We start from the raw sequence: 227,315 nt of genomic DNA on the forward strand, positions 1-227,315 counted from the left end.
TAGGGTCGGGACCGTGGCGAACAAGAACATTCCCGACCCGGGCTTCTCCGACGACGACGGCTCCGCCGACCCCCGGCTGAGCGCCGCGCTCGCCGCCTGGGCCGAGGACCGCACGGCCGTCGCTCCCGTTCTGGCCGCGCTCAAGGGCGCCCGGCTGCTCGTGCCGGTGGTGGCCGTGCTGGGCGAGGTCGAGGAGGACGAGAACGGGCTGCGCCGCGAGAAGAGCTCCGACATGGCGGTGCCGACCCTGAAGGCCGGGAACCGGACCGCGCTGCCCGCCTTCACCTCCACCGACTCCCTGGCCCGCTGGGATCCGGCGGCCCGCCCCGTCGCCGTACCCCTGCACCAGGCGCTGCAGGCCGCCGCGCACGAGAAGGCCGACACGGTCGTGCTCGACCTGGCCGGGCCCGTGCCGTTCGAACTCACCGGCCCCGCGCTGCTCGCGCTCGCCGAGGGCCGCACCAGCACCGACCCGCTCGCCGACCCGGCGGTGCTCGACGCCGTCCGCACGGCCGTGGCGGCGGAGCCGGCCGTGCTGCGCGCCCACCTCGGTCCCGGACAGGCCGACGGCACCCTCGCCCTCGTTCTCGACCCGGCCGCCGCGCCGGCCGAGGCCGCGCGTGCGGTCGCCGGGCGGCTGGCCGCCGACGAAACGCTGAGGGCCCGCCTGGTGCGCGGCCTCGACCTGGCAGTCCTGCCGGCCTCGGCCACGCCTCCGGGCGAGCCCCTGTACGTACGCGGATGAACTGCTAGCCGTAGACCGGACCGGTGTACTTCTCGCCCGGCCCCTGGCCCGGCTCGTCCGGGACGATCGACGCCTCGCGGAAGGCCAGCTGCAGCGACTTCAGGCCGTCGCGCAGCGGCGCCGCGTGGAAGGAGCTGATCTCGGTCGCGGACGCGTCGAGCAGACCGGCGAGGGCGTGCACCAGCTTGCGGGCCTCGTCCAGGTCCTTGTGCTCGTCACCCTCCTCCGTCAGGCCGAGCTTCACCGCGGCGGCGCTCATCAGGTTGACGGCGACCGTCACGATCACCTCGACGGCGGGGACCTCGGCGATGTCGCGGGTCATCGCGTCGAAGTCGGGGGACTCAGGAGGGGTCTCACTCATGTCCCACACGATAGGCCCCGGACCACGGCGATTCGCACCACCCCCGGGTAGCTGCTAACCTTGTGTGACGACCGGCCGGACACGCACATGAGCAGGACAGTGTGGACGGCCCACAAGTGGAGGCTCCGAACTCCCACCTGATCGTCCTCCGGGACGGCGGGTCATCCGGTCAGACGGCCACCATCGTTCCGTACGGACGATGGAGTCGTCCGAAAGCGCGCCCCGCGATGTGTCGCGGCGGTGCTCCGGTAGTGCGAGGAGCCCCGCCTGTGATCGTCCGGGGCATTTTTTCTGCTTCGGCGCGGTTGGTCTCAGGAAAACAGACATACGCGGCTGTCCGCCAGACCGCCGCGTTGGTGCTACCGAGGAGGATCCATCAGCGCCGAGCCCCGCATCAACGACCGGATTCGCGTTCCCGAGGTGCGACTTGTCGGTCCCAGTGGCGAGCAGGTCGGCATCGTGCCGCTCGCGAAGGCACTGGAGCTTGCTCAGGAGTACGACCTCGACCTGGTTGAGGTAGCGGCGAACGCCCGTCCGCCCGTGTGCAAGCTCATGGACTACGGGAAGTTCAAGTACGAGTCGGCCATGAAGGCCCGTGAGGCGCGCAAGAACCAGGCGCACACGGTCATCAAGGAGATGAAGCTCCGGCCGAAGATCGACCCGCACGACTATGACACCAAGAAGGGTCACGTCGTCCGGTTCCTCAAGCAGGGCGACAAGGTCAAGATCACGATCATGTTCCGTGGTCGCGAGCAGTCCCGGCCCGAGCTGGGCTACCGGCTGCTGCAGCGCCTCGCGGAGGACGTCCAGGACCTCGGTTTCGTCGAGTCGAACCCGAAGCAGGACGGCCGCAACATGATCATGGTTCTCGGTCCGCACAAGAAGAAGACCGAGGCGATGGCCGAGGCCCGCCAGGCGCAGGAGGCCCGCAAGGCCGAGGCGAAGGCGAACCCCGGTAAGTCGCAGAACGCCGCGGACCCGGACGCTGTGAACGCCGAGGCCCACGACGAGGACCTTGCCGAGGACCTTGCCGAGGCACCTGCCGAGGCTTCCGCCGAGGCGTGATCCCGGGGGACACCCGTCCCCAAGGATGTAACCGATACAAGAGCGACGCTCCACCGTGCCCGGTTTCAGCGACCGGGCACCGGAGCGCCACCGACGAGGAGAGAACGGCGCTATGCCGAAGAACAAGTCGCACAGCGGTGCCAGCAAGCGCTTCAAGGTCACCGGCTCCGGCAAGGTGCTCCGTGAGCGCGCCGGCAAGCGCCACCTGCTCGAGCACAAGTCGTCCCGCGTGACGCGTCGCCTCACCGGCAACGCCGAGATGGCCCCGGGCGACGCCGCGAAGATCAAGAAGCTTCTCGGCAAGTGACGTACGGGCGCCACTGAGCGCCGTACGGCTGGACCGGGACCCAATCGATTCCGGGCCGTGTGAGCACACCCACGGCCCCGCTACAAGGAGTTAACAAGTGGCACGCGTCAAGCGGGCAGTCAACGCCCACAAGAAGCGCCGGGCGATCCTCGAGCAGGCCTCCGGCTACCGCGGTCAGCGTTCGCGCCTGTACCGCAAGGCCAAGGAGCAGGTCACCCACTCGCTGGTCTACAACTACAACGACCGCAAGAAGCGCAAGGGTGACTTCCGCCAGCTGTGGATCCAGCGCATCAACGCCGCTGCCCGCGCCAACGGCATCACCTACAACCGCTTCATCCAGGGTCTGAAGGCCGCGAACGTCGAGGTCGACCGCAAGATCCTGGCCGAGCTGGCGGTCAACGACGCGAACGCGTTCGCGGCGCTGGTCGAGGTGGCGCAGAAGGCGCTGCCGTCGGACGTCAACGCGCCGAAGGCCGCGTGACGCTGCGCTGGCTCTGAGCCGACGTTCACTGCAGGACCCGCAGGCTGTGCGCTTGCGGGTCCTGTTGTTGCGGTTCGTCTGTCGTCGTTCGGCTGCGGGTCCGTGGTGGCCGGTCGCGCAGTTCCCCGCGCCCCTGGGTCGGCTGTAGCGCCGCAGTCCAAGACGCGCTGCACGTTGAAATTCTCGTGAAGGTGAAGAAGAGGATGCCTCCCGTCAGCCCTGAGCTGATCTCGCCCCGTTCCCCCCGAGTTCTCGCCGCTCGGCGGCTGGCCAAGCGGAACTTCCGGGGGAAGGAGCGGCTGTTTCTCGCGGAGGGGCCGCAGGCCGTGCGGGAGGCGGCCGGGCACGCGGACACGCTGGTCGAGCTGTTCGCCACCGTGGAGGCCGCGGAGCGCTACGCCGACATCATCGGCGAGGCCCGCACCGCCGGCGCCCGCATCCACCTCGCCTCCGAGCAGGTCATCGAGGACATCTCCACCACCGTGACGCCGCAGGGGCTCGTCGGCGTGTGCCGGTTCCTTGACACCCCCTTCGAGGAGATCCTCGAGCGCCGGCCCCGGCTCGTCGCCGTCCTCGCCCACGTCCGCGACCCCGGCAACGCCGGCACCGTGCTGCGCTGCGCCGACGCCGCCGGTGCCGAGGCCGTCGTCCTCACCGACGCCTCCGTCGACCTGTACAACCCGAAGGCCGTCCGCGCCTCCGTCGGCTCCCTCTTCCACCTGCCCGTCGCCGTCGGCGTCCCCGTCGAGCAGGCCATCGACGGACTGAAGGCGGCCGGGGTGCGCATCCTCGCCGCCGACGGGGCCGGGGACCGCGACCTGGACGAGGAGCTGGACAAGGGCACCATGGGCGGGCCGACCGCCTGGGTGTTCGGCAACGAGGCCTGGGGCCTGCCGGCGCAGACCCGCGCCCTCGCCGACGCCGTCGTCCGCGTCCCCATCCACGGCAAGGCCGAGAGTCTGAACCTCGCGACCGCCGCAGCCGTATGTCTGTATGCGTCGGCCCGTGCACAGCGCGCCTCCGGAGGGTGCCGCTCCGTCACCGGGAGCTAGTAGGGTGACCAGCTCGAGGGCCTGCTGCCCAGCTGCCTGAGAGGTGGGATACGGGGATGAGCGTCGGCACCAGCAGCGCACCGGGAGCACGGGACGTGCGGCGAGCGCCCGCGCCCCGGCCGCCCGGTGATCCCGCCGCGTCCGGCATCGACCCCGACGACCTGCCCGACGGCCTCGTCGTCGCCGACGAGCACGGCCGCGTCGTCTGCTTCAACGCGGCCGCCGAGCGGATCACCGCCACTCCCGCCGCCGAGGCCCTCGGGCAGCCGCTGGAGAAGGCCCTGCCGTTAGAGGACCTGGAGGGACGGCGCTGGTGGCAGCTGACCGACCCCTACGGCGGCCTCGCCATCCGCACCCGGCAGCCCGAGCGCAACCTCCTCCTGCCCGGCGGCCACGAGGTGCTCGTCACCGTCCGCTATGTGCGCGCCGAGCCCGCCGGGCCCGTGCGGCGCGTCGTCGTCCAGCTGCGCGACACCGAGGCCCGCCGCCGTACCGAGCGCAGTCACGCCGAGCTGATCGCCACCGTCGCCCACGAGCTGCGATCCCCGCTCACCTCCGTGAAGGGCTTCACCGCGACCCTGCTGGCCAAGTGGGAACGCTTCACCGACGACCAGAAGCGGCTGATGCTGGAGACCGTCGACGCCGACGCCGACCGCGTCACCCGCCTGATCGCCGAGCTGCTGGACATCTCCCGGATCGACTCCGGCCGGCTGGAGGTGCGCCGCCAGCCCGTCGACATCGGCGCCGCCGTGGGGCGTCACATCCAGGCCTACGTCGCCGCCGGCCAGCCCGCCGACCGTTTCCTGCTGCGCCTGGAGCAGCCGCTGCCCGACCTGTGGGCCGACCCCGACAAGATCGACCAGGTGCTCAGCAACCTGATCGAAAATGCCGTGCGCCACGGCGAGGGAACCGTCACCATCGACATCACGGCCACGGCGTCCCCCCGCGAAGGGGAGGAGGCCGGCACGTCGGTCACGGTGAGCGACGAGGGGCCCGGCATCCCGGAGGAGTCGATGAACCGCGTATTCACCCGCTTCTGGCGGGGCAGCAAGCGCGGCGGCACGGGTCTCGGGCTGTACATCGTCAAGGGCATCGTCGAGGCCCACGGCGGCACGATCACGGTCGGCCGCGCCCAGCAGGGCGGCGCCGAATTCCGATTTACGCTGCCCGTGGCGGCGCCGGCGTATCTCGCCTGGTGACCCACGGGCGCATTCGTATACCTCCACCCCGTTAGACTCGGCCTTTGGCACCTTTGTGTCCTTCACACGGCCCACCAACGGTCACGGGGACCATCCGCCAGCCAATCGGAAGCACGGGAAGAGATGTCGGCACCGAATAAGTCGTACGACCCTGTCGAGGTCGAGGCGTTGAAACCGGAAGAGATCGAGCGCATGCGGGACGAGGCGCTTGCCGCCTTCGCCGCCGCGGACTCCCTCGACGCGCTCCAGGAGGCCAAGGTCGCCCACACCGGCGGCACCTCCCCGCTGGCGCTGGCCAACCGCGAGATCGGCGCGCTGCCCCCGCACGCCAAGGCGGCCGCCGGCAAGCTGGTCGGCCAGGCCCGGGGCGCGGTGAACAAGGCCCTCGCCGCGCGCCAGGTCGAGCTGGAGGCCGAGCGGGACGCGCGCGTACTGGTCGAGGAGGACGTGGACGTCACGCTGCCGTACGACCGCGTACCGGCCGGCGCCCGCCACCCGCTCACCACGCTCTCGGAGCGCATCGAGGACATCTTCGTGGCCATGGGCTACGAGGTGGCCGAGGGCCCGCAGGCCGAGGCCGAGTGGTTCAACTTCGACGCGCTCAACATCGGCCCGGACCATCCGGCCCGCGGCGAGCACGACACGTTCTTCGTGGCGGGCCCCGAGGGCGGCACCGAGTCCGGCGTGGTGCTGCGCACCCACACCTCGCCCGTGCAGATCCGCTCCCTGCTGGAGCGCGACCTGCCCGTCTACGTGATCTGCCCCGGTGTCGTCTACCGCACCGACGAGCTGGACGCCACGCACACCCCGGTGTTCCGCCAGGTCGAGCTGCTCGCCGTGGACGAGGGCCTGACCATGGCCGACCTCAAGGGCACCCTGGACCACATGGTCCAGTCGCTGTTCGGTGAGGGCATGAAGACGCGGCTGCGGCCGAACTTCTTCCCGTTCACCGAGCCGTCCGCCGAGATGGACATGGTCTGCTACGTCTGCCGCGGCGAGTCCGTCGGCAACCCGGACCGCCCCTGCCGCACCTGCTCCTCCGAGGGCTGGATCGAGCTGGGCGGCTGCGGCATGGTCAACCCGCGGGTGCTGACCGCCTGCGGTGTCGACCCGGAGAAGTACAGCGGCTTCGCCTTCGGGTTCGGCATCGAGCGGATGCTGATGTTCCGCCACAACGTCGAAGACATGCGAGACATGGTCGAGGGTGACGTCCGGTTCACCCGGCCCTTCGGGATGGAGATCTGATGCGGGTCCCGCTTTCTTGGCTGCGGGAGTACGTCGACCTGCCGGCGACGGAATCCGGCCGTGACGTCCAGGAGAAGCTCGTCTCGGCCGGTCTCGAGGTCGAGACCGTCGAGCAGCTCGGTGCCGACCTCAAGGGCCCCCTGGTCGTCGGCCAGGTGCTGACCATCGAGGAGCTGACGGAGTTCAAGAAGCCGATCCGCTTCTGCACCGTCGACGTCGGCCAGGCCAACGGCACCGGCGAGCCGCAGGAGATCATCTGCGGCGCCCGCAACTTCCAGGCCGGCGACAAGGTCGTCGTGGCCCTCCCCGGCGCGGTGCTGCCCGGCGACTTCCAGATCGCCGAGCGCAAGACCTACGGCCGGATCTCCCGCGGCATGATCTGCTCCAGCGACGAGCTGAACATGGGCGACGACGGCACCAAGGGCATCATCGTCCTGCCGCCGGAGACCGAGATCGGCAAGGACGCCGTCGAGCTGCTGGAGCTGGTCGACGAGGTCCTCGACATCGCCGTCACCGCCAACCGCGGCGACTGCCTGTCCATCCGCGGCGTCGCCCGCGAGACCGCCATCGCCTACGGCCTGCCGCTGCGCGACCCGGCCCTGCTCGACGTGCCCGCCCCGAACGCCTTCGGCTACCCGGTGCAGGTCCAGGACCCGATCGGCTGCGACCGCTTCACCGCGCGCACCGTCACCGGTCTGAGCCCCGAGGCCCGTTCCCCGATCTGGCTCCAGCGCCGGCTGCAGAAGGTCGGCATGCGCCCGATCTCGCTCGCCGTCGACGTCACCAACTACGTGATGATGGAGCTGGGCCAGCCGCTGCACGCCTACGACCGCAACCTGGTCCAGGGCGCCATCGGCGTACGCCGGGCGGAGGCGGGCGAGAAGCTCGTCACGCTCGACGGCGTGACCCGCACCCTCGACGCCGAGGACCTGGTCATCACCGACGAGCGCGGGCCGATCGGCCTCGCCGGCGTCATGGGCGGCGCCAACACCGAGATCGCCGATCACGACGATGTGGAGAACGCCTCCACCGACGTGGTCGTCGAGGCCGCCCACTTCAACGCGGTGTCCATCGCGCGCACGGCCCGCCGCCACAAGCTGTCCTCAGAGGCCTCCCGCCGCTTCGAGCGCGGCGTCGACCCCGCGGCCGCCGCCGCTGCCGCGCAGCGCACCGTCGACCTGCTGGTGATCCTCGCGGGCGGCACCGCCGAGGCCGGCGTCACCGAGGTCCTCGCGCCCTCCGCGCCGCGCACGATCGCCATCCCGGCGGACCACCCGGACAAGGTCGCGGGCGTCACCTACGGCCGCGAGGTCGTCGTGCGCCGCCTGCAGGAGATCGGCTGCGACGTCTACGGGCAGGACGAGCTCATCGTCACCGTCCCGTCCTGGCGTCCCGACCTCACCGACCCGAACGACCTGGCCGAAGAGGTCATCCGCCTGGAGGGCTACGAGAACCTGCCCTCCACGCTGCCCAAGCCGCCGTCCGGCCGCGGTCTCACCCACCGTCAGCGCCTGCACCGCCGCGTCGGCCGCGCGCTGGCCGGGGCCGGCTACGTCGAGGCGCCGAACTACCCGTTCGTCTCCGAGCAGGTCTTCGACCAGCTCGGCCTGGAGGCCGACGACCCGGCCCGCCGCGTCGTCAAGCTCACCAACCCGCTCAACGACGAGGAGCCCGCTCTGCGCACGTCGCTGGTGCCGGGCCTGCTGGGTGCCCTGCGCCGCAACGACGGCCGGGGCTCGCACGACCTCGCCCTCTTCGAGACCGGCCTGGTCTTCCACCCGCGCGCCGAGCAGAAGACCGCCGCCGCGCTGCCCGTCGACCGGCGTCCCACCGACGAGGAGATCGCCGAGCTCGACGCCGCGCTGCCCGAGCAGCCGCGCCACGTCGCCGCCGTCCTGGCGGGCGCCCGCGAGCAGGCCGGCTGGTGGGGCGCGGGCCGCCCGGCCGGCTGGGCCGACGCCATCGAGGCCGCGCGGGCCGTCGCCCGTGAGGCCGGTGCCGAGCTGATCGTCCGCAAGGGCGCGTACGGCCCGTGGCACCCCGGCCGCTGCGCCGAACTGGCCGTCGTGGCCGACGGCGAGGAGCAGGTCATCGGTCACGCGGGTGAGCTGCACCCGCGCGTGGTGAAGACCCTCGGCCTGCCCGAGCGCACCTGCGCGATGGAGCTGAACCTCGACGCGCTGGAGCAGGTCGGCGACGACACCCCGCAGGCGCCGCGGATCTCGACCTTCCCGGTCGCCACGCAGGATGTCGCCCTCGTCGTGGACAAGCCCGTCCCGGCCGCCGAGGTCGAGGCCGCGCTGCGCGAGGGCGCGGGTGAACTCCTCGAGTACATCCGGCTGTTCGACGTCTACGAGAACGCCGAGCAGCTGGGCGACGGCAAGAAGTCGCTGGCGTACGCGTTGCGTTTCCGCGCGGGGGACCGGACGCTGACGGTGGATGAGGCGTCGGCTGCTCGGGACGCGGCCGTTGCGCTGGCCGCTGAGCGTACGGGAGCTGTGCTGCGCGGCTAGTCGCCCTGGGGACTGCGTGGTTTGCCGGGTGCGGGTATCGCCGTGGCTGGTCGCGCAGTTCCCCGCGCCCCTTTCAGGGGCGCTCCGGTCCCGTCACTCATCCGGGTGCCGTTTCGCCAGTACGAGGTCGTCGCCACCGAACACGGCGTCCGCGCCGTCACCGGCGTCGTGCGCGGCCACGGGCTCTCGGCGCTCGGCACGGTCGCCGCGGTCCTCGGCAGCTTCCGCGAGGCCGCGCACGACGAGCCCGGTCTCGGTGGCGTCCCGCGCCGCCTGGACCGGGCGCCGGCCCGGCACCTGCGCGAGCACGCCCGCGCCGAGCACCCCTCGGCAGGTCGGACGGTGAGTCCGCTCAGGGGTGATCGGCGATGCCCGTACCGCGCCGATCAGTGCTGCCCGTAGCGGGAAGAAGCGGCTGTGGCGGTCCCGGGCGTCTTCCGCGCCGTCGGGGAACAGGACGAGCATCTCGCGCGGCAGCCGGGGGACGCAGGACAAGGCGGGCAGGTCGGCCGGGAGCGGGAAGGGGCCCAGGGGGGCAGCGGATCGGAACGGGCCAGCGGTTCGACGCGCGGACCGCCGAGGCGGTACGGCCAGTGGTGACCGCAGTCGAGGGCGTGGACCTGGCCGGCGCGGGCGATCTCCAGGAGCAGCACGGTGACGAACTCCTCGGCGACCGGGGTGTCCGGGAAGACATCGCCCTGCTCGTCCTCGGAAACGAACGGCTGCCGCAGCCGGCCTCCAGGGGCGCGGGGAACTGCGCGACCGGCCACCACGCACCCGCACCCGGCGAACCACCGGTAGCCCAGCGGCGCTGAATCGCACCGCCACGCCGCCGGCCGGGCCACCGCTTGAAGAGGGGGAGCCGGAGGCCCGGCCGGGCCTCTTGCGAGGCGACCCATGAAACCCCGCCGAACACGCGGAGCGACACCGCGCGCACACCCTGGATATGCGTATTGCGAACACACCCCGTGTGAAGCGGAACGCACTACTCTGTCGGGCACCGAGCCACCCGGGGGGCCACCCATGCAGCCCAACACACTGCTCGACGCGATCCTGGACGAGGCGGGCATCTCGCACGCCGGCCTGGCCGCGCACGTCAACCAGGCCGGCCGGGCCCGCGGACTCGCCCTGCGCTATGAACACACCGCCGTGGCCCGCTGGTTGAAGGGCCAGCGGCCGCGCGGCCAAGTACCCGACCTGATCTGCGAGGTGCTCGCGGGCCGGCTGCAACGTCCCGTCACGCTCGACGACATCGGACTCGGCGTCCCGGGCGAGCCGCACACCCCGCACGGCACCTCCCTGTCCGGCTTCGTGGAGCGGGCGACCGCCCTGTGGCGGTCCGACGAGCAGCAGCGCCCGCACCTGCTGGGCGCCCCCGCGGTCACCGGCACCCCGGCCGTGATGCCGGTGTGGGAGTGGGAGAACCCGCCGGAGGACGTGGACGTCTCGCGCGGTGGCCAGCATCGGGTCACCCCGGCCGACATCGAGATGCTGCGCGCCGCCCGCGCGCACTACGAGCAGATGTACCGCAAGACCGGCGGCGTCGCGACCCGCTCACGGATCGTCGGGTTCCTCAACGCCGAGGCCGCGCCGCTGCTGCGCGGCGGCTACACCGACGCGACCGGCCGCCAACTGCACCGCGCCACCGGCGGTCTGGTGGCCGTCGCGGGCATCTGCGCCTACGACTCCGACGCGCACGGCCTCGCCCAGCGCTACTTCCACCAGGCGCTGCGGCTCGCCAAGGCCAGCGGCGACCGGGGGCTCGGGGCGTACGTGATAGCGCTGCTGGTCAACCAGTCGCTGTTCATGCGCGAGTACCGGCAGGCCGTCGCCTTCGCCGAGGCCGCGCTGCGGGCCGCCGACCGGGACATCACCCCCGCGCTCGCCTCCGATCTGTACGCGATGCAGGCGAAGGCGTACGCGCACCTCGGTGACGGTGGCAGCGCGCTGTCCTGCATCCGGCGGGCCGAGCAGGCCGCCGAGCACATCCGGCGCGGTCAGGAACCCGACGAGACCGGCTATGTCCAGCCGGGCCTGGTCAATGTGCAGGTGGCGGAGGCACTGCTGAGCCTCGGCGAGCTGCGGGCGGCGGCGGAGCACGCGACGGCGGCGGTGGACACCCCGGCCCACGACCGCGGCCGGGTGCACCGGCTGGCCATGCTCAGCACGATCGAGCTGCGCCAGGGCAACGCCGACAAAGCGGTGGCGACGGCCGTGCAGATGGCCGAGCAGGCCCGCGGGATGGAGTCCCAGCGGCTGCGCGACCGGCTCAGAGCGGTGCGCGAGCACCTGGTGCGCAGCGGCTGTGCGGGCACGGCCGAGGCGGCCGAACTGATCGACGGGGCCCTGTGCGTGCCGCTGTGATCCCCGCCCGGGCGCCGGCGCTGCCACCCGCTCCGGTCCCGGCCCTGTGGGCCTGAGAAGTCCCTGCTGCGATATTGCCCCTTACCCGACGGAAGGCGGCAGAACCGTGCAGTGGACGAAACAAAACGAACAAACCGTGTATGCAAACCGGTGGTTCAGTGTGAACCTCGCCGATGTCGAGTTGCCGGACGGCCGGCATCTCGACCACTTCCTGATCCGCATGCGGCCGGTGGCGGTGGCCACCATCGTCAACGAGGCGGACGAGGTACTGCTGTTGTGGCGCCACCGCTTCATCACCGACAGCTGGGGATGGGAACTGGCGGCCGGCGTCGTGGAGGACGGCGAGGACATCGCCGCCGCGGCCGCCCGCGAACTTCAGGAGGAGACCGGCTGGCGGCCGGGGCCCCTGCACCACCTGATGAGCGTGGAGCCGTCCAACGGCCTCACCGACGCCCGGCACCACATCTACTGGTCCGAGCGGGGCGAGTACGCCGGGCATCCCGTGGACGACTTCGAGTCGGACCGCCGGGAATGGGTCCCCCTCAAAGTCGTCCCCGACCTGATCGCGCGTGGGGAGGTCCCGGCCGCCAACATGGCGGCCGCGTTACTCCTGCTGCACCACCTCAGGCTCGCGGAGGGCTAGCGAGCCAGCACCTGCCAGGCCGCCACGATCAGCGCCCCGAGGGCGGTCACGGCGGCCAGCGAGGGCAGCGGCCAGCGGGCGTGCTCCAGACTGGCGAGCCGGCTGTTCAGCTCGTCCAGCTCCTTGGCGGTCTCCTCGGTGCGATGGCTGAGCAGGGCCAGCCCGCCCTCGACGCGGGCGTACGCCACGTCGAGCCGGCGTCGTAACTCTGCGAGTTCTCCTGGGGCGACGGGATGGCCTAAGTCGGCGCTCACGTGTCCACTCCTTTCCGTGGTCGAAGGGGCGCAGGGTGCGTCCCTTGCATGCGCATGAAGAGTGAACTCGCCTGGTGGGCGCAGGGGGAGAGTGTGCGAGGGGCATATGCGTGCCCGGCGCGCACACGGTGTGTGATACGGACGGGCCCGGCACCTGTGAAGGTGCCGGGCCCGCTACACGTCGCGCAGAGTTATCAGGCGTAGGTGTAGAAGCCGGAGCCGGTCTTGCGGCCGAGCCGGCCCGCCTCGACCATGCGCTGCAGCAGCGGGGGAGCGGCGTACAGCGGCTCCTTGTACTCGGCGTACATCGAGTTCGCGATCGACACGACGGTGTCCAGGCCGATGAGGTCCGCGAGCTTCAGCGGGCCCATCGGGTGGGCGCAGCCCATCTCCATGCCGTTGTCGATGTCCTCGCGCCCGGCGATGCCCGACTCGAACATGCGGATCGCGGACAGCAGGTACGGCACCAGCAGCGCGTTCACGATGAAGCCGGAGCGGTCCTGGGCGCGGATGGTGTGCTTGCCGAGCACCTTCTCGGCGAAGATCTGCGCGCGGCTCAGCGTGCCCTCGGACGTGGTCAGCGCCGGGACCAGCTCGACCAGGTTCTGCACCGGGGCCGGGTTGAAGAAGTGGATGCCGACGACATGGTCGGGGCGTGCGGTGGCGACCGCCAGCTTCACCAGCGGGATCGAGGACGTGTTGGACGCCAGGATCGCGTCCGGGCGGGTCACCACCTGGTCGAGCACCTGGAAGATCTCCGTCTTCACCTGCTCGTTCTCCACGACCGCCTCGACGGTGAGGTCACGGTCGGCGAACTCGCCGAGGTCGGTGGTGAAGCTCAGCCGCGCCTGGGTCGCGTCCCGCTCCTCCTCGGTGATCTTGCCGCGCTCGGCGGCCTTGGCCAGGGAGTTGAACAGCCGGGTACGGCCGATCTCCAGGGCCTCGCCGTTGGTCTCGGCGACCTTCACGTCCAGACCGGCGCGCGCACACACCTCGGCGATGCCGGCGCCCATCTGGCCGCAGCCCACGATTCCGACGCGCTCGATGTCGGTCACATCGTCCCCTTCGCTGATCCACGGCACTGGCAGGACCTCCGGGTCGGATGCCTGCTCCGATCGTGCACGTTACCGCGAAGTATCGATGATCGATCGACGGGGTGCGGCATCCTGAACAACCGGTGACAATCCGTGACCGTACGAATCCAGAAGGTAGGGGTTTCCGCGATGGGACGACTGACGAGGCGGGCGTTCGCGGCGGCCGCGCTGTCGACGCTGGCGCTCGGCGCCGCACCGGCGCGGGGCCAGGGCCACGCCCGGGCCACCACCGAGATGCGGGGGATGTGGCTGGCCACCGTGGAGAACCGCGACTGGCCATCGGAGCCCGGGCTGAGCGCGGCGCGGCAGCGCTCGGAGCTGCTCGCCCACCTGGACGCGGCGGTCGGCCGGCGGCTGAACACGGTGATCTTCCAGGTCCGGCCGACGGCCGACGCGCTGTGGCCCTCACCGTACGAACCGTGGTCGCAGTACCTCACCGGGGTCCAGGGCAAGGACCCCGGCTGGGATCCGCTCGGCACGGCCGTCACCGAGGCCCACGCCCGGGGTCTGCAGCTGCACGCCTGGTTCAACCCGTTCCGTATCGCCAACCACACCGATCCGGGCCGGCTCGTGGCCGGGCATCCGGCCCGCAGGCATCCGGACTGGGTCGTGACCTACGGCGGCAGGCTCTATTACAACCCCGGGCTGCCCGAGGTGCGGACCTTCGTGGAGGACGCCATGCTCGACGCGGTCCGCCGCTACCCGCTCGACGCGGTCCACTTCGACGACTACTTCTACCCCTACCCCGTGGCCGGGGAGACCTTCGACGACGACGACGCCTACGACGCGTACGGCGGCGGCTTCCCGAGCCGCGCCGCCTGGCGCCGGCACAACATCGACACCCTGATCCGCGAGACGGGCTCCCGTACCCGGCAGATCCGCCCCACCACGCAGTTCGGTGTCAGCCCGTTCGGGGTATGGCGCAACGCGTCCACCGACCCGGCGGGCTCGGACACCCAGGGCGGTGTGCAGTCGTACGACGATCTCTACGCGGACACCCGGACGTGGGTGCGCCAGAACTGGATCGACTACATCGTGCCGCAGCTGTACTGGAACATCGGCCTGGCCGCCGCCGACTACGCCGTGCTCGTGATGTGGTGGGCCGGCGTCGCCAAGGGCACGGCGACGAAGCTGTACGCGGGGGAGGCGCTGTACAAGGTGGGGGACCCCGCCCAGTCCGCCGTCTGGCAGGACCCGGCGGAGCTGTCCCGCCATCTCACGCTCACGAAGAAGTACCCGCAGGTGCGCGGGCACGTCTTCTTCGCCGCGAAGGAGGTCGCCGCAGATCCGCTCGGGGCGATGACGCGGGTGGTCGCCGACCACTACGGGCAGCCGGCGAGTCCTCCCCGCTGACCTGCGGGCCCCGCGCCGACCTGCGGCGTCCGCGCGGCTACGGCATCTGGGGCATCTGGGGCATGCTGGTCGCCCGGTGACGGATCTCGGTGTCCGGGCCGGGCGAGCACACGCCCTCGTGGCCGTCGTCGAAGCGGACGCGGTAGGGCGGGTTGCCCTCCTGGCCCAGGACTTCGACGATCTCGCCGACCTTGTCGTGTTGACCGACCACCCTGCCGTGCTGGACAAGCTGGTCGCCCACGGTTGCGTGCATCGTGTGGGGCCTCCTCACCATGTGCGGGAGCGGCAGCACCGGCCACACCAGTGTGGGCAGCGACCGGGCCGACTGCAACCGGCCCGGGAGACCCGCCGAGACTCCGTGACGACCGGCCCGGGAAGCTCGCCGAAACTCCGTGGTGGGGGGCCCGCCCGCTCTGCCAGGATCCCGGCATGACCGACACCCCGCCGCTCGCCGACGGCTACGAGATCTCCACCGCCCCGGCCCGCCTCGACGTCGCCCGCGTGCACCACTGGCTGTCCACCGACGCCTACTGGGCGCTCGGCCGCGCGCGCGAGCAGCAGGAGAGCGCCATCGCCGGTTCGCTGAACTTCGGCGTCTACGGCACCGCGTCGGGCGAACAGGTCGCCTACGCCCGCGTCGTCACCGACCGGGCCACCTTCGCCTGGCTGTGCGACGTGTACGTCGACCGCTCGGCGCGCGGCAAGGGCATCGGTACGGCGCTGGTGGCCGCCGTACGCGAGCACCTGCGGCCGTACGGGCTGAAGCGGATCATGCTCGCCACGCACGACGCGCACGGCGTCTACGAGAAGATCGGTTTCCGGCCGCTGGACCGGCCGGACCAGTGGATGACGCTGAGCTTCGAGTGAGCCCCGGTCAGTCTCCGCGGGTGTAGTGCGTCGTCAGCACCAGGTCCTTGGCGGGGCCGCGCACCCGCCACACCGTCCGCCAGCGGCCGGCGTCGCGGACGGTGAACTCGCCCCGGTAGAGGTCGGCCGCGCACGGGTGGCCGGCGATGTACCGGCCGCTGCCGAGGTCCAGGTCGTGGAAGGGGCGGCCGTCGGCGAAGCGCACGTCGGCCGTGCCGGGGGTGGCGCCGGGCAGGAACCGCAGCGTGCGCTCGGCGGGGCGGGCGACGCCCTGCCAGGCGAACGTGCCGGACTCGACGTGCAGCAGCCCGCCGCCCTCCAGCGGTTGGAAGTCCGTGGTGCCGTCGAACCGGCCCTCGCAGCCGCTCGCCAGGTCGCGCACCGAACGTTCGACCTGCCAGTTCCCGGCCAGGTAGGCCAGTACGTCTGGAACCGGCCAGAACTCACCCATCACGCCGTTCTCCGTGGTTGCTGCACGACCCATTGACGCGTACGCGCCCCCTCCCTATCTTGCCGTTCGAAGTTCTGATCGCCGTCTGGTATTTCGAACAGCTCCCCTGGAGCAAGAGCCGCGGAGTATCCCTTGCCACGCACCCGCTTCAGACTCGGTCTCGGCGTCACCGCCCTGCTGGCGGCCTCGGCGCTGCTGCCGGTTCCCGCGCAGGCCGCCCCGGTCGCCGACTACACGATCACCGTCGACCCCACCGCGCGGGGCGCGGCGATCGACGACACGATGTACGGCGTCTTCTTCGAGGACATCAACCGTGCCGCCGACGGCGGCCTGTACGCCGAACTCGTGCAGAACCGGTCCTTCGAGTACTCCACCGCCGACAACCGCTCCTACACCCCGCTCACCGCCTGGACGGTCGACGGCAGCGCACAGACGCTGGACGACGACGGCCGCCTGAACGAGCGCAACCGCACCTACCTCTCCCTGGCCGCCGGCTCCTCGGTCACCAACGCCGGCTACAACACCGGCATCCGCGTCGAGGCCGGCAAGACGTACGACTTCTCGGTGTGGGCCCGCGCCGCGAGCGGCACCACCCTCACCGTCGGCCTCCAGGACGCCGCCGGCCCGCTGGCGAGCGCCCGCAAGGTCGCGGTCCGCGGCGGCTGGGCCAAGTACAGCGCCACCTTCACCGCGGGGCGCACCAGCAGCTACGGCCGCCTCACCGTCGCCACCCCGGCCGCCGCCGCGCTCGACATGGTCTCGCTCTTCCCCCGCGACACCTACCGGCACGAGCCCAACGGGCTGCGCAAGGACCTCGCCGAGAAGGTCGCGGCCCTGCACCCCGGTTTCGTCCGCTTCCCCGGCGGCTGCCTGGTCAACACCGGCTCCATGCAGGACTACAGCGAGGCCTCCGGCTGGCAGCGCACCCGCGCCTACCAGTGGAAGGACACCGTCGGACCGGTGGAGCAGCGGGCCACCAATGCCAACTTCTGGGGTTACAACCAGAGTTACGGCCTCGGCTACTACGAGTACTTCCGTTTCGCCGAGGACATCGGCGCGATGCCGCTGCCCGTCGTCCCCGCCCTGGTCACCGGCTGCGGTCAGAACAAGGCCGTCGTGGACGACGCGCTGCTCAAGCGGCACATCCAGGACACCCTCGACCTGATCGAGTTCGCCAACGGCCCGGCGACCTCCAAGTGGGGCAAGGTCCGCGCCGGGATGGGTCACCCCGAGCCCTTCCGTCTCACCCACATCGAGGTCGGCAACGAGGAGAACCTGCCGGACGAGTTCTTCGCCCGCTTCCAGCAGTTCCGCGCCGCGATCCAGACGGCGTACCCGGACGTGAAGGTCATCTCCAACTCCGGCCCGGACGACAGCGGCACCGTCTTCGACACCGCCTGGAAGCTGAACCGCGAGGGACACGTCGACCTGGTCGACGAGCACTACTACAACAGCCCGCAGTGGTTCCTGCAGAACAACGACCGCTACGACTCCTACGACCGCCAGGGGCCGAAGGTCTTCCTCGGCGAGTACGCCTCCCAGGGCAACGCCTGGCAGAACGCCCTGTCCGAGGCCGCGTACATGACCGGCCTGGAGCGGAACGCGGACGTCGTCAAGCTCGCCTCCTACGCGCCGCTGTTCGCCAACGAGGACGCCGTGCAGTGGCGGCCCGACCTGGTGTGGTTCAACAACCACGCCTCCTGGGGCTCGGCCAACTACGAGGTCCAGAAGCTGTTCATGAACAACACCGGCGACCGGGTCGTCCCGTCGAAGGCGTCCGGCACACCGAGTGTCAGCGGCCCGATCAGCGGTGCGATCGGCCTGTCGACGTGGGCGACCAGCGCGGCGTACGACGACGTGAAGGTCACCGCGGCCGACGGTACGGCGCTGTTCGGTGACGACTTCTCCGGTGACGCGTCGCGATGGACCCACACCGGCGGTGGCAGCTGGAGCGTCCAGGACGGCCAGTACGTCCAGACGGACGCGGCCGCCGAGAACACCATGGTCCAGGCAGGCGACCCCGCCTGGCACGACTACGACCTGCATGTGAAGGCCACCAAGAAGTCCGGCAAGGAGGGCTTCCTCGTCGCCTTCGGCGTGAAGGACACCGGCAACTACTACTGGTGGAACCTCGGCGGCTGGAACAACACCCAGTCCGCCGTGGAGCAGGCCACCGACGGCGGCAAGAGCACGCTGCTCACCAAGGCCGGGACGATCGAGACGGGCCGCGCCTACGACCTCGACGTCAAGGTGCGCGGCCGCCAGGTCACCCTCTTCCTGGACGGGCAGCAGTGGGGCGGCTTCACCGACGACAAGCCGGCCGAGCCCTTCCGCCAGGTGGTGACGCGGGACGCGGCCACCGGTGACCTGATCGTCAAGGTGGTCAACGCCCAGGACACGGCCGCCCGCACCGCGCTCGACCTGGGCGGGGCGAAGGTCGCCTCCCGGGCGACGGCGACGACCCTCGCGGCGGCGCCGGACGCGGTGAACAGCGAGACGAACACGCCGGTCACCCCGGTGACCTCGACGGTGACCGGGGTCGCCGCGAGGTTCACGTACACGTTCCCGGCGAACTCGGTCACCTTCCTGCGGATCAGGCGGAAGTAGCCGGGGGTTCCTGTGCGGGCTGCTGCCCGACCGGCAGCAGCCCGCGCTCGGCGAAGACTTTCTTCGCCACGAACGTGGCGTTCAGGGCGCGGGGGAAGCCACAGTACCCGGCGGCATGCAGCATCGCCTCGACGATCTGCTCGGGCGTGAGGCCGACGTTCAGCGCCGCGTTGACGTGCACCTCGAGCTGCGGCTCGCAGCCGCCGAGCGCGGTGAGCATGCCGAGGGTCACCAGCTGGCGGTCGCGCGGCACCAGCTGGGGCCGCTGGTAGATCTCTCCGAAGCCCCAGGCGACGATCTGGTGGCCGAGCTCGGGACTGATGTCGGCGAGCGAGTCGATGACCCGCTGCCCGGCCTCGCCGTCGACACTCCTGAGGACCTCGAGGCCCTGCGCGAAGCGCTCGTCACGGGTGGTGCTGTGCTGGTTGGTCATGACCAGAACCGTAGGAGTTCGAGCGCACTCCAACGCAAGGCCCGGCAGGCGGGCCACGATGAACCCTCCGGCCGGCCGGTGTCATGGCGGGCCGTGATCCGCCAGGATTGCATAAACGTGCAGCGATACGTATAGTCATGCCATCCACGAGGAGGATTCCATGGCAGTACGCGCGGCAGTCGCCGGAGCGAGCGGATACGCAGGTGGGGAGCTGCTGCGCCTGCTCCTGGCCCATCCCGGGGTCGAGATCGGTGCCCTCACCGGCAACTCCAACGCGGGCCAGAAGCTGGGCGCCCTGCAGCCGCACCTGCTGCCGCTGGCCGACCGCACCCTCGCCGAGACCGGCGCCGACACCCTCGCCGGCCATGACGTCGTCTTCCTCGCCCTGCCGCACGGCCAGTCCGCCGCCGTCGCCGAGCAGCTCGGCCCGGACGTACTCGTCGTCGACATGGGCGCCGACTTCCGGCTGAAGGACGCCGCCGACTGGGAGACGTTCTACGGCTCCGCTCACGCCGGCACCTGGCCCTACGGCCTTCCCGAACTTCCGGGCGCCCGCGCCGCGCTGGAGGGGTCCAAGCGCATCGCGGTCCCCGGTTGCTACCCCACCGCCGTCTCCCTCGCCCTCTTCCCGGCCTACGCCGCCCAGCTCGCCGAGCCCGAGGCCGTGATCGTCGCCGCCTCCGGCACCTCCGGCGCGGGCAAGGCGCCCAAGCCGCACCTGCTGGGCAGCGAGGTCATGGGCTCCATGACGCCGTACGGCGTCGGGGGCGGCCACCGGCACACGCCCGAGATGATCCAGAACCTCAGCGGCGTGGCGGGCGAGCGGATCTCCGTCTCCTTCACGCCGACCCTCGCGCCGATGCCCCGCGGCATCCTCGCCACGTGCAGCGCGAAGGCCCTCCCGGGCGTGACCGCCGAGTCCGTGCGCGCCGCGTACGCCAAGGCCTACGCCGACGAGCCCTTCGTGCACCTGCTGCCCGAGGGCCAGTGGCCCGCCACCGCGTCCGTCTACGGGTCGAACGCCGTGCAGGTGCAGGTCGCGTACGACGCGGCCGCCGGACGGATCGTCGCGATCAGCGCCATCGACAACCTGACCAAGGGCACCGCGGGCGGTGCCGTCCAGAGCATGAACATCGCCCTGGGTCTCCACGAGACCACGGGGCTGACGACGATCGGAGTTGCACCGTGAGCGACGCGCGTGCAGCCACCGGCCTGCAGACGACCACGATGCCCGCACCTCCGCGCTGCACGGGCGGAGAAGCGAACGAGGAGATCCAGTGAGTGTGACGGCAGCGAAGGGATTCACGGCGGCGGGCATCGCCGCCGGGATCAAGGAGAACGGCAACCCCGACCTGGCCCTCGTGGTCAACACCGGCCCCCGCCGCGCCGCCGCCGGCGTCTTCACCTCCAACCGCGTCAAGGCCGCCCCGGTCCTGTGGTCCGAGCAGGTCCTCAAGGGCGGGCAGCTGACCGCCGTCGTCCTCAACTCCGGCGGCGCCAACGCCTGCACCGGCCCCAAGGGCTTCCAGGACACCCACGCCACCGCCGAGAAGGCCGCGGAAGTCCTCGGCTGCGGCGCCGGCGAGGTGGCCGTCGGCTCCACCGGCCTCATCGGCCAACTGCTCCCCATGGACAAGGTCCTGGCCGGCGTCGAGACCGCCGCCGCCCAGCTCTCCGAGCACGGCGGTGAGAAGGCGGCCATCGCCATCAAGACCACCGACACCGTCCACAAGACGTCCGTCGTGACCAAGGACGGCTGGACGGTCGGCGGCATGGCCAAGGGCGCCGGCATGCTCGCCCCCGGCCTCGCCACCATGCTCGTCGTCCTCACCACCGACGCCGACCTCGACAGCGAGACCCTGGACAAGGCCCTGCGCGCCGCCACCAAGGTCACCTTCGACCGGGTCGACTCCGACGGCTGCATGTCCACCAACGACACCGTCCTGCTCCTCGCCTCCGGCGCCTGTGGCATCACCCCCGAGTACGCCGAGTTCGCCGAGGCCGTCCGCACCGTCTGCGACGACCTCGGGCGGCAGCTCATCGGCGACGCCGAGGGCGCCAGCAAGGACATCAAGGTCGAGGTGGTGGGCGCCGCGACCGAGGACGACGCCGTCGAGGTGGGCCGCTCCATCGCCCGCAACAACCTCCTCAAGTGCGCCATCCACGGTGAGGACCCCAACTGGGGCCGCGTCCTGTCCGCGATCGGCACCACGAAGGCCGCCTTCGAGCCGGACCGGCTGGGCGTCGCCATCAACGGCGTCTGGGTGTGCAAGAACGGCTCCGTCGGCGAGGACCGCGAGAAGGTCGACATGCGCTACCGCGAGGTGCACATCGTCGCCGACCTCGCCGCCGGCTCCGAGACCGCGACGATCTGGACCAACGACCTCACCGCCGACTACGTCCACGAGAACAGCGCCTACTCGTCATGACATCCACCCGGAAGCACACCGCGCTGCCCAAGGCACAGATCCTCATCGAGGCGCTGCCCTGGCTGACCCGGCACAACGGCAAGACCGTCGTCATCAAGTTCGGCGGCAACGCCATGGTCGACGAGGAGCTGAAGGCCGCCTTCGCCCAGGACGTGGTCTTCCTCCACCACGCCGGCCTCAAGCCGGTCGTCGTGCACGGCGGCGGCCCGCAGATCAGCGCCGCCCTCGACCGGCACGGCATCGTGAGCGAGTTCAAGGCCGGCCTGCGCGTCACCACCGAGGACGCCATGGACGTCGTACGGATGGTGCTGGCCGGGCAGGTGCAGCGCGAGCTGGTCGGACTGCTCAACCAGCACGGCCCGCTCGCCGTCGGCCTGACCGGCGAGGACGCGCACACCATCACCGCCACCAAGCACACCCCCGAGATCGACGGCGAACTGGTCGACATCGGCCGCGTCGGCGAGATCACCGGCATCGACACCGGTGCGATCGAGGCGCTGCTCGCCGACGGCCGCATCCCGGTCGTCTCGTCGATCGCCCGCTCCCAGGACGACGGACATGTCTACAACGTCAATGCTGATACGGCGGCTGCGGCACTCGCTGCGGCACTGGGCGCCGAAACCCTCATGGTCCTCACCGACGTCGAGGGTCTCTACGAGGACTGGCCGAACTCCGACGAGGTGATCAGCCGTCTCACCGCTTCCCAACTGGAGAAACTGCTGCCGGAGTTGAGCTCCGGCATGGTCCCGAAGATGGAGGGCTGCCTGCACGCCGTGCGCAACGGCGTGACGACCGCCCGCGTCATCGACGGCCGCGTCCAGCACTCGATCCTGCTGGAGATCTTCACGGACGAGGGCATCGGCACCATGGTCGTGCCCGACCAGGACACCGATCAGGACACCGAGGGGGAGTCATGAGCAACCAGGAGATGACCGCGCGGTGGCAGGGCGCGCTCATGAACAACTACGGCACCCCGCGGCTGCCCCTCGTGCGCGGTGAGGGCATGAAGGTCTGGGACGCGGACGGCACCGGCTACCTGGACTTCGTCGGCGGCATCGCGACCAACGCCCTCGGCCACGCCCACCCCGCGATCGTCGAGGCCGTCAGCCGGCAGATCGGCTCCCTCGGCCACATCTCCAACTTCTTCATGGCCGAGCCCACGCTCGCGCTGGCCGAACGGCTGCTGACGCTCTTCGGCCGCGACGGCCGGGTCTTCTTCTGCAACTCGGGCGCCGAGGCCAACGAGGCCGCCTTCAAGATCGGCCGGCTGACCGGGCGCACGCACATCGTCGCCACCGACGGCGGGTTCCACGGCCGCACCATGGGCGCGCTGGCCCTCACCGGCCAGCCCGCCAAGCAGGACCCCTTCCGGCCGCTGCCCGGGGACGTCACCCACGTGCCGTTCGGCGACGCGCAGGCGCTCGCGGCGGCGGTCACCGAGGAGACGGCCCTCGTCGTCATCGAGCCCATCCAGGGCGAGAACGGCGTCGTCGTGCCGCCCGCCGGCTATCTGAAGGCGGCCCGCGCGATCACCGCGGCCACGGGCGCGCTGCTCGTCCTCGACGAGGTGCAGACCGGCGTCGGCCGCACCGGGCACTGGTTCGCCTACCAGGCCCACGAAGGCGTCCTGCCCGACGTCGTCACTCTCGCCAAGCAGCTCGGCGGCGGCCTGCCGCTGGGCGCGACCGTCGCCTTCGGACGGGCCGCGGAGCTGCTCCAGCCCGGCCAGCACGGCACGACCTTCGGCGGCAACCCCGTCGCCTGCGCCGCCGGCCTCGCCGTCCTCGACACCATCGCGAACGAGGGTCTGCTGGAGAACGTGAAGCGCCAGGGCGAGAAGCTGCGCACCAAAATCGAGGCCCTCGGCCACCCCTTGATCAGTCATGTCCGGGGAGCGGGACTTCTCCTGGGTATCGTGCTCACCGGGCCGCACGCGCAGCAGGTGCAGCAGGCGGCCCAGGAGGCCGGGTTCCTGGTGAACGCGCCCGCCGCCGACGTCATACGGCTGATGCCCGCGCTGAACCTGGGCGACGACGAGGTGGACGCGTTCCTCGGGGCGCTGCCCGGCATCCTGGCGCAGGTCGACGGGGACGGACGATCCGGAGAATGAGACGACGATGAGTCAGGCGCAGGAGTTCGAGAACGGCACCGCGGGGCCTGCCGTGCCGCAGACCCGCACCGCCCGCCACCGCCGGATCGTGGACATCCTCAACCGGCAACCGGTGCGGTCGCAGAGCCAGTTGGCGAAGCTCCTCGCCGACGACGGACTGAGCGTCACCCAGGCGACGCTCTCCCGGGACCTCGACGAGCTGAACGCGGTGAAGATCCGCAACACCGACGGCGACCTGATCTACGCGGTGCCCAGCGAGGGGGGCTTCCGGACCCCCCGGGCGCCCCTGGGGGAGTCCGCCAAGGAGGAGCGGATGCGGAGGCTGTCGCAGGAGCTGCTGATCTCCGCGGAGGCCTCCGCGAATCTCGTGGTCCTGCGCACCCCTCCGGGGGCCGCGCAGTTCCTGGCCTCGGCCATCGACCAGGCGGAACTGCACGACATCCTCGGGACGATCGCCGGGGACGACACGCTGTTGCTGATCAGCCGGGAGCCCACCGGTGGGCAGGCTCTCGCCGATCATCTGCTGCGGCTGGCCCAGAACGGGCACTGAGAGGGGCGGTGCCCGTGTGACGCCGGGCGCGGGTCGTGGGCGGTTGCTCGCGCAGTTCCCCGCGCCCCCGCGCAGCTCCGCTCATCCGAGTCGAGAAGCCAGACCTCCGGTGCACCTGACCTCGTCGCCCGACGTGATCAGCAGCGCCTCCACCCCCGGCAGGGACTCCAGCCAGGGCAGGGCCGTCCTCGAGCCCATCGCGAAGGCCGCCGTCGCCCAGCAGTCCGCCCAGGTCAGCGACGGCGCCGTCACCGTCACCGCCACCAGGTCCGTGACCGCCGGGCGGCCCGTGCGGGGGTCGACGATGTGGGTGCCGCGTTCCGCCGTGCCGGAGGTGGCGACCGCCAGTTCGTCGGTGCCGGTCGCGGAGATCACCGCGGCCAGGCCGCCGGGGCGCAGCGGGTCCGCGATGCCGACCCGCCAGGGGCGATCGTGGCCGGGCGAGCCGTACATCTGCACGTCCCCGCCGCCGTTCACGCTCACCCCGCTCGCCCCGGCCTGCGCCAGCACCCGGGCCGCGCGTTCGGCCGCCCAGCCCTTGACGATGCCGGTCGGGTCCAGGCGGCCCCCATAACGCGGGCTGAACCAGCCGTCGCTGACCAGCTCCGCCTGCGCCGCGAGCTCCAGCACCTCGGCGACCTCGGGGTCGCAGGCGTCGACGGTCAGCTCGTCGCGGGCCAGCCGGGAGAGCTGGCTGTCCACGCGGTAGGTGCTGAACACCTCGTCGGCCCGGTGCAGTCCGGCGACGGCCTCCTCGAGCGCGGCCCGCACGGCCTCGTGGTCCCCGCCGCGGACGTCGAAGGAGAAGACCGTCCCCATGACCTCCTCCGTCCGGCGTTCCGCGGCGGGAGTCGTTGCGTCCATTCCTTCAGCCACCTGCCTTGTCCAATGCCGACTGGAGTGACTGCCTGTACCCGGTGCTGGTGTAGGTCGCCCCGGAGACCGCGTCGATGTCCGCGCTGCCGGCCGCGACCGCCTCCCGGTTGAGCCGCGGCACCGCCATCGCCGTCTTCTGGTCGCTGAGGCCGCCCTTGGGCGCCTGGACGGCCTCCGCCCCGGTGACGCGGCCACCGCTCACCGTGATGCGGACCTGCACGGGACCGTACTGGGTCTTCGCCGTCTCGCCGGTGACGGTCCGCGTCCCGGAGCCGGCGGCCCCGCCCCGCGCCCCGGAGCCGGCGGCCCCGCCCTTGCCGAGCTTGTCCAGGGCCGACTGGAGCGACTGCTTGTACCCGGCGCTCGTGTACGTCGCACCGGAGACCGCGTCGATGTCCGCACCGCCGGCCGCCACCGCCTCCCGGTTGAGCCGCGGCACCGCCATCGCCGTGACCTGGTCGCTGTGGCCGCCCTTGGGCGCCTGCACCGCCTCGGCCCCGGTGATCCGGCCGCCGGCCACGGTCAGGCGCACCTGCACGGCCCCGTACTGGGTGCGGGCCACGTCCCCGGTGACCGTGCCCTCCGCGGTGCCGCCCTGCGCGGACTGCCGCGCCGCGGCCGGCGGCGGGGCGACCGCGCCGGCCTGCGCGGACGCCGGGTCGGAGGCGGGTTTGAGGGTCAGCAGCAGGACGACACCGGACACGGTGGCCGCCGTCGCCAGCACGGTCCGCCGGACGGGGTGGTTCTTCCTCATCTGTGTGCAGCTCCCGCTCACATCTCGAACGACTCGTGGTGGATACGACGGGCGGGCACGCCGGCGCCCCGCAGCGCCTCGTAGACGGACTGCGCGAACCCGGGCGGCCCGCACAGGAAGACGTCGTGGCGGTCGACGTCCGGGATCTTGCGTTGCAGCGACTCGGGCGAGATGTCGGGGCGTTCGCCGTCGGGGCTGTTCACGGCGTACATCAGCCGTGCCCCGCGCTCGTCGGCGATCGCCGCCAGCTCGTCCCACAGGGCCAGGTCCTGCGTGCTGTTGGCCCGGTACAGCAGCGTGAGGTCGCCTGCCGCGCCGGGCAGCGTCTCGAACAGGGCCCGCATCGGCGTGATGCCGACACCGCCCGCCACCAGCAGCACCTTGCCCCGGCTGCGCCGCTGCGCGGTCAGCGCGCCGTAGGGGCCCTCCGCCCACACCCGGGTGCCCGGCGTCAGCTCGCGCAGCCGGGAGCTGTGGTCGCCGATCGCCTTCACGGTGATCCGCAGCATGCCGGGACGCGGCGCCGCCGACAGCGAGTACGGGTGCGAACTGAACCGCATCCCCGGCGCAAGGAACCGCCAGCGGAAGAACTGCCCGGCCTCCGCACCGATCCGGTGCAGCTTGGTGCCGCTGATGAGGACCGACACGATGCCCGGTGTCTCCTCGATCACCGCCTCGACCCGCATGCGGTGGCGCAGGTTGAGCCGGACCGGGGTGAGGACGCGGTACCAGAGCACCAGCGCGGTGACCGTGCCGTACAGCCCGTACCAGAAGGTCTTCGCGGCGGGTTCCACCGCGAAGTCGTTGCCGTCGCTGATCTGGTGCCAGAACGTCAGGAACACCGCCGCGTACGTCAGCAGATGGACGTGGTACCAGGTGTCGTAGCCCAGCCTGCGGCGCACGCCGCCGGCCGACACCAGTCCGATGAGCAGCAGCAGGCCGGTGCCGATCGCCGCCTTGCCCAGGTCGGGCAGCTGGGTGACCGAGTCGACCGTCTGCCGGGCGATGTCCGTGACCGGCCTGCCGGCCTGGAGGGTGTAGCCCCACATGGTCAGGACGATGTGGGCGAGCACCAGACTGATCGTGTAGCGGCCGCTCATCGCGTGCCAGCGGGCCACCCGGTCGGAGCCCACCCGACGCTCCAGCGCGGGCACCCGAGCCATCTGCAGCACCACCAGCGCCATCAGATAGCCCGCGAGCAGGCCGGTGATCCGGCCCGCGCCGAGGATCCTTCCGGTGTCGTCCGCGATGGACGGCGTGTTGCGCCACCACAGCCACAGCACACCCGCCGCGCCGGCACCCACGGCGAGCAGCAGTGCGGCGGCGGGGGAGCGGCGGGGGCGGATGCGGCGCATCGTCTGGCGGCGGGCGGCACGGCCGCCGGCGAGCGTGGTGCTCACGGTTCCTCCGGGGGGACGGGACCCTTGGCCCACACATACGCGCCGTCCCGCGGGAGCGTTCAGAGGCCGGCCGAGTCCAGCGCGGACTGCAGCGACTGCTTGTAGCCGTCACTGGTGTAGGTGGCGCCGGAGACGGAGTCGATCTGCGCGCTCTGCGCGTTCAGCGCCTCACGCCGCAGCTGGGGGATGGCGTAGGCGTTGATCTCCTGGTCGCGGGGGTTCTCCGACGGGTAGACGACCGCGGTGACCTCGGTGAGTCTGCCGCCGGTGACGGTGACGCGCACCTGGACGGGGCCCCAGCGGGTGTCGACCGACTCGCCGGTGGCGGTCCTGGTGCCCGTCGTGCCGGTGGCACCGGGCGCCGCGGACGAACTCGCGGCGGTCCTCGGCGAGTTGGCGGTCGCGAGCGCCGGAGCGGCGTGCGGCTTCAGCGATAGCAGCAGCACCATCCCGGAGACGGTGGCGGCGCCGGCCAGCACGATCCGGCGCAGCGGGCGGTTCTTCCTCAGTGCGTGCACGACTCAGGCCTCACAGCTCGAACGACTCGTGGTGGATGCGCCGGTCCGGCACTCCGGCGGCGCGCAACTGCTCGTACACGTGACGGGCGAAGCCGTGCGGGCCGCACAGATAGACGTCGTACGCGGCGAGGTCCCCGAACGCCGTCCGCAGCGCGGCCGCCGACAGGTCGGGGCGTTCGCCGTGCGGGCCGTTGAGGGCGTACCGCAGATGGGCCCCACGCCAGCGGGCGAGTGCCTCCAGCTCCCCGCCGAGTGCCAGGTCCTCCGCCCGGCGCGCCCGGTACAGCAGCGTCACCTCGCCCGGCAGTGTCTCGAACAGCGCGCGCAGGGGGGTGATGCCCACACCGCCCGCGATCAGCAGCGACTTCGCCGCCGTGCGCCGGTCGGCGGTGAGCGAGCCGTACGGTCCCTCCGCCCAGACCCGGGTGCCCGGCCGCAGTACCGCCACGGCGGCGCTGTGCCCGCCGAGCGCCTTGACCGTGATCCGCATCCGGTCCGCACGCGGCGGCGCCGACAAGGAGTACGGCGTCGACGTCCACGCCAGCCCCGGCGCGAGGAATCGCCACCGGAAGAACTGCCCGGGCCGCGCCGCCAGTTCGTCCAGCCGCCGCCCGCGCACGACGACCGAGTACACACCTGGCGCCTCGGGGTGCACGGACTCCACGCGCAGCCGGTGCCGGGAGTTGAGCCGCCACGGGGTCAGCAGGCGGAACCACACCACGAGCGCGGCGGCCCCCAGGTAGAGCGCGTACCAGAAGGCGGTGGCGACCGGCTTGCCGTTGAAGTCGTTGCCGAGGGTCAGCTGGTGGCCGAAGGCGAGGAAGACGGCGGCGTAGGTGAGCAGGTGGACGTAGTACCAGAACTCGTAGCCGGTGCGGCGGCGCACCGCGCGCGCCGAGGTGACGCCGACCGCGAGGAGGATCACCGTGCCTGCGGTGGCCTTCAGCATGTCCGGATAGTCCAGGACCACCGTCAGCGTCTCGTGCAGCAGGGAGGCGTGGTCCTGCGCGGCGTACCCGGTCAGGATCAGCGCGATGTGCGCGAGCAGCAGGCAGATCGTGTACCGGCCGGCCATGGCGTGCCAGCGGGCCACCCGGTCCGAGCCGATCCGCCGCTCCAGCAGCGGCACCCGCGCCATCAGCGCGACGAGCACCGCGCACGCGTACCCGCACAGCAGCCCCGCGATCCGCCCGGCTCCGGTCAGCCATCCCGCCGTCCCCACCACGGACGCGGTGTCCGACCACCACAGCGCGATCACCGCCGCGGCCCCCGCCCATATCGCGGCCAGCACGCCGGCCGCGGGGGAGGGCCGGGCGGGCGGCGCCACGGGTGGGGCGGCCCGCCGCTCGTCCACCGTCTGCATCAGTCGTGTCCTTTCGTCTGTCCGGAACGCAACTGTGCGGGGCGAACCTCTGAGGACCCTCTGAAACGGAGGTCTCAGCGCGGACTCAAAGGAAACTCAGAGCCTGCGCCGACGTCCGCCGCCCGCGCGAGGGGCGATCCTGGAGACAGCCATGAACACCACCACCCGCTCCGGCCGCCCCGCGCTCACCCGCCCCGACGGCACACCCCTGCGCGTCCTCGTCGTCGACGACGACCCCGACCTCGCCGAGGTCCTCTCCGGCGCCCTGCGCTACGAGGGCTGGCGGATCGGTACGGCAGGCGACGGAGCGTCGGCGCTCACCGCCGCCCGCGAGCTGCTGCCCGACGCGGTCGTCCTGGACGTGATGCTGCCGGACACCGACGGCTTCGCCGTGCTGCGCGGTCTGCGCGCGGTGCGGCCGGACGTGTGCGTGCTGTTCCTCACCGCGCGCGACGCCGTGGAGGACCGCATCGCCGGCATCACCGCGGGCGGCGACGACTACGTCACCAAGCCGTTCAGCCTGGAGGAGGTCGTCGCCCGGCTGTGCGGCCTGCTGCGCCGCGCCGGCATGGCCCGCCAGAGCGAGGAGGGCCCCCAGCTGGTCGTCGGGGACCTGGTCATGGACGAGGAGGCCCGCGAGGTCACCCGCGCCGGGGAGCTGATCGAGCTGTCCCCGACGGAGTTCGAGCTGCTGCGCTTCCTCATGCGCAACCCGCGCCGGGTCCTCAGCAAGACACAGATCCTGGACCGCGTCTGGTCGTACGACTTCGGGGGCCGCGCCCATGTCGTCGAGCTGTACATCTCCTACCTGCGCAAAAAGGTCGACGCCGGCCGTGAGCCGATGATCCACACCGTGCGCGGCGCCGGTTACGTGCTCAAGCCGGTGACACCGTGACGCCGCGCCTGCCCCGGCCGCGGTGGATCCGCCTGCCGTGGCCGCGGACGCTGCGGGCCCGCCTGACCGCCGGTCTGGTGGTGCTGCTGGCGATCAGCTGCGCCGCGGTCGGGGTGGCCGCCGTCGTCGAACTGGACGGGTTCCTCACCCACCGCCTCGACCAGCAGCTCACCGACGTCGGCAGCCGTTTCCCGGCGAGCCTGGAGCACCCCGGCCAGAAGCCGGACGATCATGACGGCGACGAGCGCGGCGACACCCGCCGCCAGGCCACCGGCACCTTCGGCGCCCGCCTCGTGAACGGCACGGTCACCAACGCGGCGGTGGTCCGCTCCGGTGATGCGGCGACCGATCCGGGCGTGAACCTCTCGCCCCGGGACGAGCGCACCCTGGCCGCCGTCCCGGCCGACGGCCGCGGCCACAGCGTCCACCTGTCCGCACTGGACGACTACCGGGTCATGGCGGGCCGCGGCAGGGACGGCGACCTGCTGATCACCGGGCTGCCGCTGGAACCCGTCGAGGCCGCCGTGCACCGGCTGGAGGCGGTCGCCGCGATCGTCTTCGGCATCGCGCTCGCCGTGACCGGCGTGGCCGGGGCGCTGTGGGTGCGCTGGTCGCTGCGGCCGCTCAGCCGGGTCGCGGCAACCGCGACCCGGGTCAGCGAGCTGCCCCTGGCCAGCGGGGAGGTGGCGCTGCCGCCCAGGGCACCGGAGTCCGACCCGCGCGGCGAGGTGGGGCGGGTCGCCGCCGCCTTCAACCGCATGCTCGGCCACGTCGAGGACGCGCTGACGAAACGGCACGCCGGCGAGGAGCGGCTGCGCCGCTTCGCCGCCGACGCCAGCCACGAGCTGCGCACCCCCGTCGCCTCGGTGCGCGGGCACGCCGAGCTGGCGCTGCTGCACCCCGGACCGGTGCCGCCCGAGATCAGCCGTGCACTGGAGCGCATCGCCGCCGAGTCCTCCCGGATGGGCGAGATGGTCGACGAGATGCTGCTGCTGGCCCGCCTGGACGCGGGCCGCCCACTGGAGAGCCGCCCCGTCGACCTCACCCGCCTGGTGCTGGACGCGGTCACCGACGCCCGCGCCGCCGGTCCCGGCCACCGCTGGACGCTGGACCTGCCGGAGGAGCCGGTGACGGTCACCGGCGACGCCCACCGGCTGCACCAGGTGCTGGCCAACCTGCTGGCCAACGCCCGGGGCCACACACCCCCCGGTACGAAGGTCACGGTGTCCCTGACGTCCGACGGCCCGGACGCGGTCCTCACGGTCCACGACGACGGCCCCGGCATCCCCGCCGACCTCCAGCCGGACGTCTTCGAACGCTTCACCCGAGCCGACCACCGCCGCACCCGCACCCCCGGCGGCGGCGCGGGCCTGGGCCTGTCGATCGTCTCGGCGGTGACGAAGGCACACGGGGGGAGCGTGGAGGTGGAGAGCCGGGCGGGCTCCACGGTGTTCCGGGTGCGGATACCGGCGTAGAGGGGCGCGGGGAACCGCGCACAGCAATCTCAGTAACGGGTCACAGCCGTAACTCCGGCCACTGTGCCCACAGCAATGTGCGGCTCACGACTCGGCACAGCCCACCGCAGAATCCGCCGCATCGCCCCCTCCGGCACCGACACACACCCCGCCGTGGCCCCACGCCCGGTGACGTGTAGAAAAATGCCGGCGCCGCGACCGCGCACCGGCGCCCGATAGTTGAACCCGACGACCAGCGCGTAGGCGTACTGCGTCCGGTAGGACACCAGATGCTCGGCCTCCGCGGCCCGGCAGTCGGACGCCAGCGGCTCGCTCCACCGGTTGTAGGCACGGGAGTCGTTGTCCTGACACCACCAGGAGTCCTGCCGAACCGGCCGGTACGGCATCCGCGTACCGCCCGGCGCCGCCTTGACGCCGAAGGCGAACGGCAGCTCGTACAGCCCCGTCGGCGTCGTGTTCGTCCCCTGCCGCCGTGCCACGCCCTCCACCAGCCCGTTCGCCCCGAACCGGGCCGGCGCGGAGCCCGCCCGCACCCACCGCCCGCGGCGCAGGTCCCACCAGCTGACGGTGCCCGTGGTCGAGGCTGTGCTCGGCGCACGGGCGACGATCAGCTGCGTGCCGCCGCCGGTGTCGCGCATCCGCTCGGGCAGCGGGGCCTCGCCGCCGGGCGCGGCACCGAGGACGGGCAGGGTCGCGCAGGCGAGGGCGGTGGCGACGACACGGGAGCGCATGGCTCAGACGGTAGACGGGGGCAGCGGCAGCGGCAGCCCGGGTAGGCCGTCCAGGCTGGTCGCGATGTGCTCCTTCTTGGTGAAGTACGCGCTGAGCGAGGCGTCGTCCTCGCGGGCGAACCGCTTGCCGTGCAGATCGCGGTCGGCGTCGTACGTCATGAACGGCACCGCGTAGCCACAGCTGTCGCGGACGAGTTCGGCGTGCACGACGATGATCGCGCGCAGCCCGTGCAGGGTCTGGTCGATGTCCGGGAAGTGGGCGAGCAGCTCCGGGAAGCGGGTGTCGTCGCGGAAGACGGGCTCGCCGCGGCCGTGCACCCGCACGATGTTGGGCGGGCCCTGGAAGGCGCACCACATCAGCGTGATCCGTCCGTTCTCCCGCAGATGGGCGACGGTCTCGGCGGTGGATCCGGCGAAGTCCAGGTACGCCACGGTGTGCTCGTCGAGCACCGCGAAGGAACCCCTCAGGCCCTTGGGGGAGAGGTTGACGGTGCCGTCGCCCGCAAGGGGGGCGGTTGCCGTGAAGAACAGGGGCTGCTCCTCGATGAACCTGCGGAGCCTGCCGTCGATGCGCTCATAGGTCTTTCCCATGGCTAACGATTATCGAGCAAAAACGTTTGACTGTCTAATGAATTCCCGGCTCCGCTTCGAGCTTCACGAGCGGGCGGATTGACGAACCATGCAGAGTTCTGCATACTCATGCATGTCAGCGAATGCACTGTGAGGAGAAACCCGTGACCGAGCGCGTCGTACTCGCCTACTCAGGCGGTCTGGACACCTCCGTCGCCATCGGCTGGATCGCCGAGGAGACGGGCGCCGAGGTCATCGCCGTTGCGGTCGACGTCGGCCAGGGCGGCGAGGACCTGGACGTCATCCGCAAGCGCGCGCTCGCCTGCGGTGCCGTCGAGGCCGAGGTCGCCGACGCCAGGGACGAGTTCGCCGACGAGTACTGCCTCCCGGCGATCAAGGCCAACGCCCTCTACATGGACCGCTACCCGCTGGTCTCCGCCCTCTCCCGGCCGACGATCGTCAAGCACCTCGTCGCCGCCGCCCACAAGCACGGCGCCACCACGGTCGCCCACGGCTGCACCGGCAAGGGCAACGACCAGGTCCGCTTCGAGGCCGGCATCGTCGCCCTCGCCCCCGACCTGAAGTGCATCGCCCCGGTCCGGGACTACGCGATGACCCGGGACAAGGCCATCGCGTTCTGCGAGGAGAAGAACCTCCCGATCGCGACCACCAAGAAGTCCCCGTACTCCATCGACCAGAACGTCTTCGGCCGCGCCGTCGAGACCGGATTCCTCGAGGACATCTGGAACGCCCCGATCGAGGACATCTACGAGTACACGCAGAACCCGGCCGTCGCCCGCGAGGCCGACGAGGTGATCATCTCCTTCAAGGAGGGCGTCCCGGTCGCCATCGACGGCAAGCCCGTCACCGTCCTGCAGGCCATCCAGCAGCTCAACGAGCGCGCCGGCGCCCAGGGCATCGGCCGGATCGACATGGTCGAGGACCGTCTCGTCGGCATCAAGTCCCGCGAGGTCTACGAGGCTCCCGGCGCGATCGCCCTGATCACCGCCCACCAGGAGCTGGAGAACGTCACCGTCGAGCGCGAGCTGGCCCGCTACAAGCGCCAGGTCGAGCAGCGCTGGGGCGAGCTGGTCTACGACGGCCAGTGGTTCTCCCCGCTCAAGCGCGCCCTGGACGGCTTCATCAACGAGGCCAACCAGCACGTCACCGGCGACATCCGGATGACCCTGCACGGCGGGCGCGCGGTGGTCACCGGCCGGCGCTCGGCGGAGTCGCTCTACGACTTCAACCTCGCCACCTACGACACGGGCGACACGTTCGACCAGTCCGCGGCCAAGGGCTTCATCGACATCTACAGCCTGTCGTCGAAGATCGCCGCCAAGCGGGACCTGGCGTAACACGCACGGGTCACCTCACCCGCGACAGCCTGACAGCCGCCTCCCCGCCTGGAAACGTGGGGAGGCGGTGGCACATCACGAGCCCGATCAAGAGCTTTTCCCAGCTTGAGGAGCAACGCAGTGAGCAGCAACAGCGGTGACGTACGGCTCTGGGGCGGCCGTTTCGCCGACGGTCCCGCCGAGGCCCTCGCGAAGCTGTCCGCATCCGTCCACTTCGACTGGCGGCTCGCGCCGTACGACATCGCCGGGTCCCGTGCCCACGCGCGCGTGCTGCACAAGGCGGGGCTCCTCACCGAGGACGAGCTGACCCGGATGATCGCCGGGCTCGACCGGCTCGAGGCCGACGTGGCCGCCGGCACCTTCGTCGGCACCATCGCCGACGAGGACGTGCACACCGCCCTGGAGCGCGGCCTGCTGGAGCGGCTCGGCCCCGACCTCGGCGGCAAGCTGCGCGCCGGCCGGTCCCGCAACGACCAGGTGGCGACCCTCTTCCGGATGTACCTGCGGGACCACGCCCGGATCATCGGCGGCCTGATCGCCGAGCTGCAGGAGGCGCTGATCGGCCTCGCCGAGGCCCACCCGGACGTGGCCATGCCCGGCCGCACCCACCTCCAGCACGCCCAGCCGGTGCTCTTCGCCCACCACGTCCTCGCACATGTGCAGTCCCTGTCCCGGGACGCCGAGCGGCTGCGCCAGTGGGACGGGCGCACGGCCGTCTCGCCGTACGGCTCGGGCGCCCTGGCCGGCTCCTCCCTGGGCCTGGACCCGGAGGCGGTGGCGAAGGACCTCGGCTTCGAACACGGCAGCGTCGGCAACTCCATCGACGGCACGGCCTCCCGGGACTTCGTCGCCGAGTTCGCCTTCATCACCGCGATGATCGGGGTCAACCTCTCCCGGATCGCCGAGGAGATCATCATCTGGAACACGAAGGAGTTCTCCTTTGTGACCCTGCACGACGCGTTCTCCACCGGCTCCTCGATCATGCCGCAGAAGAAGAACCCGGACATCGCCGAGCTGGCGCGCGGCAAGTCCGGCCGCCTGATCGGCAACCTGACCGGCCTGATGGCCACCCTGAAGGCCCTCCCTCTCGCGTACAACCGGGACCTGCAGGAGGACAAGGAGCCCGTCTTCGACTCCTGCGACCAGCTGGAGGTGCTGCTCCCGGCCTTCACCGGCATGATCGCCACCCTCACGGTCAACCGCGAGCGCATGGAGGAACTTGCCCCGGCCGGCTTCTCCCTGGCCACCGACATCGCCGAGTGGCTGGTCAAGCAGGGCGTACCCTTCCGGGTCGCGCACGAGGTCGCCGGTGAGTGCGTGAAGGTCGCCGAGGCCGACGGCAAGGAACTGGACGAGCTCACGGACGAGCAGTTCGCGAAGATCTCCGCCCACCTCACCCCCGAGGTGCGCTCCGTCCTCAACGTCCCCGGCGCCCTCGCCTCCCGCAACGGCCGCGGCGGTACGGCGCCCAGCGCGGTCGCCGTCCAGCTGGCCGAGGTCAAGGCGGACGTGGCGGCGCAGCAGGAGTGGGCGAACGCCAAGCGGAACGGCTGACGGCCCGTCCCGCCGGCCCCGCGTCGACGCGCGGAGGCGGGCGGGACACGCTGCGCGCGGAGCGGGCAGGAAACGCGGCGCGCGTGGGGATCAGGGCCCGTTGTGCGCGAAGGGCGCCCACACCGTCGGGTCGTGGAGGTGCTCTTCGCGTAGCTCCGCGACCGCCAGATGCAGGGCCGCGGCGCTGTCGGAGGCGTTCGCGCCCCGGGCGAGAAGGTGCCGGTAGAAGGCCGAGGCGACACGGGGAGCGGCCTGGTCGTGGATGGACCACAGCGTGGCCACCACGTGCCGGTAGCCCGCCATGCGCAGTGCTGCCGCGGTGTGGATGGCCTCGTCCGGCAGCAGACTGCTGCCCACATGCGTCAGACAGGCGGACAGGAACGCCAGTTCCGCCTCGTCGAGGCGGAGGTTCGCGAAGTCGAGGACGTTCATGTCACCGTCGCGCAGGCACAGGCCGGACATGGCGGGTGCCGTCATGTCGAGCCTGCCGTGGCACGCGAAGTGGCTCCACACGTAGGACGGGAGGTGGCCGCGGACCGCCTCCACGGTGCACTCGTCCTCGGCCAGCACCTTCAGCCGTCGGCCGGAGAAGCACTCCCTCAGCGCCTCGAGTTCCACGTCGACGCCGGGCAGTGGGCTGTGGCCGCGGCCGGTGTCCGTCAGCGCGACCACCAGCAGCCCCTCAGCGGCGTTCCGGGGAGCCTGCCGGGCCACGACGAGCGAGTGCAGGGTGGTGGTGTAGGACGACACCACCTGGTACGGCACTCCGACCGGGGCCCGGGTGTCCGCGTCGGCGCGCGGATAGCGACCGGCCGCGTGCAGCGGCAGCACCGCCAGTGACGCCGTGGGGCACCACCACACACGCGCCGGCATGTCCTCGCCGGCGGGAGCGAGCCGGGCGAGAACCGGCTCGGCGATGTGCTCCCACAACCATGCGAGGGTGCCGTGCACGGTGTGCCGCGCGCGTTCCTTCTGCAAAGCGGTGGCGCCCGGCTGCTCGGCCTGCGTGAGGTGGGCGACGTAGGTGTTGGCCACGCGGTCCATCTCGGGAACGGTCACGCCGGGCAGGGGAACGACCTCGGGCCGTCCGCTCGGCCGGACGATGAGCGCGTCGCAGCGGATCGTGCTGATGTTCACGATGACGACCGGCCCCGCCGCGGCCGCCCGCGCGAGCGTGTCGAACGGGGGTGGCATCAGGAACGTCTCGAACCGGGGAAGGGCCCGTACCTTGTCGAGCAGTCCGCTCCACTGCCGGGCCAGTTCGAGGCGGGTTTCCGGATCGAGGTCCACGGTGGTGTGGATCCGGCTGCGGATCCGCTCCAGCTCCTCGGCCAGCGCCGGTTCGCGCGCGGAGAGCAGGGACACGTCGCCGCGCAGGTGCATCGTCGTGCGCCACAGCACCGAGCGGCCCTGCTCCAGCAGCTCCACCGCCAGTTCCGGCCGGCCGGTGAGGAGGGCCAGGGCCGCGGCATCGCGGGGCATGGCCGCGCCGTCCCGAAGGCCCTGCTCCTGGTCGGCGCGGTCCAGCCCCATCCAGCCGTACTCCTGCAGCAGGGAGAGGGCGACGCGCGCCCCGGCGAGGGCGTCGACCGGATCACCCGCCTCCAGTGCGACCCCGCTCCACAGCTGGGAGGCGTACAGGCGGTCTCCCAGGGCCGAACCGGTCGCCCGGGCAGCGGTCCGCAGCAAGGTGAGCGCTTCGCTGCGATCGGAGGCGACCGATCGGCTCAGGAACCGCATGACCAGGGAGGACGCCCACTTGACCAGCACGTCGGCGTAGTGGACGGCGCTCTTGTCGCAGGCCAGGGCCGCCGCCGACAGCGTCCGGACCGCTTCGGCCACGGCGGCGTCCGTCGGGCCGGCGCCTTCTTCCGGACCGGTCAGCAGGATGCTGCCCAGTACGTGCCGTGCCGCCACCCCCGTCTCCTTGGTCGACGCGGTGCGCACCGCTTCCCGCGCCACCGTGACGGCTTCCTCCCACTCGCCCCCCTGGTGCAGTGCCACGGCCAGCCGGGCCAGGAGCGCCGGGTACTCCGCGTGAGTGGGGGGCAGCGCGGACACGGCACGGCGGAGGGCGTCGAGAGCGAGCTCGCCGTCGTGGACGTACGTGGCGTGCAGCAGTGCCTGGGGATGGGCCGGGCCGTCCGCCGGCAAGGTGCCGGCCGCGTCGGCCGCGACCGCGCGTGCCCGCCGGGCATCCTCCGACCGGCCGGTGATCTCCGCCCGGACCCGCAGCGCCGAAGCCAGGTTGACGGCCGCGGCCGCCTGCGCCGGATGCGGGCCCGCCTCCCTCGCCTCGTTCAGCAACCTGACGGCGGCGTCGATGTCGTCCAGGTTGCCCTGGTGCTGTCCCCGGTACATCAGCGCCGCACCGAGGTTGACGAGCACCGGGCCCGCCTGCGGCAACCGCTCTGCTGCCGCCCGGCCCAGTTCCACCGCTTCGGCCCACTCCACCCCGTCCGTGTGCCGGGCCAGCGACACCAGCGCTCCGCACAGAGCCGACGAGAGCTGCGCCCACGTCTCCCCGCCGACTTCGCCTCGGCGCAACTCCCCTTTGGCACCGTCCAGTTGCGCAAGCAGGGGCTGGGGGTCGCGGGTCAGCTCGCAGTGCTTGCGCAGCAACTCGATCGTCACCCGTGCGGCGTCCAGCCGCTCGGCCCCGTCCTGCGGCGTTGCCTGCCAGACGTCCAGGGCCGCCGAGGTCGCGTCCCTCAGGTCGCTGTCGTGCCCCCGCAGCTCGTAGCGCTTCCACAGGATGTCGCGCAGATTCGTCAGGAGCGGGAGCCGTGCCGGGTGGTCGGCCGGGGCCGTCCGCGCCGCCTCCCTGTGCAGGTTCACCGCCCGTACCAGGTTCGCGTCCGTCCCGGTCGCGGTGAAGTGCTCGTAGGACGCCCGGGCCAGCAGGTCGAGCATCACAGGCCGCAGCATCGGGTCGTCGGTGTGCGTCGGCACCGGCCGGTCCGCGCACAGCCTCAGGTTCTCGACGGCCTGGGGATGGCCGGCGTCGGCGGCGACCCGGAACCAGTCGACGGCCGAGGGGTCGTCCGCGTTGAGCAGCAGGCAGCCGAGGTTGTTCGCCGCCTCCGGGTGCCCGGCCTCATGGGCGCGGACGTACCACTTTCTGGCCTCCTCGGCGCGGCCCGTCCGCTCGGTCAGGAGTCCCAGGTTGTACATGGCGTTGAACTCGCCCTGCGCCGCCGATCTGAGGAAGACCCGTTCGGCCTCCTCGTTGCGGCCGTACTGGACGAGTTGACATCCGTAGGCGTTCCACTTGGACGCGTCGTCGTCATGCCGTTCTTTCGAGCGCACGCGAAGCCCCCCTCGCAGTTTCTGCTCAACTGCCCATAAGGTAGCGGTATTTCGCTAAAGTCGAGGGCATGCCGGGATCGTCTGTTTACCTGCCGACCACTGATTTCAACTGGACGGAACGCGCGTTCGCGCTCTACGCGCAAGGGCGGCTCACCGTGACCGAGCACACGGCGGACGGCGTGTCAGGGGTCGTCGTGTCCGGCCCGTGTCCGCGCTGTGACCATCACTTCGTCGACCGGCGCTCCCTCGACGCCCTGACCGGCCTGGCCGGGGTGAACCGCAACGGGGAGGGTGAGCCGTCGGACCTGATCCTGCTGGATGTGACCTGCGGGTGCGGCATCCCGCACGAAGGAGCCCCCGAGGGCGCGACCGGCTGCGGTGTGAGCTTCCGGATCGAACTGAAGCGCCTGTGACGTTCCAGGCCCAGCGGCCGCAGGGGCCGCCCAGCCCGACGGACCTCGCCGAACGGGACCGCTTCCAGCGCATGGTCCGCCGCTCCCTGCCGGACGCGCGGGCCAGTGCCGAGGCGTGGCGCAACGGACTGGCCGCCTTCATCACCCTGGTCGGCACGGCCGTCGTGGTCAAGGGCCGCAGCAGCACCACCGATCTGCCGACCGCCTGGAAGGCCGCCGTCACCGCCCTGGTCGGTGGTGGCCTGGCGCTGGCCGTGGCCGGTCTCTGGCAGGCCCTGGCCGCACAGGCGGGAGCCGGCCCTGAGGTGCGTTCGCTGGACGACATCCACCGCGTCCACGGGTCGATCGACCTGTACGAGGTGGCCATGGCGAAGCGGATCACCCGCCGGATCACGTTCGCCCGCCGCCTCGTGGCCTGGGCGCTGGTACTGCTGTTCGCCGGTACGGTGCTGACCTGGTGGGCGCCGGGTCGATAGCCGCCGCAGGGGGCGGGAGCCGGTGAGCGGCGGCGCACCGCCACGTCCCTCGACCGCACCGCCGCGGCCCCCTTCAGCCGGCCGCCGCGTCCCCGTCGGCCGGCCGCCGTGTGCCCGTCGGTCGGCCGCCGCGTCCCCGTCGGCCGGCCGCCGTGTGCCCTTCCACGGCCCTCGTGTCCGAGCCGTCGCGGCCCGCAGGGGTTACGTTGGTGCGCGGCAGCCAAGGAGCAGATCCGGAACGGAGTCCCCGATGCCCTTCGCCCGACTCGCGACCGTCACCACGCCCACCTGCCACATCGGGCTGGGGCTCGCCGCCGTGGGCCGGCCCGGGTACATCAATCTCGGACGGGACCGGGACCTGCCGGACGACCGCAGTGTCGATGCGCTGCGCGAGCGCACCCACGAACTCCTCGACGCCGCCTACGCGCAGGGCGTGCGCTACATCGACGCGGCCCGCTCCTACGGCCGCTCCGAGGAGTTCCTCGCCGACTGGCTGAAGGCACGCCCCGGGATCCAGGACGTCGTCGTCGGCAGCAAATGGGGCTATACCTACACCGCCGACTGGTCCGCCGACGCCGTACAGCACGAGGTCAAGGATCACAGCCTCGCCGCCTACGAGCGCCAGCGCGCCGAGAGCGACGCCCTTCTCGGCGACCGGCTCGACCTCTACCAGATCCACTCCGTCACCCCGGACAGCCCCGCCCTCACCGACACCGCCCTGCACGCCCGCCTCGCCGAGGCCGCCGCGCAGGGCGTCACCATCGGGTTCTCCACCAGCGGCCCCGCCCAGGCGGACGCCGTCCGCGCCGCGCTCGCCGTGACCGTCGACGGCGAGCCCCTCTTCCGGACCGTCCAGTCCACCTTCAACCTGCTGGAGACCTCCGCCGGCCCCGCCCTCGCCGAGGCGCACGCCGCCGGGCTCACGGTGATCGTCAAGGAGGGCATGGCCAACGGGCGCCTGGCCGGCCCGCAGGCCCCGGACGCCCTGCGTGCCGTGGCCGCGTCCACCGGCCTCGGCTGCGACGCCGTCGCCCTGGCGTTCGTGCTGCGTCAGCCGTGGGCCGGAGTCGTCCTCTCCGGCGCGGCGACCACCGAGCAGCTCTCGTCCAACCTGCACGCGGCCGTCGTCGACCTGGACGACGAGCAGCTCACCCGGCTCGCCGGCCTGGCCGAGGACGCCCACGCCTACTGGGAGCGGCGCGGCGGGCTGCCCTGGCACTGAGCCGGACCCCGAGGGCCCGTAACTGACTCGCGCACGCCCATCATGAGACATGAATGTCTCACATAGGCTAATCTTGTCTCATGGCTGTCAATCGTGACCAGGTGCTGCGCAGCGCCGCCGCCCTGCTGACCCGGAAATCCACCGCGACCATGGACGAGGTCGCCAGGGCCGCCGGGATCAGCCGGGCCACCCTGCACCGGCAGTTCGCCGGAAGGGACGCGCTGGTCCGGGCGCTGGAGGCACTCGGCATCGCCGAGTGCGAGGCGGCCCTGGACGCGGCCCGGCTCGACGACGGCCCGGCGGCGGACGCCGTCCACCGGCTCGTGCGGAAGATCGAACCCGTCGCCGGCCTGCTCGCCTTCCTCTACACGGAGAACCAGCTCTTCGAGGGCGAGCAGCAGCACGCCGGCTGGGCCCGCATCGACGAGCGCATGACGGCCCTGTTCCGGCGCGGCCAGGAGAGCGGCGAGTTCCGTATCGACCTCACCCCGGTCTGGCTCACCGAGGCGCTGTACGGCCTGCTCGCCTCCGGCGCCTGGGCGGTGACCGAGGGCCGGGTGGCCCCCAACGACTTCACCTACATGATCGTCGAGCTGCTGCTCGGCGGAGCGCGACGCAACGACCCGATCAGAAGAGAGGAATCATGACCAGCACCCTGCAGCCGGCCGGCGCGACGGAGGCGGTGAAGCGCCCGGGCCGCTGGCTCGCGCTGTCCGTCCTCGTCCTGGCCGTGCTGCTGGTGGCCGTCGACGCCACCGTCCTCGGCCTCGCGACCCCCTACATCAGCGAAGACCTGAACCCGTCCGGCACCCAGCTGCTGTGGATCGGCGACGTCTACTCCTTCGTCATCGCCGGCCTGCTGGTCTCCATGGGCAGTCTCGGCGACCGTATCGGCCGCAAGCGGATCCTGCTGGTCGGCGCCACCGCGTTCGGTGCCGTCTCCGTGCTCAACGCCTACGCCGCAACACCCGAGCTGATGATCCTGGCCCGGGCGCTGCTCGGCGTCGCGGGCGCCACCCTGATGCCGGCCACCCTCGCCCTGATCCGCAACATCTTCCACGACTCGCGCGAGCGCAGCCTCGCCATCGGCATCTGGGGCGCCACCGCGTCCGCCGGCACCGCCGTCGGCCCGATCACGGGCGGCTTCCTGCTGGAGCACTTCTGGTGGGGCTCGGTCTTCCTCATCAACCTGCCCGTGATGGCGGTGCTCGTGCTGGTCGGCGTCAAGATGCTGCCGGAGTCCCGCAACCCGAACCCGGGTCCCTGGGACCTGCGCAGTGTCCTGCTGTCACTGCTCGGCATGATCGGCGTCGTCTACGCGGTCAAGGAAACCGCCTCACACGGCTTCACCTGGCCGGTCCTCGCCGTGGGTCTGCTGGGCGCGGCGGCCCTCTACGGCTTCGTCCACCGCCAGCTGACCATGCCCGTCCCGCTGCTCGACATGCGGCTGTTCCGCAGCCGCGGCTTCAGCGGTGCCGTGCTGGCCGACCTGCTGACCGTCCTCGGCATGTCGGGGCTGGTGTTCTTCCTGTCCCAGTACCTGCAGTTGGTACAGGGCAGGCGCCCGTTCGAGGCGGGCCTGGCCGAAGCACCGGCCGCCGTCGGCGCGGTGGCGGCCGGTCTGGTCGCCGGCCGCGCGGCGCGCCGCTTCTCGGTCCGTACGGTGGTCTCCGGCGGTCTCGCCGCGGTCGGCCTCGCACTGGCCGCGCTGACCCTGCTGGGCCGTTCGACGGGCTACCCGGTCCTCGGCGCCGTGCTGCTGGTCGTCGGCATCGGCGCGGGCTTCTCGTTCACGGTGACCGCCGACGTGATCCTCTCCAGCGTCCCCAAGGACCAGGCGGGCGCGGCCTCCGCGGTCTCCGAGACGGCGTACGAACTCGGCGCCGCCCTCGGCATCGCCGTCCTCGGCTCGATCGTCACGGGCGTCTACCGAGGCTTCCCGTCCCCGGCGGGCACCCCGGCCGCAGCCCACGAATCACTCGGCGGCGCGATGGAGGCGGCCCAGGGCCTGCCGGCGGACAAGGCGCAGGCGTTGCTGGATTCGGCCAGGGAAGCATTCGTCAACGGCCTCAGCATGGCGTCGGGAGTAGGAGCAGCGGTCCTGCTGACGGCGTCGGCCGTGGCATGGCTGCTGCTCCGGGACCAACGGCTGGGCAGCTGACCTTCAGGGGCGCGAGGCTGCATGCGATAGCCGACTTCGCCGCGCGGGCGTGACCAGCCACGACGCCGCCGCACCCGCCGGCCGGCACAAACCGACCCGGCGGGTGGGCGCGCCGCCGGAAAACTACGCCGCTTCCTTCGCCTTGCTCGCGTACATGTCCACGTACTCCTGCCCCGACAGCCGCATCACCTCGGCCATCACGGAGTCCGTCACGGCGCGCAGCACGTACCGGTCCCGGTCCATGCCCTCGTACCGGGAGAACTCCATCGGCTCGCCGAACCGCACGGTCACCTGCCCCGGCCGGGGCATCCCGGACCCGCCCGGCTGGACCTTGTCCGTGCCGATCATGGCGAACGGCACCACCGGCGCACCGGTCATCAGCGTCAGCCGCGCGATACCGGTGCGCCCCCGGTACAGCCGCCCGTCGGGCGAGCGGGTGCCCTCGGGGTAGATGCCGAAGACCTTGCCCTCCTCCAGCACCCGGCGGCCGGTCATGAGCGCCGCGACACCGCCGCGGCCGCCGTCGCGGTCGACCGGGATCATGCCGACGCCGGTGAAGAACCAGGCCATCAGCCGGCCCTTGAACCCCTTGCCGGTGACGTACTCGTCCTTGCCGATGAAGAACACCTGACGGTCGCAGACGACCGGCAGGATCATCGAGTCGATGAAGGTGAGGTGGTTGCCGGCGAGGATCACCGGGCCGTCGCCCGGGATGTGCTCGGCGCCCTCGACCCGGAAACGGAACATCAGGCGCATGACCGGTCCGAGCACTGCCTTGATGATCGCGAAGCGGGACAACGGGCCCTCCGGTGTCAAGGGAGTCGGTATGGAGTCTGTGCAGGTGAGGACGATACTCGCGGCCAGGGGGCCGGCGCACATCGGGTTCACCCAGGTCTTACGCACTCTTGACGCCCGTTCACCTGCGGTGCCGCCGTGTGGACGGCGTGTGACGCGAGGGCGCGATGTGACCGACGGCTCACCCGGACACCGCACGAGTACCCCGACGGCGGGTCACCAGGCGGGGGACCAGACGGAATACGACATCCGCAGTCATCCGCGTGTTCCGGCCGAGGCCTCCCCTTCGTCATGTGCACGCCCCTACGATCGCCGCGCACGGACAACCGAGGGGCAGGAGGCCGCAGATGGGCACACAGCAGTCGCGGGAGACCGAGGGCACGAGCGGGGGGACCGGGCGGCGCGCGCTGCTCGGCGCGGCGGTGCTCGGCGCCGGCGCCTCCGTGCTGGGGCTCACCGGCACGGCGCGGGCAGCCGACGGTGCCGCGCGGCACGGCGGGGGCCTGAAGAGCCTGCCCGTGCCGACGGTCATCGGCCACCGCGGCGCCAGCGGTTACCGGCCGGAGCACACCTTCGGCTCCTACCAACTGGCTCTCGACCTGGGCGCCGACATCGTCGAGGCCGGTGACCTGGTGCCCACCAGGGACGGCCATCTGGTGTGCCGGCACGAGCCGGAGATCGGCGGCACCACGGACGTCGCCGACCATCCCGAGTTCGCCGACCGCAGGACCACCAAGACCCTCGACGGCGTGCCCACCACGGGCTGGTTCACCGAGGACTTCACCCTCGCCGAGCTGAAGACGCTGCGCGCGATCGAGCGCATCCCCGCCAACCGGCCGCACAACACGCTCTACGACGGCCGCTGGGAGATCCCCACCTTCGAAGAGGTCCTGAAGTGGCAGGACGAGCAGACCCGCAAGCGCGGCAAGCAGGTGTGGATCTACCCCGAGACCAAGCACCCCACCTACTTCCGCAAGCTGGGCCTCGGCCTGGAGGAGCGGGTGGCCAAGCTGCTGCACAAGCACGGCAAGGACAAGCGCACCTCGCCGGTCATCCTGCAGTCCTTCGAACCCACCAGCATCCAGCGGCTGAACAAGCTCGTCGACAACCCGCTGGTCGTGCTGCTGTCGTCCGCGAGCAGCCGTCCGTACGACTTCGTCGAGTCCGGTGACCCGCGTACGGTCGCCGACCTCATCACCCCCAAGGGCCTGCGCGAGATCGCCGGCTACGCGCAGGGCATCGGGCCCACGCTGGACCTGGTCATCCCCAAGGACGCGAGCGGCAACCTCACCCGGCCGACCACGCTGGTCGCCGACGCGCACAAGGTGGGGCTGGTCCTGCACCCCTACACCATGCGCAACGAGAACCCCTTCCTGCCGGCCGGCTTCCGCAAGGGGACCGACGCCGACGGTTACGGCGACGCGTTCGGCGCCTTCCGGACGTACTTCGCCACCGGCATCGACGGCGTCTTCACCGACAACCCGGACACCGGACTGCTGGCCCGCGAGGCCTTCGTCAACGGCTGACCGACTCGTTGGAGTGAGCTCACGGCGGCCCGGGCAACCCACCGCCCGGGCCGCCGCGTCGTTGCGGACATGACGCACGACGTGCCGCACAGGGCACACGACCTGCTCGCCACTCTGCGCCCGCTGCTCGCCGCCGAGGCCCGGGCCGAGGCGCACGCCTGCGGGGGCGAGGCCGCGGACCTGGAACAGGAGGTCTGGCTGCGACTGCTCGAACGCCTCGCCGCGGCCGGCCCGCCGCCGGATCCGCACGGCTGGCTGCGCCGGGCTGTCCGCGCCGAGGCCCGCCGCACTCGTCGCACACGGCGGCGGGAGCAGCGCTACGACGGTGAGCCGGCCGGCAAGGAGCCCGGCCCGGAAGCGCTCGTGCTGGCCGCCGCGCGGGGGCGGGCGCTTCGGGCCGCGGTGCGCCGGCTGCCGGGCCGCTGCCCGGGGCTGCTGGAGGCGCTGCTGTCGCCGCGGGACCTGACATACCGGGAGATCGCGGGGGAGTTGGGTATCTCACAGGGCAGTCTCGGCCCGGAACGCTCCAGATGTCTGGGATGTCTGCGTCGTTTGCTCGCACGGGAGGTTGCGGCGCGCTGACCGCGGGGATAGGAGTGGGGGACGACAGATGATCAGGTGAGCGGGAGGCGTGCGCACATGGGCATGAGCGTGACCATCTCTGCGGCGACCGAGCAGGATGCCGAGCAGATTTTCAGGCTGCAGTACCTGTGCTTCCAGAGCGAAGCCGCGCTGTACGGCAACTACCGCATCGACCCGCTCGTCCAGACCCTGGACTCGGTGCGCGAGGAGGTCGCCCGGGACTGCGTCCATGTGGCGCGGCTCGGCGACGAGGTGGTCGGCTCGGTGCGCGGCCGTGTCACCGAGGACGGCTCCGCGGCCATCGGCAAGCTGTGCGTCCACCCGCGACTGCAGGGCCACGGCATCGGCGCCCGGCTGCTGCGCACGGCCGAGACGGCGCTCGCCGAGGAGCACGGGGTCACACGGTTCCGCCTGCACACCGGCCACCGCAGCGAGGGCAACCTGCGGCTGTACCGCAAGGTCGGCTACCAGGCGGTCGGCACCGCCGAGGGCACGGACGGCGTCCGGATGATCGTCCTGGAGAAGCCGGCCGGGGTGTACGTGCAGACGGCGTGACTCAGGGCTGCTGCTGCCGCCGTGATGTGCGCAGCCAGTAGATCGCCGAGAGCGGCAGCAGCACCGGGATGAAGAGGTACCCCATGCCGTAGTCGGACCACACGGTCGCGTCGGGGAACGCCGACGGCTGCACCAGGGTCCAGGTGCCGACGGTCAGCACGCCCGCGAGTTCGGCGGCGCAGCACCACAGGGCGGCGCGGCGAGCGGTCTCACCGCCGCGCACCAGGGAGTACGTGATGAAGCCGTAGACGACTCCGGCCACCGCCGACAGCGAGTAGGCCAGCGGCGCCCGGTCGAACTCGGTCGCGATCTGGTACACGGACCGCGACACCGCGCCGACCACCATCACGCCGTACAGCCACACCAGCAGCATGCCGGGCCCGCTGATCAGCCGGGCCGGCTTCTCCTGCACCGCCGTCATCTCAGCCTCCCCAGATGTCGTAGAGCCGTACTTCCAGCACGGCGAGCACCACGCCGCCCGCGGCGACGGTCACCGAACCCCACCGGGTGCGCTCGGCCAGCGACATGAAGCCGGCCGCCGGGACACACGCGAAGGCGCCCAGCAGATAGGCCACGAAGATCGCCGTGCCCTGCTCCGGCTTCTCGCCCCGCGCCAGTTGCACGATCCCGACCACCAGCTGGACCACCGCCAGCAGCGAGACCACGGCCATGCCGATGAAGTGCCAGTCCTTGGTCGGCTGGTCTCGGTAGGCCGCCCAGCCGCACCAGGCGGCCAGCAACAGCGCGGCGACCCCGGTCACCAGCGTCAGGACATCAAGCATGCAGCGACTTTATTACGACCGAATCGCCCCACCGCCCCCGCCCCCGGCCTCCTCGGCCATAACGAGCCCGGCGTTCGCGGCCCGCTGCCACAGCCGGCGCCGCCACGGCCCGGCATGGGCGTCCGGCGGTTCGGTGAGCACGGGCTTCGGGCCCTCGATCAGCTGCAGCAGCGACCAGGCGACGCCGAGCAGTCGTCCGGCCCGAAGCGGCAACGCCAGGACCCGAGCCTCCTCGGCCGTCACCGGCCGGCTGATCGCGCGCAGCTGCCGCTCGCGTCGGTCGATCTCGTCCTCGTGGGCGTGCTCGCCGGGCAGGGGGCCCCCGGCCGCGAAGGCCAGTACTTCAGGTCGCATCCCTCGAAGATCGGCCGCCGGGCCCTTGCCCGGCAACCCCGCCGGCTCACCGAGGCCCGCCCGGGCGCCGTCGGCCTCCTCCCCAGGGCCCACGTCGGCGCCGACGACAGCACCCCCGGCAGGGCCACCGTGGCGTTGGCCACAACCCGCCGCGGTCGCGCGACGCATGCCGGCCTGGTCGCGGGCGACCCCGTCGGCCCCCGTTCGAACTGGTCACCGGCGAGGGTGTCGCGATCGGCGTACGGGTGTGAGCCGTGTCCGGCGCCGTCCCACCGCTGTCCACTATCCGGACAACGGTGACCGGTCAGCACCGTAGGTCTGGTTTACTGATCGCATGACCACGACGAGCGACCGCACCCCTGCGACCGAGGCGACCATGACGCCCGGTGCTCGTTGTATGTGTCGTACGCGCCGAATGTGCGCCTGCTAGAGGGCCCCCGCACCACCTGAGCCTCGCGCCCCGAAGCGAGCGCCCGCTCGTGTTCCGCCCTGCGCGACCGAGCCCCCGCCCCCGCGCGCACGTTCCCACCCCCCACGGCCGCACCCCGCGCCGAAGAACATGCCGCGTCCCGGCTGCCTTCGATTCTTCATGCCCCGTGCCCGGCGCCCACGACGTGCCGCGCACTCGACAGCGACGGAAACCCCACGTGATCACCACACAGGGCCTCACCAAGGTCTACCGCTCACGCGGCCGCGAGGTCACCGCCCTGGCCGGCGTCGACCTGCACGTCCGCGAAGGCGAGGTCTACGGCGTCATCGGCCAGTCCGGCGCCGGCAAGTCCTCCCTCATCCGCTGCGTCAACCTGCTGGAGCGCCCCACCTCCGGCACCGTGACCGTCGACGGTCAGGACCTCACCGCCCTGGCGGGGCGCGGTCCGCGCGCCGGCCGCGAGCTGCGGCAGGCGCGCAGCCGGATCGGTATGGTCTTCCAGCACTTCAACCTGCTGTCCTCGCGGACCGTGCAGGACAACGTCGAGCTCCCCCTGGAGATCCTCGGCCGCTCCGGCAAGGACCGCTCCCGCAAGGCGCTGGAACTCCTCGACCTCGTCGGCCTCGCCGACAAGGCGGGCGCCTACCCCTCCCAGCTCTCCGGCGGCCAGAAGCAGCGCGTCGGCATCGCCCGCGCCCTGGCCGGCGACCCCAAGGTGCTGCTGTCCGACGAGGCCACCAGCGCCCTGGACCCGGAGACCACCCGCTCCATCCTGACCCTGCTGCGCGACCTCAACCGCGAACTCGGTCTCACCGTCCTGCTCATCACCCACGAGATGGACGTCGTGAAGACGGTCTGCGACTCCGCCGCGCTCATGGAGAAGGGCCGCATCGTCGAGTCCGGCACGGTCAGCGAACTGCTCGCCACCCCCGGCAGCAAGCTCGCCACCGCGCTGTTCCCGGTCGGCGGCGAGGCCTCCGCGGACGACCGCACCGTCCTCGACGTCACCTTCCACGGCGAGGCCGCCACCCAGCCCGTCATCTCCCAGCTCGCGCGCACCTACAACATCGACATCTCGATCCTCGGCGCCGCCATCGACACCGTCGGCGGACTGCAGATCGGCCGCATGCGCATCGAACTGCCCGGGCGCTACGAGGACAACGTCGTGCCCATCGGCTTCCTGCGCGAGCAGGGACTCCAGATCGACGTCCTGGGCCAGGAGCCCGTGCTGGTGAAGGAAGGTGCCAAGTGACCTGGTCCGAGATGCAGCCCCTGCTGTCGCAGGCGTGTTGGGACACCCTCTACATGGTGGGCTGGTCCACCCTCATCGCCGTCGTCGGCGGCCTGCCGCTCGGCATCCTGCTCGTGCTCACGGACCGGGGCGGGCTGTTGCAGAACGTCGTCGCGAACAAGGTCATCGGGCAGATCGTGAACATCGCCCGCTCGATGCCGTTCATCATCCTGATGGTCGCGCTGATGGGCTTCACCCGCTGGGTCACCGGCACCACCATCGGCCGCGACGCCGCGATCGTGCCGCTCGCGATCGGCGCGATCCCGTTCTTCGCGCGGCTCGTCGAGACATCCGTCCGCGAAGTGGACGGCGGTCTCGTGGAGGCGGTGCAGGCCATGGGCGGCAGCACCTGGAAGGTCGTCCGCAGCGTCCTCGTCCCCGAGTCGCTCCCCTCCCTGATCTCCGGCACCACCACCACGATCATCGCCCTCATCGGCTACTCGGCCATGGCCGGCACCGTCGGCGCGGGCGGCCTCGGCGACATCGCCATCCGCTACGGCTACCAGCGCTTCGAGACCGGACTGATGTGGATCACGGTGGCCATCCTGGCCGTCGTCATCTCCCTGCTGCAGTTCGCCGGCGACTACGCCGCCCGCACCCTGCACCGGCGCACCGGCAAGACCGGCGGCCTGCTGCTGTTCCGGCCCATGCGGGGCGTCTTCGGCGGCACGGTCGCCGCCGACGCCGTCCGCAAGGGCTGACCGGCACGCACCCCCGAACTCCCCGTCCACCTCATGACGGGGTCGCACCACCCATAAGGAAAGGCACTTTTCGTGCGTAACACCGCCAAGATCACCACCGCCGTCCTCGCCGCCGCAGCCCTCACCGTGGGCCTGTCCGCGTGCGGCTCGGACAAGGACTCCGCCAAGGACCCGGGCGCCACGCTGACGGTCGCCGCCACGCCCACCCCGCAGGGCGAGATCCTCACCTACATCAAGGACAACCTGGCGCAGAAGGCCGGCCTCAAGCTCGAGGTCAAGGAGTTCACCGACTACGTGACTCCGAACACGGCCGTCCAGCAGGGCGAGGTCGACGCCAACTACTTCCAGCACAAGCCGTACCTCGACGACTTCAACAAGAAGAACGGCACCGACATCGTCCCGGTGCCCGGCGGCACGGTGCACCTGGAACCGCTCGGCGTCTACTCCAAGAGCCTGAAGAAGCTCGACGACCTCAAGGCCAGCGCCACCGTCGCGCTGCCCAACGACACCACCAACGAGGCCCGCGCGCTCAAGCTCCTCGAGGACAACGGGGTCATCAAGCTCAAGGCCGGTGCCGGGTACTCCGCGACCCCCAAGGACGTCACGTCCAACCCCAAGAACCTGAAGTTCAAGGAGCTGGAGGCGGCCCAGCTGCCGCGCTCCCTCGGTGACGTGGACGCCGCCGTCATCAACGGCAACTACGCGCTGGAGGCGAAGCTCAGCCCCGCGAAGGACGCGCTCGTCGCGGAGAAGGCCCAGAACAACCCGTACGCCAACTTCCTCGCGGTGAAGAAGGGAGACGAGAGCGACCCGCGCGTCAAGAAGCTCGCGGGGCTCCTCACCTCGCCCGAGGTGAAGAAGTTCATCGAGGACAAGTACCAGGGCGCCGTCGTCCCGGCGTTCTGAGCCGGCGCGTGCGCCAACGGGGTCCACTCCTCACGGGGGGTGGACCCCGTTGTGCGGTTCAGTGGTTACATGCTGCATGCTGGGCAGTTCAGCAGGCCTGACGGTCTCTCAAGAATCTCCCGAAGGTTACGGAGCGGCGCATGACTAGCACCTTCCCCAACATCTCCATCAGCACGGAGCGGTTGGTGCTGCGTCCCCTCGACGAGGACGATGTGCCCGCACTGACCGAGATGATGAACGACGAGCAGGTCGCCGCCTGGACCGACGTGCCCCGGCCGTTCACCGAGGACGCCGCCCGGCAGTGGATCACCGAGTACGCCCGCACCGAGCGCACCACGGGACGCGGCCTGGACCTCGCCGTCACCGAGTTCCTCACCCAGCGCCTGGTCGGCGTCGTCCAGCTCACCAGGACCGACTGGCACATCCGGTCCACCGAACTGTCGTACATCGTCGCCCCCTGGGCCCGCGGCGAGGGCTACGCCTCCGAGGCCGCGCTCGCCACGTCCCAGTGGCTCTTCAACGACCAGAAGTTCGAACGCATCGAGCTGCGCACCGCCGCCGACAACACCGCCTCCCAGCAGGTCGCCCAGAAGATCGGCTGCATCAGCGAGGGCGTGCTGCGCAACGCCTGCATAGTCCACGTCCGCACCGAGGACGGCACGTGGACCGACATGCGTACCGACTTCATCGTGTGGAGCCTGCTCCCGGAGGACCTCGAGGGCGCCGACGAGCAGCTCGCCGACACCGGTGGGTTCGCGCCGTACTCCGACTGGAACTGAGTTGCGGCACCCCACCAGGTACGCTCGAAGCCGCCCCCGGGCCCAGCACCCCTGACGACCTGCGCAAACCTGGAGACTGACGACGATGGCCGACCGGGTCACGGTGATCGGCTGGGACGGCTCGCCGCTGACCGAGGCGGCACGCGCCGCCCTCGGCGCCGCCACGCTGGTGGCCGGTGCCGCCCACCACCTGGCACTGCCCGAGGTGCCGCCCGGCGCCGAGCGCATCCGCCTGGGCAGCGTCGCCCTCGCCGCCCGCCGCATCGCCGCCCACCGCGGCACCGCCGTCGTCCTCGCCGACGGCGACCCCGGCTTCTTCGGCGTCGTGCGCACCCTGCGCGCCCCCGAGTTCGGCCTCGAAGTCGAGGTCGTCCCCGCGGTCTCCTCCGTCGCCGCCGCTTTCGCCCGCGCCGCCATGCCCTGGGACGACGCCCTGGTGGTCGTCGCCCACCCGCGCACCCTGCGCCGCGCGGTCAACGTGTGCCGCGCCCACACCAAGGTCGCCGTCCTCACCGCCCCCGGCGCCGGCCCGGCCGAGCTGGGGCTGCTCCTGGACGGCGTCCACCGCACCTTCGTCATCTGCGAGGAACTCGGCACCGACCGCGAACAGGTCTCCGTCGTCACCTCCGACAAAGCCGCCGACCACAGCTGGCGCGACCCGAACGTCGTCATCGTCATCGGCGGCCGGGCCGGCGCCGCGGAGGACGGCGGCTGGATCGCCGGCCGCGACCCGGCCACCACTCAGCGCGGCTGGACCCTGCCCGCCGACGCCTACGACGGCGACCTCGGCGAGGGCGAGACGGAACAGCTGCGCGCCGCGCAACTCGCCCGCCTCGGACCCCGCGTCGGCGACCTCGTGTGGGACATCGGCTGCGGCTCCGGCGCCTTCGCCACCGAAGCCGCACGCGCCGGCGCCGCCGTCCTCGCCGTCGACCGGGACCTGGACGCCTGCGCCCGCACCGACGCCGCCGCCCGCCGCCACGGCGTCCAGCTGCAGATCGTCCAGGGCGCCGCCCCGCAGGTCCTGGAGGACCTGCCCGAACCCGACGTCGTACGGGTCGGCGGCGGGGGAGCGGCCGTCGTCTCGGCCGTCGCCGACCGGCGCCCGCAGCGCATCGTGACCCACGCCGGGACCCGGGACGCCGCCGAACTCATCGGCCGTGACCTGACCGAGCACGGCTACCACGTCCAGTGCGCCCTGCTGCAGTCCGTCGAGCTCGACACCCGCGCCTGGACCGAGACCGAGCGGAGCGTGGCGTTCCTGCTCACCGGGGTGCTCGCGGACCGAACCCCGTGATCGGCTTGTCGTATCGCGAGGTAGGCTGGCCGATCGTCGTACCGCAACCGGTCGTCCGGCGCTCCGCCGGTCAATGTCCGTAAAAACCGGTCCGTTTCGGGGCGGGTGTGGTACGGCAGAACGCGTGGATGCGCAACGTGGCGCAGTCCACAGCGGGCTGTCGCGGATCACGCTGTCGCGACGGCGCAACGGCCGGGACAATGCCACTGAATGGCTTTGTCGCCTTTTCCGGGCGGTCGTTCGTGCCGCTGGGCACGCCCGCTCGTTCTTCACTGCGGGGCGGTCGGTGCGCCGTTCCGGGTGAACTGGTCGTCGAGGCACTAACCGATGGGCGAGGGGTACGCATGACCGACACCGGCCAGGTCCCGGGCGAGGGGCTGCCGGAGAACGCAGGCACGGTGGAGCAGCCGGGCGTCTCCGCGCCCGGTGCGTACGCCTACCTCTCCGAGAGTCCCGCCGAGGACGAAGACCTGCTGCTGCCGGGCTCCCACGGGGCCTGGGGCAACGAGGTGGCGCCGCCCGCGCCCGAGCCGGTCGTCGAGGCCGTGCACGAACCGGGCCCGCACGAGCTGTCCGGCCGCGACAGCGGCTCCGTCGATCTGAACGGGGTACGGCTCCCGGGCCCGGCGCCGCAGCGTACGGCGCCCACCCGGCCCATCCCGCCGATCACGCCCCGCCGGCCGTTGCACCTCGGCCCGCCGATCCCGGACACCTCCGCCAGCCCGGTCCGCTCCCTTGCCGACCGCGGCCCCGCGGACGCGCCGGTCCGGCAGGCGGCCCCGTCGGCGACCGGCCCCGAGTACCTCGACGCCCCGCAGCAGGCCGCCGCGCCGGCGTCCCCGGAGGCCGCGCCGTGGCCGGCGCAGGCCCAGGCGGCCGCCGGGGTGACCCCTGCCGAAACGGTTGTTCCTGCGGCGGCCCCGCAGCCCGGCCCGGCGGACGCGGCCCAGGCCGCCGTGGCCCGCCTCGCGACGGAAGCGGTCACGGCGACGGGCAGCCACGTGCTGCCGCCGCAGGCCCAGGAGGCGGAGACGCAGGCGGCGGCGCAGGGCGAGGCAGCCGACGCCGGTGCCGAGGCGCAGGCGCCGACCGAAACGCCGGTCCCGCCGCAGGTGCCTGCGCCGGCCGAACTGCCGGACGCCGCAGAGCCGCAGCAGGAGGCGCCGGAGCAGGAGCCGGCGGCTGCCGAGCCCGTCACTGCCGAGACGCCGGTGCAGGACACGGCGGCCGAGGCCGGTGCCGAGGCGGCGCCTGCCGACGGTGCCGTGGACGCCGCCGCCGCGGGCGCGCAGGCACCGGCCGACGCCCCGGAGCAGACGGCCGTGTCCGCGCCCGAGGCCGCCGAGGCCCCCGGCGCCCAGAACCCGTCGGCGGACGAGCCGACGGCCGCCGAGCCGACCGCCGACGAGCCGACCGCGGCGGAACCGGCCGTGGCGGGGGAGACCGTGGGCGCCCAGCCGGGCGAGGACGCCGCCGCGCAGACGCCTGAGCCGGTCGCCGCAGAGGACCAGCCCGCCGATGCCGCCCCGTCCGCTCCGGCCGTGGAACCGGCGCAGTCCGCCGCTCCGGTCGTCGAGCCCGCGCCGGCGGCCGAGCCGCTCCCGGCCGAGGACACGCCCGCCGCGGAGCCGGTCGCTGCCGAGGTGGCCGAGCCCGCCGAGCCCGTGGAGCCCGAGACCGTCCAGCCGCTCGCCGTCCCGGCCGAGGCAGCGCAGGCCCCCGAATTGGCCGCCGCCGAGGCGCCGCAGGCTTCCGCACTGCCTGCCGAAGCGCAGACTCCCGAGTCGGCTGCCCCGGAGGCACCGCAGGCCGACGAGCCGTCCGTGGCCGACGCCGCCCAGGCAACCGGCGCACCCGAGGCGCAGAACACCGACGCGATCCCGGCGGACGCGCCCGCGACGCCCGAGGCCCCCGCCGCAGCGCAGGCGCCCGGGGCGCCCGAGGTCCCGGCAGCGCAGGCGCCCGAGGCCACCGCGCCGGCCGAGGCACAGCCCGTCGCCGCGGCACCGCAGACGGAGGCGCCCGCTGCCGCCACCCCCGAGGAAGCACCCGCCGCACCGGCTCCGCAGGCAGAGGCGTCGCAAGCGCCGGCACCGCAGGCAGCCGAACCCGCTGTCGAGGCCCCGCAGGCTCCTGAGCCTGCCGCTTCCGAGGACCAGGCCCCCCAGCCCGCCGAGCCCGCCGCTGCCGAGCCGATCCCGGCCGAAGCCGTCCAGGCCACGGAGCGCACCACCGCGGCTGCGCACCAGCCCGTCGAGCCCACCCCCGCCGAGGCCCCGCTGCCCGTCGACGCGACCGCCCCGGCCACCGAGCCGGGCGTCGCCGCGTCCCCGCAGCCCATCGAGGCCCCGGCCGCCGACCAGGGCACCGCCCAGGTCGCCGCCCCGCAGGACGCGTCCGCCGCCGCACACCCCCCGGTGGCCGTCGCCGCAGCCCAGGAGGTCCCCCTGTCGACCCCGGACGAAGCGGCGCAGCCCGCGCCCGCCCCGGCCTCCCTGCCGGACACCCCGCCCGCCGTCACGGTCCCCGCCGCCCCGCCCGTCCAGGGCCCGCAGATGCCGCAGGCGCAGGACGCCCCGCAACCGCCGCCGGCCGTCGCGGCGCCCGAGGCATCGCAGACGATCGCCCCCGAGCCTCCGCAGACCACTGCCCCGGAGGCCGCGCAGCTCGCCCACGCAGCGGTTCCCGCGCCCTCCGGCATGCAGCCCGCCCCCTCCGGCTCCGTCACTCCGCTGCCGATCGGGCAGTTCGTGCCGGTCGAGGGTCAGGTGCCGACCACTCCGCACCTCGCCCCGACCCCGCCGCACCCCCTCACCCTGCCCGCGGAGGAACACATCGCGCACCCGGCCGCCCCGGTCCCGGCCCCCCGCGAGGCCGAGGCCGACGCCGGCGTCGTACAGCACGCGGACGATCTGCAGACGAGGGCCGCGGACCAGGAAGACCTGGCACCGCAGGCGGACCAGGAACAGCCGGCAGCCCGGGACGACCGGGAAGAAGAGAGCAAGGCCGCCGTGGCAGAGGCACCAAAGTCCACCGGTCCGGCCGCACCCGGCTACGACGAGGCCGAGCGCGAAGCCGTGCTGAAGGTGATGCGCGAGCGCCGCGACATCCGCAACGGCTTCCGCAGCGACCCCATCCCGCACGAGGTGCTGCTGCGCGTCCTGGAGGCGGCCCACCACGCGCCGTCGGTCGGCCACTCCCAGCCGTGGGACTTCGTCGTCATCCGCTCCGCGGACACCCGCCGCGCGATGCACGAGCTGGCGATGCGGCAGCGCGAGGCGTACGCCAAGTCGCTGCCGAAGGGCCGGGCGAAGCAGTTCAAGGAACTGAAGATCGAGGCGATCCTCGACACCCCGGTGAACATCGTCGTCACCGCCGACCCGACGCGCGGCGGCCGCCACACCCTCGGCCGCCACACCCAGCCGCAGATGGCGCCGTACTCCGCCGCGCTCGCCGTGGAGAACCTGTGGCTCGCCGCCCGCGCGGAGGGCCTCGGTGTCGGCTGGGTCAGCTTCTTCGACGAGCGGGAGATGGTCCGCGCGCTCGGCCTGCCCGAGCACCTGGAGGTCATCGCCTACCTGTGCGTCGGGTACGTCGACGAGTTCCCGGACGAGCCCGAGCTGATGCAGGCCGGCTGGTCCAAGCGCCGCCCGCTGTCCTGGGTGGTGCACGAGGAGACGTACGGCCGCCGCGCGCTGCCCGGCGAGGAGCCGCACGACCTGCTCGCCGAGACGGTCGCGCAGATCCGCCCGCTGGACGCCAAGGCGCTCGGCGAGGCCTGGGAGCGGCAGAAGCGGATGACCAAGCCGGCCGGTGCGCTCGGCATGCTGGAGATCATCTCCGCTCAGTTGTCCGGCCTGTCCCGGCAGTGCCCGCCGCCGATCCCGGAGCCCGCCGCCGTCGCGATCTTCGCGGGCGACCACGGCGTGCACGCCCAGGGGGTCACCCCCTGGCCGCAGGAGGTCACCGCCCAGATGGTGGCCAACTTCCTGGGCGGCGGAGCGGTCTGCAATGCCTTCGCGAACCAGGTCGGCGCCGAGGTCTGTGTGGTGGACGTCGGTGTCGCGGCCGACCTGCCCGCCACGCCCGGCCTGCTGCCCCGCAAGATCCGCGGCGGCACCTCCGACATGACCACCGGCCCCGCGATGACCCGTGAAGAGGCCAAGAAGGCCATCGAGGTCGGCATCGAGACCGCCCGCGACCTGGTGGCGGCCGGCAACAAGGCGCTGCTCACCGGCGAGATGGGCATCGCGAACACCACCGCGTCCGCCGCGCTGATCTCCGTCTACACCGGCGCCGACCCGGCCGAGGTCACCGGCCGCGGCACCGGCATCAACGACGAGACGCTGGCCCGCAAGACCGAGGTGGTCCGCCGCGCCCTGGAAGTGCACCAGCCGGATCCGGCCGACCCGATCGGCGTGCTCGCGGCGATCGGCGGCTTCGAGCACGCGGCCATGGTCGGCCTGCTGCTCGGCGGTGCCTCCCTGCGTACACCGGTGATCCTGGACGGTGTCAGCGCGGGCGCCGCGGCCCTCGTCGCCCGGGCCATCGCGCCCGAGGTGCTCGCCGCCTGCATCGCCGGTCACCGCAGCGCCGAACCCGGCCATGTCGCCGCGCTCAACAGGCTCGGCCTGCGCCCCCTGGTCGACCTCGACCTGCGCCTCGGTGAGGGCACCGGCGCGCTGCTCGCCCTGCCGCTGGTGCAGTCCACGGCCCGGGCGATGCACGAGGTGGCGACGTTCGACTCGGCCGGCGTCACCGAGAAGTAGGCGACCCACTGACGGGTGGTCCGGCGTTCACCTGCCGGACCACCCGTGCGGTCCGCCCCGCCCACCGCCTAAAATCCGCACGTCAGGGCCGCTCCGGAGCCGCAGCGCGCCCCACCGCACCGCTGCACGAGGAGCCGTCCCTCATGGCCGAACACCCCGCCTACCCCGTAGGACTCCGCCTCACCGGCCGTCGCGTGGTCGTCCTCGGCGGTGGCCAGGTCGCCCAGCGCCGCCTGCCCGCCCTGATCGCGGCCGGCGCGGACATCCACCTCGTGTCGCCCGAGGCGACCCCGTCGGTCGAGGCCATGGCCGACGCCGGCGAGATCACCTGGCACCGGCGCCCCTACCGGGACGGCGACCTCGCCGACGCCTGGTACGCCCTGATCGCCACCAGTGACGCCGACGCGAACACCGCGGCCTCCACCGAGGCCGAGCGGCACCGTGTGTGGTGCGTGCGCTCCGACGACGCTGACGCGGCGACCGCCTGGACCCCGGCCACCGGCCACAGCGAGGGCGTCACCGTCGCCGTACTCACCACCGACGCCCGCGGCCGCGACCCGCGCCACACCGCCGCCATCCGGGACGCGGTCGTCGAGGGCCTGCGCGACGGCACCCTGGTCGCCCCCCACCACCGCACCCGTGCCCCCGGTGTCGCCCTGGTCGGCGGCGGCCCCGGTGACCCGGACCTGATCACCGTGCGCGGCCGCCGTCTGCTGGCCGAGGCCGACGTCGTCATCGCCGACCGGCTCGGCCCGCGCGACCTGCTCGCCGAACTCCCGCCGCACGTCGAGGTGATCGACGCGGCGAAGATCCCCTACGGCCGTTTCATGGCCCAGGAGGCCATCAACAACGCGCTCATCGAGCACGCCAAGCAGGGCAAGTCGGTGGTCCGGCTCAAGGGCGGCGACCCGTACGTCTTCGGCCGGGGCATGGAGGAACTCCAGGCGCTCGCCGAGGCGGGCATCCCCTGCACGGTCGTGCCCGGCATCTCCAGCTCGATCTCCGTTCCGGGCGCGGCGGGCATCCCGGTCACCCACCGCGGGGTCGCCCACGAGTTCACCGTCGTCAGCGGCCATGTAGCCCCCGACGACGAGCGTTCCCTGGTCGACTGGCCGTCGCTGGCCAAGCTGACCGGCACGCTCGTGATCCTCATGGGCGTCGACAAGATCGGCAAGATCGCCGAGACGCTGGTGGCGCACGGCAAGTCCCCGGACACCCCCGTCGCCCTCGTCCAGGAGGGCACCACGGCCGCGCAGCGCCGCGTCGACGCCACCCTCGCGACGGTCGCCGAGACCGTCCGCACCGCGGATGTGAAGCCCCCGGCGGTCATCGTCATCGGCGAGGTCGTGAAGGTCGGCCCTACGCCGTAACTCCGGCCGCCGCACGCCTCACCCGCACCGTCGTCCCCGTACGCGCGACAGCCCGCCCGACAAGCCCGCACGACAAGGCAGTATCACCCCGTGGCCGAACTCATCACCATCGACGACCCCGACGACCCTCGCCTCACCGACTACACCGGACTGACCGACGTCGAGCTGCGCCGCAGGCGCGAGCCGGCCGAGGGCCTGTTCATCGCCGAGGGCGAGAAGGTCATCCGGCGGGCCGGGGAAGCCGGTTACGCGATGCGCTCGATGCTGCTGTCGGCCAAGTGGATCGACACGATGGGCGACGTCATCGAGGAGTCGACGGCCCCCGTCTACACGATCGACCCGAAGCTCGCCGAACGGGTCACCGGCTACCACGTCCACCGCGGCGCCCTCGCCTCCATGCAGCGCAAGCCCTTGCCGACGGCGGGCGCGCTGCTGGCGGGCGCCCGCCGCGTCGCGGTCATGGAGTCCGTCAACGACCACACCAACATCGGCGCGATCTTCCGCTCGGCCGCCGCCCTCGGGATGGACGCGGTGCTGCTGTCCCCGGACTGCGCCGACCCCCTTTACCGGCGCAGCGTGAAGGTGTCGATGGGCGCGGTCTTCTCCGTGCCGTACGCCCGGCTGGAGACCTGGCCCAAGGGGCTCGACGCGGTCCGTGAGGCCGGCTTCACGCTGCTCGCCCTCACCCCCGACGAGAAGGCCAGGACCCTCGACGAGTGCGCCCCGCACACCATGGAACGGGTCGCGCTCATGCTCGGCGCGGAGGGCGACGGCCTGTCCCGGCAGGCCCTGGCCGCCGCCGACGAGTGGGTCCGCATCCCGATGTCCCACGGCGTGGACTCCCTCAACGTGGGCGCGGCGGCCGCGGTCGCCTTCTACGCGGTCGCGACGGGCCGCCCGCAGCTCTGAGAGCGCGCCTCCTGCCTGTGAGGCAGGGTGGTCTCTCAGTCCTGCCGCAGGGTCGACTCGTACCGCTGCGACATCAGCCCGTCCTCGGGCAGGGACGTGAAGCCGGGCCGCGCGCTCTCCTGCGTGTGCCGTACGCCGCTGTTGTCCCCGAGCCCCCGGTCCGGGCCCTCGCAGCCCTGGACCAGGGCGATACCGAGGGCCACCAGCAGCGTCACCACCACGAACACGGTCAGCCGCTGGCGCAGCAGCCGGGGGTTGGCCGGACGCAGCCGCGTCCCCGTGGTGCGTGGTGCCGGCCGTCCGGAGCCGCCGCGCTGCGCGGGCCGGCTGCCGCTGCCCGGCCGCCGGCCGCCGCGCGAGGCCGGTGTCGGCCGGCCGGCGGACCGGGACCCGGAACCGCTCCGCGACGCAGGGCCCCCGCCGCGCGCGGCCGCGCTCCCGCCCCGGGAGGGACTGTCGCCGCGTGAGGGCGTCCCGCTCCGGGCCGCGTCGGCCCGTGACCCCGCGTTCCCGCGCGGCAGCGGAGTCCCCGGGTTGCTCGAGGGGCCCTGCGGCCGCCGCTGGGTGTGGTCCGGGTACAGCGTGTCGGCCAGCCGACCCGTGGGCCGGTCGGCCTCGGCGGCGCGGGGCGCGGGCGGGCGCACGTCGGCCAGGCCCTGCGCCTCGCGGGCCGCGATCTCCTTCAGCCGCAGCGACAGCTCCAGCGTGCTGGGCCGCTCCTCGGGATCCTTCGCCAGGCAGGTGCGCACCAACGGCGCCAGCGCGTCCGGTACGCCGTGCAGCTGCGGCTCCTCGTGCACCACCCGGTACAGCATCACCTCGGAACTGCCGTGCCCGAACGGTGAGTCACCGGTGCACGCGTAGGCCAGGGTCGCCCCCAGCGAGAACACGTCCGTGGCCGGTGTGACGGCCGCGCCGCGCACCTGCTCCGGCGCCAGGAAGCCGGGCGAGCCGACGGCCGTACCGACGTGCGTCAGCGTGGAGGCGCCCGTGGCCCAGGCGATGCCGAAGTCGATGATCCGCGGGCCCTTGGGGGAGAGCAGGATGTTGGACGGCTTCAGGTCCCGGTGCACCACGCCGGCTTCGTGCACGGCGACCAGCCCCTCCGACAGGGCGGCCCCGACCGCCGCGACATCGGCCGCGATCAGCGGCCCCTCGTCGGCGACCTTGTCGTGCAGCGACGGTCCGGGTACGTACTGCGTCGCGAACCAGGGCCGCTCCGCCTCCAGGTCGGCGGCGACCAGCCGGGCCGTACACCCGCCGCGGATGCGCCGCGCAGCCGAGACCTCCCGCGCGAACCGCGAACGGAACTCCTGGTCCTCCGCAAGATCGGGGCGGATCACCTTCAGCGCGACCCGCTGCCCCTTCTTGTCGGAGCCCAGGTAGACCACGCCCATCCCGCCCGCGCCGAGCCGTCGGTGAAGCCTGAACGAGCCGACGACGCGCGGGTCCTCGCGCCTCAGGCGCATCATCGCCATGTTCATCCCCGCTGCCCGGTCCGTGTGACGTGGCACAGCTTACGTTTCCGCGGCCGGTTGCGCGCAGAGGCCGCGCCCTCTCGTGCCGATGCGTTGCCGTTTGCCTGCACGGCACTTGAGGACGGGTCAGAAGCAGTACGGACGACCTGCTTCCGAACCACCGCGGTCCCCAACCTCCCACCCCGCCAAGCCTGTTGATCTTGAGGTACACGACCGCCCGGGGTCGGACCCCGCAGCGGGGGACACCTTGCGCCAGCGCGGGACGCGGACGGGCGGGGCGGGCCACCGGGCGACGACGGCGGTATGCCGCAGACCGGGCGAAGTGATCGAAGTCACCCGGCCGGGCTCCCGGTGCGGGGCTGAACGGACGGGGCAAACCGGTCCGGAGTGGACGCCCCCTCCGGGAAGACCCCGAGTCCTGGGTCCGCGTCTCCACCCAGGGGAGTACGTCCCAGGTGGTGGCTCATCCTCGGGGAGGCCCGCCAATCGATACGAAGGCATGACGTGCCCGGTCCGCCGCCCGCCTAGATTTGAGGTCAAGCGGCGGGTGGCAGCACTCGTCCCCCGAGGTCACGACACTCGCCGCTGCCAAGGACGACTGACACGGTCGGGAGAGGGACCATGGCCCACACGGCACCGCGGACACTGCTCCGCACGCAGGGACGCCTCACGCGCCCCCGCCGCACGGGCCGTCGCCACCCCCTGGTGGCGACGTTGATGGCCCTTCCCCTGGCGGCCCTGCTCCTGCTCGTCTTCGACGGCTGGGAGACAGTGGCCACACAGGCGTCGTCCGTGGGTGTGATGCTGGGGCGCTGAGCGGCGACCCCAGGCCCGGAAGAGCGGTCCGGGCGGGGACATCCATCCATGAAACCCCGTGGGGACGGGGGTGCGGCGGACGGCAAAAAATGCCGGCGCAGCTGGGGAGCTGCGCCGGCATTGCCATTCCCCCGACCACCCTTACCCCTCCGGCCCCCCCCGGTCCCGCGGCCGGCGAGCCGATCCCTACGGCCCGTTACGCACCCACGCGAAGGCCACACGCGGCGAACGGCCGCGACACACAGCTCCCCCCTCCCGCGAACTGAGCGGTGCCCGGCTGGTCCGTCATGCGGCGTGCAGCGCGGTGCCGGGCGGTCCTTCATGCGGCGTGCGGCGCGGTGCCGGGCGGTCCGTCATCCCGCGTGCGGCGCTGTGCTCGACCGGTCCGTCATCTCGCGTGCGGCTCAGCCCGCTTCGCAAGCCGAGGGCAGTCGTGGCGCAGGGCGGCACGGGTGGGCGCGGACGGCACCCTGCGGCGCCGGGTTGCGCACCCCACCCCCGCCCGGCGGAAGCCGGCGGCACCCTGCGGCGCCGGGTTGCGCACCCCACCCCCGCCCGGCGGAAGCCGGCGGCACCCTGCGGCGCCGGGTTGCGCACCCCACCCTCGGCCGACGCCGACCAAACGCCCCCTCACAACGCGCCGAGCTCATAGCCGTACCCTCAGCCCATGCCCCATGCCCTCCTCGCCGACCTCACCCGCAAGGTCAGACAAAGGGCCCACCCCGCCGACACCCCCTGCTCCGCCTGCGCAGCGACCACGCTGGCCGACCGCCCCGACGCCACCGTCGTCCGCCACGCCGGCACGGTCGCCAAGGCGCACGCCCCGCACACCGATCCCGCCGCTCTGGCCGCCCGCCTCGCCATCGTCGCCCGGCTGCCCGACGTCCTCCTGCCTCCGCTGACCGGGAGCCCGCTCACCCTGCACGGGCGCCTGGTGACCTTCTGGCCGTACGGCGCCCCCGTGGACCCCGACGACCCGGACGCCGCCCCGTGGGAGGCAGCCGCCACCCTCCTCGCCCACCTGCATCGCACCCCCGCCCCGCCGGACCTGCCCGACATGCGCGGCCCGGCCAAGGCGGCGGACGCGGTCTCCCGCCTGCGTGCCGCCCTCGACGTCACTCCCACCCCGCCCGCTGAGGGCACCGCACGCATCCCCGCCCCCCTCACCTCGGCGATGCCCGTCCTGCGCGCCTGGGCCGCCCTGCCCGACTGGGCCCGCGCCGAGGCGCCCATGCCCGGCCCCTTCGCTCTCTGCCACGGCGACCTGCACCTCGGCCAGCTCGTCCGGCACTCCGCCGCGGCCGGTGCCTGGCGGCTCATCGACGTCGACGATCTCGGCGTCGGCGTACCGGCCTGGGATCTGGCCCGTCCGGCCGCCTGGTACGCCTGCGGGCTGCTGCCGCCGGAGGAGTTCTCCCGCTTCCTGGACGCCTACCGCGCCGCCGGCGGCCCCGCGGTCCCCGCGACCGGCGATCCCTGGCCGGCCCTGGACGTCCCGGCGCGCGCCCTGACCGTGCAGACCGCCGCCCGCGCGCTCGTCAAGGCCCATGCGGCCGGCCGCCCGCTGGACGAGGTGGAGCAGGCCGTCGTGGACGCCTGCGCGCGGATGGTCGGCGCCCCGGCGCAGACGGCGGCGCAGGTCACACCGTAGGGTGCAACCGACCGCGGCCGGACGGAGTCTGTCCTGGCGATACGCGAAGCAGGACCGAACGGCGAGGAGTTGGAGCCGACCATGCAGTGTCCCAAGTGTCATGCGCCCATGCACACCTACAACCGCAACGGCGTGCAGATCGAGCAGTGCAGCGGTTGCCGGGGGATCTTCCTCGACTACGGCGAGCTGGAGGCGCTGACCCGCCTGGAGTCGCAGTGGTCCCAGCCCGCCCCGCCCCCGCCCGCCCCGCAGTCCTACCCGGCCCCGCAGGCGCCCGCCTGGGGCGCTCCGCAGCACGGCGGCCACGGCGGCCACGGTGGTCACTACGGCCACGGCGGTCACCACCGTCACAAGAGCTTCGGCCACATGCTCTTCTCCAGCTGAGAGCGGGGCACGAAGAAGCCCCCGGTCGCAGGACCGGGGGCTTCGGTGTGTGGACGATACTGGGATTGAACCAGTGACCTCTTCCGTGTCAGGGAAGCGCTCTCCCGCTGAGCTAATCGTCCGGGATCAGTGACCACCGGGTCACCGACAGTGCGCGATACTGGGATTGAACCAGTGACCTCTTCCGTGTCAGGGAAGCGCTCTCCCGCTGAGCTAATCGCGCGGGGATGCGGATCTTCGAGAAGATCCTCGGATCTCCTGGGAGATCCAGTGGACGATACTGGGATTGAACCAGTGACCTCTTCCGTGTCAGGGAAGCGCTCTCCCGCTGAGCTAATCGTCCTTGGAGGTGGAGACGGGATTTGAACCCGTGTAGACGGCTTTGCAGGCCGTTGCCTCGCCTCTCGGCCACTCCACCAGGAGTGTAGGGGATCCGGGAAGATCCCTTACTTCTTTCGAGCGGACGACGAGGCTCGAACTCGCGACCTCAACCTTGGCAAGGTTGCGCTCTACCAACTGAGCTACGTCCGCCTGTCGTTTCGGTCCGCTTCCGCGGCCCGGCGACGTGTTGAACTCTAGCGGATTCCTCGGCCAGTACAAAAACGCGTTTGCGCAGCGTGCTGCGGTGCGTGCCCGCGACGACCTGGTCAGGGCCGCTCGCACCCCAGCCGGGGGCACCGCCCGGACGCGCCCGGGCCACCCCGACGGACACCCGCCATAGACTCGACAGCGTGCTCGAACTGCCCCCGCTCGCCCGGTTCGGCGAGCGCCTCGCCACCGGCCTGACCGACGTCACCGACGACCCCGCGGCCCTGGACTCCTCCGGCTTCTGGGCGGTCGCCGCCGACTTCGAGGGCCGGCTGACCTGCGCCCGTTTCTCGGACGTCCGTCAGGAGCCGGTGCCCGCGCCCGTGTCCGGCGCCTGGCACGGTCCCGCGACCGGCGACTGGACGTCGTCCCTGGACCGCGGCGCGTACACCGCGGGCGTGCGGCGGATCCGCGAGTACATCGCGGCCGGTGAGGTCTACCAGGCCAACCTCTGCCGCGTCCTGTCCGCGCCGGTATCGCCGGACGCCGACGTCGACGCCCTCACGGCCCTGCTGGCCCGGGGCAACCCGGCGCCGTACGCAGGAACGATTCGGCTGCCCGCGCACGGCGTGGAGATCGCCACCGCCTCGCCGGAGCTGTTCCTGCGCCGCGACGGGAGCGTCGTCGAGTCCGGGCCGATCAAGGGCACCGGGCGGACCGAGGCGGACCTGCTCGCGAAGGACTACGCCGAGAACGTGATGATCGTGGACCTGGTCCGCAACGACATCGGGCGCGTGTGCGCCACCGGCAGCGTCACCGTCCCCGACCTGTGCGTCGTCGAGAAGCACCCGGGCCTCGTCCACCTGGTCTCCACCGTGCGCGGCGAACTGCGCGAGGGGACCGGCTGGCCCGAGCTGCTCGCCGCCGCCTTCCCTCCCGGCTCCGTCACCGGCGCCCCCAAGTCCAGCGCCCTGCGGATCATCGAGGAGCTGGAGACGGCACCCCGCGGCCCGTACTGCGGCGGCATCGGCTGGGTCGACGCCGACCGGGGCGTCGGTGAGCTGGCCGTCGGCATCCGCACCTTCTGGATCGACCGTGGCGAGGGCGCGCTGCGCTTCGGCACCGGCGCCGGGATCACCTGGGGATCCGACCCCGAGGGGGAGTGGCGGGAGACCGAGCTGAAGGCGTCCCGGCTGCTCGCGGTAGCGTCGGGGACGTACGAGGTGAGTGAGGAGGGACCGGCGACGTGCTGTGCCGATCCGGGGGACGCCCCCCGGACCGCCGGCCGCAGTCAGGTCCCCGGCCCGAAGTTGCGAGGTAGCGACCAGTGAAGATCTGGCTGGACGGCGCGCTGCAGGACGTCGAGTCCGCCCGCGTCTCCGTCTTCGACCACGGGCTGACCGTGGGCGACGGCATCTTCGAGACGGTGAAGGCGGTGGACGGCACGCCGTTCGCCCTGACCCGCCATCTCGACCGGCTGACCCGCTCCGCGCGCGGCCTCGGGCTGCCCGACCCCGACCACGACGAGGTCCGCCGCGCCTGCACGGCCGTCCTCGCGGCCAACCCGATGCCTCTCGGCCGGCTGCGCATCACCTACACCGGAGGCCACGGCCCCCTCGGCTCCGACCGCGGCGAGCACGGCCCCACCCTGGTCGTCGCCCTGGGCGAGACCACCCGCCGCCCGGACATCACGGCCGTCGTCACCGTCCCCTGGACCCGCAACGAGCGCGGCGCCCTCACCGGACTGAAGACGACCTCCTACGCCGAGAACGTCGTCGCCCTCGCCCGCGCCCATGAAGAGGGCGCTTCGGAGGCGCTGTTCGCCAACACCGTCGGGCAGCTGTGCGAAGGCACCGGTTCGAACGTCTTCGTCGTGCTCGACGGCGAGATCCACACCCCGCCGGTCGCCTCCGGCTGCCTCGCCGGCATCACCCGGCAGCTGGTGGTCGAGTGGACCGGCGCCAAGGAGACCGACCTGCCGCTCGACGTGCTCCAGCGCGCCGAAGAGGTCTTCCTGACCTCCACGCTGCGCGACGTACAGGCCGTGCACCGGATCGACGGCCGCGAACTGCCCGGCGCCCCCGGCCCGGTGACCGCCAAGGCCATGCGGATCTTCCAGGAACGCGCCGGGGACGACCTCGACCCGTAACCCCGCGATATTCGGCTGACGTGGGGCCGTACGGCGGGTAGAACACCCGTGATGACCACCACCCTGCGGCCGACCGAGCCGCTCCAGCGAAACGCCGACGGGACCCGTTCGCGCCGCTTCCAGGTGTGCGTGAACGGCCGCCCCGTCGGCGCGCTCCACCTCCGCACCCACCCCGTCTTCGGCGACGCCGTCGCCCAGGTCCTCGACCTGCGCATCGAGGAACCCGACCGCGGGCGCGGCCGGGCCACGGTGGCCGCGCTGGCCGCCGAGGAAGTCGTACGCGGCTGGGGCTGCCGGCGGATCGAGGCGAGCGTCCCGGCCGACGCCGGCGCCGCGCTCCGCCTCGCCACGGCGCTCGGATACGTGGTGCGCAGCCGGAACATGGCCAAGCCGCTCGACGGCACCCCGCCGCGGCTGCCCCAGGGCAGCACCGGGCGGCCGATGACGGACGAGGAGTTCGGCCCCTGGCTGGCCAAGGGCAAGGAGGACTACGCCCGCAGCTGGATCCAGCGCGGGGTGCCCGAGGCCGAGGCGCGGGCCAAGTCGGAGCGGGACCACGCCACCCTGCTGCCCGAGGGCCGCGCCACGCCCGGCACGCTCATAAGCGTCCTCGAACACGAGGGGACACCGGTCGGCACGCTGTGGCTGGCGCTGCGCGAGGACGGCGCCTTCGTCTTCGACGTCGAGGCCGACGCCGCCCACCGCGGCCGCGGCCACGGACGCTCCCTCATGCTCCTGGCGGAGGCCCAGGCCGTCACGGCGGGGGAGCGCAGGATCGGCCTCAACGTCTTCGCGGGCAACACGCCGGCCGAGCGGCTCTATGAGTCACTCGGCTACGAAACGACGCTGTACTCCCTCTACAAACAGCTGGTCTAGCTGTACGAAGAGGCCGTACCGAAGAGCAGGTGCCGGAGTCGTCCGCGCTGGCGGAGGAGGGGCCGGGGCCGTCAGCTCTCCTGGCCCGACGCCAGCAGGCGGTCGGCGATCTCCTGCACGCGCTCGCGCAGGCCCTCCTGGCTCTTGCCGCCGTCGAGACGCTCGCCGCCGATGACGTACGTGGGGGTGCCCGTCACGCCGATCGCCTTGCCCTCGGCCTGGTCGGCGTCCACGATCAGGATGTGCCGGCCGTCGATCAGCGCGGTGTCGAACTCCTCGGCGTCCAGGCCGAGTTCGCCGGCCACCTCGACGAGGAACGGCTCCCCCTTGCGGTCCAGCTCCTCGACCCGGCCGAGCACGGCCTCCACGTACGGCCACCCCTGCCCCTGCACCGCGGCCTCCTCCGCGGCCTGCGCCGCGGCGAAGGAGTGCTGGTGCTTCTCCAGCGGGAAGTGCCGCAGCCGCAGCTCCAGCCGCTCGCCGTAGCGGGCACGCAGGGCGCGCACGTCGTCGAGGGCGGTGCGGCAGTCGGGACACTGCAACTCGCACCACACGTCGAGCACGACAGGGGTGGCGGGGGACGCGGGAGGGGTGGCCGCGGGGGAGGACTCGCTCATGCGCCCAGTCTTCCAGCCCGGCCCGCGACACCCCAATCCGGACCGGGCAGGCCGCCCGCGTACGGCCCTGAGAGCGCAGCCGGAGGCCATGCCGCGCGGAACCCGGGGAGGAGGGGAATCTGCTCCCCGGGGTGGAGAGGACCCTGACACCCGGGAGGAGGCGACCCCGACATCTCCCTGATGTGCGGCCTCAGGCATGGCCCGAGGGGGATCGGGCGGTGCAGGATGGAAGGGACGAACCGACCGACCGGCCGTCTGCACCGAACGAGCCCGCTGGAGGACCGGATGATTGCCGAGACCGTCTGCTCAGCCGTCGCCGTGGCCGGCCTGGGCATCGCGGTGGTCACCGCCTACCGCAAGCGCTTCCTCGCCGCTGCCCGCATCGCGGCGTACGCCCTGGTGCCGCTGGGCCTGGTCATGACCGGGGTCGTCGAGTGGGCAGCCCACACCGCCTTCAGCCCCACGGCCTGGGCCGGTGTCGTCGTACTCGTCGGTGCCTGGGGCCTCTTCATGGCGACCCGCGCGGTCGAACGCCGCCGCGGCGGCACCCGCGCCGAGCGCAAGGCCGCCCGCGCCGCACAGCCGGACGCGGTCGCCCCGACCGCCTCCGCCGCGTCCCTCGGCCCCGGCACCCGGCCGGCGACCCGGCCCGCGACCGCACCCAAGGCGAACGCGTCCGACGACTTCTCCGACATCGAGGCCATCCTCAAGAAGCACGGCATCTGACGGACGCCGGCGGACCGAAACGACACACTGGGTCCGCGCACGGCCCGAAGTGATCACTCAATGATCACGGTTCGCGCAGGTCATCACGGATTCCAGCGACTCCTGGACATTAGGTCGTGTTGATCGCCGAGGGGGGCCCGGCTGCGCCATCATCACCGCGAGATGCTGGACACGACGCAGCTGGACACGACACAGAGCGAGGCCGCGCCGCCGCAGGAAGAGCCGCGCGGCTGCCTCTTCGCCCTTTCCCAGCCACCGCTGATGATCTTCCTTGCGGTGATCGGGTGTCTGCTGCTCATGGCTTCGTTGCACGATCTGCTGTTGCTGTGAGCCGTACCCGTGGAGCCCGGCGTCACCCGCCGGGCCTCGCGACCTCGCCCGGGTCAGCCCGCCGCTTCCTTGCGTCGCGCCCGGTAGGCGGCCACGTGCAGACGGTTGCCGCAGGTGCGGCTGTCGCAGTACCGGCGCGAGCGGTTGCGGGACAGGTCGACGAAGGCGCGCCGGCAGTCCGGTGCCTCGCAGCGCCGGAGCCGCTCCTGCTCCCCGGCCACCACGAAGAACGCCAGCGCCATCCCGCAGTCGGCCGCCAGGTGGTCGGCGACCGACGCACCGGGGGCGAAGTAGTGCACATGCCAGTCGTAGCCGTCGTGGTCCGTCAGACGCGGGGTGGTCCCGGCCGCGGCCACCAGATCGTTGATCAGGACGGCAGCGCTGCGAGCGTCCGGCGCGGCGAAGATGCCGGCGAACCGTCCGCGGATCTTGCGCACGGCCGAGAGATCGAACTCCGACAGCACCCCCACATCGCTGATCTGGTGGTTTTGCACGAACTCCGCGAGTGCGGCGACATCCGGGAGCCCGTCCGGCGTCGCATCGTCCTCCGGTGCGGTGTTCACCAGATCCACCACGGCGTCGAGGGCGCACCGGGTGTCATGGGTGATCAGCACGTTTCGCTCCCTGGCCTGGGGGTCGGGCGGGCGCCCGCCGATGGTGGCCGATCGTAATGGCTCCCGTCGACTGCGCACCCGTGTGCTCCGGCCCGCGTATGCCGGGAGAACGGCGACGAGGTGCGCGAGGGTTCCCGGGCGAACGCGAAGAGTGAGGGAAGTGGCGTGGCGAGCGCGGCCGAGCGGGTGGGACCCCTATGCCCCGGACGCGCGCACGCCGACGTCGTCCGGCAGCGAACTGCTCAGACGACGTCGGCGCATGCCCTATGCGGTTGTCCTGGCCCGAGCCGTCTCCCCGAGTGGACGGCGCCGGGCGGCTTGGTGAGGGCCGCGGCCTAGCTCTCCGCCAGGATGTGGGAGAGCTCTTTGTCGAGATCGAAGTGCCGGTGCTCCGTGCCGGGAGGCACGGCGGCGTCCGTCCGCTTCAGAAACGACTCCAGGGCCCGCGCAGGGGCCTCGAGCAGGGCTTCGCCCTCCGGCGAGCTCAGGGCGATGCAGACGACGCCCTGACCGTGACTGCGCGACGGCCAGACACGGACGTCGCCGGTGCCGGTGGGTCGGTGAAGCCCCTCGGCGAGGAGGTCGCGGGCGAACACCCACTCGACGGTCTCCTCGGCTCCGGTGTGGAAAGTGGCGTGCACGGCGTAGGGGTCGGCCGTGTCGTACCGCAGGCCTGCGGGGACAGGCAGGGAGGACTCGCTCGACACAACGAGGCGCAGGTGCAGCTCGCAGCTGACCGTGGTGTTCATAAGCGCCAGGGCCTTTCGCTCAGTGTGCGCTCGGGGATTCGCACGTCGGCGAAATCGACATGCCACCTACGGTGCCGTTGTAAACCCCTCTGAGGGTTTTGCGTGTCTTTACGTAACTCTTCCGGCCGAGAGATCTTCGCGAACTACGTCCATTCCGGTGACTGGTTTCCCTCGGGTAAAGTTTCTCCGTATGAATACGGGGAGTGACGGTTCTGGCGAGGTTGTCGTGTCGGCGGACGGCGAGAAGCCGGAGGAGGCGCAGACGAACGAGGGCGAGCGGGGTCTCGGTTCCCGGGCGCCGGAATTCATCAAGTCCCGCCGGATGCTCCACCTGAGCTGGCAGGTGGGCGTCTTCGTGATCGGCCTCGCGGTCGTGGCGGCCGGAATCGTCATGCTGCCGCTGCCCGGGCCGGGGTGGGTCGTGATCTTCGGCGGCATGGCGATCTGGGCGACGGAGTTCGTCTGGGCACAGCTGGTGCTCCGCTGGACGAAACGGAAGGTCACCGAGGCGGCCCACAAGGCGCTCGACCCCAAGGTGCGGCGGCGCAACATCATCCTCACCAGTATCGGCCTGGTCATCGTGGCGGCGCTGGTCGGCTTCTACGTGTGGAAGTTCGGTTTCGTGATGCCGTGGAAGATCAAGGATCAGTGACAGGCAACCGGGGCGCGGGCGGCGCGGGGCGCGGCCCGGCCGGGTCCCAGGTGGTCACAGGCACCCCCTGACATGGGGTAATGTTCTTCCTGCGCCCGGGCGATTAGCTCAGTGGGAGAGCGCTTCGTTCACACCGAAGAGGTCACTGGTTCGAACCCAGTATCGCCCACCCGGAACACCGGCCCGCCTGCGACAACGCAGGCGGGCCGGTGTCATTTGATGCGCGGAACCATCCCGATGGTGCGTGGTCGCCTACGGCCGGTGAGGTATCGCGTCCGCGCGGGGAAGCGTGGACTGTGCACGGCGCCGGCGCCTTCGGGGGGCGGGGCCGATGCCGTAGCCCCGGCGGCAGGCCGCAGGCGGCTCGGAGGCGTCGTGGGCGCGCGGAACGGCGCTGGCGCGCCTGCCTCTGTGGGGGGAGGCAGGGCCCCCGTGCCGCACCTGGTGGGCCTCCAGTGGGGCGTCGGGGGCGGTCGGCGTGGCGTGGCGGCCGGTCGGCTGGTCTGGCGGCGGGGCGTCGGAGGCGGTCGGCGGGGCATGGCGGCGTCGGTCCTCGGTCGGCGGACCGGCGCTGTCGGTGCGGTTCTGTGCGGCGCGGGACCCCCCGCGTCGCTTCTGCACGTGAGAGGTCGGTCGCCGTCCGTCGGGGCGCGGCGGCGAAGACCTGGCGCGGCGGGCGCGCGGCTGTGTGACGGGTGGGCGTCCTCGGCGCCGGGGGGCTGGTCCGGCGGGCTGCCGCCCGGACGTCGGCCGTTCCGTCACGCGGTCGGACGACTCGAGCCCTGCCTTCCGTCGATCCGCCTGTCGCCGGGCGCGGCCCGAGCCGGACTCTCGGCCGGCGCGCGTGGCTGCCGCCGATCCGTATTCCCAGCCGCCGCTGCCTGCCGCAGAGCCGCCGCCGCCCCCCGCACGAGGGCCCTGCCGGCACCCGTCTGCACCGCGCCGACGCCCCAACGGTTTCCATCCCGGCCCGGCCCTCGATCCACCTCACACCCCCCGTCCGACCCCTCGAACCACCCCTCCCCACCTGCGCGGTCCCTCGCCCGCCGCCACCCCCGCATCCCCACCCGCCACCACCCCCCAGCGCGCCCCGCAAGAAAATCCTGTGCGAATCATTGACGCACTCCCAACCCCTCCGTACCTTGTGCCAGCAAGCGCTTACTTGAAACGATTCACGAGGCGGCGAGCACGCTGCGGGGAGGGCCCGATCATGGGAACCGGGAATGTTGACAGGCGCACGATCCTCAGGGCGGCCGGCGCCTCCATGGCCACGCTGGGCCTGGCCGCGACCACCGGCTGCGGTGGGGGCGACGGCATGGCGGCCGACGGCACGGTGACGATCCGTTACTCCTGGTGGGGTGCCGACGAGCGTGCCAAGAGGATCAACCAGTCGATCGCACTGTTCGAGAAGAAGTACCCGAAGATCAAGGTGAAGACCGACTTCCAGGACTACGTCTCTTTCTGGGAGAAGTTCCAGACGCAGGCCGCGGGCGGAAATCCCCCGGACGTTTTCCAGAACTCCGTCGCATTTCTTAGGAAGTACGACAAGCGCGGAGTCCTGCTCGACCTCAAGTCCCAGATCGGCGCAGGTAATCTGAGGCTCAGTAACTTCCGAGCCGGCGTCACATCCGTTGGTGAGGTGGACGGTAAGCAGCTCGCCATCCCCGTCGGCTCCAACACCATGGCGCTGGTCATCGACAAGAAGCTCTTCCGGAAGGCCGGCGTGGAGCCGGAGCCGGGCTGGACCTGGGACGAGTACTTCAAGGCCCTGAAGACCATTCACGACAAGACGAAGGTGGCCGGCGACACCGGCTACTTCGCCATCATGTACCTGTACGACCTCTACCTGCGGCAGCACGGCAAGGCCTTCTTCACCAAGGGCGGACTCGGCTTCGAGCAGGCCGACCTGACGGAGTGGTGGGCGGACGCCTACAACCGGGTGAAGGCCGGCATCATCACCGATCCGAAGATCGTCGAGCAGGACAAGCCCAAGTCCTCCGTGACCGCCGGTCACGGCGCCTCGGAATTCACCTGGGACAACTTCACCGTCCGCTACACGGCCGAGGGTGACAGCGAGTACGGCCTCGCCCCCATCCCCACCACGGACGGCAAGCAGACCGGGCAGTACCTGGCCTCCCTGATGCTCAGCGCCTCCGCGCGCACCAAGCACCCGAAGGAGGTCGCGCAGTTCATCGACTTCATGGTCCACGACCCCGAGGTCGGCAAGATCATGGGCTACGACCGCGGCATCCTGGCCGGCACCGAGCAGTACCAGGCGTACCGGCCGGCCGACCCGGTCAACAAGGAGATCGCCCAGTACGAGGAGGACACCGCCAAGGCGGGCGTCCTCGGCACGATCACCCCGCACCCGTCGGGAGCCGACACCGTCGAGGCCGCCTTCCTGCGCATCGGCGGTGACATGGCCCAGGGCAAGACGAAGGTCCCGGACGCGGTGAAGCAGTTCTTCTCCGAGGCCGAGGCCGCCTTCCAGGCCTGATTCGGACCTCACCCGGAATTCGATGGGAACCCCCGTGACGCTCGTCAAGGACTCACCGCTCGACACCCGGAAGGTCCGCTCCGCCGCCCCCGCCGCCGGCAAGCGGCGGGGCCGCCGGGAGAACCTCGCCGGTTACCTGTTCATGTCCCCGTGGATCGCGGGCTTCCTGCTCCTGACCGCGGGCCCCATGGTCGCCTCGCTGTACTTCGCCTTCACCGACTACAACCTCTTCGCCTCCCCCAAGTGGATCGGCTTCGACAACTTCACCCGGATGTTCGACGACCCGCGGTGGCAGAAGTCGGTGGAGGTCACCGCGAAGTACGTCGTCATCGGCACGCCACTGAAGCTGCTCCTCGCCCTCGGTGTCGCGCTGCTGCTCGCCCAGAGCCGGCGCGGGCAGGCCTTCTACCGAGCCGCGTTCTACGCCCCGTCGCTGATCGGCGCCAGCGTGTCCGTCGGTTTCGTGTGGCGAGCGCTGTTCTCGGACGACGCCGTCGTGGACCGCGGGCTGTCCCTGTTCGGCATGGACATCGGTGGCTGGGTCGGCAACCCGGACTGGATCCTGTACTGCCTGGTCGCACTGACGGTGTGGCAGTTCGGCGCGCCGATGGTGATCTTCCTGGCGGGGCTGAAGCAGGTGCCGAGAGAGCTGTACGAGGCGGCGGAGATGGACGGCGCCGGGCGGTTCCGTCAGTTCTGGAGCATCACGCTGCCGATGATCTCCCCGATGCTCTTCTTCAACGTGCTGCTGGAGACCATCCACTCCTTCCAGATCTTCGGCTCCGCCTACGTCGTCTCCAACACGCAGTGCGGTCCGGCCGACGCCACCCTCGTCTACACCTGCTACCTGTACCAGAAGGGCTTCAAGGAGTCCCAGATGGGCTTCGCCTCCGCGATGGCCTGGATGCTGCTGCTCGCAGTGGCCCTGGTGACGGCCGTGCTGTTCTGGTCGCAGAAGAAGTGGGTGCACTACGCGGAGGACGCCCGATGAGCGCCACCACTCCCACCGCCCCCGCCTCCGGCGTCCCCACGCCCGCCGCCCCCAGGTCCTCCGGCCTCGGCCGCCGGCGCACCGGATCGCTCGCCTGGCACATCGGCGCCCTGCTGGTCCTCGCGGTCGTCCTCTACCCCGTCGTCTGGGTCGTCGGCGCCTCCTTCAAGCCCAGCCGGGACATCATCGGCAGCCTGGAGCTGTTCCCCACCAGGCCGATCCTCGGCAACTTCAAGGGCCTGGCCGACGGCATCGCCGACATCCCGGTCCGGACGTTCTTCCAGAACTCCCTCTTCTACGCGCTCGGCTCGGTCGTCGGCATCCTCATCTCCTGCTCGCTGACCGCGTACGCCTTCGCCAAGATCCGGTTCGCCGGGCGGAACCTGCTGTTCGGCCTGATGATCGGCACGCTGCTGCTGCCGTACCACGTGCTGCTCATCCCGCAGTACGTGATGTTCCAGAAGATGGAGCTGATCAACACCTATGTGCCGCTGCTGCTCGGCAAGTACCTGGCGACCGAGGCGTTCTTCGTCTTCCTGATGGTGCAGTTCATGCGGAACCTGCCGCGGGAACTGGACGAGGCCGCCCGCATCGACGGCTGCGGCCATCTGCGGATCTACTGGTCGATCGTGCTGCCGCTGTGCCGGCCCGCGCTCATCACCAGCGCGATCTTCACCTTCATCAACGCCTGGAACGACTTCATGGGCCCGCTGATCTACCTCAACGAGCCCGGCAAGTACACCGTCTCGCTCGGCATGATGATGTTCCGCGACCAGGAGAGCGTCGCCAACTACGGCGGCATGATCGCCATGTCCCTGGTCGCGCTGCTGCCGGTGCTGCTGTTCTTCCTCGCCTTCCAGCGGTACCTCATCGACGGCATGGCGACCTCCGGACTGAAGGGCTGAGGCGGCACCCATGGCACAGGCCCGCACCAAGGCGCTCGGCCGCAAGGAGCCCCGCGAGTCCGCCCTCGCCCATGGGGTCTCCCCTGCTCGAGCGGAGTCGAGAGCTTGGGGAAGGTTCGCCCTCTTCTCGGAGTGTCTGCTGACCGGCGTGTGGATCGCGATCGCATCGCTCGGCGTCGTCACCTGTCCGGCCGCCTTCGCCGCCGGATGCCGGCATCTGCGCCGGCGTACCGCTCATGAGGCGGGCGGCCTACGGGAGTTCGCCGCCGACTTCCGGGCCGCCCTGCGGGGTGGATGGCTCGCCGGGCTCGCCGGTTGGGTGCTGGCGGCCATGGTGTGGGTCGACGTCCAGGCCGCGCGCGCCGGGCTGCCCGGCGGGCCGCTGGTCGGGTCCGTCGCTCTCGTCGCGCTGATCGGCCTGGCCGTCACCGGTATGCGCGCCGCCGCCACATGGGCTCCCGGCGCCGGATGGCGCGCGCTGCTCACGGACGCGGGCCGCCGTACCGTGCGCGATCCCGCCGGATCGTTCCTCCTCGTGGCCGGGCTCGCCGTCGTGGCGCTGTCCGGCTGGTTCGTCGCCCCCTTGGCTGTCCCGGTGCTCGGGGCCGTCGCGGCAGCGGCCGTCGCCGTCGAGACGCGGTACCGGCACCACCACTGACCTCCGCCCGCGAGCCGTGCCAAGGGCTGCGCCCGAGCGCGCCCGCACCTCTCTCTGCCATGCCCCTGCTCGCCTTGCCCCCGCATGCCTCCGCACGTCCCCGTACGGAAAGGACCCACGGCACCCATGTCTTCCATCCCGCGCAGATCCCTTCTGAAGGCCGCCGCCGTCGCCGGAGCCGCCGCTCAGTTCAGCTGGGCGCTCGGCAGCAGGGACGCCCAGGCCGCGCCCACCGCCGGCGCCGCCGACACCGACCCGGTGACCCTGGACTGGCTCGAGGACGGCGGCCTCGGCGCCGCCCCCGGCTCCACCGTCGGCGTGCCCTGGCCCATGGGCGCCCATCAGGAAGACCAGACCTTCGCCCTCACCGACGCCGACGGCAAGGCCGTCCCCGTCCAGACCTGGCCGCTCGCGTACTGGCCCGACGGCTCCCTGAAGTGGACCGCGCACGCCGTCAGTTCCGGCAACGGCAAGCTCACCGTGACCGCAGGCACCCCCGCCGTCCCCGAGAAGAAGGTGACCGTCGACAGCGGCGGCGGTACCGTCACCGTCTCCACGGGGGTCATCACCGCGAAGATCGGCAAGAACGGTTCCACCCTCGTCAAGTCCGTCACCCGGGGTTCCACCGAGATCGCCAAGGACGGCAGGCTGGTCCTGATCCGCCAGCCCGAGATCGAGGACGAGGACCAGGGCGCGGTCAAGACGGAACGCTTCGACGGCGCGATCGACAAGGTCACCGTCGAACAGGACGGCCCGGTCCGCGCCGTCGTCCGCATCGACGGCAAGCACCGCAAGGGCGACCGCGGTTGGCTGCCGTTCTCCATCCGGCTCTACTTCTACGCCGGCGCCGACTCCTTCCGCATGGTGCACACCCTCACCTACGACGGCACCCAGGAGCCCGGCAAGGCGTCCGGCGACTTCATCCGCGGCCTCGGGGTGCGCTTCACCGTGCCGATGCGCGACGCCGCCTACGACCGGCACATCCGCATCGGCGGCGAGGGCACCGGCCTGCTGCGCGAGGCCGTCCAGGGCATCACCGGCCTGCGCCGCGACCCCGGCGCGGCCGTACAGTCAGCCCAGTACGAGGGCAGGAAGCTGCCCGACCCCGCGACCTGGGACCAGCGTGTCACCACGCGCCTGCAGTACATCCCCGAGTGGGGCGACTACACCCTCTCCCAGCTCTCCGCCGACGGCTTCACCGTCCGCAAGCGCACCAGGAAGGGCCACGGCTGGATCACCGCGGGCGGCGGCCGGCGCGCCTCCGGGTTCGGCTACGTGGGCGGCGTGAGCGGCGGCTTCTCCTTCGGCCTGCGCGACTTCTGGGAGAAGTTCCCCGCCCAGCTCGACATCCGCGGCGCCCAGACCGACGAGGCCGAGGTCACCCTGTGGCTCTGGTCGCCCGAGGCCCATCCGATGGACCTGCGCTTCTACCACGACGGCATGGGCCAGGACACCTACGCCGAGCAGCTCGAGGGCCTCAACATCACCTACGAGGACTACGAGCCGGGCTTCGGCACCCCCTACGGCATCGCCCGCACCTCCGAACTGCTCTTCTGGGCAAACGAGTCGACGCCCACCGCCGGCACCCTCGCCCAGCAGGTGCAGGCCGTCCGCACGCTCCCGCAGCTCGCCGCGCCGCCCAAGCAGCTCATCAAGGCCAAGGTGTTCGGCCCCGGCCTCTACTCCGAGCCGGACCGCTCCACCCCGGCCAAGGCGAAGATCGAGGACCACCTGGACTTCCTCTTCACCTACTACAAGGACCAGGTGGAGATGCGCCGCTGGTACGGCTTCTGGGACTACGGCGACATCATGCACACGTACGACGCCGCGCGGCACGTGTGGCGGTACGACATCGGCGGCTATGCCTGGGACAACTCCGAGCTGTCGCCCGACCTGTGGCTCTGGTACGCCTACCTGCGCTCCGGCCGCGCCGACATCTTCCGCTTCGCCGAGGCGATGACCCGGCACACCGGCGAGGTCGACGTCTACCACATCGGCCAGTGGGCCGGCCTCGGCACCCGGCACGGCGTGCAGCACTACGCCGACAGCGCCAAGCAGCAGCGCATCGCCAACACCACCTACCGCCGCTTCTACTACTTCCTCACCGCCGACGAACGCGTCGGTGACCTCATGGCCGCCAACGTCGACTCCGACGAGACGTTCCTCGTCCTCGACCCGCAGCGCAAGGTCCGCACCGACCCGTACACGCCCGACCGGCACGCCCTGTCCATCGGCTTCGGCACGGACTGGAGCGGGCTGGTGTCGGCCTGGCTGACGGAGTGGGAACGCAAGGGCCCCAAGTGGGAGAAGGCCAAGGCGCGGGTGCTGTCCACGATGGAGGGCATCGCCGCCCAGCCCAACGGCTTCGTCCAGGGCAGCGGACTGTACGACCTCGACACGGGCAAGTTCGCCGTCGCCGCGCAGCCCGTCGTCGGCGTCTCGCACCTGTCGGCTGTCTTCGGCCTCAACGAACTGTGCGCCGAGCTCATCCACTTGGTCGACATGCCGAAGTTCAAGGAGGCCTACCTCGACTACTGCCGCTACTTCAACGCCACGAAGGCCGAGCAGGCGGCGCGCTACGGCTCCAACTTCGGCTCGCTGATCCTCTTCCAGGGCCATTCCCGCCTGGACGCCTACGCCGCCGTGCAGACGGGCGACGCGAAGCTGGCCAAGCGGGCCTGGGAGAAGTTCTACGACTCCGACGGCTACAAGGAGTCAGCGCCCTGGAGGACGGAGCGGCTGACCGGTCCGGCGACCCTGGTCGAGGGCAGCGAGGCGAGCTGGGTGTCCAGCAACGACACCGCGCTGTACGGCCTCGCCGCCATCGAGAACCTGGCGCTGCTGGGCGACAGGATGCCGTAGCCGTGGGCTTCGTGGGCTAGTTCATCCGCCCCAGCACCTCCCGCACCCGTCGCACGTCCCGCAGGCGCCGTTCATAGGTCGCGCCGACGGCGAGCAGCAGGGCTCCGGCCAGTGCGGGAGGTACCCAGCGGGGGAGGGCGTCGGCGACCTGCACCAGGTAGGGGGCCAGTTCGTGCAGCGCGTCCAGCACGAGCACCCCGCCGCCCAGCAGCAGCGGCGCCCGCAGCCGGTGCCGGGCCCCCAGGAGGGTGACCAGCAGTGCTGCCGCGCCCAGCAGCCAGGGCCGGGTGGCGTGCGCATCGGTCCAGGCGGCCGCGAGGCTCGGCACCAGCGTCACCGCGAGACCGGGCCCGTGGGCCGCCCACGACGACGCCTGCGGATCCCGGCGCCGGCGCAGGAAGCCCACCGCGAGCGCCGGGACGGACACCGGCAGGGTGTACGCCTCCGGTGCCGTGACGTCCCAGGCCGCGAGGCGCACCCAGGCGGCCAGCGCGAACAGCGCGGTGGCCGCGTAGGCGGCGGGGCGGCGGTCGGCGCGCACGGCCGTCCCGGCGGCGATCACCGCGCACGCGGACAGCACCAGCGCGAGCATCGCCGGTTCGGTGACCGCGAGTGCGATCGCCAGGAGACCGGCGGCCGCGCCCGTCGCCTCCACCGCCACGGTCGTCGGCACATCGGCGATCCGGGCGGCGAGCGGCGCCGCCACCGACGGGACCACGAGCACGAGCAGCGCGGTGTGCCACGGCGCCCAGTGCGTTGCCGCCCCCACCGCACAGGCCAGGGCGGCGCCGTACCCGAGCGCGGCCGGGGCCGTCACCTGGGCGAGGCGCGGCCTCAGGGAGGCGGCAGCGAAGAGCGCCGTCAGGGCGGTGAGCACCCCCAGGGTCGCGGACCGCACCGGCAGTGCCAGCAACGCGAGCGACACCGAGGTGAGCAGGGCGAGCACCAGCGCGGGCAGCGCCTCGGCGCGCCCGGCCGTCCGGCTCCGCGCCGCCGCCGCGAGCAGGCCCGCCGTCGCCAGCGCCTCCACCAGCAGCGCCACCGGGTACGGCGCGTCCAGCGCCACCGGTACGACCACGACCGCGCCCCACCCGAGCGCCAGTGCGCCCGTCAGCGCCCGGGGCCGCCATGCGACGTCGCGGACCTCGAGCGTGCGGACAGCGGCGACGGCGGCCAGGACCAGCGGGGCGCTCTGCAGTTGCAGCAGCCACGGTTCACCGGCCGTCACGGCCTCCCGGGCACCGCCCGGCGCCCCCGACCACACCCCGGTCACCGAGGTGGCCGGTCCCATCAGCGTCAGCGCGAGCAGCGGCAGCGCCCACAGCACCGCCAAGGCCTGTACGGCGGCGGAGGCGAAGGCGAGGCCGCGCCGCACCGGCTCCGGCAGCCGACCGGCCCGCTGCGCCGCCAACAGCGCGATACCGAAGGCGAGATGCACCGGAACGGTCCAGGTGACCGGCAGGGCCGGGCGGGCCGTACCGCCGAGCGCGGTCACCACGAGCAGGCCGGCCGCGGTGGAGAGCCCGACGGCGTGGCCCTCCGCACGTTCGTGCCGGGCCGCCGTCAGCGCGACGGCTGCGGCGAACAGCAGCAGTCCCGCCGCACGAGCCCCGGCGCCCGGACCACCGGCCGTCCACGACAGCCCGGCCGCGGCCAGCGCGCCCCACGCCCCCGTGCCGTACGCGCCGACCATGGCGGTGATCCGCACCGCCCCGGCCGGAGCGCGCAGCGCCACGACCGTGTCGCATGCGGCCGTCACCAGCAGCGCCGCGGTGATCCCGTAGCGCCCCGCGTCGGCCGCCGTCGCCCACAGCAGCAGCGGCAGCTGGGCCGCGGCCAGCGCCGCCGGACGCGGCAGCCGCAGCACAGCCGTGCGCGGCAGCAGACCGTAGCCCGTCCATACGGCGGCCAGCACCGCCGTCGCCCCGGCCGCGTACGCCGTGCCGTCCACGCCGGTGAGGGCGGCCTCGCGCAGCGCGTACGCGTCGAGCACCGTCAGCGCCAGGGCGAGCCCCGCCACCGCCTCGGCCGTCGACCGCAGGCCGCGCCCCAGCAGCGGCAGCGGGGCGGCCAGCGAGGCCACCGTGACCGCGCCCAGCACCAGCGAGCGGCCGGTGAGCCCCAGGTGTCCCCAGCTGACCAGCGTGAACGCGATCGCCGCGATGGTCAGCAGCAGGCCGCCGAGGAGCAGCAGCAGGTTCTGCACCCGCGGGGCGGAGGCCTCCGGGCGGGGCTGCGCGGGTGTGGCCGCCTGCGGCACCGGGCCGGGCGGCGGCAGCGAGGGCAGACGGGCGACCAGCCAGGCGCGGCGGGCGAGCAACTGGGCCCGTCGGGCGTCCAGTTGCCACAGCTCGGCGTCGATGAGCCGCAGCTCCTCGGCCGGTGGCGGAAGGTGTGTCATGGTTCGGAGTGTGTGCCGTGTCACGCCGTACGGCATGAGCGCACGTACTCAGAACGTACTCAGGTCCCGGTCAGGGGCCCCGGGCGGGCAGACTCGGCGTATGGACTGGACGCACTACCGCTTCCTCAGCGAGTGGCCCCTGCCCGCCCCGCCGGCCGCCGTCCTCGCCGCCCTGGAGCGGGCCGAGGACTATCCCCGCTGGTGGCCCCAGGTGCGCACGGTGACCCGGCTCGACGACGCGACGGGCGTGATCACGATCCGCTCCCGGCTGCCGTACGCCATGACGTTCACCGCGCGGTCGGTGCGCCGCGACGCGGCGGCCGGCGTGCTGGAGATCGCGATGTCCGGCGACATCGACGGCTGGGCGCGCTGGACGGTCACCCCCGCCGGCCCCGGCAGCCTCGCCCACTACGAGCAGGTCGTCGAGGTGAACAAGCCGCTGCTGAGGCGCCTGGCCGTGCCCGGACGGCCGCTGTTCCGCGCCAACCACCGGCTGATGATGCGCGCCGGGCGGCGCGGACTAGTGGCGTATCTCGGAACGGTTTGAAGGAAGCGCGCCGACACCTGTATTGTTCAGTGCGTTCCCGGGCGATTAGCTCAGTGGGAGAGCGCTTCGTTCACACCGAAGAGGTCACTGGTTCGAACCCAGTATCGCCCACCGGGAGGAAGGCCGGTCCGCAGCAGCGGGCCGGCCTTCCGCGTTCTCACGCCGCCGCCGGCAACTCCGGTCGCAGCGGCCATGCCGGGTCCACTTCCTCCTCCGAACCGCTGCGCGCGAACCACGCCTGCAGACCGCGGGCCTGTGCCGCGTGCCAGGTCGCCTGCAGGGTGTGCAGCTCGGCGGGGGTCAGCCGCTCCAGCCGCGCGGCGAACCGGCGGCCCAGGGCCCGTACGACCTCCAGCGCGGCCAGCGCGTCCGCCGCCGCGTCGTGCGCCTCGTCCAGCGTGACGCCGTAGTGCGCGCACAGGTCGGTCAGCGTGCGGCGGCCCTTGCGGTAGCGGTCCAGATGCTTGTCCAGCACCCGTGGGTCCAGCACCAGCAGCGGGGCCCGCTCGAACCAGCGGTCCAGGCTGGAGGCCCGGTGCCGGCGCAGCTCACGGTCCAGCAGCGTCAGGTCGAACGGCGCGTTCATCACCACCAGCGGGCGGCGGGCCAGCGCCTGTTCGGCCAGATGCTCGGCCATCTCGTACATCACCGGCGCCGGCCAGCGGCCGTTGCGCTGCAGATGATCCTCCGTCAGTCCGTGCACCGCCGTCGCCTCCTGCGGCACCGGAACGCCCGGGTTGACCAGCCAGCGGCTCACCCGCGGCCGGTAGCCCGGACCGTCCTGGACGACGAGGGAAGCCGACACGATCCGGTCGGTCTCGACGTCCACACCCGTGGTCTCCGTGTCGAAAGCGGCCAGGGGCCCCTCGTACCAGCACGCCATACCCAACAACCCCTCGTTCACCGTCGGCAGTTGACGCATCGTCTTCTGCCCGTTTCGGTGATACCCGGGCTGTTTGCGCCGTACGCCGGAAGGAGACAACAGGAGTACGGGTCTTTGCAGTTCAGCGGCCCGCAGCGGGGAATCACTTTGCGTGGAAGGCTGTTCGCCATGGCGATAGCGCAGCCCGAGCGGGGCGGGCTGCTGCCCGATCGCACGGCCACCCTTCGCGGCACACTCGCCACCACCGCCTGCATGGAGACACTGCAGGTGGGCTATCTGCACGCGGTCGCGGCGGCCGCGGGGTGCTCGCTGTCCCAGCCGTTCCCGGACAACGGCATCGACTGGCACGTCAGCCATGGCTCGCCCGGGCACACCGTGGACGACGAGGTCACCATCAAGGTGCAGCTGAAGGCCACGTACCAGGTCGCGCCCCATCCGCCGGGCCGCTCCTTCTCCTTCACGCTCGACAACGACCACCTGCGCAAGCTCGCCCGCACACCGGTCTCCGTGCACAAGATCCTCGTCGTCATGATCGTCCCGCGGTCCCAGGACCAGTGGCTGCGCGCCGGCCACGACCGGCTCGACCTGCGGCACTGCTGCTACTGGGTCAACCTCGCCGGGCACCCGATCACCGGGCGGAACCGCACCACCGTGCGGATCCCGACCTCGCGCATCTTCGACGACCGGGCGCTGTGCGAGATCATGACGCGGGTCGGGACGGGAGGCAGACCATGACCCACCGCCCACTGCGGGACGTCCCGCGGGCCCACCCCGAGATCTTCCCGGAGCGGCCGCCCGCGCCCGGCGACGTCGACCCGGCCGTCCTCACCGCCCTGCTGCACCGGCACGGCTGGCAGCGCCGCGGCGGCGCCCCCGGCCGCTACGGCCGCTGGACACCGCCCGGGCCGGGCGGGGCCGGCACCAGCCTGCTCGTGCCGGTCAGCCGCGCCTTCCCCGACAGCGACGACCTGCTCGGCGAGGCGCTCGACGCGCTGGCCCGCAGCGGTACGCCGTCCGCGCGCGAGGTGCTCGTCTCCCTCGCCGTGCCGAGCGACGAGATCCGCTGGTGGCGCGACGCCCCGCCCGCGGGACCGGCCGGCAGCGCGGCCTGGACCGCCGACGAGCGGCTGCGCGGCGCCGCCCGGCGGATGCTGCTCGCGGCGGCGCTGGCCACACGGGCGCGGGCCGGGTACCACGGGGCCCGGCACCGCCGGCCGGCCGCCGCGCTGCTGGACCACGTGCTGGTCGGGGCAGGGGGCGACGGCACCGGCCTGACCGCGTTCGCGCCGGTCGCTTCCGCCCGTCCGCTGGCCGTGCGGCTGCAGCAGGCGCTGTACGCGGCGCGCGAGGCCGTCGACTACCAGCGCGCCACGGGCGGCATGGACGCGTTCGACGGCGCGGTGCAGGCGGGGGTCAGCCGGGAGTTCACCGAGGCGTTGATCGCGCTCGTGGAGGGGACGGAGGGGGCGCGGGTCGCGGTGCAGTGGGCGCCGGGGGCGGGGATTCCGGAGGGCTGCGCGGCGGACGGGGAGCCGGTGGAGTTCTCGCCGGGGGATCTGACGGTGCTGCGGGAGGCCGGGGCGCGCTATCTGCGTGCCGAGCCCGCGGTGCCGGTGGTTCTGACGGGGACCGTGGTGCGGATGCGCCGCGCCGCCCCGCGCGGCGAGGGGACGATACGGCTGCGCGTCCTCGCCGGCGCGGAGGTTCCGCACGTACGGCTGACCCTCGACGAGGAGGACTACCGCATCGCCGGGCACGCGCATCTGGTGGGGCTGCCGGTCCGGGTCCACGGACGGCTGGAGAGGCGGGGCGGCTTCCGCCGGCTCACGGGGGTGTCGGGGGTGGTGCCGGTCGAGGTGGACGAGGCGGAGCGGGACCGGCTGATCAAGTCGCTCCAGGAGAACCTGGACTTTTTCGAGGAGGCGTGCGGAGGGGACTGAGCGGGATGCCTGCCGGCGGCTGGTCGCGGGCGCCTGCGGCGCCTGTGCGGGTGCGTCGTGGCGGCCGGTCGCGCGGTTCCCCGCGCCCCTGGGCGGGCCGCACTCACCCTCGGTCACGAGCCCACCCTGGCTCGCTCCCCGCACCGGTTTCGCCTCCGGGGGCATCGGGTCGGTACGATCCTTACTCGTGCGTGCGCTCCGGTATGGCGCCGCATCCCCACCTTCAGTCAGGAGAGACCGGTGTCAGACGTCCGTGTGATCATCCAGCGCGATTCCGAGCGGGAAGAACGCGTGGTGACGACGGGCGCTACGGCCGCGGACCTCTTCGCCGGCGAGCGCTCGATCATCGCCGCGCGCGTGGGCGGCGAGCTGAAGGACCTCACCTACGTCCTCCAGGACGGCGAGACCGTCGAGGGCGTCGAGATCTCTTCCGAGGACGGCCTCGACATCCTGCGCCACTCCACCGCGCACGTGATGGCCCAGGCAGTGCAGGAGCTCTTCCCCGAGGCGAAGCTCGGCATCGGCCCGCCCGTCAAGGACGGCTTCTACTACGACTTCGACGTCGAGAAGCCCTTCCATCCCGATGACCTCAAGGCCATCGAGAAGAAGATGCAGGAGATCCAGAAGCGCGGGCAGAAGTTCGCCCGCCGCGTGGTCAGCGACGAGCAGGCTCGCGAGGAGCTGGCGAACGAGCCCTACAAGCTGGAGCTGATCGGCCTCAAGGGTGCCGCCTCCAGCGACGACGGCGCGGACGTCGAGGTCGGCGCCGGCGAGCTGACGATCTACGACAACCTGGACGCCAAGACCGGCGAGCTGTGCTGGAAGGACCTCTGCCGCGGTCCGCACCTGCCCTCCACCCGCCTGATCCCGGCGTTCAAGCTGATGCGCAACGCGGCCGCCTACTGGCGGGGCAGCGAGAAGAACCCCATGCTGCAGCGCATCTACGGCACCGCCTGGCCCTCCAAGGACGAGCTGAAGGCCCACCTCGACTTCCTCGCCGAGGCCGAGAAGCGAGACCACCGCAAGCTGGGCAGCGAGCTCGACCTGTTCTCCATCCCGGAGCAGATCGGCTCCGGCCTCGCCGTCTTCCACCCCAAGGGCGGCATCATCCGCCGGGTCATGGAGGACTACTCGCGGCGCCGCCACGAGGAAGAGGGCTACGAGTTCGTCTACACCCCGCACGCCACGAAGGGGAAGCTCTTCGAGACCTCGGGCCACCTGGACTGGTACGCCGACGGCATGTACCCGCCCATGCAGCTCGACGAGGGCGTGGACTACTACCTCAAGCCCATGAACTGCCCGATGCACAACCTGATCTTCGACGCGCGCGGGCGTTCGTACCGTGAACTGCCGCTGCGCTTCTTCGAGTTCGGGACCGTGTACCGGTACGAGAAGTCGGGTGTCGTGCACGGTCTGACCCGTGCGCGCGGCTTCACGCAGGACGACGCGCACATCTACTGCACCCGCGAGCAGATGTCGTCGGAGCTCGACAAGACGCTCACCTTCGTCCTCGGCCTGCTCCGCGACTACGGCCTGACCGACTTCTACCTGGAGCTGTCCACCAAGGACCCGGAGAAGTACGTCGGGACGGACGAGGCCTGGGAGGAGGCGACCGAGACGCTGCGCCAGGTCGCCGAGAAGCAGGGCCTGCCCCTGGTTCCCGACCCGGGCGGCGCCGCGTTCTACGGCCCGAAGATCTCCGTGCAGACCAAGGACGCCATCGGCCGCACCTGGCAGATGTCGACCATCCAGCTCGACTTCAACCTGCCCGAGCGGTTCGACCTGGAGTACACCGGCGCCGACGGCACCAAGCAGCGTCCGGTGATGATCCACCGCGCGCTGTTCGGCTCCATCGAGCGGTTCTTCGCGGTGCTCCTGGAGCACTACGCGGGCGCCTTCCCGGCCTGGCTCGCTCCCGTCCAGGCGATCGGCATCCCGATCGGCGACGCCCACGTCGACTACCTCCAGCAGTGGGCGAAGGCCGCGAAGGAGAAGGGCCTGCGGGTCGAGGTGGACTCCTCCTCCGACCGTATGCAGAAGAAGATCCGCAACGCCCAGAAGCAGAAGGTGCCGTTCATGGTCATCGCGGGTGACGAGGACATGGGCCACAACACGGTGTCCTTCCGCTACCGCGACGGCTCCCAGGAGAACGGCATCCCGTTCGATGAGGCCATCGCGAAGATCATGAAGGTCGTCGAGGAGCGGGCGCAGATCTGACCCCGCTGTGAGCAGGCCCCCGGTGACTCGATGTCGCCGGGGGCCTTGCCCTGTCCCTCACCCGGACGCCATATGCTGCACGCATGACGAGTGAGCCGGAACAGCAGATCGGAGTGGGGACGCAGGACGCGTTCCAGCGCCTGTGGACGCCCCACCGGATGGCCTACATCCAGGGCGAGAACAAGCCGACCGGCCCGGGGGCGGACGACGGCTGCCCCTTCTGCTCACTCCCGGCCAAGTCCGACGAGGACGGGCTCATCGTCAGGCGGGGCAAGCAGGTGTACGCGGTGCTCAACCTCTACCCGTACAACGGCGGCCACCTCATGACCGTGCCGTACCGTCACGTCGCCGACTACACCGACCTCACGGAGACCGAGACCGCGGAGCTCGCGGAGCTGACCAAGCAGGCCATGACGGCGCTGCGCACCGCCTCCGGAGCGCACGGCTTCAACATCGGCATGAACCAGGGCTCGGTGGCCGGCGCGGGCATCGCGGCCCACCTGCACCAGCACATCGTCCCCCGCTGGGGCGGCGACACCAACTTCATGCCGGTGGTCGGCCACACGAAGGTGCTGCCGCAGCTCCTGGCCGACACCCGCAAGATGCTCGCGGAGGCCTGGCCGGCGGCGTGATGTGACCGGGCTGCCCGCAGCCTGCGTGGCTGCGGGCACCGCTCACGCGTCGTAGACGTCCGCCTTCTTCGGCGACACGTCCTGGACCGCCGTGCTGAGGAACGCCGAGCGCGTGCCGAACTTCTCCGTGTCCGCCCCGTTCTCCTCCAGCACCTTGATCGCCGCCGCGTGCACCACGCGCAGGACCGGCGTCGCCGCCCGCAGCGCGTCGTCCGCCATGAAGCGGTGCCGCCACGGCTGGTCCGCCCACGCGTGCCGCAGACCGAACGGCTCCGGCAGCCCTATCGTGCCGCCGAGCCACTTCAGCGCCGGGGGATACCAGGTCAGCGGCGCCCGCACCGCCAGCCGGACCACCTCGTCGGTGGTGACCAGGGGCAGGTTGATCTTGCGGGTCTCCCACGGCTTGAAGGACTTGGCGACCTCCTTGGTGGGCGCCTCCGGCTTGGTCGTGAACAGCGGATTGACCGGCCCCAGCGCATGCCCGGTGACCTCGATGCGCAGCGTCGCGTGCAGCACCGTCACGGTGATCAGCATGGTGATCACCAGCTGCCCGTCCCACAGCGTCCACTGCACGCCCAGGTAGTGCCGGTCACCCGCGCCGAACTGCTGCTTGTTGCAGATGTCCTGTATCGCGTGCGACTTGACCTGGTAGGCCTCGACGTCCGTGCCCGACGGCCGGGCCACCTCCTTGGCGTTCTCACCGATCGGCGTGACGATCCAGTGCCGTAGGGACGGGGCGGGGAAGCCGCCGGTGTTCAGGGGGCCGCGCTCCAGCATGCGCAGCTGGTCGTGGATCGAGCGGATCACGTCCCAGCTGCGGAAGGGGTGGATCTCCCGGCCGGGATCGGCCGGCACCAGCTCCTCGGCGAGCTGCCACGAGCCCCAGCGGGTGCCCATGCCGAGGATGCCCTTGGGGCCTGCGTAGAAGACCGAGTTCGACTGCTGCTCGGCGCCGAGCCGGGCCAGGGACTGGCGCAGCTGCTCGGCGGCGGTCTCACGGGGGCCGGTGGGCACGGCCTCGGGCACCTTGGCGCCGACGCTGCTGCCCGACAGCAGGCTGTTCCAGCGCTCCCGGAGGTCCACGGCGGTGCGCTCGCAGATCCGCCGGGCCCAGAACCAGCCGACCACCGGCATCACCACGGCGGCTCGGGCGTACCAGCCCCAGAAGCCGCTGAACGGCATGCGGAGCAGAAAGACCACGGCGAGCGCGGCCACCGCGACGAGCAGGGTGGTCGCCAGAGCCGAGGCACGCCTGTTGTCCGTCTTGTCGATGGTGGTACGGATCTGGAAGACCAGCAGCCAGACCAGGAACCCGGGCAGGAAGAGCACTCCGCACAGCATGATCGCCGCGGTGAGCCGGTTGTCGCGGTCCCGGCGGATGTTGTTCGCCGCCAGGCAGTGCTCGACGACCACCTGCGGTTCGGCGCCGAAGGACTGGATGAGCGGCTTGCGGCCCTCGCCGATCATGCGGTCCACGACCGCGCGGGCGAACGCCTCGCCCAGGTTCGGCCGGAACAGCGCGAGCTTGCCGGGTTTCACCTCCGACTGGTGCCACTCGTTGTCGGCCTTCTTTATCTCCTCCATCGGGTTGTCCCGGTAGGCCGCGGAGGCCAGCGCGAACGTCGCCGTCTGGCCCGCATCGCCGGTGCGCGGCACCTGTGGCCCGAAGAAGTCCGCGTAACCGCCGTCCACGCTCATCCCCACCCCCGGTCGCCGCATTGCTCGCTTCTGCGGCCTTCCCGACTTCCGTCCTGCGCACACCTGTTGATCAGGTCATCAGCGTATCCGCACACACTGACATCCGTCGGCGGACGGCTGAAGGAGCCGCCCGCCGAGCCGGAAGAGCCCCGCCCGCACGCCGGTTGTGCGCGGGCGGTGCCAACTATGAAGCCGCGCGCTCCTGTTCCCGGATCCGTTCGGCGACCTGCGCCGGCATCGGCTCGTGCCGCACGTAGCGGCGGTCGAAGCGCGCCGTGCCGTGGGACATCGACCGCAGATCGATGGCGTACCGCCCGATCTCGATCTCGGGGACCTCGGCCCGCACCAGGGTGCGCCCGCCGCTGGTCTGCTCGGTGCCCAGTACCCGGCCACGCCGGCCGGACAGGTCGCTCATCACGGCGCCCACGTACTCGTCGCCGATCAGCACGGACACCTCGGCCACCGGCTCCAGCAGATGGATCTTCGCGTCGGCAGCGGCCTCCCGCAGGGCGAGCGCGCCGGCGGTCTGGAACGCGGCGTCGGAGGAGTCCACCGAGTGCGCCTTGCCGTCGAGCAGCGTGACCCGCACGTCGATCAGCGGGTGGCCGGCCACGACCCCCTTGGCCGCCTGCGCCCGCACACCCTTCTCCACCGACGGGATGAACTGCCGGGGGACGGCCCCGCCGACCACCTTGTCGACGAACTCGATGCCCGAGCCGCCCGGCAGCGGTTCCACCTCGATCTCGCAGATGGCGTACTGCCCGTGCCCGCCGGACTGCTTCACGTGCCGGCCGCGCCCGGCCGACTTGTTCGCGAAGGTCTCCCGCAGCGACACCTGGTGCGGTACGACGTCGACCTGGACTCCGTAGCGGCTGCGCAGCCGCTCCAGCGCGACGTCGGCGTGCGCCTCGCCCAGGCACCACAGCACCACCTGGTGGGTGTCCTGGTTCTGTTCCAGGCGCATCGTCGGGTCCTCGGCGACCAGCCGCGCCAGGCCCTGGGACAGCTTGTCCTCGTCGGCCTTGCTGTGCGCCTGGATGGCCAGCGGCAGCAGCGGGTCCGGCATCTGCCAGGGCTCCATCAGCAGCGGATCGTCCTTGGCGGAGAGCGTGTCCCCGGTCTCGGCGCGGGTGAGCTTGGCCACGCACACCAGGTCGCCCGCGACGGCGTGCGCCACCGGCCGCTGCTGCTTGCCGAACGGGGCGGACAGGGCGCCGATCTTCTCGTCGACGTCGTGGTCCTCGTGGCCGCGGTCGGCCAGGCCGTGCCCGGAGACGTGGAGGGTCTGTTCGGGGCGCAGGGTGCCGGAGAAGACGCGGACCAGGGAGATCCGGCCGACGTAGGGGTCGGAGGAGGTCTTGACGACCTCGGCGACCAGCGGTCCGTCGGTGTCGCACGGCTTGAGCTCGCGCGGCGCGCCGTCGATGGTGGTCACCGCGGGTGTGGGGTGCTCGAAGGGGGTCGGGAACCCGCCGGTGATCAGCTCCAGCAGCTCCACCGTGCCGATGCCCTGCTTGGCGCCCTCGGCGGCCGGGGCGGCGGCCAGGACGGGGAAGAACGTGCCGCGTGCCACGGCCCGCTCCAAATCCTGGATCAGTGTCTTCAGCTCGACCTGCTCGCCGCCGAGATAGCGGTCCATGAGGGTCTCGTCCTCGCTCTCGGCGATGATCCCCTCGATCAGCCGGTTGCGGGCCTCGGTGAGGTCCGACAGCTGGTCCTCGCCGGGTTCGGACTCCTTGCGCTCACCGGAGGAGTAGTCGAACAGCTTCTGCGTCAGCAGCCCGGCCAGACCGGTCACGGGCGCGTGCCCGTCGGGTCCCTGGGAGCCGTGCAGGGGCAGGTACAGCGGCAGCACGGCGTCGGGGTCGTCACCGCCGAACGCCTCGGCGCAGATCCGGGTCATCTCCTCGAAGTCCGCGCGGGCCGCTTCCAGGTGCGTGACGACGATCGCGCGCGGCATGCCGACGGCCGCGCACTCGTCCCACACCATGCGCGTCGAGCCGTCCACCCCGTCGGAGGCCGAGACGACGAAGAGGGCCGCGTCCGCCGCGCGCAGACCGGCCCGCAGTTCCCCGACGAAGTCGGCGTATCCCGGGGTGTCCAGCAGATTGATCTTGATGCCGTCCCATTCGACGGGTACCAGGGACAGCTGCACCGAGCGCTGCTGGCGGTGCTCGATGTCGTCGTGGTCGGAGACGGTGCCGCCGTCCTCCACGCGGCCCGCCCGGTTCACCGCTCCCGCGGTCAGCGCGAGAGCCTCCACCAGAGTCGTCTTGCCCGATCCGGAGTGGCCGACCAGCACCACATTCCGAATGGACGCGGGGTGGTCGGCCGCCGTAGCCCTGCCGGCGGCTCCGGGGTGGGATTGTGCCTTGTCGCCCATGATCCTGCCTCCCGTGCACGGTGAGGTCACTGTGGGCGCGGACACGCGGGAGGCCGCGTGTGGGCGGCTCCGGCGACGCCCGCGTCCTTCGAGCTTTCCACTCCCGTAACGCCGCGTCCATACGAGGGACGCGAGCGCGGCGGCGCCCGGCGTGCGCGATGTGTGACACGGCTGCGGGTGCCCGGCCCTCGCCCGTACGCGCGCGTGGCTACGATGGGCCAGCCGGGGGCCAGCAGGGGCCGCACGGCGACACCGACCAGTCGGGAAGGCCATGCTGAACAAGTACGCGCGTGCTTTCTTCACGCGTGTTCTCACGCCGTTCGCCGCGTTTCTCATCCGCCGGGGGGTCAGCCCCGACACGGTCACGCTGATCGGCACCGCCGGAGTGATCGCCGGAGCGCTGGTCTTCTACCCCCGGGGCGAGTTCTTCTGGGGCACGGTCGTGATCACGCTCTTCGTCTTCTCCGACCTGGTCGACGGCAACATGGCGCGCCAGCTGGGCCGCTCCAGCCGCTGGGGCGCCTTCCTTGACTCCACGCTCGACCGGGTCGCCGACGGCGCGATCTTCGGCGGCTTCGCGCTCTGGTACGCCGGACACGGCGACGACAACGTGCTGTGCGCGGTGTCGATCTTCTGCCTGGCCAGCGGTCAGGTGGTGTCCTACACCAAGGCGCGCGGCGAGTCGATCGGGCTGCCGGTCGCCGTCAACGGGCTCGTCGAGCGGGCCGAGCGGCTGGTGATCTCGCTGGTCGCGGCCGGTTTCGCGGGCCTGCACAAGTTCGGGGTGGCGGGCATCCAGTACCTCCTGCCGGTCGCGCTGTGGATCGTCGCCGTGGGCAGCCTCGTCACGCTGATCCAGCGGGTCGTCACCGTGCGCCGCGAGTCGGCGGAGGCGGAGGCCGCGGCCGCCGCGACGCCCGGTGAGCCGCAGGGGAGGGAGACGGCGAAGTGAGCGCCCAGGAGCGGCTGACCGACGCCCTGTACGGCCTCGGCTGGGGCACCGTGAAGAAACTCCCCGAGCCGGCCGCGGTGCGCCTCGGCCGGACCGTCGCCGACCTCGCCTGGAAGCAGCGCGGCAAGGGCGTCGAGCGGCTGGAGTCCAACTACGCGCGCGTGGTGCCCGGCGCGAGCCCGGAACGGCTCGCCGAGCTCTCCCGCGCGGGCATGCGCTCCTATCTGCGCTACTGGATGGAGTCCTTCCGGCTGCCGGCCTGGAGCGCCGAGCGCATCAAGGCCGGCTTCGACCCCAAGGACCTGCACTACCTCACCGAGGGCATGGCCGCCGGCAAGGGCGTGATACTCGCCCTGCCGCACCTGGCCAACTGGGACCTGGCCGGCGCCTGGGTCACCACGAAGCTCGGCATCCCGTTCACCACGGTCGCCGAGCGCCTCAAGCCGGAGACGCTCTACGACCGCTTCGTCGCCTACCGCGAGGGCCTGGGCATGGAGGTCCTGCCGCACAGCGGCGGCTCCGCCTTCGGCACGCTCGCGCGCCGGCTGCGCGACGGCGGCCTGGTCTGCCTGGTCTCCGACCGCGACCTGTCCTCCTCCGGGGTCGAGGTCGACTTCTTCGGCGACACGGCCCGGATGCCCGCCGGGCCCGCCCTGCTGGCCCAGCAGACCGGCGCCCTGCTGCTGCCGGTGACCTTGTGGTACGACGACTCGCCGGTCATGCGGGGCCGGGTGCATCCCCCGATCGACGTCCCCGAGTCAGGCACGCGCGCCGAGAAGACGTCCTCCATGACACAGGCGCTGGCCGACGCCTTCGCCACGGGGATCGCCGACCATCCTGAGGACTGGCACATGCTGCAGCGGTTGTGGCTCGCTGATCTCGACCCGTCGAAGGGGACCGCGTGAGGATCGGCATCGTCTGCCCGTACTCCTGGGACGTGCCCGGCGGCGTCCAGTTCCACATCCGCGACCTCGCCGAGTACTTCATCCGGCTCGGCCACGAGGTGTCCGTGCTCGCCCCGGCCGACGACGACACGCCCCTGCCGCCGTACGTCGTCTCCGCGGGGCGTGCGGTGCCGGTGCCGTACAACGGCTCCGTCGCCCGCCTCAACTTCGGTTTCCTGTCCGCCGCGCGAGTGCGGCGCTGGCTGCACGACGGCGCGTTCGACGTCGTGCACATCCACGAGCCGACCTCGCCGTCGCTGGGGCTGCTGACCTGCTGGGCGGCGCGCGGTCCGATGGTCGCCACCTTCCACACCTCCAATCCGCGCTCCAAGGCGATGATCGCCGCGTACGCCATCCTGCAGGCCGCGCTGGAGAAGATCAGCGCGCGGATCGCGGTGAGCGAGTACGCGCGGCGCACGCTGGTGGAGCACCTCGGCGGGGACGCCGTCGTCATCCCGAACGGCGTGGACGTCGACTTCTTCGCCAAGGCCGAGCCCAACCCCGCGTGGCAGGGCGACACCCTCGGCTTCATCGGCCGTATCGACGAACCCCGCAAGGGCCTGCCGGTGCTGATGAGGGCGCTGCCCAAGATCCTCGCCGTCCGGCCGCAGACCCGGCTGCTGGTCGCCGGGCGGGGCGACGAGGAGGAGGCGGTGGCCTCGCTGCCGGCCGAGCTGCGCTCCCGGGTGGAGTTCCTCGGCATGGTCAGCGACGAGGACAAGGCCCGCTTCCTGCGCTCCGTCGACCTGTACGTCGCGCCCAACACCGGCGGCGAGAGCTTCGGGATCATCCTGGTCGAGGCGATGTCGGCGGGCGCGCCCGTGCTCGCCTCCGACCTCGACGCCTTCGCCCAGGTGCTCGACCAGGGCAAGGCGGGCGAGCTGTTCGCCAACGAGGACGCCGACGCGCTCGCCGAGGCCGCCGTACGGCTGCTGGAGGACCCGGCGCGCCTGGCGGAACTGCGCGAGCGCGGCAGCACCCACGTCCGGCGCTTCGACTGGTCCACGGTCGGCGCGGACATCCTGTCGGTGTACGAGACGGTGACGGCCGGCGCGGCCGCGGTGGCCGCGGAGGACACGGGGCCGACGGGACTGCGGGCCCGGTGGGGGCTGGCGCGGGACTGAGAGGGCCTTTGCGGGGCTGGTTTCCCCGCGCCGGAACGAGGCAGCCGGCGGCAGGCCCCGCTGATGCCCGCGGGGCCGTGCGGGCCGGAGGTTCGCGGGTGGCGCGCCGGTAAGGTGGCCGCCCGTGACCGCAACCCTCATCTGGACCCTCGTCGTCCTTGTCGCGATCGGCCTGTACCTGAGCTGGACCGCGGGGCGGCTGGACCGGCTGCACGCGCGGATCGACGCCGCCCGCGCCTCCCTGGACGCCCAGCTGCTGCGGCGGGCCTCGGTGGCGCAGGAGGTGGCGACCTCGGGTGTGCTGGACCCGGCCGCGTCGATCGTCCTGTACGAGGCCGCGCACGCCGCCCGGCAGGCCGAGGAGGAGCAGCGCGAGGTCGCCGAGAGCGATCTGAGCCAGGCGCTGCGCGCGGTGTTCGCCGAACGCGAGCAGCTGGAGGCCGTCCGCGAGGCGCCCGGGGGAGAGCAGGCGGCCCACGAGCTGACGGAGGCCGTGCGCCGCGTCCCGATGGCCCGCCGCTTCCACAACGACGCGGTCGGCGCGGCCCGCCGCCTGCGCGAGCACCGCAAGGTCCGCTGGTTCCGCCTCGCCGGCCACGCCCCGTTCCCGATGGCCTTCGAAATGGACGACGAGCCTCCGGCCCCCTTGGCGGACCGCTCCGCCTGACCCGGCCGGCCCCCGCAGCGCGCACCGCCCTCCGCATACGATTCCGTTCCGGACAGACCGCTTCCGGCCAAAAGGAGCCACCGGGTTTTCATTGGCCCTTGCAGTGGACTGGTCCCGTCACGTTTCCTCAGTGCTGCAGTAACCCCTCTTTTCCTTCAGTGAGGTCACCCGTGTCCAGCACCGAGAACCAGGCTCCCGAGATCGGTACCGCCCGCGTCAAGCGCGGCATGGCCGAGCAGCTCAAGGGCGGCGTGATCATGGACGTCGTCACGCCGGAGCAGGCGAAGATCGCCGAGGACGCGGGCGCCGTCGCCGTCATGGCCCTCGAGCGGGTCCCGGCCGACATCCGCAAGGACGGCGGCGTGGCCCGCATGTCCGACCCGGACATGATCGAGGGCATCATCGACGCCGTCTCCATCCCGGTCATGGCCAAGTCCCGCATCGGCCACTTCGTCGAGGCCCAGGTCCTGCAGTCCCTCGGCGTCGACTACATCGACGAGTCCGAGGTGCTCACCCCGGCCGACGAGGTCAACCACTCCGACAAGTGGGCCTTCACCACCCCCTTCGTCTGTGGCGCCACCAACCTGGGCGAGGCCCTGCGCCGTATCGCCGAGGGTGCCGCGATGATCCGCTCCAAGGGCGAGGCCGGCACCGGCAACGTCGTCGAGGCCGTCCGCCACCTGCGCCAGATCAAGAACGAGATCGCCCGCCTGCGCGGCTACGACAACAACGAGCTGTACGCCGCCGCCAAGGAGCTGCGCGCCCCCTACGAGCTGGTCAAGGAGGTCGCCGAGCTGGGCAAGCTCCCGGTGGTCCTCTTCTCCGCCGGTGGCGTCGCCACCCCGGCCGACGCGGCCCTGATGCGCCAGCTCGGCGCCGAGGGCGTGTTCGTCGGCTCCGGCATCTTCAAGTCCGGCGACCCGGCCAAGCGCGCCGCCGCCATCGTGAAGGCCACCACCTTCTACGACGACCCGAAGATCATCGCGGACGCGTCCCGCAACCTCGGCGAGGCCATGGTCGGCATCAACTGCGACACCCTCCCCGAGACCGAGCGCTACGCCAACCGCGGCTGGTGAGCACCCCGGTCACGCCACTACAGGTAAGCCACTCATGAACACTCCTGTCATCGGCGTCCTGGCTCTCCAGGGCGACGTCCGGGAGCACCTCATCGCCCTGGCCGCGGCCGACGCCGTGGCCAGGCCGGTGCGGCGCCCCGAAGAGCTCGCCGAGGTCGACGGTCTCGTCCTCCCCGGCGGCGAGTCCACCACCATCTCCAAGCTGGCCGTCCTGTTCGGCCTGATGGAGCCCCTGCGCGCACGCGTGCGTGCCGGCATGCCCGTCTACGGCACCTGCGCCGGCATGATCATGCTCGCCGACAAGATCCTCGACCCGCGCTCGGGCCAGGAGACGATCGGCGGCATCGACATGATCGTGCGCCGCAACGCCTTCGGCCGCCAGAACGAGTCCTTCGAGGCGTCGGTCGACGTCAGGGGCGTCGAGGGCGCTCCCGTCGAGGGAGTCTTCATCCGCGCCCCCTGGGTGGAGTCCGTCGGCGCCGGCGCCGAGGTGCTCGCCGAGCACGAGGGCCACATCGTCGCCGTGCGTCAGGGCAATGCGCTCGCCACGTCGTTCCACCCGGAGCTGACCGGCGACCACCGCGTGCACTCGCTGTTCGTCGACATGGTGCGCGCGAACGGGACGCCGTAGTCCTTGTAGGATTCCAGGCGTTCGTACAGAGATTGGTTACGCGAAGGAGACAGGCAGATGTCCGGCCACTCTAAATGGGCCACGACGAAGCACAAGAAAGCCGTGATCGACGCCAAGCGCGGCAAGCTCTTCGCGAAGCTGATCAAGAACATCGAGGTCGCGGCGCGCACGGGCGGCGCGGACCCCGAGGGCAACCCGACGCTGTACGACGCCATCCAGAAGGCGAAGAAGTCGTCGGTCCCGAACAAGAACATCGACTCCGCGGTCAAGCGCGGCGCGGGCCTGGAGGCCGGTGGCGCCGACTACGAGACGATCATGTACGAGGGTTACGGCCCGAACGGTGTCGCGGTGCTCATCGAGTGCCTCACCGACAACCGCAACCGCGCCGCCTCCGAGGTCCGCGTCGCCATGACCCGCAACGGCGGCTCCATGGCCGACCCGGGCTCGGTGTCGTACCTGTTCAACCGCAAGGGCGTGGTGATCGTCCCCAAGGGTGAGCTGAGCGAGGACGACGTCCTCGGCGCGGTCCTGGACGCCGGTGCCGAGGAGGTCAACGACCTCGGTGAGACCTTCGAGGTCATCAGCGAGGCCACCGACCTGGTCGCCGTGCGCACCGCCCTGCAGGACGCCGGCATCGACTACGACTCCGCCGAGGCCAACTTCGTCCCGACCATGCAGGTCGAACTGGACGAGGAGGGCGCGAAGAAGATCTTCAAGCTGATCGACGCGCTCGAGGACAGCGACGACGTGCAGAACGTCTTCGCCAACTTCGACGTCAGCGACGAGATCATGGAGAAGGTCGACGCGTGACGCTCCGCTGAAACGAGCGGAATGGCAGCGGGCCGGTGGGACACGTCCACCGGCCCGCCGTCATTGTCAGTGGGACCCGATAGCCTGCACAAACAGGTGATCGAGGGATCCGAGGGAGGGGTGCGGTGCGCGTATTGGGGGTGGACCCCGGACTGACGCGGTGCGGTGTCGGCGTCGTCGAGGGGGTCGCGGGCCGGCCGCTCACCATGCTCGGCGTCGGAGTCGTCCGCACGCCGGCGGACGACGACCTCAGCCACCGCCTCCTCGCCGTCGAGCAGGGCATCGAGCAGTGGCTGGACGAGCACCGGCCGGAGTTCGTCGCCGTCGAGCGCGTCTTCAGCCAGCACAACGTACGCACCGTCATGGGCACCGCCCAGGCCAGCGCCGTCGCCATGCTGTGCGCCGCCCGCCGTGGCATCCCGGTCGCCCTGCACACCCCCAGCGAGGTCAAGGCCGCCGTCACCGGCAGCGGCCGCGCCGACAAGGCGCAGGTCGGGGCCATGGTCACCCGGCTGCTCAGACTCGCCTCGCCGCCCAAGCCCGCCGACGCCGCCGACGCCCTCGCGCTCGCCGTCTGCCACATCTGGCGCGCCCCCGCCCAGAACCGGCTCCAGCAGGCCGTCGCCCGGCACACCGTCCCCGTATCGAAAGGCCGAACGGCATGATCGCCTTCGTCAGCGGCACGGTCGCCGCGCTCGCCCCCGACGCCGCGGTGGTGGAGGTCGGCGGGGTCGGCATGGCCGTCCAGTGCACGCCGAACACACTGTCCACGCTCCGGATGGGCCGGCCCGCCAAGCTGCACACGTCCCTCGTCGTCCGCGAGGACTCCCTCACCCTGTACGGCTTCGCCGACGACGACGAGCGCCAGGTCTTCGAGCTGCTGCAGACCGCGAGCGGAGTCGGACCGCGCCTGGCCCAGGCGATGCTCGCCGTGCACACCCCGGACGCGCTGCGCCGCGCCGTCGCCACCGGTGACGAGAAGGCGCTCACCGCCGTCCCCGGCATCGGCAAGAAGGGCGCCCAGAAGCTGCTGCTGGAGCTGAAGGACCGGCTCGGCGAGCCCGTCGGGGCGCCCGCCGTCGGCGCCCCGGTCTCCCAGGGCTGGCGCGACCAGCTGCACGCCGCCCTGATCGGGCTGGGCTACGCGACCAGGGAGGCCGACGAGGCGGTGACCGCCGTCGCACCCCAGGCCGAGGCCGCGGGCGGCACGCCCCAGGTCGGGCAGCTGCTGAAGGCCGCCCTGCAGACCCTGAACCGCGCCCGCTGACCGCATCGCGCCCGCTGACCCCGATAGCCGAAGGCACACCACATGAACTGGGACGACGCCACCGACACCCCCGCCCCCGACCGGCTGGTGGACTCTGTCGCCGACCGTGAGGACCAGGCCGTCGAGGCCGCCCTGCGCCCCAAGGACCTGGGCGAGTTCATCGGCCAGGAAAAGGTGCGCGAACAGCTCGACCTGGTGCTGCGCGCCGCCCGCGCGCGCGGCGCCACCGCCGACCACGTGCTGCTCTCCGGCGCCCCCGGACTCGGCAAGACCACCCTGTCGATGATCATCGCGGCCGAGATGGGCGCCCCCATCCGCATCACCTCGGGACCCGCCATCCAGCACGCCGGCGACCTCGCCGCGATCCTGTCCTCCCTTCAGGAGGGCGAGGTGCTCTTCCTCGACGAGATCCACCGCATGTCGCGGCCCGCCGAGGAGATGCTGTACATGGCCATGGAGGACTTCCGCGTCGACGTGATCGTCGGCAAGGGTCCCGGCGCCACCGCCATCCCGCTCGAACTGCCTCCCTTCACCCTGGTCGGCGCCACCACCCGCGCGGGCCTGCTGCCGCCACCCCTGCGCGACCGCTTCGGCTTCACCGCGCACATGGAGTTTTACGAGCCGCACGAGCTGGAGCGCGTCGTACACCGCTCGGCGCAGCTGCTGGACGTCGAGATCGACTCCGACGGCGCCGCCGAGATCGCCGGCCGCTCCCGCGGCACGCCCCGTATCGCCAACCGGCTGCTGCGCCGGGTACGCGACTACGCGCAGGTCAAGGCCGACGGCCTGATCACCCGCGACATCGCCGCCGCCGCCCTCGCCGTCTACGAGGTCGACGCGCGCGGCCTGGACCGCCTGGACCGGGCCGTGCTGCAGGCGCTGCTGAAGCTCTTCGGCGGCGGCCCCGTCGGCCTGTCGACCCTGGCGGTCGCGGTGGGGGAGGAGCGGGAGACGGTCGAGGAGGTGGCCGAACCCTTCCTGGTACGTGAGGGCCTGCTGGCCCGCACCCCGCGCGGCCGTGTCGCCACGCCGGCCGCCTGGGCCCACCTCGGCCTGACCCCGCCCCGCTCTTCGACGGCCGGAAACGGACAAGCAGATCTGTTCGGGGCATGACAGCAGGAGACGGTGCATGACGGAGGGACATCGGCGAGGGATTGGCGGGCGCAGGAACCCAGGTGCCATGCTGAGCGTTGTTCCTTGCGCGCGGACTCGCTTAGACTCCGCCGATGCCGCCTGTGACGGCAGCCCCCATACACCCCCCAGCCATCAGGCCGCTCACCATCGCGGTCGTGTGAAGGAAGTACCGACCCGTGAGTCTCGTGACCCTCCTCCCGTTCATCGTGCTCATCGGGGCCATGTTCCTGATGACCCGCTCCGCCAAGAGGAAGCAGCAGCAGGCCGCGGACATGCGGAACCACATGCAACCCGGTTCCGGCGTCCGCACCATCGGGGGCATGTACGCGACGGTCAAGGAGGTCAACGAGGAGACGGTCCTCCTTGACGCCGGTCCCGGTGTCGAACTCCTCTTCGCGAAGAACTCGATCGGCGCCGTCCTGAGCGACGACGAGTACAACCGCATCGTCCACGGCGTCGAGCACGACCTGAAGTCCGACGCCGACATCGTCCCCGACGACGCGTCCTCCCTCACCGAAGACGACGAGTCCGCCGCTGCCGCCTCCGAGGGCAAGATCGACCTCGGTAAGCAGGACGCCGCCGAGCGAGGCGAGGACGCGATCAAGGCCGCCGAGGACAAGGCCGACGCGGCCGAGGCGAAGGCTCAGGCCGACGAAGAGCCGAAGAAGTCCGAGGGCGACACCGACGCGAAGTAGTCGCGTCCCCGGAGCACGCGCCACGACCGTCGCGCGTGCCCTGTGCGACGTGCGCTTCTCGCAGGGGGTCCCAACCATGTCATGGCCGCCGCAGCGCTGACCCGGCGCGGGGCGGCCCGAGAGGGAGTACGAGAAGGTGGCAGCACCTAGAAAGGGCCGGAGCGCGAGCGCCCAGAGCAAGCCGTGGCGCGCGCTGGCCCTGATCCTGATCGCCATCGTGGCGCTCACCGGCGGGATGTTCGCCTCCGGGCACACCACCCCGCGCCTGGGCATCGACCTTGCCGGCGGTACGAGCATCACGCTCCGGGCGGTCCCCGAGGCCGGCCAGGAGTCCGCGATCAACAAGACCAACATGGACACCGCGGTCGAGATCATGGAGCGCCGCGTCAACGGTCTTGGTGTGTCGGAGTCCGAGGTCCAGACCCAGGGCAATCGCAACATCATCGTCAACATCCCCAAGGGCACGAACTCCGAGCAGGCGCGCCAGCAGGTCGGCACCACCGCCAAGCTCTACTTCCGCCCCGTCCTGGCCACCGAGCTCTCCGGCCCCGGCACGGCGACCCCGACGCCGAGCGGCACCGGCAACCCCTCGGCGTCGCCGAGCGGCAAGGCCAACGGCAAGGCCTCGGACAAGCCGGAGGCGACCGGCAAGGGATCGTCCTCGCCGTCCGCCCCCCGGTCGGCGAACGCCACCTCCCAGGGACGCGCCGTCTCCGACGCGCTGAAGGCGGACGCCACGCCGTCCGCGAGCAGCTCCGGCGGCTCCAAGCCGTCTCCCTCGCCGTCGAGCAGCGCTCCCGGTGACGCCACCTCCAAGCTCCAGGCGCGGTTCGCCGCTCTGGACTGCTCCAAGCCGGACCAGCGCGCCGCGGCCGGCAAGGGTGCCAAGCCCGGCGACCCGACCCTGGCCTGCGGCAACTCCAGCGGCCAGTGGCAGAAGTACATCCTCGGCCCGGCCGGCGTGGACGGCACCGACGTGAAGAAGGCGCAGGCCGTCTTCAACACGCAGAACGCCTCCGGCTGGACCGTCACCATGGAGTTCACCTCCAAGGGCGCGAAGAAGTTCGCCGACATCACCGGCAAGCTGGCCCAGCAGCAGACCCCGCAGAACCAGTTCGCGATCGTGCTCGACGGCAACGTCGTCTCCGACCCGTTCGTCCGCGAGGCGCTGACCGGCGGCAGCGCCGAGATCACCGGCCACTTCTCCCAGGAAGAGGCGCAGAGCCTGGCCAACATGCTGTCGTACGGCGCCCTGCCGCTGACCTTCAAGGAGGACAGTGTCACCACGGTGACCGCGGCGCTCGGCGGTGAGCAGCTCAAGGCCGGTCTGATCGCCGGCGCGATCGGTCTCGCCCTGGTCGTGATCTACCTGGTGGTCTACTACCGCGGTCTGGCGCTGATCGCCTGCGCCTCGCTGCTGGTGTCCGCCGCGCTCACCTACGTGATCATGGCGCTGCTCGGTCCGGCCATCGGCTTCGCGCTGAACCTGCCGGCCGTCTGCGGTGCCATCGTCGCCATCGGCATCACCGCGGACTCGTTCATCGTGTACTTCGAACGGGTCCGGGACGAGATCCGCGAGGGCCGCTCGCTGCGCCCCGCCGTGGAGCGCGGCTGGCCGCGTGCCCGGCGCACCATCCTCGTCTCCGACTTCGTCTCCTTCCTCGCCGCCGCGGTGCTGTTCATCGTGACGGTCGGCAAGGTGCAGGGCTTCGCGTTCACGCTCGGTCTGACCACCGTGCTCGACGTCGTCGTGGTGTTCCTGTTCACCAAGCCGCTGCTGACGCTCCTGGCCCGCCGGAAGTTCTTCGCCGACGGCCACAAGTGGTCCGGACTCGACCCCAAGAGCCTGGGCGCCAAGCCGCCGCTGCGCAGCACTCGTCGTTCCTCCCGTTCGGCCGCCGGCCCCGTCGACCCGAAGGAGGCGTGAGAGATGTCGAAGCTCGGCAACCTCGGCGCCCGGCTCCACCGTGGCGAAATCGGCTACGACTTCATCGGCAAGCGCAAGATCTGGTACGGCGTCTCGATCCTGATCACCATCACGGCCATCCTGGGCCTGGCGGTGCGCGGCCTGAACATGGGCATCGAGTTCCAGGGCGGTGCCGTCTTCACCACCCCGAAGAACATGTCCGTCTCGGTCGCGAGCGCCGAGAACTACGCGCAGGAGGCCTCCGGCCACGACGCGATCGTCCAGAAGCTCGGTGACGGCAGCCTGCGCATCCAGGTCGCGGGCATCGAGACCAGCGACGCCACCAAGATCAAGAACGAGCTGGCCAAGGACCTCAAGGTCGACGCGGAGAAGATCAACGCCGACCTGGTCGGCCCCAGCTGGGGCGAGCAGATCGCCAACAAGGCGTGGCAGGGTCTGGGCATCTTCATGGTCCTCGTCGTGATCTACCTGGCGATCGCCTTCGAGTGGCGCATGGCCGTGGCCGCGCTCGTCGCCCTGATCCACGACATCACCATCACCACCGGCATCTACGCCCTCGTCGGCTTCGAGGTCACGCCGGGCACGGTGATCGGTCTGCTGACCATCCTCGGTTACTCGCTCTACGACACGGTCGTCGTCTTCGACAGCCTCAAGGAGCAGACGAAGGACATCACCAAGCAGACCAGGTGGACCTACAGCGACGTCGCGAACCGCTCCATCAACGGCACCCTGGTCCGCTCCATCAACACCACGGTGGTCGCGCTGCTGCCGGTCGCGGGCCTGCTGTTCATCGGCGGCGGCTTCCTCGGCGCGGGCATGCTCAACGACATCTCCCTGTCGCTGTTCGTCGGCCTCGCGGCCGGTGCGTACTCCTCGATCTTCATCGCCACGCCGCTCGTCGCCGACCTCAAGGAGCGCGAGCCGCAGATGAAGGCCCTGCGCAAGCGCGTGCTGGCCAAGCGGGCCCAGGCCGGCTCCCAGGAGGAGTTCGCCGGCGCCCGCACCGGCGCCGCCGACTCCGACGACGCCGCACCGGCGGTCGTCGGCCCCCGCGACCAGTCCGCCGCCCGCAACCGCGGCCGTGGCCGACCCTCGGGGAAGCGCCGATGACGGAGATGCGAGAGCTGCTGCTCAGCCGTATCCGGGACGTGGCCGACTACCCGGAGCCGGGCGTGATGTTCAAGGACATCACCCCGCTGCTCGCAGACCCGGCGGCGTTCACCGCGCTCACCGACGCGTTCGCGGAGATCGCCGAGCGCACCCGCGCCACCAAGATCGTCGGCCTGGAGGCGCGGGGGTTCATCCTCGGCGCCCCCGTCGCCGTCCGCGCGGGCCTCGGCTTCATCCCGGTGCGCAAGGCAGGCAAGCTGCCCGGCGCCACCCTCGGCCAGTCCTACGACCTGGAGTACGGCTCGGCCGAGATCGAGGTGCACGCCGAGGACCTGACCGCCGACGACCGCGTCCTGATCGTCGACGACGTCCTCGCCACCGGCGGCACCGCCGAGGCCGCGGTCCATCTGATCCAGCGGGCGGGTGCCCGGGTCACGGGCGCCGCGGTGCTGATGGAGCTGAGCTTCCTCCAGGGCCGCCCGCGGCTGCAGGCCGCCCTCGGCGAGGCCCCGCTGGAGGCGCTGCTCACCGTCTGAGCGACCTGTCGTTCACCCGAGAGGCGGGCCCGGAGGAATCCGGCGCCCGCCCCTTGTGTTTTCGGGGTACACGGGTCGCACAGTGGCCTGCAGGCGATCCTGGAGCCCAGGCTCGCTACGATGGGGACTCCGGAGCCTGACCGGGGGACCCGGATCGCGCACGAGGAGTCCTCTTGCCAGACGAGGCCCAGCACCTGACCGCCGCCAAGCCCGAGCCCGTCCCGGGATCCGCGGCGCAGCCCGCGCCGACCGCGCCGCACGCGAAGAACGACACCCGCGGGCCGGTCCAGCACGCCCAGTCGGCGCCCGTCGACAAGCCGGCCGAGGAGACCCGCCCCAAGCCCGCGCCCCCCGAGCAGCCCATCAACGCTCCCGTGGTCCGCACGCCCGCGGCTCCGCCCGCCCGCTCCGGCTCCTCCAACCGCGTCCGCGCCCGTCTGGCCCGCCTCGGCGTCCAGCGCGCCAACCCCTACAACCCGGTCCTGGAACCGCTGCTGCGGATAGTCCGCAGCAACGACCCCAAGATCGAGAACTCCACGCTGCGCCAGATCGAGCGCGCCTACCAGGTCGCAGAGCGCTGGCACCGCGGCCAGAAGCGCAAGAGCGGCGACCCGTACATCACGCACCCGCTCGCCGTCACCACCATCCTCGCCGAGCTGGGCATGGATCCGGCCACCCTGATGGCCGGCCTGCTGCACGACACCGTCGAGGACACCGAGTACGGCCTGGAGGACCTGCGCCGCGACTTCGGCGACGTCGTCGCCCTGCTCGTCGACGGCGTCACCAAGCTGGACAAGGTCAAGTTCGGCGAGGCCGCGCAGGCCGAGACCGTGCGCAAGATGGTCGTCGCCATGGCCAAGGACCCGCGCGTCCTGGTCATCAAGCTCGCCGACCGCCTGCACAACATGCGCACCATGCGCTACCTCAAGCGCGAGAAGCAGGAGAAGAAGGCGCGCGAGACCCTGGAGATCTACGCGCCGCTCGCCCACCGCCTGGGCATGAACACCATCAAGTGGGAGCTGGAGGACCTCGCCTTCGCGATCCTCTACCCCAAGATGTACGACGAGATCGTGCGCCTCGTCGCCGAGCGTGCCCCCAAGCGCGACGAGTACCTGGCCAAGGTGATCGACGAGGTCCAGGGCGACCTGCGCGCCGCCCGCATCCGCGCCACCGTCACCGGCCGCCCGAAGCATTACTACAGCGTCTACCAGAAGATGATCGTCCGCGGCCGTGACTTCGCGGAGATCTACGACCTGGTCGGCATCCGCGTCCTGGTGGACACCGTCCGCGACTGCTACGCCGCGCTGGGCACCGTCCACGCCCGCTGGAACCCCGTTCCCGGGCGGTTCAAGGACTACATCGCGATGCCCAAGTTCAACATGTACCAGTCGCTGCACACGACGGTCATCGGACCCAGCGGCAAGCCGGTCGAACTGCAGATCCGCACCTTCGACATGCACCGCCGCGCCGAGTACGGCATCGCCGCGCACTGGAAGTACAAGCAGGAGGCCGTCGCCGGCGCCTCCAAGGTGCGCAACGACGCGCCGAAGACCGCCGGCAAGGGCAAGGACGACCACCTCAACGACATGGCGTGGCTGCGCCAGCTGCTGGACTGGCAGAAGGAGACCGAGGACCCGGGCGAGTTCCTGGAGTCCCTGCGCTTCGACCTGTCCCGCAACGAGGTCTTCGTCTTCACACCCAAGGGCGACGTCATCGCGCTCCCGGCCGGCGCCACCCCGGTGGACTTCGCCTACGCGGTGCACACCGAGGTCGGTCACCGCACCATAGGAGCCCGCGTCAACGGCCGGCTCGTTCCGCTGGAGTCGACCCTCGACAACGGCGACCTGGTCGAGGTCTTCACCTCCAAGGCAGCCGGTGCCGGACCGTCCCGTGACTGGCTCGGCTTCGTCAAGTCGCCGCGCGCCCGCAACAAGATCCGGGGCTGGTTCTCCAAGGAGCGCCGCGACGAGGCGATCGAGCAGGGCAAGGACGCAATCGTGCGGGCGATGCGCAAGCAGAACCTGCCGATCCAGCGGATCCTCACCGGCGACTCCCTGGTCACGCTCGCGCACGAGATGCGCTACTCCGACATCTCCGCGCTGTACGCGGCGATCGGCGAGGGCCACGTCTCCGCGCAGCACATCGTGCAGAAGCTGGTGCAGGCCCTCGGCGGCGAGGAAGCGGCCACCGAGGAGATCGACGAGACCGTCCCGACCCGCGGCCGCGCCCGCAAGCGCCGCAGCAGCAACGACCCCGGTGTCGTCGTCAAGGGCGTCGACGACGTGTGGGTCAAGCTGGCCCGCTGCTGTACGCCGGTGCCAGGCGACCCCATCATCGGCTTCGTCACGCGCGGCAGCGGCGTATCGGTTCACCGCAGCGACTGCGTCAACGTCGAGTCACTGTCGCGGGAGCCGGAGCGCATCCTCGAGGTCGAGTGGGCGCCCACCCAGTCCTCGGTCTTCCTGGTCGCCATCCAGGTCGAGGCCCTGGACCGCTCCCGGCTGCTGTCCGACGTCACGCGCGTGCTGTCGGACCAGCACGTCAACATCCTCTCCGCGGCCGTGCAGACCTCCCGCGACCGGGTGGCCACCTCCCGGTTCACCTTCGAGATGGGCGACCCCAAGCACCTGGGGCACGTCCTGAAGGCCGTACGCGGCGTCGAGGGCGTCTACGACGTCTACCGCGTCACCTCGGCCCGTCGGCCGTCGTAAGGCCCGCACAGGGCACGCAGAAGCCCCCGTACACCGTGTGTACGGGGGCTTCCGGCTGTCGTCGGGACTGGGCGTCAGCCGCCGAACTCCTCCAGGCCCTTCAGCGCCTGGTCCAGCAGGGCCTGGCGGCCCTCCAGCTCACGCTCCAGCTTGTCGGCCTTCGCGTTGTTGCCCTGGGCGCGCGCCTGCTCGATCTGGCCCCTGAGCTTGTCGACGGCGGCCTGGAGCTGACCGGTCAGACCCTCGGCACGCGCGCGTGCCTCCGGGTTCGTCCGGCGCCACTCGGTCTCCTCGGCGTCCTGGATCGCCCGCTCGACCGCGTGCATCCGGCCCTCGACCTTCGGCCGGGCGTCCCGCGGCACATGACCGATGGCCTCCCAGCGCTCGTTGATCGAGCGGAACGCGGCCCGCGCGGCCTTGAGATCCGTCACCGGCAGGAGTTTCTCGGCCTCCTCGGCCAGCTCCTCCTTCAGCTTCAGATTCTCCGCCTGCTCGGCGTCACGCTCGGCGAAGACCGAGCTGCGCGCGGCGAAGAAGACGTCCTGGGCTCCGCGGAAGCGGTTCCACAGGTCGTCCTCGTGCTCGCGCTGGGCGCGGCCCGCGGCCTTCCACTCCGCCATCAGCTCGCGGTAGCGGGCCGCGGTGGGCCCCCAGTCCGTCGAGCCCGACAGTGCCTCGGCCTCGGCGACCAGGCGCTCCTTGGTCCGGCGGGCCTCCTCGCGCTGCGCGTCCAGCTGCGCGAAGTGCGCCTTGCGCCGTTTGGAGAACGCCGACCGGGCGTGCGAGAAGCGGTGCCACAGCTCGTCGTCCGACTTGCGGTCGAGTCGCGGCAGACCCTTCCAGGTGTCCACCAGGGCACGCAGCCGCTCGCCGGCCGCCCGCCACTGGTCGGACTGCGCCAGCTCCTCGGCCTCCACGACCAGGGACTCCTTGGCGTGGCGGGCCTCGTCGGCCTGCTTCGCCCGCTGCGCCTTGCGCTCCTCGCGGCGCGACTCGACGGTCTGCACGAGCTTGTCCAGGCGCTGCCGCAGCGCGTCCAGGTCACCGACCGCGTGGTGTGCGTCGACCTGCTCGCGCAGGTGGTCGATCGCGGCCATCGCGTCCTTGGCCGACAGATCGGTGGTGCGCACTCGCTTCTCGAGGAGGCCGATCTCGACAACCAGGCCCTCGTACTTGCGCTCGAAGTAGGCCAGCGCCTCCTCGGGGGAGCCGGCCTGCCAGGAACCGACGACCTGCTCGCCGTCGGCCGTCCGCACGTACACGGTCCCCGTCTCGTCGACGCGGCCCCACGGGTCGCTGCTCACAGCGCCTCCTCCACATGATGCCTGCGAGGGGCCTTCGAGCTCCCCCGGGCATCGTCCACAGTTTGTTCACCGCCAACATAGGCGACCAGCGGGTTGCCTGTCCGCATCCAGCGCGACCGAAATTCCCCATCTGGCCACGGAAGACGCCCTCGCGGCGTCACGACTTCGTGACCGTCGCCCTGTCGATCACCACCGTCGCGTTCGGCGCGGTGTTCTGGGTGGCGGGATCGGCGGGCTGGGCGCCGGCGGCGGCGACCTTCTTCAGCACCTGCATGCCCGCCTGCGACACCGTACCGAACGGTGTGTAGCTGGGCGGCAGCGGGCTGTCCTGGTAGACGAGGAAGAACTGGCTGCCGTTGGTGTTCGGGCCGGAGTTCGCCATCGCGACCGTGCCCGCCGGGTAGACGTTGCCCTTCAGGCTCTTGTCCTTGAGGTTCTCGTCCTTCATCTTGTAGCCCGGGTCGCCCATGCCGGTGGCCGTCGGGTCGCCGCACTGCAGCACGTAGATGCCGGAGTCGGTCAGACGGTGGCACTTGGTGTGGTCGAAGTAGCCCTTGCCCGCGAGGAAGGCGAACGAGTTCACGGTGTGGGGGGCCGCCGACGCCTTCAGCGCGACGTCGATCTCGCCGCACGTGGTGTCCAGCTTCATCGTGTACTTCGCCGACGTGTCGATCGACATCGCCGGCTCCTTGCCGAACTTCAGCTTCTTCACCGAGCCCGCGGCCGGCTTCGCGCACGGGTCCTTCGGCTTGGCGGACGGCGTCACCTCGGCGCTCGCGTTCGACTTGCCGTCGTCCTTGAACACCCCGGTCGTGTACACCGCGAGGCCGCCCACCAGGACCACACCGAGCACCGAGGCGATCACGGAATTACGGACCCGCGCCTTGCGCCGCGCGTCGGTGCGCCGCTGCTGCTGCCGCAAGAACTTCTCCCGGGCGAGCTGACGCCGCCGCTGCTCCTGGCTGACCACCGGGGTTACTCCTCATGCCTGTTGTACGTCGGTTGGGGGCGCGTGCGTCCGATGAAGCGATCGCCTGCGTGTGCCCCGTACCGTATATGGGTTCGCTGAGGAATCGGCAGCGCCGGTAGGCTCTGACCGCGGGCGCGAGCGCGAGACGCCGCCCCCATACCGACCACAACCGCCACAACGAAGGACGATCGTGCTCATTGCCGGGTTCCCCGCCGGGGCCTGGGGGACGAACTGCTACCTCGTCGCCCCCGCCGCCGGTGAGGAGTGCGTGATCATCGACCCGGGCCACCAGGCGGCCCCCGGCGTCGAAGAGGCGCTGAAGAAGCATCGGCTCAAGCCCGTCGCCGTCGTCCTCACCCACGGCCACATCGACCATGTGGCCTCGGTCGTCCCCGTGTGCGGCGCGCACGGCGTACCGGCCTGGATTCACCCCGACGACCGGTTCATGATGAGCGACCCCGAGAAGGCGCTCGGCCGGACCATCGGCATGCCGCTGATGGGCGAGCTGACCGTCGGGGAGCCGGACGACGTCAGGGAGCTGACCGACGGCGCGAAGCTGGAACTGGCCGGTTTCGAGCTGACCGTGTCCCACGCGCCCGGCCATACCAAGGGGTCGGTGACCTTCGGCCTGCCCGAGGCGGCGGAGATCCCGCCGATCCTGTTCTCGGGCGACCTGCTGTTCGCCGGCTCCATCGGACGCACCGACTTCCCCGGTGGCTCCATGGACGACATGCTCGAGTCCCTGGCCCGCGTGGTCCTGCCGCTCGACGACTCGACCGTGGTGCTGTCCGGACACGGCCCCCAGACGACCATCGGCCAGGAGCGCGCCACCAACCCGTATCTGCGGCAGGTGGCCGCCGGCCAGGGAGCGGACGCCCCGCGCGCTCCCCGACGAGGAATGTGACGAGAGACCTTCCGTGAGCACCTTCAAGGCCCCCAAGGGCACGTACGACCTGATCCCGCCGGACTCCGCCAAGTACCTGGCCGTGCGTGAGGCGATCGCCGCCCCGCTGCGCGCCTCCGGCTACGGCTACATCGAGACCCCCGGCTTCGAGAGTGTCGAGCTGTTCGCGCGCGGTGTCGGCGAGTCCACCGACATCGTGACCAAGGAGATGTACGCCTTCGAGACCAAGGGCGGCGACCGGCTCGCCCTGCGCCCCGAGGGCACCGCCTCCGTGCTGCGCGCCGCGCTGGAGGCCAACCTGCACAAGGCGGGCAACCTCCCGGTCAAGCTGTGGTACTCCGGCTCCTACTACCGCTACGAGCGCCCGCAGAAGGGCCGCTACCGCCACTTCTCCCAGGTCGGCGCCGAGGCGATCGGCGCGGAGGACCCGGCGCTGGACGCCGAGCTGATCATCCTGGCCGACCAGGCGTACCGCTCGCTCGGTCTGCGCGACTTCCGCATCCTGCTGAACTCGCTGGGCGACAAGGAGTGCCGGCCGGTGTACCGGGCCGCGCTGCAGGACTTCCTGCGCGGCCTGGACCTGGACGAGGACACCCGTCGCCGGATCGACATCAACCCGCTGCGCGTGCTGGACGACAAGCGGGAGGCGGTGCAGAAGCAGCTCACCGGTGCCCCGCTGCTGCGCGACTACCTGTGCGACGCCTGCAAGGCGTACCACGAGGAGGTCCGCGAGCTGATCACGGCCGCGGGCGTGGCCTTCGAGGACGACCCGAAGCTGGTGCGCGGCCTCGACTACTACACCCGCACCACCTTCGAGTTCGTCCACGACGGCCTCGGCTCGCAGTCCGCGGTGGGCGGCGGCGGCCGCTACGACGGTCTGTCGGAGATGATCGGCGGCCCCGCGCTGCCGTCCGTCGGCTGGGCGCTCGGCGTGGACCGCACGGTGCTCGCGCTGGAGGCGGAGGGCGTCGAGCTCGAACTGCCCTCCGCGACCAGTGTCTTCGCGGTGCCGCTCGGCGACGAGGCCCGCCGCGTGCTGTTCGCCAAGGTCACCGAGTTGCGCAAGGTGGGTGTGGCGGCGGACTTCTCCTTCGGGCACAAGGGGCTCAAGGGCGCGATGAAGAACGCCAACCGCAGCGGCGCCCGCTACACGATCGTGGCCGGCGAGCGCGACCTCGCCGAGGGCGTCGTCCAGCTCAAGGACATGGAGTCCGGCGAGCAGGCGCCGGTCGGCGTGAACGAGATCGTGGCGGAGCTCGAGGCCCGGCTCGGCGGCTGACGACCGATGACAGCGACGGAGGGCGCCGGGGTGATCCCGGCGCCCTCCGTCGTCAACCCGGCGCCCGCGATGTCGCACCGCCAGGGGATTTTCGAGCCGGGAGCGCCGCACGCGCGTGGAGGCCTGCGATCAGCGGCCGGATCCGAACGTTCGGGGCCCCGTACGCGTACATCCTTATGTCCATCGAACGGTGGGCAGGGGGACGCGTGCGGCACAATGGCCGTGCCCGAAGAAGGTCCAACTCTCAAGTGACGGAACCGGCGGAATGAGCAAGACGACAGTGAAGGACGTCTCCACCGACCCCGAGCCGCAGGACGCCGGGGCCGCCGCGCCGCGCACCGTGGGCGGCAGCCGTGCCTTCGGCGTGCTGCTGGTGATCACCGGCGCGGCCGGACTGCTCGCCGCCTGGGTCATCACCCTGGACAAGTTCAAGATCCTCGAGGCCAAGGTCGCGGGCAAGACGTTCACGCCCGGCTGCAGCCTCAACCCGGTCGTCTCCTGCGGCAGCGTGATGGAGTCCAAGCAGGCCGCCGCCTTCGGGTTCCCCAACCCGATGCTCGGCCTGGTCGCCTACGGCATCGTCGTCTGCGTCGGCATGAGCCTGCTGGGCCGCGCCCGCTTCCCGCGCTGGTACTGGCTCACCTTCAACTTCGGCACGCTCTTCGGCGTGGGCTTCTGCGCCTGGCTGCAGTTCCAGTCGCTGTACCGGATCAACGCGCTCTGCCTGTGGTGCAGCCTGGCCTGGGTCGCCACGATCATCATGTTCTGGTACGTGACGTCCTTCAACATCCGCAACGACCTGCTGCCCGCCCCGCGCTGGCTCAAGAGCTTCTTCGGCGAGTTCACCTGGGTCATGCCGGTGCTCCACATCGGCATCATCGGCATGCTGGTCCTGACCCGCTGGTGGGACTTCTGGACCAGCTGAGCCCGCCCCGGCCGGGGGCTTCCCGCCCCTGAGGGCCGCGTACCGTCATCGGCCGCCGGAAGCCGCGGAGCCCGCGTCCCGGCCCCGGCCCGGCCCCACGGGGTCCCGTCCCTGGGGCGCGTCGACGCGGTGGGCCGTCGACGCGGCCGGCCGTGTTGTCAGTGCCGTGGCTTAGGGTTTCTGACGTGGAGCCCGACCTGTTCACCGCCGCAGCCGAAGAACGCCAGGAGAAGGACCCGACGACCAGCCCCCTCGCGGTCCGGATGCGTCCGCGCACCCTCGACGAGGTCGTCGGACAGCAGCACCTGCTCAAGCCGGGCTCACCCCTGCGCCGCCTGGTCGGCGAGGGCGCGACGGGTCCGGCGGGGCCGTCCTCGGTGATCCTGTGGGGGCCGCCCGGCACCGGCAAGACCACGCTCGCCTACGTCGTCTCCAAGGCCACCAACAAGCGCTTCGTGGAGCTGTCCGCGATCACCGCGGGCGTCAAGGAGGTGCGCACGGTCATCGACGGCGCCCGCCGCGCCAGCGGCGGCTACGGCCAGGAGACCGTCCTCTTCCTCGACGAGATCCACCGCTTCAGCAAGGCCCAGCAGGACTCCCTCCTCCCGGCCGTCGAGAACCGCTGGGTGACCCTGATCGCGGCCACGACCGAGAACCCGTACTTCTCGGTGATCTCTCCGCTGCTCTCCCGCTCCCTGCTGCTCACCCTCGAACCCCTCACCGACGACGACATCCGCAGCCTGCTGAAGCGCGCCCTCACCGACGAGCGCGGCCTGAAGAGCGCCGTCGCCCTCCCCGAGGACACCGAGGACCACCTGCTGCGCATCGCCGGCGGTGACGCCCGCCGCGCGCTGACCGCCCTGGAGGCCGCCGCGGGGGCCGCCCTCGACAAGGGCGAGCCGGAGATCTCCCTGTCCACCCTGGAGGAGACCGTCGACCGGGCCGCGGTGAAGTACGACCGCGACGGCGACCAGCACTACGACGTCGCCAGTGCCCTGATCAAGTCCATCCGCGGCTCGGACGTCGACGCCGCCCTGCACTACCTGGCCCGCATGATCGAGGCCGGCGAGGACCCCCGGTTCATCGCCCGCCGCCTGATGATCTCCGCCAGCGAGGACATCGGCCTGGCCGACCCGAACGCCCTGCCCATCGCGGTCGCCGCGGCCCAGGCCGTCGCCATGATCGGCTTCCCCGAGGCCGCGCTCACCCTCAGCCACGCCACCATCGCGCTCGCGCTCGCCCCCAAGTCCAACGCCGCCACCACCGCGATCGGCGCCGCCCTGGACGACGTACGCAAGGGACTGGCCGGAGCGGTCCCGGCGCATCTGCGCGACAGCCACTACAAGGGCGCGACCAAACTCGGGCACGGCCAGGGGTACGTCTACCCGCACGACCTGGCCGAGGGCATCGCCGCGCAGCAGTACGCCCCGGACGTCCTCAAGGACCGCGAGTACTACACGCCGACCCGGCACGGCGCGGAGGCCCGCTACGCGGACGCCGTGGAGTGGACCCGCAAGCACCTCGGTCGCAAGCGGTCCTGAGCGCCCTGTAGACTGCCCCGAAGTGCCGAGTTCCGTGCAGTCAGAGCGGGACAGCCGGCCGGAACCCCCAGTGGGTTCCAGGAGCGTCGCGCACCGTCGAACGGTGTCGCGGGCAGCCCACCACCACCCGGAGTTCCGGGAGAGGTCGGTGGGCCACTCGCGTGCTGCACGTATGTGCCCAGACCAGGGGAGCGGCTGCCCGGCAGGTCCCACGCGGACCCGACGGGTTTCCCCGGCTGCGGATGCGACCTCCCGCAACCCTGACAAGCCGGAACAAGGAAAAGAGAAACAGTGGCGAACCAGTCCCGCCCCAAGGTCAAGAAGTCGCGTGCCCTCGGCATCGCGCTGACCCCGAAGGCCGTCAAGTACTTCGAGGCCCGCCCCTACCCGCCGGGCGAGCACGGCCGTGGCCGCAAGCAGAACTCGGACTACAAGGTCCGTCTGCTCGAGAAGCAGCGTCTGCGTGCCCAGTACGACATCTCCGAGCGCCAGCTCGTGCGCGCCTACGAGCGTGCCTCCAAGGTCCAGGGCAAGACCGGTGAGGCCCTGATCGTGGAGCTGGAGAAGCGCCTCGACGCGCTGGTCCTGCGTTCGGGCATCGCCCGCACGATCTACCAGGCCCGCCAGATGGTCGTCCACGGCCACATCCAGGTCAACGGCAAGAAGGTCGACAAGCCGTCCTTCGTCGTGCGCCCCGACGATGTGATCCAGGTCCGCGACCGCTCCAAGGACAAGACGCTCTTCCAGATCGCCCGCGAGGGTGGTTTCGCCCCCGACGGTGAGACCCCGCGCTACCTGCAGGTGAACCTCAAGGCCCTGGCGTTCCGCCTGGACCGCGAGCCGAACCGCAAGGAGATCCCGGTGATCTGCGACGAGCAGCTCGTCGTCGAGTACTACGCCCGCTGATCCTCGGCAGGCGGTAGCACTCCCTCAGCCCGCCGTCTCCCCGCCCTTCCGGGTGGGCGAGGCGGCGGGCTGCCGCGTTCCCGGGCCGCCCCGCTGCGATCTGCGCGGCGCCGGGACGGACGTCAGCGCCCGCCCTCGCCCCAGGGCCCGCGCGACCGCCTCGGCCCACCCGAGCCGCCGCCCCTGGCGTACGCACTCCTCGTACCGCGCGTCCCCGAGCCGCTCCCGGGCCGTCGCCTCGCACAGCTCGTGCGGACCGTTGTAGTACGCCGACCCGAACAGCGGCAGCCCCACCGACGGCCACATCCGTGCCGCGGCCCCCTGCAGCACCGCCGCTTCCGCCGCGTCCCCCTCCGCCGCGGTGACCAGCGCCAGCAGCTCCATCGACAGCACCGAGCCGAGCAGATCGCGGAACCCGTGCGCGCCGCCCAGGCACTCGGTCAGCAGCGCCCGGGAGCGGGCCGCGTCCCCCTCCGCCCAGGCGGCGTACGCCAAGACGAAGAGCGCGTAGCCGAGCGCCCACCGCTCGCCATGGTCCTCACACACCTGGCGCACGTCCTCGCACAACCGCACCGCGTCCGCCAGATCGCCCTGGAACGCCCGGGTCATCGCCAGTTCGACCTGGCCCATCAGCACGTTGCTGTTCAGCTCGCCGATCTCCCGGTAGCGCTCCAGGGCCGAGCGCAGCAGCCGCTCCGCGCGCGCCATGTCGTCCGTGACCAGCGCCAGACATCCGGTGCGGTGCTCGGCGTAGGCGACACCGGTCGCACTGCCCAGCCGCTCCGCCTCCGCACGGCAGTCCGTCAGCGCCAAGAGGGCGGGCACCGGATCGCCCTGCAGGATCGTGACATAGCCCAGCACCCACAGGGCCTTCAGCCGGGGATGCTCGCCCGCGCTGCGCGCACCGCCCTCCGTCTCCAGCTCGAGGCTGCGCTGCAACCAGTGCCGCCCCTCCGCCAGCCGCCCGCAGCCCACCCAGTAGAACCACAGTGAGCCGGCCAGATACTGGCCCAGATGCGCCTCGCCCGGCTCGGTGAGACAGCGCTCCAGCGCACAGCGCAGATTCGGCAGTTCGGCCTCGATGCGCTCGGCCACCTCCGCCTGCCGTGGCGAGAACCAGTCCAGCTCGCACCAGGTCGCCAGCCCCATGTACCAGTCCCGGTGGCGTCGCCGCATCCGCTCCGCGTCCCCCGTCGCCGCGAGCCAGTCGGCGCCGTAGGCCCGGATCGTGTCGAGCATGCGGTAGCGCACGCCCGTGGCGGTCTCCTCGCGGGTCACGACCGACTGTGCGATCAGTTCCGTCAGCACGTCCAGCACGTCGTCGGCGGGCAGACCGTGCCCGCTGCACACGTACTCCACGGCATCGAGGTCGAACTGCCCGGCGAACACCGTCAGCCGCGCCCACAGCAGCCGCTCCGCCGGGGTGCACAGCTCGTGGCTCCAGCCGATCGCCGTGCGCAGCGTGCGATGGCGCGGCAGCGCGTCGCGCACCTCACCGGTCAGCAGCCGGAACCGGTCGTCCAGCCGCTCCAGCAGCTGCGTCGGCGACAGCGCCCGCAGCCGCCCGGCCGCCAGCTCCAGGGCCAGCGGGATGCCGTCGAGACGCCGGCACAGCTCGCGCACCTCGGCGCCGTCCCCGACGGGCACGCCCTGGGCGGCGGCCCGGTCGGTGAACAGTTCCACCGCCTCGTCCTCGCCCAGGGGCGCGAGCGGCAGCAGCCGTTCACCGGCCAGCCGCAGCGGGCACCGGCCCACCGCGAGGATCCGCAGCTGCGGGAGCCGGGCCAGCAGGTCCGCCACCAGAGCGGCGCACGCCTCGGCCAGATGCTCGAAGCCGTCGAGGACCAGCAGGAGTTCACGGCCGGCGAGATGCGCGAGCAGCGTCTCGCGCGGCGCCCGGGAGGTGTGGTCGGTCAGCCCCAGCGCCTCCACGAGCGCGTACGCGACGAGTCCGTGGTCCCGCAGCGGGGCCAGATCCAGTTGCCACACCCCGTGCGGGGCCACGCAGCGCGCCGCCGCCCGTGCCGCCAGCCGCGACTTGCCGACCCCGCCGGGGCCGGTCACGGTCACCAGCCGGGAGCCGCGCAGGGCCTCGGCCAGCTCGGCCAGTTCGCCGGCCCGGCCGACGAACGCGTTCGATTCGGCGGGCAGATGGCCCCCCGCGGGTGTGCCTGCGCGCTGATGATCTCGCATGGGACACGGAGCGTACTGAACCGTAATCACTGCGTACAATCGCTTCCCGGAACTCCCGCCCTCCACGCCCCCCTAATCCGGTACGGAGCCCGAGCCCCGGCGCGATAGGCTCGGTGCACGACTTTCTCGATGTTCAGGCACGTTTCAGGGAGCGGGTGCGCACAGTGTCCGGTGGAGAGGTGGCCGGGATCCTGGTGGCCGTCTTCTGGGCGATCCTGGTCTCCTTCCTCGCGGTGGCTCTCGCGAGGCTGGCCCAGACGCTCAAGGCGACGACCAAGCTCGTGGCGGACGTGACCGACCAGGCCGTCCCGCTGCTGGCCGACGCCTCCCAGGCGGTGCGCTCCGCGCAGACCCAGATCGACCGGGTCGACGCGATCGCCTCCGACGTCCAGGAGGTCACGTCGAACGCCTCCGCCCTGTCGACCACCGTCGCCTCCACCTTCGGCGGCCCGCTGGTCAAGGTCGCGGCCTTCGGCTACGGCGTCCGCCGGGCGCTGGGCGGGCGCAAGGGTGAAGTGCCCGCCGAGGAGGCGAGGCGTACCGTGATCGTGGGCCGCACCGTCCCGGCCTCACGACGGGGCAAGCGGAAGTAAGGACTGAGACCGAGCGATGTTCCGCCGTACGTTCTGGTTCAGCACGGGCGTCGCCGCCGGTGTGTGGGCCACCACCAAGGTCAACCGCAAGCTGAAGCAGCTCACCCCGGAGAGCCTCGCCGCGACCGCGGCGAACAAGGCGCTCGAGACGGGACAGCGGCTCAAGGACCGCGCCGTGGGCTTCGCGCTCGACGTCCGCGACAACATGGCCCAGCGGGAGGCCGAGCTCGGGGAGGCCCTGGGCATCCACGAGAACCCGGAACTGGCGGCCCGCGCGCGGTACGCCGCCATCGAGAACAACCGCAGCAACCCGAAGTACGCCGAGAACCCGACGTACTCGTACAACCGGAATGAGGACCACTGATGGAGTCGGCTGAGATCCGCCGCCGCTGGCTGAGCTTCTTCGAGGAGCGCGGGCACACCGTCGTCCCTTCGGCGTCGCTCATCGCGGACGACCCGACTCTGCTCCTCGTCCCCGCCGGCATGGTGCCCTTCAAGCCCTACTTCCTGGGTGAGGTCAAGCCGCCGTTCCCGCGCGCCACCAGCGTGCAGAAGTGCGTGCGCACGCCCGACATCGAAGAGGTCGGCAAGACCACGCGGCACGGCACGTTCTTCCAGATGTGCGGCAACTTCTCCTTCGGCGACTACTTCAAGGAAGGCGCCATCAAGCTCGCCTGGGAGCTGCTCACCAGCCCCCAGGACAAGGGCGGTTACGGCCTCGACCCCGAGCGCCTCTGGATCACCGTCTACAAGGACGACGACGAGGCCGAGCGCATCTGGCACGAGGTCGTCGGTGTGCCGAAGGAGCGCATCCAGCGCCTCGGCATGAAGGACAACTACTGGTCCATGGGCGTCCCCGGCCCGTGCGGCCCCTGCTCCGAGATCAACTACGACCGCGGCCCCGAGTTCGGCGTCGAGGGCGGCCCCGCCGTCAACGACGAGCGGTACGTGGAGATCTGGAACCTCGTCTTCATGCAGTACGAGCGTGGCGAGGGCATCGGCAAGGACAACTTCGAGATCCTCGGGGACCTGCCGAGCAAGAACATCGACACGGGCCTCGGCCTGGAGCGGCTCGCCATGATTCTGCAGGGTGTGCAGAACATGTACGAGATCGACACGTCCATGGCCGTCATCAGCAAGGCCACCGAGCTGACCGGTGTCGCCTACGGCGACGCGCACGACTCGGACGTCTCCCTGCGCGTGGTCACCGACCACATGCGTACCGCCACGATGCTGATCGGCGACGGCGTGACCCCCGGCAACGAGGGCCGCGGCTACGTCCTGCGCCGCATCATGCGCCGCGCCATCCGCAACATGCGCCTGCTCGGTGCCACCGGCCCGGTCGTCCACGACCTGATCGACGTCGTCATCCGCATGATGGGGCAGCAGTACCCCGAGCTCATCACCGACCGCGAGCGCATCGAGAAGGTCGCCGTCGCCGAGGAGAACGCCTTCCTCAAGACGCTGAAGGCCGGCACCAACATCCTCGACACCGCCGTCACCGAGACCAAGCAGGCCGGCGGCACGGTCCTCTCCGGCGACAAGGCGTTCCTGCTCCACGACACCTGGGGCTTCCCGATCGACCTCACCCTCGAGATGGCTGCCGAGCAGGGCCTGTCGGTGGACGAGGACGGCTTCCGCCGTCTGATGAAGGAGCAGCGGGAGCGCGCCAAGGCCGACGCCCAGGCCAAGAAGACCGGCCACGCCGACATGGGCGCCTACCGCGAGATCGCCGACTCCGCCGGCGCGACCGACTTCATCGGCTACACCGACACCGACGCCGAGTCCACGATCGTCGGCCTGCTCGTCGACGGCGTCTCCTCGCCGGCCGCCACCGAGGGCGACGAGGTCGAGGTCGTCCTGGACCGCACCCCGTTCTACGCCGAGGGCGGCGGTCAGATCGGCGACACCGGCAAGATCAAGGTCGACTCCGGTGCCGTCATCGAGGTCCGCGACTGCCAGAAGCCGGTCCCGGGTGTCTACGTCCACAAGGGCGTCGTGCAGGTCGGTGAGGTGACGGTCGGCGCCAAGGCCCACGCCTCCATCGACGCCCGCCGCCGCAAGGCCATCGCCCGCGCCCACTCGGCCACCCACCTGACCCACCAGGCCCTGCGCGACGCCCTCGGCCCGACGGCCGCCCAGGCCGGTTCCGAGAACCAGCCCGGCCGCTTCCGCTTCGACTTCGGCTCCCCGTCCGCCGTTCCGACGGCCGTGATGACCGACGTCGAGCAGAAGATCAACGAGGTGCTCGCCCGCGACCTCGACGTCCGCGCCGACGTCATGGGCATCGACGAGGCCAAGAAGCAGGGCGCCATCGCCGAGTTCGGCGAGAAGTACGGCGAGCGGGTCCGCGTGGTGACCATCGGCGACTTCTCCAAGGAGCTGTGCGGCGGCACCCACGTGCACAACACCGCCCAGCTGGGCCTGGTGAAGCTGCTCGGCGAGTCCTCCATCGGCTCGGGTGTGCGCCGGATCGAGGCCCTGGTCGGCGTGGACGCCTACCACTTCCTCGCCCGCGAGCACACGGTCGTCAACCAGCTCACCGAGCTGCTCAAGGGCCGCTCGGAGGAGCTGCCGGAGAAGGTCTCCGCCATGCTCGGCAAGCTGAAGGACGCCGAGAAGGAGATCGAGAAGTTCCGCGCCGAGAAGGTGCTGCAGGCCGCCGCCGGTCTCGCCGAGTCCGCCAAGGACGTGCGCGGCGTGGCCGTGGTGACCGGTCGGGTCCCGGACGGCACCACCCCCGACGACCTGCGCAAGCTGGTCCTCGACGTGCGGGGCCGCATCCAGGGCGGGCGCGCCGCCGTCGTGGCCCTGTTCACGGTGAACAACGGCAAGCCGCTGACCGTCATCGCCACCAACGAGGCCGCCCGCGAGCGCGGTCTCAAGGCCGGTGACCTGGTCCGCACCGCCGCCAAGACCCTCGGCGGCGGCGGTGGCGGCAAGCCGGACGTCGCCCAGGGCGGCGGGCAGAACCCGGCCGCCGTCGGCGAGGCCGTCGACGCCGTCGAGCGTCTCGTGGCCGAGACGGCGAAGTGACGGAAGTGAAGGCTGAGTAAGGAAACGGTCGGAATCATGCGCAGAGGACGTCGGCTCGCGATCGATGTCGGGGACGCCCGGATCGGGGTCGCCTCGTGCGACCCCGACGGGATCCTCGCCACCCCGGTGGAGACGGTCCCGGGCCGGGACGTCCCCGCCGCACACCGCCGCCTGCGGCAGCTGGTGGAGGAGTACGAACCGATCGAGGTCGTCGTCGGTCTCCCTCGCTCCCTCAAGGGGGGCGAGGGCCCGGCCGCCGTCAAGGTCCGCGCCTTCGCACAGGAGTTGGCCCGGGGCATCACGCCGCTGCCGGTCCGCCTGGTGGACGAGCGGATGACCACGGTCACGGCCGGTCAGGGGCTGCGCGCCTCGGGGGTGAAGGCCAAGAAGGGCCGTTCGGTCATCGACCAGGCGGCCGCCGTCATCATCCTGCAGCAGGCGCTCGAATCCGAACGGGTGTCAGGCAAAGCCCCGGGCGAGGGCGTCGAAGTGGTCATCTGATCGCGATACGGTAACGTTCCGCGCGATGCGGCGGTGTTCGAACAGCTGCCGCACAACAAGAGGCGGGACGGAGCCGGAGCCACCAGCCGCGTGACCGCCGCCTCGCGGCTCTAGGGGATCGATGACTGAGTATGGCCGGGGCCAAGGCTCCGAACCGTGGCATCCGGAGGACCCGTTGTACGGGGACGGCGGATGGGAGGGGCAGCAGCCCCACGTGGGCCATCAGCCTGCCTACGGCGGCCAGCAGCACCACCCGCAGCAGCCGCAGCACGACCAGCACCCTCAGCAGCAGGGCTACGGCGACTGGGGCCCCGAGCAGCAGTCCGGGTACGACCAGCAGCAGTACCAGCAGCCGCAGTACCAGCAGCAACAGCAGCAGCAGTACTACGGCGAGCAGCAGCACCCGCAGGACGGCGGCTGGGACACCACGGGCACGCACGCGCACGTGCCGTACCCGCCCGACCCGGGCGACCCCTACGCCCCGCAGACGGTCTCCTACGGTGGCGAGCAGCCCGACTTCTACCAGTCCGAGGGCGCCTACCCGCCGCCGGAGCCGCCCGCCCGCCGCCGCGGCGAGCCGGAGCCGCGGCAGGAGACCGACTGGGACCCGGGCCCCGACCAGGGCGAGCACGCCTTCTTTGCGGGCGGTGACCCGGACGAGGACCCCGAGGACGACGCCGACCTCCGAGGGCGTGCGGCCCGGCGCGCCGGCAAAGGGGGCAAGGGCGGCAAGGGCGGCAAGAAGAAGAGCCGTAACGGCATCGCCTGCCTGGTGGTCGTGCTCGTGTTCGGCGGTGGACTGGCCGGGGTCGGTTACGTCGGCTACACCTTCTACCAAAATCGTTTCGGCTCCTCCCCGGACTACGCGGGCGACGGAACGGGCGAGACCGTGACCATCGAGATCCCCAAGGGCGCCGGTGGCTACGACATCGGGCGCCGGCTCAAGGCGGCGGGCGTGGTCAAGAGCGTCGACGCCTTCGTCTCCGCCCAGCAGCAGAACCCGAAGGGCAACTCCATCCAGGCCGGCGCCTACATCCTGCGCAAGCAGATGTCGGCCGCCAGCGCCGTCGAGATGATGCTCGACCCGAAGAGCCAGAACAACATCATGGTCACGCCCGGTGAGCGCAATGCGCGCGTCTACGCGGCGATCGACCAGAAGCTCGGCCTGTCCACCGGCACCACCAAGGACACCGCCGAGGAGCAGTACAAGAGCCTCGGCCTGCCGAGCTGGGCGAACAACAACGGCGACATCAAGGACCCGCTGGAGGGCTTCCTCGCCCCGGGCACCTATCCGGCGGCCAAGGGCATGAAGCCGGAGACGGTGCTGAAGGCCATGGTCACCCAGGCCAGCGAGGTCTACGGGCGCTACGACCTGAAGGGCAAGGCCGCGTCCCTGGGGCTGAAGGACCCGCTGCAGCTCGTCACGGTGGCCAGCCTCGTCCAGGCCGAGGGCAAGACCCACGACGACTACCGCAAGATGGCCGAGGTGGTCTACAACCGCCTCAAGCCCACGAACACGGAGACCAACCAGCTCCTGCAGTTCGACTCGACCTTCAACTATCTGAAGGGCGAGAGCAACATCCACATCGCCACACGCGAGATCTACCGCAACAAGGACCCCTACAACACGTACACCAACAAGGGTCTGCCGCCCGGCCCCATCGGCAACCCCGGTGACGACGCCATGAAGGCGGCGCTGAATCCGACGCACGACGGCTGGATCTACTTCGTGGCGACCGACGGCGTGAGCAACACCGAATTCGCCAGGACGCTGGCCGAGTTCAACAAGCTCAAGGACAAGTTCAATGAAAGCTCGGGCAACTGACGCCCGCCGGGCGGCCGTCCTCGGCTCGCCCATCGCGCACTCGCTCTCCCCGGTGCTGCACCGGGCCGCCTACGCGGAGCTGGGCCTCGACGGCTGGAGCTACGACCGCTTCGAGGTCGACGAGGCCGGTCTGCCCGGTTTCTTCGACACGCTGGGTGCCGAGTGGGCCGGGCTGTCGCTGACCATGCCGCTGAAGCGGGCGGTGATCCCGCTGCTGGACGAGATCAGCGAGACCGCGTCCTCGGTGGAGGCCGTCAACACGGTCGTCCTCACCGAGGACGGCCGCCGGGTCGGGGACAACACCGACATCCCCGGGATGGTCGCCGCGCTGCGCGAGCACGGCATCGAGCAGGTCGACACGGCCGCGGTGCTCGGCGCCGGCGCCACCGCCTCCTCCGCGCTGGCCGCGCTGTCCCGGGTCTGCTCGGGCGAGGTCGTCGTCTATGTGCGCAGCGAGGCCCGCGCCGCCGAGATGCGCCAGTGGGGCGAGCGGCTCGACGTCGAGGTGCGCACCGCCGACTGGGCGGACGCGGCCGAGGCCCTGCGCGCGCCCCTGGTGATCGCGACGACACCGGCCGGGACGACCGACGCCCTGGCCGCCGCCGTACCGGAGCGGCCCGCCACACTCTTCGACGTGCTGTACGACCCGTGGCCGACCGGGCTGGCCGCGCGCTGGTCGATGTTCGGCGGGGCCGTGGTCAGCGGCCTGGACCTGCTCGTGCACCAGGCCGTCCTCCAGGTCGAGCAGATGACCGGGCACACTCCGGCCCCGCTGGAGGCGATGCGCCGGGCGGGCGAGAAGGCCCTGGCCGAACGCTGACGTCCACGGCGGGGCGGGCGGTTTCTCGCCGGGCGGCGGTGCACGAGACGGGCGCCTGTCCGTGACGGCGCCCAGGTGGCCGGAAGTGGCCGCCCGTGCGCGTCCGAGGTCCGCGTCGGCGTCCGCCTGCTGGACCGGCGGCCGGAGCTCGGGCCCGGACGTGGGAGGATCGGAGGTGGCGGGCCCGGGCCGCGCACCCGGTCGCGTCGTCGACGTACGCGTGCGTGCGTGTACGCGGAGCAGAACCAGGCGCGAGCACTGAGGAGCATCGTTGAGCAGGCTGCGTTGGCTGACCGCGGGTGAGTCCCACGGTCCCGCACTTGTCGCGACGCTGGAGGGCCTTCCCGCCGGCGTGCCGATCACCACCGAGATGGTCGCGGACCACCTCGCGCGGCGGCGGCTCGGCTATGGCCGCGGTGCGCGCATGAAGTTCGAGCGGGACGAGGTCACCTTCCTCGGTGGCGTCCGGCACGGACTCACCCTGGGTTCCCCGGTCGCGATCATGGTGGGCAACACCGAGTGGCCGAAGTGGGAGAAGGTCATGGCCGCCGACCCGGTCGACCCGGCCGAGCTGGCCGAGCTGGCCCGTAACGCGCCGCTGACCCGGCCCCGTCCCGGCCACGCCGACCTCGCGGGCATGCAGAAGTACGGCTTCGACGAGGCTCGCCCGATCCTGGAGCGCGCTTCCGCCCGTGAGACGGCGGCGCGGGTGGCGCTGGGCGCGGTCGCCCGGTCGTACCTGAAGGAGACGGCCGGCGTCGAGATCGTCAGCCACGTCACCGAGCTGTGCTCCGTGAAGGCCCCGCAGGGGGTGTACCCCACTCCGGCCGACGTCGACAGGCTGGACGCCGACCCGCTGCGCTGCCTGGACGCGGACACCTCCAAGGCGATGGTCGCGGAGGTCGACCAGGCCCACAAGGACGGCGACACCCTGGGCGGCGTGGTCGAGGTCCTGGCGTACGGCGTGCCGGTGGGCCTGGGCTCGCACGTGCACTGGGACCGCCGGCTGGACGCCCGGCTGGCCGGTGCCCTGATGGGCATCCAGGCGATCAAGGGCGTCGAGGTCGGCGACGGTTTCGAGCTGGCCCGGGTGCCCGGCTCGAAGGCGCACGACGAGATCGTGGGCACGCCCGAGGGCATCCGCCGAGTCTCCGGCCGTGCGGGCGGCACCGAGGGCGGCCTGTCCACCGGTGAGCTGTTGCGGGTGCGCGCCGCGATGAAGCCGATCGCGACCGTGCCGCGCGCCCTGCAGACCGTGGACGTCGCCACCGGCGAGGCCACCCAGGCCCACCACCAGCGCTCCGACGTCTCCGCGGTCCCGGCAGCCGGCATCGTCGCCGAGGCCATGGTGGCGCTGGTGCTGGCGGACGCGGTGGCGGAGAAGTTCGGCGGCGACTCGGTGGCCGAGACCCGCCGCAACGTTCGCTCCTACCTCGACAACCTGCACATCCGATGAGCGGGCCGCTGCTGGTCCTGGTCGGCCCGATGGGCGTGGGCAAGTCCACCGTCGGGCAACTGCTCGCCGAGCGCCTCGGCGTCGGCTACCGGGACACGGACGACGACATCGTCACCGGACAGGGCCGCACGATCGCGGACATCTTCGTCGAGGACGGCGAGAGCGCCTTCCGCGCGATCGAGAAGCAGGCGGTGCACCGCGCCCTGGCCGAGCACGAGGGCGTCCTCGCGCTCGGCGGCGGCGCCGTCCTCGACGCCGACACGCGCGCGCTCCTCGCCGGCCACCAGGTGGTCTACCTGTCGATGGACGTCGAGGAAGCCGTCAAGCGCACCGGCCTGAACGCCGCGCGCCCGCTGCTCGCGGTCAACCCGCGCAAGCAGTGGCGCGAGCTGATGGAGGCTCGCCGGCACCTGTACGAGGAGGTCGCCACCGCGGTCGTGCCGACCGACGGGCGCACCCCCGAAGAGGTCACCCAAGCCGCCCTGGACGCAGTGGAGTTGAAGAAAGCATGAGCGAGTCGGTCACGCGGATCCACGTCGGCGGCACGGCCGGCACCGAGCCGTACGACGTCCTGGTGGGCCGTCAGCTGCTCGGTGAACTCGGCGGGCTGATCGGCAGCAGGGCCAAGCGGGTCGCGGTGATCCACCCCGAGGCGCTCGCCGAGACCGGCGACGCGCTGCGCGCCGACCTGGCCGCACAGGGCTACGAGGCCGTCGCGATCCAGGTGCCGAACGCCGAGGAGGCCAAGACCGCCGAGGTCGCCGCCTACTGCTGGAAGGCGCTCGGCCAGTCCGGGTTCACCCGCACCGACGTCATCGTCGGCGTCGGCGGCGGCGCCACCACCGACCTCGCCGGTTTCGTCGCCGCGACCTGGCTGCGGGGCGTGCGCTGGATCGCCGTCCCGACCACCGTCCTGGCCATGGTGGACGCGGCCGTCGGCGGCAAGACCGGCATCAACACCGCCGAGGGCAAGAACCTCGTGGGTGCCTTCCACCCGCCGGCCGGCGTGCTGTGCGACCTGGCCGCGCTGGACTCCCTGCCGGTCAACGACTACGTCTCCGGCCTCGCCGAGGTCATCAAGGCCGGCTTCATCGCCGACCCGGCGATCCTGGAGCTCATCGAGACCGACCCGCAGTCCGCGCGCACCCCGGCGGGCCCGCACACGGCCGAGCTGATCGAGCGTTCGATCCGGGTGAAGGCGGAGGTCGTCTCCAGCGACCTGAAGGAGTCGGGCCTGCGGGAGATCCTCAACTACGGCCACACCCTCGGCCACGCCATCGAGAAGAACGAGCGGTACAAGTGGCGGCACGGCGCGGCCGTCGCGGTCGGCATGCACTTCGCCGCCGAACTCGGGCGGCTGGCGGGCCGGTTGGACGACGCCACGGCGGACCGTCACCGCACGGTCCTCGAAGCGGTCGGGCTGCCGCTGCACTACCGCTACGACCAGTGGCCCAAGCTGCTGGAGACGATGAAGGTCGACAAGAAGTCCCGCGGTGACCTGCTGCGCTTCATCGTCCTGGACGGCCTGGCCAAGCCGACCGTCCTGGAGGGCCCGGACCCGGCGGTGCTGCTCGCCGCGTACGGGGAAGTCGGGCAGTAGGCGCGTACGGGGAAGCGGGACGGTAACTGCCGCGGGGTCCCATCCGTCCGATTCACCATCCACAGCGGGCACTTCACACCGCCCCCGGCCGTTCACCAATCAGCGGCCGGGGGCGGTACCGTTCGGTAGGGCGGGGCTCGCACCCGCTGGCCAGCGTCAATCTTCTGTACGAGACGGAGTGGCACCGGATGCAGCATGCAGTGGGTTCTCCGCTGCCGCCGCCCCACCAGCCGGGGCACGGACCGGCCGTCGGCTGGTCACCGGCCGCACACCACCCGGGCGCCCCCCAGGGGCCGGCCCGCGCACCGCAGGGCTCCGGGCCCGTGCCCCCGCCGCCTCCGGGCTTCACCGGAGCGCCGCCCTCCGGCCCGCTCCCGCCGCACCCCGCGGCACCGCCCCAGGCGATGCCGCCGCACCTCTCCGCGCCCCCGCCCCCCGACACCACCGGCCATGTCGCGCTGCCCCCGGGCGGCCCGGTCGGCGTGCCCATGGCCCCGCCTTCCCCGGTCACGCCCGACCCGGCGACCACCACCCTCGCCGTCCTGCTGATCGGCCCGGCCGGGGCAGGCAAGACCAGCGTCGCCCGCTACTGGGCCGACCACCGAGGGGTGCCCACGGCCCACATCAGCCTCGACGACGTGCGCGAATGGGTGCGCTCGGGCTTCGCCGACCCCCAGTCGGGCTGGAACGACCACTCGGAGGCGCAGTACCGCCTGGCCCGCCGCACCTGCGGCTTCGCCGCGCGCAACTTCCTCGCCAACGGCATCTCCTGCATCCTCGACGACGCCGTCTTCCCCGACCGCCCGGTCGTCGGGCTCGGTGGCTGGAAACGGCATGTGGGCCCCGGCCTGCTCCCGGTCGTCCTGCTGCCGGGACTCGACATCGTGCTGGAGCGCAACGCCGAACGCAGCGGCAACCGCCGCCTCACCGACGAGGAGGTCGCCCGTATCCACGGCCGGATGGCCGGCTGGTACGGCTCGGGCCTGCCGATCATCGACAACTCCCAGCTGGACGTCCCGGAGACGGCGAAGCTGCTGGACGACGTCCTGGCGAGGGCGATAGCGAGTCCGCCGCAGTGGTGACGGCGCCGCCCGCGGCGTAGCCGGGCCACCCCCTCGGCGGCACCCCCATCGGCCCTTCCCAACCGGCACAATCCGGCCACCGCTCCTACGCTCGTCTCATGTCAGAGGTGTACGCGACCCGCCGGGCCAGGCTGAGAGAACGCTGCAACGTGGGCGGCAGCCCCTCCGCCCTGGTGACCCGTCCCGCCAACATCCGCTACCTGGCGGGCGCGTCCCCGCAGGGTGCCGCACTGCTGCTGAGCAAGGACGACGATGTCCTGGTGTGCGCCGATCCGCTCGAGGACCGGCCCGCCGAGGGCCGCCCCGACGAGGGGGTGCGCGTCCACACCCTGTCCGGTCCCGGCGGTGACGCCGCCGTCGCGGCCGCGGGACTGGCGCAGGCCGCGGGCCTGGACTCCGTCGCGCTGGAGGAGCACCACCTCACCGTCGCCCGGCACCGGGCGATCCGCTCGGTGGCGCCCCGGCTGCGGCTGACCGACCTGGGCGGCGCGGTGGAGCAGCTCAGGGTGGTCAAGGACGAGGAGGAGATCTCCTGTCTGCGCATCGGCGCGGAGATCGCCGACCAGGCCCTCGGTGAGCTGCTGGAGTCCATCCTCGTCGGCCGCACCGAACGGCACCTCGCCCTGGAGCTGGAGCGCCGCCTGGTCGACCACGGAGCCGACGGGCCCGCCTTCGCCACCTCCGTGGCCACCGGCCCGAACGCGGGGCGGCGCGGGCACCGGCCCACGGACCGCCGGGTGGAGGAGGGCGACTTCCTCTCCGTCTGCCTGGGCGCGACCTACCGTGGTTACCGCTGCGAGATCGGCCGCACCTTCGTCATCGGCACCTCGCCCGCCGACTGGCAGATCGAGCTGTACGACCTGGTCTTCGCCGCGCAGCGGGCCGGCCGGGAGAGCCTGACGCCGGGCACCGCGTACCGGGACGTGGACCGCGCGGCCCGCCAGGTGCTGGACTCCGCGGGCCACTCCGAGCGCCTTCTGCCGCTCACCGGGCACGGTGTCGGACTCGAAATCGACGAGGACCCTCAGTTGAGTCCCTCGGCCATGGGTAAACTGGACGCTTGCGTGCCGGTCACCGTCGAACCTGGGGTCCACCTCCCGGGCCGGGGCGGTGTCCGGATCGATGACACGCTCGTCGTCCGCCCCGAGGCGGACGGCGGACCCGAGCTACTCACCATCACGACCAAGGAGCTGCTCGCCCTCTAGGCAGGTGCGTGCCCCGGGGTCGTCCACGTCAGTCCAGGAGATTCCGCAACCGTGGCTTCCACGAACGACCTCAAGAACGGCATGGTGCTCAAGCTCGAAGGCGGCCAGCTCTGGTCCGTCGTCGAGTTCCAGCACGTCAAGCCCGGCAAGGGCCCGGCCTTCGTGCGCACCAAGCTCAAGAACGTGCTGTCCGGGAAGGTCGTCGACAAGACCTTCAACGCCGGCGTCAAGGTCGAGACGGCCACCGTCGACAAGCGCGACATGCAGTTCTCCTACATGGACGGCGAGTACTTCGTCTTCATGGACATGGAGACCTACGACCAGCTGATGGTCGACCGCAAGGCCGTCGGCGACGCCGCCAACTTCCTGATCGAGGGCTTCACGGCCACCGTCGCGCAGCACGAGGGCGAGGTGCTCTTCGTCGAGCTGCCGGCCGCCGTCGAGCTGACCGTCCAGGAGACCGAGCCGGGTGTCCAGGGTGACCGCTCCACCGGTGGCACCAAGCCCGCCACGCTGGAGACCGGCCACCAGATCCAGGTCCCGCTCTTCATCACCACCGGTGAGAAGATCAAGGTCGACACCCGCACCAGCGACTACCTCGGCCGGGTGAACAGCTAACCGTGGCTGCCCGCAACACGGCCCGCAAGCGCGCCTTCCAGATCCTCTTCGAGGGCGACCAGCGCGACGCCGACGTTCTGACGGTCCTCGCGGACTGGGTCCGGCTGTCCCGCTCCGACACCCGGCAGCCGCCGGTGAGCGAGTACACGATGCAGCTGGTCGAGGGCTACGCCGAGCACGCGCGGCGCATCGACGAGCTGCTCGCGCAGTACGCGGTGGGCTGGACGCTGGACCGGATGCCGGTCGTCGACCGCAACATCCTGCGTCTGGGCGCCTACGAGCTGATCTGGGTCGACGAGACCCCGGACGCCGTCGTCCTGGACGAAATGGTGCAGCTGGCCAAGGAGTTCTCCACCGACGAGTCGCCGTCGTTCGTCAACGGTCTGCTCGGCCGGCTCAAGGAGCTCAAGCCGTCGCTGCGCCGGGACCAGGCCTGACGCCCGCTGTTCATGCCATGCCCGAGGGCCCGCGGATCCGTCCGCGGGCCCTTGGCGTTCCCCAGTCACTGCCCGCCCGCTCCGTGCGGCAGCGCCCCGGACGGGCCGCCGGGCAGCGGCTGGGCGATCGACGTGAGATCGATGGTGTGCAGCCGTGGCGGCAGCTCCGCCCGGCTGCGCAGTACCTTCATCCTCCGCAGAGAGGCCGCCACGATCACCTCGGCCACGACTGGGGACCCGGTGGGCGCGCACACCGCCACCGTCAGCCAGACCCCGGTCAGCGGGTGGCCCGGCAGCTCGCGCAGCAGCCACTCCGGATTGCTGCTGCCGAGGCCGTAGGCGGTGGTGTGCTGCTCTTCCCTCGTCCCGTCCCCCGCGTACTCCACGGACGGCTCCGCCACGCCCAGCAGCGGCAACGACACGGCGATGCGAAAGCTGTTCCCGCTCGCGGCGCTCGCCGTGTCGGGGGACATGGCCAGGGCCACGGGCTGCCGTCCGCCGCCGGGCGATTCGAGCCGGATGCCGATGTGCGCGTCCTTGAACGGCACGGAATCGCCGTCCGGGTCCGGCCGGAACGCGCAGCCGAACATCAGCAGGAAGTAGTCGTCGTGCGGCGAGGAGGCCGCCAGCAGGGCCGGGTTCACCCCGCGCTCGTGCAACTGCTCGATGGTCTGCCGGACGACATAGGGCTCGGTGACGGTCAGCCGACGGCGGATGCGCTCCTCGGTGGTGTTCCCCTGGAGCGTCGCGGGCACGACCAGATCGACGTCGTACGTGGTGAGCGGGGGCAGTTCGTAAGACATCAGCCGGTCCTTTCGTCGGGGCGCGTCCAGCCGCCGTGATAGGCGAAGGCCCCCCAGTCGCGGTACTGGGGGAAGCGGGCGCGGGTGACCGTCTGGGCGTGGCGGAAGGCGCCCACGGTGTCGTGGTGAGCGGTGAGATGTCCGTACAGCTCACCGAAGAAGCAGGTCGCCGAGTCGGTCCGTACCGGCCACAGACAGCCGACCACTGCGCGCGCCCCGGCCAGCAGGAACGCGGCGGGCAGCCCGCGCGGGTTGTCGGCGAGGTCGAAGCGTCCGAGGGCCGATTCACAGGCACCCAGGGTGACCAGATCCACGCCCCGCAGGTCATGGGTCAGGACCTGATGCCCGAAGAGCCGGCCGTCCGCTCCCTCCCCGGGTGGGTTGAGGTACAGGCACTGGAACCAGGAGGCGTCCTGGCTGTGCGCCCCGTGCGCCGCCACGTGCACATAGCGGGCGCCCTCGGCGCGGGCCAGGAAGGACGCCGGTGCCGCCTCCGGGCCGACCAGCGTGACACCGCCCGCGAGGGTGGCCACCGTCGCCGCGTGCTCGTCCAGCGCCGGCTCCGGCCGCAGTCCCCAGGGCGTGCCGCCCAGCGCGGCACCCAGCGACACGAGTCCCTCCCCGGTGCGCGGCCCGACGTCCTGGGCGCCGGTGACACAGACCGGGCTCGGCACGGTGGTCACGGTCCAGTCGTCGGCCAGCGGACGTCCCGCCAGCCGGAGCAGCGGGAAGGGCAGGAAGTGCAGGGGACCGTGGGCCCAGAAGCACAGGTGCCGTTTTCCCTCGCCGTGCAGGCGGGTCAGCACCTCGCCCAGATCGCCGAAGAACCCGCTGAAGTCCAGCTGCTCCCGGCCGATCCTCGTGACCTCACCGTGCAGAGGGTCGGTACGGACCACCTCGCGCACCTCGGCCACGTCCTGGGCCAGGGGATGCATGGTCTGCCGGTAGCCGTCCTTGCTCACCTGGAGCACCGCGCCCGGCATGCCGCCGAACGGCAGCACCCGGATGTCCCTGACCCCCTCCGCGGTGATCGTCATCAGGTGCACCGCGGCGGCGGGTTGACCGTCCGGGCCAGCCGCTTCCATCCCCCGGGGCTGCTGCGCGATCCACATCGAGATCAGCACGGTGTCCGAGGGCAGCGCGGCCACGACATCACGCAGGTCCGGGTACGCGGAGCCCTCCGCCACCAGCCCCGGCGCGTACAGGCTGCGGGAGAGCTGACGGTCGAAGGACCGCCGGAGATTGCCCAGGAGCTCGCGTTCGCCGTGCCCGGGCGCGTGTTCCTGGGGGCCGGCGTAGCAGAGCATCTCCAGGTCTTCGGCGATCTCGTACAGCCGCGGCGGCGCGGACTCGCCGAGCCCGTTCTCGAGTTCCTCGACCCGGCGCCGCAGTTCCACGAGCAGGGGCAGGGGCCGGCGGGGGCCGGGCGCCAGAAGCGCGCCGGAGAAGTCGAGGCCCTTGGCGGCCGTTTGCAGCATCCACACGGCGCCCGCCGACTGCCGGCCCTCCGCCATGCGGCTGCCGAGCCGTTGGGTCGCCGCGACGAGGGCGAAGGCCGACTTCTCGTGCAGGCCGGCCTGCAGACGCGGCGCCGCCCCCATGCGGAGCATGACGGCCGCGCGCGTGACCTCGTCGGCGTCGCCCGAGTCCGTGCACCGCACCATCAGGCCCACTTCCCGCAGAGCCTGCCCCCGCAGGCCCAGCGCGGCGTAATGGCGAGCAGCCTGCGTGTGCAGGTCGATCGCGTCCGCCCACCGGCGCTCCTCCTCGCAGGCGGTGGCCGCCGCGGCCGAGGCGCTGCCCAGCAGGCAGCCAAGGGCGGCCTCCGCCTCGGGTCCCGCATCCGGGAGATCGTCGCGGAACCCGTCCAGCAGCGCCCGGGCGGCCCGGGCATGCCCGGCCTGGTACAAGTGCGCCGCCAGATGCACCAGGGTCGCGGGGTGGGCAGGAGCGTCCGTGATCGTCCGGGCGAACGCGCGCCTGATCCCCTCCTCGGTGTCGTCGGCGGGGCAGGGCGTCGGGTCGCCGGGCAGCACATGGAGGTGGCTGTGCCACACCTCCCAGAGCTGCTCCCGGTCCCTGGGCTCGGGTAAGTCGGTGTGGACGGTCGTCACCAACTCCCGCAGCAGATCGCGTCGTCCGGTCTCCCGCAGCAGATGCAGCGCCTGGTCCAGCACGGCCCAGGTCTCCCGTTCACCCAGGGCTCTCACCAGCTCGGACAGCGGCAGCGGCAGCAGTTCCCGGAGGGTGTCCGGCGCGGGCTCGCCGTCGTAGTGCGCCAGGATCCGCCGCAGCCGTATCGCGTTGACGGGGTCGCGTGCCGGGTCGATCAGGGCCGCCGCGCTGCGGTAGTTCGACAGCCAGGAGTCCATCGTCCAGTTCCCGGCCTCGGGGTCCTGCATGAGGACGGCAAGGGCCTCGTTCACGGCGTTCAGACAGCGGGCGCGTTCGTGGCCGTGGCTGAGGCCCACCGCACCGTAGAGGTAGGGCAGCGCCTCCAGCGCCGCGTCCACGGGGTGGGGCAGGCCTTCGGGGACGGCCGGGTCCTCGTCCGTTCCCCCTTCTGCGGCGGAGTCGGGGGTGAACAGACGGCCGTGCACGAGGCCGCGGTTCTGCCGCTCCCGGACGGCGAGGGCGTCGTCCAGCACCGGCGCGGCGATGTGGGGATGGACCCGGAGGATCCCCGCCGCGTACATGGTCTCGGCCAGTTCCTCCAGCTCCCCGGCCTTCCGGAGGTTTTCGATCTGCTCGTCGGCGACGGCGCAGGCCAGCCGCAGCCGCGCGCCGCTGGGTCGCTCCACGAGGTCGAGCCGTACGGCCTCCACCAGGAGGTCGGCGGCCGGCCACCAGGGGGACGAGCGGCCCCGCCCCCAGCGCCGCTCGGACAGCGCCATGAGAAGCCGGGCCACCAGATAACCCGTGGCGAGGGCACCGGCCCGGACCTGGTGCGCGCCGAAAGCCACCAGATGACGTGCCTCGTCCTCGGTCAGCGGCCATGGCGTGGACCGTATGCGCTGCTCGGCAGCCTCCTCGCTGAGATGACCCGCGTGGATGTCCCGCACGAGATCCACCAGGGCGTCCAACGCCTCGTCCTGCTGGCCGTTCACCGACATGGCCGCCCCCCGGCATCCTCGACGATCCGCTCGCCAGGATCGTGGCACAGAGGGCCGCGCCCCGAAGGGGTAACGGGACGGTCCACGAGCGCACCGGTCTGGATGCGGCGAGCGGGCGGATACGCAGCAGGGGCGGAGCCGTGCGGCTCCGCCCCTGGTAGTGACGTTTCTGCTGAGGGCGCCCCGAGCGCTCAGCTCTCCTCGTGGGCGACCGCGCGACGCGCGTCCGCGTCCAGCACGCCCCAGCTGATCAGCTGCTCGGTGAGGACCGAGGGCGACTGGTCGTAGATGACGGCGAGTGTGCGCAGGTCGTCCTGGCGGATGGAGAGCACCTTGCCGTTGTAGTCGCCGCGCTGGGACTGGATCGTGGCCGCGTAGCGCTGCAGCGGGCCCGCCTTCTCCACCGGGACGTGGGCCAGGCGCTCCAGGTCCAGGACGAGCTTCGGCGGGGGCTCGGCGGCACCGCCGGGGGTCGTGCCCGGGAGCAGCTCCTGCACCGGAACGCCGTAGAAGTCCGCCAGCTCGGCGAGGCGCTGCACGGTCACGGCACGGTCGCCGCGCTCGTACGAACCGACCACGACCGCCTTCCAGCGTCCCTGGCTCTTCTCCTCGACACCGTGGAGGGAAAGGCCCTGCTGGGTGCGGATGGCCCGGAGCTTGGCCCCGAGCTGTTTGGCGTATTCGCTGGACATATAGCTCCCCGGCACTGTGTCGACGCGACTGGCTTCGTCCATGCCGCGCGGCTGGTAACTCACTGTGAGGTTACGCAGCGTGATTCTCCTGCGTCAAGCCGAATGGTCCACACCGACTCTTCCGTGGTAGTGGCCACCGACTACGCCGAACGGGTGGTGACGGGGGGCCGGGCGGGTGGCGCCCCGGCGCGTCGCGGACCGTGCCGGGGCGATCCCGTGGGTGTCGTCCCGGGCGGCGCGGGGGTGGTCACCCGGGTGCCGCCGCGGCCTGCTACCGTGGATGACGCAAACCCGACGTCCTTTAAGGTCCGTCCCGTGAGGCGGAGAAGGAGGTCCTTTTCGTATGGACACGCAAGCGTCCGATGCGAGGCCCGTTCTCGAAGGCCCCGACATCGCGCGGGTACTGACCCGCATCGCCCACGAGATCGTCGAGCGCGCCAAGGGCGCCGACGACGTGGTGCTCCTCGGCATCCCCACCCGGGGCGTCTTCCTCGCCCAGCGGCTCGCCGCCAAGCTCGAGCAGATCACCGAGCGCAAGGTGCCGGTCGGCTCGCTGGACATCACCATGTACCGCGACGACCTGCGCATGCACCCACCGCGTGCGCTGGCCCGCACCGAGATCCCCGGTGACGGCATCGACGGCAAGCTCGTCGTCCTCGTCGACGACGTGCTGTTCTCCGGCCGCACCATCCGCGCCGCCCTCGACGCCCTGAACGACATCGGGCGCCCCCGCGCGGTGCAGCTCGCGGTCCTGGTCGACCGCGGCCACCGGGAACTGCCGATCCGCGCCGACTACGTCGGCAAGAACCTCCCCACGTCGTTGCGGGAGACGGTCAAGGTCCTGCTCGCCGAGGAGGACGGTCGCGACACCGTGCTGCTCGGTGTGACGGCCGACCAGTAGCACCTCGCGCGCCGGGCCGCTTCGGCATGCCCGCACACGCGCCGATGTGCGCACATCCTCCCGAATTGAACTGCCTTACGGAGCCTGACAGATGCAGCGTCATCTCATCTCGGCCGCCGACCTCACCCGCGACGACGCCGTCCTGATCCTCGACACCGCCGAGGAGATGGCCCGGGTCGCCGACCGGCCGATCAAAAAGCTGCCGACCCTGCGCGGCCGCACGATCGTCAACCTCTTCTTCGAGGACTCCACCCGCACCCGGATCTCCTTCGAGGCCGCCGAGAAGCGGCTGTCCGCGGACGTCATCAACTTCTCCGCCAAGGGCTCCAGCGTCTCCAAGGGCGAGTCCCTGAAGGACACCGCCCAGACCCTGGAGGCGATGGGCGTCGACGCCGTCGTCATCCGGCACGGCGCCTCCGGCGCCCCCTACCGCCTGGCCAACTCCGGCTGGATCGACGCCGCCGTCATCAACGCCGGCGACGGCACCCACCAGCACCCCACTCAGGCCCTGCTGGACGCCTTCACCATGCGCCGCCGGCTGGTCGGCCGGGACGCCGGGCTCGGCCAGGACCTCGCCGGCAAGCGGATCACCATCGTCGGCGACGTCCTGCACAGCCGGGTCGCCCGCTCCAACGTCGACCTGCTGCACACCCTGGGCGCCGAGGTCACCCTCGTCGCGCCGCCCACCCTGGTGCCGGTCGGCATCGAGACCTGGCCCTGCGAGGTCTCCTACGACCTCGACTCGACGCTGCCCAAGTGCGACGCGGTGATGATGCTGCGCGTCCAGCGCGAGCGGATGAACGCCGCCTTCTTCCCCACCGAGCGCGAGTACTCCCGCCGCTACGGCCTCGACGGCGACCGCATGGCCAAGCTGCCCGAGCACGCCATCGTGATGCACCCCGGCCCGATGGTCCGCGGCATGGAGATCACCGCCGAGGTCGCCGACTCCGGCCGCTGCACCGCCATCGAGCAGGTCGCCAACGGCGTCTCCATCCGGATGGCCGTCCTGTACCTGCTGCTGGGCGGCAACGAGCCCGCCGTCACCCACACCCGCATCGAGGAGAAGTAAGACATGAGCAAGATCCTGATCCGTGGTGCGAAGGTGCTCGGCGGCGAGCCGCAGGACGTCCTGATCGACGGTTCGCAGATCGCCGCGGTGGGCCAGGGCCTGTCCGCGGAGGGCGCCGAGGTCGTCGAGGCGGCCGGCAAGGTGCTGCTCCCGGGCCTGGTCGACCTGCACACCCATCTGCGCGAGCCCGGCCGTGAGGACTCCGAGACCGTGCTCACCGGCACGCGCGCGGCGGCCGGCGGCGGCTACACCTCCGTGTTCGCCATGGCCAACACCTTCCCGGTCGCCGACACCGCCGGTGTCGTCGAGCAGGTCTGGCGGCTCGGCAAGGAGCACGGCTACTGCGATGTGCAGCCCATCGGCGCCGTCACCGTCGGCCTCGAGGGCAGGAAGCTCGCCGAGCTGGGCGCCATGCACGAGTCGGCCGCCGGCGTCACCGTCTTCTCCGACGACGGCAAGTGCGTCGACGACGCCGTGATCATGCGCCGCGCCCTGGAGTACGTGAAGGCCTTCGGCGGTGTCGTCGCCCAGCACGCGCAGGAGCCGCGGCTCACCGAGGGCGCCCAGATGAACGAGGGCGTCGTCTCCGCCGAGCTGGGCCTGGGCGGCTGGCCGGCCGTCGCCGAGGAGTCGATCATCGCGCGGGACGTGCTGCTCGCCGAGCACGTCGGCTCCCGGGTGCACATCTGCCACCTGTCGACCGCCGGCAGCGTCGAGATCGTCCGCTGGGCCAAGTCCCGCGGCATCCAGGTCACGGCCGAGGTCACCCCGCACCACCTGCTCCTCACCGACGAGCTGGTGCGCACCTACAACCCGGTCTACAAGGTCAACCCGCCGCTGCGCACCGAGCGTGACGTGATGGCGCTGCGCGAGGCCCTCGCCGACGGCACGATCGACATCGTCGCCACCGACCACGCCCCGCACCCGCACGAGGACAAGGACTGCGAGTGGGCCGCCGCCGCCATGGGCATGGTCGGCCTGGAGACCGCGCTGTCGGTGGTCCAGGCGACCATGGTCGACACGGGCCTGCTGGACTGGGCCGGCGTCGCCGACCGGATGTCCGTCAAGCCCGCGCAGATCGGACAGGCCACCGGGCACGGCCGTCCCGTCTCGGCTGGTGAGCCCGCCAACCTCACCCTCGTCGACACGGAATACCGTGGCCAGGTGGACCCCGCGGGCTTCGCCTCGCGCAGCCGCAACACCCCCTACGAGGGGCGTGAGCTGCCGGGCCGTGTGACGCACACGTGGCTGCGGGGCAAGGCCACGCTCGTCGACGGGAAGCTCACGTGACACCTGCACCACTGCTCACAGCCGCAGAGAAGTCGGCACCGGTCACCGACTGGGCCGCCCGCCTCGGCTGGGTGATCGGCCTCCTCCTCTTCATCGCGCTCGTCTACTGGCTGATGCGCGAGGGCTGGAAGTGGCGCGGCACTCTCCAGGGCGACCTGCCCGAACTGCCCAGCGCGCCGGAGAGGACCGGCCCGGCGAAACTGAGCATGAGCGGCCGCTACCACGGCTCCACCACCGCCGGACAGTGGCTCGACCGCATCGTGGCGCACGGCCTGGGCACCCGCAGCCGGGCCGAGCTCACCCTGACGGACGAAGGACTGGACGTCGTACGCCCCGGCGCGCGCGACTTCTTCGTCCCGGCCGCGCAGCTGCGCGGGGCCCGGCTGGACAAGGGCATCGCCGGCAAGGTCCTCACCGAGGGCGGACTGCTGGTGCTGACCTGGGCCCACGGCGACAAACTGATCGACTCCGGCTTCCGCTCCGACCACGCGGCCGAGCACACCGAATGGGTCGACACCCTGAACGACATGATCAACAAGACGGAAGGCGCACGATGACGACCTCCACAAGGGGAACCGAGAAGGTTCCCGCCGTACTCGTCCTGGAGGACGGCCGGATCTTCCGCGGCCGCGCCTACGGGGCCGTGGGGGAGACCTTCGGCGAGGCCGTGTTCTCCACCGGCATGACCGGCTACCAGGAGACCCTCACCGACCCCTCGTACGACCGGCAGATCGTCGTCGCGACCGCCCCGCAGATCGGCAACACCGGCTGGAACGACGAGGACGACGAGTCGGGCCGCATCTGGGTCTCCGGCTACGTCGTGCGCGACCCCGCGCGCGTGCCGTCCAACTGGCGCGCCAAGCGCTCCCTGGACGACGAGCTGGTCAACCAGGGTGTCGTCGGCATCTCCGGCATCGACACCCGGGCCCTGACCCGCCACCTGCGCGAGCGCGGCTCCATGCGCGCCGGCATCTTCTCCGGCGAGGCCGTCAAGTCGGACGACGAGCTGCTCGTCCTGGTGCAGGCGCAGCCCCACATGAAGGGCGCCAGCCTGTACGAGGAGGTCGCCACCAAGGAGGCCTACGTCGTCCCGGCGGTCGGTGAGAAGAAGTTCACCGTCGCCGCCATCGACCTCGGCATCAAGGGCATGACCCCGCACCGCATGGCCGAGCGCGGCATCGAGGTGCACGTCCTGCCCGCGACCGCCACCGCCGACGACGTCTACGCCGTCAGCCCCGACGGCGTGTTCTTCTCCAACGGCCCCGGCGACCCCGCCACCGCCGACGGTCCCGTCGCCCTGATGCAGGCCGTGCTGGAGCGCAAGACCCCGCTCTTCGGCATCTGCTTCGGCAACCAGATCCTCGGCCGCGCCCTCGGCTTCGGCACCTACAAGCTGAAGTACGGCCACCGCGGCATCAACCAGCCGGTCCAGGACCGCACCACCGGCAAGGTCGAGGTCACCGCCCACAACCACGGCTTCGCCGTGGACGCGCCGCTCGACCAGGTCAGCGAGACGCCCTTCGGCCGCGCCGAGGTGTCCCACGTCTGCCTGAACGACAACGTCGTGGAGGGGCTCCAGCTGCTCGACCAGCCGGCCTTCTCCGTCCAGTACCACCCCGAAGCGGCTGCCGGCCCGCACGACGCCGCCTACCTGTTCGACCGCTTCGTTTCCCTGATGGAGGGCCAGCGTGCCTAAGCGCACCGATATCCAGTCCGTCCTGGTCATCGGCTCCGGCCCGATCGTCATCGGCCAGGCCGCCGAGTTCGACTACTCCGGCACCCAGGCGTGCCGCGTGCTGAGGGCCGAGGGCCTTCGCGTGATCCTCGTCAACTCCAACCCGGCGACGATCATGACCGACCCGGAGATCGCCGACGCCACCTACGTCGAGCCGATCACCCCGGAGTTCGTCGAGAAGATCATCGCCAAGGAGCGCCCCGACGCGCTGCTGCCCACCCTGGGCGGCCAGACGGCCCTGAACACCGCCATCTCGCTGCACGAGAACGGCGTCCTCGCCAAGTACGGCGTCGAGCTGATCGGCGCCAAGCCCGAGGCCATCCACAAGGGCGAGGACCGCGACCAGTTCAAGGAGGTCGTCGAGGAGGTCCGCAAGAAGATCGGGCACGGCGAGTCCGCCCGCTCGGTCATCTGCCACACCATGGACGACGTCCTCAAGGGCGTCGAGACCCTCGGCGGCTACCCGGTCGTCGTGCGCCCCTCCTTCACCATGGGCGGCGCCGGCTCCGGCTTCGCGCACGACGAGGAGGAGCTGCGCCGCATCGCCGGCCAGGGCCTCACACTCTCCCCGACCACCGAGGTGCTCCTGGAGGAGTCCATCCTCGGCTGGAAGGAGTACGAGCTGGAGCTGATGCGCGACAAGCACGACAACGTCGTGGTCGTCTGCTCCATCGAGAACTTCGACCCGATGGGCGTGCACACCGGTGACTCCATCACCGTCGCCCCGGCGATGACGCTCACCGACCGCGAGTACCAGATCCTGCGCGACGTCGGCATCGCCGTCATCCGCGAGGTCGGCGTCGACACCGGCGGCTGCAACATCCAGTTCGCGGTGAACCCCGAGGACGGTCGCGTGATCGTCATCGAGATGAACCCGCGCGTGTCCCGCTCCTCGGCGCTCGCGTCCAAGGCCACCGGCTTCCCGATCGCCAAGATCGCCGCCAAGCTGGCCGTCGGCTACACGCTGGACGAGATCCCGAACGACATCACCGCCGAGACCCCGGCATCCTTCGAGCCGACCCTCGACTACGTCGTGGTCAAGGCCCCGCGGTTCGCCTTCGAGAAGTTCCCGCAGGCCGACTCCACGCTGACCACCACCATGAAGTCGGTCGGCGAGGCCATGGCCATCGGCCGCAACTTCCCCGAGGCCTTCCAGAAGGCGCTGCGCTCGCTGGAGAAGAAGGGCAGCCAGTTCACCTTCGTGGGTGACCCCGGCGACAAGACCGCCCTCCTCGAGGAGGCCGTGCGCCCCACGGACGGCCGGATCAACACGGTCATGCAGGCCATCCGCGCGGGCGCCACCCCCGAGGAGATCTTCGACTACACGAAGATCGACCCCTGGTTCGTCGACCAGCTCTTCCTGATCAAGGAGATCGCGGACGAGCTGGCCGAGGCCCCCGAGCTGACCTCCGAACTGCTCGCCGAGGCCAAGCGGCACGGCTTCTCCGACCAGCAGATCGCCGAGATCCGCGGCCTGCGCGAGGACGTCGTCCGCGAGGTCCGGCACGCCCTCGGCATCCGCCCGGTCTACAAGACGGTCGACACCTGCGCCGCCGAGTTCGCCGCGAAGACGCCGTACTTCTACTCCTCCTACGACGAGGAGAACGAGGTCGCGCGGCGCGAGAAGCCCGCGGTGATCATCCTGGGCTCCGGCCCGAACCGCATCGGCCAGGGCATCGAGTTCGACTACTCCTGCGTCCACGCCTCCTTCGCGCTCAGCGACGCGGGCTACGAGACGGTGATGGTCAACTGCAACCCGGAGACCGTCTCCACCGACTACGACACCTCCGACCGCCTGTACTTCGAGCCGCTGACGCTCGAGGACGTGCTGGAGATCGTCCACGCCGAGCAGCAGGCCGGCCCCGTCGCCGGTGTCGTCGTCCAGCTCGGCGGCCAGACCCCGCTGGGCCTGGCGCAGGCGCTGAAGGACAACGGCGTGCCGATCGTCGGCACCCCGCCCGAGGCCATTCACGCGGCCGAGGACCGGGGCGCCTTCGGCCGGGTGCTGAAGGAGGCGGGCCTGCCGGCTCCCAAGCACGGCACCGCCACCACCTTCGACGAGGCCAAGGCGATCGCCGACGAGATCGGCTACCCGGTTCTGGTCCGCCCCTCGTACGTCCTCGGCGGCCGCGGCATGGAGATCGTCTACGACGAGACCCGCCTGGCCACCTACATCGCCGAGTCCACCGAGATCAGCCCGACCCGTCCGGTGCTGGTCGACCGGTTCCTCGACGACGCCATCGAGATCGATGTCGACGCGCTCTACGACGGCGAGGAGCTCTACCTCGGCGGTGTGATGGAGCACATCGAGGAGGCCGGCATCCACTCCGGCGACTCGGCGTGCGCGCTGCCCCCGATCACGCTGGGCGGCTTCGACATCAAGCGCCTGCGCGCCTCCACCGAGGCGATCGCCAAGGGCGTCGGGGTACGCGGCCTGATCAACATCCAGTTCGCGATGGCCGGTGACATCCTCTACGTCCTGGAGGCCAACCCGCGCGCCTCCCGGACCGTGCCGTTCACCTCCAAGGCGACCGCGGTGCCGCTGGCCAAGGCCGCCGCCCGCATCTCCATGGGCACGACCATCGCCGAGCTGCGCGCCGAGGGCCTGCTGCCCAGGACCGGCGACGGCGGCGAGCTGCCGCTGGACGCGCCGATCTCCGTCAAGGAGGCCGTGATGCCGTGGAGCCGCTTCCGCGACACCTCCGGCCGCGGCGTGGACACCGTCCTCGGCCCGGAGATGCGCTCCACCGGCGAGGTCATGGGCATCGACTCCGTCTTCGGCACGGCGTACGCCAAGTCGCAGGCCGGCGCCTACGGCCCGCTGCCCACCAAGGGCCGCGCGTTCATCTCGGTCGCCAACCGCGACAAGCGCTCGATGATCTTCCCGGCGCGCGAGCTGGTCGCCCACGGCTTCGAGCTGCTGGCCACCTCCGGCACCGCCGAGGTCCTCAAGCGCAACGGCATCAACGCCACGGTCGTGCGCAAGCAGTCCGAGGGCGAGGGCCCGAACGGCGAGAAGACCATCGTCCAGCTCATCCACGACGGGGAGGTCGACCTCATCGTCAACACCCCGTACGGCACCGGCGGCCGCCTCGACGGCTACGAGATCCGTACGGCGGCGGTGGCACGCTCCGTGCCCTGCCTGACGACGGTCCAGGCCCTCGCGGCCGCCGTCCAGGGCATCGACGCCCTCAACCACGGAGACGTGGGCGTGCGCTCCCTGCAGGAACACGCCGAACACCTGACCGCGGCCCGCGACTAGCAGCCGACGAGGGGGACACCGGATCAGCGGTGTCCCCCTCGTCATGAGGACACCGACACCGATGTACAAGATCTTCTTCAAGCTCTTCTTCGCGCGCATGGATCCCGAGCAGGCCCACTACCTGGCCTTCCGCTGGATCCGCCTCGCCGCCCGCATCCCGGTGCTGCGCACCTTCGTCGCCGCCGCCCTCGCCCCCCGCCACAAGGAGCTGCGCACCGAGGCCCTGGGCCTGCGCATGCACGGCCCCTTCGGGCTCGCCGCCGGCTTCGACAAGAACGCCGTCGCCATCGACGGCATGGCGATGCTCGGCTTCGACCACGTCGAGATCGGCACGGTCACCGGCGAGCCGCAGCCCGGCAACCCCAAGAAGCGGCTGTTCCGCCTGGTCAAGGACCGGGCACTGCTCAACCGCATGGGCTTCAACAACGACGGCTCGCTGGCCGTCGCCGCCCGCCTGGCCTCCCGCGACCCCGCCTTCAGGACCGTCGTCGGCGTCAACATCGGCAAGACCAAGGTCGTCCCCGAGGAGGAGGCCGCCGCCGACTACGTGAAGTCGGCCGAGCGCCTCGCGCCGTACGCCGACTACCTCGTCGTCAACGTCTCCTCGCCCAACACGCCCGGCCTGCGCAACCTCCAGGCCACCGAGGCCCTGCGCCCGCTGCTGACCGCCGTGCGCGAGGCCGCCGACCGCGCGGTCACCGCGCGCCGCGTCCCGCTCCTGGTCAAGATCGCGCCGGACCTCGCCGACGAGGACATCGACGCGGTCGCCGACCTGGCCGTGGAGCTCGGCCTGGACGGCATCATCGCCACGAACACCACCATCGCCCGCGACGGCCTCGGCCTGCGCTCCGAGCCCTCCCTGGTCAAGGAGACCGGCGGCCTGTCCGGCGCCCCGCTCAAGGAGCGCTCCCTCGCGGTCCTGCGGCGCCTGTACGCGCGCGTGGGCGACCGCATCACCCTGGTGGGCGTCGGCGGCATCGAGAACGCCGAGGACGCCTGGCAGCGCATCCTGGCCGGCGCCACGCTCGTCCAGGGCTACAGCGCCTTCATCTACGAGGGGCCCTTCTGGATGCGGGCGGTCCACAAGGGACTCGCCGCGCGCCTGCGCACCAGCCCGTACGCCACCCTCGCCGACGCGGTCGGCGCCGACGTGAGGAAGTCCGCATGAGTGCTCTGGAGCCCTTCGGCGCCCGCCTGCGCCGGGCCATGGACGAGCGCGGCCCGCTGTGCGTCGGCATCGACCCGCACGCCTCCCTGCTCGCCGAGTGGGGCCTGAACGACGACGTGACCGGCCTGGAGCGGTTCAGCCGCACGGTCGTCGAGGCCGTTGCCGACCGGGTCGCCGTGCTCAAGCCGCAGGCGGCGTTCTTCGAGCGGTTCGGCTCCCGGGGCGTGGCGGTCCTGGAGAAGGCCGTCGAGGAGGCCCGGGCGGCCGGCGCGCTGGTCGTCATGGACGCCAAGCGCGGCGACATCGGCTCCACCATGGCCGCGTACGCGGAGGCGTTCCTGCACAGGGACTCCCCGCTGTTCTCGGACGCCCTGACCGTCTCGCCCTACCTCGGCTACGGCTCGCTCAGCCCGGCCGTCGCGCTGGCCCGGGAGAGCGGCGCCGGCCTGTTCGTGCTGGCGCTGACGTCGAACCCGGAGGGCGGCGAGGTGCAGCACGCGGTGCGCGCCGACGGCCGCAGCGTGGGCGCGACCATGCTGGCGCACCTGGCGGCCGAGAACGCGGGGGAGGAGCCCCTGGGCTCCTTCGGCGCGGTCGTGGGCGCCACGCTCGGCGACCTGTCCTCGTACGACCTCGACATCAACGGGCCGCTCCTCGCGCCCGGCATCGGCGCCCAGGGGGCCACCCCGGCGGACCTTCCGCAGGTCTTCGGCGGCGCGGTGCGCAACGTGGTGCCGAACGTCAGCCGGGGTGTGCTGCGTCACGGCCCCGACGTCGTCGCTCTGCGTGACGCGGCGCAACGCTTCGCAGACGAGGTCCGTGCCGCCGTGACGGCCGCCTGAGAGCGGAGGGGGACCAGAGGTCTCGTCGGAGGGGTCCGGCGAGGACTTCCGGGGCGCCTTGAGTCTGGATACAGTCTCAAATCCGGGGCAATATGTCCTAAATGTCCGTCCTGACGGAGGCTGACCAGGACTTTTCCGCTGTTCTCGCTGACTCTGGCGGACTTGACCGCTAGTCTCCGACGTGTGGGGGCACCACCCACGCCCCCAAGACTGTGGGGAGAACGGGCGAGCGTGTTGCTCGTGGCTCCCCAGGTGTGGGGCGTACTAGGTTCCTCACCGGTCCGTATCCGACAGTTCGACATCCGAGGTGACGTAGGCGTGGCTCTTCCGCCCCTTACCCCCGAACAGCGCGCAGCCGCGCTCGAAAAGGCCGCCGCGGCTCGCCGGGAGCGGGCCGAGGTCAAGAATCGACTGAAGCACTCCGGCGCCTCCCTGCACGAGGTCATCAAGCAGGGCCAGGAGAACGACGTCATCGGCAAGATGAAGGTCTCCGCTCTGCTGGAGTCCCTGCCGGGCGTGGGCAAGGTCCGCGCCAAGCAGATCATGGAGCGACTCGGTATCTCCGAGAGCCGCCGCGTGCGCGGGCTCGGCTCGAACCAGATCGCTTCCCTGGAGCGCGAGTTCGGCAGCACGGGCTCCTGAACCGGGTCGTCGGCGGGAAGGGAGTCCCGGGCACTCCGGGATTGCTGGAATAATCGCTGCATGGCTGTAACACCCCGGGGGACGACCCCCGAGCCCCCGGACGTCCGTCCGCGGCTGACCGTGCTCTCCGGCCCCTCGGGGGTCGGCAAGAGCACGGTCGTCGCTCATATGCGCAAAGAACACCCCGAGGTCTGGCTCTCGGTGTCGGCGACGACCCGCAAGCCCCGCCCCGGCGAGCAGCATGGAGTCCACTACTTCTTCGTCACGGACGAGGAGATGGACAAGCTGATCGCCAACGGCGAGCTGCTGGAGTGGGCCGAGTTCGCCGGCAACCGCTACGGCACGCCGCGTGCGGCCGTGCTGGAGCGGCTGGAGAACGGTGAGCCGGTCCTGCTGGAGATCGACCTCCAGGGCGCCCGCCAGGTGCGCGGGTCGATGCCCGACGCCCAGCTGGTGTTCTTGGCCCCGCCCTCCTGGGAGGAGCTGGTGCGCAGGCTCACCGGTCGCGGCACCGAACCGCCCGAGGTCATCGAGCGCCGCCTGGGGGTCGCCAGGACCGAGCTGGCCGCCGAACCGGAGTTCGATACGACCCTGGTCAACACCTCCGTCGAGGACGTGGCGCGCGAGCTGCTAGCCTTGATGGACGTTGTGTGATCAAAACTGGTCACCTCGGTGTGATCAGAACTGAGTGTGATCGGAACTGGTCACCCTGACTGTTTTTTCCCATCCATCGGAAGGTAGAGCGTGTCCTCTTCCATCTCCGCGCCCGAGGGCATCATCAACCCGCCGATCGACGAGCTCCTCGAGGCCACCGACTCGAAGTACAGCCTCGTGATCTACGCGGCCAAGCGGGCCCGCCAGATCAACGCGTACTACTCGCAGCTCGGCGAGGGTCTCCTCGAGTACGTCGGTCCCCTCGTGGACACGCACGTCCACGAGAAGCCGCTCTCGATCGCCCTGCGTGAGATCAACGCGGGTCTGCTGACCTCCGAGGCCGTCGAGGGCCCGGGCCAGTAAGTCATATCTGCACACCGCAGTGGGTTTTTCCACAGGCCCGGCAGTCATGCTGCCGGGCCTGTGGTGTCTCATGGGGGTCAGACGTTATCCAAGGTCCGGGGAGTGACGGTGGACAAGCCGAAGGTCGTTCTGGGGGTCAGCGGCGGCATCGCCGCCTACAAGGCGTGCGAGCTGCTGCGCCGGTTCACCGAGTCGGGCCACGACGTCCGCGTCGTCCCCACCGCGTCGGCGCTGCACTTCGTCGGCGCGGCCACCTGGTCGGCGCTGTCCGGCAACCCCGTCTCCACCGAGGTCTGGGACGCCGTCCACGAGGTCCCGCACGTGCGCATCGGCCAGCGGGCCGACCTGGTGGTCGTCGCGCCCGCCACGGCCGACATGCTCGCCAAGGCGGCCCACGGCCTCGCCGACGACCTGCTGACCAACACGCTCCTCACTGCCCGCTGCCCGGTGGTCTTCGCGCCCGCCATGCACACCGAGATGTGGGAGCACCCCGCCACCCAGGAGAACGTGGCGACGCTGCGCCGGCGCGGCGCCGTCGTCATCGACCCCGCCGTCGGCCGGCTCACGGGCGTCGACACCGGCAAGGGCCGGCTGCCCGACCCCGCCGAGATCTTCGAGGTGTGCCGCCGTGTCCTGGCCCGCGGGGTGCGCGAGCCCGACCTCGCCGGACGGCACGTCGTGGTCAGCGCCGGCGGCACCCGCGAGCCCCTCGACCCGGTCCGCTTCCTCGGCAACCGCTCCTCCGGCAAGCAGGGCTACGCCCTCGCGCGCACCGCCGCCGCGCGCGGCGCCCGGGTCACCCTGGTCGCCGCCAACACCGACGCGCTGCCCGACCCGGCCGGCGTGGACGTCGTCCCCGTCGGCACGGCCGTGCAGCTGCGCGAGGCGGTGGTCAAGGCCGCCGCGGACGCCGACGCCGTCGTGATGGCCGCGGCCGTCGCCGACTTCCGGCCCCGGACCTACGCCTCCGGGAAGATCAAGAAGAAGGACGGCCAGGAGCCAGAGCCGATCGTCCTGGTGCGCAATCCGGACATCCTCGCGGAGATCTCCGCCGACCGCGCCCGGCCCGGTCAGGTGGTCGTCGGCTTCGCCGCCGAGACCGACGACGTGCTGGCCAACGGCCGCACCAAACTGCGCCGCAAGGGATGCGACCTTCTCGTGGTCAACGAGGTGGGGGAGCGCAAGACCTTCGGCTCCGAGGAGAACGAGGCGGTCGTGCTCGGCGCCGACGGCAGCGAAACGCCCGTACCGCACGGCCCCAAGGAAGCACTCGCCGACACCGTGTGGGACCTCGTGGCCGAGCGCCTCGAGTGAGCCCGCGTTCGGCCGGTTGGCGGCCCTGACCCACCCCATCGGGTGCGAAGCCGCCCTGGCCAAGCCCGCTCGTCATTGGGCAGAATGCCCGTGCCGCAGGTCACAAGGCTCCCGAGGGGCGAGACACGTGGCCCTGCGGCCGAGCCCGACCGATAAACTGTTCGCGGACGACGCCGGGCGCAGCCCCCGACCCGTCCGCCACCGATCAGCCAGCAGCCGCTGCAACCCCAGGGAGCGTTGTGTCCCGTCGCCTGTTCACCTCGGAGTCCGTGACCGAGGGTCACCCCGACAAGATCGCTGACCAGATCAGCGACACCATTCTCGATGCGCTCCTGCGCGAGGACCCGTCCTCCCGGGTCGCCGTCGAGACGCTGATCACCACCGGCCTGGTCCACGTGGCCGGCGAGGTCACCACCAAGGCTTACGCGGACATCGCCACTCTGGTCCGCAGCAAGATCCTCGAGATCGGCTACGACTCCTCCAAGAAGGGCTTCGACGGCGCCTCCTGCGGCGTGTCGGTGTCCATCGGCGCCCAGTCCCCGGACATCGCACAGGGCGTGGACACGGCCTACGAGACCCGGGTCGAGGGCGACGAGGACGAGCTGGACCGGCAGGGCGCGGGCGACCAGGGCCTGATGTTCGGCTACGCGTCCGACGAGACGCCGACCCTGATGCCGCTGCCGATCTTCCTGGCGCACCGCCTGTCCAAGCGCCTGTCCGACGTGCGCAAGAACGGCACGATCCCCTACCTGCGCCCGGACGGCAAGACGCAGGTCACCATCGAGTACGACGGTGAGAAGGCGGTCCGCCTCGACACCGTCGTGGTCTCCTCCCAGCACGCCTCCGACATCGACCTGGAGTCCCTGCTCGCTCCCGACATCCGCGAGTTCGTCGTGGAGCCGGAGCTGAAGGCCCTGCTGGACGAGGGCATCAAGCTGGACACCGACGGCTACCGACTGCTGGTCAACCCCACCGGCCGCTTCGAGATCGGCGGCCCGATGGGCGACGCCGGCCTCACCGGCCGCAAGATCATCATCGACACCTACGGCGGCATGGCCCGCCACGGTGGCGGCGCCTTCTCCGGCAAGGACCCGTCCAAGGTCGACCGCTCGGCGGCGTACGCGATGCGCTGGGTCGCGAAGAACGTCGTCGCCGCGGGTCTCGCCTCCCGCTGCGAGGTGCAGGTGGCGTACGCGATCGGCAAGGCCGAGCCGGTGGGTCTGTTCGTGGAGACCTTCGGCACCGAGAAGGTCGACGTCGAGAAGATCGAGCAGGCCATCGACGAGGTCTTCGACCTGCGTCCGGCCGCGATCATCCGCGACCTGGACCTGCTGCGCCCGATCTACGCCCAGACGGCCGCCTACGGTCACTTCGGCCGCGAGCTGGCCGACTTCACCTGGGAGCGCACCGACCGCGTGGACGCGCTGCGCAAGGCCGCCGGCCTGTAAGCGGCGTCCGGCTTCACCTGGGCCCGGTTCCCCCGTGGGGGAGCCGGGCCTTCGCGCGTCGTCCGGCAGGTCTGTCGGCAGGCGCCCCGGGTGCGCGGGCGGCGTCGCTGTCAGTGGGGTTTGGTAAGAATGCAAGCGTGAGCAGCGAGAACGGGACGGGTGGCGGGGGCGCCGAGGGGGCGCCGCCGGAGCAGCTCGCGCTCATCCGGGAGAGCGTGCGCAAGGCCAAGGAGCCGCGGGCCAAACCGCGGACCTGGCGGGGCGCCGCGCTCGCGCCCACGCTGCCGGTCGCGCGGGTGCTCGTCGACAAGGGTGTGCTGCACCTCGACCGGTACTTCGACTACGCCGTGCCCGCCGAGCTGGACGCCGACGCGCAGCCCGGCGTGCGGGTGCGGGTCCGCTTCGGGGCCGGGCGGCACCGGGTGCGCGAGGGGCGGCGCGAGGGCGGCGGACTGATCGACGGTTTCCTCATCGAGCGGCTCCCCGAGTCCGACTACTCCGGGCCGCTCGCCGCGCTCGCCCAGGTCGTCTCACCCGAGCCCGTGCTCGGCCCCGAGCTGCTCGCCCTCGCCCGGGCCGTCGCCGACCGGTACGCCGGCAGCCTCGCCGACGTCCTGCAGCTCGCCGTACCGCCGCGCAGCGCGCGGGCCGAGCAGCGGCCCTCGCCCGCGCCGCTGCCCCCGCCACAGGCCCCGGAGCCGGGCTCCTGGGCCCGTTACGAGCGGGGGGCGGCCTTCCTGGAGGCGCTCGCCGCCGGGAACGCGCCGCGCGCGGTGTGGAACGCGCTGCCGGGACCGCAGTGGAGCGACGAGCTGGCCCGCGCCGTCGCCGCCACGCTGGCCGCCGGACGCGGCGCCCTCGTCGTGCTGCCCGACGGCCGGGCCGTGGCCCGCGTCGACGCCGCCCTGACCGCCCTGCTCGGCGAGGGACGGCACGCGGTCCTCACCGCCGACGCCGGCCCGCAGAAGCGCTACCGGGAGTGGCTCGCCGTGCGCCGCGGGTCCGTACGGGCCGTGCTCGGCACCCGCGCCGCCATGTTCGCGCCGGTGCAGGACCTGGGCCTGGTCGCCCTGTGGGACGACGGCGACGACAGCCACAGCGAACAGCACGCCCCGCAGCCGCACGCCCGCGAGGTGCTGCTGCTGCGCGCCGCCCAGGACAAGTGCGCCTTCCTGCTCGGCGGCTGGAGCTGCACCGTCGAGGCCGCGCAGCTGGTGGAGAGCGGCTGGGCCCGGCCGATCGTCGCGGTAAGGGAGCAGGTGCGGGCCGCCGCGCCGCTGGTGCGGACCGTCGGCGACGGCGACCTCGCCCGGGACGAGGCGGCCCGCGCCGCCCGGCTGCCGACGCTCGCGTGGCAGGTGGCGCGGGAGGGGCTGCGGCACGGGCCGGTGCTGGTGCAGGTGCCCCGCCGCGGATACGTGCCCCGCATGGCCTGCGCGCAGTGCCGCGAGCCCGCGCGCTGCCGGCACTGCTCGGGACCGCTGGAGGCGCGGGACGGTGCGGACGGCGGCGGATCGCTGTGGTGTGGCTGGTGTGGACGCGACGAGACAGGCTGGCACTGCCCCGAGTGCGGTTCCTTCCGGCTGCGCGCCCAGGTCGTCGGGGCGCGGCGTACAGCCGAGGAGCTGGGCCGGGCGTTCCCCGCGGTCCCGGTGCGCACCTCGGGCCGCGAGCACGTCCTGGACACCGTGCCGGCCACGCCCGCGCTCGTGGTGAGCACGCCCGGCGCGGAACCCGTCGCCGAAGGAGGCTACGCGGCCGCGCTGCTGCTGGACGGCTGGGCCATGCTGGGCCGGCCCGACCTGCGGGCCGAGGAGGACGCCCTGCGGCGCTGGATCGCGGCCGCCGCGCTGGTACGGCCGCAGAGCGCCGGCGGGACCGTCGCCGTCGTCGCCGAGGCCACCGCCCGGCCCGTGCAGGCACTGGTGCGCTGGGATCCCGTCGGGCACGCGGTGCGCGAACTGGCCGACCGGGCCGAACTGGGCTTCCCGCCCGTGTCGCGGATGGCGTCCGTGTCCGGAGCGCCGGCGGCGCTGACGGACTTCCTCGGCGCGGTGGACCTGCCGGGGGAAGCGGAGGTGCTGGGTCCAGTCCCGGTTCCGGTCACCGCACCTGGGCGGCCGCGGCGGCCCGGGGCTCCACCGCCGGGGGAGCACTGGGAGCGGGCGCTGATCCGGGTGCCGCCGGGCAGGGGCGCGGCGCTGGCCGCCGCGCTGAAGGCCGCGCAGGCGGCGCGGATGGCGCGCGGGGCGGGGGAGCCGGTCTGGGTGCGGATCGACCCGCCGGACATCGGCTGAGCCTCGCGGCCGTGGACAGACGTCTGCCCTCCCGGAGACCTCGGGGAGGGCAGTTGACGGTGTGTCACCTCACGCGGCCGTGCGCGGGCGGTCAGCCGTTGCGCGGGGCCGGGAACGCCGTCGGCCTGGCGTCGTCGCGCAGGGACGTGCTGCTCGCCGTCGGCTGGGTCGGCATGGAACGGGCGGCCGGGACCGTGGGCACGACCGGGATGCCCGTGCCCACGTTCACCGCGCGCCCGCCCGACGGCTCCGGGGTGCACTCGGCCTCGGCGGCGGCCTGCGCGGGGGCTCGGCGCGCGCCGTAACGGCGGTGAACCGCCTGCTTGGTGACGCCGAGCGCGGAGCCGACCGCGTCCCACGAGAAGCCGAGCGAGCGGTCGAAGTCGACGGCGGCCGTCACCAGGGTCTCGACGCTGTCCCGCAGCTCCTGGGCGAGGCGGACCGTCGGGGCGGGAGCGCGTCCGTAGACGACGAACCCCGTGGAGGGGCCGGAGCGGCGCGGGCGGTAGACGTTGCCCAGCTGAGCGGTGAGCGTGCGCAGGGCGTCCACCTGCCGGCGGACCCGCTCGATGTCCCGCACCAGCAAGTGCAGGCTGGCCCGGGCCTGGGCGTCGTGGGTTGCGTGGTCGGCCATGAACAAGCCTCTCGAACCGGCGATGAAGACAAGGGGGTCAACTCTTTCTTGACCAACGCGGGATCGCTCCGCGGGTCACGCAGTGGGGGCGTGCGGGCATATGACTGCGCCCCTGGAGGACGGCCCCTCCTTCCGCGGCCGATCAGCCACGGCGGCTTCCCCGGCGTGGTCATAGACTGGTGCGCTGCCCGTCGCCCGTCTGTCGTCCGAGAGGTCCGAACCCGCCCATGAAGCTCGTCTTCGCCGGCACCCCCGAGGTCGCCGTTCCCGCTCTGGACGCTCTGCTCGCCTCCGGGCGCCACGAGGTGGCCGCCGTCGTCACCCGGCCCGACGCGCCGGCCGGGCGGGGGCGCAGGCTGGTGGCGTCGCCCGTGGCGGAGCGGGCGGAGGAGGCCGGGATCGAGGTGCTCAAGCCCGCCAAGCCGCGCGATCCGGAATTCCTGGAGCGGCTGCGGCAGATCGCCCCCGACTGCTGCCCCGTCGTCGCCTACGGCGCCCTGCTGCCCAAGGAGGCGCTCGACATCCCCGCCCACGGCTGGGTCAACCTGCACTTCTCGCTGCTGCCCGCCTGGCGCGGTGCCGCGCCCGTGCAGCACGCCCTCATGGCCGGCGACCAGATCACGGGCGCGTCCACCTTCCTCATCGAGGAGGGACTCGACTCCGGTCCCGTCTACGGCACCGTCACCGAGGAGATCCGGCCCACCGACACCAGCGGCGACCTGCTCACCCGGCTCGCCTTCGCCGGTGCCGGGCTGCTCGCCGCGACCATGGACGGCATCGAGGACGGCACGCTGAAGGCCGTACCGCAGCCCGGTGAGGGCATCACCCTGGCCCCGAAGATCACCGTCGAGGACGCCCGCGTCGACTGGTCCGCGCCCGCGCTGCGCGTCGACCGGGTCGTGCGCGGCTGCACCCCGGCCCCCGGAGCCTGGACCACGTTCCGCGGCGAGCGGCTGAAGCTCATTCAGGTCGCGCTGCTGACCGACCGCACCGACCTCGCCCCCGGCAGCCTCGACATCGGCAAGAACCACGTCCACGTCGGCACCGGCTCGCACGCCGTGGAGCTGCTGTGGGTGCAGGCCCAGGGCAAGAAGCCGATGCGCGCGGCGGACTGGGCGCGCGGTGTGCGGATCGCCGCGGGGGAGACCCTCGGCGCGTAACGCGGGCACCTGCGGGACGTAGGCTGGACGGACAGCCCGTTCTGACATTCCGGAGCACCTTTTCCGTGAGCGACACCCCCGGCACCTCCCGCAGGCCGCGCAGGCCCGCCAAGCCCTACCGCCGTCCCCAGAAGGACCCCGTGCGCATCCTCGCCTTCGAGGCGCTGCGCGCGGTGGACGAGCGCGACGCCTACGCCAACCTCGTGCTGCCCCCGCTGCTGCGCAAGGCCCGGGAGAAGGAGGGGTCCGAGGGGTTCGACGCACGGGACGCGGCCCTGGCGACCGAGCTGGTCTACGGCACGCTGCGCCGGCAGGGAACGTACGACGCCGTCATCGCCGCCTGCGTCGACCGGCCGCTGCGCGAGGTGGACCCGCCGGTGCTGGACGTGCTGAGCCTCGGCGCGCACCAGCTGCTCGGCACCCGCATCCCCACCCACGCGGCCGTGTCCTCGACGGTGGAGCTGGCCCGGGTGGTGCTCGGCGACGGCCGGGCGAAGTTCGTCAACGCAGTCCTGCGCAAGGTCGCCCAGCGCGACCTCGACGCCTGGCTCGCCGAGGTCGCCCCGCCCTACGACGACGACCCCGAGGACCATCTCGCCGTCGTGCACGCGCATCCGCGCTGGGTCGTCTCCGCGCTGTGGGATTCCCTCGGCGGCGGCCGCGAGGGCATCGAGCGGCTGCTGGCGGCCGACAACGAGCGGCCCGAGGTCACCCTGGTCGCCCGGCCCGGCCGGTCCACCGCCGAGGAGCTGCTGCGCGAGGAGGCCGCGGTGGCGGGCCGCTGGTCGCCGTACGCCGTACGCCTCACCGAGGGCGGCGAGCCGGGGGCCGTGGAGGCCGTGCGCGAGGGGCGCGCGGGCGTGCAGGACGAGGGCAGCCAGCTGGTCGCGCTCGCGCTGGCGAACGCGCCCGTCGAGGGGCGCGACCGCCTGTGGCTGGACGGCTGCGCGGGCCCCGGCGGCAAGGCCGCCCTCCTCGGTGCCCTCGCCGCCGAGCGGGACGCCGTGCTGCTCGCCTCCGAGAAGCAGCCGCACCGCGCCGGGCTGGTCGCCAAGGCACTGGCCGGCAATCCGGGGCCGTACCAGGTCATCGCCGCCGACGGCACCCGGCCGCCCTGGCGCCCCGGCAGCTTCGACCGGGTCCTCGTCGACGTCCCCTGCACCGGCCTCGGCGCCCTGCGCCGCCGCCCCGAGGCCCGCTGGCGCCGCCGCCCGGAGGACCTCGACGCCTTCGCACCCCTCCAGCGCGGCCTGCTGCGCACGGCCCTGGAGTCGGTACGCGTCGGCGGCGTCGTCGGCTACGCCACGTGCTCCCCGCACCTGGCCGAGACGAGGGCCGTCGTGGCCGACGTGCTCAAGCAGTTCCCGGAAACACAGCTGCTCGACGCCCGGCCCCTCCTCCCCGGCGTCCCCAGCCTCGGCGACGGCCCGGACATCCAGCTCTGGCCGCACATCCACGGCACGGACGCGATGTACCTGGCGCTCATCCGCCGGACCGGCTGACCTCGCTCCGCTCGGGCACCGGGGCGCCGTCCCGGTGCGCCAGGCGGTGCGGCCACCAGACCTTCCTGCCCACGTCCAGGAACAGGGCGGTCACCAGGACCGACCGCACCACGAAGGTGTCCAGCAGGACGCCGAGGGCGACCGCGAAGCCGATCTCCGCGAAGCCCACCATGGGCAGGGTGCCCAGCGCCGCGAAGGTGCCCGCGAGGACCAGGCCCGCCGAGGTGATCACGGCGCCGGTGGCGGACAGCGCCGTCACCACGCCCGGCCGGGTGCCCCGGCGGATCGCCTCCTCGCGGACGCGGGTGGTCAGGAAGATGTTGTAGTCGATGCCGAGCGCCACCAGGAACACGAAGACGAACAGCGGGAAGGCCACGTCCTCGCCCGCGTAGTCGAAGACGTGCCGGAACGCCAGCGCGCTCAGGCCCAGCGCGCCGGCCAGCGACAGCACCACCGTTCCGACCAGCAGCAGCGGGGCCACCAGCGCGCGCAGCAGGATGCCGAGCACGAGCAGGACGACGGCCAGGACGAGCGGGATGACCAGGAGGTTGTCGTGCGTCTGGGCATGCTCCATGTCCAGCAGGGCCGCCGTGCCGCCGCCCACCCGCGCGTCGGCGCCGGGCACCGCGTGCACGGCGTCGCGCACCCGTTCCACGGTCGCCTTGGCCGCCGCGCTGTCGGCCGGATCCCGCATGGTCGCCTCGAACAGCACCTTGCCGTCGTGCACCGGCGCGGCACCCGGCGGCACCCCGATGCTGGTGGGGACGACGGCGGGGTCCGCGGCGACCGTGCGGCCCACCCGCTCGGCCTGTGCGGCGTGAGAAACGATCACGAGGGGATCACCGGCGCCGGCCGGGAAGTAGCGCGCCGACACCACCTGGCCGGCGATCGAGTCCGGTCTTCCGGTGAAGGCGTCCGCGTTGGGGATGCCCGACGCCCGTAGCTGGAACAGCCCGAGCGACACGGCGGCCAGCACCGCCGCCGTCACGCTCCACACCAGGCGCGGGCGGCGCGCGATACGGCGGCCCATCCGGGCCCACACCCCTCGCTCGGCCGGGTCGGCCGAGCCGGCGTGGGGGATCACCGGCCAGAAGATCCAGCGGCCCAGGCAGACCAGCAGCGCCGGGAACAGGGTCAGCATCGCCATCATTGCGACCAGCACGCCGATCGCCGCCACCGGTCCCAGGCCGCGGGTGGAGTTCATCTCGGCCACCAGCAGCACGAGCATGCCCAGCACGACCGTCGCCCCGGAGGCCAGCACCGCCGGGCCCGCCCGGTTCAGGGCGCGGCGCATCGCCTCGTGCCGGTCCTCGTGGCGGCGCAGCTCCTCCCGGTAGCGGGCGACCAGCAGCAGCGCGTAGTCGGTGCCGGCGCCGAAGACGAGCACCGTCAGGATGCCCGCGCTCTGCCCGTTGACGGTGAGGCCGGCATGCCGGGCCAACAGGTAGATCAGGGCCTGGGCGGTGAACAGGGAGACGACCACGCCGAGCAGCGGCACGAAGAGCAGGACGGGGCTGCGGTAGGTGAGCAGCAGCATCACGATCACCACGCCCATCGCCGAGAACAGCAGCGTGGAGTCGATGCCCGCGAACGCCTCGGCGAAGTCCGCCGACGTGCCGCCGGGACCGGTGATGTGCACGGCGAGACCGGCGCCGGCGTCGCCCACCCGGTCACGGATCGAGTCGACCGCCGGCGAGATCCGCTGCCAGCCCGAGGCGTCCATCGTGATCGGCACCTGGACCTGTGCGGCCCGCGGCGCGACCGGCCGGTCGAAGACCGGGCCACGGGTCTCCGCCCCGCGCACGCCGTGCTCGTGCAGCGTGCGCAGCTCGGCCGTGTCCTGGGAGATCTGCCGCCGGTCCTGCGCGGTGAGGCCGCCGTCGCGGGCGTAGACGACGACGGCGGGGATCTGCTCCGGGCGGAAGTCCTCGGAAAGGTTCAGCACCTGGGTGGACTCCGCGGAGCCGGGCAGCCAGGACTGGGCGTCGTTGTCCTGGGCGTCGTTGAGCCTCGCTCCGAGGGGAACGGCGATCACGAGGACGACGAGCCACAGTCCGACCACGACCCACTTGGACCGGCGTCCGCACACGAACGCGATCGCCGACTGCTTCCAGGCTGCGAGCTGCCTCATGGCGCCCCCGGGAGGTGCTGCACCGTGCGGGTCAGTCATCCAGCATGGCACCGAGGGGTCCGCGGGACCATTCGAAGCGGTGTCCGGTCCTGGACCGGGGGCGAACAACCGTGCCCGGGCATGGCAGGCTTAGGCACATGGCCGTGCAGATCAACCCCAGCATCCTGTCCGCCGACTTCGCCCGCCTCGCGGACGAGGCGAAGGCGGTGGAGGGAGCCGACTGGCTCCACGTCGACGTCATGGACAACCATTTCGTCCCCAACCTCACGCTCGGCGTGCCGATCGTGGAGTCCCTGGCCCGTGCGACGGACACCCCGCTGGACTGCCATCTGATGATCGAGGACCCCGACCGCTGGGCGCCCCAGTACGTGGAGGCGGGCGCCGGGTCGGTGACCTTCCACGTCGAGGCGGCCGCCGCGCCCGTCCGGCTCGCCCGGGAGATCCGCGCCAAGGGCGCCCGCGCGTCCATGGCGCTGAAGCCGGCGACGCCGATCGAGCCGTACGAGGATCTGCTGCCCGAGCTGGACATGCTGCTGATCATGACGGTCGAGCCGGGCTTCGGCGGGCAGGCCTTCCTGGACATCATGCTGCCGAAGATCCGCCGTACCCGTGAGCTGATCGGCAAGCACGGCCTGCAGCTCTGGCTCCAGGTCGACGGCGGCGTCTCGGCCTCCACGATCGAGCGGTGCGCGGACGCGGGCGCCGACGTCTTCGTCGCCGGGTCCGCGGTCTACGGGGCGAACGACCCCGCCGACGCGGTCCGTGCCCTGCGCCACCAGGCGGAGTCGGCCACCGCCAAGGCGAGCTGGGCGTGCGACCACTGACCGACAGGAATGTGAACGCCCGCCATCAGGGCTGATCGACCGCGCCGGATCTGCAAGGATGAACGGCGAATCCAGAGTGTGAACAGCAGTGAGGAGATCGCCGTGTCGGGTATGTCGGCGGGCCGGTCAGCCATGCGGATGGGACCCGCTGAGCTGGTGCAGGCGGCGGCCATGGCCCGCCGCTTCTACCTCGAGGGCAAGTCCAAGATCCAGATCGCGGAGGAGTTCGGCGTCAGCCGCTTCAAGGTGGCCCGGGTCCTGGAGACGGCCCTCGAACGGGACCTCGTACGCATCGAGATCCGTGTGCCGGCCGAACTGGACGCCGAGCGCTCCGACGCGCTCCGTGCCCGCTACGGCCTCAGGCACGCCGTCGTGGTGGAGTCCCCGCCCGAGTCGGAGGAGACCCCCGACCCGGAGAACCTGGGCGAGGTCGCCGCCGACCTGCTCGGCGAACTCGTCAACGAGGGGGACGTACTGGGCCTGGCCTGGGGCCGGTCCACCATCCACATGGCCGCGGCCCTCGACCGGCTGCCGCCCTGCACGGTTGTGCAGCTGACGGGCGTGTACGACGCCGGGACCGCCGAGCGCGGCTCGGTGGAGGCCGTGCGCCGCGCCGCGCAGGTCTCCGGCGGCGACGCCCACCCCATCTACGCGCCGATGCTGCTGCCGGACGCGGCCACCGCGGTCGCGCTGCGCAACCAGACCGGGATCGCCCGGGCCTTCGAGTACTTCGACAAGGTCACGGTCGCCTGCGTCTCCATCGGTTCCTGGGAGCCGGGCATCTCCACGGTGCACGACATGCTCTCCGAGGAGGAGCGCGCCCACTACGCCTCGCTCGGCGTGGCCGCGGAGATGTCCGCGCACCTCTTCGACGTCGACGGCCGCCGGGTCGGCCGGGACCTGGGAGAGCGGTGCATCACGGTCAAGGCCGACCAGCTGCGCCGTATCCCGGAGGTCGTGGCGATCGCGGGCGGGCAGCGCAAGGCGTCGGCGATCGACGCGGTGCTGCGGTCCGGGCTCGTCACCAGTCTGGTGACGGACACCTCGGCCGCCGACTACCTGATGACCGCGGGCCCGACGCCGAAGCCGGCGCTCAACCGGGCGGACCCCGACGGGGTCTGACAGCGCGTGCGCCGGGAGCGGCCGTGGCAGCATCGGACGCATGCTGCTGCGGTGCGTCCCCCGGGTGCTGCTCTGCGTCCTCGCCCTGCTCGTCGGGTGCTCCTCCACCCAGGGCACCTCGACCGGCCCGCCCTGGGCGAAGGGCATGGCCACCGTCAAGGAGGCCGACCTGCCGGCCGAGGCCCGGCGCACACTCGCCCTCGTCGACCGGGGCGGCCCCTTCCCGTACACCAGGGACGGGGCCGTCTTCGGGAACGTCGAGGGGCGGCTGCCCCGGCACCCGCGCGGCTACTACCACGAGTACACCGTCCCGACTCCGGGCTCGCGCGACCGCGGGGCCCGGCGCCTGGTCACCGGGCAGGGCGGCGAGACGTACTACACCGACGACCACTACGACTCGTTCAGGGCGGTACTGAGATGACGCGAGCCGTGCTCGGCCTGGACCTCGGCGGGGTCACGGACAAGGCGGCCCTGATGGACCGCTGCGCCCGGGACCTGCCGCTGCCGGACTACTTCGGCCGCAACTGGGACGCCCTCGCCGACGTCCTCTCCGATCCGGACGTGTGGTCCAAGGACGCCGAGCCGCTGGTCGTCGTACGGAACTGGCGGGCGTATGCCGAAGCGCGCCCCGACGAGTGGGAGACGGCCCGGGAGGTGTTCTCACAGGCCACCGCCGTCACCGTGGCACTCGTTCTCGGATGATCCTCCAACGGCCCCCCTGACCAGCCTGGACGAACCGACTGTGCCCCGGGATCCGGTCGGCGTGGGAGAATGAAGTACGTGCTCTTTCCCCTTGGCACACCTGCCAGGGGGTCACCTCTGAACGACTGGGATGTGCAGCACGTGCGTTTCCTCAACGACATCCAGCCCGCGTACGACCTGACGTACGACGACGTCTTCATGGTGCCGAGCCGCTCCGCGGTCGGCTCGCGTCAGGGCGTGGACCTCAGCTCCCCGGACGGCACGGGCACCACCATCCCGCTCGTCGTCGCCAACATGACCGCCATCGCCGGCCGCCGCATGGCCGAGACGGTGGCCCGCCGCGGCGGCCTCGTGGTGATCCCGCAGGACATCCCGATCGAGGTCGTCACCGAGGTCGTCTCCTGGGTCAAGAGCCGCCACCTGGTGCTGGACACCCCGATCGTGCTGGCCCCCCACCAGACCGTCGCCGACGCCCTCGCCCTGCTGCCCAAGCGGTCGCACAACGCCGGTGTGGTCGTCGACGAGGAGCAGCGGCCCCTCGGTGTCGTCACCGACGCCGACCTGTCCGGCGTGGACCGCTTCACGCAGCTCGAGGTCGTCATGTCCAAGGACCTGCTGCTGCTCGACGCGGACATCGACCCGCGCGAGGCCTTCAACACCCTGGACCACCACAACCGGCGCTACGCCCCGGCCGTGGACCAGGACGGGCGCCTCGCCGGCATCCTCACCCGCAAGGGCGCCCTGCGCGCCACCCTGTACACCCCGGCCGTGGACGCGAACGGCAAGCTGCGCATCGCCGCCGCCGTCGGCATCAACGGCGATGTCGCGGGCAAGGCCAAGCAGCTGCTGGACGCGGGCGTCGACACCCTCGTCATCGACACCGCGCACGGCCACCAGGAGTCGATGATCAGCGCCGTCGGGCTGGTGCGCGCGCTCGACCCGCAGGTGCCCATCGCCGCGGGCAACATCGTCGCCGCCGAGGGCGTCAAGGACCTCATCGACGCCGGCGCGGACATCATCAAGGTCGGTGTCGGCCCCGGCGCCATGTGCACCACCCGCATGATGACCGGCGTGGGCCGGCCGCAGTTCTCCGCCGTGCTGGAGTGCGCCGCCGAGGCGAAGAAGTACGGCAAGCACGTGTGGGCCGACGGCGGCATCCGCCACCCGCGCGACGTGGCCATGGCCCTCGCGGCCGGCGCGTCCAACGTCATGGTCGGCTCCTGGTTCGCCGGCACCTACGAGTCCCCGGGCGACCTCCAGCACGACGCCCAGGGCCGTGCCTACAAGGAGTCCTTCGGCATGGCCTCCGCGCGGGCCGTGCGCAACCGCACCTCCGAGGAGTCGGCCTACGACCGTGCCCGCAAGGCGCTGTTCGAGGAGGGCATCTCCACCTCCCGCATGTTCCTCGACCCGGCCCGCCCGGGCGTCGAGGACCTGATCGACTCGATCATCGCGGGTGTCCGCTCCTCCTGCACCTACGCCGGCGCCTCCAACCTGGAGGAGTTCGCCGACCGCGCGATCGTCGGCATCCAGAGCGCGGCCGGCTACGCCGAGGGCAAGCCGCTGCACGCCAGCTGGAGCTGATCCGCCAACTCCCCCGCACACGGCCCCCGTCGAAAACCGGGGGCCGTCGGCGTTCCCGGGCCGTACCGTCGTCATATGGAGATCACCGTCTGCCGGGCCGCCGACGTGGCCCTCCTCGACGAGCACCTCGGCACCCGGGGTGCGACCTCGTTCCACGCCCGGCGCTACGCACGCCAGCGGGCCGGGCAGAGCACCTATCTCGTCGCCTGGCTCGACGAACGGCCCGTCGGGCACGCGGAGATGCGCTGGATCGGCTGCGGCGCCCCCGAGGTGCGCCGGGCGGCGCCGGGCTGCCCTGAGCTCAACGGGCTGGCCGTATGGCCCGAACACCTGCGTTCCCGGGGCATCGGCAGCGCGCTGATCCGGGCCGCCGAGGAACTCGCCCGGGAACGCGGCCTGCCCCGCGCCGGCATGGGCGTCGCCCGGAACAACCCGCGCGCGGCGGCCCTGTACGCGCGGCTCGGCTACCGCCCGCTGACCGACTACCTCGACCGCTGGACGTACCAGGACGACGACGGCGCGACCCACGAGCAGGTCGACCCCTGCACCTTCCTCGTCAAGCGGCTTCCGACCTGCTGAAACGGGTGCATGTGCAATGGTCGAAACCTGCCGCGCAACGAAAACCCGTCTGACCCGCGGCAACGCAATGATCATGCGGATGCGCGCAAGGTTGCTGCATTACAGCGGCAATGCCCGGCCTCATAGAGTGTCGCGCTGTACGTGGTGTGGCGGGGACCCCGCTCGACGGTTCCCGTGGGATGGGGTGCCGCCGGTCCCCGCCCCCTGAACGGCAGCGATAAGGAGCCGCGCGTGCTCGACCAAGGCGCACCCCCGCAGAACAGCACCACCCAGACCGCCCCCGTGTCCCCGCTGGGCGGCCTCATGCGCCGCAAGCCCGTGGAGCGCCTGGTCGCCGAGGGCGGCCAGGGAGAGGGAGGCAGCCTCCGCCGCTCCCTCGGGCTGTGGCAGCTGACCATGATCAGCATCGGTGCCACCCTCGGCACCGGCATCTTCGTCGTCCTCGGCGAAGCCGTCCCCAAGGCGGGACCGGCCGTCACCCTGTCGTTCGTCATAGCCGGCCTGACGGCCCTCTTCTCGGCCCTGTCCTACGCCGAGCTCGCGGGCACCATCCCGGTCGCCGGCTCCTCCTACTCCTACGCCTACGCCACGATGGGCGAGCTGATCGCCTGGGTCTGCGGCTGGTGCCTGCTGCTGGAGTACGGCGTCTCCGTCGCCGCCGTGGCCGTCGGCTGGGGCGAGTACCTCAACGAGCTGCTGGACGGCACCCTCGGCGTGACCATCCCGGCCGCCTTCGCCAACCCGCCCGGCGTCGACGGCGGCATCTTCAACCTGCCGGCGCTGATCGTCGTCGTCCTCGCCATGGTGTTCCTGCTCGGCGGCGCCAAGGAGTCCGCGCGGGCCAACACCATCATGGTGTGCGTGAAGATCGCCGCGCTGATCCTCTTCTGCGCCATCGGCTTCATGGGCTTCAAGTCCGGCAACTACCACAACTTCATGCCGCTCGGCATGGCCGGCGTCAGCGCGGCCGGCGCCACCCTCTTCTTCTCCTACATCGGCTTCGACGCCGCCTCCACCGCCGGTGAGGAAGCCAAGAACGCCCAACGCGACCTGCCCCGCGCGATCATCCTGTCGCTGGTCATCGTGACCGCGCTGTACGTGCTGGTCGCCGCCGTCGCCGTCGGCGCGAAGCCGTGGCGGAAGTTCAACGACTCCGAGGCCGCGCTCGCCCAGATCATGACGGACGTCACCGGACAGAGCTTCTGGGGCACCCTGCTCGCCTTCTGCGCCGTCATCGCCATCGCCAGCGTCGTGCTGACCGTGCTCTACGGCCAGACCCGCATCCTCTTCGCCATGTCCCGTGACGGCCTGGTCCCCAAGATCTTCTCCAAGGTCCACCCGAAGACCGGCGCCCCGCGCGCCAACACGGTGATCGTCTCCCTGTTCTGCGGCGTCCTCGCCGCGGCGATCCCGCTCGGCCAGCTCGCCGACGCCACCAGCATCGGCACCCTCTTCGCCTTCGCTCTGGTCAACATCGCGGTCGTGGTGCTGCGCCGGACCCGCCCGGACATGAACCGCACGTTCCGCGTCCCGCTGTCCCCGGTGCTCCCGGCCCTGGGCTTCCTGTTCTGCCTCTGGATGATGGGCAGCCTGTCCGCCGTCACCTGGGTGGTCTTCGGTGTCTGGATGGCGGTCGGGCTCGTGTTCTACTTCAGTTACGGTTACCGCCGCTCCCGACTCGCCGTGCCTGACCAGAAGTGAAGTGAACAACCCGCCGTGCTGAACGATCTCGACGAACGCATCGTGCACGCCCTCGCCGAGGACGCCCGCCGCTCCTACGCGGACATCGGGCAGATCGTCGGCCTGTCCGCGCCGGCCGTCAAGCGGCGCGTGGACCGGCTGCGGGCCACCGGAGCCATCACCGGCTTCACCGTCCGCGTCGACCCGGCGGCCCTCGGCTGGGAGACCGAGGGGTTCGTCGAGATCCACTGCCGGCGCAACACCTCGCCGGACACCATCAAGCGGGGCCTGGAGCGCTACCAGGAGGTCGTGGCCGCGTCGACCGTCACCGGCGACGCGGACGCGATCGCCCAGGTCTTCGCCTCCGACATGCGCCACTTCGAACGCGTCCTGGAACGCATCGCGGGAGAGCCGTTCGTGGAACGCACCAAGTCGGTCCTGGTCCTCTCCCCGCTGCTGCGCCGCTTCTCGTCGGGCTCGCCGACGTGACGCTCCGCTGGTAGCGCCGCGGCTACCTCCTGCCCGGTCGCGCAGTTCCCCGCGCCCCTTCGGGGGCGCGGGTGCGCACGGTCGACAGCATGCGCCGTACGACGACGGCGTGTCCGCCCGAACCGATGACGAACCGCCGGTAGACGGCCCCCGCGGGACCCGGGAACCGGGCCCGCGTCACGGCCCGCACCCGGGTCACCTCCGGACCGACCGCCTCCAGCCGGAAGACGAGCGCGTACGACGCGAAGCGGTGCCGGCCGACCAGGGTCAGCTCCCGGCCGGGGTCCGCGACGGCCACCCGGAAGCCGCGCAGGGCCGACCCCTCGGCCAGAGGCCGGGCCCCGGACGCCGTGCGGTCGGCGCACCCGAGCAGCCGGACGACGCGGCCCCAGCGCCCCCCGGAACCCTCCAGTACGTCGCCCAGCGCGCGCCAGACGACGTCCGGCTCCGCGTCGACGAGCGCCGTGTGCTCGTCGACGAACGGCAGAGCGACAATCTCGGCGTGCTCCATCACAGGGCCCCTTCGCATGGCGGTCGCTTCCTCCCCGGCAGTCTCCCGCTGTGCCCCCGCGCGGCGCCTCCTCCGCCGGACGGACGCGCTCGCCCGCACGGCGGAGACGCGGGCCGGACGCCTCCTCCCCGGTAATCACCTGCACGGCCGAGCCCACCCGGCCTACCATCATTGCCATGACCTGGCGACATTGATCCCCCCGCCGCGCCTCCCGAGGGCCGCCTCGGACGCCGCACGTCCGGCGTCCGATCCGTCCCTGCGGGAAGGCCTCATGACTCACTCACGTGCGCAACGGCTTGCACTCACCCTCTACGCCTACGCATTCCTGGACGACTGCGTCCTGCTCTACCCCGTCTACGCCCTGCTCTTCACCGACACCGGCCTGTCGGTCGGCCAGGTCTCCTCCCTGTTCGTGCTCTGGTCGGCGACCGGCGTCCTGCTGGAGGTCCCCTCCGGCGCGTGGGCCGACGCGGTCTCCCGACGCCTTCTGCTGTGGCTGGGCCCGCTGCTGACGGCGGCCGGTTTCACCCTCTGGGTGCTGTACCCGGCGTACTGGTCCTTCGCGCTCGGCTTCGTCCTGTGGGGCACCCGCGGCGCCCTGGCCTCCGGGGCGCTGGAAGCCCTGATACACGACGAACTCGACCGGCTCGGCGCGGCCGAACGCTATCCCCGGCTGATGGGCCGCGCCCGGGCGGCCGGACTGCTCGGCGTGATGACCGCGACAGCTCTGGCCGGACCGGTGCTGGGGGCCGGCGGTTATCCGGCGGTCGGCGCGGCCAGCGTCCTCGCCTGTCTGCTGACGTCGGCCGTCGCCACGGGTTTCACGGAACACCGGCCGCCGGCCGCCGAGCGTGCGGAAGGCTGGTCGGCGACCCTGCGCTCCGGCGTGGCGACGGTCCGTGCCGACCACCGGGTCCGGGCAGCGGTGCTCCTGGTCCCGGCGGTGTCGGCGATCTGGGGTGCGCTCGACGAGTACACGCCGCTGCTGGTCCGCGAAACGGGGGTCCCGGACGAGACGGCGCCCTTCTTCCTCCTGCTGATCTGGGCGGGAGCCACGGCGGGCGGCCTGCTCGCCGGCCCGTGCGCCTGCCTGGCCTCCGGCGGCCTGGCGACGGTACTGGCAGCGGGGGCTCTCTGCCTTGCCGTGGGCGCCACCGCAGGCACACCGGCCGCCCTGTCCCTGATCGCCCTCGCCTTCGGCGCCTTCCAACTGACGACGGTCCTGGCCGACGCCCGCCTCCAGCAACGCCTGGACGACACCACCCGCGCGACGGTGACGTCCCTGGCGGGCCTGGGCACCGACCTGACGACGATCGCGGTCTACGGCGTGTACGCGGCACTGACGACGGGGGAGACACACCACGCCCTGGCGTTCACGGCGCTGGCGACGCCGTACCTCCTCACGTCAGCGCTCCTGTGGCGCCGCCCGGCACGACGCTGACCTGTACCCGGTGTCGGTGCCGGCCCGCCCGCGCCGTCCCCGACTCACACACGGCCGAAGGCGCGACCGCAACCGGCCACCGGACAGCAACGGGCCGCCGCAGGCAAAAAAAGGGGGCGCGGGGAACTGCGCGACCAGCCACAACGAAACCCGCACCCGACACACGACCCGGCGGCCGCAGGCACCCGCGACCAGCCACAACGAAACCCGCGGACGAAAAACGCACCCAACCGCCGGCCGGCACCACGCAACGATTCGCCACCCACCCCCCACCCCACGCAACAATCCGCTCACCGGCGCGCAACGGCTCAATCTTGTCCCGCCCGCGCAGCCGACCGTACCGTCTAGAAGGCCCCCAACCCCCTCCGTACCGGTGAGGAACACGCATGCGCACAGCCCTGCTCCAGAGCTCCGGCCGCCCCGGATCCGTCGCCGAGAACCTCAAGGTGCTCGACGACACCGCGGGCCGCGCCGCCGCCGCGGGAGCCGGGCTGCTGGCCGCGCCGGAGATGTTCCTGACCGGCTACGCGATCGGCGACGACATCGCCCGCCTCGCCGAGCCCGCCGACGGCGACTCGGCCGACGCGATCGCGGAGATCGCCACCCGGCACGGGCTGGCCATCGCCTACGGCTACCCGGAGCGCGACGGCGAAACCGTCCACAACTCCGCCCAGCTGATCGACGCCACCGGCACCCGCCGGGCGAACTACCGCAAGACCCATCTCTTCGGCTGCTTCGAGCGGGACCACTTCACCCCCGGCGACCAGCAGCTCGTCCAGGCCGAGCTGAACGGCCTCACCGTCGGCCTGCTCATCTGCTACGACGTCGAGTTCCCGGAGAACGTCCGCGCCCACGCCCTCGCCGGCACCGACCTCCTCCTCGTCCCGACGGCACAGATGCACCCCTTCCAGTTCGTCGCCGAGTCGATGATCCCGGTGCGGGCCTTCGAGAACCAGATGTACGTCGCGTACGTCAACCGGGTCGGCCAGGAGGACGAGTTCGAGTTCGTCGGCCTCTCCACCCTCGCCGGCCCCGACGGAGTCGCCCGTGCCCGCGCCGGCCGCACCGAGCAGCTGGTGTTCGCCGACGCCGACCCCGCGTTCCTGGCCGCCTCCCGCGAGAACAACCCGTACCTGAAGGACCGCCGCCCGGACCTGTACGGGTCCCTCGTCTGAGCCGACGCACAGCCCCCCGTCGAACCGAACCCCCCGAGCCTCCCCCAGTTACACCCCGCGCAAGGAGTCCGTACCCCATGACGTCCACGGTGCCCAACGCCGTCGAGCACACCGACGAGCAGCAGCCGCCGATCACCATGTTCGGCCCGGACTTCCCCTACGCCTACGACGACTTCCTGGCCCACCCGGCCGGTCTCGGCCAGGTCCCGGCGACCGAGCACGGCACCGAGGTCGCGATCATCGGCGGCGGCCTGTCCGGCATCGTCGCGGCGTACGAGCTGATGAAGATGGGCCTCAAGCCCGTCGTCTACGAGGCCGACCAGCTCGGCGGCCGGCTGCGCACCGTCGGCTTCGACGGCTGCGACGAGTCGCTGAACTGCGAGCTGGGCGCGATGCGCTTCCCGCCGTCCTCCACGGCCCTGCAGCACTACATCGACCTGGTCGGCCTGGAGACGAGGCCGTTCCCGAACCCGCTCGCCGAGGCCACTCCCTCCACCGTCGTCGACCTCAAGGGCGAGTCGCACTACGCCCAGACGATCGACGACCTGCCCCAGGTCTACCGTGACGTCGCCGAGGCCTGGAACAAGTGCCTCGAAGAGGGCGCCGACTTCTCCGACATGAACCGCGCCATGCGCGAGCGGGACGTCCCGCGCATCCGCGAGATCTGGGCGAAGCTGGTCGAGAAGCTCGACAACCAGACCTTCTACGGCTTCCTCTGCGACTCGGAGGCCTTCAAGTCCTTCCGGCACCGCGAGATCTTCGGCCAGGTCGGCTTCGGCACCGGCGGCTGGGACACCGACTTCCCGAACTCCATCCTGGAGATCCTCCGCGTCGTCTACACCGAGGCCGACGACCACCACCGCGGCATCGTCGGCGGCAGCCAGCAGCTCCCGGTCAGGCTCTGGGAGCGCGAGCCGGAGAAGATCGTCCACTGGCCGTACGGCACCTCGCTGAAGTCGCTCCACGTGGACGGCGAGCCCCGCCCGGCCGTGACCCGGCTGCACCGCACCGCGGGCAACCAGATCACCGTCACGGACGCGAACGGCGACATCCGCACCTACAAGGCGGCCATCTTCACCGCCCAGTCCTGGATGCTGCTGTCCAAGATCGCCTGCGACGACTCGCTCTTCCCGATCGACCACTGGACGGCGATCGAGCGCACCCACTACATGGAGTCCAGCAAGCTCTTCGTGCCCGTGGACCGGCCGTTCTGGCTGGACAAGGACGAGGAGACCGGCCGGGACGTCATGTCGATGACGCTCACCGACCGCATGACCCGCGGCACCTACCTGCTGGACAACGGTCCTGACCAGCCCGCCGTCATCTGCCTGTCCTACACCTGGTGCGACGACAGCCTGAAGTGGCTGCCGCTGTCCGCGAACGAGCGGATGGAGGTCATGCTGAAGTCGCTCGGCGAGATCTACCCGAAGGTCGACATCAGGAAGCACATCATCGGCAACCCGGTGACGGTCTCCTGGGAGAACGAGCCCTACTTCATGGGCGCGTTCAAGGCCAACCTGCCCGGCCACTACCGCTACCAGCGGCGCCTGTTCACGCACTTCATGCAGGACCGGCTGCCCGAGGACAAGCGCGGCATCTTCCTCGCCGGCGACGACATCTCCTGGACGGCAGGCTGGGCCGAGGGCGCCGTCCAGACCGCGCTGAACGCGGTCTGGGGTGTCATGCACCACTTCGGCGGTACGACGGACGCGACGAACCCCGGCCCGGGCGACGTCTACGACGAGATCGCTCCCGTCGAACTCCCCGAGGACTGAGCGCGGTTCACGGCCGGACTCACAGCCCGGCCGCCCGCGCCTTCTCGTAGACCTCCGCGGCGACGTCCTTCAGCTCCCGGGCGTCGCGCGGAGTCGTCTGCAGGTCGATCAGGACCTCGTCCATGCCGACCTCGGCGAACGCCGCGAGGTCGGTCACGATCTGCTCGGCGTTGCCCTGGAAGGGCATGCGGTCGTCGCCGTCGTACGCCTTGGCGCTGTACATCGCGTTCACCCGCGGCACCCGCAGGATCGGCTGGCTGCGGCCCCGCTCGGCGGCGATGTCCTGGAGCTGGTTCCACCCGGTGGCGTAGGCGTCGACGCCCATGGCGACCGGGATCCAGCCGTCGGCGCGGTCCACGACCCGCGTCAGTGCCTTCTTGGTGGCCGCGCCCACCAGGATCGGGATCGGCCGGGCCGGCTTGGGGCCGACGACGGCCCCGTCGAGCTTGGTGATCCGGCCGTCGTAGCTCACCGGGTCCGGGCCCCACACCGCCCGGCACACGTCGATCACCTCGTCCAGCACCTGGCCGCGCTCCTCGTAGGGCCGTACGCTCGCGGCGGCGAACTCGTCGGTCGACCAGCCGGTGCCGAGGCCGGCGATCACCCGGCCGCCGCTCGCCGCGTCCAGCGAGGCCAGGGCCTTGGCGAGCTGGAACGGTCCGTGCAGTGGCGCGACGAGGATGCCCGAGCCCAGCCGGACCCGTTCGGTGACCGCCGCGGCCAGGGTCAGCGTGACCAGCGGGTGGGCCATCCCGCGGTAGAAGTCGGGCCAGGGCAGGCCGGGGATGCCGTACAGGCCCTGGGTGGGGTTTTCCGGGACCAGGGCCCGCTCGTACACCCACAGGCTGTCGTATCCGATCTGCTCGGCGGTACGCGCCACGTCGGTGACGTCCTTGGCGAGGTCGTACTGCCGGTGCTGGGGAAGACCGAGTCCGAGTCGGATGGCCATGACTGATTGCTCCTTCGCGATCGGGCCCCATCGGCCAACGTACAGCGGCCGACGGGCCCACACCCGTCAGGCCACGCTCGGCCGGGAGGGCCGTACCCCCGTCGTGCCACGCTCAGGCGGGCAGCGGGGTGAGCAGCATGCGGCCCGCGAAGCCCACCCCCGCGTCGAGGCGGTCGGCGAACTCCCCGGCCAGTTCGGGCAGCAGGCGCAGCGCCCACAGGGCTCGCGCCGCCGACCACGCGGCGTCCCGGGCCCGCTCCAGGCTCCAGGAGCCGAGCAGATGGGTGAGCGGGTCGGCGATCTGCAGCAGGTCGGGGCCCGGCATCAGCTCTTCGCGGATGCGCTCCTCCAGCGACACGAGGACATCACCCACCCGGTCGTACTCGTCCTCCAGCTCGGCCGGAGCGCAGCCGAGGCCACGGCAGGCGTCCACCACGGCGAGCGCCAGGTCGTGGCCGATGTGCGCGTTGATGCCCGCGAGGGCGAACTGCAGCGGCCGTACCCCGGGATGGCGGCGGAACTGCAGCAGCGGGCGCCAGCACGCCGGTGCCCGGCGGTCCGGTCCGTCCGCCTCGACCGCCGTGAGATACCGCTCGGCGAACAGCACGTCCAGCGTGACCGCGGCTCGCCGGTCCGGGAAGACACCGGTGTCGATCCGCCGGTCGACCTCCTCGGTGACGGCGAGGTAGACGCGGTTGAACACCCCCACGCCGTCCCACGCGGGCAGGGCCGCGTCCAGGGCGCGCATGCGGGAGACCACCGCGTCGACGGGAGTGGTGAACTGTTCCAACTGCGCCATGGAGGCAGGGTCCCAGTCCTGGGCCCGCCGGAGCGCCGGCGGGCCGCTGCTTCCCCAGAACGGGGGAACGGGCCCGCCGGGCACGGCGCGCCTGCCGCGGGGGAGCGGCCGCGGAGAAGCGCGCCCGGTTCATGTCCCCGGCTCATGTGCCGGCGGCTCACCGCGCGCCGGGCCGCATGCCCACCCCGCGCACGTTCCTCCCGTCGTACGCCTACGACTCGGCGCGCTGAGAGTCGTCGTGGCCCTCGGTGTCGTAGGAGCTGGTGCCCTCGTCGAGCAGGGGCTGCCGGCTCTTGAGGTGGGCGGGGGCGAAGGCGCGCAGCGCGTGGTAGCCGGTGATGACGACGAGCGTGCCGAGCGCGATGCCGCTGAGCGAGAAGGTGCCGGTGAACTTCATCGTCACGTTGCCGACGCCGATGATGATGCCCGCGGCGGCCGGGACGAGGTTGAGCGGGTTGCGCAGGTCGACCCCGGCGTTGAGCCAGATCTGCGCGCCGAGCAGGCCGATCATGCCGTACAGGATGACGGTGATGCCGCCGAGCACGCCGCCGGGGATCGCGGCGACGATCGCGCCGAACTTCGGGCACAGGCCGAACAGCAGGGCGAAGCCGGCGGCGGCCCAGTAGGCGGCCGTGGAGTAGACGCGGGTGGCGGCCATCACGCCGATGTTCTCGGAGTAGGTGGTGTTGGGCGGGCCGCCGACCGCGGTGGACAGCATCGAACCGATGCCGTCGGCGGAGATGGCGGTGCCCAGCTTGTCGTCGAGCCGCTCGCCGGTCATCTCGCCGACCGCCTTGACGTGCCCGGCGTTCTCCGCGACCAGCGCGATGACGACCGGCAGCGCGACCAGGATCGCCGACCACTGGAAGGTGGGGCCGTGGAAGGACGGCAGGCCGACCCAGTCCGCCTTGTGGACGCCGGAGAGGTCCAGACGCCAGTGGTCGGTGAGCCTGCCGCTCGCGTCCACGGAGTGGATCTTGCCGAAGATCCGGTCGAAGAGCCAGGAGATGCCGTAGCCGAAGACCAGGCCGAGGAAGATGGCGACGCGGGACCAGAAGCCGCGCAGGCCGACCACGGCCAGACCGGTGAACAGCATCACCAGCAGCGCGGTCCACTGGTCCTGCGGCCAGTATGTCGAGGCGGTGACCGGGGCGAGGTTGAAGCCGATCAGCATCACCACCGCGCCGGTCACGATCGGCGGCATCGCCGCGTGGATGATCCGTGCGCCGAACTTCTGCACCGCGAGCCCGACCAGGAACAGCAGGACGCCGACCACGAACACTGCGCCGGTGACCGTGGCGCTGGTGCCGCCCTGGGCGCGGATGACGGCGGCGACGCCCACGAACGACAGCGAGCAGCCGAGGTAGCTGGGCACCCGGCCGCGGGTGGCGAGCAGGAACACCACGGTCGCGATGCCCGACATCATGATCGCCAGGTTCGGGTCGAGCCCCATCAGCACGGGCGCCACGAAGGACGCGCCGAACATCGCCACCACGTGCTGGGCGCCGAGGCCGATCGTGCGCGGCCAGGAGAGCCGTTCGTCGGGCCGGACCACCGCTCCGGGGGCCGGGGTGCGTCCGTCGCCGTGCAGTTTCCAGCGGACGCCGAGATCCATGGTGGCTTTCGCTTTCGTCGTGGGGGTGGGGGCCACCGACCATTGTCCCCGGTCACGAGAGGTGCTGAGCGTCCGCTTAGGATGGAATGGTTGAACCGTCCACCACAGGAGACCCACCCGTGACCGCAGAAGCCCCGATCGCCCCCGCCCTGTCGTACGGCCGGCTGATCCCCGTCACCGTCCACTTCGACGACCTGGACGCGCTCGGACTGCTGCACAACGCCCGCTACCCGCTGATGGTCGAGCGGGCCTGGGCCGAGCTGTGGCAGGAGTACGGCTTCCGCTTCGAGGGCGACTGGGCCGCGGCCGGCGACGCCTGCAACGCCGTCAGGGAACTGCGCATCACCTACGAGGCCCCGGTCACCCGGCCCGGCACCTACGCCGTCCACCTCTGGCTCGAGCGGCTCGGCACCACCGGCCTCACGTACGGCTTCCGCTTCTGCTCGGCCGACGGGGCGACGACGTACGCGCACGGCAGCCGGGTGCTGGTCCGGCTCGACGCGGACACGCTGCGCCCGGCGCCGTGGAGCGAGACGTTCAGGGCCGCGGGTCGGGAACTGCTGCGTCCGACGGACGGCTGACCGTCGGACGGTTGCGGTCACCCGCCCGCAGCACTCCGGCGAACGCGGCGAGACCGCAGGCCAGCAGGGTCACCAGACCGAACGACACCACCAGGCTGGTCGCCTGGGCCAGCCCGCCGATGGCGCTCGGCGCGACCAGCCCCGAGGTGTAGGTGATGGTCGCGACGCCCGCGATGGCCTGGCTCGGATTCGGGCCGCTGCGGCCCGCCGCGGCGAAGCACAGCGGTACGACGACCGCGATGCCGAGGCCCATCAGCGCGAACCCGGCCATCGCCGCGGCCGGCTGGCGGGAGACGACGATGAGCAGCCCGCCGAGCACGGCGAGGACACCGCCCGCCCGGACCGTGCGCACCGAGCCGTAGCGGTCGACGACCTTGTCGCCGGCGATCCGGGCCACCGCCATGGTCAGAGTGAAGCCCGTCGTGCACGCCGCGGCGAGTCCGGCCGAGGTCTCCAGACGGTCCCGCAGATAGACCGCCGACCAGTCCAGGCTCGCCCCCTCGGCGAACACCGCGCAGAACCCGACCGCGCCGATCAGCAGCGCGGACCTCGGCGGCAGCGTGAACCGCGGCGGCGGCTCCTCGTCCTCGGCCGGCTGCAGGTCCAGCACCCAGGTGCAGGCCCCGATCCCGAGCACGGTCAGCACGGCCGCCGCGAGCGTGTGGTGCAGCCGGGCGTCGGCGCCCAGGTGCGCGGCCAGCGTCCCCGCGGCCGAGCCGACCAGCGCGCCCGCGCTCCACATGCCGTGCAGCCCCGACATGATCGAGCGCCCGAGCCGGTTCTCCACCTCGACGCCGAGCGCGTTCATCGCCACGTCGGCCATGCCGGCGGTCGCGCCGAAGACGAACAGCGCCAGACACAGCGTCAGCAGGTTCGGGGCGAGGGACGGCAGCGTGAGCGACAGCGTCCACAGGGCGATCAGCCCGCGCAGCGCGTTGCGGGCGCCGAGGGTGTGGCTGATGCGGCCCGCGAGCGGCATGGCCAGGGACGCGCCGAGCGCCGGGAAGGCGAGCGCGAGGCCCAGTTGGCCCGCGCTCACCGCGGCATGCTCCTGGATCCACGGCACCCGCGTCGCGAACGAGCCGGTCACCGCGCCGTGCACGGCGAACACGGCGGCCACGGCGTACCGGGCCCGCCGCACGGCGCGCTGGTCGTAGGACACTGCCTTCATTCTCCCGCCCCTCCCGGACATGCGTCGTCGCCCCGCCGCGCGGCAGCGGTGCCGCGGTCGTGCCGCAGCAAACTATCAGGAACCCTGCCTGATAGATAGCGGATAAGATGCGCCCATGCCCGCATCACCGCGCACTGCCCGGGCCATCAACGACCGGCTCGCCCTGCGGCTGCTTCAGCACGAGGGCCCGCTCACGGCCGGCCGGCTGAAGGAGCTGACCGGCCTGTCCCGGCCCTCGGTCGCCGACCTCGTCGAGCGCCTGACGGCCTCCGGCCTGATCACCGTCGTCGGCGAGGCCGGGGAGCAACGCCGCGGCCCCAACGCCAAGCTGTACGGCATCGTCGCCGGCCGCGCCCACCTCGCCGCGCTCGACGTGCGCACCGAGGGCGTCGCCGTCCTCGTCTCCGACCTGGTGGGCCGCGTCCTCGCCGAGGCGTCCGCGCCGATCGGCGGCGAGAGCGGCACGGGCCCGGCGGTGGAGCAGGCGGTCGCCCTCGTCGAGCGCACGGTCAAGGAGGCGGGCGCCGACCGGCTGCACACCGTCGGCATCGGCGCGCCCGGCCTGATCGACCCGGCCACCGGTGAACTCCGGGACTCCAGCGGCCTGCCCGCATGGCACCGCCGCCTGGTCGCCGCCCTCCAGGAGCGCCTGCCCGACGCCCGCGTCAGCGTCGAGAACGAGACCAACCTCGCCGCCTTGGCCGAGCAGCGCGACGGCGCCGCCCGTGACCGGGACACCTTCGTCCTGCTCTGGCTCGGCCACGGCACCGGCGCCGCCGTGGTCCTCGACGGGGCCCTGCGCCGGGGCGCCTCCGGCGGCACCGGGGAGATCGGCTTCCTGCCGGTGCCGGGAACGGCGGGACTGCCGTCGGCGACGGCCTGCGACGGAGGGTTCCACTCGCTGGCGGGCGCGGCGGCGGTCGCCGGGCTGGCGGCGGAGCACGGGCTGAGCGGCACTCCGCGGGAGGGCGAACCGGTGGGCGCGGCGGTGGTGCGCGCCGCGGTGGCGGTCTCCCGGCAGGCCGCCGCCCCCGGGGACGCCGACCGCTTCCTCGACGCGCTCGCCGGGCGGATCGCTATCGGCGCCGCCTCCGTCGTGGCCGTCCTCGACCCCGGGTGCCTCGTCCTCGGCGGTGAGCTGGGGCAGGCCGGCGGGGACGCCCTGGCGCGGCGCGTGCAGGAACGGCTGGACGCGATGTCACCGCTGCCCACCCAGGTCCGGCCGAGCACGCTCGGCGGCGGCGCCGTGCTGCGCGGCGCGCTGCTGACGGCCCGGGAACGCGCACAGGACGAGCTGTTCGCCGGGCCGCAGGGGTAGTCGCTCGCCGGACCGCAGAGGTATTCGTCCGCCGGCCCGCGGGATTCGCTGGGCCGCAGGGACAGCTGCTGGCCGGGGCGCGGCGCAGTGGGTGGTCCCCGGCCCGGCCGGAACGGGACCGCCTCAGCGGGCCGGCGCGTCGCCGAATCGCTTCGCCAGGTACGCCTCGAACGTGCCCTCGCCCACGGCCTGTTCCGGCGCCAGGTGACCACCGGCCCGGAACGCCCGGTACGCCGCGCCCCACAGCCGTACCGGAATCATGAGCCGCCGCCGGCCCGTCGCCCTCAGCCAGGCGCGGGCCAGCGACTCCAGGGTGCGCACCTCGGGGCCGCCCATGTCCGCGACCCGGCCCGCCGGCGCGCCGAGGGCCAGCTCGGTCAGCCGGTCGGCGACCTCCGCCACCTCGATCGGCTGGTCGCTCACCGCGGCGGGCATCAGCATCACCGGGGACCGCCCCAGCGTCCGGAGCACCTGCACGACCAGATCGTGGAACTGCGTCGTGCGCAGGATCGTCCACCCGAGGCCGGATTCCTCCACCAGCTTCTCCACCGCGAGCTTGGACCGGTAGTAGGCGAACGGCACCCGGTCGACACCGACGATCGAGATGTACACCAGGTGCCCCACACCGGCCCGCCGCGCCGCCGCGATCAGGTTCCCGGCCGCGCGCTCGTCGCCGCGCGGGCTGGTCGCGCAGTGGACGATCGTGTCCACGCCCGCCACGGCCGCGTCCAGTCCGGGACCGCCCTCGCGCAGATCGGCGGCGTACGGCTGTGTGTGCCGGCTGAGCACCCGCACCTCGTGGCCGCCCGCGCGCAGCCGCTCGGTGACGAGCCGGCCGAGGGTACCCGTACCGCCGGTCACCAGGATCGTGGTCATGCTGTTCAGCTCCTTCATGGCGCCGGGCGCTCCCGAGCGGAGCGCCCCTCACCAGCTGGGACCGGACAGCCCGCGAGAATGTGACAGGCTCCTACGACCGGCCGAGCTGACGACGTACGAATTCCAGTTTGTCCGGGTTCATCACCGTCCACGCTTCCCTGATCAGGCCATCGCGGTACTCGAAGGCGACCACCCCGTACAGCGTGTCGCCGGCCCGCAGGAGCACCGCGTCCGCGCCGTTGATCTCGGCGACCGCGAAGTCCAGATCCGCCCCGTACTTCTGGTGGATGCCCAGCAGGAAGCGCAGGACCTTCTCCCGGCCCTGGACCGGCCGCAGGGCCGCCCTGACCTTGCCGCCCCCGTCGCTCCACCAGGTCACCTCGTCGGCGAGCAGTTTCTCCAGCCCTGCGAGGTCACCGTTGCGGGCGGCGGAGAGGAACGAGGCGACCAGCTCGCGCTGCCGGTCGGGCGCCGGCCGGAACCGGCTCTCGGCCGACTCCAGCCGCGTGAGCGCCCGCCGGTGCAGCTGACGGCAGTTGGCCTCGCTCAGGTCCAGTACGTCCGCGATCTCCCGGTGGCCGTAGCCGAACGCCTCGCGCAGCACGTACACCGCCCGCTCGGTCGGCGTGAGCCGCTCCAGCAGCACCAGCAGCGCCACGGACACCGCGTCGCGCTGCTCGGCGGACTCCAGCGGGCCGAGGGTGCCGTCCACGGTGACGACGGGCTCCGGCAGCCAGGTGCCGACGTAGCTCTCGCGCCGCGCCCGGGCGGACGTCAGGCGGTTGAGGCAGAGGTTGGTGACGACCTTGGCGAGCCAGGCCCCGGGATGCGTGATCCCGGCGCGGTCGGCGCCGCTGAACCGAAGGTAGGCGTCCTGGACGGTGTCCTCGGCCTCTTCGGCGGACCCGAGCATGCGGTAGGCCAGACCGAACAGACGGGGGCGGTGGGTCTCGAACTCCTCGGCGAGCGCGGTCGACATGCCCTCACCCTGCCAGACGGCCCGCCGCCCGGACACGGGAGGACCCGGCGGCGGGCAAGGGCCGTCGTCACCACCGCCGGGCCCGTCTGTGGGGGCGACCCGGCGGGCCCGTGGTCCTGGGCCGGGCCGGTCCCGACGGCGGCAACGCGGCCCGGCTGCCGGGAAGTTGCGCCGACCATAAGGAGGACTAGACCAATGTGTCAACAGGTATGGGCCAATGAGTCGTCCGGTCGTCCTGTGAGCCACTCCACACACCTCACCCGCATGGACGAGTACCAGCCGTGGCACACTGGCCCTGTACCTAAAGCAGCGCACTCCGGGGTCGGTGAAAGTCCGAACCGGCGGTTACAGTCCGCGACCCGGTCACCTCCAGTGACCGGTTGACCAGGTGAAATTCCTGGACCGACGGTTAAAGTCCGGATGGGAGGCAGTGCGCGGCGGGCGGGCATCCATGCGCGCCGCCGTATCAGCTCGTCCACGCGGACGAGTCCGTCCGGCGTCGCCCCCGGTGTCCCTGCCCGTGGTCTCTGTCGTCATCGACAGCCCCGGAGTCCGTGCCCCATGAGGCAGGAGGACCCGGGAAGTGTTCACCGGAATCGTCGAAGAGCTGGGCGAGATCACCGCCGTCGAGACCCTCGACGACGCCTGTCGCTTCCGGCTGCGGGGGCCCGTCGTCACCGAGGGCGCGAAGCACGGAGACTCCATCGCCGTCAACGGCGTCTGCCTCACCGTCGTCGAGCACGAGGGTGACGAGTTCACCGCCGACGTCATGGCGGAGACCCTCAGCCGCTCCGGCCTCGGCGCCCTCACCGTCGGCTCCCGGGTCAATCTCGAACGCCCCATGGCCGTCGGCGACCGCCTCGGCGGTCACATCGTGCAGGGCCACGTGGACGGCACCGCCGAGATCCTCGACCGCAAGCCCTCCGAGCACTGGGAGATCGTGAAGATCTCCCTCCCCGCCGACCTCTCCCGCTATGTCGTCGAGAAGGGCTCCATCACCGTCGACGGCATCAGCCTCACCGTCGTCGACGCCGGCCCCGACTACTTCACCGTCAGCCTCATCCCCACCACCCTCGCCCTGACCACGCTCGGCCTGAAGCAGCCTGGCGACCCGGTCAACCTCGAGGTGGACGTCGTCGCCAAGTACGTCGAGCGGATGCTCGGCGACCGCCTGCCGGGGGCCGGCCGATGAACTGGATGAACTCCGAGGCCTTCACCCTCTTCGGTCAGCACATCATCTGGTCGGACATGGTCGGCAACATCCTCGGTCTGATCACCCTCGCCCTCGGCTGGCGCCGCTTCGTGTGGACCTGGCCGGTGCAGTTCCTGTCCGGGCTCGTCCTCTTCGGCGCCTTCTACGGCCACCTCACCGGCAGCGCTGGCAAGCAGGTCGTCGTCATGGTCGTCGCCCTGTACGGCTGGTGGCAGTGGCAGCGCGACCGGGACAAGGGCGACGACGGCCGGATCGCCGTCCGGTTCGCCACCTGGAGCGAGCGCGGCGCGATGCTCGCCGCGGCCGCCGCCGGCACCGTGGCCGTAGCCCTGCTCTTCACGGCCTACCCCCAGCTCTCCTGGGACCCGTGGCCCGACGCCTACATCTTCGTCGGCACGATCGTCGCCATGTACGCCCAGGCCAAGGGCATGGTCGAGTTCTGGTTCGCCTGGCTGCTCGTCGACCTCGTCGGCGTCCCCCTGAACTTCGCCAACGGTTACGCCTTCTCCGGATTCGTCTACGTCATCTACGGCGCGCTCGTCCTGTGGGGCATGCGCGACTGGTGGCTGCGCTCCCGCCGGAACGCGCAGCCCGCCCTGGAAGGAGCGCCGGCATGAGCACCGCACCGATCCTGTACTCCACCGACGGCGTCGAGGACTTCTCCCTCGACCCCATCGAGCAGGCCATCGCCGACATCGCCGCGGGCCGCCCGGTCGTGGTCGTGGACGACGAGGACCGCGAGAACGAGGGCGACCTCGTCATCGCCGCCGAGAAGGCGACCGAGGAGATCGTCGCCTTCATGATGAGCGAGTGCCGCGGCCTGATCTGCGCCCCCATGGAGGGCGACGAACTGGACCGGCTCGAACTGCCGCAGATGGTCCAGGACAACACCGAGTCCATGAAGACCGCCTTCACCGTCTCCGTCGACGCCTCCGGCGCCCACGGCGTGACCACCGGCATCTCGGCGTCCGACCGAGCCACCACGCTCCAGCTGCTGGCGAGCGGCACCGCCGAGCCCACCGACCTGGTGCGTCCGGGCCATGTCTTCCCGCTGCGCGCCCGGTCCGGCGGTGTGCTGGTCCGCAACGGCCACACCGAGGCCGCCGTCGACCTCGCGCGCCTCGCGGGTCTGCGCCCGGCCGGCGCCATCGTCGAGATCGCCGGCGAGGACGGGCGCATGCTCCGCCTGCCCGAGCTGATCCCCTTCGCCCGCAAGCACGGCCTGACGATCATCTCCATCGAGGACCTGATCGCCTACCGCCGCTCCAGCGAGCCCACCGTCCGCCGCGAGGCCGAGGTCCACCTGCCGACCGCGCACGGCGCCTTCACCGCCTACGGCTACCGCTCCACCGTCGACGGCGTCGAACACGTCGCCCTCGTCCACGGCGAGATCGGCGACGGCACGGACGTCCTGGTCCGGGTCCACTCCGAGTGCCTCACCGGCGACGTCTTCGGCTCGCAGCGCTGCGACTGCGGCCCCCAGCTCGAGGCCTCCCTGGAGCGCATCCACAGCGAGGGCCGGGGCATCGTCGTCTACCTGCGCGGACACGAGGGCCGCGGCATCGGCCTGATGTCCAAGCTGCGCGCCTACGAACTCCAGGAACGCGGACGCGACACCCTGGACGCCAACCTCGAACTCGGACTGCCCGCCGACGCCCGGGACTACGCCGCCGGCGCGCAGATCCTGACCGACCTGGGCGTGCGGAGCGTCCGCCTGATGACCAACAACCCCGACAAGACCGACGCGCTGCAGCGGTACGGCATCGAGGTCACCGGCCGGGTGCCGATGGCCGTGACGGCCGGCGAGCACAATCTGCGGTATCTGCGCACCAAGCGGGACCGGATGGGGCACGACCTGCCCTGGCTGGACACGGCACCCGCGACCACCTGCGGCAACCAGTAAGAAACGGCACTGAGGAGAGACGTGAGCGGCAAGGGCGCACCGGAGCTGTCCGTACGCAATGTGGGTGACCTGCGGGTCGCCGTCATCGCGGCGCAGTGGCACGAGAAGGTGATGGACGGCCTGGTGGACGGCGCCCTGCGCGCCCTGCACGAGATGGGCATCGACGAGCCGACCCTGCTCAGGGTCCCCGGCAGCTGGGAGCTGCCGGTGGCGGCCAAGGTCATGGCCGAACGCGGCTACGACGCGGTCGTCGCCCTCGGCGTCGTCATCCGCGGCGGCACCCCGCACTTCGACTACGTGTGCCAGGGCGTCACCCAGGGCCTGACCCAGGTGTCGGTCAGCACCGGCGTCCCCGTCGGCTTCGGCGTGCTCACCTGCGACAACGACGAGCAGGCCCTGGACCGGGCCGGCCTGGAGGGCTCCAGCGAGGACAAGGGGCACGAGGCGGTGACGGCGGCGGTCGCCACCGCGGCCACGCTGCGCTCAGTATCTGAACCGTGGCACTAGGCCGTGCGGCACACCGCGTAGAGTGGGCGGCACCATGTCCAAGAAGACGTTCGAGGAGCTCTTCACCGAGCTCCAGCACAAGGCCGCCCACGGCGATCCCGCCACCTCCCGCACCGCCGAGCTGGTGAGCAAGGGCGTCCATGCCATCGGCAAAAAGGTCGTCGAAGAGGCCGCCGAGGTCTGGATGGCCGCGGAGTACGAGGGCAAGGAGGCGGCGGCCGAGGAGATCTCCCAGCTGCTGTACCACCTCCAGGTGATGATGGTCGCCCGGGGGATCTCCCTCGACGACGTCTACGCCCATCTGTGAGCCGGATCGCCGCCAGAGCCGTAAGACCGCTTACAAACCCCTTCACACAAAGGAAGCCGACCTCATGCTGCGCATCGCCGTCCCCAACAAGGGTTCACTGTCCGGCCCTGCGGCGGAGATGCTGCATGAGGCCGGCTACCAGCAGCGCCGCGAGTCCAAAGAGCTGCGCATCGTCGACCCGGAGAACGACGTCGAGTTCTTCTACCTCCGGCCCCGCGACATCGCGATCTACGTCTCCTCCGGCATGCTCGACATCGGCATCACCGGCCGTGACCTGCTGATCGACTCCAGCGCCGACGCCGAGGAGATCCTGCCGCTGGGCTTCGCCCGCTCCACGTTCCGCTTCGCCGCCAAGCCGGGCGCGGTGGCGAGCCTCGCGGACCTCAAGGGCAAGACCGTCGCCACCTCCTACGAGGGAATCGTCTCCCAGTACCTGGCCGACCAGGGCGTCGACGCGGCCGTCGTGCACCTCGACGGCGCCGTCGAGACCGCCATCGAGCTGGGTGTCGCCGAGGCCATCGCCGACGTCGTCGAGACCGGCACCTCGCTGCGCAACGCCGGCCTCGAGGTGTTCGGCGAGCCGATCATGAAGTCCGAGGCGGTCGTCATCCGCCGCACCGGCGCCGACGCCGACGAGCCCAAGGTCCAGCAGTTCCTGCGCCGCCTCCAGGGCGTCCTGGTGGCCCGCACCTACGTGATGATGGACTACGACATCCGCGCCGAGCACCTCGAGGAGGCCGTCGCGGTCACCCCCGGCCTGGAGGGTCCGACCGTCTCGCCGCTGCACAACGAGGGCTGGGTCGCCGTCCGCGCCATGGTGCCGACCAAGGAGGCCCAGCGGATCATGGACGACCTGTACGCCATCGGCGCGCGGGCCATCCTGACCACGGCCATCCACGCCTGCCGGCTCTGAGCGGCGGCCGCACCCGTCGCCTGTGTGGGATCTTCCTGACATGTCCGATCTGCCTTCCCTTCCCGTCACCTTCCGGCCGGCCCGCACCCGGGTCGTCCTGCTCACCGCCGGTGTCGTGATCTTCGTCGTGATCTCCACGGTCGCTCTGCTGCTGGAGCAGCTCAGCCCGGGGGAGAAACTCAGCTTCGTGGTCACCGGGGCGCTGCTCCTCGGCGTTCTGGTCTGGCTGTCGCGGCCCAAGGTCGTCGCCGACGAGTCCGGCGTCACCGTGGTCAACTTCGCCAGCACCCGCCGCCTGGAGTGGGCGGAGATCCTCAAGGTGAACCTGCGCACCGGCGACCCCTGGGTGTTCCTCAACCTCAGCGACGGCACCAGCCTGCCCGCCCTCGGCATCCAGCCCGGCATCAACAAGCAGCGCGCCATCGCCGACGCGAACACCCTGCGGGCGCTGGTCGAGGCCCGGTCCATCACCGACCCCGACGCCTCCGGCGACGCCGACGGGCGGCTCTGAGTCCGGTCGGGGGACCGTTCGGGCGAAGATCAGGGGCCAACTCGGGGTCGTCCACCCTGCCGTAGTGCCCCACCTCTTGATTAATCTGGGGGCGGAGGCGTTTTTCGCTGCGCCCCGCCCCTGCACGCCGCCCGGCGTCCGGGGCCCCTGCTATCCGAGGAGTGACCCTCTCCGGCGATGGACGGATCGTCCTGTAGTACCTGCGCCGCCCCCTGCCGACATACCGCGGCCCCGCGCCACGGGCACCCGCAGGTGGCGGCATCATGACCACCCCCCTGCTGCTCCTGGCAGCCGCGTTTCTGCTGATCCTCGCCAACGGCTTCTTCGTGGCCGCCGAGTTCGGCCTGGTCACCGTGGAGCGTCCGGAGGCCGAGAAGGCCGCCGCCGAAGGCGACAAGCGCGCCCGTACGGTCGTCGACTCCCTGAAGGAACTGTCCTTCCAGCTCTCCGGCACCCAGCTGGGCATCACCATCACCTCCCTCGTCGTCGGCATGCTCGCCGAACCGGCGCTGGCCCGGCTGCTGCGCGGTCCCTTCACCGCGATCGGCATTCCCGAGGGCGCCGTCCCCGGGGTCGCGGTGGTCGTCGGCATGCTGCTCGCCTCCGCCGTGCAGATGGTGATCGGCGAGCTGGTGCCGAAGAACTGGGCCGTCTCGCGCCCGCTGCAGGTCGCGCGGTTCGTCGCCGGCCCGCAGCACGTGTTCTCGCGCCTGTTCCGGCCGGTGATCGCCGCCCTGAACACCGTCGCCAACCGGCTCGTACGGGCCCTGGGCGTCGAGCCCACCGAGGAGCTGGCCTCCGCCCGCACCCCCGGGGAGCTGGTCTCCCTGGCCCGGCACTCCGCTCAGGCCGGAGCGCTGGAGCAGGACACGGCCGATTTGTTCGTCCGGACGCTGTCCCTCGGCGAGCTGACCGCGCAGCACGTGATGACGCCGCGGGTGAAGGTGAGCGCGCTGCAGGCGTCGGCGACCGCGGAGGACGTCGTGAACCTCACCCGGGCGACCGGGCTGTCGCGGTTCCCCGTCTACCGGGAGAAGATCGACGAAATCGTCGGCATGGCGCATCTGAAGGACGCGCTGGCCGTGCCGGTGCACGACCGGCTGCGCACGCCGGTCAGCCGGATCGCGCGGCCCGCGCTGCTGGTGCCGGAGACGCTGCCGGTGCAGCCGCTGCTGGCCCGGCTGCGCAGCGAGCAGCCGATCGCGGTCGTCGTCGACGAGTACGGCGGCACGGCCGGGGTGGTCACGCTGGAGGACATCGTCGAGGAGCTCGTAGGCGAGGTCCGCGACGAGCACGACGTGCACGATCTGCCGGAGCTGGCGCCCGCGCCGCCGGAGGACGGGCGGCCCGCCTGGGACGTCGACGGCAGCTGCCGGGTCGACGTGCTGCAGCGGGTCGGTTTCGAGGCGCCCGAGGGGCCGTACGAGACCGTCGCCGGGCTGGTCGCCGACCTGCTCGGGCGGATTCCGGCGCCGGGGGACAAGGCGGAGCTGCCCGGCTGGCGGCTGTCCGTGCGGCAGGTGGGGCACTACCGGGCCGAGCGGGTGCGCCTGGTACGGACCACGCCGGCCGTGAACGTGATGGAGGCCGTGCGATGAGCCTTCTCCAACTCCTGTTCGCGGCGCTGCTCGTGCTGACCAACGGGTTCTTCGTGGGCGCCGAGTTCGCGCTGGTCTCCGTGCGCCGCAGCCAGATCGAACCGCTCGGTACCGCCCGGGCCCGGCAGGTGCTGTACGGGCTTGAGCACTTGCCGCAGATGATGGCCGCGGCGCAGTTCGGGATCACGGTGTGCTCGCTGACGCTGGGCGCGGTGGCCGAGCCGACGGTTGCGCATCTGCTGGAGCCGGTGTTCGCGTGGGTGCGGATGCCGGAGGGTGTGATCCATCCGCTCGGGTATGTGATCGCGCTGGCGGCGGTGGTCTTCTTCCATCTGGTGATCGGGGAGATGGTCCCGAAGAACCTCGCCATGGCCGCGCCGGAGAAGGCCGCGCTGTGGCTGAGCCCGGGGCTGGTGGCGTTCGCGCGGCTGTGCAAGCCGATCACGGTGTCGCTGGGGGCCTGTGCGAAGGGCATCCTGCGGTTGTTCCGAGTGGAGCCCAAGGACGAGGTCGAGGCCGTGTTCACCAGTGAGCAGCTCAACCGGCTGGTGGAGGACTCGGGGCAGGCCGGACTGCTCGATCCGGAGGAGCAGGAGCGGCTGGAGGACGCGCTGGAGCTGGGGTCCCGGCCGGTGACCGACGTGCTGCTGAAGCGGGATCTGCTGGTGACGGTGCCGCCGTCGGTGACGCCGGGGCAGATCGTCGAGCTGACCGCTCGGACCGGGTACTCGCGGTTCCCGGTGGCGGCGGAGCGGGGGTCGGTGTTCATGGGGTACGTGCACGTCAAGGACGTGCTCGATCTCGAGGACTCCGAGCGGGCCGTGCCGCAGCAGGTGTGGCGGCCGATGACGACGCTGCGGGCGGAGCTGCCGCTGGACGACGCGCTGACGGTGATGCGGCGGGCGGCCACGCATCTGGCGCAGGTCGCGGACGGCTCGGGGCGCGTGCTGGGGCTGGTCGCCCTGGAGGATGTGCTCGAGTTGCTGGTGGGGGAGGTGCGGGATCCGGCGCATCGCGCTGCGGCGGCGGAGCAGGTGTTGGCGTCGTAGGCTGCGTGGTCGTCTGCGGGTTTCGTTGTGGTTGCTCGCGCCGTTCCCCGCGCCCCTTTCAGGCCTGCGGCGGCCCGTTGCTGTCCGGTGGCCGGTTGCTGTTGCGCCTGCGGTGCGTTGTGGGTCGGGGCCGGGGTGGGGGGGTGTCCGACCTCGGTCCGGCCGGCCGTTTCCGTCGGCGGTGCTGTGTCTCGGTGCCGGCCGCTGCGGGCGGACACCCCCCACCCTGTCCCCTTCCCGCGCGGGCGGCTGCCGGCCGTCATCTGGCTTACGACCTGGTCCGCGATTGAGGTTTGGGTGTGCGCGGAGCACCGGCCGCATCAGGGCCTCAGCAGTCCGCCCACCCACCAGTCGTGCGGCTTGCCATCGTTGGCGATGCCGCGGTTGCGCAGCGTCCCTTCGACGGTGAAGCCGAGCTTCTCGGCGACGGCACGCGAGCCGGTGTTCCCGGCCATGGCCCACCACTCGATGCGGTGCACGTCGAGCGTGGCCCAGCCCCAGTCGCACAGGGCCCGGGCGGCCTCCACCGAGTACCCGCGTCCGCGCTGCTCCTTGACCGCCCAGTAACCGAGTTCCCAGACGCCGCGGCTGACGAGGGTCAGGCAGTACGAGCCGACCAGGGCGCCGGTGTCCTTGCGGAAGGCGCCGAGGGTGTAGTCCCTGTCCTCGGCCCACTGAGTGGGCAGCTTCTCGCCGACGAGCTCCTCCGCGTCCGCACGCCGGTACGGCACCGGCACCGGGGTGTAGAACTGGATGTCCGCGTCCTGGCAGGCTTCGTACACCGCGTCCACATCGGCAGGTGTGAAGGCCCGCAGCACCAGACGGTGGGTCTCGAGAGTCACTGGGTCCATCGCGGCAGTATGACCACCATCACACACGGCGACCAGCGAATATCCCGACCCCGAGTCGGAGCCGCACCCCCCATCGATCGCGGACCGGGCGCGCCGGGTGCGTGGGCCGTCCTGGCGGCGGCTAGCGGGCCGACGGGTCCTGGGGGCCGCGGCCCGAGAGGACCTCGCCGTACGCCTGCATCAGGTCCGCGAGGCGTAGCGTGGCCAGGTCGTCGCGGGACAGGGGGGCGGCGTAGGCCGACAGCCGTAGATCCCGGTACGCGCAGCTCTTCTCGTACAGCGTCCGCAGAAAGCGGCCGTTGCCGAGTTCGTCGATCCAGCCCTGTTCGACCACGTGCCCGGCGATCGAGCGCAGCTCGTCGAGGGCCTCCTCGTCCCACAGGTCACCGTTCTCCGCGGCGAGGACCTTGCCGATCTCGGTGAGTTCGAGGGGCCGGTAGGAGGGGAAGTCCACGCGCGTGGTGAAGCGGGAGGACAGGCCGGGGTTGGCCGTGAGCAGGCGGTCCATGCCCTCCGGGTATCCCGCGAGGATGACGACGAGGTGGTCGCGGTTGTCCTCCGCCCGCTTCAGCAGGACCTGGAGCGCCTCGTCGCCGTACGCGTCGCCCTTGCCGTAGCCGGAGTTGGAGAGGGAGTAGGCCTCGTCCACGAAGAGGACGCCGCCGAGGGCCGAGTCGATCAGTTCGTTGGCCTTTACGGCCGTCTGGCCGAGGTATTCGCCCACCAGGTCCGCCCGCTGCGCCTCCACCAGGTGGTCGCCGCCGAGCAGGCCCAGGGCGTAGAACACGCGGCCGAGGATGCGGGCGACGGTGGTCTTGCCGGTGCCCGAGGGGCCGGAGAAGACGAAGTGCCGCTTGGGCGGCTGGACCGGCAGGCCCTGCCCGGCGCGCAACCGGGCCATGTTCAACTGCGCCGAAAGCGCCTTGACTTGGCGTTTCACGGGCTCCAGGCCCACCATGCGCTCCAGCTCGGCGAGCGCCTCCTCCAGTAAGGCGGGGTCGGTCGGGCCGGCCGGCAGGGGCGACGACACGGTCGTCTTGTGGCGCACCACCGGGTTCACCGCCGACGGCACCGGGGGCACGTCCAGGTCGGTCAGTCTCAGGTCGCGGCCCTCGGTGCCGAAGAGCGGGTCCAGGCCGTCGGGGCCGTCCGCGCCGTCCTGGCCGGTCCCGGTGAGGGTGACCGCCGCGAGGTCGGCCGGGTCGGTGGTGACGTCGTAGCCGTCGCCCTCGGCGATCGCCGCCAGCCGGGCCGAGGTGTCCATGAAGGCCGGGTCGACACGGTGCACGGCCCGGTACAGGGGGAGCGCGGCGGCGGAGCGACCGGTGCCCTCATGGGCGCGGGCCAGCCAGTAGCGCAGCTCCTTGCGCTGCGGCTGCTCGCTGCGGCAGCGCATCAGGGCGGTCGACAGGAGCGGTTCCGCCTGGCCGTACATCTCCAGGCGCACTCTCGCCATGCCGCCGAACAGGCCCGCCTCGATGCCGAGGAGCGGGTCGTCCAGGAGGGGGTCGGTGTGGCGGACCAGCTCCTCCCAGTCCTTGACCAGATAGGCGCGGCAGGCGTGCAGGAAGCGGACCTGCGGGTCGGTGTCCACGGGGGGCAGGCCGGCCAGGGCGCGGTCCAGTTCGGGGACGTGGCGGCCGTCCAGCCAGTGCGAGGCGTGGGCGAGGAGGAGGTCGCGGGGGGTTTCCAGGACGGGCTGCACCCACCAGCCCAGCCAGTACCAGGAGTTGAGGGTACGGCCGTGCCGGGTGCGCTGCTCGCCGAAGCGGTCCCGGTGGCGGTACATGCGCAGCAGGGCGGTGGTGGTGTCCACGCGCAGCGCGTGCAGGCCCAGCCAGCCGTCGGCCATGCCGGGATCGATCCGCACCGCGGTGCGGAACTCCTCCTCCGCCTGCGGGTAGGCGCCCATGGTGTAGGCGTCCACGCCTCGCAGCCAGGCGAGGTCGGCCGGGGGCTCGGGGCCCTGCGTGCCGAAGTCCATCACGTCCCCCACAAACCGTGCCCCCGCCGATGCCTGGTTCGAACCGCTGTGCCGCGGACCGGAGTTGCAGGTGCGCGAAGCAGCGTCCGTAGGGCGCACCGAGGGCATCGTACCCATGGGTCGGTGGTGGGCCGAAGGGTATGGCACCGGCTGTTTGGGGAGGTGGGAGCACACTGGGCGCACGCGGGCCGGTCACCGAGAGTGAGTGAACGGCGCCTCACTGCGGCCGCGCGCGGGTGTGAGGGCAGAACGAAGCCCCCGGTCACGGGGGAACAACCAGGGGCTTCGCGTCGAAAGGGCGGCTTCGTTTGCCGCACATTGAGAACGTAAGTCCTGTACGGTCCGCCGGTCAAGCGGAGTTGAGGCGCTCGGACAAGTTCCCGCGCAAGGGTTTTCACGGGTTCACCACATCGCAGATGGCCCGTCGCTGTGCGTGATGTCATGGTCCTTGACGGCCGTCGTACCAGGCCCCGGCAGCACCTCGTATCCCTTGGCCAACTGACGTACCAGAAGGTGCGCGTGAGGCCGGGAGGGGTCCTGGGTGAAGTGCCGTTCCTCTGCCTCGACCCATCCGCTCCAGAAGTCCTCCTGCTCCGCTCCGTCCCGTTGCCTGCCGCGCTCCCACGCCTCCTCGCGCGGCAGGTCCAGCCACAGCAGGCACGCGAGGTAGGGGCGCAGGACGCGGCGGCCGGCGCCGACTCCCTCGATCAGCACGAGCGGGGCCGGTGCGAGCGGCCGCGGCGCGCCGAAGCGCCGGGCGCGCCAGTCATAGGGCGTGTAGTGCGCCGTCTCGCCCCGGCCGAGCGGTTCGATCACCTGGCGGTGCAGCCGGTCCGTCCAGGCGAACGGTTCCGCGTGGCTGGCGATGTCGTCCAGGTGCAGTATCGGGGCATCGTCCAGGGCCCGCGCCAGCCGGCCGGCGAACGTCGACTTGCCGGAGCCGGCGTGTCCGTCGACGCCGACCAGACGCACCGGGCCGCAGGACGGGGGGAGCCGGCGCAGATGGGCGGCGAGCTGGTGCAGGGTGTCGGGCATCGTCCGGTGGTGGTTCGGGGGCTGGGGCGGTGGCGGGGAGAGTGTACGGCCGCCGCCGCCCAGGTCATGCCAGGGGTGTGGACCAATATTGGTGCCGCGGCATGCCCGTCGGGTGCTGGCCAGTGCCGCCCGCTGCGGTCATAGTGGGGCCCACTGCCGCACGGACCTGCCTGCCCCGACTCGCATCCCTGGGGGTCTTCCGCCCATGAGCAGAGCCGAACAGCCTTCCCGCAGAACCCTGCTGGCCGCCGCGGTCACCGCCGCGGTGGCCGGTGGTGCCGCCCCGGTCCTGGCCGCCGGCGGCGCGTCCGCCGCCGGTCGCGCCATCCCGGGCCGGCCGATCGACCACCGGTCCTGGACCACGTACACCGACTGGCGCGGCGGCACCGACCGCGGCACCCGGGCCGTCGCGGGCGTCCGCCCCGGCCTGGTCATCGGCGAGGCGGCCGGAACCACCGACTACACCGACCCGCACACCGGCACCACCTCCCGCTGGGAGTACGCCACCTGGACCTCCCCGGTCCACCGGCCGGCCGTCCCGGCCACCGAGGCCGTCGCCTCCTGGAACGCCCGCACCCCCGCCGGCACCTGGATCCAGACCGAACTGCAGGGCACGTACTCCGACGGCACCGCCACACCCTGGTACGTCATGGGCCGCTGGGCGGCCGGTGACCAGGACATCCGGCGCACCTCCGTCGACGGCCAGACGGACGGCAGGAGCAGCATCTGGACCGACACCTTCTCGATCGACGACCCCGCCTCCGGCCTGCGGCTGGCCTCCTACCGGCTCCGGCTCACCCTGTACCGCCGCCCGGGGCTGCAGGCCACGCCGACGGTGTGGCGGCTCGGCGTCATGGGCTCCGACATCCCCGACCGTTTCACGGTCCCCGCGTCCAGCCCGGCCATCGCCCGCGAACTGGCCGTCCCGCGCTACTCGCAGGAGATCCACAAGGGCCAGTACCCGGAGTACGACAACGGCGGCGAGGCCTGGTGCAGTCCCACCTCCTCGCAGATGATCATCGAGTACTGGGGCGGCCGGCTCTCCCCGGAGCAGCTGGCATGGGTCGATCCGTCGTACGCCGATCCGCAGGTCTGCCACGCGGCCCGGTACACCTATGACTACCAGTACGCCGGCTGCGGCAACTGGCCCTTCAACGCCGCCTACGCGGCCACCTTCCCGGACCTGCAGGGCGTGGTCACCCGGCTCGCGTCGCTCACCGAGCTGGAGACGCTGATCGCGGCCGGCATTCCGGCCATGACGTCCCAGTCCTTCCTCAAGAGCGAGCTGACCGGGGCCGGTTACGGCACGTCGGGGCATCTGATGACGGTCATCGGCTTCACGGCCGACGGCGACGTCATCGCCAACGACCCGGCCTCGCCTGACGACGCGGCGGTACGCCGGGTCTACCTGCGCCGGGAGTTCGAGAACATCTGGCTGCGGACCAAGCGGTACAACGCCTCCGGCAAGGTCGCCTCCGGCACCGGAGGCGTCTGCTACCTGTACTTCCCGGCCCGCCCGACCCCGCGGCAGCGGGCCGCGCTCGCGGCGGTGGGCGTGCGCTGAGCCGCCCTCGACGGCCCCGGGGAGCCTCCCGGGGGCCGTCGTACCGGCGAATGCTGTGACCAACCTCTCCGCCACAAAGCGGTCGTTCGGTGGCATGGTGGACGATCGGCGGGGGACGAACCCGCACGGACGACCACAGTGAGACGACGCCATGACCGCACACACGGCCACCGCCCCCCGCGCCCGCACCGGCGGCCCCCGCGACGACGGCCCCACGATCCTGGAACACGCGATGGGCTGGGTGCTCGTCGTCGTGCTCGCGATGCTCGTCACCCAGCTCGGACTGCTCTGAACCGACCGTCGCACCAAGGGTTCTCGCGGCTCGGACGAGTGTGATCTGAGGCATACCCGACCTGCCATACTGCGGCATGTCCGCCGCCCGCAGGAACCCAGGGTCGACCTTGAACCTCAGCCACCAGCCCGCTGCTGCCACCGTTCCGGGACCCCGCGGCACGGAGCGCTCGCTGGCGCGTCGCGCCGAACTGATCGCCATCGGGCGCCGGCTGTTCGCCGACACCTCCTACGACGCCCTGTCGATGGACGACATCGCCCGCCAGGCCCACGTCGCCAAGGGGCTGATCTACTACTACTTCCGGTCCAAGCGCGGCTACTACCTGGCCATCGTCCAGGACGCGGTCGCCGACCTGGTCGCCTTCGCCGCGAGCGGCGCCGACCTGCCCGCCGTGGACCGGGTGCACCGCACCATCGACGGCTATCTGCGCTACGCCGAGCAGAACCAGGCCGCCTACCGCACCATCGTCAGCGGCGGCGTCGGCTTCGACACCGAGGTGCACGCCATACGCGACTCGATGCGCGAGGCGATCATCCTCACCATCGCCGAGGGCGCCTACGGCCGCACCGACCTGGCCCCGCCGGCCCGCATGGGCCTGCTGTCCTGGGTGTGCGGCGTCGAAGGCGCCACACTCGACTGGGTCGATCGCCCCGAGCTGTCCCGGGACGTGATGCGCGACCTGCTGGTGAGGACGCTGGGGGGCGCCCTGCGCGCCATCGAGGAGATCGAGCCGGCCTGCCCGGCCCCCCAGCCCGCCCGCTGCGACGGCTGACGCCGGCGGCGGTGCGCCCCGTTTTCCGGCCCCGCGGGAGGGTCCCGGATTTTTCTTGAAGTAAGCGGTCGTTAACTGGTGACGCGACCCCTTGAATCGGGCATACTCACAGCGCACAGCCGCTGGTCAGCACGGTTCCGAGACCCGGAAACGCCCGCCCCGACCGGCACCAGGAAGACCCGGCGGAGCCGCCCCCAACCCCGGGCGCACGTCCGCCGATGTGCCCGACAGGGAGGAGAGCGTCGCCATGCCCGACCGCGCCCCGCAGCCGGTGGACCGTCTGCTGCCCACGGAGGAGGCCCGGGATCTGATCTCGCTCGTCCGTGACATAGGGCAGCGCGAGATCGCCCCGAAGGCGGCCGAGGAGGAGGACGCCGGACGCTTCCCCCGCGAGGTCTTCTCCCTCCTCTCCGAGTCAGGACTGCTCGGCCTGCCCTACGACTCCGAGTACGGCGGCGGCGACCAGCCGTACGAGGTCTACCTCCAGGTGCTGGAGGAGCTGGCCGCGGCCCGCCTCACCGTGGGCCTCGGCGTCAGCGTGCACACCCTTTCCTGTCACGCCCTCGCGACCTTCGGCAGCAAGGAGCAGCAGGTCGAGCACCTGCCCGCGATGCTCGGCGGCGGGCTGCTCGGTGCCTACTGCCTGTCCGAGCCGGCCTCCGGGTCCGACGCGGCGTCCCTGCGTACCAAGGCCGTCCGGGACGGCGACGGCTGGGTGATCACCGGCACCAAGGCCTGGATCACGCACGGCGGGGTCGCCGACTTCTACACGGTCATGGCCCGCACCGGCGAGGAGGGCCCGCGAGGGATCACGGCCTTCCTGGTTCCGGGGAACGCCGAGGGGCTGAGCGCCGCGGCGCCCGAGAAGAAGATGGGCATGAAGGGCTCGCCCACCGCCCAGGTCCACTTCGACGGCGTCCGTGTCGGCGACGACCGGCGCATCGGCGAGGAGGGCCAGGGCTTCACCATCGCCCTGTCGGCCCTGGACTCCGGCCGGCTCGGCATCGCGGCCTGCGCCATCGGCGTGGCCCAGGCGGCGCTCGACGAGGCGGTGACCTATGCGACCGAGCGACGGCAGTTCGGCAAGCCGATCGCCGACTTCCAGGGCCTGCGCTTCATGCTCGCCGACATGGCGACCCAGATCGAGGCGGGCCGGGCGCTGTACCTGACCGCGGCTCGGCTGAAGGACGCCGGCCGGCCGTTCGCCAAGCAGGCGGCCATGGCCAAGCTGCACTGCACCGACACGGCGATGAAGGTCACCACCGACGCCGTCCAGATCCTCGGCGGCTACGGCTACACGGCCGACTTCCCGGCCGAGCGGTTCATGCGGGAGGCCAAGGTCCTGCAGATCGTCGAGGGCACGAACCAGATCCAGCGCATGGTCATCGCCCGTCACGTCGCGGGGCCCGAAACCCGCTGAGCGCCGGGTCGACGGGGCGGCCACGTGGTCGGGCGGGACCGGGTCCGTGGTCGGGTCCGGTGAACGCCGCGTTGCCTGCCGGGTCCCGGTTCGGGTTCGGGTAAAGGCCGCGTGCCCTGGCGGGACCCGGTTCGGTCTTGCCCGGTCGCCTCCCGTGCCGGGGGACGGTGTCCGCGTGCCCTCCGGTGCCAGGGGTCGGTGCAGGCCGCGTGGCCCACCGCGCCGGGGTTCACTGAAAGCCGCGGGCCCGCCGGTTCGGGCTCGGTGAGACCGATGGGCCTGCTGAGCCCTGGCTCGGCGAGGCCGCATGGCCCCTGCGCGCCGGCTCGGCGAGCCCCGCTGAGCCCGGCTCCCTCTGCCCCCGTCGCCGGCTCAGCCCGGGTCGCCCGGGCCGCGGGAGCCGCCGAACTGGCCCGGCCGGACCAGCGGGGCCGCCAGCCTGGCCCATTCCGGGTCGTGGCGCCCCGGCAGGGTGCGGCCGCCCTCCGCCCACACGCGCAGCACGGCGCGGTAGATGGGCGGGTTCGGATGCTGCGGCGGCGCCAGAGGAACCGATTCTGCGGGTGGCGGCACGAAGAGGCGCCGCTCATGCCCGGTCGTCGCGTACGTGCGAGTCATACCCGGGCAACGCGGCGGCGGTCCGCCAGGTCACCGGCCTACGGAATCGGGCGTGAGTTCGCGCGGGGCGCCGTCCATCGTGGTCACGTGAGTGACCGCCAACATCCATGCGGCCAATGTGCGTTGACCGAACGGCCGCCGTAGGTGCCCGCTGCCGGGCGAAGACCCGCAACCGCTCGGGTCACCGCACACCGACCAGCGCCACGGCGCTCTCACGGCCGTGACGCAGGTCGGGACGGGTGAATTCAGGCGGCGCGCCGCATCGTCGCGACGCGCATCGGGCGCGAGCCCGGGCCGCCGACGTGCGAGAAGGGCTGCGTCCGCCAGTCAAGCCCCTGAGGGAGCGTCAACAGCAGGGCCGTGTCCTGCTCCTGGGGCGCGAACGACTCGTCCGCGGGCCGGGCGTCGGACGCCCTGCGACCCGTGCCGGCGCACACCGTGAGCCCGAACGGGTTCCACGGCGAGGCGCACAGCGCGTGCTCCGGCAGGACCTCCTCGTCCGCCAGCAGGGCGATGGGCTGCGCGCAGTCCGGGCAGATCACCCGGTACATCTCGAAGGTGTCGTAGGCGTCGAACTCCTCGCCGTCGTCGAAGGCGTCGGGTTCGACGCCCTCCGGCTCGGGCTCGACGACGATCTGCTGACGCTTGGGCACGGAGCGACCAGGGCGCTTAAGACTCTGCATGGGATTCTCCCCCTCGGGCTGGGCCGTGAAGGCGCTGCGGCCTCGACCACAGCAAGCACTTCCCGCCCGCTCCGGGGGGTAATCACGAGACCATCACGGGAACCGTTCGAAGCGTGTGGCGTTCGTCACATGCCGTATGCGGCTGACCGGGAGCGGGCCGTGTGCCGCCCGGATGGCGCACGGACGGCCGACCGTGAGGTCACGAACCGGGTATGACCTGGGCTTGGGAGGTATCCGAGGAGATCACCCGCCCTGTAGGTTTCTGCGTCATGGAGGAGCTGGACCGTCAGATCGTGCAGCTGCTCGTCAAGGACGGGCGGATGAGCTACACCGACCTGGGCAAGGCCACGGGCCTGTCCACGTCAGCCGTGCACCAGCGCGTGCGCCGGCTGGAGCAGCGTGGCGTCATCCGCGGTTACGCGGCCGTCGTCGACCCGGAGGCCGTCGGGCTGCCGATGACCGCGTTCATCTCGGTCAAACCGTTCGACCCCAGCGCGCCCGACGACATCGCCGACCGGCTGGCCGGCGTCCCCGAGATCGAGGCCTGCCACAGCGTCGCCGGCGACGAGAACTACATCCTGAAGGTGCGCGTGGCCACCCCGCACGAGCTGGAGGAGCTGCTCGCCCGGGTCCGCTCGCTGGCCGGCGTGTCCACCCGCACCACGGTGGTGCTGTCCACGCCGTACGAGGCACGGCCGCCGCGCATCTGACCCCACCTGGGTGCGAAGCGGTCCGGGCCAGGCGCGAGACTGTTCCCCATGAGTGAGCGCACCCCCGAGCCGCAGACCGTCCTGCTCCGCCGTGGCGAGGTCCACACCCCCGCCGACCCCTTCGCCACCGCCATGGTCGTCGAGCGCGGCCAGGTCGCCTGGGTGGGTTCCGAGGGCGCGGCCGACGCCTTCGCGGACGGCGTCGACGAGGTGGTCGACCTCGACGGCGCCCTGGTCACCCCCGCGTTCACCGACGCCCACGTGCACACCACCGCCACCGGCCTGGCGCTCACCGGCCTGGACCTGTCCGGCGCGCCCTCGCTGCAGGCGGCCCTGACCGCCGTACGGGAGTTCGCGGCCGCCCGGCCGCACGACCGGGTGCTGCTCGGGCACGGCTGGGACGCCGCCCGCTGGGCCGACGGCCGCCCGCCCACGCGCGCGGAGCTGGACGAGGCGACCGGCGGACGCCCGCTGTACCTGTCGCGCATCGACGTCCACTCCGCCGTCGTCACCACCGCCCTGCTGGAGCTGACCCCCGGCCTCGGGGCCGTGGACGGTCCGCTGACCGCCGACGCCCACCACGCCGTGCGCGCCACCGCCCTCGGCGCGATCACGTCCGGGCAGCGTGCCGAGGCCCAGCGCGCCGCCCTCGCGCACGCCGCGTCCCTCGGCATCGGCTCCGTCCACGAGTGCGGCGGCCCCGAGATCTCCTCCGAGGACGACTTCACCGGCCTGCTCCGGCTCGCCGCCGAGGAGCCGGGCCCGCGGGTCGTCGGCTACTGGGCGGAGGTGGACGTCGCCAAGGCACGGGAGCTGGGGGCGCTCGGCGCCGCCGGGGACCTCTTCGTCGACGGCGCCCTCGGCTCGCACACCGCCTGCCTGCACGAGCCGTACGCCGACGCCGCCCACACCGGCACCGCCTACCTCGACACCGACGCGGTCGCCGCCCATGTCGTCGCCTGCACCGAGGCGGGCCTCCAGGCGGGCTTCCACGCCATCGGCGACGCCGCGGTGACCGCCGTGGTCGAGGGCGTGCGCGTCGCCGCGGAGAAGGTCGGCCTGGCCCGTGTGCGGGCCGCGCGCCACCGAGTCGAGCACGCCGAGATGCTCACCCCGGAGAACATCGCCGCCTTCGCCGAGCTGGGCCTGACCGCCTCCGTGCAGCCGGCCTTCGACGCGCTGTGGGGCGGCGAGGACGGTATGTACGCCCGGCGCCTGGGCGCCGAGCGGGCCCGCACGCTGAACCCCTTCGCCGCGCTGCTGCGCACCGGCGTCCCGCTGGCCTTCGGCTCGGACAGCCCGGTCACGCCGCTGGACCCGTGGGGCACGGTCCGCGCCGCCGCCTTCCACCGCACTCCGGAGCACCGCGTCTCCGTCCGCGCCGCCTTCACCGCCCATACGCGCGGCGGCTGGCGGGCGATCGGACGCGACGACGCGGGCGTCCTGGTGCCGGGCGCACCCGCCGACTACGCCGTGTGGCGCACCGGCGCGCTCGTCGTCCAGGCCCCCGACGACCGCGTCGCCCGCTGGTCCACCGACCCGCGCTCGGGCACCCCCGGTCTGCCCGACCTCACGCCGGGCCGTGACCTGCCCGTCTGCCTGCGGACGGTGGTCGGCGGCCGCACGGTGTACGTACGGCCGGGCGAGTGATCTACGGCGGCCGGGCGGCGGACCGCAGCCATCGCCTCACCGCCGGTCTGTCGTGGGCTGACCTGCGCTTTGACGCCGTCACCGCAGGTCGAACGGCTGTTGACAGGCGGCGCCCCGGGGCCGATAGGTTCGGCGGAGTCCACCACCGGACGCCCGGAGCGGGAAACGTTCACGCACGTGCCGCAGCGCCGCTGGGTCAGGGACGGTGCACCCGGATCGGGGGCACCGCCACTGGGAGCCAGGCTCAGCGCGGCGCCGGCGAGGGAACGTTCTGGCCGCACCGGGGAGGTGTGACCCGGGTGGGGCCCGGGCGCTCAGTAGACAACGGCTTTGGGTCGATCCGCAGCCAGCGGGTCCCAGGTCGGCCCGAAGGGCGCCGGGCCCCCATCCGCCGCACGCGCGCGTGCCGACGGCCCCGAAACCTTCGCTTCTACCCCGAGTTTCCTCTTTGGACACCACCATACGAACGTCCTGTCACGTCATCGCAGGCCGCGGCCACTATGGTGGTCCTCTGCGTACGGACATGAAGGGGCAGCAGTGAACGACGGCGACGGGACTTTCGAGGCGAAGGCCCAGGGGAGGAAGTTCGGTCCGCTCGGCACGGCCTTGGTGATCATTCCGACCTACAACGAGGCGGAGAACATCAAGAGCATCGTCGGCCGGGTGCGGCAGGCGGTTCCCGAGGCGCACGTTCTCGTGGCCGACGACAACAGCCCGGACGGCACCGGCAAGCTGGCGGACGAGCTGGCCGCCGCGGACGACCACGTGCACGTGCTGCACCGCAAGGGCAAGGAGGGCCTCGGCGCCGCCTACCTGGCGGGCTTCCGCTGGGGGCTGGAGCACGGCTACGGCGTGCTGGTCGAGATGGACGCCGACGGCTCCCACCAGCCCGAGGAACTGCCCCGCCTGCTCACCGCGCTCAAGAGCGCCGACCTGGTCCTCGGCTCGCGCTGGGTGCCCGGCGGCCGCGTGGTCAACTGGCCGAAGTCCCGCGAGTTCATCTCCCGCGGCGGCAGCCTGTACTCGCGGCTCGCGCTCGACCTGCCGCTGCGGGACATCACCGGCGGCTACCGGGCCTTCCGCCGCGAGACCCTGGAAGGGCTGGGCCTGGACGAGGTGGCCTCGCAGGGCTACTGCTTCCAGGTGGACCTGGCGCGCCGCGCGATCAAGGCCGGCTACCACGTCGTCGAGGTGCCGATCACCTTCGTCGAGCGGGAGCTGGGCGACTCCAAGATGAGCCGCGACATCCTCGTCGAGGCGCTGTGGCGGGTCACGGCGTGGGGCGTGGGGGAGCGCGTCGAGAAGCTCACGGGGAAGGCGAAGCCTGCCAGGCCGTCGGCGGGTGAGCCGGGTGAGCCTCCTGCGGGCGGGAACGCCTGATCAGGCTCTTATCCGGAGCTGAGCCGGGGCCAGGCACACTGGAGACATGACGACTGGCGCTCCGACCTCTTCCTCCTCCCGCCCCTCCGGCCGGCCCCGCCGCTCGCGGCTGCGCGCCGTCCTGCCGCTGGGGATCGCCGCGTGGCTGGTGCTGGAGATCTGGCTGCTGACCGTCGTCGCCGGCGCGTCGAGCGGGCTGGTGGTCCTCCTGCTGCTGCTCGCCGGCGTCGTGGCCGGTGCCGCGGTGGTCAAGCAGGCGGGGCGGCGCGCCTTCCAGAACCTCAACGAGGCCCTGCAGCGGGGCGGCTCCCCGGCGCAGCGCAGCGGCAACGGCTTTCTCATGCTGGCCGGCCTGTTGCTGATGATTCCAGGGCTGATCTCGGACGCGGTGGGCCTGCTTCTGCTGGTCCCGCCGGTACAGAAGGCCGTCGGCCACTACGCCGAGCGCACCGTGGACCGCACCCTGCGCGCCGCGGGCACGGGCGGCTTCGGTGACGTCTTCCAGCAGGCCCGTATCCACCGCCCCGACGGCAAGGTCGTCCAGGGCGAGGTCATCCAGCACGACGAGCCGGGCGACACGCCGCAGGAACGCCGCCCGCCGCTGACGCACTGAGCCCTGGGGCAGCCCCTGCGCGGGCGCGCACGCACAACAGACCGCGGGCGCCGTACGTCGAAACGTACGGCGCCCGCGGTCAGTAATGTGCGCTGTGAACCGGTCCGAGCCCCGCAGGGACTAAGCGGACTTGCGGCTGTCCCGGGGATGAACCGCGAGGTTCATCGCACCGGAGCGCAGAACGGCGAGCCGCTCCTCGAGGACCTCTTCGAGTTCCTCTCGGGTCCGCCGCTCCATCAGCATGTCCCAATGCGTACGCGCGGGCTTGGCCTTCTTTTCCTCAGGGCCGTCGCCATCCACGAGGAGTGCCTGGGCTCCACAGACCTTGCACTCCCACTCCGGCGGGATCTCCGCCTCGACCGAGAAGGGCATCTCGAATCGATGCCCCTTCTCGCATGCGTACTCCACGGCCTGGCGCGGGGCCAGGTCGATGCCGCGGTCCGTCTCGTAGCTGGTCACCACGAGGCGCGTGCCGCGAAGAGCTCGCTCACTCATGAATCGTGCCTCCCGGGCTTGTCGCCCACAGGACAGGTGTCGCTGTCGTCGTCATCCGGTCAACGTCCGGTCGGCGGATAAGATTCCCGTTCCGATGTCCCGTTCCGGGTCATGCGTCGCCGTCGTGCCGCAGCCTTGTCAACCAGTGCAGTACCCACCGACGCCCGGTTTGTCACGTCTGCTCGGAGATGTCACCTAGCGCTTCGTCGCCTTTGACGCGCAGTAACGGTACGCCTGGCAGGCCAAACGCGTACACTACCGCCCTTTCACCCAGAGTGCTAAATCCTCTCGGGAACGGGGTTGCCCGCGTCACCGATCGCCCGCCGCACCGGCACGCGCGCGAGGAGCACGAAACCGATCGCGAAGAACGCCACCAGCGAGATGATCGCGGACCGGTAGCTGCCGGTCAGCTGGTAGGTGACACCGAACAGCAGCGGGCCCAGCCAGCTCATCCCGCGGTCGCTCAGCTCGTACGCCGAGAAGTATTCGGCCTCCTTGCCCGGGGGCACCAGGTGGGAGAACAGGGAGCGGGACAGAGCCTGGCTGCCCCCGAGGACCAGGCCGATCCCGGCCGCCAGCACGAAGAAGAACAGGGGCGCCTTGGCCGGCAGGAAGTACCCCGCGCCGAGGGTGAGCGTCCAGGCGATCAGCGAGCCGAGGATCGTGCGCTTCGCCCCGTAGGTCCGGGCCAGCCGGCCCATCGCCAGCGCGCCCGCGACCGCGAGCACCTGCACCAGCAGCACGGCCGTGATCAGCGTGGACTGGTCCAGGCCCAGTTCCTCCGAGCCGTACACCGACGCCTGCGAGATCACCGTCTGGATGCCGTCGTTGTAGACGAGGTAGGCGAGCAGGAAGGCCACGGTCAGCGGGTGGCGGCGCATGTCGCGGACCGTCGCCGCGAGCTGCCGCATCCCCGGCAGGGCGGCCTCGCGCTGCGCCGAGCGGCGGTCGCGCAGCCGCGCGAGCGGGATCAGTGTGAACGCGCCCCACCACAGCCCGGCCGAGGCCAGACAGATCCGCACGGCCATGGTCTGCGAGACGCCGAAGCTGTCGTGGCCGGAGTAGAGGACCAGGTTGGCGATCAGCACCAGAGAGCCGGCCGCGTATCCGAAGGCCCAGCCCCGGGAGGAGACCGCGTCGCGTTCCTCGGGCCCGGCGATCTGCGGCAGGTAGGAGTTGTACAGCATCATCCCGACGGACTGCGCCGCGTTCGCCACCACCAGCAGCACACCGCCGAGCAGATAGCGGTCGCCGGAGAGGAAGAACATCCCCGTCGTCGCTGCGGCTCCCACGTACGCGGCCGCGGCCAGCAGCGGCTTCTTGCGGCCGGTGCGGTCCGCGGCGGCCCCGACCAGCGGCATCACCAGGACCGCCGCGATCACCGACAGGGACACCGCGTAGGCGAAGAAGGAGCCGGCCCGGACCGGGACGCCCAGCGGATGGACGTACCCGTCCGCGTCCGCGGCCGACTTCGCGACCGAGGTCAGATACGGGCCCAGGAACACGGTGAGCACGCTCGTCGAGTAGACGGAGCACGCCCAGTCGTAGAAATACCAGCCGCGCTGCTCGCGCCTGCGGTCCGCGGTCTCGTCCGCCCCCGCCGTGCGCACGGTGTCGATGCCCACCCGTGCCCTCGCTTCCCCGCTGAAGGTGCCGCGCGCCGGCCGGCCGGGCGCCGGTCGGGTCAGACCCAGACGCCGCGTTCTTCCATGACCTTGCGCAGTGTGTCGATGTGATCGGTCATGATGCCATCGACCCCCAGGTCCAGGAGCCGGTGCATGCGCTCGGGTTCGTTGACCGTCCACACGTGCACCTGCAGCCCGTGGGCGTGGGCGAAGCGGACGAAGCGCCGGTCCACCACCTGGATCCCCGACTGCACCTCCGGTACCTGCGCGGCCACCGCCGAGCGGCGCAGCGCGGCGGGTACGCCCCAGGAGCGCAGCCGCAGGTTGAGCACGCCCCGGGTGCCGTAGGAGGTGGCGAGCTTCGGGCCCGCCAGATGCTGGGCGCGCACCACGCGGGCCTCGGAGAACGATCCCAGGCAGATCCGGTCCCAGGTGTTCGTCCGACCGATCAGGTTCAGGAACGGGTGCAGCGCCGCCTCCGCCTTCACGTCGACGTTCCAGCGCACCTCGGGGAAAGCCTCCAGCAGGTCCTCGAAGAGCGGCACCGGTTCGGTGCCCTGCACGCGCGCGTGCCGCACCTGCGTCCACGGCAGGTCGGCGATCCGGCCCGCACCGTCCGTGACCCGGTCCAGCGTGGCGTCGTGGAAGGCGACGAGCCGGCCGTCCTTGGTGGCGTGCACGTCGGTCTCGATGTACCGGTAGCCGGCCTCCACCGCCCGCCGGAACTGGGCCATGGTGTTCTCCAGGCCGTCGGCCGCGCCGCCGCGGTGCGCGAAGGCCAGCGGGCCCGGATGGTCGAGATACGGGTGGCGTATGGACGTCGTCACGGACGCAGTATCGCCCGAGTGGGTGACCCCGTGGCAACGACCGTGCTGCCCTGCGGTGCCTGCGCAACGTCGAACACCCGCAGGAAGAACTGGGCGAGCGGGCCGATGGACACCGCGTACAGGAGGGTGCCGACGCCGACGGTGCCGCCCAGCAGGAAGCCGGTGAGCACGACCGAGACCTCGATGCCCGTGCGCACCACGCGGATCGACAGACCCAGCCGCCGGTGCAGACCCGTCATCAGCCCGTCGCGCGGCCCCGGCCCGAACCGCGCCGCGATGTACAGACCGGTCGCCGCGCCGTTGAGGACGATCCCGGTCACCAGCAGCGCGATGCGCGCCGCGAGGCCACGGGCATCGGGCAGCACCGCCAGCGAGGCGTCCATCGCCAGGCCGATCACCAGAACGTTCGAGATCGTCCCGAGGCCGGGCCGCTGACGCAGCGGGATCCACAGCAGCAGCACCGTCGCGCCGACGATGGTCAGCACCACGCCGATCGACAGGCCCGTGCGCTCGGCAAGGCCCTGGTGCAGGACGTTCCACGGCTCGAGACCGAGCCCGCAGCGGACGAGGAGCGCGGAGCTGGCCCCGTAGAGGGCGAGGCCGGCGTAGAGCTGGATCAGCCGCCGGGTCAGCCGGCGTGGTGTGGACACTGGGGTCCCCCTGGGTGGTGTGAGTGGCCTGACGCATGACACTCTGTGGCTTGAGAAGAAGAGCCATCCATGGCCAATTCGGGGAAGGTGGACTGATCTGTATGGCCCAGTGGACCTCTGCGGTGGGCGCGGCACAGCTCGCCCGGCTGCTCAAGTCGCAGCAGGACCGTCCCGCGGGCCCCGGTACGCGCCGGCCCCCCGCCTACCGCGCGCTCGCCGACGGTATCCGCCTGCTGGTCCTGGAAGGCCGCGTCCCGGTGGCCGCCCGCCTGCCCGCCGAACGCGAGCTGGCCCTCGCCCTGTCCGTCAGCCGTACGACGGTGGCGGCGGCCTACGAGGCACTGCGCACCGAGGGCTTCCTGGAGTCCCGGCGCGGCGCCGGCAGCTGGACCGCCGTCCCGGCCGGCAATCCGCTCCCCGCCCGCGGTCTGGAGCCGCTGCCGCCCGAGGCGCTCGGCTCGATGATCGACCTCGGCTGCGCCGCGCTGCCCGCGCCCGAACCGTGGCTGACCCGGGCCGTGCAGGGCGCCCTGGAGGAGCTGGCGCCGTACGCCCACACGCACGGCGACTACCCGGCCGGACTGCCCGCGCTGCGGGCGATGATCGCCGAGCGGTACACCGCACGCGGCATTCCGACGATGCCCGAGCAGATCATGGTGACGACCGGTGCGATGGGCGCCATCGACGCCATCTGCCATCTCTTCGGCGGCCGCGGCGAGCGCATCGCCGTCGAGTCACCGTCCTACGCCAACATCCTGCAGCTGATGCGGGAGGCGGGGGCGCGGCTGGTGCCGGTCGCGATGGCCGAGGGGCTGTCCGGCTGGGACGTGGACCGCTGGCGTCAGGTGCTGCGCGAGGCCGCGCCCCGCATCGCCTATGTCGTCGCCGACTTCCACAACCCCACCGGCGCGCTCGCCGACGAGGAGCAGCGGCGGCGGCTGGTGGAGGCGGCCCGCTCGGCGGGGACCGTGCTGGTGGCCGACGAGACGATGACCGAGCTGTGGCTCGAGGACGACCTCGAGGGCACCATGCCGCGGCCGGTGTGCGGCTTCGACCCCGCCGGCTCGACCGTCGTCACCGTCGGCTCGGCCAGCAAGGCCTTCTGGGCGGGGATGCGCATCGGCTGGGTGCGGGCCGCCCCCGATGTGATCCGCAGCCTGGTCGCCGCCCGCGCGTACGCCGACCTGGGCACCCCCGTGCTGGAGCAGCTGGCGGTGAACTGGCTGTTCAGCACCGGCGGCTGGGAGGAGGCCGTGCGGTTGCGGCGCGCCCAGGCCAGGGAGAACCGGGACGCCCTGGTCGCCGCGGTGCGCCGGGAGCTGCCGGACTGGGAGTTCGAGGTGCCGCAAGGTGGCCTCACGCTGTGGGTGCGTGCCGGGGGACTGTCCGGGTCGCGGCTCGCCGAGGCGGGCGAGCGGGTCGGCGTACGGGTGCCGTCGGGGCCGCGCTTCGGTGTCGACGGGGCATTCGAAGGGTTCGTCCGCCTGCCGTTCACCGTCGGCGGCGCGGTCGCCGACGAGGCGGCGGCACGGCTCGCGTCGGCGGCGCGGCTGGTGGCCAGCGGCGGGGCGGGGGGCGCGGAGGCACCGCGCACCTTCGTGGCGTGAGCGCGCGGACGGAGGCGCCGCACGCGTGCGTGGCGTGCGGCGCCTCCGGCAGGCGATGCCCCGGGGTTACGCCTGTTCCACGACCGCGGCCTCCGTGGTGAGCGGCTCCTCCGGGACGTCCTTGTCCATGGGAACCTTCTCACCGTCCGCGGGGGTCGTACGCGGCGGCAGGAGGTCAAGTACGGCCTGCCGGTGCGCTTCACTGGTCGCGTCGTCGTACGGGTCGGGGGTCGCCGGCACCTGCAGCCGGTGCACCGGGCCGCTGCCCAGGCGGGCGTAGCCCCGGCCGGGCGGGACGTGGGCGAGGGGAGTGGTGCACGGCGGCGCGCCCAGGACGGCCTCCAGCTGGGCCGGCGTCGCCGGGCCCAGTGCGACACGCGCGCGCGTGTGCTGCCGTACCGGATCGCTCAGCGCGTCCAGGCTGTCGAACTGCTCGGCGATCACCACGGTGACGTTCGCCGCGCGGCCGTGCCGCAGCGGTGCCTGGAGCAGCGCCTCCGGGTCCTTGCGGCCGTCGGCGGCGGCCAGCGGCGCGAACGCGGTCGGCCGGTCGAGCAGGACCCACAGCGGGCGCCGGGTGTCGTCCGGCGGCGGGTGCCCCTCCTGGCGGGCCCGGTTGGCGGCGATCAGCCGGCGCTCGGTCTCGGTGGCCGCCCACTCCAGGCTGGCCAGCGCCCCGCCCAGCCCGCACTCCACGGCCAGCACACCGTCCCGGCCGGTCAGGCAGGCGTACTCGCCGGTGCCTCCGCCGTCGACGATCAGGACGTCGCCGTAGGGGAGGGCCTGGAGCGCGATCGAGCGCAGCAGGGTCGAGGTGCCGCTGCCGGGCTGGCCCATGACCAGCAGGTGCGGCTCGGTGGAGCGGATGCCGGTGCGCCAGACGACGGGCGGCATGTCGCGCTGCTCGTCACCGAAGGAGAGCGGGAGGGTCCGCTGGACCTGGAGGGAGTCCGTGAAGCCGAGGACCGTCTCGCCCGGTGTGGTGACGAACCGCTGCGCGGCGATGTCCGTGGGCAGCGGCGCCAGCACGCTCACCGTGAGCTCGTTGCCCTCCTCGTCCCACGCGAAGCGGTACTCGCGCCCGCGGCCCGACTTCGCGGTGAGCAGCTGCTCGACACGCGCGCGTGCCTCGGCCCGGCCGTCCGGGAAGTACGCCGGGTAGCGGATCTGAAGGTGGGTGATCCGGCCGGAGCCGTCGAACTCGTGCGCCGGGAAGGCCTTCTCCCACTCACCGCCGTGCGCGTACAGCGGCGCCGGGTCCTCGGCGGTGGAGAAGTACGGCACGAGGGCCTCGTACAGCGCTTTCAGCCGTTGCGTCTGCGACTCGTCCGGGCCCTCGGGCTCCGGGGGCGTGCGGTCACGGCCCTGCCAGGCTGCCGCCGCCATCAGGGTGATGACGGCGAGCAGCAGGCCGTACGGAACCAGGGCCACGGCCAGGATCACCGCGGCCACCATGAACAGCAGCTGGCCGCGCTTGTCCTTCGGGGTCTCGGCCCACCTGCGCCGCCCGGCCGAGGCCAGTCGGCGCAGACCGCGGGTGATCGTGATCAGCGGATGGAGGACGTCGGTGGCGCTGTCCGCCGCCGTCCGGGCCAGCTCCCGGCTCCGGGCGATCTGCGCGCTGCCTGTGCTGAGGATGCGGGGGAGGGGGCGCCGGGCCACTGCTGCCTCCTTGCGGTGCGTACGGGTGGGGAGGACGGCGTCAGAACCTGATGCCGCCGAGGAGACTGGCCAGGCTCTCGCCGCCGGCCTTGATGCTCGGCGCGATCGCCGTACTGGCCAGGTAGAAGCCGAACAGCGCCGAGATCAGGGCGTGCGACGCCTTGAGGCCGTCCTTGCGGAAGAAGACGAACACGACGATGCCGAGCAGGACGACGCCTGAGATGGACAGGATCATTTGAGCTCTCCTGGTGTTCGGTGGGGACAGTCACCATGAGTACTTCCAGGCTCACAGGATGTATCTATACGATTAAAGGTGCAAACGGGGGAAATTCCCATGATTTCCCCCGCTCGGCGGACCGTCGGCTGCGCTGTCCGAGCAGGACAATTGGCGTTGAACAGGCCTGTCGGTGATCTTTTGCCGTTTGCGGCGCCCGACAGGTGACCGACGAGCCAGTACCCTGGCGATTCACTCGTACGGCCGCACCGCTCGCGGTCGTACGCCGCTCCCGCGGCCGCGGAGGCGGCGCCCGGCAACAGCAGTCCCCAAGAACGCAGTGAGAGGCGGTCCGGCCGATGACTGAAGCCCCCGACCCCGAGGTCGTGGAGCTGGCGACCAAGATCTTCGATCTGGCCCGGCAGGGGCAGACGGAGCCGCTCGTGGCCTATGTCGACGCGGGCGTACCGGCCAACCTCACCAACGACCGCGGCGACACCCTGGTGATGCTCGCCGCCTACCACGGCCACGCCGACACCGTCCGTGCGCTGCTGACCCGCGGCGCCGAGGCCGACCGCGCCAACGACCGCGGTCAGACCCCGCTCGCCGGCGCCGTCTTCAAGGGTGAGGAAGCCGTCATCAGGGCCCTCCTGGAGGGCGGCGCCGACCCGGCCGCGGGCACCCCGTCGGCCGTCGACACGGCACGCATGTTCGGCAAGGCCGAGCTGCTCGAGCTGTTCGGCGCGGCCTGAACACACCCGCTTTGATCAGCGGGAACAAGGGTTTTGACCAGATAGGACACCGACCACGGGGGAGGCGGTAACAGGCCGCCGGAAATTTCGGTCGCGGTGGGCAGAACCGCCGGGTCATCATGACGTCGTGATTCACGGACGTGATGGCCGGGCAGGTAGTGCCGCACCGCGCGGGCCGTGATGCGGCCCGCATGGGCCACCGACGAGAGGCAGAGAGAAATGGTCTACAGCAAGCAGGAAACGGCGGGCGCCCCGACGTGTTGTCACGCGGCCAGGTAATGCACGTCCCCGGTTGCGTCGACGCTTGATGTGAGGCTGTTTCCCATGTTCGATCCGGTCATAGCGCCCAGCGGTACGCTGCTCGGCCTGCTCCAGCGGGGCCGCGGCGACGGAACACTGCACGCGCTCACCGCCCCCCGCGCCGAGGCCCTCGCGGCGCTGAACCAGTGTGTCCTGCGCGACCCCCGCCACGACTGGCAGGTGGAGAACCGCTCCCTTTACTACGCCCGTCTCTTCCTCGACCTGGGCGGCGAGCTGGACGAGATCGAGGCCCACCTCTTCGACGTCGAGGACGTCTTCCACACCGACGAGTCCCGCACCGGACTCTCCCTTGCCGTGCTCGGCCACCTCGCCTCCTACGGCCGGCGCGACGCCCTGGAGTTGCTGCGCCGCTACGCGGCCACCGGCTCCAACTGGGCCTGGGCGCTCGACGAACTCGCCCTGCGTGACGACGACGCCGGGCTGCGCGCCCTCGCCGTGCCCGTCCTCGCCCGCTTCACCACCGATGCCGAGGGTGAGGCCGCGCTGGCCGCCGTCGTGCGCGACGCCTTCGAACCCCGGCCGTGGCGGCTGTGGGCCGAGGACCCGCGTGCCGACATCGCGGCACGCGTACGTGCCGCCCACGAGACCGGCTGCTTCGACCGCTGGCAGCGGCAGATGCGCCCGGCCGGCCCGCGGCCCGGGTGGAGTGTCGCCGCGGTCCTCGAATGGGCCCAGCAGGGCGTCGAACGCGGCGCCGCGCTCCATGTCCCGGCCGCCCGCTGCCTCGCCGCCGTAGCGGGTCCCGAGGACCGGCCGGAGATCGTACGGGCCGCGCTGGACGGCACCGAGGGAGCCCGGTGCACCGCTCTGCGCTACCTCGCCGACAGCAACGACCCCCACGTCCTCGACCTGATCGAGGCAGCCGTCGCGGGCGGCACCGCGCCCGTCGTCGAGGCCGCCGTCGACGCCTTCGAACGCATGCGCAGCGTCGCCGCGGTCGATCGGGCCCGCGGCTGGGCCCGCCGGCCCGACGCGCTGGGCGGCGCTGCCGGACGCGTCCTCGCCTGCCGGGGCGGCGCCCAGGACAGCGACCTCGTCCTCGGCGTCCTGCGTGAGGCCGTACGCGGCGAGGGCTGCGACGCGCCCACCCTGTGGACCCTCGTCGACGGCGCCGGACGCCTCGGCATCGCCTGCGCCGCACCCGTCCTGCGGCACGTCTACCGGGAGACCGCCTCCTCGCATCTGCGCGGCCGCTGCGCCCGCGCGCTGGCGGCCACCGACCCCTCCTTCGCCACCGGCTTCGCCGTCGAGTGCCTGTGGGACTGCGAGGAGACCACCCGCGAGATCGCCGCCCGGCACGCCGAGACCGGCGACGCGCGCGTGGTGGAGCGACTGCGCCGGCTGGCCGCGGACCCGGCGGAGGAGGACGAGGTCCAGATGGCGGTACGGAGCCGGATCGGGCCGGACGCGTCGGCGGTGTGACACCGGGAGACGGGGAGGGCGGGGAGCCCGTCCGGGGTCGCACGGTCCCGATGCGGACCGCTGTCCGTCCGGCATGCGGAGATCCGGCACGGGCCGCCGTTGCGGGTGTGGGAGGCCGCCGGACGCGGGTCGCTGTCCGGGCACGGTGAGACCGTCGGGGGCCGCCGTCCTGGCGCTGTGATCCTGCCCGACGCGGCGCGTGCGCGCGGGCGGTCCGCATCGAAGTGGTCGAAGTGCTCGTGGGTGACCAGCACGGCTTCGGCCCCCTCGCACCTCTCGGGCTCCTCGGTCAGCACACCCGGATCGACGACGATCGCCCGGGCATCCTTCTCCAACCGCACACACGCGTGAGCGGACTTGGTGAGTCGCATGGGACCACCCTGCCGACCGCCCGGCCGGCCGCACCGGAGTTCGCGGCCGGCCGAAGCGACCCGCTACCGGCGGGGGCCGGAGTCGGCCGACGCCGCCCGCTGCCGACGGGAGTTCGCGACCGGCCGATGCGGCCTTCTACCCGCGGGAGTCCGGATTCGGCCAAGCAGTCTTGTGCCGAACGGAGTCCGCAGCCGGCCGAAGCGGCGCCCTACCGGCGGCGTACCGCCACGAATCGCACCGGCGTGCCCGGCACCGCCTGGGCCGCGGCCGGGAGGTCGGCGGTGCGGACCACGCCGATCACCGGGTAGCCGCCGGTGGTCGGGTGATCGGCGAGGAAGACCACGGGGCGTCCGTCGGGCGGCACTTGCACGGCCCCAAGGACCATGCCCTCACTGGGCAGTTCACCCGGCCGCGCGCGTTCCAGGGAAGGCCCCTCGGTGCGCAGGCCGATGCGGTTGCTCGCGGCGGACACCCGGTACGCGCGCGTGGTGAAGACGCGCACCGCCTCCGGTGTGAACCAGTCGTCGCGCGGCCCCAGGGTGACCCGCAGCACCAGTTCGTCCGGCGGGCAGGGCTGCGGGGCCACGTCCACGCGCGCGTACGGTGCCGTCTCCGGGCCGGTCTCCGGGCCCAGGGGGAGCACCGCGCCGTCGGCGAGCGGCGCCGGGCCGAGCCCGGAGAGCAGGTCGGTGGAGCGGCTGCCGAGGACCGGTTCGACGGCGACGCCGCCGGAAACCGCCACATAACTGCGTACGCCGCGCACCGCGGGGCCGACGTCCAGCAACGCCCCGGCAGGCACCCGCACCGGGGCTCCCCAGGCGGCCGGCCGCCCGTCCACGGTGACCCGGCAGGGAGCGCCGCCGACGGCCACGGTGACCGCGCGGCGCGGCCGCAGCGCGCAGCCGCTCAACGTCGTCTCCAGGACGGCCGCCTCCGGCGGATTGCCGACCAGGCGGTTGACCAACTCGGCGGCGGCCGCGTCGAGCGCCCCGCACCGGGGCACCCCGAGATGCGCGTGCCCGGGCCGCCCACGGTCCTGCACGGTGGTGAGCGCCCCGGCGCGTACGACGGCGAGCGCACGGTCCGTCATACGGCACCCACCCCGCCCACGGGCACGAACCGCACGCGCGTGCCCGGCGCGAGCAGTGCGGCCGGTACGCGCGTGGGGTCCCACAGCACGGCGTCCGTCGTGCCGATCAGCTGCCAGCCGCCCGGGGAGGAGCGCGGGTAGACGCCGGTGTACGGGCCGGCCAGCGCCACCGAACCGGCCGGGACGGCCGTGCGCGGAGTGCCCCGGCGCGGCACGTCGTAACGGGACGGCAGGCCCGTGAGGTAGCCGAAGCCGGGGGCGAACCCGCAGAACGCCACCCGGAACTCGGTCGCCGCGTGGATCCGCGCCGCCTCCACCGCGCCGACGCCCCAGTGCGCCGCGACCTCCGCCAGGTCGGGGCCGTCGTAACGCACCGGTATCTCGACGACCTCACGCGCGCGTGCGGGCGCCGGAGCGATGTCGGCGCGGGCCAGTTCGCCGGCCACGCGGTCCCGGTCGGACAGTCCGTCGAGCAGGACCGTGCGCGCCGCAGGGACGATCTCGCGCACGGTGAGCAGTCCCTCGGCACGTCGGCGCACCAGTTCCGCGTGCAGCGCCTCGGCCGCCTCACCGGAGGTCACCTCGAGCAGCAGGGCGTCGTCGCCCACGGGCAGCGCCCTCACGCGAACGCCTCCACCCGCACACCGGCATCCTCCAGCCGCCGGCGCACCCGGCGGGCCAGTTCCACCGCGCCCGGCGTGTCACCGTGCAGGCACAGGGAACGGGCGTGTACCTCGATCCGCGCGCCCGAGTGCGCGGCAATCGTGCCCGAACGGGCGAGGCTCAGCGACCGCTCCACCACCGCCTCCGGATCGGTGACCACGGCGCCGTCCCGGCCGCGCGGCACCAAGGTGGCCTCGTCGGTGTAGGCGCGGTCGGCGAACGCCTCGGTGACGACGGGAAGCCCGGCCTTCTCCGCCCTCTCCAGCAGCCGCGAGCCGGGCAGCCCCAGCACCGGCAGCGCCGCGTCGGCGAGGAGCACCCCGTCGACCACCGCCTGCGCCTGCTCCTCGTCACGCACCACCCGGTTGTACAGGGCGCCATGCGGCTTGACGTAGGCCACGCGCGCCCCTGCCGCCCGCGCGAACACCTCCAGGGCGCCGATCTGATACGCGACCTCGGCGGCCAGTTCGGCGGACGGCACATCCATCGCGCGCCGCCCGAACCCGGCCAGATCCCGGTAGGAGACCTGCGCGCCTATCCGCACCCCTCGCTCGGCCGCCAGCGCGCACACCCGGCGCATGGTGGCCGCGTCCCCGGCGTGGAAGCCGCAGGCCACGTTCGCGCTGGTGACGACGGACAGCAGTTGCTCGTCGTCGGTCAGCTCCCAGCGGCCGAAGCCCTCGCCGAGGTCGGCGTTCAGATCGATCGAGGTCATGGTTTCTTCCCGGATGCTCAGGCCACGCGGTACTGCTCGTCGCGGGCGTCGGTGAGGAACATCTGTCCCGGTGCGTGGGTGAGGGCGAACGGCGGCCGGGAGGCCGTCACCGCGGCCTGCGGGGTCACTCCGCAGGCCCAGAACACCGGGATGTCGTCCGGTTCCGGACGGACCGGATCGCCGAAGTCGGGACGGCCGAGGTCGTCGATGCCGAGCACCGACGGATCGCCGTAGTGTACGGGGCTGCCGTGCACGGCCGGCAGCAGCCCGCTCTCCCGGATCGCCGCCGACAAGTGCCCAGGCGGCACCGGGCGCATCGACACCACCAGCGGGCCGTGCAGCCGCCCCGCCGGACGGCACTGCCAACTCGTCGTGTACATGGGGACGTTACGACCCTGCTCGAGGTGACGCAGCGGCACACCGGCCGCGGTCAGCGCCCACTCGAAGGTGAAACTGCACCCGATGAGGAACGACACCAGGTCGTCGCGCCAGTACGCCCGCACATCGGCCGGCTCGTCCACCAGCCGGCCGTGCTCCCACACCCGGTAGCGCGGCAGATCGGTGCGCAGGTCGGCCCCCTCGGCGAGCACGGTCGTCCACGAGCCCGCGTCGGTGACGTCGAGAACCGGGCAGGGCTTGGGATTGCGGGTGCAGAACAACAGCGTCTCGTACGCCCAGTCGGCCGGGACCGAGACGAGGTTGACCTGGGTGTGGCCGGCGGCGACACCGGCGGTCGGGCCGGACAGCCCCGCCCGGAAGCGGGCGCGTGCGGCCGACGGGCTCCACGCGTGCGCGTGCGGGTCGACGAGGATGACCGGGCGGTCGGTGGCGGCATGGAGGGCCGCGCTGTCGTCCGTACGGTTCACACCAGCTCCTTCCCGCGCGTCTCGGGAAGTCCCAGCAGGGCCAGGGCAGCCAGCCCGTAGCCGATCGCGCCGAAGACCAGCGCGCCGCCCACGCCCCAGCTGTCCGCCAGGAACCCGACGCTGGTCGGGAAGACGGCGCCCACGGCTCGGCCGGTGTTGTAGGTGAACCCCTGTCCGGTGCCGCGCACGGCGGTCGGGTACAGCTCGCTCAGATACGAGCCGAAGCCGCTGAAGATGGCCGACATGCAGAACCCGAGCGGGAAACCGAGCACGAGGAGCAGGGTGTTGGCGCCGCTTGGGATGTTTGCGTAGGCCGCGATGCACAGCGCCGACAGCAGCGCGAACAGCCAGATGTTGCGCCGTCGCCCCAGCCGGTCCGTCAGATAGCCGCCGGTGAGGTAGCCGATGAACGCGCCGGAGATCAGGAAGGTGAGGTATCCGCCGGTGCCGACGACGGACAGACCGCGCTCGGACTTCAGATAGGTCGGCACCCAGGTGGCCAGCGTGTAGTAGCCGCCCTGGACACCCGTCGACAGCAGCCCGGCGAAGACGGTGGTGCGCAGCAGGCCCGGCTTGAAGATGGCCGTGAAGGAGCCCTTCTCGCCGCTGCGTTCACGTGCGGCGGCGGCCTCGGGAGCGTCGTGCACCCGGCGTCGCACCCAGAGCACGAGCAGGGCGGGCAGCGCGCCGGTCCAGAACATCACACGCCAGGCGAGAGCGTCGTCGACGAACGAGAACACCAGCGTGTACACGATCACGGCCAGCGCCCAGCCGGCCGCCCAGGCGCTCTGCACGGCGCCCAGCGTGCGGCCGCGGTGCCGGGCGCTCGCGTACTCGGCGACCAGGATGGCGCCGACCGCCCACTCGCCGCCGAAACCGAGGCCCTGCAACGCGCGGAAGAGGAGCAGGGTCTCGAAGTTGGGCGCGAAGCCGCAGGCGACCGTGAAGACCGCGTAGGTGATCACGGTGAGCAGCAGCGCCCGCACCCGGCCCACCCGGTCCGCGAGCACGCCGGCGAGGGCGCCGCCGACGGCAGAGACGACGAGGGTGACCGTAGTGAACAGGCCGGTCTGGCCGCTGTCCAGGCCGAAGTACGCGGACAGCGCGACCATGCTCAGCGGGAGCGTGAAGTAGTCGTAGGAGTCGAGCGCATAGCCGCCGAACGCGCCCGCGAAGGCGTGCCGGCCGCGCGGGCCGAGGGCGCGCAGCCAGCCGAACGCGCCCTCGGCGGCGCCGGGTTCGGCCGTGGCGGAGGGTGCTTCGGCAGTGGCTGCCCGGGGTGGAGGGGTCGTGCTCATGGACACCTCGCTAAAGGGTGACGGAGGGGCGTCGGGAAGAGCCGTGCGCAGCACCGTAGAGGATCGTTCAACGATCCTTCAATACCCCCGTTGTCTCGTCCCTGTATCTGCGATTGAATTCCGGGCATGGCAGAGCAGCTGGCGTCACTGGCCGACGACCGTGCCCTTCTGGGCCGCACCAGCACGGCCGAGCGGGTCTCGGACATCCTCCGGAGCCGGATCGCCGACGGCTTCTTCCCGCCCGGCACCCGGCTGTCGGAGGACAGCATCGGCGGCGCGCTCGGTGTGTCCCGCAACACACTGCGCGAGGCGTTCCGGCTGCTCACCCATGAGCGCCTGCTCGTCCACGAACTCAACCGGGGTGTGTTCGTCCGTGTCCTGACGGTCGAGGATGTGGAGGACATCTACCGCACGCGCACGTTGGTCGAGTGCGCGGTCGTGCGGGGCCTCGGCGACCCGCCGTACGCCCTCGACGGGCTCGCCGCGGCGGTGGCCGAGGGTGAACGGGCCGGTGCCGAGAACGACTGGAAATCGCTGGGCACGGCGAACATCCACTTCCACCAGGAACTGGTCGCCCTGGCCGGCAGTGAACGCACCGACGAGGTCATGCGCAGCGTCTTCGCCGAACTCCGCCTGGCGTTCCACGTGGTGGACGACCCGCGGCAGCTCCATGAGCCGTATTTGGTGCGCAACCGGCAAATCCTGCAAACGCTGCGAAACGGGGACAAGGCGGGTGCGGAGCAATTGCTCGCCGTGTACTTGCGCGACTCCCTGGACCGGGTGGTCGAGGTGTACCGACGACGGGTCGGAGACGAGGCGTAACCCCCTGGCCGACGGCGGCCGCAGACGAAGGGCGCTTCCCGGCTGGCGGCTGTGCGCCCCCAAGGGGACGCGGGGAACTGCGCGAGCAACCCACGGCGGTCCGCACCCGCAAGACCACACGAGCCCCCCGAGCCCACCCGGCGAAACCGGCGGAGCCGCCCGTTTGGGCTGTTGTCAGACCAAGGACCTAGTCTGTGCACCGTGACTTCGCCTGCATCGACGGACAGCGCTCCGCCCCAGCTCAGCGCGGGGCCGCGCCCCGCACCGGGCCCGGCCGCCGACGAGGGCCTGGCGCGCCGGCTGCGCGCGCTCGCCTGCACCGCGCCGATCCACGACCTCGACGCGCGCAAGGCCAATCTCGCCGGTGAGTACTCGGTGTACGGCATGGCGGAGATCGCCCTCGCCGCGATCGACCTCGTCACACTCAACATGGACTTCGACACGGGCGCCGACCACGAGCAGATCGTCGCCCGGCTGATCCCGCGCATCGCCGCGCAGGCCCCGCAGCGCCCGGCCGCCGAGCACGAGCGGGTGGCCCGCTGGGTCCTGGAGAACCTGATCAACGTCGGCAGCGTAGACCGCGGCTTCCGCGCGGTCTACGGCACCTTCGCCGCCGACGGCTCCTACATCCGCCGGGACTACGACTTCAAGCTGATCGAAGAGGTCCCCGGCCCCGGCGGCACGGTCTATCTGCGCACCACCGACGAAGCCGTCAACGTCCTCGTCGGCGCCCTCGACACCGACGTCACCAGCGCCCAGATCGCCGCAGAGGTCAAGCTGGAGGTCCTGATCAGCCGCGGCCGGCTGGCCGACGCCCAGCTCGCCGCCGAGCAGGCCCGCTACCGGACGGTGCAGTACTCCGAGACCCTGCGCCGCGCCCTGGACGCGACCCGGCGCAACGTCCGCGCGGTGGACTGGCTCAACGCCGTACCCGACATGATCGCCGAAGCCCTCGACCACGTCGCCGAGCGCTACCGCCACGAGAACGCGATCCTCACCAACATCCGCAAGGCCCGCGACGAGTCCGAGGACCCCGAGCACAAGCGGCGCGCCGCCGAACTCGTCGACATCGTCAAGGACTGCATCCGCCGCCACACCCAGCTGCAGTCCCGCCTGCTGGAGGCCGGCCCCCTCTTCCGCGCGGAACAGGACCGGCAGGCCTTCGCCACACCGCTGACGACCTCGGGACTCGACCTGTACGGCCACCTCCTCGCGCCGACCCTGCCGCTGCCGCTGGAACAGGCCACGCGCGTGACGGACGCGTTCTTCCACCGCGGCACCGGCCTGCGCACCCCGATGGCCGTGCGGGTCGGCGACCTGATCGACATACTGCTGACCCCGCCCGTCGAACGGGAGCACCTGGGTGCGGAGATGCCCGAGCCCGACCTGGTCGCCACGCCCGACGACAGCCGGTTCAGCGAGGAACAGATGGCCGCCGCGCAGGAGCTTCTGGACCTGCCGCACGACGCGCCGCGTCGGCTGTCCGGCCTGCTCGCCGAGGCCCGCGGCAAGGACCCCGACCTGCCCTACCTGGTCGCCCTGCTGGCCGTTCACGCGGCCAGCCCGCCCTTCGGCACCGCGTACCGGCAGGGCGAGGAGAAGCTGCTGTTCGCGGTCGACGACGGCACCGAACTGGACGACCCGGAGTTCGGCGGCGCCGACCTCATCGTCGGCACGGCGCTGCTGGACGCCGCGGGGATGGCCGCGGACCGGACGGAAGCGGCATGAGTCAGTACCCGCACGACCCGAAGCGCCGGCAGAACCCGCGTGACCCGGACTGCCGGCACGACCCGAGGGACCCGCACGACCAGCAGGACCCGCACGACAAGGAGCGACAGCCGTGACCGAGCACGTCGAGTGGAGTGAGCCGGAAGCCGGACCCGCCCCGGCGACCGCCGCCGTCACCCCCGCCGACGCCGCCGACGCGGCCCGGCTCGTCGCCTTCGGCCTGCAGCCCAAGCTCCAGCCGGCCCGCGACCAGGAGTACGCCGACCTGCTGCGCCGCTACCGCGAGGATCCGCCGTTCGCCCGGCTCGCCGACGCCGTCGCCGCCGGGCTCGGACTGGTGGTGCTGGAGGTGTCCCCGCGCGCCGGCATGGCCGTGACCGCCGCCGAGGACTCCGTCTTCGCCGTCCGCATGGGCGACTACGCGCGTCGCGCCTCCGCCGACTCCGGCGACCGCTTCCTGCACGGCCTCGCCCATCTCGCCGTCGCCGCCCTCGCCTTCCCCCGTCCCGAGGACCTCGCAGACGACGGCTACATCGGCCGCGTCACCGTCAACGGCGTCGACGCCTTCGTCCGGCAGGCCTGCCGCCGTCTGGAGGAGCGGGCCGCCGAACAGGGCGAGAACACCGACCCCGTCACCGACGCACCCGGCCTGGAGGCCGCCTGGCGGATCTGGGCCAGACGCAGCGCCACCGGCGCCACCAAGGACGCCCGCCGGCTCGCCGGCTCGACCACCGGCATCGTCGCCAAGGCCGTCGCCTTCCTCACCGACTCCGGATTCCTGCAGCGCACCGGTGACGACAACGGCGGCACCTACCGCACCACGGCCCGCTACCAGCTCCAGGTGCGCGACATGGCCGGCAGCGCCGCCATGGCCGAGCTGCTGGAACTGGGCGTCGTCCCGGTCACCGACGGCACGCCGACGCTGCTGCCCGCCGAGGACACCGAGGACCTGGACCTGGTGGCCGACGCCGGGCTGCCGTTCCACTCCTGACCCGCACCCGCCGAACCACCGCACCTTTTTCGAAGACTTAACGAGAGTCCGCCATGTACGAGCTGTCCCGGGTCCGCCTCTACTCCATCGGTCCCGCCGGTGCCCGCTACGCCGACACCGTGCTTGACCTGCGAGGCGTGGGCGAGCCGGTGCCCGACCCCGCGCCCGCCCAGGCGGAGTTCTTCGAGGAGGAGCCGGTCGGCCCGCCGCGTCGGCCCGCACCGGCCGGCGTGCTCTTCCTGGAGAACGGCGGCGGCAAGTCCGTCCTGCTCAAGCTGATCTTCTCGGTGATGCTGCCAGGCCACCGCAACACCCTGGGCGGTGCCAGTTCCGGCGTGCTGCGCAAGTTCCTGCTCGCCGACGACTGCGGGCACGTCGCACTGGAGTGGCAGCACGTGCAGACCGGCGAGTGCGTCGTCGTCGGCAAGGTCAGCGAGTGGCGTGGCCGCCAGGTCTCCAACGACCCGCGCAAGTTCGCCGAGGCCTGGTACTCCTTCCGGCCCGGCCCCGGACTCAGCCTGGACAACCTGCCGGTCGCCGAGTCCACCGCCGTACGCCCGCCCGTCGAGGGCCAGTCCGGCGCGCAGGGCCGCCGCCGCACCATGAAGGGCTTTCGCGACGCGATCACCGAGGCCGGCAAGGCGTACCCGCACCTGGAGGTGCATTGGGAGGAGATCCACGAACGCTGGACCGAGCACCTCGGCGACCTCGGCCTCGATCCCGAACTCTTCCGCTATCAGCGGGAGATGAACGCCGACGAGGGTGAGGCCGCCGGCCTGTTCGCGGTGAAGAAGGACTCCGACTTCACCGACCTGCTGCTGCGCGCGGTCACCGACACTCGCGACACCGACGGGCTCGCCGACCTGGTCGGCGGCTTCGGCAACAAACTCGGCCGGCGCGCCGAGCTGATCGCCGAGCGCGACTTCACCGCCGGCTCCGTCGACCTGCTCGGCCGGATCGTCGAGGCAGCCGACGCCCGCGCACGCGCGCGTGACGTCCACACCGGCGCCGAACGCCGCACCCGCACCCTGGCCCGCCGGCTCTCCGCACGGGCGGTGCAGGAGCGCGCCCGCGCCACCGACCTCGCCCAGCGGGTCACGGCCGCCGCCTACGCCGTCACACATGCCGAGGGCGCCCGCGAGCGCAGCGCCCTCATCGCGGCCGAACTCGCCTACCGGCACGCGTCCTTGGCGCTCACCGCCGCCGAGAAGGCGGCCGCCGCGCAGAAGCGTGAGCTGGCCGACGCCCGTACCCTGCACGCCGCCTGGCAGGCCGCCGAGGTCGTTCTGCGCCACCGCGCGGCCGCCGACCGGGTCGCCCGGGTGTCCGCCGCGATCCAGGAGGCGGAGCGGGACGCGGCTCCCGCGCTCGCCGCGCGCACCAAGGCCGCCGTCGACCTCGTCCGGGCCCTGCACGCGGCCGCGGAGAACGCCGAGAACCTCGCCAACGAGGAGGAGGAGCGCTCCGCGCAGCTCCAGGAGGTCAGCGACGCGGCCCACCGGGACTCCACGGCCGCCGCGACCGAGGCGCAGCGCGCCCGCAGCGAGGTCGGGCATCTGCGCCAGCGCCTCACCGAGGTCGAGCAGGAGACCGCCGAGGCCGTCCGCGCCGGCTGGCTCGACGACAGCACGCCGGATGCCGACCCGGCCCGCGCCGCCCTCGCCGCCAGCGATGCCGAGAAGACCGCGGTCGCCGCCTGGGACACCGCCCGCGAGGCAGCCCGCCGGGCCACCGAGCACGCGCGCGAAGCGGCAGCCGCAGAGACCCGCGCCGAACTGACCGCCGCACGCGCCGCCGACGCCGCCACCGCCGCCGAACGCTCCTACGACGGCGAGCGCCGTACCGCCGAGGCCCTGTCCCGCGAGGAGCGGCTCGCCGAGCTGCTCGGCCTGACCGACGCGCGCTCCGCCATCCCGCAGCCCCGGCAGGGCGACGACGACGGCGGTCGCGGCGCCCTCACCCCGGAGGAGCTGGACCGCTGCGCCGACGAGCTGCGCGAACTCCTCGACGACGCCGTCTCCTTTGCCGAACGCCAGCTGTTCGACCTGCGTACGGCCGCCGCCGACGACGCCCGCATCCTGGGCGCGCTCGGTGACGGCGGGCTGCTGCCGCCCGGTCCGGACGTGCTCGCCACCGTCGAGTTCCTCGGCGAGCACGGCATCCCCGCCCTGCCCGGCTGGCGCTACCTCGCCCAGGCCATCGACCCCGCCGACCACGCCCGCGTACTGGCCGCCCGGCCAGAACTGGTCGACGGCGTGATCATCACCGATCCCGACTCGCACGCCCGCGCGCGTCAGGCACTCGGTGAGGCGGCCCTGCTGCCCCGTTCGGCCGTCGCGGTCGGCACGGCTGCCGCTCTGCTCGCCCCCACCCCGGCCGCCGGGACGGACACCGGGGAGGTGTTCCTCGTCCCGCCGAACCCGGCCATGCACGACGAGCACGCCGCCGACGAGGAGCGGCAGGCGCTGCGGGCCCGGGCCACCGAGCGCGACGAGGAGATCCGCGCCCTCGCCGCCCGCCTCGGCAAGGACCGCGAGCTGGCCGCCCGGCTCGCCTCCTGGCGCACCGGCTGCCCGCCCGGACGGCTCGTGGAACTCGCCGAAGCCGCCCGCGAGGCACGCGCGTTCGCCGAGGAGACCGAGGCAGAACTGGCCGAGGCACGCACCGCCCGCGCCGAGGCCGAGGAGACCGCCGCCGAGGCGGTCCGCGTCCGTGACGAGCGGCAGGAGACCGCACAGAAGGCCCGCCGCGCCGCCGACGCCTTGGCCGGACTCGCCTTCCGGCTGCGTGAACGCGCCGGCTGGCAGGCCCGGCTGCGCGAACTCGCCGACGAGGCCACCGAGTCCGAGGCCCGCGCCCAGGCGTGCCTGGAGCGGGCCCGCGCCGCCGACGAGGACCGCCGCGCCGCCCAGCGCGCCGCCGACGACTCCCGCCGCACCGCACGCGCGCTGCGCGCCGAGCGCTCCGAGATCGCCGGCGCCCCCGACGACGTACCGGAGGCGGGCGGGGACACGCCCAAGACGTCCCTGCCCGCGCTGCGCGAGGCCTACCGGGCCGCCTCCCAGCTGTACGAAAAGGTCGGTGTCGGCGCCGACCTGCGCGCCGAACAGGCCCGCGCCGAGAGCGACGAGAGCGCCGCCCGCGCCGAACTTGACCGGCTCAGCAACAAGGTCCGCACCCGCGCCGAGCAGCTGCTGGAATCCCCCGACGGCTCCGACGGACCGTCCCGGCAGGCGGCCGCCGCCCGCGCCGAGGAGCTGGTGCAGCTCCTGGAGACGCGCATGTCGAGCGCCAGCGAACAGCTCGGCCGGCTGCGCGGCGAGGCCGAACGGCACGCCCCCGAGGACGGCGAGGCCCACACCGAACTGCCCGATGAGATGCTCCCGCGCGACGCCGACCACGCGCAGGCCCTGCTGCGCACGGCGAGTGCCGAACTCGCCTCCCGCACCGAGGCCCTGGCCCAGGCCCGCGACGCGCACGCCGAGCTGCTCCAGGCCCACCGCGCCGCCGAGGACGCGGTCGGCGGCTTCGAGGAACTCGCCGCGATGCTCCGCGACCTGCTGCGCGAGCACGCGGGCGAGGAGGAGCAGGAGGAGCCCGACCCGTACCCCGGCACGCTGGAGGAGGCCCGGCAGGCGGCCGCCGAGACCCGCCGCTCACTGCGCGGCTGCGCCGCCGACCTGTCCGCCGCCGAGGGCGCCGTCCGCGAGGCGAGCGACATCCTCGTCCGGCACGCCAACTCCACCCGCTACGAGCAGGTCCGCACCCCCGCCCGTCAGCAGATCCGTGAACTGCCTGCCTCCGCGCTGCCGGAACACGCCCAGAAGTGGGCCGACGCCTTCGCCCCGCGCCTGCGCGTCCTCACCGACGAGCTGGCCCAGCTGGAGCGCAACCGCGACTCGATCGTGGACCGGCTGCGCGGCCTGGTGGAGACCGCGCTGGCCACCCTGCGCTCGGCCCAGCGGCTGTCCCGGCTGCCCGAGGGGCTCGGCGAGTGGTCCGGGCAGGAGTTCCTGCGCATCCGCTTCGAGGAGCCCGACCAGGCGACCCTCACCGAGCGCCTCGGTGAGGTCATCGACGAGGCAACCCGCGCGGCCGTGAAGAAGAACTCCGACCTGCGCCGCGACGGCATGTCCCTGCTGCTGCGCGGGGTGGCGGCGGCTCTCCAGCCCAAGGGCGTCGCCGTGGAGATCCTCAAGCCGGACGCCGTGCTGCGCGCCGAGCGGGTGCCGGTCGGGCAGATGGGCGACGTCTTCTCCGGCGGCCAGCTGCTCACCGCCGCGATCGCGCTGTACTGCACCATGGCCGCGCTGCGGTCCAACGACCGGGGCCGGGACAAGCACCGGCACGCCGGCACCCTCTTCCTCGACAACCCCATCGGCCGCGCCAACGCCACGTATCTGCTGGAGCTCCAGCGGGCGGTCTCGGACGCGCTCGGCGTGCAGCTGCTGTACACCACCGGCCTGTTCGACACCACCGCCCTCGCGGAGTTCCCGCTGGTGATCCGGCTGCGTAACGACGCCGACCTGCGAGCGGGCCTTAAGTACATCAGCGTCGAGGAACACCTGCGGCCCGGTCTGCCCCAGCAGATCCCCGCCGGGGAGGCGGCGCACAGCGAGATCACGGCGACGCGGATGTTCAAGCGACCGGCTTCGGCGACCCGTTAGCGGCACGTACGGCGGTGCACAGCGGCGTCAGGGGTGCGACAGCTGCCCGGCGCCCCCGCGCCGCCGTATCCGCCCCTGGCCCGGCTCGGCCGCCCGCCGGGCCCGCCGCCGCTCACGGCGCAGCGCCCGCGCTGTGCTGCTCGGCATCGAGACCACGCCGTTGCGCTGGTTCCACACCTGGCGGGTCACCCACACGTCGAGGACGCTCCAGGTGGCCACCACCGTGCTCGCGATGCTGCTCAGCACCATCGGGAAGGCCAGCCAGGACCCGGCCATCGTGCACAGGAAGGCTGCCACGGCCTGTATCAGCGTCACGGCGATGATCAGCACCGCCCGTACGGCGGCCGTGCGCACCGGATCGGGGAGCCGTCGCCGTCGCGCGGGTTCCTCGACCCACAACGGCCGGTACGCTTCCCTGCGTTCGGGAACCACCCGCTCGGCCGGACCCTCGTCGGCCGAACCGTCGAGATCCGGGTGCTGCCGTCCCCGCCGGGCCGTCGCGCCTCCCGCCGTGCCGGTCCCAGCTGTCTGGCGCCGCTCCGCCGTGCCCATCAACGTGCCCCTCCCCACCGCCGGTTCGAACCGTTCCCCTCGGTGCCGGAAGATCTCCGGCTCCTTCACTGGCTGCCCGGCTTGCGCTGCTTTATGCCCCCGGGGGACGGGGTGTGGCTCCTGTGGTCCCTTCCGCCCCCATTTCCTGTAGAGAAGGACGAACGGGACCGCGCGAAGATTCCCACGCAGCGAAAAGATCAAGCCAGTTCCAGGAGTTCGGTGCGCCGGTCGGCGGCGGCCACCCCCGCCGTCCCCGCCGGACAATCACCCGCAATGCCCGGACACCTCCGCATGTCGCCCCACCAGTACGGAAGTTCAGGTTCCGGACGGCTCTTCGAGTTACCTGTGCGTCGGTAGTAGGCTCGCGCCGTTTGTTGACGTACATGTGTACCCCCTGCTGGTGGGGGTCGAGCTGGGGGAGGCCATGCGCTTTCGCGGGAAGTCGATCCGCCGGAAGATCGTGGCGCTGCTTCTCGTGCCGCTGGTGTCCCTGACCGCGATCTGGGGCTTCGCCACGGTGCTCACCGGACGGGAGGCCGGCCGGCTGTTCAGCGTGTCCTCCGTGATGGAGAACGTCGGCTTTCCGGTCGGGGACACCGTCCGCGTCCTGCAGCAGGAACGCCGGCAGACCCTCGTCTACCTGGCCGACCCGAGGGCCGCCGACGCGCTGTCCGCACTGCACCGCACCCGGACCGCCACCGACCAGGCCGTCGCCGAGGTACGCCGCAAAGCGACGACGTCCGATGTGCGCGAGGACCTCGACCCGGACGACGGCGAGGGCGTCACCGCCGTCCTGGACGCCTTCGACGGCATCGACTCCCTGCGCCGCAGCGTCGAACAGGGCACCGTGAGCCGCGCCCAGGCCCTCGACCTGTACAACCGCCTGGTCGACCCCTGCTTCACCCTGCTGTTCAAACTCGACGTCGTCGACAGCGTCGAGATGGACAAGGAGTACCGGGCCCTCGTCAACGTCGCCCGCGCCCGCGAGTTGCTCTCCCGGGAGGACGCTCTCCTCGGCTCCGCCCTGGTGGTCGGGAAGATCGGCCGGTCCGAGCTGCGCCACGTCTCCGACCTGGTCGCCCAGCGGGAGGTCCTCTACGAGGTCAGCCTCCCGCAGCTGCCCGGCGTGGAGCGCGAACGCTACGAACGCTTCTGGAAGAACGCCGTCACCGCACCGCTGCGCACCGCCGAACGGTCGGTCGTCTCCGCGGCGCCTGGCAGCATGCCCGACGACGTGACCGCCAAGGACTGGGACACCGCGGCCGGCACCGCGCTGCGTGAACTCGGCGCCCTCGACGACCAGGCGAACGACCGCTACCAGGACCGGGTTCAGCCCGTCGCGATGAACGTCATCCTCAAAGCCGTCTTCGCCGGCGCCCTCGGCCTCGTCGCTCTCGTGCTGTCCCTGCTGCTGTCAGTGCGCATCGGACGCGCACTCGTCCGGGACCTGCGCCAGCTGCGCATGGAGGCGCACGAGGCGTCCGGGGTACGGCTGCCCAGCGTGATGCGACGCCTGTCGGCGGGCGAACAGGTCGACGTGGAGACCGAGGTCCCGCGCCTGGAGTACGACAGGAACGAGATCGGCGAAGTCGGGCAGGCCCTCAACACCCTGCAGCGCGCCGCCGTCGAAGCCGCCGTGAAACAGGCCGAGTTGCGCGCCGGCGTCTCCGAGGTGTTCGTCAACCTCGCCCGCCGCAGCCAGGTCCTGCTGCACAAGCAGCTCACCCTGCTCGACACCATGGAGCGCAGGACCGAGGACACCGAGGAACTGGCCGACCTCTTCCGCCTCGACCACCTGACGACCCGGATGCGCCGGCACGCCGAGGGCTTGGTGATCCTCTCCGGCGCCGCCCCCTCCCGGCAGTGGCGCAAGCCCGTCCAGCTGATGGACGTGGTCCGGGCCGCCGTCGCGGAGGTCGAGGACTACGAACGCATCGAGGTCCGCCGGCTGCCCCGGGTCGCCGTCACCGGACCTGCCGTCGCCGACCTCACCCATCTCGTCGCCGAACTCCTCGAGAACGCCACCGTCTTCTCGCCACCCCACACCGCCGTCCACGTCGTGGGCGAGCGGGTCGCCAACGGCTTCACCCTGGAGATCCACGACCGCGGCCTGGGCATGACCGCGGAGGCTCTGCTCGACGCCAACCTGCGCCTCGCCGAAACGCCCGAATTCGAACTGTCGGACACCGACCGGCTCGGCCTGTTCGTGGTCAGCCGGCTCGCCCAGCGCCAGAGCGTCCGGGTCTCGCTCCAGCCGTCCGCCTACGGCGGCACCACCGCCGTCGTCTTCCTGCCGGACGCGCTGCTGAGCGACGACGTCCCCGACACCAACGGCATCGGCTTCCGCCTGGACCGTCCGCACACCGCCAAGGATGCCAAGGCGACCGGCCGGCGCAGGGCAGCCCTCGCGAAGGGCCCCGCGCAGCTGCCCGGCCTGCCCGCCTCCCTGCTGGACGGGCCGGTCGAGCTGGACACTCCCGTCGATCTGGACGCGCTCGGCGACCTGCCCGACGTCCTCGACGAGGACGGTGAGGGCGGCGGCCTGTTCCGTCCTCGCCGCTCCCTGACCGCGACGCCGGACGCCCCCGCCGGCGAACCGCGGGGATCGCTGCGCGGCAGCCTCGGCGCCCCCCGTGACCCGGAGGCCCCGGACCCGGACGACGGCACGCAGACCGCCGGTGGTCCGCTGCCGCTGCCCCGACGACACACGCCCAAGCTCGTCAGCTCGCACGGCCGCCCGGTCGGCGAGCGACGGTCACGGCGCGAGGAGGAGGACGCGGAGCCCGCGCCCCGGCCGGGCAGGCGTCCGAGGTCCGACGCGGAGAACCTGGCGCCCCTGCCCACCCGCCGCCGGGGCGGCCCGGCACCGCACAACCGCGGTACGGCCGACCGCCGCCCGGTCGGACCGGTCACCGCCGGCGCCGACGACCCGGCGGACGCCGCGCTGCCCCGGCGGACGCGCGGCGGCGCCTCGCCGTCCAACACACCTGACCCCGACGCCCGACGACGCCGTGAGCTGACCCGGGGCGACACGGCCGACCCCGCCGAGAGCCGGCCCGCGTCGACGCCGAGCGGCATCGAGCCGACGCCGGCCGGACCCGGCCGGGAGGACCAGGTCCAGCCGGTGCCGGAAAGCCCCGGCCGCGCCTCCGCCGACGAGCGGAGCACCCGCGCCACGCCCGAGGACGAGGCCCCGCCCGTGCCGGAGCAAAGTCCCGGCCTGCCCGGGCGCGCCTCCACGGGCGAGCGGGACACCACGGGCACGCCGCCTCCCTCCGCGCCCGCACAGGCACCCGCCGCCCAGAGCCGGCTGCCCCGGCGGGTGCGCCAGGCCAGCCTGGCGCCGCAGCTCAAACAGACGCCCACCCGCGGCTCCCGCCCCGCAGCGGCCGAGCCCGAGGAACGGGACCCGGAAGAAGTTCGCAGCCGTATGGCTTCGCTCCAGCGTGGCTGGCAGCGTGGCCGCGAGGAGAACGCCGCGGGGGAGACCGCCCAGCGCGGCACAGCACCACAGGGAACCACTAAGGGGGACGGTCGATGACCGCACCGAAGCCGACCGGCCACACGACCGGCAACGGGGAGCTCAACTGGCTGCTCGACGACCTCGTGGACCGCGTCGCGAGCATCCGCAAGGCCGTCGTGCTCTCCGGCGACGGCCTGCCGACCGGCGTGTCCAAGGACCTGACCCGGGAGGACAGCGAGCACCTCGCCGCCGTCGCCTCGGGCTTCCACAGCCTCGCCAAGGGCGTGGGCCGGCATTTCGAGGCGGGCAGCGTCCGCCAGACCGTGGTGGAGCTCGACGACGCCTTCCTCTTCGTGACCGCCGCGGGCGACGGCAGCTGCCTCGCCGTGCTGTCCGACGCCGACTCGGACGTCGGCCAGGTCGCCTACGAGATGACCCTCCTCGTCAAGCGCGTCGGTGTGCATCTGGGCACCGCGCCGCGCACCGATCTGCCCTCCGGCGGGTAGTGAGAGGTCATGAGCGCAGACGGTCAGGCAAGCAGCC

The 227,315-nt window shown here is 72.1% G+C and carries 205 protein-coding genes, 7 tRNA genes, 2 pseudogenes and 1 riboswitch (1 of these 215 only partly in view); of the genes and pseudogenes, 150 read left to right on the forward strand and 64 right to left on the reverse strand.

Going from position 1 to position 227,315, the window contains the following annotated elements:
- Positions 1 to 13 precede the first annotated feature (13 nt).
- Positions 14 to 745 carry an SseB family protein gene (locus ACF1GV_RS34345; RefSeq protein ID WP_391688851.1) on the forward strand — a complete coding sequence of 244 codons (732 nt, stop codon included), beginning with the start codon at positions 14 to 16 and terminating at the stop codon, positions 743 to 745.
- Between the two features lie 4 nt (positions 746 to 749).
- On the opposite strand, the gene ACF1GV_RS34350 is transcribed toward ACF1GV_RS34345, so the two are convergent.
- Complete coding sequence (locus tag ACF1GV_RS34350; RefSeq protein ID WP_391688854.1) at positions 750 to 1,106, reverse strand: DUF1844 domain-containing protein; 357 nt, start codon at positions 1,104 to 1,106, stop codon at positions 750 to 752.
- A 375-nt stretch (positions 1,107 to 1,481) separates the two neighbouring features.
- Between ACF1GV_RS34350 and infC the strand changes: the two genes are divergently transcribed.
- From infC to ACF1GV_RS34405, 11 genes and pseudogenes are all read left to right on the forward strand, one after another.
- Positions 1,482 to 2,171, forward strand: a complete 690-nt coding sequence (gene infC, locus ACF1GV_RS34355; RefSeq protein WP_363265145.1) for a translation initiation factor IF-3 — start codon at positions 1,482 to 1,484, stop codon at positions 2,169 to 2,171.
- 112 nt (positions 2,172 to 2,283) lie between these two features.
- Complete coding sequence (gene rpmI, locus ACF1GV_RS34360) at positions 2,284 to 2,478, forward strand: 50S ribosomal protein L35 (RefSeq protein ID WP_004933563.1); 195 nt, start codon at positions 2,284 to 2,286, stop codon at positions 2,476 to 2,478.
- 97 nt (positions 2,479 to 2,575) lie between these two features.
- Positions 2,576 to 2,959: a 50S ribosomal protein L20 gene (gene rplT / locus ACF1GV_RS34365; RefSeq protein WP_006141703.1), complete on the forward strand. Its 384-nt coding sequence runs from the start codon at positions 2,576 to 2,578 to the stop codon at positions 2,957 to 2,959.
- A 203-nt stretch (positions 2,960 to 3,162) separates the two neighbouring features.
- Positions 3,163 to 4,011: a TrmH family RNA methyltransferase gene (locus tag ACF1GV_RS34370; RefSeq protein WP_391688858.1), complete on the forward strand. Its 849-nt coding sequence runs from the start codon at positions 3,163 to 3,165 to the stop codon at positions 4,009 to 4,011.
- Between the two features lie 56 nt (positions 4,012 to 4,067).
- A complete protein-coding gene (locus tag ACF1GV_RS34375) occupies positions 4,068 to 5,210 on the forward strand; it encodes an ATP-binding protein (RefSeq protein WP_391688861.1) in 1,143 nt (380 codons plus the stop codon).
- A 123-nt stretch (positions 5,211 to 5,333) separates the two neighbouring features.
- Entirely contained in the window at positions 5,334 to 6,455 is a 1,122-nt protein-coding gene (gene pheS, locus ACF1GV_RS34380) for a phenylalanine--tRNA ligase subunit alpha (protein ID WP_363264936.1), read from the forward strand.
- Positions 6,455 to 8,968 (forward strand): phenylalanine--tRNA ligase subunit beta, encoded by a 2,514-nt coding sequence (pheT, locus tag ACF1GV_RS34385; protein WP_391688866.1) that lies wholly within the window; start codon positions 6,455 to 6,457, stop codon positions 8,966 to 8,968. The genes pheS and pheT overlap by 1 nt, the downstream gene beginning before the upstream one ends.
- Before the next feature lie 120 nt (positions 8,969 to 9,088).
- Positions 9,089 to 9,304: pseudogene (locus ACF1GV_RS34390) on the forward strand (serine/threonine-protein phosphatase); the annotation flags it as partial.
- Between the two features lie 260 nt (positions 9,305 to 9,564).
- A complete protein-coding gene (locus ACF1GV_RS34395; RefSeq protein ID WP_391688869.1) occupies positions 9,565 to 9,783 on the forward strand; it encodes a hypothetical protein in 219 nt (72 codons plus the stop codon).
- A gap of 208 nt (positions 9,784 to 9,991) precedes the next feature.
- Positions 9,992 to 11,332 carry a transcriptional regulator gene (locus tag ACF1GV_RS34400; RefSeq protein ID WP_391688873.1) on the forward strand — a complete coding sequence of 447 codons (1,341 nt, stop codon included), beginning with the start codon at positions 9,992 to 9,994 and terminating at the stop codon, positions 11,330 to 11,332.
- 106 nt (positions 11,333 to 11,438) lie between these two features.
- Positions 11,439 to 11,975 carry an NUDIX hydrolase gene (locus ACF1GV_RS34405; RefSeq protein WP_391688876.1) on the forward strand — a complete coding sequence of 179 codons (537 nt, stop codon included), beginning with the start codon at positions 11,439 to 11,441 and terminating at the stop codon, positions 11,973 to 11,975.
- Here the strand turns inward: ACF1GV_RS34405 and ACF1GV_RS34410 are convergent.
- A complete protein-coding gene (locus ACF1GV_RS34410) occupies positions 11,972 to 12,229 on the reverse strand; it encodes a hypothetical protein (RefSeq protein WP_391688879.1) in 258 nt (85 codons plus the stop codon). The two genes, ACF1GV_RS34405 and ACF1GV_RS34410, sit on opposite strands and share 4 nt — an antisense overlap.
- Before the next feature lie 194 nt (positions 12,230 to 12,423).
- Entirely contained in the window at positions 12,424 to 13,284 is an 861-nt protein-coding gene (locus tag ACF1GV_RS34415; RefSeq protein ID WP_363264941.1) for a 3-hydroxybutyryl-CoA dehydrogenase, read from the reverse strand.
- Between the two features lie 168 nt (positions 13,285 to 13,452).
- Here ACF1GV_RS34415 and ACF1GV_RS34420 point away from each other — a divergent pair, with 168 nt between their 5' ends.
- Positions 13,453 to 14,676, forward strand: a complete 1,224-nt coding sequence (locus tag ACF1GV_RS34420; protein ID WP_391688883.1) for a glycoside hydrolase family 10 protein — start codon at positions 13,453 to 13,455, stop codon at positions 14,674 to 14,676.
- Between the two features lie 37 nt (positions 14,677 to 14,713).
- Here the strand turns inward: ACF1GV_RS34420 and ACF1GV_RS34425 are convergent, their stop codons facing one another.
- Positions 14,714 to 14,929, reverse strand: a complete 216-nt coding sequence (locus ACF1GV_RS34425) for a DUF1918 domain-containing protein (protein ID WP_363264943.1) — start codon at positions 14,927 to 14,929, stop codon at positions 14,714 to 14,716.
- Positions 14,930 to 15,105: 176 nt separating this feature from the next.
- On the opposite strand from ACF1GV_RS34425, the gene ACF1GV_RS34430 reads away from it, so the two are divergent.
- Positions 15,106 to 15,543 (forward strand): GNAT family N-acetyltransferase, encoded by a 438-nt coding sequence (locus ACF1GV_RS34430; protein WP_391688887.1) that lies wholly within the window; start codon positions 15,106 to 15,108, stop codon positions 15,541 to 15,543.
- Positions 15,544 to 15,550: 7 nt separating this feature from the next.
- Here the strand turns inward: ACF1GV_RS34430 and ACF1GV_RS34435 are convergent, their stop codons facing one another.
- Entirely contained in the window at positions 15,551 to 15,994 is a 444-nt protein-coding gene (locus ACF1GV_RS34435; protein WP_391688890.1) for a DUF6314 family protein, read from the reverse strand.
- Between the two features lie 132 nt (positions 15,995 to 16,126).
- Between ACF1GV_RS34435 and ACF1GV_RS34440 the strand changes: the two genes are divergently transcribed.
- The gene (locus ACF1GV_RS34440) at positions 16,127 to 18,601 is read left to right on the forward strand and encodes an alpha-L-arabinofuranosidase C-terminal domain-containing protein (RefSeq protein ID WP_391688893.1); all 2,475 of its coding nucleotides are present in this window, start codon (positions 16,127 to 16,129) and stop codon (positions 18,599 to 18,601) included.
- Here ACF1GV_RS34440 and ACF1GV_RS34445 read toward each other — a convergent pair.
- Positions 18,588 to 19,034: a carboxymuconolactone decarboxylase family protein gene (locus ACF1GV_RS34445; RefSeq protein WP_391688896.1), complete on the reverse strand. Its 447-nt coding sequence runs from the start codon at positions 19,032 to 19,034 to the stop codon at positions 18,588 to 18,590. The two genes, ACF1GV_RS34440 and ACF1GV_RS34445, sit on opposite strands and share 14 nt — an antisense overlap.
- Positions 19,035 to 19,194: 160 nt before the next feature.
- On the opposite strand from ACF1GV_RS34445, the gene argC reads away from it, so the two are divergent.
- From argC to ACF1GV_RS34470, 5 genes are all read left to right on the forward strand, one after another.
- Positions 19,195 to 20,223: an N-acetyl-gamma-glutamyl-phosphate reductase gene (gene argC / locus ACF1GV_RS34450; protein WP_391688899.1), complete on the forward strand. Its 1,029-nt coding sequence runs from the start codon at positions 19,195 to 19,197 to the stop codon at positions 20,221 to 20,223.
- Between the two features lie 88 nt (positions 20,224 to 20,311).
- Positions 20,312 to 21,463: a bifunctional glutamate N-acetyltransferase/amino-acid acetyltransferase ArgJ gene (gene argJ / locus ACF1GV_RS34455; RefSeq protein ID WP_391688902.1), complete on the forward strand. Its 1,152-nt coding sequence runs from the start codon at positions 20,312 to 20,314 to the stop codon at positions 21,461 to 21,463.
- On the forward strand, positions 21,460 to 22,380 hold the full coding sequence (gene argB, locus ACF1GV_RS34460; protein ID WP_391688905.1) for an acetylglutamate kinase: 921 nt from the start codon (positions 21,460 to 21,462) through the stop codon (positions 22,378 to 22,380). Before argJ ends, argB begins: the two co-directional genes overlap by 4 nt.
- Positions 22,377 to 23,573, forward strand: a complete 1,197-nt coding sequence (locus ACF1GV_RS34465) for an acetylornithine transaminase (protein ID WP_391688908.1) — start codon at positions 22,377 to 22,379, stop codon at positions 23,571 to 23,573. Before argB ends, ACF1GV_RS34465 begins: the two co-directional genes overlap by 4 nt.
- A gap of 7 nt (positions 23,574 to 23,580) precedes the next feature.
- Positions 23,581 to 24,123, forward strand: coding sequence for an arginine repressor (locus ACF1GV_RS34470; RefSeq protein WP_391688911.1), 543 nt, complete (start codon positions 23,581 to 23,583; stop codon positions 24,121 to 24,123).
- A gap of 81 nt (positions 24,124 to 24,204) precedes the next feature.
- Here ACF1GV_RS34470 and ACF1GV_RS34475 read toward each other — a convergent pair whose 3' ends face one another.
- From ACF1GV_RS34475 to ACF1GV_RS34495, 5 genes are read right to left on the reverse strand one after another with little or no spacing between them, the layout of a single operon-like run.
- A complete protein-coding gene (locus tag ACF1GV_RS34475; protein WP_391689398.1) occupies positions 24,205 to 24,942 on the reverse strand; it encodes an FAD:protein FMN transferase in 738 nt (245 codons plus the stop codon).
- 49 nt (positions 24,943 to 24,991) lie between these two features.
- On the reverse strand, positions 24,992 to 25,753 hold the full coding sequence (locus ACF1GV_RS34480) for an FMN-binding protein (protein ID WP_391688914.1): 762 nt from the start codon (positions 25,751 to 25,753) through the stop codon (positions 24,992 to 24,994).
- Positions 25,754 to 25,770: 17 nt separating this feature from the next.
- Entirely contained in the window at positions 25,771 to 27,153 is a 1,383-nt protein-coding gene (locus tag ACF1GV_RS34485; RefSeq protein ID WP_391688917.1) for a ferric reductase-like transmembrane domain-containing protein, read from the reverse strand.
- A gap of 59 nt (positions 27,154 to 27,212) precedes the next feature.
- Positions 27,213 to 27,671: an FMN-binding protein gene (locus ACF1GV_RS34490; protein ID WP_391688920.1), complete on the reverse strand. Its 459-nt coding sequence runs from the start codon at positions 27,669 to 27,671 to the stop codon at positions 27,213 to 27,215.
- A gap of 10 nt (positions 27,672 to 27,681) precedes the next feature.
- Positions 27,682 to 29,034 carry a ferric reductase-like transmembrane domain-containing protein gene (locus ACF1GV_RS34495; RefSeq protein WP_391688923.1) on the reverse strand — a complete coding sequence of 451 codons (1,353 nt, stop codon included), beginning with the start codon at positions 29,032 to 29,034 and terminating at the stop codon, positions 27,682 to 27,684.
- A gap of 151 nt (positions 29,035 to 29,185) precedes the next feature.
- Between ACF1GV_RS34495 and ACF1GV_RS34500 the strand changes: the two genes are divergently transcribed.
- Positions 29,186 to 29,929: a response regulator transcription factor gene (locus ACF1GV_RS34500; protein WP_391688926.1), complete on the forward strand. Its 744-nt coding sequence runs from the start codon at positions 29,186 to 29,188 to the stop codon at positions 29,927 to 29,929.
- The gene (locus tag ACF1GV_RS34505; protein WP_391688930.1) at positions 29,926 to 31,404 is read left to right on the forward strand and encodes a sensor histidine kinase; all 1,479 of its coding nucleotides are present in this window, start codon (positions 29,926 to 29,928) and stop codon (positions 31,402 to 31,404) included. The genes ACF1GV_RS34500 and ACF1GV_RS34505 overlap by 4 nt, the downstream gene beginning before the upstream one ends.
- Positions 31,405 to 31,433: 29 nt before the next feature.
- Here ACF1GV_RS34505 and ACF1GV_RS34510 read toward each other — a convergent pair whose 3' ends face one another.
- Entirely contained in the window at positions 31,434 to 32,135 is a 702-nt protein-coding gene (locus ACF1GV_RS34510) for a L,D-transpeptidase (protein ID WP_391688933.1), read from the reverse strand.
- 3 nt (positions 32,136 to 32,138) lie between these two features.
- Complete coding sequence (locus tag ACF1GV_RS34515) at positions 32,139 to 32,726, reverse strand: pyridoxamine 5'-phosphate oxidase family protein (RefSeq protein ID WP_391688935.1); 588 nt, start codon at positions 32,724 to 32,726, stop codon at positions 32,139 to 32,141.
- 143 nt (positions 32,727 to 32,869) lie between these two features.
- Here ACF1GV_RS34515 and ACF1GV_RS34520 point away from each other — a divergent pair, with 143 nt between their 5' ends.
- Positions 32,870 to 34,063, forward strand: a complete 1,194-nt coding sequence (locus tag ACF1GV_RS34520) for an argininosuccinate synthase (RefSeq protein WP_363264966.1) — start codon at positions 32,870 to 32,872, stop codon at positions 34,061 to 34,063.
- 120 nt (positions 34,064 to 34,183) lie between these two features.
- Positions 34,184 to 35,617 carry an argininosuccinate lyase gene (gene argH, locus ACF1GV_RS34525; protein ID WP_391688938.1) on the forward strand — a complete coding sequence of 478 codons (1,434 nt, stop codon included), beginning with the start codon at positions 34,184 to 34,186 and terminating at the stop codon, positions 35,615 to 35,617.
- A gap of 90 nt (positions 35,618 to 35,707) precedes the next feature.
- On the opposite strand, the gene ACF1GV_RS34530 is transcribed toward argH, so the two are convergent.
- A complete protein-coding gene (locus ACF1GV_RS34530) occupies positions 35,708 to 38,926 on the reverse strand; it encodes a CHAT domain-containing protein (RefSeq protein WP_391688941.1) in 3,219 nt (1,072 codons plus the stop codon).
- A gap of 68 nt (positions 38,927 to 38,994) precedes the next feature.
- Between ACF1GV_RS34530 and ACF1GV_RS34535 the strand changes: the two genes are divergently transcribed.
- From ACF1GV_RS34535 to ACF1GV_RS34555, 5 genes are all read left to right on the forward strand, one after another.
- Complete coding sequence (locus tag ACF1GV_RS34535) at positions 38,995 to 39,339, forward strand: hypothetical protein (protein WP_391688945.1); 345 nt, start codon at positions 38,995 to 38,997, stop codon at positions 39,337 to 39,339.
- On the forward strand, positions 39,336 to 39,815 hold the full coding sequence (locus tag ACF1GV_RS34540) for a hypothetical protein (protein WP_391688948.1): 480 nt from the start codon (positions 39,336 to 39,338) through the stop codon (positions 39,813 to 39,815). Before ACF1GV_RS34535 ends, ACF1GV_RS34540 begins: the two co-directional genes overlap by 4 nt.
- A gap of 250 nt (positions 39,816 to 40,065) precedes the next feature.
- Entirely contained in the window at positions 40,066 to 41,037 is a 972-nt protein-coding gene (locus ACF1GV_RS34545; protein ID WP_391688951.1) for an aldo/keto reductase, read from the forward strand.
- An 80-nt stretch (positions 41,038 to 41,117) separates the two neighbouring features.
- The gene (locus tag ACF1GV_RS34550; protein ID WP_391688954.1) at positions 41,118 to 41,684 is read left to right on the forward strand and encodes a TetR/AcrR family transcriptional regulator; all 567 of its coding nucleotides are present in this window, start codon (positions 41,118 to 41,120) and stop codon (positions 41,682 to 41,684) included.
- Positions 41,681 to 43,198: an MFS transporter gene (locus ACF1GV_RS34555; protein ID WP_391688957.1), complete on the forward strand. Its 1,518-nt coding sequence runs from the start codon at positions 41,681 to 41,683 to the stop codon at positions 43,196 to 43,198. The genes ACF1GV_RS34550 and ACF1GV_RS34555 overlap by 4 nt, the downstream gene beginning before the upstream one ends.
- A 123-nt stretch (positions 43,199 to 43,321) precedes the next feature.
- On the opposite strand, the gene ACF1GV_RS34560 is transcribed toward ACF1GV_RS34555, so the two are convergent.
- The gene (locus tag ACF1GV_RS34560; RefSeq protein ID WP_363265146.1) at positions 43,322 to 44,077 is read right to left on the reverse strand and encodes a lysophospholipid acyltransferase family protein; all 756 of its coding nucleotides are present in this window, start codon (positions 44,075 to 44,077) and stop codon (positions 43,322 to 43,324) included.
- Positions 44,078 to 44,340: 263 nt separating this feature from the next.
- On the opposite strand from ACF1GV_RS34560, the gene ACF1GV_RS34565 reads away from it, so the two are divergent.
- From ACF1GV_RS34565 to ACF1GV_RS34575, 3 genes are all read left to right on the forward strand, one after another.
- The gene (locus ACF1GV_RS34565; RefSeq protein ID WP_391688960.1) at positions 44,341 to 45,519 is read left to right on the forward strand and encodes a glycerophosphodiester phosphodiesterase; all 1,179 of its coding nucleotides are present in this window, start codon (positions 44,341 to 44,343) and stop codon (positions 45,517 to 45,519) included.
- Between the two features lie 69 nt (positions 45,520 to 45,588).
- Positions 45,589 to 46,101, forward strand: coding sequence for a sigma-70 family RNA polymerase sigma factor (locus tag ACF1GV_RS34570; protein WP_391688962.1), 513 nt, complete (start codon positions 45,589 to 45,591; stop codon positions 46,099 to 46,101).
- 57 nt (positions 46,102 to 46,158) lie between these two features.
- The gene (locus ACF1GV_RS34575) at positions 46,159 to 46,656 is read left to right on the forward strand and encodes a GNAT family N-acetyltransferase (protein ID WP_391688965.1); all 498 of its coding nucleotides are present in this window, start codon (positions 46,159 to 46,161) and stop codon (positions 46,654 to 46,656) included.
- A 1-nt stretch (position 46,657) separates the two neighbouring features.
- Here ACF1GV_RS34575 and ACF1GV_RS34580 read toward each other — a convergent pair whose 3' ends face one another.
- Genes ACF1GV_RS34580 through ACF1GV_RS34590 form a run of 3 tightly spaced genes read right to left on the reverse strand, consistent with a single transcriptional unit; the run spans position 46,658 to position 47,792 of the window.
- Positions 46,658 to 47,077 (reverse strand): hypothetical protein, encoded by a 420-nt coding sequence (locus tag ACF1GV_RS34580; RefSeq protein WP_363264977.1) that lies wholly within the window; start codon positions 47,075 to 47,077, stop codon positions 46,658 to 46,660.
- Between the two features lies 1 nt (position 47,078).
- Positions 47,079 to 47,438: a hypothetical protein gene (locus ACF1GV_RS34585; RefSeq protein WP_363264978.1), complete on the reverse strand. Its 360-nt coding sequence runs from the start codon at positions 47,436 to 47,438 to the stop codon at positions 47,079 to 47,081.
- A gap of 12 nt (positions 47,439 to 47,450) precedes the next feature.
- Positions 47,451 to 47,792, reverse strand: coding sequence for a hypothetical protein (locus ACF1GV_RS34590; protein WP_391688970.1), 342 nt, complete (start codon positions 47,790 to 47,792; stop codon positions 47,451 to 47,453).
- Positions 47,793 to 48,439: 647 nt separating this feature from the next.
- On the opposite strand from ACF1GV_RS34590, the gene ACF1GV_RS34595 reads away from it, so the two are divergent.
- The 8 genes from ACF1GV_RS34595 (at position 48,440) to ACF1GV_RS34630 (ending at position 60,244) form a co-directional block, all read left to right on the forward strand.
- On the forward strand, positions 48,440 to 49,474 hold the full coding sequence (locus tag ACF1GV_RS34595; RefSeq protein WP_391688973.1) for a methionine ABC transporter ATP-binding protein: 1,035 nt from the start codon (positions 48,440 to 48,442) through the stop codon (positions 49,472 to 49,474).
- Positions 49,471 to 50,214, forward strand: a complete 744-nt coding sequence (locus ACF1GV_RS34600; protein ID WP_391688976.1) for a methionine ABC transporter permease — start codon at positions 49,471 to 49,473, stop codon at positions 50,212 to 50,214. Before ACF1GV_RS34595 ends, ACF1GV_RS34600 begins: the two co-directional genes overlap by 4 nt.
- Before the next feature lie 72 nt (positions 50,215 to 50,286).
- The gene (locus ACF1GV_RS34605; protein WP_391688979.1) at positions 50,287 to 51,120 is read left to right on the forward strand and encodes a MetQ/NlpA family ABC transporter substrate-binding protein; all 834 of its coding nucleotides are present in this window, start codon (positions 50,287 to 50,289) and stop codon (positions 51,118 to 51,120) included.
- Between the two features lie 140 nt (positions 51,121 to 51,260).
- Positions 51,261 to 51,899 (forward strand): GNAT family N-acetyltransferase, encoded by a 639-nt coding sequence (locus ACF1GV_RS34610; protein ID WP_391688981.1) that lies wholly within the window; start codon positions 51,261 to 51,263, stop codon positions 51,897 to 51,899.
- Between the two features lie 85 nt (positions 51,900 to 51,984).
- Positions 51,985 to 53,196: a precorrin-6y C5,15-methyltransferase (decarboxylating) subunit CbiE gene (cbiE, locus tag ACF1GV_RS34615; RefSeq protein ID WP_391688984.1), complete on the forward strand. Its 1,212-nt coding sequence runs from the start codon at positions 51,985 to 51,987 to the stop codon at positions 53,194 to 53,196.
- 344 nt (positions 53,197 to 53,540) lie between these two features.
- A complete protein-coding gene (gene cobT / locus ACF1GV_RS34620) occupies positions 53,541 to 57,965 on the forward strand; it encodes a nicotinate-nucleotide--dimethylbenzimidazole phosphoribosyltransferase (protein WP_391688986.1) in 4,425 nt (1,474 codons plus the stop codon).
- Between the two features lie 143 nt (positions 57,966 to 58,108).
- Positions 58,109 to 59,335: a uroporphyrinogen-III C-methyltransferase gene (cobA, locus tag ACF1GV_RS34625; RefSeq protein ID WP_391688989.1), complete on the forward strand. Its 1,227-nt coding sequence runs from the start codon at positions 58,109 to 58,111 to the stop codon at positions 59,333 to 59,335.
- A 90-nt stretch (positions 59,336 to 59,425) separates the two neighbouring features.
- Positions 59,426 to 60,244, forward strand: a complete 819-nt coding sequence (locus ACF1GV_RS34630; RefSeq protein WP_391688992.1) for a TrmH family RNA methyltransferase — start codon at positions 59,426 to 59,428, stop codon at positions 60,242 to 60,244.
- Between the two features lie 35 nt (positions 60,245 to 60,279).
- On the opposite strand, the gene ACF1GV_RS34635 is transcribed toward ACF1GV_RS34630, so the two are convergent.
- A complete protein-coding gene (locus ACF1GV_RS34635) occupies positions 60,280 to 61,728 on the reverse strand; it encodes a protein kinase (protein ID WP_391689402.1) in 1,449 nt (482 codons plus the stop codon).
- Positions 61,729 to 62,343: 615 nt separating this feature from the next.
- Between ACF1GV_RS34635 and ACF1GV_RS34640 the strand changes: the two genes are divergently transcribed.
- The 3 genes from ACF1GV_RS34640 to ACF1GV_RS34650 all read left to right on the forward strand — a co-directional run bounded on the left by ACF1GV_RS34640 (position 62,344) and on the right by ACF1GV_RS34650 (position 64,573).
- Positions 62,344 to 62,538, forward strand: coding sequence for a hypothetical protein (locus tag ACF1GV_RS34640; protein WP_361625205.1), 195 nt, complete (start codon positions 62,344 to 62,346; stop codon positions 62,536 to 62,538).
- 667 nt (positions 62,539 to 63,205) lie between these two features.
- Positions 63,206 to 64,189: a phosphotransferase family protein gene (locus tag ACF1GV_RS34645; protein ID WP_391688997.1), complete on the forward strand. Its 984-nt coding sequence runs from the start codon at positions 63,206 to 63,208 to the stop codon at positions 64,187 to 64,189.
- A gap of 81 nt (positions 64,190 to 64,270) precedes the next feature.
- Positions 64,271 to 64,573 (forward strand): zf-TFIIB domain-containing protein, encoded by a 303-nt coding sequence (locus tag ACF1GV_RS34650; protein WP_391689001.1) that lies wholly within the window; start codon positions 64,271 to 64,273, stop codon positions 64,571 to 64,573.
- A gap of 50 nt (positions 64,574 to 64,623) precedes the next feature.
- Here ACF1GV_RS34650 and ACF1GV_RS34655 read toward each other — a convergent pair.
- The 5 genes from ACF1GV_RS34655 to ACF1GV_RS34675 form a co-directional block, all read right to left on the reverse strand.
- Positions 64,624 to 64,695, reverse strand: a tRNA-Val gene (locus ACF1GV_RS34655).
- Positions 64,696 to 64,724: 29 nt separating this feature from the next.
- Positions 64,725 to 64,796: transfer RNA gene (locus ACF1GV_RS34660), tRNA-Val, on the reverse strand.
- A gap of 48 nt (positions 64,797 to 64,844) precedes the next feature.
- A tRNA-Val gene (locus ACF1GV_RS34665) sits at positions 64,845 to 64,916 on the reverse strand.
- Between the two features lies 1 nt (position 64,917).
- Positions 64,918 to 64,991: transfer RNA gene (locus tag ACF1GV_RS34670), tRNA-Cys, on the reverse strand.
- Positions 64,992 to 65,031: 40 nt separating this feature from the next.
- Positions 65,032 to 65,104, reverse strand: a tRNA-Gly gene (locus tag ACF1GV_RS34675).
- A gap of 200 nt (positions 65,105 to 65,304) precedes the next feature.
- Between ACF1GV_RS34675 and ACF1GV_RS34680 the strand changes: the two genes are divergently transcribed.
- From ACF1GV_RS34680 to ACF1GV_RS34690, 3 genes are read left to right on the forward strand one after another with little or no spacing between them, the layout of a single operon-like run.
- Entirely contained in the window at positions 65,305 to 66,432 is a 1,128-nt protein-coding gene (locus tag ACF1GV_RS34680; RefSeq protein WP_391689004.1) for a chorismate-binding protein, read from the forward strand.
- Positions 66,429 to 67,250, forward strand: a complete 822-nt coding sequence (locus ACF1GV_RS34685; protein ID WP_391689006.1) for an aminotransferase class IV — start codon at positions 66,429 to 66,431, stop codon at positions 67,248 to 67,250. The genes ACF1GV_RS34680 and ACF1GV_RS34685 overlap by 4 nt, the downstream gene beginning before the upstream one ends.
- Positions 67,251 to 67,301: 51 nt before the next feature.
- Positions 67,302 to 68,126 carry a GNAT family N-acetyltransferase gene (locus ACF1GV_RS34690; RefSeq protein WP_391689009.1) on the forward strand — a complete coding sequence of 275 codons (825 nt, stop codon included), beginning with the start codon at positions 67,302 to 67,304 and terminating at the stop codon, positions 68,124 to 68,126.
- A 71-nt stretch (positions 68,127 to 68,197) separates the two neighbouring features.
- On the opposite strand, the gene ACF1GV_RS34695 is transcribed toward ACF1GV_RS34690, so the two are convergent.
- Positions 68,198 to 68,743, reverse strand: coding sequence for a DsbA family protein (locus ACF1GV_RS34695; RefSeq protein WP_391689012.1), 546 nt, complete (start codon positions 68,741 to 68,743; stop codon positions 68,198 to 68,200).
- 285 nt (positions 68,744 to 69,028) lie between these two features.
- Here ACF1GV_RS34695 and ACF1GV_RS34700 point away from each other — a divergent pair, with 285 nt between their 5' ends.
- Positions 69,029 to 69,469 (forward strand): hypothetical protein, encoded by a 441-nt coding sequence (locus ACF1GV_RS34700; RefSeq protein ID WP_391689015.1) that lies wholly within the window; start codon positions 69,029 to 69,031, stop codon positions 69,467 to 69,469.
- A gap of 162 nt (positions 69,470 to 69,631) precedes the next feature.
- Positions 69,632 to 69,799, forward strand: a complete 168-nt coding sequence (locus tag ACF1GV_RS34705) for a hypothetical protein (protein ID WP_361625181.1) — start codon at positions 69,632 to 69,634, stop codon at positions 69,797 to 69,799.
- A gap of 53 nt (positions 69,800 to 69,852) precedes the next feature.
- On the opposite strand, the gene ACF1GV_RS34710 is transcribed toward ACF1GV_RS34705, so the two are convergent.
- Together ACF1GV_RS34710 and ACF1GV_RS34715 are read right to left on the reverse strand one after the other, a co-directional pair.
- Positions 69,853 to 70,413: a CGNR zinc finger domain-containing protein gene (locus ACF1GV_RS34710; protein ID WP_363264996.1), complete on the reverse strand. Its 561-nt coding sequence runs from the start codon at positions 70,411 to 70,413 to the stop codon at positions 69,853 to 69,855.
- Positions 70,414 to 70,748: 335 nt separating this feature from the next.
- A complete protein-coding gene (locus ACF1GV_RS34715; RefSeq protein ID WP_030011909.1) occupies positions 70,749 to 71,162 on the reverse strand; it encodes an SsgA family sporulation/cell division regulator in 414 nt (137 codons plus the stop codon).
- Between the two features lie 190 nt (positions 71,163 to 71,352).
- On the opposite strand from ACF1GV_RS34715, the gene ACF1GV_RS34720 reads away from it, so the two are divergent.
- The 7 genes from ACF1GV_RS34720 (at position 71,353) to ACF1GV_RS34750 (ending at position 79,727) form a co-directional block, all read left to right on the forward strand.
- On the forward strand, positions 71,353 to 71,814 hold the full coding sequence (locus ACF1GV_RS34720; RefSeq protein WP_391689020.1) for a TIGR02611 family protein: 462 nt from the start codon (positions 71,353 to 71,355) through the stop codon (positions 71,812 to 71,814).
- Positions 71,815 to 71,911: 97 nt separating this feature from the next.
- Positions 71,912 to 71,983 (forward strand) — tRNA-Val (locus ACF1GV_RS34725).
- 1,041 nt (positions 71,984 to 73,024) lie between these two features.
- On the forward strand, positions 73,025 to 74,311 hold the full coding sequence (locus ACF1GV_RS34730; RefSeq protein WP_391689023.1) for an ABC transporter substrate-binding protein: 1,287 nt from the start codon (positions 73,025 to 73,027) through the stop codon (positions 74,309 to 74,311).
- A 22-nt stretch (positions 74,312 to 74,333) separates the two neighbouring features.
- Positions 74,334 to 75,302 carry a carbohydrate ABC transporter permease gene (locus tag ACF1GV_RS34735; protein WP_391689026.1) on the forward strand — a complete coding sequence of 323 codons (969 nt, stop codon included), beginning with the start codon at positions 74,334 to 74,336 and terminating at the stop codon, positions 75,300 to 75,302.
- Positions 75,299 to 76,207 (forward strand): carbohydrate ABC transporter permease, encoded by a 909-nt coding sequence (locus tag ACF1GV_RS34740; RefSeq protein WP_391689029.1) that lies wholly within the window; start codon positions 75,299 to 75,301, stop codon positions 76,205 to 76,207. The genes ACF1GV_RS34735 and ACF1GV_RS34740 overlap by 4 nt, the downstream gene beginning before the upstream one ends.
- A 10-nt stretch (positions 76,208 to 76,217) precedes the next feature.
- Entirely contained in the window at positions 76,218 to 76,865 is a 648-nt protein-coding gene (locus ACF1GV_RS34745; protein ID WP_391689032.1) for a hypothetical protein, read from the forward strand.
- A 126-nt stretch (positions 76,866 to 76,991) separates the two neighbouring features.
- Positions 76,992 to 79,727, forward strand: coding sequence for a Tat pathway signal sequence domain protein (locus tag ACF1GV_RS34750; RefSeq protein ID WP_391689035.1), 2,736 nt, complete (start codon positions 76,992 to 76,994; stop codon positions 79,725 to 79,727).
- A 16-nt stretch (positions 79,728 to 79,743) separates the two neighbouring features.
- Here ACF1GV_RS34750 and ACF1GV_RS34755 read toward each other — a convergent pair whose 3' ends face one another.
- Positions 79,744 to 82,128, reverse strand: a complete 2,385-nt coding sequence (locus tag ACF1GV_RS34755; RefSeq protein WP_391689039.1) for an SCO7613 C-terminal domain-containing membrane protein — start codon at positions 82,126 to 82,128, stop codon at positions 79,744 to 79,746.
- 100 nt (positions 82,129 to 82,228) lie between these two features.
- On the opposite strand from ACF1GV_RS34755, the gene ACF1GV_RS34760 reads away from it, so the two are divergent.
- Both ACF1GV_RS34760 and ACF1GV_RS34765 read left to right on the forward strand, forming a co-directional pair.
- Positions 82,229 to 82,675 carry an SRPBCC family protein gene (locus ACF1GV_RS34760; protein WP_391689042.1) on the forward strand — a complete coding sequence of 149 codons (447 nt, stop codon included), beginning with the start codon at positions 82,229 to 82,231 and terminating at the stop codon, positions 82,673 to 82,675.
- Between the two features lie 39 nt (positions 82,676 to 82,714).
- Positions 82,715 to 82,786, forward strand: a tRNA-Val gene (locus tag ACF1GV_RS34765).
- A gap of 46 nt (positions 82,787 to 82,832) precedes the next feature.
- On the opposite strand, the gene ACF1GV_RS34770 is transcribed toward ACF1GV_RS34765, so the two are convergent.
- A complete protein-coding gene (locus ACF1GV_RS34770) occupies positions 82,833 to 83,558 on the reverse strand; it encodes a 3'-5' exonuclease (RefSeq protein ID WP_391689405.1) in 726 nt (241 codons plus the stop codon).
- Positions 83,559 to 83,726: 168 nt separating this feature from the next.
- Between ACF1GV_RS34770 and ACF1GV_RS34775 the strand changes: the two genes are divergently transcribed.
- The 4 genes from ACF1GV_RS34775 to ACF1GV_RS34790 all read left to right on the forward strand — a co-directional run bounded on the left by ACF1GV_RS34775 (position 83,727) and on the right by ACF1GV_RS34790 (position 88,347).
- The gene (locus ACF1GV_RS34775; protein WP_363265005.1) at positions 83,727 to 84,293 is read left to right on the forward strand and encodes a DUF4365 domain-containing protein; all 567 of its coding nucleotides are present in this window, start codon (positions 83,727 to 83,729) and stop codon (positions 84,291 to 84,293) included.
- On the forward strand, positions 84,290 to 85,498 hold the full coding sequence (locus ACF1GV_RS34780; RefSeq protein WP_391689045.1) for a hypothetical protein: 1,209 nt from the start codon (positions 84,290 to 84,292) through the stop codon (positions 85,496 to 85,498). Before ACF1GV_RS34775 ends, ACF1GV_RS34780 begins: the two co-directional genes overlap by 4 nt.
- Positions 85,499 to 85,738: 240 nt before the next feature.
- On the forward strand, positions 85,739 to 87,715 hold the full coding sequence (gene thrS / locus ACF1GV_RS34785) for a threonine--tRNA ligase (protein WP_391689048.1): 1,977 nt from the start codon (positions 85,739 to 85,741) through the stop codon (positions 87,713 to 87,715).
- A gap of 83 nt (positions 87,716 to 87,798) precedes the next feature.
- The gene (locus ACF1GV_RS34790; RefSeq protein WP_363265008.1) at positions 87,799 to 88,347 is read left to right on the forward strand and encodes an HIT domain-containing protein; all 549 of its coding nucleotides are present in this window, start codon (positions 87,799 to 87,801) and stop codon (positions 88,345 to 88,347) included.
- A gap of 42 nt (positions 88,348 to 88,389) precedes the next feature.
- Here the strand turns inward: ACF1GV_RS34790 and ACF1GV_RS34795 are convergent, their stop codons facing one another.
- Positions 88,390 to 90,045: a hypothetical protein gene (locus tag ACF1GV_RS34795; protein ID WP_391689408.1), complete on the reverse strand. Its 1,656-nt coding sequence runs from the start codon at positions 90,043 to 90,045 to the stop codon at positions 88,390 to 88,392.
- A 184-nt stretch (positions 90,046 to 90,229) separates the two neighbouring features.
- On the reverse strand, positions 90,230 to 92,428 hold the full coding sequence (locus tag ACF1GV_RS34800) for an elongation factor G-like protein EF-G2 (protein ID WP_391689051.1): 2,199 nt from the start codon (positions 92,426 to 92,428) through the stop codon (positions 90,230 to 90,232).
- Between the two features lie 271 nt (positions 92,429 to 92,699).
- On the opposite strand from ACF1GV_RS34800, the gene pgsA reads away from it, so the two are divergent.
- From pgsA to relA, 15 genes are all read left to right on the forward strand, one after another.
- Positions 92,700 to 93,380: a phosphatidylinositol phosphate synthase gene (gene pgsA / locus ACF1GV_RS34805; RefSeq protein WP_391689053.1), complete on the forward strand. Its 681-nt coding sequence runs from the start codon at positions 92,700 to 92,702 to the stop codon at positions 93,378 to 93,380.
- The gene (locus tag ACF1GV_RS34810; protein WP_391689056.1) at positions 93,377 to 94,285 is read left to right on the forward strand and encodes a phosphatidylinositol mannoside acyltransferase; all 909 of its coding nucleotides are present in this window, start codon (positions 93,377 to 93,379) and stop codon (positions 94,283 to 94,285) included. Before pgsA ends, ACF1GV_RS34810 begins: the two co-directional genes overlap by 4 nt.
- Positions 94,282 to 95,448, forward strand: coding sequence for a glycosyltransferase family 4 protein (locus tag ACF1GV_RS34815; RefSeq protein ID WP_391689059.1), 1,167 nt, complete (start codon positions 94,282 to 94,284; stop codon positions 95,446 to 95,448). The genes ACF1GV_RS34810 and ACF1GV_RS34815 overlap by 4 nt, the downstream gene beginning before the upstream one ends.
- Before the next feature lie 124 nt (positions 95,449 to 95,572).
- Complete coding sequence (locus ACF1GV_RS34820) at positions 95,573 to 96,115, forward strand: hypothetical protein (RefSeq protein WP_391689062.1); 543 nt, start codon at positions 95,573 to 95,575, stop codon at positions 96,113 to 96,115.
- Positions 96,116 to 96,285: 170 nt separating this feature from the next.
- A complete protein-coding gene (pdxS, locus tag ACF1GV_RS34825) occupies positions 96,286 to 97,191 on the forward strand; it encodes a pyridoxal 5'-phosphate synthase lyase subunit PdxS (RefSeq protein ID WP_391689064.1) in 906 nt (301 codons plus the stop codon).
- Positions 97,192 to 97,225: 34 nt separating this feature from the next.
- Positions 97,226 to 97,822, forward strand: coding sequence for a pyridoxal 5'-phosphate synthase glutaminase subunit PdxT (pdxT, locus tag ACF1GV_RS34830; protein WP_363265015.1), 597 nt, complete (start codon positions 97,226 to 97,228; stop codon positions 97,820 to 97,822).
- A gap of 57 nt (positions 97,823 to 97,879) precedes the next feature.
- A complete protein-coding gene (locus ACF1GV_RS34835; RefSeq protein ID WP_391689067.1) occupies positions 97,880 to 98,632 on the forward strand; it encodes a YebC/PmpR family DNA-binding transcriptional regulator in 753 nt (250 codons plus the stop codon).
- Positions 98,633 to 98,757: 125 nt separating this feature from the next.
- Positions 98,758 to 99,297 (forward strand): crossover junction endodeoxyribonuclease RuvC, encoded by a 540-nt coding sequence (ruvC, locus tag ACF1GV_RS34840; RefSeq protein ID WP_391689069.1) that lies wholly within the window; start codon positions 98,758 to 98,760, stop codon positions 99,295 to 99,297.
- Positions 99,294 to 99,899 carry a Holliday junction branch migration protein RuvA gene (gene ruvA, locus ACF1GV_RS34845; RefSeq protein WP_391689072.1) on the forward strand — a complete coding sequence of 202 codons (606 nt, stop codon included), beginning with the start codon at positions 99,294 to 99,296 and terminating at the stop codon, positions 99,897 to 99,899. The genes ruvC and ruvA overlap by 4 nt, the downstream gene beginning before the upstream one ends.
- 42 nt (positions 99,900 to 99,941) lie before the next feature.
- Positions 99,942 to 101,012, forward strand: coding sequence for a Holliday junction branch migration DNA helicase RuvB (ruvB, locus tag ACF1GV_RS34850; RefSeq protein WP_391689075.1), 1,071 nt, complete (start codon positions 99,942 to 99,944; stop codon positions 101,010 to 101,012).
- 197 nt (positions 101,013 to 101,209) lie between these two features.
- The gene (gene yajC, locus ACF1GV_RS34855; protein WP_391689078.1) at positions 101,210 to 101,728 is read left to right on the forward strand and encodes a preprotein translocase subunit YajC; all 519 of its coding nucleotides are present in this window, start codon (positions 101,210 to 101,212) and stop codon (positions 101,726 to 101,728) included.
- Between the two features lie 136 nt (positions 101,729 to 101,864).
- Positions 101,865 to 103,655 (forward strand): protein translocase subunit SecD, encoded by a 1,791-nt coding sequence (gene secD, locus ACF1GV_RS34860; RefSeq protein ID WP_391689081.1) that lies wholly within the window; start codon positions 101,865 to 101,867, stop codon positions 103,653 to 103,655.
- A gap of 3 nt (positions 103,656 to 103,658) precedes the next feature.
- Positions 103,659 to 104,765 carry a protein translocase subunit SecF gene (gene secF, locus ACF1GV_RS34865; protein ID WP_391689084.1) on the forward strand — a complete coding sequence of 369 codons (1,107 nt, stop codon included), beginning with the start codon at positions 103,659 to 103,661 and terminating at the stop codon, positions 104,763 to 104,765.
- On the forward strand, positions 104,762 to 105,301 hold the full coding sequence (locus ACF1GV_RS34870; RefSeq protein ID WP_391689087.1) for an adenine phosphoribosyltransferase: 540 nt from the start codon (positions 104,762 to 104,764) through the stop codon (positions 105,299 to 105,301). The genes secF and ACF1GV_RS34870 overlap by 4 nt, the downstream gene beginning before the upstream one ends.
- A 173-nt stretch (positions 105,302 to 105,474) precedes the next feature.
- Positions 105,475 to 108,012, forward strand: a complete 2,538-nt coding sequence (gene relA / locus ACF1GV_RS34875; RefSeq protein WP_391689090.1) for a GTP pyrophosphokinase — start codon at positions 105,475 to 105,477, stop codon at positions 108,010 to 108,012.
- A gap of 74 nt (positions 108,013 to 108,086) precedes the next feature.
- Here the strand turns inward: relA and ACF1GV_RS34880 are convergent, their stop codons facing one another.
- Both ACF1GV_RS34880 and ACF1GV_RS34885 read right to left on the reverse strand, forming a co-directional pair.
- A complete protein-coding gene (locus tag ACF1GV_RS34880) occupies positions 108,087 to 109,316 on the reverse strand; it encodes a DUF349 domain-containing protein (RefSeq protein ID WP_391689094.1) in 1,230 nt (409 codons plus the stop codon).
- A gap of 157 nt (positions 109,317 to 109,473) precedes the next feature.
- On the reverse strand, positions 109,474 to 110,286 hold the full coding sequence (locus tag ACF1GV_RS34885; protein WP_391689097.1) for a peptidylprolyl isomerase: 813 nt from the start codon (positions 110,284 to 110,286) through the stop codon (positions 109,474 to 109,476).
- Between the two features lie 190 nt (positions 110,287 to 110,476).
- Here ACF1GV_RS34885 and ACF1GV_RS34890 point away from each other — a divergent pair, with 190 nt between their 5' ends.
- From ACF1GV_RS34890 to rpsD, 5 genes are all read left to right on the forward strand, one after another.
- On the forward strand, positions 110,477 to 111,190 hold the full coding sequence (locus tag ACF1GV_RS34890) for an MBL fold metallo-hydrolase (protein ID WP_391689100.1): 714 nt from the start codon (positions 110,477 to 110,479) through the stop codon (positions 111,188 to 111,190).
- A gap of 13 nt (positions 111,191 to 111,203) precedes the next feature.
- The gene (hisS, locus tag ACF1GV_RS34895) at positions 111,204 to 112,469 is read left to right on the forward strand and encodes a histidine--tRNA ligase (protein ID WP_391689103.1); all 1,266 of its coding nucleotides are present in this window, start codon (positions 111,204 to 111,206) and stop codon (positions 112,467 to 112,469) included.
- Positions 112,470 to 112,734: 265 nt separating this feature from the next.
- Positions 112,735 to 113,394 carry a vitamin K epoxide reductase family protein gene (locus ACF1GV_RS34900; RefSeq protein ID WP_391689106.1) on the forward strand — a complete coding sequence of 220 codons (660 nt, stop codon included), beginning with the start codon at positions 112,735 to 112,737 and terminating at the stop codon, positions 113,392 to 113,394.
- A 185-nt stretch (positions 113,395 to 113,579) separates the two neighbouring features.
- Positions 113,580 to 114,935, forward strand: coding sequence for a replication-associated recombination protein A (locus ACF1GV_RS34905; protein ID WP_391689109.1), 1,356 nt, complete (start codon positions 113,580 to 113,582; stop codon positions 114,933 to 114,935).
- 291 nt (positions 114,936 to 115,226) lie between these two features.
- Positions 115,227 to 115,841, forward strand: a complete 615-nt coding sequence (gene rpsD, locus ACF1GV_RS34910; protein WP_391689113.1) for a 30S ribosomal protein S4 — start codon at positions 115,227 to 115,229, stop codon at positions 115,839 to 115,841.
- 24 nt (positions 115,842 to 115,865) lie between these two features.
- Here rpsD and ACF1GV_RS34915 read toward each other — a convergent pair whose 3' ends face one another.
- On the reverse strand, positions 115,866 to 118,034 hold the full coding sequence (locus ACF1GV_RS34915; protein ID WP_391689116.1) for an ATP-binding protein: 2,169 nt from the start codon (positions 118,032 to 118,034) through the stop codon (positions 115,866 to 115,868).
- Between the two features lie 155 nt (positions 118,035 to 118,189).
- Between ACF1GV_RS34915 and ACF1GV_RS34920 the strand changes: the two genes are divergently transcribed.
- The 13 genes from ACF1GV_RS34920 (at position 118,190) to nusB (ending at position 131,207) form a co-directional block, all read left to right on the forward strand.
- A complete protein-coding gene (locus ACF1GV_RS34920; RefSeq protein ID WP_361635107.1) occupies positions 118,190 to 118,627 on the forward strand; it encodes a DUF948 domain-containing protein in 438 nt (145 codons plus the stop codon).
- Between the two features lie 16 nt (positions 118,628 to 118,643).
- The gene (locus ACF1GV_RS34925; protein WP_391689120.1) at positions 118,644 to 118,991 is read left to right on the forward strand and encodes a hypothetical protein; all 348 of its coding nucleotides are present in this window, start codon (positions 118,644 to 118,646) and stop codon (positions 118,989 to 118,991) included.
- The gene (gene alaS, locus ACF1GV_RS34930; protein ID WP_391689123.1) at positions 118,991 to 121,663 is read left to right on the forward strand and encodes an alanine--tRNA ligase; all 2,673 of its coding nucleotides are present in this window, start codon (positions 118,991 to 118,993) and stop codon (positions 121,661 to 121,663) included. Before ACF1GV_RS34925 ends, alaS begins: the two co-directional genes overlap by 1 nt.
- 36 nt (positions 121,664 to 121,699) lie before the next feature.
- Positions 121,700 to 122,164: a Holliday junction resolvase RuvX gene (ruvX, locus tag ACF1GV_RS34935; RefSeq protein ID WP_363265036.1), complete on the forward strand. Its 465-nt coding sequence runs from the start codon at positions 121,700 to 121,702 to the stop codon at positions 122,162 to 122,164.
- Positions 122,165 to 122,285: 121 nt separating this feature from the next.
- Positions 122,286 to 123,989 carry an endolytic transglycosylase MltG gene (gene mltG / locus ACF1GV_RS34940; protein WP_391689126.1) on the forward strand — a complete coding sequence of 568 codons (1,704 nt, stop codon included), beginning with the start codon at positions 122,286 to 122,288 and terminating at the stop codon, positions 123,987 to 123,989.
- Positions 123,970 to 124,809 (forward strand): shikimate dehydrogenase, encoded by an 840-nt coding sequence (locus ACF1GV_RS34945; protein ID WP_391689129.1) that lies wholly within the window; start codon positions 123,970 to 123,972, stop codon positions 124,807 to 124,809. Before mltG ends, ACF1GV_RS34945 begins: the two co-directional genes overlap by 20 nt.
- Positions 124,810 to 125,080: 271 nt before the next feature.
- Positions 125,081 to 126,265 carry a chorismate synthase gene (gene aroC, locus ACF1GV_RS34950; protein WP_391689132.1) on the forward strand — a complete coding sequence of 395 codons (1,185 nt, stop codon included), beginning with the start codon at positions 125,081 to 125,083 and terminating at the stop codon, positions 126,263 to 126,265.
- Complete coding sequence (locus ACF1GV_RS34955) at positions 126,262 to 126,777, forward strand: shikimate kinase (RefSeq protein ID WP_391689135.1); 516 nt, start codon at positions 126,262 to 126,264, stop codon at positions 126,775 to 126,777. Before aroC ends, ACF1GV_RS34955 begins: the two co-directional genes overlap by 4 nt.
- Complete coding sequence (aroB, locus tag ACF1GV_RS34960) at positions 126,774 to 127,865, forward strand: 3-dehydroquinate synthase (protein ID WP_391689138.1); 1,092 nt, start codon at positions 126,774 to 126,776, stop codon at positions 127,863 to 127,865. The genes ACF1GV_RS34955 and aroB overlap by 4 nt, the downstream gene beginning before the upstream one ends.
- 188 nt (positions 127,866 to 128,053) lie before the next feature.
- Entirely contained in the window at positions 128,054 to 128,947 is an 894-nt protein-coding gene (locus ACF1GV_RS34965; RefSeq protein ID WP_391689141.1) for a Pro-rich N-terminal domain-containing protein, read from the forward strand.
- A gap of 98 nt (positions 128,948 to 129,045) precedes the next feature.
- Entirely contained in the window at positions 129,046 to 130,152 is a 1,107-nt protein-coding gene (locus ACF1GV_RS34970; RefSeq protein ID WP_391689144.1) for an aminopeptidase P family protein, read from the forward strand.
- Between the two features lie 51 nt (positions 130,153 to 130,203).
- Positions 130,204 to 130,770, forward strand: a complete 567-nt coding sequence (efp, locus tag ACF1GV_RS34975) for an elongation factor P (protein ID WP_043498973.1) — start codon at positions 130,204 to 130,206, stop codon at positions 130,768 to 130,770.
- A gap of 2 nt (positions 130,771 to 130,772) precedes the next feature.
- Positions 130,773 to 131,207, forward strand: coding sequence for a transcription antitermination factor NusB (gene nusB / locus ACF1GV_RS34980; RefSeq protein WP_363265044.1), 435 nt, complete (start codon positions 130,773 to 130,775; stop codon positions 131,205 to 131,207).
- A 65-nt stretch (positions 131,208 to 131,272) separates the two neighbouring features.
- Here the strand turns inward: nusB and ACF1GV_RS34985 are convergent, their stop codons facing one another.
- From ACF1GV_RS34985 to bldD, 3 genes are all read right to left on the reverse strand, one after another.
- Positions 131,273 to 132,010 (reverse strand): hypothetical protein, encoded by a 738-nt coding sequence (locus ACF1GV_RS34985; protein ID WP_391689148.1) that lies wholly within the window; start codon positions 132,008 to 132,010, stop codon positions 131,273 to 131,275.
- Positions 132,010 to 135,123: a CHAT domain-containing protein gene (locus tag ACF1GV_RS34990; RefSeq protein ID WP_391689151.1), complete on the reverse strand. Its 3,114-nt coding sequence runs from the start codon at positions 135,121 to 135,123 to the stop codon at positions 132,010 to 132,012. Before ACF1GV_RS34990 ends, ACF1GV_RS34985 begins: the two co-directional genes overlap by 1 nt.
- A 191-nt stretch (positions 135,124 to 135,314) precedes the next feature.
- Positions 135,315 to 135,815 carry a transcriptional regulator BldD gene (gene bldD, locus ACF1GV_RS34995; RefSeq protein ID WP_110626898.1) on the reverse strand — a complete coding sequence of 167 codons (501 nt, stop codon included), beginning with the start codon at positions 135,813 to 135,815 and terminating at the stop codon, positions 135,315 to 135,317.
- Positions 135,816 to 136,158: 343 nt separating this feature from the next.
- Between bldD and pyrR the strand changes: the two genes are divergently transcribed.
- The 14 genes from pyrR (at position 136,159) to ACF1GV_RS35065 (ending at position 152,800) form a co-directional block, all read left to right on the forward strand.
- Positions 136,159 to 136,716, forward strand: a complete 558-nt coding sequence (pyrR, locus tag ACF1GV_RS35000) for a bifunctional pyr operon transcriptional regulator/uracil phosphoribosyltransferase PyrR (RefSeq protein WP_363265048.1) — start codon at positions 136,159 to 136,161, stop codon at positions 136,714 to 136,716.
- A gap of 91 nt (positions 136,717 to 136,807) precedes the next feature.
- On the forward strand, positions 136,808 to 137,785 hold the full coding sequence (locus ACF1GV_RS35005; RefSeq protein WP_363265049.1) for an aspartate carbamoyltransferase catalytic subunit: 978 nt from the start codon (positions 136,808 to 136,810) through the stop codon (positions 137,783 to 137,785).
- Between the two features lie 3 nt (positions 137,786 to 137,788).
- Positions 137,789 to 139,075 carry a dihydroorotase gene (locus ACF1GV_RS35010; protein ID WP_391689156.1) on the forward strand — a complete coding sequence of 429 codons (1,287 nt, stop codon included), beginning with the start codon at positions 137,789 to 137,791 and terminating at the stop codon, positions 139,073 to 139,075.
- A complete protein-coding gene (locus ACF1GV_RS35015; RefSeq protein ID WP_391689159.1) occupies positions 139,072 to 139,632 on the forward strand; it encodes a hypothetical protein in 561 nt (186 codons plus the stop codon). Before ACF1GV_RS35010 ends, ACF1GV_RS35015 begins: the two co-directional genes overlap by 4 nt.
- Positions 139,629 to 140,771 (forward strand): glutamine-hydrolyzing carbamoyl-phosphate synthase small subunit, encoded by a 1,143-nt coding sequence (carA, locus tag ACF1GV_RS35020; RefSeq protein ID WP_391689162.1) that lies wholly within the window; start codon positions 139,629 to 139,631, stop codon positions 140,769 to 140,771. The genes ACF1GV_RS35015 and carA overlap by 4 nt, the downstream gene beginning before the upstream one ends.
- A complete protein-coding gene (carB, locus tag ACF1GV_RS35025; RefSeq protein ID WP_391689165.1) occupies positions 140,764 to 144,072 on the forward strand; it encodes a carbamoyl-phosphate synthase large subunit in 3,309 nt (1,102 codons plus the stop codon). Before carA ends, carB begins: the two co-directional genes overlap by 8 nt.
- A gap of 61 nt (positions 144,073 to 144,133) precedes the next feature.
- A complete protein-coding gene (locus tag ACF1GV_RS35030) occupies positions 144,134 to 145,240 on the forward strand; it encodes a quinone-dependent dihydroorotate dehydrogenase (protein WP_391689411.1) in 1,107 nt (368 codons plus the stop codon).
- Complete coding sequence (gene pyrF / locus ACF1GV_RS35035) at positions 145,237 to 146,082, forward strand: orotidine-5'-phosphate decarboxylase (RefSeq protein WP_391689168.1); 846 nt, start codon at positions 145,237 to 145,239, stop codon at positions 146,080 to 146,082. The genes ACF1GV_RS35030 and pyrF overlap by 4 nt, the downstream gene beginning before the upstream one ends.
- Positions 146,083 to 146,400: 318 nt before the next feature.
- A complete protein-coding gene (locus ACF1GV_RS35040; protein WP_003977346.1) occupies positions 146,401 to 146,724 on the forward strand; it encodes an integration host factor in 324 nt (107 codons plus the stop codon).
- A gap of 60 nt (positions 146,725 to 146,784) precedes the next feature.
- Complete coding sequence (gene gmk, locus ACF1GV_RS35045; protein WP_363265055.1) at positions 146,785 to 147,378, forward strand: guanylate kinase; 594 nt, start codon at positions 146,785 to 146,787, stop codon at positions 147,376 to 147,378.
- 90 nt (positions 147,379 to 147,468) lie between these two features.
- On the forward strand, positions 147,469 to 147,741 hold the full coding sequence (rpoZ, locus tag ACF1GV_RS35050) for a DNA-directed RNA polymerase subunit omega (RefSeq protein WP_004933985.1): 273 nt from the start codon (positions 147,469 to 147,471) through the stop codon (positions 147,739 to 147,741).
- A 108-nt stretch (positions 147,742 to 147,849) separates the two neighbouring features.
- Positions 147,850 to 149,055, forward strand: a complete 1,206-nt coding sequence (coaBC, locus tag ACF1GV_RS35055; protein WP_391689170.1) for a bifunctional phosphopantothenoylcysteine decarboxylase/phosphopantothenate--cysteine ligase CoaBC — start codon at positions 147,850 to 147,852, stop codon at positions 149,053 to 149,055.
- A 239-nt stretch (positions 149,056 to 149,294) separates the two neighbouring features.
- On the forward strand, positions 149,295 to 150,503 hold the full coding sequence (gene metK / locus ACF1GV_RS35060) for a methionine adenosyltransferase (RefSeq protein WP_391689173.1): 1,209 nt from the start codon (positions 149,295 to 149,297) through the stop codon (positions 150,501 to 150,503).
- Between the two features lie 137 nt (positions 150,504 to 150,640).
- Entirely contained in the window at positions 150,641 to 152,800 is a 2,160-nt protein-coding gene (locus tag ACF1GV_RS35065) for a primosomal protein N' (protein WP_391689176.1), read from the forward strand.
- Between the two features lie 91 nt (positions 152,801 to 152,891).
- On the opposite strand, the gene ACF1GV_RS35070 is transcribed toward ACF1GV_RS35065, so the two are convergent.
- Positions 152,892 to 153,434: a hypothetical protein gene (locus tag ACF1GV_RS35070; RefSeq protein ID WP_391689179.1), complete on the reverse strand. Its 543-nt coding sequence runs from the start codon at positions 153,432 to 153,434 to the stop codon at positions 152,892 to 152,894.
- A 227-nt stretch (positions 153,435 to 153,661) separates the two neighbouring features.
- On the opposite strand from ACF1GV_RS35070, the gene fmt reads away from it, so the two are divergent.
- Both fmt and ACF1GV_RS35080 read left to right on the forward strand, forming a co-directional pair.
- A complete protein-coding gene (fmt, locus tag ACF1GV_RS35075; RefSeq protein ID WP_391689182.1) occupies positions 153,662 to 154,594 on the forward strand; it encodes a methionyl-tRNA formyltransferase in 933 nt (310 codons plus the stop codon).
- Between the two features lie 65 nt (positions 154,595 to 154,659).
- Entirely contained in the window at positions 154,660 to 156,096 is a 1,437-nt protein-coding gene (locus ACF1GV_RS35080) for an RsmB/NOP family class I SAM-dependent RNA methyltransferase (RefSeq protein WP_391689185.1), read from the forward strand.
- Here ACF1GV_RS35080 and ACF1GV_RS35085 read toward each other — a convergent pair.
- The gene (locus ACF1GV_RS35085) at positions 156,077 to 158,227 is read right to left on the reverse strand and encodes an MMPL family transporter (protein ID WP_391689188.1); all 2,151 of its coding nucleotides are present in this window, start codon (positions 158,225 to 158,227) and stop codon (positions 156,077 to 156,079) included. The two genes, ACF1GV_RS35080 and ACF1GV_RS35085, sit on opposite strands and share 20 nt — an antisense overlap.
- A 137-nt stretch (positions 158,228 to 158,364) precedes the next feature.
- Between ACF1GV_RS35085 and rpe the strand changes: the two genes are divergently transcribed.
- The 8 genes from rpe (at position 158,365) to ACF1GV_RS35125 (ending at position 165,207) form a co-directional block, all read left to right on the forward strand.
- Positions 158,365 to 159,051: a ribulose-phosphate 3-epimerase gene (rpe, locus tag ACF1GV_RS35090; protein ID WP_391689191.1), complete on the forward strand. Its 687-nt coding sequence runs from the start codon at positions 158,365 to 158,367 to the stop codon at positions 159,049 to 159,051.
- A gap of 78 nt (positions 159,052 to 159,129) precedes the next feature.
- Positions 159,130 to 160,173 (forward strand): sugar-binding transcriptional regulator, encoded by a 1,044-nt coding sequence (locus ACF1GV_RS35095; RefSeq protein WP_391689194.1) that lies wholly within the window; start codon positions 159,130 to 159,132, stop codon positions 160,171 to 160,173.
- 40 nt (positions 160,174 to 160,213) lie between these two features.
- The gene (locus ACF1GV_RS35100; RefSeq protein ID WP_391689197.1) at positions 160,214 to 160,594 is read left to right on the forward strand and encodes a ribonuclease domain-containing protein; all 381 of its coding nucleotides are present in this window, start codon (positions 160,214 to 160,216) and stop codon (positions 160,592 to 160,594) included.
- On the forward strand, positions 160,591 to 160,875 hold the full coding sequence (locus ACF1GV_RS35105) for a barstar family protein (RefSeq protein ID WP_391689199.1): 285 nt from the start codon (positions 160,591 to 160,593) through the stop codon (positions 160,873 to 160,875). Before ACF1GV_RS35100 ends, ACF1GV_RS35105 begins: the two co-directional genes overlap by 4 nt.
- 141 nt (positions 160,876 to 161,016) lie before the next feature.
- Complete coding sequence (locus ACF1GV_RS35110) at positions 161,017 to 162,459, forward strand: GuaB1 family IMP dehydrogenase-related protein (protein WP_391689414.1); 1,443 nt, start codon at positions 161,017 to 161,019, stop codon at positions 162,457 to 162,459.
- Between the two features lie 75 nt (positions 162,460 to 162,534).
- The gene (locus tag ACF1GV_RS35115; protein ID WP_391689202.1) at positions 162,535 to 163,038 is read left to right on the forward strand and encodes a GNAT family N-acetyltransferase; all 504 of its coding nucleotides are present in this window, start codon (positions 162,535 to 162,537) and stop codon (positions 163,036 to 163,038) included.
- Between the two features lie 231 nt (positions 163,039 to 163,269).
- On the forward strand, positions 163,270 to 164,739 hold the full coding sequence (locus ACF1GV_RS35120; RefSeq protein WP_391689204.1) for an amino acid permease: 1,470 nt from the start codon (positions 163,270 to 163,272) through the stop codon (positions 164,737 to 164,739).
- Positions 164,740 to 164,754: 15 nt separating this feature from the next.
- Positions 164,755 to 165,207 carry an Lrp/AsnC family transcriptional regulator gene (locus ACF1GV_RS35125; RefSeq protein ID WP_391689207.1) on the forward strand — a complete coding sequence of 151 codons (453 nt, stop codon included), beginning with the start codon at positions 164,755 to 164,757 and terminating at the stop codon, positions 165,205 to 165,207.
- A 22-nt stretch (positions 165,208 to 165,229) separates the two neighbouring features.
- Here the strand turns inward: ACF1GV_RS35125 and ACF1GV_RS35130 are convergent, their stop codons facing one another.
- Positions 165,230 to 165,718 carry a hypothetical protein gene (locus ACF1GV_RS35130; RefSeq protein WP_391689210.1) on the reverse strand — a complete coding sequence of 163 codons (489 nt, stop codon included), beginning with the start codon at positions 165,716 to 165,718 and terminating at the stop codon, positions 165,230 to 165,232.
- A 271-nt stretch (positions 165,719 to 165,989) separates the two neighbouring features.
- Here ACF1GV_RS35130 and ACF1GV_RS35135 point away from each other — a divergent pair, with 271 nt between their 5' ends.
- The 3 genes from ACF1GV_RS35135 to ACF1GV_RS35145 all read left to right on the forward strand — a co-directional run bounded on the left by ACF1GV_RS35135 (position 165,990) and on the right by ACF1GV_RS35145 (position 170,109).
- Positions 165,990 to 167,159 carry an MFS transporter gene (locus ACF1GV_RS35135; RefSeq protein ID WP_391689213.1) on the forward strand — a complete coding sequence of 390 codons (1,170 nt, stop codon included), beginning with the start codon at positions 165,990 to 165,992 and terminating at the stop codon, positions 167,157 to 167,159.
- 386 nt (positions 167,160 to 167,545) lie between these two features.
- Positions 167,546 to 168,334 (forward strand): carbon-nitrogen hydrolase family protein, encoded by a 789-nt coding sequence (locus ACF1GV_RS35140; RefSeq protein ID WP_391689216.1) that lies wholly within the window; start codon positions 167,546 to 167,548, stop codon positions 168,332 to 168,334.
- Between the two features lie 77 nt (positions 168,335 to 168,411).
- Positions 168,412 to 170,109, forward strand: coding sequence for a flavin monoamine oxidase family protein (locus ACF1GV_RS35145; RefSeq protein ID WP_391689219.1), 1,698 nt, complete (start codon positions 168,412 to 168,414; stop codon positions 170,107 to 170,109).
- A 19-nt stretch (positions 170,110 to 170,128) separates the two neighbouring features.
- Here ACF1GV_RS35145 and ACF1GV_RS35150 read toward each other — a convergent pair whose 3' ends face one another.
- The 3 genes from ACF1GV_RS35150 to ACF1GV_RS35160 all read right to left on the reverse strand — a co-directional run bounded on the left by ACF1GV_RS35150 (position 170,129) and on the right by ACF1GV_RS35160 (position 173,472).
- Positions 170,129 to 171,058 carry an LLM class F420-dependent oxidoreductase gene (locus tag ACF1GV_RS35150; protein WP_391689222.1) on the reverse strand — a complete coding sequence of 310 codons (930 nt, stop codon included), beginning with the start codon at positions 171,056 to 171,058 and terminating at the stop codon, positions 170,129 to 170,131.
- 112 nt (positions 171,059 to 171,170) lie between these two features.
- Positions 171,171 to 171,857 carry a DUF5995 family protein gene (locus ACF1GV_RS35155; protein ID WP_391689225.1) on the reverse strand — a complete coding sequence of 229 codons (687 nt, stop codon included), beginning with the start codon at positions 171,855 to 171,857 and terminating at the stop codon, positions 171,171 to 171,173.
- A 211-nt stretch (positions 171,858 to 172,068) separates the two neighbouring features.
- Positions 172,069 to 173,472: a uracil-xanthine permease family protein gene (locus ACF1GV_RS35160; protein WP_391689228.1), complete on the reverse strand. Its 1,404-nt coding sequence runs from the start codon at positions 173,470 to 173,472 to the stop codon at positions 172,069 to 172,071.
- Positions 173,473 to 173,591: 119 nt separating this feature from the next.
- On the opposite strand from ACF1GV_RS35160, the gene ACF1GV_RS35165 reads away from it, so the two are divergent.
- Entirely contained in the window at positions 173,592 to 174,053 is a 462-nt protein-coding gene (locus ACF1GV_RS35165) for an acyl-CoA thioesterase (RefSeq protein ID WP_391689231.1), read from the forward strand.
- Here the strand turns inward: ACF1GV_RS35165 and ACF1GV_RS35170 are convergent.
- A complete protein-coding gene (locus ACF1GV_RS35170) occupies positions 174,010 to 175,224 on the reverse strand; it encodes an MFS transporter (protein WP_391689234.1) in 1,215 nt (404 codons plus the stop codon). The genes ACF1GV_RS35165 and ACF1GV_RS35170 overlap by 44 nt on opposite strands.
- A 115-nt stretch (positions 175,225 to 175,339) precedes the next feature.
- Between ACF1GV_RS35170 and ACF1GV_RS35175 the strand changes: the two genes are divergently transcribed.
- Positions 175,340 to 176,542 (forward strand): ROK family transcriptional regulator, encoded by a 1,203-nt coding sequence (locus tag ACF1GV_RS35175; protein WP_391689237.1) that lies wholly within the window; start codon positions 175,340 to 175,342, stop codon positions 176,540 to 176,542.
- Positions 176,543 to 176,665: 123 nt separating this feature from the next.
- On the opposite strand, the gene ACF1GV_RS35180 is transcribed toward ACF1GV_RS35175, so the two are convergent.
- Together ACF1GV_RS35180 and ACF1GV_RS35185 are read right to left on the reverse strand one after the other, a co-directional pair.
- Positions 176,666 to 177,418 carry an SDR family oxidoreductase gene (locus ACF1GV_RS35180; protein ID WP_391689239.1) on the reverse strand — a complete coding sequence of 251 codons (753 nt, stop codon included), beginning with the start codon at positions 177,416 to 177,418 and terminating at the stop codon, positions 176,666 to 176,668.
- 91 nt (positions 177,419 to 177,509) lie between these two features.
- Complete coding sequence (locus ACF1GV_RS35185; protein ID WP_391689242.1) at positions 177,510 to 178,397, reverse strand: RNA polymerase sigma-70 factor; 888 nt, start codon at positions 178,395 to 178,397, stop codon at positions 177,510 to 177,512.
- A 307-nt stretch (positions 178,398 to 178,704) separates the two neighbouring features.
- Positions 178,705 to 178,835, forward strand: a riboswitch (FMN riboswitch).
- 145 nt (positions 178,836 to 178,980) lie between these two features.
- On the opposite strand from ACF1GV_RS35185, the gene ACF1GV_RS35190 reads away from it, so the two are divergent.
- The 9 genes from ACF1GV_RS35190 (at position 178,981) to ACF1GV_RS35230 (ending at position 186,398) form a co-directional block, all read left to right on the forward strand.
- Entirely contained in the window at positions 178,981 to 179,589 is a 609-nt protein-coding gene (locus ACF1GV_RS35190; RefSeq protein WP_391689245.1) for a riboflavin synthase, read from the forward strand.
- Positions 179,586 to 180,227, forward strand: coding sequence for a nicotinamide riboside transporter PnuC (locus tag ACF1GV_RS35195; protein WP_391689248.1), 642 nt, complete (start codon positions 179,586 to 179,588; stop codon positions 180,225 to 180,227). The genes ACF1GV_RS35190 and ACF1GV_RS35195 overlap by 4 nt, the downstream gene beginning before the upstream one ends.
- Positions 180,224 to 181,513, forward strand: a complete 1,290-nt coding sequence (locus tag ACF1GV_RS35200; protein ID WP_391689251.1) for a bifunctional 3,4-dihydroxy-2-butanone-4-phosphate synthase/GTP cyclohydrolase II — start codon at positions 180,224 to 180,226, stop codon at positions 181,511 to 181,513. The genes ACF1GV_RS35195 and ACF1GV_RS35200 overlap by 4 nt, the downstream gene beginning before the upstream one ends.
- 21 nt (positions 181,514 to 181,534) lie before the next feature.
- The gene (gene ribH / locus ACF1GV_RS35205) at positions 181,535 to 182,020 is read left to right on the forward strand and encodes a 6,7-dimethyl-8-ribityllumazine synthase (protein WP_363265085.1); all 486 of its coding nucleotides are present in this window, start codon (positions 181,535 to 181,537) and stop codon (positions 182,018 to 182,020) included.
- 34 nt (positions 182,021 to 182,054) lie between these two features.
- Positions 182,055 to 182,327, forward strand: a complete 273-nt coding sequence (locus ACF1GV_RS35210) for a phosphoribosyl-ATP diphosphatase (protein WP_363265086.1) — start codon at positions 182,055 to 182,057, stop codon at positions 182,325 to 182,327.
- A 64-nt stretch (positions 182,328 to 182,391) separates the two neighbouring features.
- The gene (gene hisG / locus ACF1GV_RS35215) at positions 182,392 to 183,240 is read left to right on the forward strand and encodes an ATP phosphoribosyltransferase (RefSeq protein WP_391689255.1); all 849 of its coding nucleotides are present in this window, start codon (positions 182,392 to 182,394) and stop codon (positions 183,238 to 183,240) included.
- 40 nt (positions 183,241 to 183,280) lie between these two features.
- Positions 183,281 to 183,751 (forward strand): PH domain-containing protein, encoded by a 471-nt coding sequence (locus ACF1GV_RS35220; protein WP_391689258.1) that lies wholly within the window; start codon positions 183,281 to 183,283, stop codon positions 183,749 to 183,751.
- A gap of 263 nt (positions 183,752 to 184,014) precedes the next feature.
- Positions 184,015 to 185,349, forward strand: a complete 1,335-nt coding sequence (locus tag ACF1GV_RS35225) for a hemolysin family protein (RefSeq protein WP_391689261.1) — start codon at positions 184,015 to 184,017, stop codon at positions 185,347 to 185,349.
- Positions 185,346 to 186,398 carry a hemolysin family protein gene (locus ACF1GV_RS35230; protein WP_391689264.1) on the forward strand — a complete coding sequence of 351 codons (1,053 nt, stop codon included), beginning with the start codon at positions 185,346 to 185,348 and terminating at the stop codon, positions 186,396 to 186,398. The genes ACF1GV_RS35225 and ACF1GV_RS35230 overlap by 4 nt, the downstream gene beginning before the upstream one ends.
- A 320-nt stretch (positions 186,399 to 186,718) precedes the next feature.
- Here the strand turns inward: ACF1GV_RS35230 and ACF1GV_RS35235 are convergent, their stop codons facing one another.
- From ACF1GV_RS35235 to ACF1GV_RS35245, 3 genes are all read right to left on the reverse strand, one after another.
- Positions 186,719 to 187,249: a GNAT family N-acetyltransferase gene (locus tag ACF1GV_RS35235; protein ID WP_391689267.1), complete on the reverse strand. Its 531-nt coding sequence runs from the start codon at positions 187,247 to 187,249 to the stop codon at positions 186,719 to 186,721.
- A gap of 121 nt (positions 187,250 to 187,370) precedes the next feature.
- On the reverse strand, positions 187,371 to 189,233 hold the full coding sequence (locus ACF1GV_RS35240; protein ID WP_391689270.1) for an AAA family ATPase: 1,863 nt from the start codon (positions 189,231 to 189,233) through the stop codon (positions 187,371 to 187,373).
- Between the two features lie 402 nt (positions 189,234 to 189,635).
- On the reverse strand, positions 189,636 to 190,268 hold the full coding sequence (locus tag ACF1GV_RS35245; RefSeq protein WP_391689273.1) for a uridine kinase: 633 nt from the start codon (positions 190,266 to 190,268) through the stop codon (positions 189,636 to 189,638).
- A gap of 205 nt (positions 190,269 to 190,473) precedes the next feature.
- Here ACF1GV_RS35245 and ACF1GV_RS35250 point away from each other — a divergent pair, with 205 nt between their 5' ends.
- The 4 genes from ACF1GV_RS35250 (at position 190,474) to ACF1GV_RS35265 (ending at position 194,316) form a co-directional block, all read left to right on the forward strand.
- Positions 190,474 to 191,832 (forward strand): peptidase C39 family protein, encoded by a 1,359-nt coding sequence (locus tag ACF1GV_RS35250; protein WP_391689276.1) that lies wholly within the window; start codon positions 190,474 to 190,476, stop codon positions 191,830 to 191,832.
- Positions 191,833 to 191,983: 151 nt separating this feature from the next.
- Positions 191,984 to 192,124 carry an SCO1431 family membrane protein gene (locus ACF1GV_RS35255; RefSeq protein ID WP_363265095.1) on the forward strand — a complete coding sequence of 47 codons (141 nt, stop codon included), beginning with the start codon at positions 191,984 to 191,986 and terminating at the stop codon, positions 192,122 to 192,124.
- 109 nt (positions 192,125 to 192,233) lie between these two features.
- A complete protein-coding gene (locus tag ACF1GV_RS35260; protein WP_391689279.1) occupies positions 192,234 to 192,896 on the forward strand; it encodes a TetR/AcrR family transcriptional regulator in 663 nt (220 codons plus the stop codon).
- Between the two features lie 247 nt (positions 192,897 to 193,143).
- Entirely contained in the window at positions 193,144 to 194,316 is a 1,173-nt protein-coding gene (locus tag ACF1GV_RS35265) for an acyl-CoA dehydrogenase family protein (protein WP_391689281.1), read from the forward strand.
- A gap of 372 nt (positions 194,317 to 194,688) precedes the next feature.
- On the opposite strand, the gene ACF1GV_RS35270 is transcribed toward ACF1GV_RS35265, so the two are convergent.
- Together ACF1GV_RS35270 and ACF1GV_RS35275 are read right to left on the reverse strand one after the other, a co-directional pair.
- Positions 194,689 to 194,934, reverse strand: a complete 246-nt coding sequence (locus ACF1GV_RS35270; RefSeq protein WP_391689284.1) for a hypothetical protein — start codon at positions 194,932 to 194,934, stop codon at positions 194,689 to 194,691.
- Positions 194,935 to 195,179: 245 nt separating this feature from the next.
- Complete coding sequence (locus ACF1GV_RS35275) at positions 195,180 to 195,617, reverse strand: hypothetical protein (protein ID WP_391689287.1); 438 nt, start codon at positions 195,615 to 195,617, stop codon at positions 195,180 to 195,182.
- 269 nt (positions 195,618 to 195,886) lie between these two features.
- On the opposite strand from ACF1GV_RS35275, the gene ACF1GV_RS35280 reads away from it, so the two are divergent.
- From ACF1GV_RS35280 to fxsA, 4 genes are all read left to right on the forward strand, one after another.
- The gene (locus ACF1GV_RS35280; protein WP_006136660.1) at positions 195,887 to 196,327 is read left to right on the forward strand and encodes an Lrp/AsnC family transcriptional regulator; all 441 of its coding nucleotides are present in this window, start codon (positions 195,887 to 195,889) and stop codon (positions 196,325 to 196,327) included.
- A 48-nt stretch (positions 196,328 to 196,375) separates the two neighbouring features.
- A complete protein-coding gene (locus ACF1GV_RS35285; protein WP_391689290.1) occupies positions 196,376 to 197,977 on the forward strand; it encodes an amidohydrolase in 1,602 nt (533 codons plus the stop codon).
- A gap of 537 nt (positions 197,978 to 198,514) precedes the next feature.
- The gene (locus ACF1GV_RS35290) at positions 198,515 to 199,357 is read left to right on the forward strand and encodes a polyprenol monophosphomannose synthase (protein ID WP_391689292.1); all 843 of its coding nucleotides are present in this window, start codon (positions 198,515 to 198,517) and stop codon (positions 199,355 to 199,357) included.
- Between the two features lie 46 nt (positions 199,358 to 199,403).
- On the forward strand, positions 199,404 to 199,970 hold the full coding sequence (gene fxsA, locus ACF1GV_RS35295) for an FxsA family membrane protein (RefSeq protein ID WP_391689295.1): 567 nt from the start codon (positions 199,404 to 199,406) through the stop codon (positions 199,968 to 199,970).
- A 120-nt stretch (positions 199,971 to 200,090) separates the two neighbouring features.
- Here fxsA and ACF1GV_RS35300 read toward each other — a convergent pair whose 3' ends face one another.
- The 4 genes from ACF1GV_RS35300 to ACF1GV_RS35315 form a co-directional block, all read right to left on the reverse strand.
- On the reverse strand, positions 200,091 to 200,465 hold the full coding sequence (locus tag ACF1GV_RS35300; RefSeq protein WP_010357981.1) for an RNA polymerase-binding protein RbpA: 375 nt from the start codon (positions 200,463 to 200,465) through the stop codon (positions 200,091 to 200,093).
- A gap of 278 nt (positions 200,466 to 200,743) precedes the next feature.
- Positions 200,744 to 202,090, reverse strand: a complete 1,347-nt coding sequence (locus tag ACF1GV_RS35305) for an MFS transporter (RefSeq protein ID WP_391689298.1) — start codon at positions 202,088 to 202,090, stop codon at positions 200,744 to 200,746.
- Positions 202,091 to 202,149: 59 nt separating this feature from the next.
- Positions 202,150 to 202,917: a glycerophosphodiester phosphodiesterase gene (locus tag ACF1GV_RS35310; RefSeq protein WP_391689301.1), complete on the reverse strand. Its 768-nt coding sequence runs from the start codon at positions 202,915 to 202,917 to the stop codon at positions 202,150 to 202,152.
- A complete protein-coding gene (locus ACF1GV_RS35315) occupies positions 202,914 to 203,567 on the reverse strand; it encodes a YitT family protein (RefSeq protein WP_391689304.1) in 654 nt (217 codons plus the stop codon). Before ACF1GV_RS35315 ends, ACF1GV_RS35310 begins: the two co-directional genes overlap by 4 nt.
- Before the next feature lie 101 nt (positions 203,568 to 203,668).
- Between ACF1GV_RS35315 and ACF1GV_RS35320 the strand changes: the two genes are divergently transcribed.
- Positions 203,669 to 205,174 (forward strand): PLP-dependent aminotransferase family protein, encoded by a 1,506-nt coding sequence (locus ACF1GV_RS35320; RefSeq protein WP_391689306.1) that lies wholly within the window; start codon positions 203,669 to 203,671, stop codon positions 205,172 to 205,174.
- Positions 205,175 to 205,240: 66 nt separating this feature from the next.
- On the opposite strand, the gene ACF1GV_RS35325 is transcribed toward ACF1GV_RS35320, so the two are convergent.
- Positions 205,241 to 206,836, reverse strand: a complete 1,596-nt coding sequence (locus ACF1GV_RS35325) for a hypothetical protein (RefSeq protein WP_391689309.1) — start codon at positions 206,834 to 206,836, stop codon at positions 205,241 to 205,243.
- Positions 206,837 to 206,876: 40 nt separating this feature from the next.
- Entirely contained in the window at positions 206,877 to 207,071 is a 195-nt protein-coding gene (locus ACF1GV_RS35330; protein WP_363265109.1) for a hypothetical protein, read from the reverse strand.
- A gap of 338 nt (positions 207,072 to 207,409) precedes the next feature.
- Here ACF1GV_RS35330 and ACF1GV_RS35335 point away from each other — a divergent pair, with 338 nt between their 5' ends.
- Together ACF1GV_RS35335 and ACF1GV_RS35340 are read left to right on the forward strand one after the other, a co-directional pair.
- Positions 207,410 to 207,802, forward strand: a complete 393-nt coding sequence (locus tag ACF1GV_RS35335) for an ankyrin repeat domain-containing protein (protein ID WP_363265110.1) — start codon at positions 207,410 to 207,412, stop codon at positions 207,800 to 207,802.
- A 324-nt stretch (positions 207,803 to 208,126) separates the two neighbouring features.
- Positions 208,127 to 209,545 (forward strand): HEAT repeat domain-containing protein, encoded by a 1,419-nt coding sequence (locus tag ACF1GV_RS35340; RefSeq protein WP_391689314.1) that lies wholly within the window; start codon positions 208,127 to 208,129, stop codon positions 209,543 to 209,545.
- A gap of 185 nt (positions 209,546 to 209,730) precedes the next feature.
- On the opposite strand, the pseudogene ACF1GV_RS35345 reads toward ACF1GV_RS35340, so the two are convergent.
- From ACF1GV_RS35345 to ACF1GV_RS35370, 6 genes and pseudogenes are all read right to left on the reverse strand, one after another.
- Positions 209,731 to 209,916, reverse strand: a pseudogene (locus ACF1GV_RS35345) (MBL fold metallo-hydrolase); the annotation flags it as partial.
- 209 nt (positions 209,917 to 210,125) lie between these two features.
- Positions 210,126 to 211,007 carry a biotin-dependent carboxyltransferase family protein gene (locus ACF1GV_RS35350; RefSeq protein ID WP_391689317.1) on the reverse strand — a complete coding sequence of 294 codons (882 nt, stop codon included), beginning with the start codon at positions 211,005 to 211,007 and terminating at the stop codon, positions 210,126 to 210,128.
- The gene (locus ACF1GV_RS35355; RefSeq protein WP_391689319.1) at positions 211,004 to 211,630 is read right to left on the reverse strand and encodes an allophanate hydrolase subunit 1; all 627 of its coding nucleotides are present in this window, start codon (positions 211,628 to 211,630) and stop codon (positions 211,004 to 211,006) included. Before ACF1GV_RS35355 ends, ACF1GV_RS35350 begins: the two co-directional genes overlap by 4 nt.
- A complete protein-coding gene (locus tag ACF1GV_RS35360) occupies positions 211,627 to 212,385 on the reverse strand; it encodes a LamB/YcsF family protein (protein ID WP_391689322.1) in 759 nt (252 codons plus the stop codon). The genes ACF1GV_RS35355 and ACF1GV_RS35360 overlap by 4 nt, the downstream gene beginning before the upstream one ends.
- A gap of 17 nt (positions 212,386 to 212,402) precedes the next feature.
- Entirely contained in the window at positions 212,403 to 213,251 is an 849-nt protein-coding gene (locus ACF1GV_RS35365) for a putative hydro-lyase (protein ID WP_391689325.1), read from the reverse strand.
- Positions 213,248 to 214,549, reverse strand: a complete 1,302-nt coding sequence (locus ACF1GV_RS35370) for an MFS transporter (RefSeq protein ID WP_391689328.1) — start codon at positions 214,547 to 214,549, stop codon at positions 213,248 to 213,250. Before ACF1GV_RS35370 ends, ACF1GV_RS35365 begins: the two co-directional genes overlap by 4 nt.
- 126 nt (positions 214,550 to 214,675) lie before the next feature.
- Here ACF1GV_RS35370 and ACF1GV_RS35375 point away from each other — a divergent pair, with 126 nt between their 5' ends.
- The 4 genes from ACF1GV_RS35375 to ACF1GV_RS35390 all read left to right on the forward strand — a co-directional run bounded on the left by ACF1GV_RS35375 (position 214,676) and on the right by ACF1GV_RS35390 (position 222,757).
- Positions 214,676 to 215,371: a GntR family transcriptional regulator gene (locus ACF1GV_RS35375; protein ID WP_391689331.1), complete on the forward strand. Its 696-nt coding sequence runs from the start codon at positions 214,676 to 214,678 to the stop codon at positions 215,369 to 215,371.
- Positions 215,372 to 215,572: 201 nt separating this feature from the next.
- Entirely contained in the window at positions 215,573 to 217,099 is a 1,527-nt protein-coding gene (locus ACF1GV_RS35380; protein ID WP_391689334.1) for a hypothetical protein, read from the forward strand.
- Between the two features lie 112 nt (positions 217,100 to 217,211).
- Positions 217,212 to 218,090 (forward strand): hypothetical protein, encoded by an 879-nt coding sequence (locus ACF1GV_RS35385; protein ID WP_391689337.1) that lies wholly within the window; start codon positions 217,212 to 217,214, stop codon positions 218,088 to 218,090.
- 53 nt (positions 218,091 to 218,143) lie between these two features.
- Complete coding sequence (locus tag ACF1GV_RS35390) at positions 218,144 to 222,757, forward strand: hypothetical protein (RefSeq protein ID WP_391689340.1); 4,614 nt, start codon at positions 218,144 to 218,146, stop codon at positions 222,755 to 222,757.
- 27 nt (positions 222,758 to 222,784) lie between these two features.
- Here ACF1GV_RS35390 and ACF1GV_RS35395 read toward each other — a convergent pair whose 3' ends face one another.
- Entirely contained in the window at positions 222,785 to 223,309 is a 525-nt protein-coding gene (locus tag ACF1GV_RS35395) for a hypothetical protein (protein WP_391689342.1), read from the reverse strand.
- 424 nt (positions 223,310 to 223,733) lie between these two features.
- Between ACF1GV_RS35395 and ACF1GV_RS35400 the strand changes: the two genes are divergently transcribed.
- The 3 genes in view from ACF1GV_RS35400 to ACF1GV_RS35410 are tightly spaced (at most 9 nt apart) and all read left to right on the forward strand, a layout consistent with a single transcriptional unit that may run on beyond the window.
- Positions 223,734 to 226,850 (forward strand): nitrate- and nitrite sensing domain-containing protein, encoded by a 3,117-nt coding sequence (locus tag ACF1GV_RS35400; protein WP_391689419.1) that lies wholly within the window; start codon positions 223,734 to 223,736, stop codon positions 226,848 to 226,850.
- Positions 226,847 to 227,278, forward strand: coding sequence for a roadblock/LC7 domain-containing protein (locus ACF1GV_RS35405; protein ID WP_391689345.1), 432 nt, complete (start codon positions 226,847 to 226,849; stop codon positions 227,276 to 227,278). The genes ACF1GV_RS35400 and ACF1GV_RS35405 overlap by 4 nt, the downstream gene beginning before the upstream one ends.
- Positions 227,279 to 227,287: 9 nt before the next feature.
- Positions 227,288 to 227,315, forward strand: the 5' end (the start) of a protein-coding gene (locus ACF1GV_RS35410; protein ID WP_391689348.1) for a DUF742 domain-containing protein. 368 nt of this gene lie beyond the right edge of the window; the window shows 28 of its 396 coding nt (coding positions 1–28); the start codon lies at positions 227,288 to 227,290; its stop codon lies beyond the right edge, outside the window.

The organism is Streptomyces sp. NPDC014006 (assembly GCF_043088925.1).
Lineage (GTDB): Bacteria > Actinomycetota > Actinomycetes > Streptomycetales > Streptomycetaceae > Streptomyces.

Coding starts and splice junctions, on each gene's coding strand:
- ACF1GV_RS34350 (WP_391688854.1), bottom strand. CDS start 1,106: ATGAGTGAGACCCCTCCTGAGTCCCCCGACTTCGACGCGATGACCCGC.
- rpmI (WP_004933563.1), top strand. CDS start 2,284: ATGCCGAAGAACAAGTCGCACAGCGGTGCCAGCAAGCGCTTCAAGGTC.
- ACF1GV_RS34370 (WP_391688858.1), top strand. CDS start 3,163: ATGCCTCCCGTCAGCCCTGAGCTGATCTCGCCCCGTTCCCCCCGAGTT.
- ACF1GV_RS34375 (WP_391688861.1), top strand. CDS start 4,068: ATGAGCGTCGGCACCAGCAGCGCACCGGGAGCACGGGACGTGCGGCGA.
- pheS (WP_363264936.1), top strand. CDS start 5,334: ATGTCGGCACCGAATAAGTCGTACGACCCTGTCGAGGTCGAGGCGTTG.
- pheT (WP_391688866.1), top strand. CDS start 6,455: ATGCGGGTCCCGCTTTCTTGGCTGCGGGAGTACGTCGACCTGCCGGCG.
- ACF1GV_RS34400 (WP_391688873.1), top strand. CDS start 9,992: ATGCAGCCCAACACACTGCTCGACGCGATCCTGGACGAGGCGGGCATC.
- ACF1GV_RS34420 (WP_391688883.1), top strand. CDS start 13,453: ATGGGACGACTGACGAGGCGGGCGTTCGCGGCGGCCGCGCTGTCGACG.
- ACF1GV_RS34425 (WP_363264943.1), bottom strand. CDS start 14,929: ATGCACGCAACCGTGGGCGACCAGCTTGTCCAGCACGGCAGGGTGGTC.
- ACF1GV_RS34430 (WP_391688887.1), top strand. CDS start 15,106: ATGACCGACACCCCGCCGCTCGCCGACGGCTACGAGATCTCCACCGCC.
- ACF1GV_RS34435 (WP_391688890.1), bottom strand. CDS start 15,994: ATGGGTGAGTTCTGGCCGGTTCCAGACGTACTGGCCTACCTGGCCGGG.
- ACF1GV_RS34445 (WP_391688896.1), bottom strand. CDS start 19,034: ATGACCAACCAGCACAGCACCACCCGTGACGAGCGCTTCGCGCAGGGC.
- argC (WP_391688899.1), top strand. CDS start 19,195: ATGGCAGTACGCGCGGCAGTCGCCGGAGCGAGCGGATACGCAGGTGGG.
- argB (WP_391688905.1), top strand. CDS start 21,460: ATGACATCCACCCGGAAGCACACCGCGCTGCCCAAGGCACAGATCCTC.
- ACF1GV_RS34465 (WP_391688908.1), top strand. CDS start 22,377: ATGAGCAACCAGGAGATGACCGCGCGGTGGCAGGGCGCGCTCATGAAC.
- ACF1GV_RS34470 (WP_391688911.1), top strand. CDS start 23,581: ATGAGTCAGGCGCAGGAGTTCGAGAACGGCACCGCGGGGCCTGCCGTG.
- ACF1GV_RS34475 (WP_391689398.1), bottom strand. CDS start 24,942: ATGGGGACGGTCTTCTCCTTCGACGTCCGCGGCGGGGACCACGAGGCC.
- ACF1GV_RS34480 (WP_391688914.1), bottom strand. CDS start 25,753: ATGAGGAAGAACCACCCCGTCCGGCGGACCGTGCTGGCGACGGCGGCC.
- ACF1GV_RS34495 (WP_391688923.1), bottom strand. CDS start 29,034: ATGCAGACGGTGGACGAGCGGCGGGCCGCCCCACCCGTGGCGCCGCCC.
- ACF1GV_RS34500 (WP_391688926.1), top strand. CDS start 29,186: ATGAACACCACCACCCGCTCCGGCCGCCCCGCGCTCACCCGCCCCGAC.
- ACF1GV_RS34510 (WP_391688933.1), bottom strand. CDS start 32,135: ATGCGCTCCCGTGTCGTCGCCACCGCCCTCGCCTGCGCGACCCTGCCC.
- ACF1GV_RS34515 (WP_391688935.1), bottom strand. CDS start 32,726: ATGGGAAAGACCTATGAGCGCATCGACGGCAGGCTCCGCAGGTTCATC.
- ACF1GV_RS34535 (WP_391688945.1), top strand. CDS start 38,995: ATGCCGGGATCGTCTGTTTACCTGCCGACCACTGATTTCAACTGGACG.
- ACF1GV_RS34545 (WP_391688951.1), top strand. CDS start 40,066: ATGCCCTTCGCCCGACTCGCGACCGTCACCACGCCCACCTGCCACATC.
- ACF1GV_RS34550 (WP_391688954.1), top strand. CDS start 41,118: ATGGCTGTCAATCGTGACCAGGTGCTGCGCAGCGCCGCCGCCCTGCTG.
- ACF1GV_RS34555 (WP_391688957.1), top strand. CDS start 41,681: ATGACCAGCACCCTGCAGCCGGCCGGCGCGACGGAGGCGGTGAAGCGC.
- ACF1GV_RS34560 (WP_363265146.1), bottom strand. CDS start 44,077: ATGTGCGCCGGCCCCCTGGCCGCGAGTATCGTCCTCACCTGCACAGAC.
- ACF1GV_RS34565 (WP_391688960.1), top strand. CDS start 44,341: ATGGGCACACAGCAGTCGCGGGAGACCGAGGGCACGAGCGGGGGGACC.
- ACF1GV_RS34570 (WP_391688962.1), top strand. CDS start 45,589: ATGACGCACGACGTGCCGCACAGGGCACACGACCTGCTCGCCACTCTG.
- ACF1GV_RS34575 (WP_391688965.1), top strand. CDS start 46,159: ATGGGCATGAGCGTGACCATCTCTGCGGCGACCGAGCAGGATGCCGAG.
- ACF1GV_RS34580 (WP_363264977.1), bottom strand. CDS start 47,077: ATGACGGCGGTGCAGGAGAAGCCGGCCCGGCTGATCAGCGGGCCCGGC.
- ACF1GV_RS34585 (WP_363264978.1), bottom strand. CDS start 47,438: ATGCTTGATGTCCTGACGCTGGTGACCGGGGTCGCCGCGCTGTTGCTG.
- ACF1GV_RS34590 (WP_391688970.1), bottom strand. CDS start 47,792: ATGCGACCTGAAGTACTGGCCTTCGCGGCCGGGGGCCCCCTGCCCGGC.
- ACF1GV_RS34610 (WP_391688981.1), top strand. CDS start 51,261: ATGACTAGCACCTTCCCCAACATCTCCATCAGCACGGAGCGGTTGGTG.
- cbiE (WP_391688984.1), top strand. CDS start 51,985: ATGGCCGACCGGGTCACGGTGATCGGCTGGGACGGCTCGCCGCTGACC.
- cobT (WP_391688986.1), top strand. CDS start 53,541: ATGACCGACACCGGCCAGGTCCCGGGCGAGGGGCTGCCGGAGAACGCA.
- cobA (WP_391688989.1), top strand. CDS start 58,109: ATGGCCGAACACCCCGCCTACCCCGTAGGACTCCGCCTCACCGGCCGT.
- ACF1GV_RS34635 (WP_391689402.1), bottom strand. CDS start 61,728: ATGAACATGGCGATGATGCGCCTGAGGCGCGAGGACCCGCGCGTCGTC.
- ACF1GV_RS34640 (WP_361625205.1), top strand. CDS start 62,344: ATGGCCCACACGGCACCGCGGACACTGCTCCGCACGCAGGGACGCCTC.
- ACF1GV_RS34645 (WP_391688997.1), top strand. CDS start 63,206: ATGCCCCATGCCCTCCTCGCCGACCTCACCCGCAAGGTCAGACAAAGG.
- ACF1GV_RS34650 (WP_391689001.1), top strand. CDS start 64,271: ATGCAGTGTCCCAAGTGTCATGCGCCCATGCACACCTACAACCGCAAC.
- ACF1GV_RS34690 (WP_391689009.1), top strand. CDS start 67,302: ATGACCACCACCCTGCGGCCGACCGAGCCGCTCCAGCGAAACGCCGAC.
- ACF1GV_RS34695 (WP_391689012.1), bottom strand. CDS start 68,743: ATGAGCGAGTCCTCCCCCGCGGCCACCCCTCCCGCGTCCCCCGCCACC.
- ACF1GV_RS34700 (WP_391689015.1), top strand. CDS start 69,029: ATGATTGCCGAGACCGTCTGCTCAGCCGTCGCCGTGGCCGGCCTGGGC.
- ACF1GV_RS34705 (WP_361625181.1), top strand. CDS start 69,632: ATGCTGGACACGACGCAGCTGGACACGACACAGAGCGAGGCCGCGCCG.
- ACF1GV_RS34715 (WP_030011909.1), bottom strand. CDS start 71,162: ATGAACACCACGGTCAGCTGCGAGCTGCACCTGCGCCTCGTTGTGTCG.
- ACF1GV_RS34720 (WP_391689020.1), top strand. CDS start 71,353: ATGAATACGGGGAGTGACGGTTCTGGCGAGGTTGTCGTGTCGGCGGAC.
- ACF1GV_RS34730 (WP_391689023.1), top strand. CDS start 73,025: ATGGGAACCGGGAATGTTGACAGGCGCACGATCCTCAGGGCGGCCGGC.
- ACF1GV_RS34735 (WP_391689026.1), top strand. CDS start 74,334: ATGGGAACCCCCGTGACGCTCGTCAAGGACTCACCGCTCGACACCCGG.
- ACF1GV_RS34740 (WP_391689029.1), top strand. CDS start 75,299: ATGAGCGCCACCACTCCCACCGCCCCCGCCTCCGGCGTCCCCACGCCC.
- ACF1GV_RS34745 (WP_391689032.1), top strand. CDS start 76,218: ATGGCACAGGCCCGCACCAAGGCGCTCGGCCGCAAGGAGCCCCGCGAG.
- ACF1GV_RS34750 (WP_391689035.1), top strand. CDS start 76,992: ATGTCTTCCATCCCGCGCAGATCCCTTCTGAAGGCCGCCGCCGTCGCC.
- ACF1GV_RS34755 (WP_391689039.1), bottom strand. CDS start 82,128: ATGACACACCTTCCGCCACCGGCCGAGGAGCTGCGGCTCATCGACGCC.
- ACF1GV_RS34760 (WP_391689042.1), top strand. CDS start 82,229: ATGGACTGGACGCACTACCGCTTCCTCAGCGAGTGGCCCCTGCCCGCC.
- ACF1GV_RS34770 (WP_391689405.1), bottom strand. CDS start 83,558: ATGGCGTGCTGGTACGAGGGGCCCCTGGCCGCTTTCGACACGGAGACC.
- ACF1GV_RS34775 (WP_363265005.1), top strand. CDS start 83,727: ATGGCGATAGCGCAGCCCGAGCGGGGCGGGCTGCTGCCCGATCGCACG.
- ACF1GV_RS34780 (WP_391689045.1), top strand. CDS start 84,290: ATGACCCACCGCCCACTGCGGGACGTCCCGCGGGCCCACCCCGAGATC.
- ACF1GV_RS34790 (WP_363265008.1), top strand. CDS start 87,799: ATGACGAGTGAGCCGGAACAGCAGATCGGAGTGGGGACGCAGGACGCG.
- ACF1GV_RS34795 (WP_391689408.1), bottom strand. CDS start 90,045: ATGAGCGTGGACGGCGGTTACGCGGACTTCTTCGGGCCACAGGTGCCG.
- ACF1GV_RS34800 (WP_391689051.1), bottom strand. CDS start 92,428: ATGGGCGACAAGGCACAATCCCACCCCGGAGCCGCCGGCAGGGCTACG.
- pgsA (WP_391689053.1), top strand. CDS start 92,700: ATGCTGAACAAGTACGCGCGTGCTTTCTTCACGCGTGTTCTCACGCCG.
- pdxT (WP_363265015.1), top strand. CDS start 97,226: ATGAACACTCCTGTCATCGGCGTCCTGGCTCTCCAGGGCGACGTCCGG.
- ACF1GV_RS34835 (WP_391689067.1), top strand. CDS start 97,880: ATGTCCGGCCACTCTAAATGGGCCACGACGAAGCACAAGAAAGCCGTG.
- ruvA (WP_391689072.1), top strand. CDS start 99,294: ATGATCGCCTTCGTCAGCGGCACGGTCGCCGCGCTCGCCCCCGACGCC.
- ruvB (WP_391689075.1), top strand. CDS start 99,942: ATGAACTGGGACGACGCCACCGACACCCCCGCCCCCGACCGGCTGGTG.
- secF (WP_391689084.1), top strand. CDS start 103,659: ATGTCGAAGCTCGGCAACCTCGGCGCCCGGCTCCACCGTGGCGAAATC.
- ACF1GV_RS34870 (WP_391689087.1), top strand. CDS start 104,762: ATGACGGAGATGCGAGAGCTGCTGCTCAGCCGTATCCGGGACGTGGCC.
- ACF1GV_RS34900 (WP_391689106.1), top strand. CDS start 112,735: ATGAGCAAGACGACAGTGAAGGACGTCTCCACCGACCCCGAGCCGCAG.
- ACF1GV_RS34915 (WP_391689116.1), bottom strand. CDS start 118,034: ATGCGAGATCATCAGCGCGCAGGCACACCCGCGGGGGGCCATCTGCCC.
- ACF1GV_RS34925 (WP_391689120.1), top strand. CDS start 118,644: ATGTTCCGCCGTACGTTCTGGTTCAGCACGGGCGTCGCCGCCGGTGTG.
- alaS (WP_391689123.1), top strand. CDS start 118,991: ATGGAGTCGGCTGAGATCCGCCGCCGCTGGCTGAGCTTCTTCGAGGAG.
- ruvX (WP_363265036.1), top strand. CDS start 121,700: ATGCGCAGAGGACGTCGGCTCGCGATCGATGTCGGGGACGCCCGGATC.
- mltG (WP_391689126.1), top strand. CDS start 122,286: ATGACTGAGTATGGCCGGGGCCAAGGCTCCGAACCGTGGCATCCGGAG.
- ACF1GV_RS34945 (WP_391689129.1), top strand. CDS start 123,970: ATGAAAGCTCGGGCAACTGACGCCCGCCGGGCGGCCGTCCTCGGCTCG.
- ACF1GV_RS34955 (WP_391689135.1), top strand. CDS start 126,262: ATGAGCGGGCCGCTGCTGGTCCTGGTCGGCCCGATGGGCGTGGGCAAG.
- aroB (WP_391689138.1), top strand. CDS start 126,774: ATGAGCGAGTCGGTCACGCGGATCCACGTCGGCGGCACGGCCGGCACC.
- ACF1GV_RS34965 (WP_391689141.1), top strand. CDS start 128,054: ATGCAGCATGCAGTGGGTTCTCCGCTGCCGCCGCCCCACCAGCCGGGG.
- ACF1GV_RS34970 (WP_391689144.1), top strand. CDS start 129,046: ATGTCAGAGGTGTACGCGACCCGCCGGGCCAGGCTGAGAGAACGCTGC.
- ACF1GV_RS34985 (WP_391689148.1), bottom strand. CDS start 132,010: ATGTCTTACGAACTGCCCCCGCTCACCACGTACGACGTCGATCTGGTC.
- ACF1GV_RS34990 (WP_391689151.1), bottom strand. CDS start 135,123: ATGTCGGTGAACGGCCAGCAGGACGAGGCGTTGGACGCCCTGGTGGAT.
- bldD (WP_110626898.1), bottom strand. CDS start 135,815: ATGTCCAGCGAATACGCCAAACAGCTCGGGGCCAAGCTCCGGGCCATC.
- pyrR (WP_363265048.1), top strand. CDS start 136,159: ATGGACACGCAAGCGTCCGATGCGAGGCCCGTTCTCGAAGGCCCCGAC.
- ACF1GV_RS35005 (WP_363265049.1), top strand. CDS start 136,808: ATGCAGCGTCATCTCATCTCGGCCGCCGACCTCACCCGCGACGACGCC.
- ACF1GV_RS35010 (WP_391689156.1), top strand. CDS start 137,789: ATGAGCAAGATCCTGATCCGTGGTGCGAAGGTGCTCGGCGGCGAGCCG.
- carA (WP_391689162.1), top strand. CDS start 139,629: ATGACGACCTCCACAAGGGGAACCGAGAAGGTTCCCGCCGTACTCGTC.
- ACF1GV_RS35030 (WP_391689411.1), top strand. CDS start 144,134: ATGTACAAGATCTTCTTCAAGCTCTTCTTCGCGCGCATGGATCCCGAG.
- pyrF (WP_391689168.1), top strand. CDS start 145,237: ATGAGTGCTCTGGAGCCCTTCGGCGCCCGCCTGCGCCGGGCCATGGAC.
- gmk (WP_363265055.1), top strand. CDS start 146,785: ATGGCTGTAACACCCCGGGGGACGACCCCCGAGCCCCCGGACGTCCGT.
- ACF1GV_RS35070 (WP_391689179.1), bottom strand. CDS start 153,434: ATGGCCGACCACGCAACCCACGACGCCCAGGCCCGGGCCAGCCTGCAC.
- fmt (WP_391689182.1), top strand. CDS start 153,662: ATGAAGCTCGTCTTCGCCGGCACCCCCGAGGTCGCCGTTCCCGCTCTG.
- ACF1GV_RS35085 (WP_391689188.1), bottom strand. CDS start 158,227: ATGAGGCAGCTCGCAGCCTGGAAGCAGTCGGCGATCGCGTTCGTGTGC.
- rpe (WP_391689191.1), top strand. CDS start 158,365: ATGGCCGTGCAGATCAACCCCAGCATCCTGTCCGCCGACTTCGCCCGC.
- ACF1GV_RS35100 (WP_391689197.1), top strand. CDS start 160,214: ATGCTGCTGCGGTGCGTCCCCCGGGTGCTGCTCTGCGTCCTCGCCCTG.
- ACF1GV_RS35105 (WP_391689199.1), top strand. CDS start 160,591: ATGACGCGAGCCGTGCTCGGCCTGGACCTCGGCGGGGTCACGGACAAG.
- ACF1GV_RS35115 (WP_391689202.1), top strand. CDS start 162,535: ATGGAGATCACCGTCTGCCGGGCCGCCGACGTGGCCCTCCTCGACGAG.
- ACF1GV_RS35130 (WP_391689210.1), bottom strand. CDS start 165,718: ATGGAGCACGCCGAGATTGTCGCTCTGCCGTTCGTCGACGAGCACACG.
- ACF1GV_RS35135 (WP_391689213.1), top strand. CDS start 165,990: ATGACTCACTCACGTGCGCAACGGCTTGCACTCACCCTCTACGCCTAC.
- ACF1GV_RS35140 (WP_391689216.1), top strand. CDS start 167,546: ATGCGCACAGCCCTGCTCCAGAGCTCCGGCCGCCCCGGATCCGTCGCC.
- ACF1GV_RS35145 (WP_391689219.1), top strand. CDS start 168,412: ATGACGTCCACGGTGCCCAACGCCGTCGAGCACACCGACGAGCAGCAG.
- ACF1GV_RS35150 (WP_391689222.1), bottom strand. CDS start 171,058: ATGGCCATCCGACTCGGACTCGGTCTTCCCCAGCACCGGCAGTACGAC.
- ACF1GV_RS35155 (WP_391689225.1), bottom strand. CDS start 171,857: ATGGCGCAGTTGGAACAGTTCACCACTCCCGTCGACGCGGTGGTCTCC.
- ACF1GV_RS35160 (WP_391689228.1), bottom strand. CDS start 173,472: ATGGATCTCGGCGTCCGCTGGAAACTGCACGGCGACGGACGCACCCCG.
- ACF1GV_RS35170 (WP_391689234.1), bottom strand. CDS start 175,224: ATGAAGGCAGTGTCCTACGACCAGCGCGCCGTGCGGCGGGCCCGGTAC.
- ACF1GV_RS35175 (WP_391689237.1), top strand. CDS start 175,340: ATGCCCGCATCACCGCGCACTGCCCGGGCCATCAACGACCGGCTCGCC.
- ACF1GV_RS35180 (WP_391689239.1), bottom strand. CDS start 177,418: ATGACCACGATCCTGGTGACCGGCGGTACGGGTACCCTCGGCCGGCTC.
- ACF1GV_RS35185 (WP_391689242.1), bottom strand. CDS start 178,397: ATGTCGACCGCGCTCGCCGAGGAGTTCGAGACCCACCGCCCCCGTCTG.
- ACF1GV_RS35195 (WP_391689248.1), top strand. CDS start 179,586: ATGAACTGGATGAACTCCGAGGCCTTCACCCTCTTCGGTCAGCACATC.
- ACF1GV_RS35200 (WP_391689251.1), top strand. CDS start 180,224: ATGAGCACCGCACCGATCCTGTACTCCACCGACGGCGTCGAGGACTTC.
- ACF1GV_RS35210 (WP_363265086.1), top strand. CDS start 182,055: ATGTCCAAGAAGACGTTCGAGGAGCTCTTCACCGAGCTCCAGCACAAG.
- hisG (WP_391689255.1), top strand. CDS start 182,392: ATGCTGCGCATCGCCGTCCCCAACAAGGGTTCACTGTCCGGCCCTGCG.
- ACF1GV_RS35220 (WP_391689258.1), top strand. CDS start 183,281: ATGTCCGATCTGCCTTCCCTTCCCGTCACCTTCCGGCCGGCCCGCACC.
- ACF1GV_RS35225 (WP_391689261.1), top strand. CDS start 184,015: ATGACCACCCCCCTGCTGCTCCTGGCAGCCGCGTTTCTGCTGATCCTC.
- ACF1GV_RS35230 (WP_391689264.1), top strand. CDS start 185,346: ATGAGCCTTCTCCAACTCCTGTTCGCGGCGCTGCTCGTGCTGACCAAC.
- ACF1GV_RS35235 (WP_391689267.1), bottom strand. CDS start 187,249: ATGGACCCAGTGACTCTCGAGACCCACCGTCTGGTGCTGCGGGCCTTC.
- ACF1GV_RS35240 (WP_391689270.1), bottom strand. CDS start 189,233: ATGGACTTCGGCACGCAGGGCCCCGAGCCCCCGGCCGACCTCGCCTGG.
- ACF1GV_RS35245 (WP_391689273.1), bottom strand. CDS start 190,268: ATGCCCGACACCCTGCACCAGCTCGCCGCCCATCTGCGCCGGCTCCCC.
- ACF1GV_RS35250 (WP_391689276.1), top strand. CDS start 190,474: ATGAGCAGAGCCGAACAGCCTTCCCGCAGAACCCTGCTGGCCGCCGCG.
- ACF1GV_RS35255 (WP_363265095.1), top strand. CDS start 191,984: ATGACCGCACACACGGCCACCGCCCCCCGCGCCCGCACCGGCGGCCCC.
- ACF1GV_RS35265 (WP_391689281.1), top strand. CDS start 193,144: ATGCCCGACCGCGCCCCGCAGCCGGTGGACCGTCTGCTGCCCACGGAG.
- ACF1GV_RS35270 (WP_391689284.1), bottom strand. CDS start 194,934: ATGACTCGCACGTACGCGACGACCGGGCATGAGCGGCGCCTCTTCGTG.
- ACF1GV_RS35275 (WP_391689287.1), bottom strand. CDS start 195,617: ATGCAGAGTCTTAAGCGCCCTGGTCGCTCCGTGCCCAAGCGTCAGCAG.
- ACF1GV_RS35280 (WP_006136660.1), top strand. CDS start 195,887: ATGGAGGAGCTGGACCGTCAGATCGTGCAGCTGCTCGTCAAGGACGGG.
- ACF1GV_RS35285 (WP_391689290.1), top strand. CDS start 196,376: ATGAGTGAGCGCACCCCCGAGCCGCAGACCGTCCTGCTCCGCCGTGGC.
- fxsA (WP_391689295.1), top strand. CDS start 199,404: ATGACGACTGGCGCTCCGACCTCTTCCTCCTCCCGCCCCTCCGGCCGG.
- ACF1GV_RS35300 (WP_010357981.1), bottom strand. CDS start 200,465: ATGAGTGAGCGAGCTCTTCGCGGCACGCGCCTCGTGGTGACCAGCTAC.
- ACF1GV_RS35320 (WP_391689306.1), top strand. CDS start 203,669: ATGGCCCAGTGGACCTCTGCGGTGGGCGCGGCACAGCTCGCCCGGCTG.
- ACF1GV_RS35330 (WP_363265109.1), bottom strand. CDS start 207,071: ATGATCCTGTCCATCTCAGGCGTCGTCCTGCTCGGCATCGTCGTGTTC.
- ACF1GV_RS35335 (WP_363265110.1), top strand. CDS start 207,410: ATGACTGAAGCCCCCGACCCCGAGGTCGTGGAGCTGGCGACCAAGATC.
- ACF1GV_RS35340 (WP_391689314.1), top strand. CDS start 208,127: ATGTTCGATCCGGTCATAGCGCCCAGCGGTACGCTGCTCGGCCTGCTC.
- ACF1GV_RS35350 (WP_391689317.1), bottom strand. CDS start 211,007: ATGACGGACCGTGCGCTCGCCGTCGTACGCGCCGGGGCGCTCACCACC.
- ACF1GV_RS35360 (WP_391689322.1), bottom strand. CDS start 212,385: ATGACCTCGATCGATCTGAACGCCGACCTCGGCGAGGGCTTCGGCCGC.
- ACF1GV_RS35370 (WP_391689328.1), bottom strand. CDS start 214,549: ATGAGCACGACCCCTCCACCCCGGGCAGCCACTGCCGAAGCACCCTCC.
- ACF1GV_RS35375 (WP_391689331.1), top strand. CDS start 214,676: ATGGCAGAGCAGCTGGCGTCACTGGCCGACGACCGTGCCCTTCTGGGC.
- ACF1GV_RS35390 (WP_391689340.1), top strand. CDS start 218,144: ATGTACGAGCTGTCCCGGGTCCGCCTCTACTCCATCGGTCCCGCCGGT.
- ACF1GV_RS35395 (WP_391689342.1), bottom strand. CDS start 223,309: ATGGGCACGGCGGAGCGGCGCCAGACAGCTGGGACCGGCACGGCGGGA.
- ACF1GV_RS35400 (WP_391689419.1), top strand. CDS start 223,734: ATGCGCTTTCGCGGGAAGTCGATCCGCCGGAAGATCGTGGCGCTGCTT.
- ACF1GV_RS35405 (WP_391689345.1), top strand. CDS start 226,847: ATGACCGCACCGAAGCCGACCGGCCACACGACCGGCAACGGGGAGCTC.